General features: G+C 65.3%; 226 protein-coding genes, 1 tRNA gene, 1 other RNA gene and 1 riboswitch (1 of these 229 running past the window's edge). Of the genes, 143 read left to right on the top strand and 85 right to left on the bottom strand.

Annotated features, from left to right (window positions below; genetic code table 11):
* The 14 genes from murD to ligA form a co-directional block, all read left to right on the top strand.
* Positions 1-1,206, top strand: partial view of a UDP-N-acetylmuramoyl-L-alanine--D-glutamate ligase gene (murD, locus tag HNQ66_RS01660; protein ID WP_184140189.1) — the 3' portion only. 192 nt of this gene lie to the left of the window's left edge; the window shows 1,206 of its 1,398 coding nt (coding positions 193-1,398); the start codon falls outside the window, past its left edge; its stop codon occupies positions 1,204-1,206.
* Positions 1,207-1,379: 173 nt separating this feature from the next.
* The gene (gene ftsW, locus HNQ66_RS01655) at positions 1,380-2,534 is read left to right on the top strand and encodes a putative lipid II flippase FtsW (protein ID WP_184140187.1); all 1,155 of its coding nucleotides are present in this window, start codon (positions 1,380-1,382) and stop codon (positions 2,532-2,534) included.
* Positions 2,535-2,543: 9 nt separating this feature from the next.
* Complete coding sequence (gene murG, locus HNQ66_RS01650; RefSeq protein WP_184140185.1) at positions 2,544-3,665, top strand: undecaprenyldiphospho-muramoylpentapeptide beta-N-acetylglucosaminyltransferase; 1,122 nt, start codon at positions 2,544-2,546, stop codon at positions 3,663-3,665.
* A complete protein-coding gene (gene murC, locus HNQ66_RS01645; RefSeq protein ID WP_184140183.1) occupies positions 3,662-5,077 on the top strand; it encodes a UDP-N-acetylmuramate--L-alanine ligase in 1,416 nt (471 codons plus the stop codon). The genes murG and murC overlap by 4 nt, the downstream gene beginning before the upstream one ends.
* Positions 5,074-6,048 (top strand): UDP-N-acetylmuramate dehydrogenase, encoded by a 975-nt coding sequence (gene murB / locus HNQ66_RS01640; RefSeq protein WP_184140181.1) that lies wholly within the window; start codon positions 5,074-5,076, stop codon positions 6,046-6,048. The genes murC and murB overlap by 4 nt, the downstream gene beginning before the upstream one ends.
* A 146-nt stretch (positions 6,049-6,194) precedes the next feature.
* A complete protein-coding gene (gene aqpZ, locus HNQ66_RS01635; protein ID WP_184140178.1) occupies positions 6,195-6,881 on the top strand; it encodes an aquaporin Z in 687 nt (228 codons plus the stop codon).
* 317 nt (positions 6,882-7,198) lie between these two features.
* On the top strand, positions 7,199-8,125 hold the full coding sequence (locus HNQ66_RS01630) for a D-alanine--D-alanine ligase (protein WP_184140176.1): 927 nt from the start codon (positions 7,199-7,201) through the stop codon (positions 8,123-8,125).
* Positions 8,113-9,033: a cell division protein FtsQ/DivIB gene (locus HNQ66_RS01625; RefSeq protein ID WP_184140174.1), complete on the top strand. Its 921-nt coding sequence runs from the start codon at positions 8,113-8,115 to the stop codon at positions 9,031-9,033. Before HNQ66_RS01630 ends, HNQ66_RS01625 begins: the two co-directional genes overlap by 13 nt.
* Complete coding sequence (ftsA, locus tag HNQ66_RS01620; protein ID WP_184140172.1) at positions 9,030-10,361, top strand: cell division protein FtsA; 1,332 nt, start codon at positions 9,030-9,032, stop codon at positions 10,359-10,361. Before HNQ66_RS01625 ends, ftsA begins: the two co-directional genes overlap by 4 nt.
* A gap of 96 nt (positions 10,362-10,457) precedes the next feature.
* Complete coding sequence (ftsZ, locus tag HNQ66_RS01615; RefSeq protein WP_184140170.1) at positions 10,458-12,206, top strand: cell division protein FtsZ; 1,749 nt, start codon at positions 10,458-10,460, stop codon at positions 12,204-12,206.
* A gap of 324 nt (positions 12,207-12,530) precedes the next feature.
* Positions 12,531-13,475, top strand: coding sequence for a UDP-3-O-acyl-N-acetylglucosamine deacetylase (lpxC, locus tag HNQ66_RS01610; protein ID WP_210308632.1), 945 nt, complete (start codon positions 12,531-12,533; stop codon positions 13,473-13,475).
* A gap of 171 nt (positions 13,476-13,646) precedes the next feature.
* A complete protein-coding gene (locus tag HNQ66_RS01605; protein WP_184140168.1) occupies positions 13,647-14,504 on the top strand; it encodes an outer membrane protein assembly factor BamD in 858 nt (285 codons plus the stop codon).
* 20 nt (positions 14,505-14,524) lie between these two features.
* Complete coding sequence (recN, locus tag HNQ66_RS01600; protein ID WP_184140167.1) at positions 14,525-16,195, top strand: DNA repair protein RecN; 1,671 nt, start codon at positions 14,525-14,527, stop codon at positions 16,193-16,195.
* A 232-nt stretch (positions 16,196-16,427) separates the two neighbouring features.
* Positions 16,428-18,584, top strand: coding sequence for an NAD-dependent DNA ligase LigA (gene ligA, locus HNQ66_RS01595; RefSeq protein ID WP_184140165.1), 2,157 nt, complete (start codon positions 16,428-16,430; stop codon positions 18,582-18,584).
* Here ligA and HNQ66_RS01590 read toward each other — a convergent pair.
* The 4 genes from HNQ66_RS01590 to HNQ66_RS01575 all read right to left on the bottom strand — a co-directional run bounded on the left by HNQ66_RS01590 (position 18,574) and on the right by HNQ66_RS01575 (position 22,925).
* On the bottom strand, positions 18,574-19,500 hold the full coding sequence (locus tag HNQ66_RS01590; RefSeq protein ID WP_184140163.1) for a M23 family metallopeptidase: 927 nt from the start codon (positions 19,498-19,500) through the stop codon (positions 18,574-18,576). The two genes, ligA and HNQ66_RS01590, sit on opposite strands and share 11 nt — an antisense overlap.
* 130 nt (positions 19,501-19,630) lie before the next feature.
* On the bottom strand, positions 19,631-20,041 hold the full coding sequence (locus tag HNQ66_RS01585) for a TIGR02588 family protein (RefSeq protein ID WP_184140161.1): 411 nt from the start codon (positions 20,039-20,041) through the stop codon (positions 19,631-19,633).
* Positions 20,042-20,048: 7 nt separating this feature from the next.
* Positions 20,049-20,885 carry a TIGR02587 family membrane protein gene (locus tag HNQ66_RS01580; RefSeq protein WP_184140159.1) on the bottom strand — a complete coding sequence of 279 codons (837 nt, stop codon included), beginning with the start codon at positions 20,883-20,885 and terminating at the stop codon, positions 20,049-20,051.
* A gap of 69 nt (positions 20,886-20,954) precedes the next feature.
* A complete protein-coding gene (locus tag HNQ66_RS01575; protein WP_184140157.1) occupies positions 20,955-22,925 on the bottom strand; it encodes a DEAD/DEAH box helicase in 1,971 nt (656 codons plus the stop codon).
* A 279-nt stretch (positions 22,926-23,204) separates the two neighbouring features.
* Between HNQ66_RS01575 and panC the strand changes: the two genes are divergently transcribed.
* The 4 genes from panC (at position 23,205) to HNQ66_RS01555 (ending at position 26,204) form a co-directional block, all read left to right on the top strand.
* Positions 23,205-24,068: a pantoate--beta-alanine ligase gene (panC, locus tag HNQ66_RS01570; protein ID WP_184140155.1), complete on the top strand. Its 864-nt coding sequence runs from the start codon at positions 23,205-23,207 to the stop codon at positions 24,066-24,068.
* 6 nt (positions 24,069-24,074) lie between these two features.
* The gene (gene panB / locus HNQ66_RS01565; RefSeq protein WP_184140153.1) at positions 24,075-24,899 is read left to right on the top strand and encodes a 3-methyl-2-oxobutanoate hydroxymethyltransferase; all 825 of its coding nucleotides are present in this window, start codon (positions 24,075-24,077) and stop codon (positions 24,897-24,899) included.
* Between the two features lie 256 nt (positions 24,900-25,155).
* Entirely contained in the window at positions 25,156-25,890 is a 735-nt protein-coding gene (locus tag HNQ66_RS01560; RefSeq protein ID WP_184140151.1) for an AzlC family ABC transporter permease, read from the top strand.
* Positions 25,891-25,892: 2 nt separating this feature from the next.
* Positions 25,893-26,204, top strand: a complete 312-nt coding sequence (locus HNQ66_RS01555) for an AzlD family protein (RefSeq protein ID WP_184140455.1) — start codon at positions 25,893-25,895, stop codon at positions 26,202-26,204.
* On the opposite strand, the gene HNQ66_RS01550 is transcribed toward HNQ66_RS01555, so the two are convergent.
* The 4 genes from HNQ66_RS01550 to HNQ66_RS01535 all read right to left on the bottom strand — a co-directional run bounded on the left by HNQ66_RS01550 (position 26,194) and on the right by HNQ66_RS01535 (position 30,301).
* Positions 26,194-28,029 (bottom strand): aminopeptidase P family protein, encoded by a 1,836-nt coding sequence (locus HNQ66_RS01550; RefSeq protein WP_184140149.1) that lies wholly within the window; start codon positions 28,027-28,029, stop codon positions 26,194-26,196. The genes HNQ66_RS01555 and HNQ66_RS01550 overlap by 11 nt on opposite strands.
* Positions 28,030-28,479: 450 nt before the next feature.
* Complete coding sequence (locus tag HNQ66_RS01545) at positions 28,480-29,361, bottom strand: 50S ribosomal protein L11 methyltransferase (protein ID WP_184140147.1); 882 nt, start codon at positions 29,359-29,361, stop codon at positions 28,480-28,482.
* Between the two features lie 73 nt (positions 29,362-29,434).
* Positions 29,435-30,034, bottom strand: coding sequence for an SCO family protein (locus HNQ66_RS01540; RefSeq protein ID WP_184140145.1), 600 nt, complete (start codon positions 30,032-30,034; stop codon positions 29,435-29,437).
* 108 nt (positions 30,035-30,142) lie between these two features.
* Entirely contained in the window at positions 30,143-30,301 is a 159-nt protein-coding gene (locus HNQ66_RS01535) for a hypothetical protein (protein ID WP_184140482.1), read from the bottom strand.
* Positions 30,302-30,535: 234 nt separating this feature from the next.
* Between HNQ66_RS01535 and HNQ66_RS01530 the strand changes: the two genes are divergently transcribed.
* The gene (locus HNQ66_RS01530) at positions 30,536-31,000 is read left to right on the top strand and encodes a chemotaxis protein CheW (protein ID WP_117366518.1); all 465 of its coding nucleotides are present in this window, start codon (positions 30,536-30,538) and stop codon (positions 30,998-31,000) included.
* Between the two features lie 174 nt (positions 31,001-31,174).
* Complete coding sequence (locus HNQ66_RS01525; protein ID WP_184140143.1) at positions 31,175-31,528, top strand: hypothetical protein; 354 nt, start codon at positions 31,175-31,177, stop codon at positions 31,526-31,528.
* 45 nt (positions 31,529-31,573) lie between these two features.
* Here the strand turns inward: HNQ66_RS01525 and HNQ66_RS01520 are convergent, their stop codons facing one another.
* The 7 genes from HNQ66_RS01520 to HNQ66_RS01490 form a co-directional block, all read right to left on the bottom strand.
* Positions 31,574-32,059 (bottom strand): CreA family protein, encoded by a 486-nt coding sequence (locus HNQ66_RS01520; RefSeq protein WP_184140453.1) that lies wholly within the window; start codon positions 32,057-32,059, stop codon positions 31,574-31,576.
* A 71-nt stretch (positions 32,060-32,130) separates the two neighbouring features.
* Positions 32,131-32,877 carry a copper homeostasis protein CutC gene (locus HNQ66_RS01515; RefSeq protein ID WP_184140141.1) on the bottom strand — a complete coding sequence of 249 codons (747 nt, stop codon included), beginning with the start codon at positions 32,875-32,877 and terminating at the stop codon, positions 32,131-32,133.
* A gap of 19 nt (positions 32,878-32,896) precedes the next feature.
* The gene (locus HNQ66_RS01510) at positions 32,897-33,952 is read right to left on the bottom strand and encodes a dipeptidase (RefSeq protein WP_184140139.1); all 1,056 of its coding nucleotides are present in this window, start codon (positions 33,950-33,952) and stop codon (positions 32,897-32,899) included.
* A gap of 72 nt (positions 33,953-34,024) precedes the next feature.
* Positions 34,025-35,185, bottom strand: a complete 1,161-nt coding sequence (nagA, locus tag HNQ66_RS01505) for an N-acetylglucosamine-6-phosphate deacetylase (protein WP_184140137.1) — start codon at positions 35,183-35,185, stop codon at positions 34,025-34,027.
* Positions 35,182-36,204, bottom strand: a complete 1,023-nt coding sequence (locus HNQ66_RS01500; protein ID WP_184140136.1) for an SIS domain-containing protein — start codon at positions 36,202-36,204, stop codon at positions 35,182-35,184. Before HNQ66_RS01500 ends, nagA begins: the two co-directional genes overlap by 4 nt.
* A 20-nt stretch (positions 36,205-36,224) precedes the next feature.
* Entirely contained in the window at positions 36,225-36,989 is a 765-nt protein-coding gene (locus HNQ66_RS01495) for a GntR family transcriptional regulator (RefSeq protein ID WP_184140134.1), read from the bottom strand.
* A complete protein-coding gene (locus HNQ66_RS01490) occupies positions 36,986-37,873 on the bottom strand; it encodes a glucosamine kinase nucleotide-binding domain-containing protein (RefSeq protein WP_184140132.1) in 888 nt (295 codons plus the stop codon). Before HNQ66_RS01490 ends, HNQ66_RS01495 begins: the two co-directional genes overlap by 4 nt.
* 196 nt (positions 37,874-38,069) lie before the next feature.
* On the opposite strand from HNQ66_RS01490, the gene HNQ66_RS01485 reads away from it, so the two are divergent.
* The 9 genes from HNQ66_RS01485 (at position 38,070) to HNQ66_RS01445 (ending at position 49,648) form a co-directional block, all read left to right on the top strand.
* Complete coding sequence (locus HNQ66_RS01485) at positions 38,070-38,963, top strand: N-acetylmuramic acid 6-phosphate etherase (protein WP_184140130.1); 894 nt, start codon at positions 38,070-38,072, stop codon at positions 38,961-38,963.
* Between the two features lie 45 nt (positions 38,964-39,008).
* Complete coding sequence (locus HNQ66_RS01480) at positions 39,009-40,268, top strand: ABC transporter substrate-binding protein (protein WP_184140128.1); 1,260 nt, start codon at positions 39,009-39,011, stop codon at positions 40,266-40,268.
* Positions 40,269-40,552: 284 nt separating this feature from the next.
* A complete protein-coding gene (locus HNQ66_RS01475; protein ID WP_184140126.1) occupies positions 40,553-41,503 on the top strand; it encodes a carbohydrate ABC transporter permease in 951 nt (316 codons plus the stop codon).
* A gap of 15 nt (positions 41,504-41,518) precedes the next feature.
* Positions 41,519-42,358 (top strand): carbohydrate ABC transporter permease, encoded by an 840-nt coding sequence (locus tag HNQ66_RS01470; protein WP_184140124.1) that lies wholly within the window; start codon positions 41,519-41,521, stop codon positions 42,356-42,358.
* An 8-nt stretch (positions 42,359-42,366) separates the two neighbouring features.
* Positions 42,367-43,419 (top strand): Gfo/Idh/MocA family protein, encoded by a 1,053-nt coding sequence (locus HNQ66_RS01465; protein WP_210308630.1) that lies wholly within the window; start codon positions 42,367-42,369, stop codon positions 43,417-43,419.
* A 10-nt stretch (positions 43,420-43,429) separates the two neighbouring features.
* The gene (locus HNQ66_RS01460) at positions 43,430-44,431 is read left to right on the top strand and encodes an ABC transporter ATP-binding protein (RefSeq protein WP_184140120.1); all 1,002 of its coding nucleotides are present in this window, start codon (positions 43,430-43,432) and stop codon (positions 44,429-44,431) included.
* A 188-nt stretch (positions 44,432-44,619) separates the two neighbouring features.
* Complete coding sequence (locus HNQ66_RS01455) at positions 44,620-45,873, top strand: efflux RND transporter periplasmic adaptor subunit (protein WP_484592964.1); 1,254 nt, start codon at positions 44,620-44,622, stop codon at positions 45,871-45,873.
* A 10-nt stretch (positions 45,874-45,883) separates the two neighbouring features.
* Positions 45,884-49,018 carry an efflux RND transporter permease subunit gene (locus HNQ66_RS01450; RefSeq protein WP_184140116.1) on the top strand — a complete coding sequence of 1,045 codons (3,135 nt, stop codon included), beginning with the start codon at positions 45,884-45,886 and terminating at the stop codon, positions 49,016-49,018.
* Between the two features lie 6 nt (positions 49,019-49,024).
* Complete coding sequence (locus HNQ66_RS01445) at positions 49,025-49,648, top strand: TetR family transcriptional regulator (protein ID WP_184140114.1); 624 nt, start codon at positions 49,025-49,027, stop codon at positions 49,646-49,648.
* On the opposite strand, the gene HNQ66_RS01440 is transcribed toward HNQ66_RS01445, so the two are convergent.
* The 4 genes from HNQ66_RS01440 to HNQ66_RS01425 are packed head-to-tail and all read right to left on the bottom strand — an operon-like array spanning position 49,640 to position 54,267.
* On the bottom strand, positions 49,640-49,882 hold the full coding sequence (locus HNQ66_RS01440; protein ID WP_184140112.1) for a hypothetical protein: 243 nt from the start codon (positions 49,880-49,882) through the stop codon (positions 49,640-49,642). The genes HNQ66_RS01445 and HNQ66_RS01440 overlap by 9 nt on opposite strands.
* 2 nt (positions 49,883-49,884) lie before the next feature.
* Positions 49,885-51,117, bottom strand: a complete 1,233-nt coding sequence (locus HNQ66_RS01435) for an aminomethyl transferase family protein (RefSeq protein WP_184140110.1) — start codon at positions 51,115-51,117, stop codon at positions 49,885-49,887.
* Positions 51,114-52,661: a phytoene desaturase family protein gene (locus HNQ66_RS01430; protein WP_184140108.1), complete on the bottom strand. Its 1,548-nt coding sequence runs from the start codon at positions 52,659-52,661 to the stop codon at positions 51,114-51,116. The genes HNQ66_RS01435 and HNQ66_RS01430 overlap by 4 nt, the downstream gene beginning before the upstream one ends.
* Positions 52,648-54,267: a phytoene desaturase family protein gene (locus HNQ66_RS01425; RefSeq protein ID WP_184140106.1), complete on the bottom strand. Its 1,620-nt coding sequence runs from the start codon at positions 54,265-54,267 to the stop codon at positions 52,648-52,650. The genes HNQ66_RS01430 and HNQ66_RS01425 overlap by 14 nt, the downstream gene beginning before the upstream one ends.
* A 161-nt stretch (positions 54,268-54,428) precedes the next feature.
* Here HNQ66_RS01425 and HNQ66_RS01420 point away from each other — a divergent pair, with 161 nt between their 5' ends.
* Genes HNQ66_RS01420 through HNQ66_RS01410 form a run of 3 tightly spaced genes read left to right on the top strand, consistent with a single transcriptional unit; the run spans position 54,429 to position 57,065 of the window.
* The gene (locus tag HNQ66_RS01420) at positions 54,429-55,247 is read left to right on the top strand and encodes a class I SAM-dependent methyltransferase (RefSeq protein WP_184140104.1); all 819 of its coding nucleotides are present in this window, start codon (positions 54,429-54,431) and stop codon (positions 55,245-55,247) included.
* Positions 55,248-55,288: 41 nt separating this feature from the next.
* Positions 55,289-55,954 carry a TetR family transcriptional regulator C-terminal domain-containing protein gene (locus tag HNQ66_RS01415; protein WP_184140451.1) on the top strand — a complete coding sequence of 222 codons (666 nt, stop codon included), beginning with the start codon at positions 55,289-55,291 and terminating at the stop codon, positions 55,952-55,954.
* A 28-nt stretch (positions 55,955-55,982) separates the two neighbouring features.
* Entirely contained in the window at positions 55,983-57,065 is a 1,083-nt protein-coding gene (locus HNQ66_RS01410; protein ID WP_184140102.1) for an ABC transporter substrate-binding protein, read from the top strand.
* A 166-nt stretch (positions 57,066-57,231) separates the two neighbouring features.
* Here HNQ66_RS01410 and HNQ66_RS01405 read toward each other — a convergent pair whose 3' ends face one another.
* Genes HNQ66_RS01405 through HNQ66_RS01395 form a run of 3 tightly spaced genes read right to left on the bottom strand, consistent with a single transcriptional unit; the run spans position 57,232 to position 60,088 of the window.
* On the bottom strand, positions 57,232-58,326 hold the full coding sequence (locus HNQ66_RS01405; protein WP_184140449.1) for an ABC transporter ATP-binding protein: 1,095 nt from the start codon (positions 58,324-58,326) through the stop codon (positions 57,232-57,234).
* A gap of 23 nt (positions 58,327-58,349) precedes the next feature.
* Complete coding sequence (locus tag HNQ66_RS01400) at positions 58,350-59,174, bottom strand: ABC transporter permease (protein ID WP_184140100.1); 825 nt, start codon at positions 59,172-59,174, stop codon at positions 58,350-58,352.
* Positions 59,171-60,088 (bottom strand): ABC transporter permease, encoded by a 918-nt coding sequence (locus tag HNQ66_RS01395; RefSeq protein WP_184140098.1) that lies wholly within the window; start codon positions 60,086-60,088, stop codon positions 59,171-59,173. The genes HNQ66_RS01400 and HNQ66_RS01395 overlap by 4 nt, the downstream gene beginning before the upstream one ends.
* A 233-nt stretch (positions 60,089-60,321) precedes the next feature.
* Here HNQ66_RS01395 and HNQ66_RS01390 point away from each other — a divergent pair, with 233 nt between their 5' ends.
* The gene (locus tag HNQ66_RS01390) at positions 60,322-61,737 is read left to right on the top strand and encodes an aminotransferase (RefSeq protein WP_184140096.1); all 1,416 of its coding nucleotides are present in this window, start codon (positions 60,322-60,324) and stop codon (positions 61,735-61,737) included.
* Between the two features lie 198 nt (positions 61,738-61,935).
* Here HNQ66_RS01390 and HNQ66_RS01385 read toward each other — a convergent pair whose 3' ends face one another.
* Together HNQ66_RS01385 and HNQ66_RS01380 are read right to left on the bottom strand one after the other, a co-directional pair.
* A complete protein-coding gene (locus tag HNQ66_RS01385; RefSeq protein WP_184140094.1) occupies positions 61,936-63,132 on the bottom strand; it encodes an aromatic ring-hydroxylating oxygenase subunit alpha in 1,197 nt (398 codons plus the stop codon).
* A gap of 169 nt (positions 63,133-63,301) precedes the next feature.
* Positions 63,302-63,529: a hypothetical protein gene (locus HNQ66_RS01380; protein ID WP_184140092.1), complete on the bottom strand. Its 228-nt coding sequence runs from the start codon at positions 63,527-63,529 to the stop codon at positions 63,302-63,304.
* 157 nt (positions 63,530-63,686) lie between these two features.
* On the opposite strand from HNQ66_RS01380, the gene HNQ66_RS01375 reads away from it, so the two are divergent.
* Together HNQ66_RS01375 and HNQ66_RS01370 are read left to right on the top strand one after the other, a co-directional pair.
* The gene (locus HNQ66_RS01375; protein WP_184140090.1) at positions 63,687-65,105 is read left to right on the top strand and encodes an amidase; all 1,419 of its coding nucleotides are present in this window, start codon (positions 63,687-63,689) and stop codon (positions 65,103-65,105) included.
* 250 nt (positions 65,106-65,355) lie between these two features.
* The gene (locus HNQ66_RS01370) at positions 65,356-66,570 is read left to right on the top strand and encodes a DUF2778 domain-containing protein (protein ID WP_210308629.1); all 1,215 of its coding nucleotides are present in this window, start codon (positions 65,356-65,358) and stop codon (positions 66,568-66,570) included.
* Positions 66,571-66,667: 97 nt separating this feature from the next.
* Here the strand turns inward: HNQ66_RS01370 and HNQ66_RS01365 are convergent, their stop codons facing one another.
* A complete protein-coding gene (locus HNQ66_RS01365) occupies positions 66,668-69,145 on the bottom strand; it encodes an ATP-dependent helicase (protein WP_184140445.1) in 2,478 nt (825 codons plus the stop codon).
* Between the two features lie 274 nt (positions 69,146-69,419).
* Between HNQ66_RS01365 and HNQ66_RS01360 the strand changes: the two genes are divergently transcribed.
* The 4 genes from HNQ66_RS01360 (at position 69,420) to HNQ66_RS01345 (ending at position 79,079) form a co-directional block, all read left to right on the top strand.
* Entirely contained in the window at positions 69,420-70,586 is a 1,167-nt protein-coding gene (locus HNQ66_RS01360) for an efflux RND transporter periplasmic adaptor subunit (protein ID WP_184140088.1), read from the top strand.
* On the top strand, positions 70,586-73,741 hold the full coding sequence (locus HNQ66_RS01355; RefSeq protein WP_184140086.1) for an efflux RND transporter permease subunit: 3,156 nt from the start codon (positions 70,586-70,588) through the stop codon (positions 73,739-73,741). Before HNQ66_RS01360 ends, HNQ66_RS01355 begins: the two co-directional genes overlap by 1 nt.
* Positions 73,742-73,823: 82 nt before the next feature.
* Positions 73,824-75,236, top strand: coding sequence for an FAD-binding oxidoreductase (locus tag HNQ66_RS01350; protein ID WP_184140084.1), 1,413 nt, complete (start codon positions 73,824-73,826; stop codon positions 75,234-75,236).
* 66 nt (positions 75,237-75,302) lie between these two features.
* Positions 75,303-79,079 carry an AsmA family protein gene (locus tag HNQ66_RS01345; protein WP_210308628.1) on the top strand — a complete coding sequence of 1,259 codons (3,777 nt, stop codon included), beginning with the start codon at positions 75,303-75,305 and terminating at the stop codon, positions 79,077-79,079.
* Here HNQ66_RS01345 and HNQ66_RS01340 read toward each other — a convergent pair.
* From HNQ66_RS01340 to ssrA, 4 genes are all read right to left on the bottom strand, one after another.
* Entirely contained in the window at positions 79,072-79,296 is a 225-nt protein-coding gene (locus HNQ66_RS01340; protein ID WP_184140080.1) for a ribbon-helix-helix domain-containing protein, read from the bottom strand. The genes HNQ66_RS01345 and HNQ66_RS01340 overlap by 8 nt on opposite strands.
* Positions 79,297-79,366: 70 nt before the next feature.
* On the bottom strand, positions 79,367-79,564 hold the full coding sequence (locus tag HNQ66_RS01335; protein WP_184140078.1) for a DUF4169 family protein: 198 nt from the start codon (positions 79,562-79,564) through the stop codon (positions 79,367-79,369).
* 10 nt (positions 79,565-79,574) lie between these two features.
* Complete coding sequence (locus tag HNQ66_RS01330; RefSeq protein ID WP_184140076.1) at positions 79,575-80,096, bottom strand: SspB family protein; 522 nt, start codon at positions 80,094-80,096, stop codon at positions 79,575-79,577.
* A gap of 110 nt (positions 80,097-80,206) precedes the next feature.
* Positions 80,207-80,567: a transfer-messenger RNA gene (gene ssrA, locus HNQ66_RS01325) on the bottom strand.
* A 134-nt stretch (positions 80,568-80,701) separates the two neighbouring features.
* On the opposite strand from ssrA, the gene HNQ66_RS01320 reads away from it, so the two are divergent.
* The 7 genes from HNQ66_RS01320 to HNQ66_RS01290 all read left to right on the top strand — a co-directional run bounded on the left by HNQ66_RS01320 (position 80,702) and on the right by HNQ66_RS01290 (position 86,569).
* Positions 80,702-81,013 (top strand): DUF2853 family protein, encoded by a 312-nt coding sequence (locus HNQ66_RS01320; RefSeq protein ID WP_184140074.1) that lies wholly within the window; start codon positions 80,702-80,704, stop codon positions 81,011-81,013.
* Positions 81,014-81,100: 87 nt separating this feature from the next.
* On the top strand, positions 81,101-81,895 hold the full coding sequence (locus HNQ66_RS01315) for a thymidylate synthase (protein ID WP_184140443.1): 795 nt from the start codon (positions 81,101-81,103) through the stop codon (positions 81,893-81,895).
* Positions 81,896-81,916: 21 nt separating this feature from the next.
* Entirely contained in the window at positions 81,917-82,438 is a 522-nt protein-coding gene (locus HNQ66_RS01310) for a dihydrofolate reductase (protein WP_184140072.1), read from the top strand.
* A gap of 216 nt (positions 82,439-82,654) precedes the next feature.
* On the top strand, positions 82,655-83,776 hold the full coding sequence (hflK, locus tag HNQ66_RS01305) for an FtsH protease activity modulator HflK (RefSeq protein WP_184140070.1): 1,122 nt from the start codon (positions 82,655-82,657) through the stop codon (positions 83,774-83,776).
* The gene (gene hflC, locus HNQ66_RS01300; protein ID WP_184140068.1) at positions 83,776-84,708 is read left to right on the top strand and encodes a protease modulator HflC; all 933 of its coding nucleotides are present in this window, start codon (positions 83,776-83,778) and stop codon (positions 84,706-84,708) included. The genes hflK and hflC overlap by 1 nt, the downstream gene beginning before the upstream one ends.
* Before the next feature lie 10 nt (positions 84,709-84,718).
* Complete coding sequence (locus HNQ66_RS01295; protein ID WP_184140065.1) at positions 84,719-84,907, top strand: DUF2065 domain-containing protein; 189 nt, start codon at positions 84,719-84,721, stop codon at positions 84,905-84,907.
* A 177-nt stretch (positions 84,908-85,084) separates the two neighbouring features.
* A complete protein-coding gene (locus HNQ66_RS01290) occupies positions 85,085-86,569 on the top strand; it encodes a DegQ family serine endoprotease (protein WP_246434123.1) in 1,485 nt (494 codons plus the stop codon).
* A gap of 174 nt (positions 86,570-86,743) precedes the next feature.
* On the opposite strand, the gene serB is transcribed toward HNQ66_RS01290, so the two are convergent.
* On the bottom strand, positions 86,744-87,637 hold the full coding sequence (gene serB / locus HNQ66_RS01285; RefSeq protein WP_184140061.1) for a phosphoserine phosphatase SerB: 894 nt from the start codon (positions 87,635-87,637) through the stop codon (positions 86,744-86,746).
* Here serB and miaA point away from each other — a divergent pair.
* A complete protein-coding gene (gene miaA / locus HNQ66_RS01280) occupies positions 87,636-88,559 on the top strand; it encodes a tRNA (adenosine(37)-N6)-dimethylallyltransferase MiaA (RefSeq protein WP_184140059.1) in 924 nt (307 codons plus the stop codon). The genes serB and miaA overlap by 2 nt on opposite strands.
* On the opposite strand, the gene HNQ66_RS01275 is transcribed toward miaA, so the two are convergent.
* A complete protein-coding gene (locus HNQ66_RS01275) occupies positions 88,537-90,603 on the bottom strand; it encodes an ATP-binding protein (protein WP_380777835.1) in 2,067 nt (688 codons plus the stop codon). The two genes, miaA and HNQ66_RS01275, sit on opposite strands and share 23 nt — an antisense overlap.
* A 323-nt stretch (positions 90,604-90,926) precedes the next feature.
* Between HNQ66_RS01275 and HNQ66_RS01270 the strand changes: the two genes are divergently transcribed.
* Positions 90,927-92,705 (top strand): acetolactate synthase 3 large subunit, encoded by a 1,779-nt coding sequence (locus tag HNQ66_RS01270; protein ID WP_184140055.1) that lies wholly within the window; start codon positions 90,927-90,929, stop codon positions 92,703-92,705.
* Positions 92,706-92,722: 17 nt separating this feature from the next.
* A complete protein-coding gene (ilvN, locus tag HNQ66_RS01265) occupies positions 92,723-93,295 on the top strand; it encodes an acetolactate synthase small subunit (protein WP_184140053.1) in 573 nt (190 codons plus the stop codon).
* Positions 93,296-93,571: 276 nt separating this feature from the next.
* Here ilvN and HNQ66_RS01260 read toward each other — a convergent pair whose 3' ends face one another.
* Positions 93,572-94,417, bottom strand: coding sequence for an aldo/keto reductase (locus HNQ66_RS01260; protein WP_184140045.1), 846 nt, complete (start codon positions 94,415-94,417; stop codon positions 93,572-93,574).
* Positions 94,418-94,526: 109 nt separating this feature from the next.
* Between HNQ66_RS01260 and HNQ66_RS01255 the strand changes: the two genes are divergently transcribed.
* The 4 genes from HNQ66_RS01255 (at position 94,527) to HNQ66_RS01240 (ending at position 96,786) form a co-directional block, all read left to right on the top strand.
* A complete protein-coding gene (locus tag HNQ66_RS01255) occupies positions 94,527-95,120 on the top strand; it encodes a LysE family translocator (protein WP_184140043.1) in 594 nt (197 codons plus the stop codon).
* Positions 95,121-95,211: 91 nt separating this feature from the next.
* Positions 95,212-95,787 carry a nitrile hydratase subunit alpha gene (nthA, locus tag HNQ66_RS01250; protein ID WP_184140441.1) on the top strand — a complete coding sequence of 192 codons (576 nt, stop codon included), beginning with the start codon at positions 95,212-95,214 and terminating at the stop codon, positions 95,785-95,787.
* A complete protein-coding gene (gene nthB, locus HNQ66_RS01245; RefSeq protein WP_184140042.1) occupies positions 95,784-96,443 on the top strand; it encodes a nitrile hydratase subunit beta in 660 nt (219 codons plus the stop codon). Before nthA ends, nthB begins: the two co-directional genes overlap by 4 nt.
* Positions 96,430-96,786, top strand: a complete 357-nt coding sequence (locus HNQ66_RS01240; RefSeq protein WP_184140041.1) for a nitrile hydratase accessory protein — start codon at positions 96,430-96,432, stop codon at positions 96,784-96,786. Before nthB ends, HNQ66_RS01240 begins: the two co-directional genes overlap by 14 nt.
* On the opposite strand, the gene HNQ66_RS01235 is transcribed toward HNQ66_RS01240, so the two are convergent.
* Complete coding sequence (locus HNQ66_RS01235; protein WP_184140040.1) at positions 96,783-97,901, bottom strand: AbrB family transcriptional regulator; 1,119 nt, start codon at positions 97,899-97,901, stop codon at positions 96,783-96,785. The genes HNQ66_RS01240 and HNQ66_RS01235 overlap by 4 nt on opposite strands.
* 115 nt (positions 97,902-98,016) lie before the next feature.
* Between HNQ66_RS01235 and HNQ66_RS01230 the strand changes: the two genes are divergently transcribed.
* Positions 98,017-99,144, top strand: a complete 1,128-nt coding sequence (locus HNQ66_RS01230; RefSeq protein WP_184140039.1) for an ATP-dependent DNA helicase — start codon at positions 98,017-98,019, stop codon at positions 99,142-99,144.
* An 80-nt stretch (positions 99,145-99,224) separates the two neighbouring features.
* Here the strand turns inward: HNQ66_RS01230 and HNQ66_RS01225 are convergent, their stop codons facing one another.
* Together HNQ66_RS01225 and HNQ66_RS01220 are read right to left on the bottom strand one after the other, a co-directional pair.
* The gene (locus tag HNQ66_RS01225) at positions 99,225-99,902 is read right to left on the bottom strand and encodes a MerR family transcriptional regulator (RefSeq protein ID WP_184140439.1); all 678 of its coding nucleotides are present in this window, start codon (positions 99,900-99,902) and stop codon (positions 99,225-99,227) included.
* Positions 99,903-100,216: 314 nt separating this feature from the next.
* Positions 100,217-101,278 (bottom strand): hypothetical protein, encoded by a 1,062-nt coding sequence (locus tag HNQ66_RS01220; RefSeq protein WP_184140038.1) that lies wholly within the window; start codon positions 101,276-101,278, stop codon positions 100,217-100,219.
* Positions 101,279-101,520: 242 nt separating this feature from the next.
* On the opposite strand from HNQ66_RS01220, the gene HNQ66_RS01215 reads away from it, so the two are divergent.
* The gene (locus HNQ66_RS01215; protein ID WP_184140037.1) at positions 101,521-102,273 is read left to right on the top strand and encodes a pyridoxine 5'-phosphate synthase; all 753 of its coding nucleotides are present in this window, start codon (positions 101,521-101,523) and stop codon (positions 102,271-102,273) included.
* 34 nt (positions 102,274-102,307) lie between these two features.
* On the opposite strand, the gene HNQ66_RS01210 is transcribed toward HNQ66_RS01215, so the two are convergent.
* On the bottom strand, positions 102,308-103,195 hold the full coding sequence (locus HNQ66_RS01210; protein ID WP_184140036.1) for an SDR family oxidoreductase: 888 nt from the start codon (positions 103,193-103,195) through the stop codon (positions 102,308-102,310).
* A 152-nt stretch (positions 103,196-103,347) separates the two neighbouring features.
* On the opposite strand from HNQ66_RS01210, the gene HNQ66_RS01205 reads away from it, so the two are divergent.
* Both HNQ66_RS01205 and HNQ66_RS01200 read left to right on the top strand, forming a co-directional pair.
* On the top strand, positions 103,348-103,755 hold the full coding sequence (locus HNQ66_RS01205; protein ID WP_184140034.1) for a winged helix-turn-helix transcriptional regulator: 408 nt from the start codon (positions 103,348-103,350) through the stop codon (positions 103,753-103,755).
* Between the two features lie 18 nt (positions 103,756-103,773).
* On the top strand, positions 103,774-105,018 hold the full coding sequence (locus tag HNQ66_RS01200; RefSeq protein WP_184140032.1) for an FAD-dependent oxidoreductase: 1,245 nt from the start codon (positions 103,774-103,776) through the stop codon (positions 105,016-105,018).
* 51 nt (positions 105,019-105,069) lie between these two features.
* On the opposite strand, the gene HNQ66_RS01195 is transcribed toward HNQ66_RS01200, so the two are convergent.
* Together HNQ66_RS01195 and HNQ66_RS01190 are read right to left on the bottom strand one after the other, a co-directional pair.
* The gene (locus tag HNQ66_RS01195; protein WP_184140030.1) at positions 105,070-105,279 is read right to left on the bottom strand and encodes a cold-shock protein; all 210 of its coding nucleotides are present in this window, start codon (positions 105,277-105,279) and stop codon (positions 105,070-105,072) included.
* Between the two features lie 277 nt (positions 105,280-105,556).
* Complete coding sequence (locus HNQ66_RS01190) at positions 105,557-105,937, bottom strand: BRA0787 family protein (RefSeq protein WP_184140028.1); 381 nt, start codon at positions 105,935-105,937, stop codon at positions 105,557-105,559.
* A 395-nt stretch (positions 105,938-106,332) separates the two neighbouring features.
* On the opposite strand from HNQ66_RS01190, the gene HNQ66_RS01185 reads away from it, so the two are divergent.
* The 3 genes from HNQ66_RS01185 (at position 106,333) to HNQ66_RS01175 (ending at position 109,751) form a co-directional block, all read left to right on the top strand.
* A complete protein-coding gene (locus HNQ66_RS01185) occupies positions 106,333-106,989 on the top strand; it encodes a TetR/AcrR family transcriptional regulator (protein ID WP_184140026.1) in 657 nt (218 codons plus the stop codon).
* Positions 106,990-107,044: 55 nt separating this feature from the next.
* Positions 107,045-108,064, top strand: a complete 1,020-nt coding sequence (gene ilvC, locus HNQ66_RS01180) for a ketol-acid reductoisomerase (protein WP_184140024.1) — start codon at positions 107,045-107,047, stop codon at positions 108,062-108,064.
* 463 nt (positions 108,065-108,527) lie between these two features.
* Positions 108,528-109,751 carry an aminotransferase-like domain-containing protein gene (locus HNQ66_RS01175; protein ID WP_184140022.1) on the top strand — a complete coding sequence of 408 codons (1,224 nt, stop codon included), beginning with the start codon at positions 108,528-108,530 and terminating at the stop codon, positions 109,749-109,751.
* 145 nt (positions 109,752-109,896) lie between these two features.
* On the opposite strand, the gene HNQ66_RS01170 is transcribed toward HNQ66_RS01175, so the two are convergent.
* Entirely contained in the window at positions 109,897-111,537 is a 1,641-nt protein-coding gene (locus tag HNQ66_RS01170) for a M20/M25/M40 family metallo-hydrolase (RefSeq protein WP_246434098.1), read from the bottom strand.
* 111 nt (positions 111,538-111,648) lie between these two features.
* Positions 111,649-113,265 (bottom strand): hypothetical protein, encoded by a 1,617-nt coding sequence (locus HNQ66_RS01165; RefSeq protein WP_184140020.1) that lies wholly within the window; start codon positions 113,263-113,265, stop codon positions 111,649-111,651.
* Positions 113,266-113,397: 132 nt separating this feature from the next.
* Here HNQ66_RS01165 and HNQ66_RS01160 point away from each other — a divergent pair, with 132 nt between their 5' ends.
* The 3 genes from HNQ66_RS01160 (at position 113,398) to HNQ66_RS01150 (ending at position 115,692) form a co-directional block, all read left to right on the top strand.
* Positions 113,398-114,504, top strand: a complete 1,107-nt coding sequence (locus HNQ66_RS01160) for an endonuclease/exonuclease/phosphatase family protein (protein ID WP_184140018.1) — start codon at positions 113,398-113,400, stop codon at positions 114,502-114,504.
* Between the two features lie 79 nt (positions 114,505-114,583).
* Complete coding sequence (locus HNQ66_RS01155) at positions 114,584-115,498, top strand: PhzF family phenazine biosynthesis protein (protein ID WP_184140016.1); 915 nt, start codon at positions 114,584-114,586, stop codon at positions 115,496-115,498.
* A 118-nt stretch (positions 115,499-115,616) separates the two neighbouring features.
* Positions 115,617-115,692, top strand: a tRNA-Lys gene (locus HNQ66_RS01150).
* Between the two features lie 64 nt (positions 115,693-115,756).
* On the opposite strand, the gene HNQ66_RS01145 is transcribed toward HNQ66_RS01150, so the two are convergent.
* The 21 genes from HNQ66_RS01145 to HNQ66_RS01045 form a co-directional block, all read right to left on the bottom strand.
* On the bottom strand, positions 115,757-116,794 hold the full coding sequence (locus HNQ66_RS01145; RefSeq protein ID WP_184140014.1) for a tyrosine-type recombinase/integrase: 1,038 nt from the start codon (positions 116,792-116,794) through the stop codon (positions 115,757-115,759).
* Positions 116,766-116,972 carry a hypothetical protein gene (locus tag HNQ66_RS01140; RefSeq protein ID WP_184140012.1) on the bottom strand — a complete coding sequence of 69 codons (207 nt, stop codon included), beginning with the start codon at positions 116,970-116,972 and terminating at the stop codon, positions 116,766-116,768. The genes HNQ66_RS01145 and HNQ66_RS01140 overlap by 29 nt, the downstream gene beginning before the upstream one ends.
* 37 nt (positions 116,973-117,009) lie before the next feature.
* The gene (locus HNQ66_RS01135) at positions 117,010-117,225 is read right to left on the bottom strand and encodes a hypothetical protein (RefSeq protein ID WP_184140010.1); all 216 of its coding nucleotides are present in this window, start codon (positions 117,223-117,225) and stop codon (positions 117,010-117,012) included.
* 214 nt (positions 117,226-117,439) lie between these two features.
* On the bottom strand, positions 117,440-118,591 hold the full coding sequence (locus HNQ66_RS01130; RefSeq protein ID WP_184140008.1) for an NUMOD4 motif-containing HNH endonuclease: 1,152 nt from the start codon (positions 118,589-118,591) through the stop codon (positions 117,440-117,442).
* Positions 118,581-118,994, bottom strand: coding sequence for a hypothetical protein (locus HNQ66_RS01125; RefSeq protein ID WP_184140006.1), 414 nt, complete (start codon positions 118,992-118,994; stop codon positions 118,581-118,583). Before HNQ66_RS01125 ends, HNQ66_RS01130 begins: the two co-directional genes overlap by 11 nt.
* Positions 118,991-119,347: a hypothetical protein gene (locus tag HNQ66_RS01120; protein WP_184140004.1), complete on the bottom strand. Its 357-nt coding sequence runs from the start codon at positions 119,345-119,347 to the stop codon at positions 118,991-118,993. The genes HNQ66_RS01125 and HNQ66_RS01120 overlap by 4 nt, the downstream gene beginning before the upstream one ends.
* Complete coding sequence (locus HNQ66_RS23795; RefSeq protein WP_184140002.1) at positions 119,340-119,603, bottom strand: DUF551 domain-containing protein; 264 nt, start codon at positions 119,601-119,603, stop codon at positions 119,340-119,342. The genes HNQ66_RS01120 and HNQ66_RS23795 overlap by 8 nt, the downstream gene beginning before the upstream one ends.
* A complete protein-coding gene (locus HNQ66_RS01110; RefSeq protein ID WP_184140000.1) occupies positions 119,600-119,866 on the bottom strand; it encodes a hypothetical protein in 267 nt (88 codons plus the stop codon). Before HNQ66_RS01110 ends, HNQ66_RS23795 begins: the two co-directional genes overlap by 4 nt.
* Positions 119,863-120,285 (bottom strand): hypothetical protein, encoded by a 423-nt coding sequence (locus HNQ66_RS01105; RefSeq protein ID WP_184139998.1) that lies wholly within the window; start codon positions 120,283-120,285, stop codon positions 119,863-119,865. The genes HNQ66_RS01110 and HNQ66_RS01105 overlap by 4 nt, the downstream gene beginning before the upstream one ends.
* The gene (locus HNQ66_RS01100) at positions 120,282-120,707 is read right to left on the bottom strand and encodes a DUF968 domain-containing protein (protein ID WP_184139996.1); all 426 of its coding nucleotides are present in this window, start codon (positions 120,705-120,707) and stop codon (positions 120,282-120,284) included. The genes HNQ66_RS01105 and HNQ66_RS01100 overlap by 4 nt, the downstream gene beginning before the upstream one ends.
* A complete protein-coding gene (locus HNQ66_RS01095) occupies positions 120,707-120,922 on the bottom strand; it encodes a hypothetical protein (RefSeq protein ID WP_184139994.1) in 216 nt (71 codons plus the stop codon). The genes HNQ66_RS01100 and HNQ66_RS01095 overlap by 1 nt, the downstream gene beginning before the upstream one ends.
* The gene (locus HNQ66_RS01090) at positions 120,919-121,377 is read right to left on the bottom strand and encodes a NinB/YbcN family protein (protein WP_184139992.1); all 459 of its coding nucleotides are present in this window, start codon (positions 121,375-121,377) and stop codon (positions 120,919-120,921) included. Before HNQ66_RS01090 ends, HNQ66_RS01095 begins: the two co-directional genes overlap by 4 nt.
* 2 nt (positions 121,378-121,379) lie before the next feature.
* Positions 121,380-122,348 carry a recombinase family protein gene (locus HNQ66_RS01085; RefSeq protein ID WP_246434096.1) on the bottom strand — a complete coding sequence of 323 codons (969 nt, stop codon included), beginning with the start codon at positions 122,346-122,348 and terminating at the stop codon, positions 121,380-121,382.
* Positions 122,345-123,337, bottom strand: a complete 993-nt coding sequence (locus HNQ66_RS01080) for a hypothetical protein (RefSeq protein WP_184139990.1) — start codon at positions 123,335-123,337, stop codon at positions 122,345-122,347. The genes HNQ66_RS01085 and HNQ66_RS01080 overlap by 4 nt, the downstream gene beginning before the upstream one ends.
* 11 nt (positions 123,338-123,348) lie before the next feature.
* On the bottom strand, positions 123,349-123,585 hold the full coding sequence (locus HNQ66_RS01075; RefSeq protein WP_184139988.1) for a hypothetical protein: 237 nt from the start codon (positions 123,583-123,585) through the stop codon (positions 123,349-123,351).
* Complete coding sequence (locus HNQ66_RS01070) at positions 123,582-123,791, bottom strand: hypothetical protein (protein WP_184139986.1); 210 nt, start codon at positions 123,789-123,791, stop codon at positions 123,582-123,584. The genes HNQ66_RS01075 and HNQ66_RS01070 overlap by 4 nt, the downstream gene beginning before the upstream one ends.
* Positions 123,788-124,036: a hypothetical protein gene (locus HNQ66_RS01065; protein ID WP_184139984.1), complete on the bottom strand. Its 249-nt coding sequence runs from the start codon at positions 124,034-124,036 to the stop codon at positions 123,788-123,790. The genes HNQ66_RS01070 and HNQ66_RS01065 overlap by 4 nt, the downstream gene beginning before the upstream one ends.
* Before the next feature lie 5 nt (positions 124,037-124,041).
* Positions 124,042-124,260 carry a hypothetical protein gene (locus HNQ66_RS01060; RefSeq protein WP_184139982.1) on the bottom strand — a complete coding sequence of 73 codons (219 nt, stop codon included), beginning with the start codon at positions 124,258-124,260 and terminating at the stop codon, positions 124,042-124,044.
* Positions 124,257-124,505 (bottom strand): hypothetical protein, encoded by a 249-nt coding sequence (locus tag HNQ66_RS01055; RefSeq protein ID WP_184139981.1) that lies wholly within the window; start codon positions 124,503-124,505, stop codon positions 124,257-124,259. Before HNQ66_RS01055 ends, HNQ66_RS01060 begins: the two co-directional genes overlap by 4 nt.
* 62 nt (positions 124,506-124,567) lie before the next feature.
* Positions 124,568-124,843 (bottom strand): hypothetical protein, encoded by a 276-nt coding sequence (locus HNQ66_RS01050; RefSeq protein WP_184139979.1) that lies wholly within the window; start codon positions 124,841-124,843, stop codon positions 124,568-124,570.
* 581 nt (positions 124,844-125,424) lie between these two features.
* On the bottom strand, positions 125,425-126,129 hold the full coding sequence (locus HNQ66_RS01045; RefSeq protein WP_184139978.1) for a LexA family transcriptional regulator: 705 nt from the start codon (positions 126,127-126,129) through the stop codon (positions 125,425-125,427).
* Between the two features lie 48 nt (positions 126,130-126,177).
* On the opposite strand from HNQ66_RS01045, the gene HNQ66_RS01040 reads away from it, so the two are divergent.
* The 34 genes from HNQ66_RS01040 (at position 126,178) to HNQ66_RS00880 (ending at position 150,217) form a co-directional block, all read left to right on the top strand.
* Positions 126,178-126,420, top strand: a complete 243-nt coding sequence (locus tag HNQ66_RS01040; protein WP_184139976.1) for a hypothetical protein — start codon at positions 126,178-126,180, stop codon at positions 126,418-126,420.
* Positions 126,417-126,911 (top strand): hypothetical protein, encoded by a 495-nt coding sequence (locus HNQ66_RS01035; protein WP_184139974.1) that lies wholly within the window; start codon positions 126,417-126,419, stop codon positions 126,909-126,911. The genes HNQ66_RS01040 and HNQ66_RS01035 overlap by 4 nt, the downstream gene beginning before the upstream one ends.
* Positions 126,912-127,922: a hypothetical protein gene (locus HNQ66_RS23445; RefSeq protein WP_246434095.1), complete on the top strand. Its 1,011-nt coding sequence runs from the start codon at positions 126,912-126,914 to the stop codon at positions 127,920-127,922. It abuts the gene before it with no gap.
* On the top strand, positions 127,922-128,290 hold the full coding sequence (locus tag HNQ66_RS01025) for a hypothetical protein (RefSeq protein ID WP_184139973.1): 369 nt from the start codon (positions 127,922-127,924) through the stop codon (positions 128,288-128,290). The genes HNQ66_RS23445 and HNQ66_RS01025 overlap by 1 nt, the downstream gene beginning before the upstream one ends.
* Positions 128,287-128,409, top strand: a complete 123-nt coding sequence (locus HNQ66_RS23675) for a hypothetical protein (protein WP_281396964.1) — start codon at positions 128,287-128,289, stop codon at positions 128,407-128,409. The genes HNQ66_RS01025 and HNQ66_RS23675 overlap by 4 nt, the downstream gene beginning before the upstream one ends.
* A 264-nt stretch (positions 128,410-128,673) precedes the next feature.
* Positions 128,674-129,219 (top strand): HNH endonuclease, encoded by a 546-nt coding sequence (locus HNQ66_RS01020; protein ID WP_184139971.1) that lies wholly within the window; start codon positions 128,674-128,676, stop codon positions 129,217-129,219.
* A gap of 158 nt (positions 129,220-129,377) precedes the next feature.
* Positions 129,378-129,815: a hypothetical protein gene (locus tag HNQ66_RS01015; protein WP_246434093.1), complete on the top strand. Its 438-nt coding sequence runs from the start codon at positions 129,378-129,380 to the stop codon at positions 129,813-129,815.
* A gap of 21 nt (positions 129,816-129,836) precedes the next feature.
* The gene (locus HNQ66_RS01010; RefSeq protein WP_184139969.1) at positions 129,837-130,550 is read left to right on the top strand and encodes a hypothetical protein; all 714 of its coding nucleotides are present in this window, start codon (positions 129,837-129,839) and stop codon (positions 130,548-130,550) included.
* Between the two features lie 14 nt (positions 130,551-130,564).
* Positions 130,565-130,711, top strand: coding sequence for a hypothetical protein (locus tag HNQ66_RS01005; RefSeq protein WP_184140480.1), 147 nt, complete (start codon positions 130,565-130,567; stop codon positions 130,709-130,711).
* Positions 130,708-130,923, top strand: coding sequence for a hypothetical protein (locus HNQ66_RS01000; RefSeq protein WP_184139967.1), 216 nt, complete (start codon positions 130,708-130,710; stop codon positions 130,921-130,923). The genes HNQ66_RS01005 and HNQ66_RS01000 overlap by 4 nt, the downstream gene beginning before the upstream one ends.
* Complete coding sequence (locus HNQ66_RS00995) at positions 130,920-131,312, top strand: RusA family crossover junction endodeoxyribonuclease (protein ID WP_184139965.1); 393 nt, start codon at positions 130,920-130,922, stop codon at positions 131,310-131,312. The genes HNQ66_RS01000 and HNQ66_RS00995 overlap by 4 nt, the downstream gene beginning before the upstream one ends.
* Entirely contained in the window at positions 131,309-132,085 is a 777-nt protein-coding gene (locus HNQ66_RS00990) for a hypothetical protein (protein WP_184139963.1), read from the top strand. The genes HNQ66_RS00995 and HNQ66_RS00990 overlap by 4 nt, the downstream gene beginning before the upstream one ends.
* On the top strand, positions 132,082-132,603 hold the full coding sequence (locus tag HNQ66_RS00985) for a helix-turn-helix domain-containing protein (protein WP_184139961.1): 522 nt from the start codon (positions 132,082-132,084) through the stop codon (positions 132,601-132,603). The genes HNQ66_RS00990 and HNQ66_RS00985 overlap by 4 nt, the downstream gene beginning before the upstream one ends.
* A complete protein-coding gene (locus HNQ66_RS00980) occupies positions 132,596-132,934 on the top strand; it encodes a GcrA family cell cycle regulator (protein WP_184139959.1) in 339 nt (112 codons plus the stop codon). Before HNQ66_RS00985 ends, HNQ66_RS00980 begins: the two co-directional genes overlap by 8 nt.
* A 2-nt stretch (positions 132,935-132,936) precedes the next feature.
* Positions 132,937-133,200, top strand: a complete 264-nt coding sequence (locus HNQ66_RS00975) for a hypothetical protein (protein WP_184139957.1) — start codon at positions 132,937-132,939, stop codon at positions 133,198-133,200.
* A complete protein-coding gene (locus HNQ66_RS00970; protein ID WP_184139955.1) occupies positions 133,197-134,561 on the top strand; it encodes a DUF4942 domain-containing protein in 1,365 nt (454 codons plus the stop codon). The genes HNQ66_RS00975 and HNQ66_RS00970 overlap by 4 nt, the downstream gene beginning before the upstream one ends.
* Positions 134,562-134,595: 34 nt before the next feature.
* Positions 134,596-135,156, top strand: coding sequence for a hypothetical protein (locus HNQ66_RS00965; RefSeq protein ID WP_184139953.1), 561 nt, complete (start codon positions 134,596-134,598; stop codon positions 135,154-135,156).
* A 705-nt stretch (positions 135,157-135,861) separates the two neighbouring features.
* Entirely contained in the window at positions 135,862-136,038 is a 177-nt protein-coding gene (locus HNQ66_RS00960) for a hypothetical protein (protein WP_184139951.1), read from the top strand.
* Positions 136,039-136,063: 25 nt separating this feature from the next.
* The gene (locus HNQ66_RS00955; protein WP_184139949.1) at positions 136,064-136,468 is read left to right on the top strand and encodes a hypothetical protein; all 405 of its coding nucleotides are present in this window, start codon (positions 136,064-136,066) and stop codon (positions 136,466-136,468) included.
* Between the two features lie 29 nt (positions 136,469-136,497).
* The gene (locus HNQ66_RS00950) at positions 136,498-136,725 is read left to right on the top strand and encodes a hypothetical protein (RefSeq protein ID WP_184139947.1); all 228 of its coding nucleotides are present in this window, start codon (positions 136,498-136,500) and stop codon (positions 136,723-136,725) included.
* 62 nt (positions 136,726-136,787) lie between these two features.
* Complete coding sequence (locus HNQ66_RS00945; RefSeq protein ID WP_184139945.1) at positions 136,788-136,958, top strand: hypothetical protein; 171 nt, start codon at positions 136,788-136,790, stop codon at positions 136,956-136,958.
* Between the two features lie 77 nt (positions 136,959-137,035).
* The gene (locus HNQ66_RS00940; RefSeq protein WP_184139943.1) at positions 137,036-137,545 is read left to right on the top strand and encodes a DNA-packaging protein; all 510 of its coding nucleotides are present in this window, start codon (positions 137,036-137,038) and stop codon (positions 137,543-137,545) included.
* Positions 137,520-139,061, top strand: a complete 1,542-nt coding sequence (locus HNQ66_RS00935; protein ID WP_184139941.1) for a terminase large subunit — start codon at positions 137,520-137,522, stop codon at positions 139,059-139,061. The genes HNQ66_RS00940 and HNQ66_RS00935 overlap by 26 nt, the downstream gene beginning before the upstream one ends.
* Positions 139,046-140,935, top strand: coding sequence for a portal protein (locus HNQ66_RS00930; protein WP_184139939.1), 1,890 nt, complete (start codon positions 139,046-139,048; stop codon positions 140,933-140,935). The genes HNQ66_RS00935 and HNQ66_RS00930 overlap by 16 nt, the downstream gene beginning before the upstream one ends.
* A gap of 22 nt (positions 140,936-140,957) precedes the next feature.
* The gene (locus HNQ66_RS00925) at positions 140,958-141,854 is read left to right on the top strand and encodes a hypothetical protein (protein ID WP_184139937.1); all 897 of its coding nucleotides are present in this window, start codon (positions 140,958-140,960) and stop codon (positions 141,852-141,854) included.
* A 180-nt stretch (positions 141,855-142,034) separates the two neighbouring features.
* Entirely contained in the window at positions 142,035-143,138 is a 1,104-nt protein-coding gene (locus HNQ66_RS00920; protein WP_184139935.1) for a N4-gp56 family major capsid protein, read from the top strand.
* Positions 143,139-143,151: 13 nt separating this feature from the next.
* A complete protein-coding gene (locus tag HNQ66_RS00915; protein WP_184139933.1) occupies positions 143,152-143,565 on the top strand; it encodes a hypothetical protein in 414 nt (137 codons plus the stop codon).
* A gap of 169 nt (positions 143,566-143,734) precedes the next feature.
* The gene (locus tag HNQ66_RS00910; RefSeq protein WP_184139931.1) at positions 143,735-144,364 is read left to right on the top strand and encodes a phage adaptor protein; all 630 of its coding nucleotides are present in this window, start codon (positions 143,735-143,737) and stop codon (positions 144,362-144,364) included.
* Positions 144,364-145,815: a hypothetical protein gene (locus tag HNQ66_RS00905; RefSeq protein ID WP_184139929.1), complete on the top strand. Its 1,452-nt coding sequence runs from the start codon at positions 144,364-144,366 to the stop codon at positions 145,813-145,815. Before HNQ66_RS00910 ends, HNQ66_RS00905 begins: the two co-directional genes overlap by 1 nt.
* A complete protein-coding gene (locus tag HNQ66_RS00900) occupies positions 145,812-146,165 on the top strand; it encodes a hypothetical protein (protein WP_184139927.1) in 354 nt (117 codons plus the stop codon). The genes HNQ66_RS00905 and HNQ66_RS00900 overlap by 4 nt, the downstream gene beginning before the upstream one ends.
* Positions 146,162-146,572 carry a hypothetical protein gene (locus HNQ66_RS00895; RefSeq protein WP_184139925.1) on the top strand — a complete coding sequence of 137 codons (411 nt, stop codon included), beginning with the start codon at positions 146,162-146,164 and terminating at the stop codon, positions 146,570-146,572. The genes HNQ66_RS00900 and HNQ66_RS00895 overlap by 4 nt, the downstream gene beginning before the upstream one ends.
* Positions 146,573-147,430: a hypothetical protein gene (locus HNQ66_RS00890; protein WP_184139923.1), complete on the top strand. Its 858-nt coding sequence runs from the start codon at positions 146,573-146,575 to the stop codon at positions 147,428-147,430. It abuts the gene before it with no gap.
* Positions 147,430-148,392 carry a hypothetical protein gene (locus tag HNQ66_RS00885; RefSeq protein WP_184139921.1) on the top strand — a complete coding sequence of 321 codons (963 nt, stop codon included), beginning with the start codon at positions 147,430-147,432 and terminating at the stop codon, positions 148,390-148,392. Before HNQ66_RS00890 ends, HNQ66_RS00885 begins: the two co-directional genes overlap by 1 nt.
* Position 148,393: 1 nt before the next feature.
* On the top strand, positions 148,394-150,217 hold the full coding sequence (locus HNQ66_RS00880; protein WP_184139919.1) for a hypothetical protein: 1,824 nt from the start codon (positions 148,394-148,396) through the stop codon (positions 150,215-150,217).
* Between the two features lie 219 nt (positions 150,218-150,436).
* Here the strand turns inward: HNQ66_RS00880 and HNQ66_RS00875 are convergent, their stop codons facing one another.
* On the bottom strand, positions 150,437-150,757 hold the full coding sequence (locus HNQ66_RS00875) for a hypothetical protein (RefSeq protein WP_184139917.1): 321 nt from the start codon (positions 150,755-150,757) through the stop codon (positions 150,437-150,439).
* A 79-nt stretch (positions 150,758-150,836) separates the two neighbouring features.
* Between HNQ66_RS00875 and HNQ66_RS00870 the strand changes: the two genes are divergently transcribed.
* The 3 genes from HNQ66_RS00870 to HNQ66_RS00860 are packed head-to-tail and all read left to right on the top strand — an operon-like array spanning position 150,837 to position 153,983.
* Positions 150,837-152,324, top strand: a complete 1,488-nt coding sequence (locus tag HNQ66_RS00870) for a glycoside hydrolase family 73 protein (protein ID WP_184139915.1) — start codon at positions 150,837-150,839, stop codon at positions 152,322-152,324.
* 10 nt (positions 152,325-152,334) lie between these two features.
* Complete coding sequence (locus HNQ66_RS00865) at positions 152,335-153,393, top strand: phage tail protein (protein ID WP_184139913.1); 1,059 nt, start codon at positions 152,335-152,337, stop codon at positions 153,391-153,393.
* A gap of 11 nt (positions 153,394-153,404) precedes the next feature.
* Positions 153,405-153,983: a hypothetical protein gene (locus HNQ66_RS00860; protein ID WP_184139911.1), complete on the top strand. Its 579-nt coding sequence runs from the start codon at positions 153,405-153,407 to the stop codon at positions 153,981-153,983.
* Between the two features lie 32 nt (positions 153,984-154,015).
* Here the strand turns inward: HNQ66_RS00860 and HNQ66_RS00855 are convergent, their stop codons facing one another.
* Together HNQ66_RS00855 and HNQ66_RS00850 are read right to left on the bottom strand one after the other, a co-directional pair.
* Positions 154,016-154,663: a NeuD/PglB/VioB family sugar acetyltransferase gene (locus HNQ66_RS00855; protein ID WP_184139909.1), complete on the bottom strand. Its 648-nt coding sequence runs from the start codon at positions 154,661-154,663 to the stop codon at positions 154,016-154,018.
* Positions 154,664-154,873 carry a hypothetical protein gene (locus tag HNQ66_RS00850; protein WP_184139902.1) on the bottom strand — a complete coding sequence of 70 codons (210 nt, stop codon included), beginning with the start codon at positions 154,871-154,873 and terminating at the stop codon, positions 154,664-154,666.
* Positions 154,874-154,970: 97 nt separating this feature from the next.
* Here HNQ66_RS00850 and HNQ66_RS00845 point away from each other — a divergent pair, with 97 nt between their 5' ends.
* Positions 154,971-155,828: a lysozyme family protein gene (locus HNQ66_RS00845; RefSeq protein WP_184139900.1), complete on the top strand. Its 858-nt coding sequence runs from the start codon at positions 154,971-154,973 to the stop codon at positions 155,826-155,828.
* Positions 155,825-156,070 (top strand): hypothetical protein, encoded by a 246-nt coding sequence (locus tag HNQ66_RS00840; protein WP_184139898.1) that lies wholly within the window; start codon positions 155,825-155,827, stop codon positions 156,068-156,070. Before HNQ66_RS00845 ends, HNQ66_RS00840 begins: the two co-directional genes overlap by 4 nt.
* A gap of 1,358 nt (positions 156,071-157,428) precedes the next feature.
* On the opposite strand, the gene HNQ66_RS00835 is transcribed toward HNQ66_RS00840, so the two are convergent.
* A complete protein-coding gene (locus HNQ66_RS00835) occupies positions 157,429-157,719 on the bottom strand; it encodes a hypothetical protein (RefSeq protein ID WP_184139896.1) in 291 nt (96 codons plus the stop codon).
* A 356-nt stretch (positions 157,720-158,075) separates the two neighbouring features.
* On the opposite strand from HNQ66_RS00835, the gene HNQ66_RS00830 reads away from it, so the two are divergent.
* From HNQ66_RS00830 to HNQ66_RS00810, 5 genes are all read left to right on the top strand, one after another.
* Positions 158,076-158,633 (top strand): DUF924 family protein, encoded by a 558-nt coding sequence (locus HNQ66_RS00830; RefSeq protein WP_184139894.1) that lies wholly within the window; start codon positions 158,076-158,078, stop codon positions 158,631-158,633.
* Positions 158,634-158,737: 104 nt separating this feature from the next.
* Positions 158,738-161,218: a mechanosensitive ion channel family protein gene (locus HNQ66_RS00825; protein WP_246434091.1), complete on the top strand. Its 2,481-nt coding sequence runs from the start codon at positions 158,738-158,740 to the stop codon at positions 161,216-161,218.
* 142 nt (positions 161,219-161,360) lie between these two features.
* Positions 161,361-161,624: a hypothetical protein gene (locus tag HNQ66_RS00820; protein WP_184139890.1), complete on the top strand. Its 264-nt coding sequence runs from the start codon at positions 161,361-161,363 to the stop codon at positions 161,622-161,624.
* A gap of 121 nt (positions 161,625-161,745) precedes the next feature.
* The gene (locus HNQ66_RS00815) at positions 161,746-162,573 is read left to right on the top strand and encodes a response regulator (RefSeq protein ID WP_184139888.1); all 828 of its coding nucleotides are present in this window, start codon (positions 161,746-161,748) and stop codon (positions 162,571-162,573) included.
* 208 nt (positions 162,574-162,781) lie between these two features.
* Positions 162,782-164,026, top strand: a complete 1,245-nt coding sequence (locus HNQ66_RS00810) for a GGDEF domain-containing response regulator (RefSeq protein WP_184139886.1) — start codon at positions 162,782-162,784, stop codon at positions 164,024-164,026.
* A 46-nt stretch (positions 164,027-164,072) separates the two neighbouring features.
* On the opposite strand, the gene HNQ66_RS00805 is transcribed toward HNQ66_RS00810, so the two are convergent.
* Positions 164,073-165,080 (bottom strand): GlxA family transcriptional regulator, encoded by a 1,008-nt coding sequence (locus HNQ66_RS00805; protein ID WP_184139879.1) that lies wholly within the window; start codon positions 165,078-165,080, stop codon positions 164,073-164,075.
* Positions 165,081-165,369: 289 nt separating this feature from the next.
* Between HNQ66_RS00805 and HNQ66_RS00800 the strand changes: the two genes are divergently transcribed.
* Positions 165,370-165,978 carry a GNAT family N-acetyltransferase gene (locus HNQ66_RS00800; protein ID WP_184139878.1) on the top strand — a complete coding sequence of 203 codons (609 nt, stop codon included), beginning with the start codon at positions 165,370-165,372 and terminating at the stop codon, positions 165,976-165,978.
* Positions 165,979-166,063: 85 nt separating this feature from the next.
* Here HNQ66_RS00800 and HNQ66_RS00795 read toward each other — a convergent pair whose 3' ends face one another.
* Both HNQ66_RS00795 and HNQ66_RS00790 read right to left on the bottom strand, forming a co-directional pair.
* Positions 166,064-166,249, bottom strand: coding sequence for a hypothetical protein (locus tag HNQ66_RS00795; protein WP_184139877.1), 186 nt, complete (start codon positions 166,247-166,249; stop codon positions 166,064-166,066).
* Positions 166,250-166,354: 105 nt separating this feature from the next.
* On the bottom strand, positions 166,355-166,573 hold the full coding sequence (locus HNQ66_RS00790; RefSeq protein WP_184139876.1) for a hypothetical protein: 219 nt from the start codon (positions 166,571-166,573) through the stop codon (positions 166,355-166,357).
* A 115-nt stretch (positions 166,574-166,688) separates the two neighbouring features.
* Here HNQ66_RS00790 and HNQ66_RS00785 point away from each other — a divergent pair, with 115 nt between their 5' ends.
* Positions 166,689-167,606 (top strand): LysR family transcriptional regulator, encoded by a 918-nt coding sequence (locus HNQ66_RS00785; RefSeq protein ID WP_184139874.1) that lies wholly within the window; start codon positions 166,689-166,691, stop codon positions 167,604-167,606.
* Between the two features lie 174 nt (positions 167,607-167,780).
* Here HNQ66_RS00785 and HNQ66_RS00780 read toward each other — a convergent pair whose 3' ends face one another.
* From HNQ66_RS00780 to HNQ66_RS00750, 7 genes are all read right to left on the bottom strand, one after another.
* Positions 167,781-169,823 (bottom strand): ASKHA domain-containing protein, encoded by a 2,043-nt coding sequence (locus HNQ66_RS00780; protein WP_246434090.1) that lies wholly within the window; start codon positions 169,821-169,823, stop codon positions 167,781-167,783.
* Positions 169,824-170,199: 376 nt separating this feature from the next.
* Positions 170,200-171,165, bottom strand: coding sequence for a methyltetrahydrofolate cobalamin methyltransferase (locus HNQ66_RS00775; protein ID WP_184139871.1), 966 nt, complete (start codon positions 171,163-171,165; stop codon positions 170,200-170,202).
* A 92-nt stretch (positions 171,166-171,257) separates the two neighbouring features.
* Positions 171,258-172,352, bottom strand: coding sequence for a methylenetetrahydrofolate reductase (locus tag HNQ66_RS00770; RefSeq protein ID WP_184139869.1), 1,095 nt, complete (start codon positions 172,350-172,352; stop codon positions 171,258-171,260).
* A gap of 3 nt (positions 172,353-172,355) precedes the next feature.
* Complete coding sequence (locus tag HNQ66_RS00765) at positions 172,356-172,943, bottom strand: methylenetetrahydrofolate reductase C-terminal domain-containing protein (RefSeq protein ID WP_184139867.1); 588 nt, start codon at positions 172,941-172,943, stop codon at positions 172,356-172,358.
* Complete coding sequence (locus tag HNQ66_RS00760) at positions 172,936-173,238, bottom strand: virulence factor (protein WP_184139865.1); 303 nt, start codon at positions 173,236-173,238, stop codon at positions 172,936-172,938. The genes HNQ66_RS00765 and HNQ66_RS00760 overlap by 8 nt, the downstream gene beginning before the upstream one ends.
* A gap of 187 nt (positions 173,239-173,425) precedes the next feature.
* A complete protein-coding gene (locus tag HNQ66_RS00755) occupies positions 173,426-174,208 on the bottom strand; it encodes a formyl transferase (protein ID WP_184139863.1) in 783 nt (260 codons plus the stop codon).
* 110 nt (positions 174,209-174,318) lie between these two features.
* Positions 174,319-174,960 (bottom strand): DUF1638 domain-containing protein, encoded by a 642-nt coding sequence (locus tag HNQ66_RS00750; protein ID WP_184139861.1) that lies wholly within the window; start codon positions 174,958-174,960, stop codon positions 174,319-174,321.
* Positions 174,961-174,977: 17 nt separating this feature from the next.
* Here HNQ66_RS00750 and HNQ66_RS00745 point away from each other — a divergent pair, with 17 nt between their 5' ends.
* A complete protein-coding gene (locus HNQ66_RS00745) occupies positions 174,978-175,136 on the top strand; it encodes an entericidin domain-containing protein (protein ID WP_184139859.1) in 159 nt (52 codons plus the stop codon).
* A 51-nt stretch (positions 175,137-175,187) separates the two neighbouring features.
* Here HNQ66_RS00745 and HNQ66_RS00740 read toward each other — a convergent pair whose 3' ends face one another.
* Positions 175,188-175,883, bottom strand: coding sequence for a corrinoid protein (locus tag HNQ66_RS00740; protein WP_184139857.1), 696 nt, complete (start codon positions 175,881-175,883; stop codon positions 175,188-175,190).
* A 339-nt stretch (positions 175,884-176,222) separates the two neighbouring features.
* On the opposite strand from HNQ66_RS00740, the gene HNQ66_RS00735 reads away from it, so the two are divergent.
* The 6 genes from HNQ66_RS00735 (at position 176,223) to HNQ66_RS00710 (ending at position 183,322) form a co-directional block, all read left to right on the top strand.
* On the top strand, positions 176,223-177,794 hold the full coding sequence (locus HNQ66_RS00735) for a trimethylamine methyltransferase family protein (RefSeq protein WP_184139855.1): 1,572 nt from the start codon (positions 176,223-176,225) through the stop codon (positions 177,792-177,794).
* A gap of 107 nt (positions 177,795-177,901) precedes the next feature.
* The gene (locus tag HNQ66_RS00730; protein ID WP_184139853.1) at positions 177,902-178,594 is read left to right on the top strand and encodes a 4Fe-4S dicluster domain-containing protein; all 693 of its coding nucleotides are present in this window, start codon (positions 177,902-177,904) and stop codon (positions 178,592-178,594) included.
* Between the two features lie 113 nt (positions 178,595-178,707).
* Positions 178,708-179,400, top strand: a complete 693-nt coding sequence (locus HNQ66_RS00725; protein WP_246434089.1) for a phosphodiester glycosidase family protein — start codon at positions 178,708-178,710, stop codon at positions 179,398-179,400.
* 78 nt (positions 179,401-179,478) lie between these two features.
* The gene (locus tag HNQ66_RS00720) at positions 179,479-180,000 is read left to right on the top strand and encodes a sigma-70 family RNA polymerase sigma factor (RefSeq protein ID WP_184139849.1); all 522 of its coding nucleotides are present in this window, start codon (positions 179,479-179,481) and stop codon (positions 179,998-180,000) included.
* 14 nt (positions 180,001-180,014) lie between these two features.
* Positions 180,015-181,988, top strand: a complete 1,974-nt coding sequence (locus HNQ66_RS00715; RefSeq protein ID WP_184139847.1) for a vWA domain-containing protein — start codon at positions 180,015-180,017, stop codon at positions 181,986-181,988.
* A gap of 452 nt (positions 181,989-182,440) precedes the next feature.
* Positions 182,441-183,322 carry a LysR family transcriptional regulator gene (locus tag HNQ66_RS00710; RefSeq protein ID WP_184139845.1) on the top strand — a complete coding sequence of 294 codons (882 nt, stop codon included), beginning with the start codon at positions 182,441-182,443 and terminating at the stop codon, positions 183,320-183,322.
* Here the strand turns inward: HNQ66_RS00710 and HNQ66_RS00705 are convergent.
* Positions 183,307-183,654 carry a hypothetical protein gene (locus HNQ66_RS00705; RefSeq protein WP_184139843.1) on the bottom strand — a complete coding sequence of 116 codons (348 nt, stop codon included), beginning with the start codon at positions 183,652-183,654 and terminating at the stop codon, positions 183,307-183,309. The genes HNQ66_RS00710 and HNQ66_RS00705 overlap by 16 nt on opposite strands.
* Positions 183,655-183,779: 125 nt before the next feature.
* On the opposite strand from HNQ66_RS00705, the gene HNQ66_RS00700 reads away from it, so the two are divergent.
* Both HNQ66_RS00700 and HNQ66_RS00695 read left to right on the top strand, forming a co-directional pair.
* Positions 183,780-184,427, top strand: coding sequence for a helix-turn-helix transcriptional regulator (locus tag HNQ66_RS00700; RefSeq protein WP_184139841.1), 648 nt, complete (start codon positions 183,780-183,782; stop codon positions 184,425-184,427).
* Complete coding sequence (locus tag HNQ66_RS00695) at positions 184,424-185,557, top strand: aminotransferase class I/II-fold pyridoxal phosphate-dependent enzyme (protein ID WP_184139839.1); 1,134 nt, start codon at positions 184,424-184,426, stop codon at positions 185,555-185,557. Before HNQ66_RS00700 ends, HNQ66_RS00695 begins: the two co-directional genes overlap by 4 nt.
* A gap of 142 nt (positions 185,558-185,699) precedes the next feature.
* On the opposite strand, the gene bmt is transcribed toward HNQ66_RS00695, so the two are convergent.
* From bmt to HNQ66_RS00670, 5 genes are all read right to left on the bottom strand, one after another.
* Positions 185,700-186,713 carry a betaine--homocysteine S-methyltransferase gene (gene bmt, locus HNQ66_RS00690; protein ID WP_184139837.1) on the bottom strand — a complete coding sequence of 338 codons (1,014 nt, stop codon included), beginning with the start codon at positions 186,711-186,713 and terminating at the stop codon, positions 185,700-185,702.
* A gap of 179 nt (positions 186,714-186,892) precedes the next feature.
* A complete protein-coding gene (locus HNQ66_RS00685; protein WP_184139835.1) occupies positions 186,893-187,936 on the bottom strand; it encodes a quaternary amine ABC transporter ATP-binding protein in 1,044 nt (347 codons plus the stop codon).
* Positions 187,929-188,840, bottom strand: coding sequence for an ABC transporter permease (locus HNQ66_RS00680; protein WP_184139833.1), 912 nt, complete (start codon positions 188,838-188,840; stop codon positions 187,929-187,931). The genes HNQ66_RS00685 and HNQ66_RS00680 overlap by 8 nt, the downstream gene beginning before the upstream one ends.
* A 240-nt stretch (positions 188,841-189,080) precedes the next feature.
* Entirely contained in the window at positions 189,081-190,079 is a 999-nt protein-coding gene (locus HNQ66_RS00675; RefSeq protein ID WP_184139831.1) for an ABC transporter substrate-binding protein, read from the bottom strand.
* Positions 190,080-190,836: 757 nt separating this feature from the next.
* Positions 190,837-190,980 (bottom strand): hypothetical protein, encoded by a 144-nt coding sequence (locus tag HNQ66_RS00670; RefSeq protein ID WP_184139829.1) that lies wholly within the window; start codon positions 190,978-190,980, stop codon positions 190,837-190,839.
* Positions 190,981-191,225: 245 nt separating this feature from the next.
* On the opposite strand from HNQ66_RS00670, the gene HNQ66_RS00665 reads away from it, so the two are divergent.
* From HNQ66_RS00665 to cobO, 7 genes are all read left to right on the top strand, one after another.
* Positions 191,226-192,689: a cobyric acid synthase gene (locus HNQ66_RS00665; RefSeq protein ID WP_184139827.1), complete on the top strand. Its 1,464-nt coding sequence runs from the start codon at positions 191,226-191,228 to the stop codon at positions 192,687-192,689.
* Positions 192,690-192,835: 146 nt separating this feature from the next.
* Positions 192,836-194,443 carry a peptidoglycan-binding domain-containing protein gene (locus HNQ66_RS00660; RefSeq protein ID WP_184139825.1) on the top strand — a complete coding sequence of 536 codons (1,608 nt, stop codon included), beginning with the start codon at positions 192,836-192,838 and terminating at the stop codon, positions 194,441-194,443.
* Between the two features lie 279 nt (positions 194,444-194,722).
* A riboswitch (cobalamin riboswitch) is annotated at positions 194,723-195,045 on the top strand.
* 110 nt (positions 195,046-195,155) lie between these two features.
* Positions 195,156-195,680, top strand: coding sequence for a bifunctional adenosylcobinamide kinase/adenosylcobinamide-phosphate guanylyltransferase (gene cobU / locus HNQ66_RS00655; RefSeq protein ID WP_184139823.1), 525 nt, complete (start codon positions 195,156-195,158; stop codon positions 195,678-195,680).
* A gap of 3 nt (positions 195,681-195,683) precedes the next feature.
* The gene (gene cobW, locus HNQ66_RS00650; protein ID WP_184139821.1) at positions 195,684-196,733 is read left to right on the top strand and encodes a cobalamin biosynthesis protein CobW; all 1,050 of its coding nucleotides are present in this window, start codon (positions 195,684-195,686) and stop codon (positions 196,731-196,733) included.
* 235 nt (positions 196,734-196,968) lie between these two features.
* Positions 196,969-201,033, top strand: coding sequence for a cobaltochelatase subunit CobN (cobN, locus tag HNQ66_RS00645; protein ID WP_184139818.1), 4,065 nt, complete (start codon positions 196,969-196,971; stop codon positions 201,031-201,033).
* On the top strand, positions 201,030-201,422 hold the full coding sequence (locus HNQ66_RS00640) for a GFA family protein (protein WP_184139816.1): 393 nt from the start codon (positions 201,030-201,032) through the stop codon (positions 201,420-201,422). The genes cobN and HNQ66_RS00640 overlap by 4 nt, the downstream gene beginning before the upstream one ends.
* Position 201,423: 1 nt before the next feature.
* Positions 201,424-202,065, top strand: coding sequence for a cob(I)yrinic acid a,c-diamide adenosyltransferase (gene cobO, locus HNQ66_RS00635; protein ID WP_184139814.1), 642 nt, complete (start codon positions 201,424-201,426; stop codon positions 202,063-202,065).
* A 138-nt stretch (positions 202,066-202,203) separates the two neighbouring features.
* Here the strand turns inward: cobO and HNQ66_RS00630 are convergent, their stop codons facing one another.
* A complete protein-coding gene (locus tag HNQ66_RS00630; protein ID WP_184139812.1) occupies positions 202,204-202,989 on the bottom strand; it encodes a TSUP family transporter in 786 nt (261 codons plus the stop codon).
* A gap of 273 nt (positions 202,990-203,262) precedes the next feature.
* On the opposite strand from HNQ66_RS00630, the gene HNQ66_RS00625 reads away from it, so the two are divergent.
* The 6 genes from HNQ66_RS00625 (at position 203,263) to HNQ66_RS00600 (ending at position 208,447) form a co-directional block, all read left to right on the top strand.
* Positions 203,263-203,736, top strand: coding sequence for a cobalamin biosynthesis protein (locus HNQ66_RS00625; RefSeq protein WP_246434088.1), 474 nt, complete (start codon positions 203,263-203,265; stop codon positions 203,734-203,736).
* Positions 203,736-204,578 (top strand): uroporphyrinogen-III C-methyltransferase, encoded by an 843-nt coding sequence (gene cobA / locus HNQ66_RS00620; RefSeq protein WP_184139808.1) that lies wholly within the window; start codon positions 203,736-203,738, stop codon positions 204,576-204,578. The genes HNQ66_RS00625 and cobA overlap by 1 nt, the downstream gene beginning before the upstream one ends.
* Entirely contained in the window at positions 204,575-205,882 is a 1,308-nt protein-coding gene (locus HNQ66_RS00615; protein ID WP_184139806.1) for a cobyrinic acid a,c-diamide synthase CobB, read from the top strand. The genes cobA and HNQ66_RS00615 overlap by 4 nt, the downstream gene beginning before the upstream one ends.
* Complete coding sequence (cobD, locus tag HNQ66_RS00610) at positions 205,879-206,886, top strand: threonine-phosphate decarboxylase CobD (protein WP_184139804.1); 1,008 nt, start codon at positions 205,879-205,881, stop codon at positions 206,884-206,886. The genes HNQ66_RS00615 and cobD overlap by 4 nt, the downstream gene beginning before the upstream one ends.
* A gap of 3 nt (positions 206,887-206,889) precedes the next feature.
* Positions 206,890-207,867: an adenosylcobinamide-phosphate synthase CbiB gene (gene cbiB / locus HNQ66_RS00605; protein ID WP_184139802.1), complete on the top strand. Its 978-nt coding sequence runs from the start codon at positions 206,890-206,892 to the stop codon at positions 207,865-207,867.
* A 151-nt stretch (positions 207,868-208,018) separates the two neighbouring features.
* Positions 208,019-208,447, top strand: a complete 429-nt coding sequence (locus HNQ66_RS00600; protein ID WP_184139800.1) for a L,D-transpeptidase — start codon at positions 208,019-208,021, stop codon at positions 208,445-208,447.
* A 6-nt stretch (positions 208,448-208,453) separates the two neighbouring features.
* On the opposite strand, the gene HNQ66_RS00595 is transcribed toward HNQ66_RS00600, so the two are convergent.
* Positions 208,454-209,179 (bottom strand): Crp/Fnr family transcriptional regulator, encoded by a 726-nt coding sequence (locus HNQ66_RS00595; protein ID WP_184139798.1) that lies wholly within the window; start codon positions 209,177-209,179, stop codon positions 208,454-208,456.
* 208 nt (positions 209,180-209,387) lie between these two features.
* Between HNQ66_RS00595 and hemN the strand changes: the two genes are divergently transcribed.
* The 8 genes from hemN to HNQ66_RS23440 all read left to right on the top strand — a co-directional run bounded on the left by hemN (position 209,388) and on the right by HNQ66_RS23440 (position 217,170).
* Positions 209,388-210,737 (top strand): oxygen-independent coproporphyrinogen III oxidase, encoded by a 1,350-nt coding sequence (gene hemN, locus HNQ66_RS00590; RefSeq protein ID WP_184139796.1) that lies wholly within the window; start codon positions 209,388-209,390, stop codon positions 210,735-210,737.
* Positions 210,738-210,861: 124 nt separating this feature from the next.
* A complete protein-coding gene (locus HNQ66_RS00585; RefSeq protein WP_134650064.1) occupies positions 210,862-211,146 on the top strand; it encodes an acyl carrier protein in 285 nt (94 codons plus the stop codon).
* A 120-nt stretch (positions 211,147-211,266) separates the two neighbouring features.
* On the top strand, positions 211,267-211,749 hold the full coding sequence (locus HNQ66_RS00580) for a 3-hydroxyacyl-ACP dehydratase FabZ family protein (RefSeq protein WP_184139794.1): 483 nt from the start codon (positions 211,267-211,269) through the stop codon (positions 211,747-211,749).
* On the top strand, positions 211,746-212,942 hold the full coding sequence (locus HNQ66_RS00575) for a beta-ketoacyl-ACP synthase (protein ID WP_184139792.1): 1,197 nt from the start codon (positions 211,746-211,748) through the stop codon (positions 212,940-212,942). The genes HNQ66_RS00580 and HNQ66_RS00575 overlap by 4 nt, the downstream gene beginning before the upstream one ends.
* Positions 212,943-212,952: 10 nt before the next feature.
* Positions 212,953-214,239, top strand: coding sequence for a beta-ketoacyl-ACP synthase (locus HNQ66_RS00570; RefSeq protein WP_184139790.1), 1,287 nt, complete (start codon positions 212,953-212,955; stop codon positions 214,237-214,239).
* Positions 214,240-214,252: 13 nt separating this feature from the next.
* A complete protein-coding gene (locus HNQ66_RS00565) occupies positions 214,253-215,281 on the top strand; it encodes a zinc-binding dehydrogenase (RefSeq protein ID WP_184139788.1) in 1,029 nt (342 codons plus the stop codon).
* A gap of 11 nt (positions 215,282-215,292) precedes the next feature.
* Entirely contained in the window at positions 215,293-216,222 is a 930-nt protein-coding gene (locus HNQ66_RS00560; RefSeq protein ID WP_184139786.1) for a lipid A biosynthesis lauroyl acyltransferase, read from the top strand.
* 408 nt (positions 216,223-216,630) lie between these two features.
* Complete coding sequence (locus HNQ66_RS23440; RefSeq protein WP_343059385.1) at positions 216,631-217,170, top strand: PAS domain-containing protein; 540 nt, start codon at positions 216,631-216,633, stop codon at positions 217,168-217,170.
* Positions 217,171-217,242: 72 nt separating this feature from the next.
* Here HNQ66_RS23440 and HNQ66_RS00550 read toward each other — a convergent pair whose 3' ends face one another.
* A complete protein-coding gene (locus HNQ66_RS00550; protein WP_184139782.1) occupies positions 217,243-217,725 on the bottom strand; it encodes a hemerythrin domain-containing protein in 483 nt (160 codons plus the stop codon).
* A gap of 210 nt (positions 217,726-217,935) precedes the next feature.
* Here HNQ66_RS00550 and ccoN point away from each other — a divergent pair, with 210 nt between their 5' ends.
* Genes ccoN through ccoP form a run of 4 tightly spaced genes read left to right on the top strand, consistent with a single transcriptional unit; the run spans position 217,936 to position 221,327 of the window.
* Positions 217,936-219,555 carry a cytochrome-c oxidase, cbb3-type subunit I gene (gene ccoN / locus HNQ66_RS00545; protein WP_184139779.1) on the top strand — a complete coding sequence of 540 codons (1,620 nt, stop codon included), beginning with the start codon at positions 217,936-217,938 and terminating at the stop codon, positions 219,553-219,555.
* An 11-nt stretch (positions 219,556-219,566) separates the two neighbouring features.
* Positions 219,567-220,298, top strand: a complete 732-nt coding sequence (gene ccoO / locus HNQ66_RS00540; protein WP_184139777.1) for a cytochrome-c oxidase, cbb3-type subunit II — start codon at positions 219,567-219,569, stop codon at positions 220,296-220,298.
* Positions 220,299-220,308: 10 nt separating this feature from the next.
* Positions 220,309-220,461, top strand: coding sequence for a cbb3-type cytochrome c oxidase subunit 3 (locus HNQ66_RS00535; protein WP_184139775.1), 153 nt, complete (start codon positions 220,309-220,311; stop codon positions 220,459-220,461).
* 2 nt (positions 220,462-220,463) lie between these two features.
* Positions 220,464-221,327, top strand: coding sequence for a cytochrome-c oxidase, cbb3-type subunit III (gene ccoP / locus HNQ66_RS00530; protein ID WP_184139773.1), 864 nt, complete (start codon positions 220,464-220,466; stop codon positions 221,325-221,327).
* The last annotated feature ends 225 nt before the right edge of the window (positions 221,328-221,552 follow it).

Below are 221,552 nucleotides of genomic sequence, written 5' to 3'. Positions count from 1 at the left end.
GCGCTCGATGCGCTGGTGCTCTCGCCCGGCGTGCCGCTGACCCACCCCAAGCCCCACTGGAGCGCGGACCTTGCGCGCGCGGCGGGCGTCGAGATCGTCGGCGACGTCGAGCTCTTCGTGCGCGAGCGGCGCGCCCACGCGCCGGACTGCCCCTTCGTCGCCATCACCGGCACCAACGGCAAGTCGACTACCACGGCGCTGATCGCCCATATCCTGAAGGCGAGCGGGCGCGACACGCAGCTCGGCGGCAATATCGGCACGGCCGTGCTGACGCTCGATCCGCCGAAGGCGGGCCGCTTCTACGTCGTCGAGTGCTCGTCCTACCAGATCGACCTTGCGCCGACGCTGAACCCTTCCGCCGGCATCCTCCTCAACCTCACTCCCGACCATCTCGACCGGCACGGCTCCATGCAGCACTATGCCGACGTCAAGGAGCGGCTGGTCGCGGCGAGCGACACCGCCATCGTCGGCGTCGACGACACCTTCTGCACGAGGATCGCCGACCGCGTGGAGCGGACCGGCACGAAGGTCGTGCGCATCTCGAAGCGCAACGTGCTGGCCGACGGTATCTTTGCCGACGGCGCGCGCCTTCTTCTGGCGCAAGGCGGAACGACGCGCGAGATCGCGGACCTTTCCGCCATCCAGACGCTGCGCGGCAGCCACAATGCGCAGAACGCGGCGGCGGCCGTCGCTGCCTGCCTTGCGGTCGGCGTCAGTGAGGACGAGATCCGCGCCGGGCTTGCCTCCTTCCCGGGGCTGAAGCACCGCATGCAGCCGGTCGGCCGGCGGGGCGGCACGCTCTTCGTCAACGATTCCAAGGCGACGAACGCCGATGCGGCCGCGCCCGCCCTTTCGAGCTTCGAGCGCATCTACTGGATCGCCGGCGGCCTTCCAAAGGAAGGCGGCATTGCGTCGCTCGGCGGCTTCTTCCCGAAGATCGCGAAAGCCTATCTCATCGGCGAGGCGGCGCCGGCCTTCGCCGCGACCTTGGGCGAGGCCGTGCCCTTCGAGATCGCCGGCACGCTGGAGCGCGCGGTGGCCGATGCGGCGGCGGATGCGGAAAAAGACGGAAGCGGCGGCATCGCCGTGCTGCTTTCCCCGGCTTGCGCAAGCTTCGACCAGTACAAGAACTTCGAAGTCAGAGGCGATGCCTTCGTGAAGCATGTCGCGGCGCTGCCGGGCGTTACCATGCTGATCGAGGTTTAGGATGGTGCCGGGGTTCGTTTCGCTCCCTGCCTCTCCTTCGTCATCCTCGGGCTTGACCCGAGGATCCACGCGGCATCCGCGGCGTGAATGGATCCTCGGGTCAAGCCCGAGGACGACGGAGGGAGGGGGAGGAGACACGAAAGCCCGATACCGCTCAACGAAGGGATTTGATCATGGTTAGCCGAGCCGAACGCGGTGCACTTGCGGACTGGTTCTGGACGATAGACCGCTTCTTCCTGGCGGCCTTCATCCTCCTGATGGGGGTCGGCTTCATGCTGTCCTTCGCGGCAAGCCCGGCGGTTGCCGAGCGTATCGGCCTCGACAGCTTCCACTTCGTCAAGCGCCATGCGCTCTTCCTCCTGCCGGCCATCGCCGTCATGCTCGGCATCTCCTTCCTTACGCCCCGTCAGGTGCGGCGGGCGGCGATGATCCTGCTCATCCTCTCGCTCGGGGCCATGGTGCTGGCGCTGTTCTTCGGCGTGGAGGTCAAGGGCTCGCGGCGCTGGATCTCCATCGGCAGCTTCTCCGTCCAGCCGTCGGAATTCATGAAGCCGGCCTTCGTCATCGTCTGCGCCTGGCTCTTCGCCGAACATGCGCGCCAGCCGGAAATCCCCGGCAACCTCTTCGCCATCATCCTCTTCGGCATCGTCGCCGCGCTCCTCATCGCCCAGCCCGACCTCGGCCAGACGATCCTGACCGCCGCCGTCTGGGGCGGCATGTTCTTCATGGCCGGCATGCCGTGGCTGTGGATCATCGTGCTCGGCGGCGCGGGTGCCGGCGGCCTGCTGACGGCCTATACGCTCCTGCCGCACGTCGCCGCGCGTATCGACAAGTTCATGACGGGCGAGGGCGACACGTTCCAGATGGACACGGCCCGCGAGGCGCTGATCCGCGGCGACTGGTTCGGCCAGGGGCCGGGCGAGGGCATCATCAAGCGCATCATCCCCGACAGCCATACCGACTTCATCTTCTCCGTCGCGGCGGAGGAGTTCGGCATCGTCTTCTGCATGGTCATCGTGGCGATCTTCGCCTTCGTGGTGATGCGCGGCCTCAATCATGCCTTCAAGGAGCGCAACGATTTCACCCGTTTCGCCGTCGCGGGCCTCGTCCTGCAGATCGGCATACAGTCGATGATCAATATCGGCGTGAACCTCGAACTGCTGCCGGCCAAGGGCATGACGCTGCCGCTCATCTCCTATGGCGGCTCCTCGATGATCGCCATCTGCGTGACCGCCGGCTTCATCCTGGCGCTGACCCGCCACCGGCCGGAAAAGCGCGCCTCCGAGCGCAGCCTCTTCCGCAGCGGCATCGTGGCGCCGGCCGAATAAGGGTTTGAAATGGACAAGGGCATCGTTCTTCTTGCCGCCGGGGGCACCGGCGGCCATCTTTTTCCGGCGGAGGCGCTGGCGCATGAGCTGAAGGCCGGCGGCTGGGCGGTGCATCTCGTCACCGACAGCCGCGCCGAGCGTTTTGCCGGCAAGTTCCCCGCCGACGAAATCCATGTCGTTCCCTCCGCGACCATCGGCTCGAAGAACCCGGTCAGCGTGGCCAAATCCCTCTTCACGCTTTGGCGGGGCATGCGGGCGGCACGCCGGCTGCTGGCGCGGCTGAAGCCGAAGGTCGTCGTCGGCTTCGGCGGCTATCCGACCCTGCCGCCGCTGCTGGCCGCCACCGGCATGGGCATTCCCTCGATGATCCACGAGCAGAATGCCGTCATGGGCCGCGCCAACAAGGCGCTCGCCGCGCGCGTGAAGGCGATCGCCGGCGGCTTCCTGCCCGAGACGGGCGGCCAGTACGCCGACAAGACCGTGACGACGGGCAATCCCGTGCGCCCCGCCGTGCTGGAGGCCGCGAACATTCCCTACGAAGCCTCTGCGGAGGGGGCGTTCCGCCTCGTCGTCTTCGGCGGCAGCCAGGGCGCGCAGTTCTTCTCCAAGGCCATTCCCTCCGCCATCGCCGCGCTGGAGCCGGAAGACCGGGCGCGGCTCGTCATCACCCAGCAGGCGCGGCCGGAAGACCGCAACGAGGTGGTGCGCAGCTATGCCGACCTTGCGATCCCCGCCGAGGTCTCGCCCTTCTTCACCGACATGGCCGCGCGCATCGGCCATGCCCATCTCGTCATCAGCCGCTCCGGCGCCTCGACCGTTTCCGAGGTCTCGGTGATCGGCCGGCCGTCGATCCTCGTGCCGTATCCGCACGCGCTCGACCATGACCAGGCGGCCAATGCCGCAGCGCTCGCGGCTGGCGGCGGGGCGAAGGTGATCCAGCAGTCCGAGCTTTCGACGGAGCGCCTTGCCGGCATCGTCTCCAGGGCGATGCACGATCCTTCGGGCATGGCGGCGATGGCCGCGAATGCCAGAAAGGCGGGCAAACCGGACGCCGCGCGCTTGCTCGCCTCGATGGTTGAGGCTATTGCGGGCGGAAAGACGATCGCAGAATTCAAGGGAGAACGGCCATGAAGATGCCGCAGAGCATAGGGCTCGTTCATTTCATCGGCATCGGCGGCATCGGCATGAGCGGCATCGCCGAGGTGCTGCACAATCTCGGCCATCGCGTGCAGGGCTCCGACCAGGCGGACAGCGCCAACGTGCAGCGCCTGCGCGACAAGGGCATCGAGGTCTTCGTCGGCCACAAGGCGGAAAATCTCGGCGACGCGGAAGTCGTCGTCGTCTCCACCGCCATCAGGAAGAACAATCCGGAACTGATCGCGGCGCGCGAAAAGCTGCTGCCGGTCGTGCGCCGCGCGGAAATGCTCGCCGAGCTGATGCGCTTCCGCAATGCCATCGCCATCGGCGGCACGCACGGCAAGACGACGACGACTTCGATGGTCGCGACGCTGCTGGAAGCCGGCGGGCTCGATCCGACCGTCATCAACGGCGGCATCATCAACGCCTACGGCACCAATGCCCGCATGGGCGAGGGCGAGTGGATGGTGGTGGAGGCCGACGAATCGGACGGCACCTTCCTGAAGCTGCCGGCCGACATCGCCGTCGTCACCAATATCGACCCCGAGCATCTCGACCATTACGGCAATTTCGACGCCGTGCGCGCGGCCTTCCGCCAGTTCGTCGAGAACGTGCCCTTCTACGGCTTCGGCGTCATGTGCCTCGACCATCCGGAAGTGCAGGCCATGGTCAGCCGCATCGAGGACCGCAAGGTCATCACCTACGGCGAGAACCCGCAGGCCGACGTGCGCTTCTCCAACATCCGCATGGACGGCGCGACGTCGGTCTTCGACGTGGAGATTCGCCGCCGCCGCACCGGCCAGGTGATCTCGCTGAAGGACCTGCGCCTGCCGATGCCCGGCCGCCACAACGTCTCCAACGCCACGGCCGCCATCGCCGTCGCCCAGCGCCTCGGCATCGCGCCGGAAGCAATCGCCAGGGGACTTGCGAGCTTCGGCGGGGTGAAGCGCCGCTTCACGCTCACCGGAAGCTGGAACGGCGTCAGTGTCTATGACGACTACGGCCACCACCCGGTCGAGATCAAGGCGGTGCTGCGCGCGGCGCGCGAAGCCTGCTCCGGCCGGATCATCGCGGTCCACCAGCCGCACCGCTACAGCCGCGTCGCGAGCCTCTTCGAGGAATTCGCCGGCTGCTTCAACGATGCCGACACGATCATGATCGCGCCGATCTACGCGGCGGGCGAGGACCCCGTCGAGGGCGTCAGCGCGGAGGAGCTGGTTTCCCGCATCAAGTCCGCCGGCCACCGCGATGCACGCTTCCTTTCCGGGCCGGAGGCGTTGGCCTCTACCGTCGCCGGCATTGCAAAGCCCGGCGATTTCGTGGTTCTCTTGGGCGCTGGCAGCATCACCTATTGGGCACAGGCGCTGCCGAAGGAACTGGCAGGCATTTCGGGTGAGGTGGCATGAAGACAGTTGACGGGGCAAAACTTCTGGCGTCGCTGGGCGAGGGCATCAAGGAGGTCCGCGGACGCCTGACGCCGGATGCCCCGATGGACCGCGTGACGTGGTTCCGCGCCGGCGGCCTTGCCGAGCTGATGTTCCACCCGCACGACGTCGACGACCTCGTGACCTTCCTCAAGCTGCTGCCGGAAGAGGTGCCGCTGACGGTGACGGGCGTCGGCTCGAACCTCCTCGTGCGCGACGGCGGCATTCCGGGCGTCGTGATCCGCCTTTCGGCCAAGGGCTTCGGCGATGTCGAGCTTGCCGGCGAGAGCCGCATCAAGGCGGGCGCGATCTGCCCGGACAAGAACATCGCCGCCATGGCGCTCGACCACGGCATTGCCGGCTTCGAGTTCTACTACGGCATTCCCGGCTCCATCGGTGGGGCGCTGCGCATGAATGCCGGCGCCAATGGCGGGGAGACCAAGGACCTCGTGGTGGAAGTCCACGCCGTCGACCGCAAGGGCGAGCGGCATGTGCTTTCCAATGCGGACATGGGCTATACCTACCGCCATTCCGCAGCGCCCGCCGATCTCATCTTCACCCATGCCGTCTTCGAGGGGCAGGCGGGTGAAAAGAACGAGATCCGCGCCAAGATGGACGCCGTGCGCCAGCACCGCGAGACCGTCCAGCCGATCCGCGAGAAGACGGGCGGCTCGACCTTCAAGAACCCGGAAGGCCATTCGGCCTGGAAGCTCATCGACGAGGCGGGCTGCCGCGGGCTGATGATCGGCGGCGCGCAGATGTCGCCGATGCACTGCAACTTCATGATCAACACGGGGCAGGCGACCGGCTACGAGCTGGAATATCTCGGCGAAACCGTGCGCAGCCGCGTGCTGGAGCATTCCGGCATCGTGCTGCAATGGGAAATCAAGCGTCTCGGCAATTTCATGCCGGGCTATGAGGTAAAGGAATTCCTCGGCCGCGCAACGGCCTGATTCTCTCTCCTTGCTGGGGAGTTCGGCGCCGCCGGAGGGCGCCCGCACTCCCTCTCCCCCAACAGGCAAGTCCATCGAAAACCGTTTGGAGCCGCGCCAGCCGCGCGGCCGGGCCCTGCCGTGCGGGGCTCCAGTTGGGGGCATTCATGTTCAGGAAACTCTCCGCCGAGTTCATCGGCACGTTCTGGCTCATCTTCATCGGCAGCGGCAGCGGCATACTGGCCGCGACCTTCGCCGGGATCGGCATCGGCATCGTCGGCATCTCCCTTTCCGCCGGCATCGCGCTGATGGCGATGATCTATGCGATCGGCGGCGTCTCCGGCGGCCACATGAACCCTGCCGTCTCCGTGGGGCTGGCCGTCGCGGGAAAATTCCCCGCCGGCCATGTGCTGCCCTATGCGCTGGCGCAGGTGGCGGGCGCGACGGCGGCGGCGGCGATGCTCTACCTCATCGCCTCCGGCAGGGCCGGCTTCGTGGCGGGCGGCTTCGGCGCGAACGGCTATGGCGAGCTCTCGCCGGGCGGCTATTCGCTGACGGCGGGCTTCGTGGCCGAGGTGGTGCTGATGGTCCTCTTCGTCTTCATCATCCTCGGCTCGATCCACGACCGTGCGCCCGCGGGCTTCGCGCCCATCTCCATCGGCCTCAGCCTGACGGCGATCAACCTCGTCTCCATCCCGGTCACCAACACCTCGCTGAACCCGGCGCGCTCGACCGGCCTTGCGCTCTTCGCCGAGACGGGCGCGCTCTCGCAGCTCTGGCTGTTCTGGGTGGCGCCGATGGCGGGCGCGGTGATCGGCGCGCTCGTCTGGAAGGCGGTCGGCGAGGCGCGCTGAGCCGGGCTCATCCGTGCGTTTGAACGGGGCTCCGCCGTGGCGGGGCCTTTTCGCGTCTTGCCGCGGCACAGGCGCCTTTTGGCGATGCTTCCCCTTGCGTCAGGCTCAACTCTCTGATTCCAGAAGGAGAATCGAAGCGTTCCTTGATTCGGCGCCCGGAAAATTCGTTCCGCGCCGGGCCGGGTTAACGAAAGTAAACGCTTCATTAACCTTAATCAGGCTCTAGTGGTCCCACCTCGCTCGCCGAGTCGGATCCGGAACCGATCAGGTCCGCGCAAGCGACGGGGAACAGAGTGCGGAATTCAGTCGAGGGTTCTATGAGCGTAAAGCATGTCGCGGTGCTGATGGGTGGTTTTTCGTCGGAACGGCCGGTGAGCCTTTCCTCGGGGAACGCCTGCGCCGACACGCTGGAGGCCGTCGGCTACAGGGTCACGCGGGTCGATGTCGGCCATGACGTCGCCAGCGTCCTTGCCGAGCTGAAGCCCGACGTCGCCTTCAATGCGCTGCACGGTCCCTTCGGCGAGGACGGCACCATCCAGGGCATCCTCGAATATCTCGAAATCCCCTATACCCATTCCGGCGTGCTTGCGTCCGCACTTGCGATGGACAAGGCGCAGGCGAAGATCGTCGCCAGGGCCGCCGGCATTCCCATCGCCGAGCAGCGGCTGATGAACCGCTTCGATTTCACCTCGGCCCATCCGATGAAGCCGCCCTATGTGGTCAAGCCGGTGCGCGAGGGCTCGTCCTTCGGCGTCGTCATGGTCAAGGAAGACCAGTCGCATCCGCCGCAGATCATCACCTCCTCGGAGTGGCGCTACGGCGATGCCGTCATGGTGGAGCGCTACGTCTACGGCCGGGAACTCACCTGCGGCGTCATGGGCGACGTCGCCCTCGGCGTCACCGAGGTGATCCCGCAGGGGCACGCCTTCTACGACTACGATTCCAAATATGTGAAGGGCGGCTCGAAACACGTCATCCCGGCGCAGATTTCACCGAATATTTACCAAAAAGTACAAACACTCGCGCTCAAGGCGCATCAAGCGATCGGGTGCCGTGGCGTCAGCCGTTCCGACTTCCGCTACGACGACCGCTTCTCCGAGAATGGCGAGCTTATCTGGCTGGAGGTCAACACCCAGCCCGGCATGACCCCGACCTCGCTGGTGCCCGAAATGGCCGTCCATGCCGGCCATTCCTTTGGTGAATTCTTGAGCTGGATGGTGGAGGACGCGTCGTGCTTGCGTTGAGCGTCAGAAAGACGAGGGTGCGTCCCGCCGGGCTTGCCGAGGCGGAAGCCGGCCGCGTGCTGCCGCGCCCGCTGCGCCGCATCGTCCGCTTCCTCGTCAGCCTTGCGGCCGGCCGCATCCATATCCCGCGCCACACCGGCAGCGTCGCGACCGCGCTGTTCCTCGGCGCGACGGGTCTTTACGGCATGTCCCTCGGCGGCCATTCGCAGGATTTCGCCGAAGCCTCGACGACCGCGATGGGCTTTGCCATCGAGGACGTGAAGGTTTCCGGCAACCGCGAGACGTCGGAGATCGATATTCTCGAGCGCCTCGACCTCGACGGCACGACCTCGCTGGTCGCCCTCGACGTCAACGAGGCCCGCCGCAAGCTTGCCGAGCTGCCCTGGGTCGAGGACGTCTCGGTGCGCAAGGTCTATCCCGGCACGATCGAGATCGCGCTGAAGGAGCGCGAGGCCTTCGCGATCTGGCAGCACGGCGAAGACCTTTCCCTGATCGAGAAGAACGGCAGCGTGATCGCGCCGCTGCGCGACAACAAGTTCTCCACGCTGCCGCTCTTCGTCGGCCGCGATGCGGAAACGGCCGCCGCCGGCTTTGCCGCCGAGTTCGACAGCTGGCCGGACATCAAGTCGCGGGTGAAGGCCTATATCCGGGTCGCCGGGCGGCGCTGGGACCTCCAGCTCCACAACGGCATCGTCGTGAAGCTGCCGGAGCACAACGTGCCGCGCGCCATGGACGAGCTGGCGACGCTGGAAAGCGAGCAGGGGCTCCTGGAGCGCGATATCGCCGCCGTGGACCTGCGCCTCGACGACCGCACGACCATCCGCCTGACGGAAGGGGCGCTGGAACGCCGCAACGTGGCGGTCGAGCAGAGGGCCAAGGAGCTGAAGAAGGCAGCGAAGCGCACATGAGCATTTTCGGTTCCTCCCATTTCGGCCTGCCGCGCCTGAAGCCGCTTTCCTCCAAGCGCGCCCATGTCGTTTCCGTGCTCGACATCGGCTCCACCAAGGTCGTCTGCATGATCGGCCGGCTGACGCCGCGCGCCGAGAGCGAGATCCTTCCGGGGCGCACGCACAATGTCGAGATCATCGGCATCGGCCACCAGAAATCCCGCGGCGTGAAGAACGGCGTGATCACCGACCTCGATGCGGCCGAAAGCGTCGTGCGCCTTGCCGTGGATGCGGCCGAGCGCATGGCGGGCCTCACCATTGAAAGCCTGATCGTCAACGTCTCGGCCGGGCGCCTGCAGAGCGACGTCTACACCGCGACCATCGACCTCGGCGGCCAGGAGGTCGACGCCAACGACCTTCGCAAGGTGCTCGCCGTCGCCGGCCAGCAGTCGCTGCGCCAGGACCGCGCCATCCTCCATTCGCTGCCGACGGGCTTTTCGCTCGACGGCGAGCGCGGCATCCGCGATCCGCTCTCCATGTTCGGCGACGTGCTCGGCGTCGACATGCATGTGCTGACGGCAGAACGCACCTCGCTGAAGAACCTGGAGCTCTGCATCAACCGCGCGCACCTTTCCGTCGAAGGCATGGTTGCGACGCCCTATGCCAGCGGCCTTTCGGCCCTCGTCGACGACGAAGTCGAACTCGGCTGCGCCTGCATCGACATGGGCGGCGGCACGACGACCATCTCCGTCTTCGCCGAAGGCAAGCTGGTGCATTCCGACGCCGTCTCGCTCGGCGGCCACCACGTCACGACGGACCTTGCGCGCGGCCTTTCGACCCGCATCGAGGATGCCGAACGCCTCAAGGTCGTCCACGGCTCGGCCCTGCCGAATGCCGGCGACGAGCGCGACATCATCACCGTCCCGCCCATCGGCGAGGACGACCGCGACCAGCCGACCCATGTGCCGCGCTCGCTCATCTCGCGCATCGTGCGTGCGCGCATCGAGGAGACGCTGGAGCTCATCCGCGACCGTATCCAGCGCTCCGGCTTCTCGCCGATCGTCGGGAAACGGATCGTGCTGACGGGCGGCGCGAGCCAGCTCACGGGCCTGCCGGAAGCGGCCCGCCGCATCCTTGCCCGCAATGTGCGCATCGGCCGTCCGCTCGGCGTCTCCGGCCTGCCGACGGCGGCCAAGGGACCGGCGTTTTCGACGGCGGTCGGCCTCATGATCTATCCGCAGGTCGCGGAACTGGAAGAACACGCTGTGCAGGGCGGCATGCTCTCGCAGCTCACGGGTGGCAACGGCCGCATCGCCCGCATGGGCCAGTGGCTGAAGGAAAGTTTCTGACGGGTTTTCCGGCGGCGCGCCGGCGGGAAAGACCGACAACGAGTTTTGGGAATAGACCGGCTGGGCGAAGCGGCCGGAAACGAAAGGAACACTGAAATGACTATCAAGCTCCAGAAGCCGGACATCACCGAGCTGAAGCCGCGCATCACCGTCTTCGGTGTCGGCGGCGGCGGCGGCAACGCTGTCAACAACATGATCACCGCGGGCCTGGAAGGCGTCGATTTCGTCGTCGCCAACACCGACGCCCAGGCGCTGACCATGACCAAGGCTTCGCGAATCATCCAGATGGGCGTGCAGGTCACCGAAGGCCTCGGCGCCGGCTCGCAGCCGGAAGTCGGCCGCGCGGCCGCCGAAGAGTGCATCGACGAGATCATCGATCACCTCAACGGCACCCACATGTGCTTCGTCACCGCCGGCATGGGCGGCGGCACCGGCACGGGTGCGGCCCCGATCGTCGCGCAGGCTGCCCGCAACAAGGGCATCCTGACCGTCGGCGTCGTCACCAAGCCGTTCCACTTCGAAGGCGGCCGTCGCATGCGCCTTGCCGAAGAGGGCATCCAGGAACTGCAGAAGTCGGTCGACACGCTGATCGTCATCCCGAACCAGAACCTCTTCCGCATCGCCAACGACAAGACCACCTTCGCCGACGCCTTCGCGATGGCCGACCAGGTGCTCTATTCGGGCGTCGCCTGCATCACCGACCTCATGGTCAAGGAAGGCCTCATCAACCTCGACTTCGCCGACGTCCGCTCGGTGATGCGCGAGATGGGCCGCGCCATGATGGGCACGGGCGAAGCCTCGGGCGAGGGCCGCGCCATGGCCGCCGCCGAAGCCGCCATCGCCAACCCGCTGCTCGACGAAACCTCGATGAAGGGCGCGCAGGGCCTGCTGATCTCCATCACCGGCGGCCGTGACCTCACCCTCTTCGAAGTCGACGAAGCAGCAACCCGTATCCGCGAAGAAGTCGATCCGGACGCAAACATCATCCTCGGCGCAACCTTCGACGAAGAGCTCGAAGGCCTGATCCGTGTTTCCGTCGTTGCAACGGGTATCGACCGCGCGGCCTCGGAGGTGGCTGCCCGCAATGCTGACTTTCGCAACCTCAGCAAGCCGGTAGTCCGCCCGTCCGCCGCCGTTCCGGTCCAGCCGCAGGCCCAGCCGGTCGCCGCTGCCCCGCAGCCGCAGCCCGTCGCCCAGCCGCAGCCGGTCCTGCAGCAGCCGGTCGTCCAGCAGCCGGTGGCCGATCCGATCGCCGACGCCATCCGCGCCTCGGAGGAAAGCCTCGAGCGGGAGCTCGCCATCCCGGCAAGCCGCCCGGCTCCCGTCCAGCCGGTCGCCACGCACCACGAGGAGCCGCGCCTGCAGAACCGCATCTTCGCCGCTCCGGCGGAAACGCCGGTCATGCAGCGTCCGGCCCCGGTCCAGCAGCCGGTTCCGCAGGCCCCGGTCATGCAGCAGCGCGTCGAGCCGGCCGCTCCAGTCATCCGCCAGGAGCCGCAGACCATGCGCATGCCGAAGATCGAGGACTTCCCGCCGGTCGTGCAGGCCGAGATCGATCACCGCGCAGCCCAGCAGCCGGCCCTCGGGCATGGCGAGGAGCGCGGTCCGATGGGTCTCCTGCGTCGCCTGACCTCCTCGCTCGGCCGTCATGAGGAAGCCCATGGCGAAGAGCAGGCGGCGGCGGCACCCCAGCAGCAGCGCCGCACGCTCTCGCCGGAAGCCAGCCTCTATGCGCCGCGCCGCGGCCAGCTCGACGATCACGGCCGCGCAAACCCGCAGCCGCGCTCGCTCGGCGAGGACGATCAGCTCGAGATTCCGGCCTTCCTGCGCCGCCAGTCGAACTGACGCTTCACGCACTTTGTCACAGAATGCCCGGATCCCGATCCGGGCATTTTTATTTCGCCTTTTGTTTCAGGTGCTTGCAGGCCGAAAACTGCGTAACAAAGCGAAAGAAACAGTGATTTGTCTGACAGTGAGGGTCCTACTACATTCAGCCTGGGCAAAGGGGCAGTCAGGATTCGCCGCGCCGGCATCGCCGGAGAGCAGTAAACCATTCCAGACGTTCCGGCAGGACAGTCGGCGGGCGCTTGCGTCCGGCGCGGGACTTCCTGAGCCATAAAAAGAAAATGCCGGCGGAATGTGCCGGCAACAAGACGAAGGCGAATACAGATGACGATGCTCGGTTTCCAGACGACGATCATGAACCCGGTGACGATTGCCGGGACGGGCGTCCATTCCGGTGCGGCGGTTTCCATCACGTTCAACCCCGCCGAGGCCGACAGCGGCATCGTCTTCCAGCGCCAGCACGACAACGGCACCGTCAGCGAATACCGCGCGGTCTCCTCGCAGGTCGGCAACACGGACCTTTGCACCGTCCTCGGCTTTTCCCCGGCGACCGCCATCGCGACGGTCGAGCACGTCATGGCCGCGCTCTATGCGCTCGGCCTCGACAACGTGCTGATCGAGGTGCACGGCGCCGAGATGCCCATCATGGACGGCAGCTCCGCCCCCTTCATCGACGCCATCGACCAGGTCGGCATCGTCCCGCTTGCCGTCAAGCGCCGCTATATCCGCGTGATCAAGCCGGTCCGCATCGAATCGGGCGCTTCCTGGGCCGAGTTCACGCCCTATGACGGCACGCGCTTCGAGGTCGAGATCGATTTCGACTGCCCGCTGATCGGCCGCCAGTCCTGGAAGGGCGACCTGACGCCCGCGACCTTCCGTAACGAGCTTTCGCGCGCCCGCACCTTCGGCTTCATGCGCGACGTGGAGCGGCTGTGGGCCTCCGGCCATGCGCTCGGCTCCTCGCTCGAAAACTCCGTCGTCATCTCCGACGACAACACCGTGATCAATGTCGAGGGCCTGCGCTACGCCAAGGACGAGTTCGTCCGCCACAAGACGCTCGACGCCGTGGGTGACCTTGCGCTTGCCGGCGCGCCCTTCATCGGCTGCTACCGCTCCTATCGCGGCGGCCACAAGATGAACGCCTATGCGCTGAAGGCGCTTTTGAGCGACCCCGCCGCCTACGAGGTGGTGGAAGCCGCCCGCTCGCGTCCCGGCCAGCGCGAGCTGATCGCCGTCAACGCGCCGGAATTCGCGCCCTGGGCTCTTTGAGGCCGGGGCCGGCCGGCCCTGCCGTCTTCCCGACATGGTTGCCATAAAAATGCGTTAATGCGCCGCCATGGCGTTGCGGTCTTCACGTATTTGGAGATACAACGCGGGGCGCGTGCGCGGCCCGTCCGCATTGGGCGCCGTTGAACTGGGCCGTTGAACTGGGATTGTCACATGGTTGTTGCAGGGTCTGTTGGTGTGAAGAAGACGGCGCGCGTTGTCTCTCTTGCGCTTTTCGCTTCGATCGGTCTTTCGGCGTGCCAGTCGGATCCGGACATCGACATCACGAAGCTGACCGGCGAGACCGAGTCTTCCAGCACGCTCTACAATCAGGGCCTGGCGAACCTCAATGCCGGCAAGGTCGGCGAGGCGGGGCGCAAGTTCGAGGCCGTCGACCGGCAGAACCCGTTCTCCGACGAGGCGCGCAAGGCGCTCGTCATGCTGGCCTTCACGAATTACCGCCAGGGCCGCAACGAAGAGGCCATCAGCGCGGCCAAGCGCTACCTCTCGCTCTATCCGGGCTCGGAAGACGCGGCCTATGCGCAGTACATCATCGGCCTTGCCTACTGGAAGCAGATCCCGAGCGTGACGCAGGACCAGCGCGCCTCGCAGCAGACCATCGAGGCGATGCAGGCCGTCGTCGATAACTATCCCGAATCGGAATATGTCGAGGACGCGCAGACGAAGATCCGCTTTGCCCGCGACCAGCTCGCCGGCAAGGAAATGCAGATCGGCCGCTACTACCTCGAGCGCAAGGAATTCATCGCGGCGGCCACCCGCTTCCGCGTCGTCGTCGAGAAATACCCGATGACCAACCAGATCGAGGAAGCGCTGGCCCGCCTCGTCGAGACCTATTACGCGATGGGCATCGACAGCGAGGCGCAGACGGCCGCCGCCGTCCTCGGCCACAACTACCCGGACAGCAAGTGGTATGCCGACAGCTACAAGCTGCTCCAGACGAAGGGCCTGGAACCGCGCGAGAATTCCGGCTCCTGGATTTCGCGCGCCGGCAAGAAGCTGATCGGCGTCTGACGCAAGAGATATGACGCGATATGCTGGCGCAGCTATCGATCCGCGATATCGTCCTGATCGAACGGCTCGACCTTGTTTTCGAGCCGGGCCTCTCCGTGCTGACGGGCGAGACGGGCGCCGGTAAATCCATCCTCCTCGACAGCCTTTCGCTGGCGCTCGGCGGGCGCGGCGACGGCTCGCTGGTGCGCCACGGCATCGAGCGCGGGCAGGTGACGGCCGTCTTCGACGTGCCGCAGGGCCATGCCGCCCGTCTTCTGCTGCGCGACAACGGCATCGACGACGACGGCGACCTTATCTTCCGCCGCCAGCAGTCTGCCGACGGGCGCACGAAAGCCTATGTCAACGACCAGCCGGTTTCCGTGCAGCTCATGCGGCAGGCCGGGCAATTGCTCGTCGAGATCCACGGCCAGCATGACGACCGTGCGCTCGTCGATACCGACGCGCATCGCCTGCTGCTCGACGCCTTCGGCGGGCTCGGCGAGGCGGCGGGCGACGTCGGCACGCTCTATCATCAGTGGAAGGACGCCGAGCGCACGCTGCGCCGCCACCGCGAGAAGGTGGAGGCGGCCGCGCGCGAGGCCGATTATCTCCGCTCCTCCGTCGAGGAGCTGGAAGTCCTCTCGCCGCAGGACGGCGAGGAGGATGCGCTTGCCGAAATCCGCGCGCGCATGATGAAGGCCGAGCGGATTGCCGGCGACATCAACGAGGCGAGCGAGTTCCTCAACGGCAATGCCTCGCCCGTGCCGCTGATCGCCGCGCTGGTGCGCCGGCTGGAGCGCAAGAGCCACGAGGCGCCGGGGCTGCTGGAAGAGACGGTGGAGCTGCTCGACCAGGCGCTGAACCAGCTTTCCGACGCGCAGATGGCCGTCGAGGCGGCGCTGCGCAAGACGGAATACGATCCCAAGGAGCTGGAGCGCACGGAAGAACGGCTCTTCGCGCTGCGCGCGGCCGCCCGCAAATATTCCGTGCCCGTCACCGGCCTTCCGGCGCTCGCCGCCAGGATGATCGCCGACCTTGCCGACCTCGACGCCGGCGAGGAGAAGCTGGTGCAGCTTCAAGCCCGCCTTACCGAGGCGCGCGCCGCCTACGAGATCGCCGCCCGCTCGCTTTCCGAAAGGCGCCACCACGCCGCCGAGGCGCTGGCCGCCGCCGTCATGGCCGAGCTTCCGGCGCTGAAGCTGGAGCGCGCGCGCTTTACCGTCGAGATCGCCACAGACCCGGAGGGCGGCGCGGAGGAGGGGATCGACACCGTCGAGTTCCATGTCCAGACGAACCCCGGCACGCGGCCCGGCCCGATCATGAAGGTCGCCTCGGGCGGCGAGCTCTCGCGCTTCCTGCTCGCGCTCAAGGTGGCGCTCGCCGACCGCGGCTCGGCGCCCACGCTCGTCTTCGACGAGATCGACACCGGCGTCGGCGGCGCGGTGGCCGATGCCATCGGCCAGCGGCTGAAGCGGCTCTCCTCCACCGTGCAGGTGCTCTCCGTCACCCACGCCCCGCAGGTCGCCGCGCGGGCCGCGACGCACCTTCTCATCTCCAAGGGGCCCGTCGAGGGCAGCGAGACCGTCGCCACCCGCGTCGCCCGCATGGACGACGACGCCCGCACCGAGGAGATCGCCCGCATGCTCGCCGGGGCTTCGGTGACGGACGAGGCAAGGGCCGCTGCGGCGCGGCTGCTTTCGGGCGGGGGGTAGGGGCGGCTTTGCCCCTCATCCGCCTGCCGGCACCTTCTCCCCGCAAGCGGGGCGAAGGATGATGTGGCGACGTCCTGCCATCAATGAACATTCGGGAAACCAGAGCGGCACAAGCCTTCGCCCCGCTTGCGGGGAGAAGGTCGCGGCAGCGGGATGAGGGGCAATCCCACCGCCATCCATCTTTCCTTTCGCCAGCTTTGCTCTAAAACGACTCCCAAATCCGGAGCATGCCATGGCGAACGCGAAGTCCCCCGTCGAGACCCTGACCGAAGAAGAGGCTGCGGCCGAGCTTGCCTTTCTGGCGGCCGAGATCGCGCGGCACGACGAGCTTTACCACGGGCAGGACGCGCCGGAGATCTCGGATGCGGACTACGACGCGCTGAAGCGGCGCAACGAGGAAATCGAGGCGCGGTTTCCCGCGCTGGTGCGCGACGACAGCCCCTCGCGCCGCGTCGGCTCGGCGCCGCTTGCGACCTTCGCGCCGATCACCCATGCGCGGCCGATGCTCTCGCTCGACAACACGTTCTCCGACGAGGACGTGCGGGATTTCGTCGCCTCGGTCTACCGCTTCCTCGGCCGCCTGCCGGACGATTCGATCGCCTTTACCGCCGAGCCGAAGATCGACGGGCTTTCCATGTCGATCCGCTACGAGAACGGCCGGCTGGTGACGGCCGCAACGCGCGGCGACGGCACGACGGGCGAGAACGTGACGGCCAACGTGCTGACCATCGCGGAAATCCCGAACCGCCTGCCGGCCGGCGTGCCGGCGGTGGTGGAGGTGCGCGGCGAGGTCTACATGGCCAAGAGCGACTTCCTCGCCCTCAACGAGAAGATGGCCGCCGAGGGCAGGCAGACCTACGTCAACCCGCGCAACACCGCCGCGGGCTCGCTGCGCCAGCTCGACGCCGCCGTGACGGCGAGCCGCAAGCTGCGCTTCTTCGCCTATGCCTGGGGCGAGATGTCGGCCATGCCGGCCGATACGCAGTACGGCATGATCGAAGTGCTGAAATCCTGGGGTTTCCCCGTCAATCCGATGACGCAGCGGCTGTTCCGCGTCGACGATATCATCAACCATTACCGGGAGATCGGCCTTGCCCGGCCGGACCTCGACTACGATATCGACGGCGTCGTCTACAAGGTGGATGAGCTCGCGCTGCAGGAACGCCTCGGCTTCCGCTCCCGCTCGCCCCGCTGGGCGACGGCGCACAAGTTCCCGGCCGAGCAGGCCTTCACGACGGTTGAGCGGATCGACATCCAGGTCGGCCGCACCGGCGCGCTGACGCCGGTCGCGCGGCTGACGCCCGTCACCGTCGGCGGCGTGGTCGTGACGAATGCCACCCTGCACAATGCCGATTACATCGAGGGCATCGGCAACAGCGGCGAGCGCATCCGCGAGGAGGATCACGACATCCGCGTCGGCGATACCGTCATCGTGCAGCGGGCGGGGGACGTGATCCCGCAGGTGCTGGACGTGCTGATGGAAAAGCGGCCGGCGGAGGCGCACCGCTACGAATTCCCGAAGACCTGCCCGGTCTGCGGCAGCCATGCGGTGCGCGAGCGCCACGAGAAGACGGGCCGCCTCGATTCGGTCACGCGCTGCACCGGCGGCTTCGTCTGCCGCGCGCAGGCGGTGGAGCACCTGAAGCACTTCGTTTCGCGCAATGCCTTCGATATCGAAGGGCTCGGCGCCAAGCAGGTCGACTTCTTCTTCGAGGCCGAGGACCCGTCGCTGACGATCCGCACCGCGCCGGACATTTTCACGCTGGAAAAGCGCCAGGCCTCGTCGCTGACGAAGCTGGAGAACATCGACGGTTTCGGCAAGGTCAGCGTGCGCAAGCTCTATGATGCGATCAACGCCCGTCGCTCCATCGCGCTCAACCGCTTCATCTACGCGCTCGGCATCCGCCATGTCGGCGAGACGAACGCCAAGCTGCTCGCGCGCGCCTACGGCACCTACGAGGCCTTCGCGACGGCGATGAAGGAGGCCGAGGGGCTTTCCGGCGAGGCATGGAACGACCTCAACAATATCGAGGGCATCGGCGAGGTCGTCGCCCGCGCCATCGTCGAGTTCTACAAGGAACCGCGCAATCTCGACGTGCTCGGACGGCTGCTCGAGGAAGTGACGCCCGAGGCGGCCGAGGCCGTGGTCGTCAGCTCCAGCCCCGTCGCCGGCAAGACGGTGGTGTTCACCGGCTCGCTGGAGAAGATGACGCGCGACGAGGCGAAGGCCATGGCCGAGCGGCTCGGCGCCAAGGTCGCCGGCTCCGTGTCGAAGAAGACGGACCTCGTCGTCGCCGGCCCCGGCGCCGGCTCCAAGCTCGACAAGGCGAAGGAATTCGACGTCGAGGTGATCGACGAGGACGGCTGGTTCGAGCTGATCAAGGGGTAGGCTGCGGAACCGTGACCGTCGAGCCGCGCACGAGGAAGCGCCCGTCGAACGTCATCGGCACGCCGACGCCGTCGTCGTAGTCGCGCGTGCCGCCGACATAGGCGTGGATATGCAGGTGCGGCTCGGAGGAGTTGCCGGAATTGCCGACGCGGCCGAGCGTCTGGCCGAGCGAGACGATCTCGCCGCCCGCAACCGAGATGGAGCCCTTTTCCATATGGGCGAGCAGGATGCGTGCCGTGCCGCAGGCGAGGATGACGTGGTTGCCGGCCGGCTCCTCGATGTTGGTTTGTGAGATGCGGTTGTCGGCGATGCCGTCATGGATCGAGATGGCAAGGCCGGTGCACGGGCTTTTCACCTCGCGGCCGAAAATGGCGTAGTCGGCAAGCGCCGTCGGCATCAGGCCCTTCGCGCGCGCGCCGAAGGCATCGAGCGCCACGATGTCGAGGGCGTAGCGCTGGCTCTCGTTGCCATGGTGATTGTTGATCAGCGACGCGCTGCCGCCCTGGCCGACATAATAGGTGCCGGCGCCGAGGGGGAAGGCGAGGTCCACCGAGGTTTCCCGATAGCCGTAGCCGGAAAGCGCCCGGGCGGTGAGCGCGAGGAAGAAGATCGCCATCGCCGCCGTGAAACCGTGCGTGCGCAGGATCGAGCGGGCCCTGTTCCACGGCCGGGCGCGCAGGCGCGCATAGGAGAGGGCCGCGCAGGCGATGAAGACGAGCGGCAGCATCACCTCCAGCGCCGAACTCAGGAAATCCCAGCGGCCGATGACGGCGATGAAGGCGATATAGCAGGCGCCGTAGAGCACCCGCATGGCCCAGCCGAGCCTGTCGGCCGGCCGGGGCAACCAGAGCCACAAGAGAAAGAAGAGCGGCAGAAGAACCTGGGTCGTCAGCAGGATGAGAAGGGATGTGTCCATGGATCGGGCCTTGCAGGTGAGCCATGTCCTTCCTCATCGCCGGACACGGACGCATTCATTCCTGCTCAATCCCCGTCGGCGATATTGGTTCCGTTTTCGCGAATCTCTTCCGCGTCTTGGCGTTGTTTGCTCACGGTTCGGTATAGCCTGCCGGGCGGATGTCGAGGGTGCGGCCCGCGGGATCGTTCTCGAAGAGCAGCGCGCCCGCCGATTTCGATTCGGCGGCGACGTAGTCGAAGATCACATGGTTCTCCTCGATCACCCGTCCACCCTCCGCAAGCCGCCCGACGACAGTGACGGCGGCGGCGGTCGTGGTGGCGGTATTGTAGATGTCGAAAGCGACGCGGTAGCCGGCCGTCGTCCTTTCCGTCGTCAGCACCCGGACGGTCAGGTCCGGCGGGGTCGCCTCCCGCGTGACGGTCTCCCAGCCGATCCAGCCGAGCATGCCGATGACGAGGATGGCGGAGAGGATGCCCGTCAGCCATTCCACCCAGTGCGGATCGTGGCGTTCGTGATGGCGGCCTTTTTCGGAGCGGGTCATTGCGGCCTCACAGGATCAGGCGCGCGGCGGAGGCGCCGAGCGAGGCGGGAAAGCCGAGCACGATGACGGAATGCAGCATCTCGACCGCGGAACTGTTGCCGAAGCTCTCGAAGACCCACAGCGTGAAGACGCTGACGGCAAGGGCGACGACATAGCCGGGCAGGGTGAAGCGCACGAAGGCGTGCCACCAGGGCGTCTCCGGCTGCAGTTCGTGGCCGCCGATGAAGGAGACCGCGTAGACGAAGCCGTGCATGACGAGGATCGACAGCACGATGACGGCAAGCGCGTGCCAGGCCGTCATCTTGTAGGCGAGCACCATCGTCTCCTCGGTCGGCGCGATGTTGAGGGAGACGAAGAGGGCGCCCGTCGCCATCAGCAGCAATTCGCTGTGATAGGGCGTTTCCGTGCCGTCGTCGTCCTCGCTCATGCCCCGGCCGAGCTGGCTGCGGCCGAGCATGGCGCCGATGCTGGCCGGCACCGATTGCAGGGCGACCTTGCCGAGAAGCTCGCTCGCCGGCATGTCGCCCCTCAGAAGCCCGAGCGCCGCCAGAACGAGCAAGCTGGTCAGAATGCCGATGCCGTAGGCGATGGTGGCGTCCCTCACCGATTCGCGCCAGGTGAAGGTCTCCTCGAAGCCGATGCGGTGGGAAAGGAGGATCAGGAGGGGAATGTTGACGACGAGCAGAAGCAGCAGGCGCTCGCGCGTGATGTAAAAGCCGAGATACCACATTTCCATGGTCATCAGCATGGGCAGCGCCAGGAAGAGCGCGCTGGCGACGCCGCGGCCGAGCCCCGTCAGGAAGCGGCCGACATGGTTCTCCGCGTCTGCCGCCCTGTCCGTCATCGGATCACCCCTCGTAAAAGCGAGGGATGTAATGCGGCGCGGCGGAAAAAGTTCCGCGCCGCCAGCAGGTTAGAAGCGATCAGGCTTCCTGGTTTTCGGCTTGCGCGGGCCGCCCTCGGGCTTTGCCGCCTTGTCGTCGCGCTTGCCCTTGAAGGGCTTTGCGCCGGCAAAGGGCTTGGCCGGCTTCTTGCCGCCGTCCTCGCGGTCCTTCCAGTGCGGCTTGGCCGCGCCTTCCGGCTTGTCGAAATCGCGCTTCTTCTCGAAACGGGCCTTCTTGTCGTAGCCGCCCTTCTTCTCGAATTCGCCGCGCGGCTTCCAGTCGGCGCGGCGTTCCTCGTTGCGCACGGGCTTGTCGTAGCGCTGGGTCTTTTCGCCGGGCGCGCGGGTGTAGGGCTGCGGCGTCAGGTCCGGCTGGCCCTCGAGCACCGTCACGCGGATGCCGCGCTCCAGCATGTTGCCGGGGCCGAGCCTGTCGAGGAAGCCGCTGGCGGCATCGGCGGCAAGCTCGATATAGGTCTCCTCCGGCTGCATCTTGATCGCGCCGATCTCGTTCTTGGTGATGTTGCCGTTGCGGCAGAGCATCGGGATCAGCCAGCGCGGCTCGGCGCGCTGCTTGCGGCCGACGGAGACGGAGATCCACAGGCTCGCCCCGAAACCTTCGCGCGGGCGCTTCGGCTCGGTCGGGAAGGGGCCTTCGGTGCGCTCGCGCGGCTTGCGCTGTTCCAGCGAGACCTCGATCAGGTCTTCCGGGGCCGAACGGCCGGCCGTGAAGAAGCGGGTGACGGCGGCGGCAAGCTGGCGGGCATCGAACTTGGCGACGAGGGCATCGACCGTCGCTGCCTCGTCTTCCGTCACCGCGTCGGTCAGGAGCGGATCGGCGAGCAGGCGCTCGTCGTCGCGGCGCAGGATTTCTTCGGCCGAGGGGGGCGTTGCCCAGTTCGCCTTGAGGTTGGCGGCCTGCAGCAGGCGCTCGGCCTTGCGGCGGGCGCTCACCGGCACGATGAGGGCGCTGACGCCCTTGCGGCCGGCGCGGCCGGTGCGGCCCGAACGGTGCAGCAGCGTTTCCGGATTGGTCGGCAGGTCCGCATGGACGACCAGTTCGAGGTTCGGCAGGTCGATGCCGCGGGCGGCGACGTCGGTGGCGATGCACACGCGCGCGCGCCCGTCGCGCATGGCCTGCAGCGCATGGGTGCGCTCGTTCTGGCTGAGTTCGCCGGAGAGCGCCACGACCGAGAAGCCGCGATTGTTGAAGCGGGCCGTCAGGTGGTTGACCGCCGCGCGCGTCGAACAGAAGACGATGGCGTTCTGCGCATCGTAGTAGCGCAGCACGTTGATGATGGCGTTCTCGCGGTCGGCCGGCACGACGAGGAGGGCGCGGTAGTCGATATCGACGTGCTGCTCCTTCTCCGAGGCGGTCGAGATGCGCAGGGCGTCCCGCTGGTAGTTCTTGGCAAGCGCGGCGATCTCCTTCGGCACGGTCGCCGAGAACATCAGCGTGCGGCGGTCTTCCGGCGCCGATTCGAGGATGAATTCGAGGTCTTCGCGGAAGCCGAGGTCGAGCATCTCGTCGGCCTCGTCGAGCACCACGGCGCGGATGTCGGACAGGTCGAGGTTGCCGCGGGTGATGTGGTCGCGCAGGCGGCCGGGCGTGCCGACGACGATATGCGCGCCGCGTTCGAGGCCGCGCCGCTCGGTGCGCATGTCCATGCCGCCGACGCAGGAGGCCATGACGGCGCCGGTCATCTCGTAGAGCCATTCCAGCTCGCGCTTGACCTGCATGGCCAGTTCGCGCGTCGGGGCGATGACGAGGGCGAGCGGGCCTGCCGCGCGCCCGAAGCGCTCCTCGCTGCCGAGCAGCGTCGAGGCGAGCGCGAGGCCGAAGGCGACGGTCTTGCCGGAGCCGGTCTGCGCGGACACCAGCGCGTCGGCCTCGCCGATCGCCGGATCGGAGACGGCGACCTGAACCGGCGTCAAGGTGGTATAGCCGCGTTTTTCCAACGCCTTTGCCATCGCCGGAGCGAGGCCATCAAAACTCGTCATGTAGGGTCTTTCGGAATTCGGGTTCCGCGGCGATCTTGCGCCGCACTCGTGCCCGATAATGTCGGGCGTGCTGGCGCGCTCTCTACTGGGCGCAGAGCGAAATGTACAGTGCGCAAAACGCAAAGCTGCCCGGCGGCGTGAGCGATGGAGGGCAAAAGTCTTTCCCGATTGTCTTTTTGCGCTGCACAAGATAGAAAACGGCGCCCCCTGAAGCAGCCCGCGGAGGCCACACGGGCGGCATCGCCCGCGAAAGAGGGCGAAGGCAAGGAGGAACCGGCGATGCAGACCTTCACGACCATCGCGGATTTGCGCGCGGCCCTTGCGCCGCACCGGCTCGATGGCCGCACCATCGGCCTCGTTCCCACGATGGGCTATCTCCATGTCGGCCATATGGCGCTCGCCCGCCGGGCGCTCGCCGAAAACGACATCGTCGTCGCCACCATCTTCGTCAACCCCCTCCAGTTCGGCGCGAACGAGGACCTCGCGCGCTATCCGCGCGACCTTGCCCGCGACCAGGCGATGCTTGAGGCCGAGGGCGTGCACTATCTCTTCGCCCCCGGCGTTGCGGACATGTATCCGCGGCCGATGGAAACCGTCGTCGACGTGCCGACGCTCGGCGCGGAGCTGGAAGGCGCCGTGCGGCCCGGCCATTTCGCCGGCGTCGCCACGGTCGTCACGAAGCTCTTCAATATTGCAGGCCCCGACCGGGCCTATTTCGGCGAGAAGGATTTCCAGCAGCTCGCCATCATCCGCCGCATGGCGGAAGACCTTGCCCAGCCCGTCGAGGTGATCGGCGTTGCGACGGTGCGCGAGGTGGACGGCCTCGCCTGTTCCTCGCGCAACGTCTACCTCTCTGCCGAGGAGCGCGCCGCCGCAGCCGTCGTGCCGCGCGCGCTGGAGGAGGCCGAGCGGCTGGTCGCGGCGGGCGAAACGGATGCCCGGCGGCTGGAGGAGAAGATCGTTGCCTTCCTCCGCTCAGAGCCGCTCGCCCATCCCGAGGTGGTCGCCGTGCGCGATCCGCAAACGCTGGCGGAAATCGCCGGCATCGGCGAAAAGCCGGTTCTTTTGTTGCTATTCGTGCGCTTTGGGGGCACGAAACTCCTCGACAACCGGGTCATCGGCCCGAAAAACATGAAAAGGTAGCGCGACATGAGCGTACACACCGCCAAACGCCGTCTGGCCCCTGCCGACATCAAGGCCCTCAAGGGCCAGCGCCCCATCGTCAGCCTCACCGCCTATACGACGCCCGTGGCCAAGCTCATGGACCCGCATGTCGATTTCATGCTGGTCGGCGACAGTCTCGGCATGGTGCTCTACGGCCTCGATTCGACGGTCGGCGTGACGGTCGAGATGATGATCGCCCACGGCCAGGCCGTCATGCGCGGCTCGTCGAATGCCTGCGTCGTCGTCGACCTGCCGTTCGGCTCATACCAGCAGTCGAAGGAGCAGGCCTTCGCCACGGCCGCACGGGTGCTGAAGGAGACCGGCTGTTCGGCGATCAAGCTGGAGGGCGGGGCGGAAATGGCCGAGACGGTGCATTTCCTCACGCAGCGCGGCATTCCCGTGCTCGGCCATGTCGGCCTGATGCCGCAGCTCATCAACACGACGGGCGGCTATCGCACGCTCGGCCGCAACGACAAGGAAGTCGACAAGATCCGCAAGGACGCCGCGGCCATCGACGATGCCGGCGCCTTCGCCATCGTCGTGGAGGGCACGGTCGAGCCGGTGGCGCGCGAGCTGACCGGCGAGGTCAAGGCGCCGACCATCGGCATCGGCGCATCGCCCGCCTGCGACGGGCAGGTGCTGGTGGTGGACGACGTGCTCGGCATCTTCACGGATTTCAAGCCGCGCTTCGTCAAGCATTTCGCCAACCTCGCGCCGGTGATGAGCGAAGCCTTCGCCACCTACGCCGAAGAGGTGAAGGCACGCAGCTTCCCGGGGCCGGAGCACACGTTCCATCTCAAGAAGGTTTGATGCGGCTCCGCGCATTGAAGCGGGTGGGGGTCGATCCTCAGGTCAAGCCCGAGGATGACGGCTGTGGGTGTGTAAGACACTCCAAAACCTCTCCTCCGTCATGCTCGGGCTTGACCCGAGCATCCATGCCGCAGGTGGGACGCTACCCGGCACCCACGCGGAATGATCAACGCCGCTGAACGGTCCATCAGCCATATTGGTTTGCCGGTGGCGCGCGCCTGCTTTATGGCTGCCCGGTCGCAAGCAGAGCCGAGCCATGACCCCCGACAGAAAAGATGAAATCCGCGACGCCGTCCAGCGTGGGCTCGCCATCGCGATCGCCGCCGCGCCGTTCGGCGTCCTCTTCGGCGCCATTGCCGTCGACAACGGCCTGACGATCGCCGAGGCCGCGCTGATGAGCGCCACGCTCTATGCCGGCGCCAGCCAGCTCGTCGGCGTCGAGCTGTTCAACCACCATGTCGCGCCGTGGCTGGTGGTGCTGTCGATCTTCGCCGTCAATTTCCGCCATGTGCTCTATTCGGCGGCCATGGCGCCGCATGTCCGCCATCTCACCTTCTGGCAGAAGGCGACCTCGTTCTTCCTGCTCATCGACCCGCAGTTCGCCGAGGCGGAGCGGCGGGCCGATGCCGGCCGCAAGGTCACCTATCTCTGGCTGATGGTGCTCGGCGCCAGCGTCTATTTCCCCTGGCTCGCGCTTACCATCGTCGGCGGCTTTCTCGGCAACCTGATCGGCGATCCGCGGGCCATCGGCATCGACGTGCTGCTGCCGATCTATTTCATGGGCCTCGTGCTCGGCTTCCGCAGCCGGGCGAACTGGCTGCCGGTCGTCATCGCCTCGGCGGCGGGCTCGATCCTCGCGCTGCATTTCGTCGGCTCGCCCTGGCATGTCAGCCTCGGGGCGCTCGCCGGCATCGCGATCGCCGCCGTCCTGCCGCTGGAGAGCAAGGCGGCCGAAGAGCCGGCCGGCGAGCCCGTGGAAGAGGGGACGTGAGCATGGAAAACTGGTTCCACACGCAGACGCTGCTGATCATCGCGGCCGGCGCCATCGCCACCTATCTCACGCGCATCGGCGGCTATCTCTTCATCATGCGCATGAAGTCCATTCCGCCCCGCGCCGAGGCGGCGCTGAACGCGGTGCCCGCGGCCGTGCTGACCACGCTGGTCGCGCCCGCCGCCGTTACCGGCGGGCTCGACGTCAGCCTCACCCTCGCGGTCGCCTTCCTCCTCGGCCTGCGCATCTCCTTGCTGCCGATGCTGGGCGCGAGCTGGGTCTTCGTGATGATCCTGCGTCACTTCACCGGCTGATCGGGGCCGTCGCCTTATCGAGCCACGCCTTGGCCGCGTCGTCCGAAAGGAGCGGCGCGATCTTCTCGCGCGTTTCGGCATGATAGGCGTTGAGCCAGGCAAGCTCCTCGTCCGTCAGCAGCGCGGGCACGACGAGGCGGCGGTCGATCGGGCAGAAGGTCAGCGTCGCAAAGCCGAGCATGTCCATGTCGCCGCCCTCGATGGCCCCTGCCGGCAGGACGTGGACGAGATTCTCGATGCGGATGCCGAAGCTGCCGGGGCGGTAGTAGCCGGGCTCGTTCGAGAGGATCATGCCGGGCAGCAGCTCCTGCGTGGAGAGCCGCGAGATGCGCTGCGGCCCCTCATGCACCGAAAGATAGGAGCCGACGCCGTGGCCCGTGCCGTGGGCGAAGTCCGCCCCGGCCTTCCAGAGCGCGATGCGGGCGAGGGGATCGAGGTCGCAGCCGCGCGTGCCCTTGGGGAAACGCGCCGTGCTGATGGCGATCATGCCCTTCAGCACCAGCGTGAAGAAGCGCTTCTGCTCCTCCGGCACCGCGCCGATGGCGACCGTGCGGGTGATGTCCGTCGTGCCGTTGACATATTGCGCGCCGGAATCGACGAGGAACATCGTGCCGGGCTCGATCCGCGCATCGGTGTCGGTCGTCACGCGGTAATGCATGATGGCCGCATGGGCGCCCGCGCCGGCGATGGTGTCGAAGGAGACGTCCTTCAGCGGGTTCTGCTGGCGTTCGCCGACGCTGCGGCGCACCGCTTCCAGTTTGGTCGTGACGGCGATCTCGGTCTGCGTGCCCGGCTCCGTGCCGTCGAGCCAGGCGAGGAATTCCACCATGGCCGCCCCGTCCTGGAGATGGGCGTTCGCCGAGCCCTGGAGTTCGACGGCGTTCTTCACGGCGCGGGGCAGGCGGGCGGGATCGGCGGCCTCGACCAGCGTGCCGCCTTTCGTGCGCACGATCTCCGCGATGGCAAAGGCCGCCTGGTCGGGGTCGATGAGGATGCGCTTGCCCTCGGCCGCGAGCGCGGCGAGCTGTTCGTCGAAGGTCGCGGGCGGCAGGAGGTCGGCGAGCTGGGTGAGATAGGCTTCCTGCTCGATGCCGGTCTTGCGCTTGTCGAGGAAGAGGAGCGGGCGGCCGCTCGCCGGGACGATGGCGCGGGCAAGCGGATGGGGCGTGTGCGGCACGTCGCTGCCGCGGATGTTGAAGATCCAGGCGATGGACGAGGGATCGGTGACGGCGAGCACGTCCGCGCCGGCCTTCCGCGTCGCTTCCGCCATCCGTGCAAGCTTGTCCTTCGCCAGTTCCCCGGCATTGTCGACGGTCTGGATCGTCACGCGGCCGAGCGGTTCGGCGGGGCGGTCCGTCCATGCCTTGTCGAGCGGGTTGTGCGGCAGGAAGACGAGCGAACCGCCGAGGCCGGCGAGCGCCTTTTCCAGCCGGCGCACTTCCGCGCCCGTGTGCAGCCACGGGTCGATGCCGAGGCGAAAGCCCTTGGGGCCATGGTTCTGCAGCCACAGATGCGGCGGCTCGCCGACGAGGTCGCCGCCGGTGAAGACCTCCGGGTCGACCTGCTCGGCAAGCTGCGTGACATAGCGGCCGTCGACGAAGACGACCGCCTGCCCCCGCATGACGAGCGCGACGCCGGCCGAGCCGGTGAAGCCCGTCAGCCAGGACAGGCGCTCGGCCGAGGCCGGCACGTATTCGCCCTGGAACTCGTCGGCGCGCGGCACGAGGAATCCGTCGATGCCGAGCGCGTCGAAGGTGGCGCGCAGGGCCTCCGTCCGTTCGCGGCCGTATTGCGGCGTGGAGGTGACGTCGAAACTCTGGAACATGGGGAGGCTTCCGCTAAGGCGATGAATCGTGGGGGCAATCTAGCCCATCGGTCCCTCGCGTCAAAGGTGGGAAAGCGGCGCGCGGCACCCCGAAGTGGTCTTGGATTGGACTTATGCGTCTCACGCATGGCACCCATGTCGCAAAGGGCCTGTCCCGATTTTCGGAATCGATTATAAGCGGCGCCAACGAAGCGAACTTGAAACGCGCTTCAAACGAAACGAAGTGAAAGTTCCTCCAGTCCTTCGTCTCGGGAATGATCGCCGAAAGGCGAAAAGCTAGGTGTTCCGATCAGGCGTCTTGCCGGTCACTCCTCCTCCCTCCTCCGGGAAGGCGCTCGGAACACATAGGCCCGCTTGAGCGCTCCTCCTCCTCAAGCTCGCGGGCATGGCCGGCTTGCCGGTCCATAGGCGGTGCCTCTGGCACCGCCTTTTTCTTTGCCCGCTTCCCTCTCAGCGCCGGTTGTCGAGGTGGATCGTCACCCAGCCCTCGCGCCAGATGGTGTGCACATGGCGAAGGCCCGCGCCGTTATAGGCGGCCAGCACCTTCCAGCGCTGCGAGGCGAGGATGCCCGACAGGATGACGTCGCCGCCCGGCGCAAGCTGCGCGGCAAGCTGCGGGGCCATGCGCATCAGCGGACGGGCGAGGATATTGGCGATGATGAGGTCGAAGGGGCCGTGCCGGCGGAAGGCGGTGGAGTGGAAGCCCGGCGCCGTTTCCAGCGCGATGCCCTCGGCAATGCCGTTGAGGCGCACGTTCTCGCGCGCGACGCGCGTGGCGATCGGGTCGATATCCGTCGCCAGCACCCTGACCGGGGCGAGCTTGCGGGCGGCGATGGCAAGCACGCCGCTGCCGGTGCCGAGGTCGAGCACGCGCCTGACGGTGCGCGCGCGCATGACGGAGAAGATCGTTTCGAGGCAGCCGGCCGTCGTGCCGTGATGGCCGGTGCCGAAGGCCTGGCCGGCGTCGATCTCGATGGCGATCTCGCCGGCCCGCTCGGTGCCGCGGTCGTGCGAGCCGTGCACGACGAAGCGGCCGGCGCGCACCGGCTTCAGCCCTTCCAGCGACTTGGCGATCCAGTCGATGTCCGGCAGTTCCTCACGCTGGATTTCTGCATCGGGAAATTCATCTGCGAGCAGGGCGGCGAAGCGGCCGTGGACCTCCTCTTCGTCCACGCGGAACATGTAGACGGAGGCTTCCCAGATATCCTTCTTCTCGTCGATCTCCATCGTCGCGATGGCGTAGCCGTCTTCCTCGAAGGCGTCGGTCATCAGCGAGAGCGCGGTTTCGGCGCGCTTCTCGGTCGTGGTGATGTAGAGGCGGATTTCGCTCACGGCTCGGGTCCCTGTTGTTTCGGGACCGCCTAGCATGTCCGCCGGCCAAGGGCAAAGGCCGATAGCCGTCGCGTCATCGCTTGATCAGGTTGGCGAGCTTCTGTTCCGCGGTGTCCGGGTTCTCGCCGTAGGCGATGGTGCCGACGAAGCGGCCCGTTCCATCCAGCAGGAAGACGGAGGCCGTGTGGTCCATCGTATAGTCGCCGTCGGGCTTGGCCTCGTCGAGCGGCACCTTGCGGTAGTAGACGCGGAAGCCCTTGACCATCTCCAGCACCTTGTCCACCGGGCCGGAAATGCCGGTGATGCGCTTGGAGACATTGCCGACATACTGGCCGATGATCTCCGGCGTGTCGCGCTCGGGATCGACGGTCACGAAATAAGCCTGCAGCTTCGAGCCGTCGGGGTCGACCTTGTTCAGCCAGCCGTCGAGCTCGAACAGCGTCGTCGGGCAGACTTCCGGGCAATGGGTGAAGCCGAAGAAGAGGGCGGTCGGCTTGCCGGTGAAGGCCTTCTCGGTGATCGGCTTGCCGTCCTGCGCGACGAGCTCGAAGGGAACGCCGAAGGGCCCGCCCGCGACCTCGTCCTTGGTCCGGGTCATTTCCAGCGTCAGCCAGCCGAGCAGGGCGGCGACGACGGCGACGGCAATCCACAATACGATGCGCAGGGTCTTCATGGCGGTCCTTCGGAAGCTGACGATCAGCGTTGACCGGCTTCATAGTCCCTCACGGGAGGGCGCGCAAACGGGCCAATTGCCGCAACGGGAAGGCTCGCGCAATCGTGATCAGAAGCACCAGGACAGGCCGGATTCGGCCATGGCGAGGAAGATCGCGCTGCCGTGCTCCAGCCAGCCGGCAAAGGCGGCGGTCGCGGCCATGACGCCGAGCCCTACCGCGATCAGCGCGGCCGGCAGGAGGGTGTAGCGGCGGGCGGTCTTGTCCATGGCGGCAGTATAGCGGGAAACGCCGAGCCTGTGAACCGCGGCGGAATTCGTCAGATTTTCCTAAAATACCGTTTTCCGCAGCTTTTCCTTAGCTATTGTTTAAGGGTTCCTTGCCATCTTGGGCTACGCGCCAAGGGCCGGTCGGCCCGCTGGACATGACGTCCGCCGCAGGCCGGAAACGGCGGGCAGCGCATTCCAATCCGTTCCGTCGTCGATCGGGAAGAGGTTTTCCCCATGTCCAACGCCATCAAGCAGTCCGGCGCGTATCTCGAAATCGTCTCCTTCCATCTGGGAGAGCAGGAATTCTGCATCGATATCATGGCCATCCGCGAAATCCGCGGCTGGGCGCCCGTGACGCCGATGCCCCATACGCCGCCCTACGTGCTCGGCCTCATCAACCTGCGCGGCGCGGTGATCCCGGTCATCGACATGGCCTGCCGGCTCGGCATGAAGATGACGGAGCCTTCCGAGCGCTCGGCGATCATCGTCACGGACATTGCCGGCAAGCTGGTCGGCCTCCTTGTCGAGCAGGTCTCCGACATGATGACCATCAAGAGCGAGGCGCTCCAGCCGGCGCCGGAGATCATCCCGGAAGCCCAGCGCGCCTTCTGCCGCGGTATCGTGGCGCTGGAAAAGTCGATGGTCTGCTTCCTCAACCTCGACACCGTCATCGCCGACGAACTGGCCCAGGCCGCCTGAGGCCGCCGGAGAATTTCACCCCTTGCGCCCGCCGGCAATCCGGCCGGGCGCTTTCGGCCGTTTGGCGGCCAACGGGGCCGTGCGCACCGTTTCGTGAAAATTCGCCAGGAACCTTACGAGGGGCGACCCGTTTTCTCTCTGCATTCGCAACGAACGAATCAGTGGAGAATGACAATGAACAAGACAGTTACCATCGCCCTCGCGTCGCTTCTGGCCGTGTCTCCGGTAGCAGGTGCGGCTTATGCCCAGGAAACCATGGGAGCCGATACCATGTCGACCGGCGCGATCAGCGCTGACAATGTGAATGTCGTCGTGATCTCCTCGCTCGAAAGCGACCAGTCGCAGCGTCAGGAATTCGACCGCCTGTCCAGCATGGCGAACGACCCGGCAGCCATGGAGAAGGCACAGAGCGAACTCCAGTCCGACCCGACGCTGGCACAGGTTCTCGCTTCCAAGAACGTCCAGCTTCAGAACGTCGTGGAAGTGAAGACGGCGGCCGATGGCGGCAAGATCGTCTACGTCAAGTAAGCGGGACATTTCCCGAAAAGCGCCCCGGCCATGCCGGGGCGTTTTTTACGGCTTGCCCTTCGTCCAGGTGACGTTCTCGCCATAGAGCGGCACGGTGGAGATCGACATCTTGGCGGAGCCGTCCGTCACCTCGCGCGAATGGGCGAGATAGATCAGCGTGTCGTTCGCCTTGTCGTAGACGCGCGTGACGACCAGCGATTTCCAGATCAGCGAAAGCCCGGACTTGAAGACCTCCTCGCCGCCGCGCGAAAGGTCGATGTCGCCGATGGCGATCGGCCCGGTCTGGCGGCAGGCGATGGCGTTGTTCGAGGGATCCTCGAACCAGTTGCCGTTCTTCAGCCGGTCGATGACGCTGCGGTCGAAATAGGTGACGTGGCAGGTGATGCCGGAAATCTTCGGGTCGCTCACCGCGTCGATATAGATGTCGTTGCCGATCCAGTCGACGCCGACCTTGCCGACGGTCTCCGCCGCGGCTGGCAGGGCGGCGAGCGCCAGGAAGCCGGCGGCGATGGCGGTGCTGAGGCGAGGCATGGTCGGCATGGCGGGTCTCCTTGTTCGGCTAACACGTAAGGATGACGGCCCGCCGTCTGCAAGGTGCTACGTCAGGATTTTGCGGCGGCGATGGTCGCGCGCACGGCGTCCCTGTCCGTCAGGGTCAGCTCGTATTCGCGGTCCTTCTCCGTGCCGCCCATGCCGACATGCGGATTGCGGAAGGCCATGCCGCTCGGCACGGTTTTCAGCGCCGCGAAATGCATTTCCGTAAGGCCCGCCCCGTCGCGCACCGTGCGGATGTTTCCGGCGTCGAGCGCGCCGCAGCCCATGACGACGATGCGGCCGGCCGCCTGCTCGACGGCGCTTTTCAGGATCGCGATGCCTTCCACGGCCGTGTCGCGCTGGCCGGAGGTCAGCACGCGGTCGACGCCGCAGCGGACCAGCGCTTCCAGTGCTTCATGGGCGTCGGCGGTCATATCGAAGGCGCGGTGGCAGGTGACGGACATGGGCCGCGCCGCCTCGACCAGCGCCTTCGTGCGGGCCTCGTCGATCTTCCCGTCCGGCGTCAGGCAGCCGATGACGACGCCCGCAACACCCTCCTCGCGCAGCGCCTTGACGTCCTCGACCATGCTGGCGAACTCGGCATCGGAATAAAGGAAATCGCCACCGCGCGGGCGGATGATGACGTGGACGGGGATTTTCGCCGCCTTTACCGCGGCGCGGATGGTGGCAAGGCTCGGCGTCAGGCCGCCTTCCATCAGGCTGGCGCACAGCTCCACCCGGTCGGCGCCGGCTTCCTGCGCGGCGAGGAAGCCGTCGATGCCTTCCACGCACAGTTCGATGAGGGGCTTTGCCATGATGGCCTCCGCCGGTTGGTCAGGCTTCGCGCCAGACGGTTTTCAGGAGCCGCAGCCAGTTCTCGCGGCAGAGTTTTGCAAGGTCGTCCTCGCCGTAGCCTGCCGCGCGCAGCGCCTCGACCAGCGCCTGGCTGCCGGCCGCATCGCCGACGGCGGCGGGGATCGTCGCGCCGTCGAAATCCGAGCCGAGTGCCACGCAGTCGATGCCCATGCGCTCGACCATGTGGTCGATGTGGCGCACCATGTCGGAAAGCGGCGTGTCGGTGTTTTCGAGGCCATCGGCGCGCAGCATGGTGGTGGCGTAGTTGAGGCCGGCAATGCCCTTGCGTTCGCGGATGGCGTCGAGCTGGCGGTCGGTGAGGTTGCGCGAGATCGGCGTCAGGGCATGGGCGTTGGAATGGGTGGCGACGAGCGGCTGCGTGCTTTCGCGCGCCACGTCCCAGAAGCCCTGCTCGGTGATGTGGGCAAGGTCGATCATGATGCCGAGCCGGTCGCATTCCTTCACCAGCGCGACGCCCGCGGCGGTGAGGCCGGGGCCGGTATCGGGCGAGGAGGGGAAGGCGAAGGGCACGCCATGGCCGAAGCGGTTGTGCCGGCTCCAGACGGGGCCGAGTGAGCGTAGGCCCGCGGCATAGAGCGTTTCGAGCGTCGCAAGGTCGCCGGCGATGGGCTCGCAGCCTTCGATATGGAGGACGGCGGCGAAGCGGCCCTTGTCCATCGCGGCGCGGATATCGGCGGTGGAGCGGCAGATGGCGAGCGCGTCCGCGCGCTCCAGCCGGAAGGCGATGGCGGCCATCTCCAGGGCGGTGTTGAGGGCTGCGGGCTGCTCCAGCGGGCCGACCATCGGGATGTTGTAGTGGCCGTTTGCGTCGAGCTCGCGCGCGGGATAGTCGCCGTTCGGCGGGATGAACATGGCGCAGAAGCCGCCGGCAAGCCCGCCCTTCTTCGCGCGCGGCGCGTCGATATGGCCCTCGTTCGTGCCGTCGACGAACTCGGCGACCGGATCGGCCCCGAGTTTGGCGTGCTCCCAAAGGCGCAGGAGAACGTCGTTGTGGCCGTCGAAGATCAGTTGCATGGTGCCGCTCCTATCCTTGTCCGGCCCGGTAGAGCCGATTCCGCCGCCATCCGCAAGGACGGCGGCGATGTCTCAGGCGGCGAAGACCGGCGTGCCGGCGATCCAGGTGGAGACGACCGCGACATTGCCGTCGATGACGGCGAAGTCCGCGTCGTGGCCATGGGTCAGGCGGCCCTTGCGGCCGGTCATGCCGATCGCCTCGGCGGGATAGAGCGAGGCCATGCGCAGCGCTTCCTCCAGCTCGATGCCGACCGTGTCGCGCATGTAGCGCACGCAGGAGGCCATATCGATGTCGGCGCCGGCCAGCGTGCCGTCGGCGAGCGTCAGGCGGCCGCCCTCGCGAAAGATCTCGCGGCCGTTGAGGAAGAAGCTCGTCATGTCCGTTCCCATCGGCGACATGGCGTCGGTGACGAGGAAGATACGGCCGGGGCCGCGCTTGGCCCGCAGCGCCGTGCGGATGGCGGCGGGGTGGACATGGAAGCCGTCGGCGATGAGCCCGGCGCTGACATGGCCGAGGTCGAGCGTGGCGCCGACCATGCCGGGCTCGCGGTTGCCGAGCTGGCTCATGGCGTTGAAGAGGTGGGTCACCACTTGGGCGCCCGCCTCGACGGCGGCGGTCGCGGTCGCATAGCCGCTGTCGGAATGGCCGAGGCTGACGGTGACGCCCGCCGATGCGAGCCTTGCGATCTGCTCGTTGCTGGCGTTTTCCGGGGCGAGCGTCGTCAGCAGCGCTTCGAGGCCCTTGCGCGCAGTCACGGTGCGTTCGAGGTCCGCTTCCTCCATCGGGCGGATGAGGGCCGGATCATGCGCGCCCTTGCGGGCGATGGAAAGGTGCGGACCTTCCAGATGCAGGCCGAGGAAGCCGGGCACGGCCGCCGCGCGCGCGGCAAGGCCGGCGGCGATGGCCTCTTCCGTCACTTCGGGCGTGTCGGTGATGAGGGTCGGCAGGAGGGCGGTCGTGCCGAAGCGGGCATGGGCCGCGCAGATGCTGCGGATGCCCTCGACGTCGCGCTGTTCGTTGAGCAGCACGCCGCCGCCGCCGTTGACCTGGAGATCGACGAAGCCGGGAACCAGCGAGAGGCCGTCCATCGGCACGATATGGGCCTCGGCCGGCACGTCGCGCAGCAGCGCGATGGCGGCGACCTTGCCGTCCTCGATGACGAGCGCATGATGCTCGTGCCAGAGGTCCCCGTCGAAAATGCGGGCGCCGGTAATTGCGGTGAGCGCTGTCATCGGGTTTCCGTCACTTTCTTGAGGTTGACCGGCTTGTCCGGATCGAGGCCGCGCCCGCGCGACCAGGCTTCCACGAAGCCGTAGAAGGGCACGATGAGCGCGAGCGCGTCGGTGATCGGGTGGCCGGTGGCGACGAAGGGCAGTTTTCGCGCGCTTTTGGCGCCGGCGGCGGTGATGCCGACATAGGCACCGCGCTCGGCAAGGCTGTCGGCCATGCCGGTGACGGAGGCTTCCGCCGCATCCCGCGCGGCAAGTGCGATGACCGGAAAGGCGGGGCCGACGAGGGCGACCGGGCCGTGCAGCACCTCGGCCGAGGAATAGGCCTCCGCATGCATGCCTGAGGTCTCCTTGAACTTCAGCGCCGCCTCGCTGGCAATCGCAAGGCCGGGGCCGCGGCCGAGCACGTAGAGCGACTGGGCGTCGCGCAGGTCGCCGGCAAGCTCGGACCAGTCGAGCGCCACCGCCTTGGCGAACTGCTCGGGAAGGTCCTTCACGGCGCGGTCGAGCGCGGCGTCGCCGGTCCATTCGGCGAGCACGGCAAGGCCGGCGACGATGGAGTTGACGTAGGATTTCGTCGCCGCGACGGAAAGCTCCGGCCCTGCGCAAAGGTCGAGCGAATGGGCGCAGGCCTCGGCGAGCGGTGAGGGCAGCGTGTTGGTGAGCGCGATGGAGACCGCGCCGCCCTTCGTCGCGCCCTCGGCCATGGCGACGATGTCCGGGCTCTTGCCGGACTGCGAGATGGCGATGGCGGCGGCCCCGCCGAGCTTCAGCTTCGCGCCGTAGATCGAGGCGAGCGAGGGGCCGAGGGAGGCGACCGGCCGGCCGGCCGTCAGCTCGATGGCGTATTTCAGGAAGAGGGCGGCATGGTCGGAAGAGCCGCGGGCGACCGTCACGAAGAACTGCGGGTCGCGCTCGCGCAGCGCCTTGCCGGCGGCGGCGATGGCGCTTGCCGAATTTGCCAGGAGGCGTGCCGCCGCTTCGGGGATTTCGTTGATCTCTTTCAGCATGTTGGTCTGCATGGAAGTCCCTTTGCGATTGGTCACGTCTCGGAGAGCGTGAGTTCGGCGACGAAGTCGTAGGCGTCGCCCCGGTAGATGGAGCGGGTGAACTCGACCACCCGGCCGCTGCGAAGATAGGAGACCCGCTCGATGGACAGCCCCGCCGAGCCGGGCGGCACGCCGAGGATCGAGGCGTCGGGGTCCTTCATGTTGTAGGCGGAGATGCGCTGGACGGCGCGCACCGGCCGGCAGCCGCGCTTTTCCAGCGCGGAATAGAGCGAATCGCCGACCTGCAGCGGATCGGGCAGGAACTCGGCGGAGATGCAGGCGCGCTCAATGGCGAGCGGCATGCTGTCGGCGATGCGCAGGCGCCCGAGCCGCGCCACCAGCGCATCGGCCGGCAGGCCGAGCATCATCATCTCGTCCGGCGAGGGGTGGAAGAGGCCGCGGTCGAGCCATTCGGCGCGCGTCGTGAGGCCGCGGCGCGCCATGTCCTCGGTAAACGAGGTGAGGCGGGAGAGCGACTGCTGCACCTTTGAAACGGGCTTGGCGACGAAGGTGCCGGAGCCGTGGCGGCGCACCAGAAGGCCGTCCTTGACGAGGTCGTCGACGGCCTTGCGCACGGTCACGCGGCTGACATTGGCGTGGTCGGCAAGGTCGCGCTCGGCCGGCAGCGCATCGCCGTAGTTCAGCTTGCCGGAGGTGATGGCATCCTCCAGCGTCTGGCGCAGCTTGACGTAGAGCGGGCCGGGTACGCCCGATTGCAGGCTTTCCGGCGGCAGGATGGCGGAAAGGGGCGTCGTCATGCGGCGGCTCCCCGGCGTTCGGCATGGCCCTTGGCGGCGAGCGCCACGGCGCCGGTCAGCGCGTCGGCCTCCGCTTCCACCAGGTTCGCGCGGTGCTGCTCGGAAAGCCAGGGCGGATAGATCGCCGCAAGGCCGCCGAGCAGGCACAGGCGCGGTGCGCCCGCGAAAGCCATGATGGCGTCGAGAGATTCGTTCACTGCCGTTGCGCCCGCCCTGACGAGGGCGACGGCCTGCGGATCGCCGCGGCCGGCATGGTCGAAGAGGAGGGGCGCGAAGCGGCCGAAATCGCCGGGCTTGGAGAGGCGGGCGAATTCGACGATGCCGCGCGGGTCGCCCTTGAATTCCTCCAGCACGGCGTCGGTCACGCCGGAGCGCGGATGCACGCCGTCATGGGCGAGCAGCGCTTCCTGGAGGAGGGCGTGGCCGAGGCGGGCGCCGCCGCCGAGGTCGCTGACCGTGAAGCCCCAGCCGCCGATATAGCGGATGGCACCGGCCTTGCGCGCCATGTAGATGGCGCCGGTGCCGAGGATCGCCACGGCCCCTTCGCCGTCGCCGATCGCGCCCTGGAGGGCGATCAGGCCGTCGGAATCGATGTCGGTATGGCGGAAGGGCAGGCGGTCGCGCACGTAGCGGGTCAGGTCGCCGACATTGGTGCCGGCAAGGCCGAGGAAGGCGGAGGCGCCGCCGACGCCGGCCTCGTCGAGGCCCGCGTCGCGGAAGGCGGCCTTCGCCGCCTCCGTGATGGAGATGATGGCGTTGTTCGGGTCGGTCAGGATATTGGCCGCGCCGCTCTTGCCGCGCCCGAGAATGATGCCGTCCGGGCGCGCGACCGCCGCGCGGCAGCTCGTTCCCCCACCGTCGATACCGAGAATATGGTCAGTCATGGGCACCTCCATGAACAACGATACCAAAAAAATACCAATAACCAAGGGGTATGGTGGTATCGAAAAGGTGCTTTGGCATAGAGCATTGATTTTAATGGAATAAAATATTCTGAGACAAAAAAGTGGTCTCAAAAATTAATTTCCTATGGACAATTGGTATTTTTTTGGCATTAATTTCGGCCAGAGGAGAAACGAAATGGCCGCAGGCAGGACCGAAGGCAGGCATGATCACGCGACCGGGCTGGACGAACGTCGGCCCGTGGATGCGTTGAAAGTGCTCGCGGATGGCCAGAAGGCCGCCGCCGCCGTAGTGGACGCCGCGCTCGGCGATATCGCCGCCGCGTCCCGCCTTGCCGCTGACGCGCTTTCCTCGGGTGGCCGCCTTGTTTACGCCGGCGCCGGCAGCTCCGGCCTGATGGCCATGGCCGACGCGCTCGAGCTTCCCGGCACCTACGGCATTTCCCGCGACCGCATCGTCATCCTGCTTGCCGGCGGCGCCGCGAGCCTCGAAGACCTCGCGGGCGGCTACGAGGACGACCGCGCCCTCGCCCTGACGGATGCCGCGGCAACCGATATCGGTCCCGGCGACTGCGTCATCGCGGTTTCGGCCAGCGGCAGCACACCCTATGTGCTGGAAATCGCGGCATACGCGAAGGGGGAGGGCGCCCGCCTCGTTGCGATGGCGAACAATCCCGGCGCGGCGCTCTTTGCCGGCGCGGACGTCTCGATCCTGTTGCAGACGCCGTCGGAGGTGATTTCCGGCTCCACGCGCATGGGTGCGGGCACGGCGCAGAAGATCGCCTTCAACCTGTTTTCCACGCTCGTCGGCATCCATCTCGGCCACGTCCACGACGGCCACATGGTCAATCTCAAGGCCGACAACATCAAACTGAAGGGGCGGGCCTGCCGTATCGTCTCCGACATCTCCGGTGTCGGGCTCGACGAGGCCGAACGCCTTCTCACGCGCTCCGAAGGCTCGGTCAAGGCGGCCGTGCTGCTGGCCGCGGGGGCGAAGGATGCCGGTGCCGCGCAGGCGGTGCTGGACCGGTCGGGGCAAAGCCTCCGGCGCGCCCTCAAGGCTCTCGGATAACCAAGATCTCAAAACGCGCTGCGGCGCATAAAAGGGGAGAATGCAATGACACGCAACGCAATCAAGGGTCTGCTCCTTGCCACGAGCATCCTCGGCACGGCCGGGATCGCCCAGGCGGCGGACACCACGCTGACCGTCGAAAGCTGGCGTAACGACGACCTGTCGATCTGGCAGGAAAAGATCATCCCGGCCTTCGAAGCCAAGAACCCGGGCATCAAGGTCGTCTTCGCGCCGACCGCGCCGACCGAGTACAACGCCGCCCTCAACGCCAAGCTCGACGCGGGCTCGGCCGGCGACCTCATCACCTGCCGTCCGTTCGACGCCTCGCTCGAGCTCTTCAACAAGGGTCACCTTGCCGGCCTCAACGACCTGCCGGGCATGGAGAACTTCTCCGACGTCGCCAAGTCCGCATGGACGACGGACGACGGTGCGACGACCTTCTGCGTGCCGATGGCCTCGGTCATCCACGGCTTCATCTACAACAAGGACGCCTTCGACCAGCTCGGCCTGAAGGTTCCGGCGACGGAAGCCGAATTCTTCGACGTCCTCGAGAAGATCAAGGCCGAAGGCAGCTACATCCCGATGGCGATGGGCACCAAGGACCTCTGGGAAGCCGCCACCATGGGCTACCAGAATATCGGCCCGACCTACTGGAAGGGCGAGGAAGGCCGCAAGGCGCTCATCAAGGGCGAGCAGAAGCTGACCGACGAGGGCTGGGTCGAGCCGTTCCGCGTTCTGGCCAAGTGGAAGGACTACCTCGGCGACGGCTTCGAGGCGCAGACCTATCCGGACAGCCAGAACCTCTTCACGCTTGGCCGCGCGGCCATCTACCCGGCCGGCTCGTGGGAAATCGGCCTGTTCAACACGCAGGCCCAGTTCAAGATGGGCGCCTTCCCGCCGCCGGTGAAGAATGCCGGCGACACCTGCTACATCTCGGACCACAACGACATCGGCATCGGCCTCAACGCCAAGAGCGCCAATGCGGACGCCGCCAAGAAGTTCCTGAGCTTCGTCGCCTCGCCGGAATTCGCCGACATCTACGCCAACTCGCTGCCGGGCTTCTTCAGCCTGAACTCGACGGCCGTGAAGATGAACGACCCGCTGGCGCAGGAATTCGTTTCCTGGCGTGAGAAGTGCAAGCCGACGATCCGCTCGACCTACCAGATCCTGTCGCGCGGCACGCCGAACCTCGAAAACGAGACCTGGACGGAATCGGCCAACGTCATCAACGGCACCGACACGCCGGAACAGGCCGCCGAAAAGCTCCAGAAGGGCCTCGACAGCTGGTACAAGCCGGCCAAGTAAGCCTTCCGTTCGGCTGCTGAACTCTGCTTGAGGGACAGGCGCTTGCCTGTCCCGGTCCTCTCCCCGCCAATCCGGGGAGAGGGACTTCCGGCGGCGCGGCTCGAAACGACGGGCGCCAGGCCGTTTCCTCCGTCCCGGTGGACAGAGGATGCCGAAAGGCAAATTCGGGGCGCGGCCCCGCTACTAATGTGTATGCTGAAATCGTCATGTGCGGCAGGCCTGCCGCGCACGGCATCCGCGCATGCGGATTTCCTGGAACAACAACCGGAGGGGCAGGCTGGGCCATGAGCGACATACCTTCTACCCATGATGAAATGCAGCCGATCAGACGGCCGGTGCGCTGGCATGTCGGCGTCTTCCTGCTGCCGGCCCTCATCGTCTACACGGCGGTCATGATCCTGCCGCTCATCGAGACGCTGCGCCTTTCGCTGTTCAACACGGTGGACGGCCAGTCGACCTTCGTGGGCCTCGGCAACTTCAAGGTGCTGTTCGGCGACGAGCGCTGGGCGCACGACTTCTGGAACGCGCTGAAGAACAACTTCGTCTTCTTCACGATCCACATGCTCGTGCAGAACCCGATCGGCGTGGCGCTCGCGGCTATGCTGTCGCTGCCGAAGCTGCGCTTTGCCGCCTTCTACCGCACGGCGATCTTCCTGCCGACGCTGCTCTCCTTCGTCATCGTCGGCTTCATCTGGAAGCTGATCCTCTCGCCGATCTGGGGCGTCTCGCCCTTCCTGCTGGATGTCGTCGGCCTGAAGTCGCTGTTCTCGCCCTGGCTCGGCAAGCCGAATTCGGCGCTCATCGCCGTCTCGCTCATTTCGGTCTGGCAATATGTCGGCATCCCGATGATGCTGATCTATGCCGCGCTCCTCAACATCCCGGACGAGGTGATCGAGGCGGCCGAATGCGACGGCGTGACCGGCTGGAGCCAGTTCTTCAAGATCAAGCTGCCGCTGATCCTGCCCGCCATCGGCATCATCTCGATCCTCACCTTCGTCGGCAACTTCAACGCCTTCGACCTCATCTACACCGTGCAGGGCGCGCTTGCCGGGCCGGACGGCTCGACGGACATCCTCGGCACGCTGCTCTATCGCACCTTCTTCGGTTTCCAGCTCCAGCTCGGCGACCGCTCGATGGGCGCGACGATCGCGACGGTCATGTTCCTCATCATCCTCGCCGGCGTCTCGCTCTATCTCTTCGTCATCCAGCGGCGCATGCGTCGCTACCAGTTCTGACCGGGAGGGGCTGACATGTCCAAGGCACGCAATTCGCTCACCCGCACGTCGCTCGTCCACCTCGCACTGATCGGCTATGCGATCATCTCGGTCTTCCCGGTGTTCCTGACGATCATCAACTCGATGAAGGCGCGCAACGCGATCTTCCGCAACCCGATGCAGCTTCCGACGCCCGAGACCTTCGACCTCGTCGGCTACACCACGGTTCTGGGGCAGGGGGATTTCGTCAACTACTTCCAGAACAGCTTTATCGTCACGGTGGTCTCCATCGCGCTCGTGCTGCTCTTCGGCGCCATGGCCGCCTTCGCGCTCTCCGAATACCGCTTCCGCGGCAACACGCTGATGGGCCTCTATCTTGCCATCGGCATCATGATCCCGATCCGCCTCGGCACCGTCGCGATCCTCCAGGGCATGGTGGCGACGGGGCTCGTCAACACGCTGACGGCGCTGATCCTCGTCTATACCGCGCAGGGCATTCCGCTCGCCGTCTTCATCCTCTCGGAATTCATGCGGACCGTCTCCGACGACCTCAAGAATGCCGGGCGCATCGACGGGCTTTCGGAATATTCGATCTTCTTCCGCCTCGTGCTGCCGCTCGTCAGGCCTGCCATGGCGACGGTGGCGGTCTTCACGATGATCCCGATCTGGAACGACCTGTGGTTCCCGCTGATCCTCGCCCCGAGCGAGGCGACCAAGACGGTGACGCTGGGCTCGCAGATCTTCATCGGCCAGTTCGTCACCAACTGGAACGCGGTGCTCGCGGCGCTGTCGCTGGCGATCTTCCCGGTCCTCGTCCTCTACCTCGTCTTCTCGCGGCAACTGATCCGCGGCATCACCTCGGGAGCTGTAAAGTGAGTTCTGCCATGACCCCCATTCGCGTTCTTTCGGCCGGTCTCGGCAACATGGGCAGGAGCCACGCGCTCGCCTATCACGAAAACCCGGGCTTCGAGATTATCGGTCTCGTCAACCGCTCGAAGGTTCCGGTGCCGGAAGGGCTCGAAGGCTACGAGATCCTGCCGTCCTTCCACGAGGCTCTTGCGGAACTGAAGCCGGAGCTCTGCTCGATCAACACCTATTCGGACAGCCATGCCGAATATGCCATCGCGGCGATGGAGGCGGGCGCCCATGTCTTCGTGGAAAAGCCGCTGGCCACCACGGTGGCCGATGCCGAGCGCGTCGTCGCCTGTGCGCGGGCCAACGGCCGCAAGCTGATCGTCGGCTATATCCTGCGCCACCATCCTTCCTGGATGCGGCTCATCGCGGAGGCCCGCAAGCTCGGCGGTCCCTACGTCTTCCGCATGAACCTGAACCAGCAGTCGAGCGGGGCTACATGGGCGACGCACAAGGCGTTGCTCCAGACGACGCCTCCCATCGTCGACTGCGGCGTGCACTATGTCGACGTGATGTGCCAGATCACCGATGCGAAGCCCGTCGAGGTGCGCGGCATGGGCCTTCGCCTCTCCGACGAGATCCGGCCGGACATGTACAACTACGGCCATCTCCAGGTCCTCTTCGACGACGGCTCGCTCGGCTGGTACGAGGCGGCCTGGGGGCCGATGATCTCGGAAACGGCCTTCTTCGTGAAGGACGTCATGTCGCCGAACGGTTCGGTCTCCATCGTCATGGACCCGAACGCCAAGTCGGACGACATCGACACCCACACCAAGACGGCGGTGATCCGCCTGCACAATGCGGCGACCGGACCGGACGGGAAATTCCTGTCGCCGGACGAGGATCTGAGGATGGCGGGCGAACCCGGCCACCAGGAACTGTGCGACCGCGAGCAGGCCTTCGTGCTGAAGGCGATCCGCGAGGATGTCGATCTCTCGCGCCACATGGACGACGCGGTGCAGTCGCTGAGGATCTGCCTGGCGGCCGACGAAAGTGTCAGAACCGGCCAGCCGGTCAAGCTCTAAGGGGATATCGATGGGCTCTCTTCAACTGAAATCCGTACGCAAGTCCTTCGGCTCCGTCGACGTGCTCAAAGGCATCGACCTCGACGTGAAGGACGGCGAGTTCGTCATCTTCGTCGGCCCGTCCGGCTGCGGCAAGTCCACGCTGCTGCGCATCATCGCCGGGCTCGACGACGCCACCTCCGGCTCGATCACCATCGACGGCGCGGAAGTCGTCAGCGTGCCGCCGGCCAAGCGCGGCATCGCCATGGTGTTCCAGTCCTACGCGCTCTATCCGCACCTGTCGGTAAAGGACAATATGGGCCTCGGCCTCAAGCAGGCCGGCACGCCGAAGGCCGAGATCGACAAGCGGATCGACAGGGCCTCGGCCATGCTGTCGCTCGAAAAGTACCTCGCCCGGCGCCCGGCCGAGCTTTCCGGCGGCCAGCGTCAGCGCGTCGCCATCGGCCGCGCCATCGTGCGCGAGCCCAAGCTCTTCCTCTTCGACGAGCCGCTCTCCAACCTCGACGCGGCGCTGCGCGTCAACACGCGTCTCGAGATCGCCCGGCTACACCGGGAGCTGAAGGCCACCATGATCTACGTCACGCACGACCAGGTCGAGGCGATGACGCTGGCGGACAAGATCGTGGTGCTCGATGCCGGCGTCGTCCAGCAGGTCGGCTCGCCGATGGAGCTCTACAACCGCCCGGCAAACCTCTTCGTCGCCGGCTTCATCGGCTCGCCGGGCATGAACTTCATCGACGCGGCCCGCCTCGGCGTTGCGGATGCGCGCACCGTCGGCGTGCGCCCGGAGCATCTTTCGCTCTCGCGCGAGGCCGGCGAATGGCAGGGCAAGGTGGTGCATGTCGAGCATCTCGGCGCCGACACGATCGTCTACCTGGAATCGGACAAGGTCGGCACCATCACGGCCCGCCTCTTCGGCGAGCATCACTACGAGCCCGGCGAGACGATCTTCGCAACGCCGGCCGAGGGCCAGACGCACCGTTTCGACGAGAACGGCCACGCTATACGTTGAGGACCCTCATCACAATTTCGTGATCGGGGCGGATTGCGGCGTGCCGGCCGTAATCGGCGATTGTCAAATGGCAAACTTTAACATACAGCCTTGTCGGTATGTTGCGATGCGGTGATCTTCCGGTCACCGCATCGACTCGTTTTCAGCACCCAGCCGGTGCTTGGCCGGCATCGCCTATGGAAGATCCCATGCGTTTCACGAGACCGATTTCGATTGCGACCCTTGGCGCCCTGCTCATTCTTGCCGGCTGCAACGACGAGCAGCAGCAGGGCGGCGGCTTTGCCTTTCCGCCGCCGCAGGTGGCCGTCATCACCGTGAAGGCCGAGGACGTGCCGATCACCAACGACCTGCCGGGCCGCATCGCCGCCACGCGCGTTGCGGAAGTGCGCCCGCGCGTTTCCGGCATCGTCGTCGAGCGCGTCTTCGAGCAGGGCTCGCAGGTCAAGGAAGGCGACGTGCTCTACCGCATCGATCCCGCACCGTTCCAGGTGCAGGTCGACAGCGCCGAGGCGACGCTGCGCCGGGCCAAGGCCGTGCAGACGCAGGCGCGGGTGGATTCCGAACGCCAGGAGCAGCTCAAGAAGTCGAACGTCGCCTCGGCCCAGGCCTATGACGACGCCATCGCCAAGCTCGCCCAGGCCGATGCCGACGTTGCCATCGCCCAGGCCGGCCTCGAAACGGCCAGGCTCAATCTCCAGTATGCCGACGTGAAGGCGCCGATCAGCGGCCGCATCGGCCGCGCGCTCATCACGGAAGGCGCGCTGGTCTCGGCGGGCGGCACGGAAAACCTCGCCACGATCCAGCAGCTCGATCCGGTCTATGCCGACTTCACCCAGTCGGCGACGGACCTCATCCGCCTGCGCAAGGCCCTGCAGGACGGCGCGCTGATGGCCGACAACAATTCCGCCGACGTCAAGCTGATGCTCGACGACGGCACGGAATATCCGCATCCGGGCAAGCTCCTGTTCTCCGAAGCCGCCGTCGACGAGACGACCGGCCAGGTGACGCTGCGCGGCGAATTCCCGAACCCGGACGGCGACCTCTTGCCGGGCATGTATGTGCGCGTGCTGATCGAGCAGGGCATCGAGAAGGGCGCCGTGCTCGTGCCGCAGCAGGCCGTGCAGCGCGACTCCTCGGGCGGCGCGCTCGTCTACGTCGTTTCCGCCGACAACAAGGCCGGCATCCGCAACGTGCGCGTCGGCCGTGCCTCCGGCACGCGCTGGGTCATCACGGACGGCCTGAAGGGCGGCGAGAAGATCATCGTCGAAGGCTTCCAGAAGGTGCAGCCGGGCGCGGAAGTCGTTCCGTCCGAATGGGACCCCAACGCGGCGGCGGAGGCCCAGAAGGCGCAGGCCGAGGGCGCGAAGGCTGACGATGCGAAGGCTGGCGAAGCCGGCAAGGCCGAAGGCGGCGATGCCGCCAAGACCGAGCAGGCCAAGTAAGGATCCGACGATGCCCAGTTTCTTCATCGACAGGCCGATCTTCGCCTGGGTCGTCGCGATCTTCATCATGATCGCCGGCGCCATCGCCATCCCGCTCCTGCCGGTCGCGCAGTATCCGGACGTCGCCCCGCCGCAGATTTCGGTGCGCACGACCTATTCCGGCGCCTCCTCGCAGGACACCTACCAGAGCGTCACCAAGCTCATCGAGGATGAGCTGAACGGCGTCGAGGGCCTGCTCTATTTCGAGTCCTCCTCGAGCGCCGCCGGCTCCGCCGAGATCAACATCACCTTCGCGCCGGGCACCGACCCGTCGCAGGCTTCCGTCGACGTGCAGAACCGCGTCAGCCGCGTCGAGCCGCGCCTGCCCGATTCCGTGCGCCGCCAGGGCGTGCAGGTCGAGGAGGCCGGCTCCGGCTTCCTTCTGATCGTCGCGCTCACCTCCACCGACGGCTCGATGGACGCCATCAGCCTCGGCGACTACCTGAACCGCAACGTTCTGTCGGAAATCCAGCGCGTGCCCGGCGTCGGCCGCGCGCAGCTCTTCGCCACGCAGCGCTCCATGCGCATCTGGCTCGATCCGGCCAAGATGCTCGGCCTGAACCTCACCGCCGCGGACGTCACCGCCGCCGTGCAGGCGCAGAACGCGCAGATCGCCGCCGGCTCCATCGGCGCCCAGCCGAACCCGATCACCCAGCAGATCGCCGCGCCCGTCAACATCAAGGGCCAGCTCACGACGCCGGAGGAGTTCGGCGCCATCGTGCTGCGCGCCAATGCGGACGGCTCTGCCGTGCGCCTGCGCGACGTCGCGCGCGTCGAGGTGGGCGGCGAGAACTATTCGTTCTCCACGCGCCTCAACGGCCAGCCCTCCGCCGCCATCGGCGTGCAGCTCTCGCCGACCGGCAACGCCATGGAGACCTCCGCGGCGATCAAGGCGCGCATGGACGAACTGGCGCAGTTCTTCCCGCCGGGCCTCGAATACTCGATCCCCTACGACACCTCGCCGTTCGTGAAGGTGTCGATCGAGAAGGTCGTGCACACGCTGCTCGAAGCCGTCGGCCTCGTGTTCCTCGTGATGTTCCTGTTCCTGCAGAACATCCGCTACACGATCATCCCGACGCTCGTCGTTCCCGTCGCGCTGCTCGGCACCTGCGCCGTCATGCTCGCCATGGGCTTCTCGATCAACGTGCTCACCATGTTCGCCATGGTGCTCGCCATCGGCATCCTCGTCGACGATGCGATCATCGTCGTGGAGAACGTCGAGCGCATCATGTCGGAAGAGGGCCTGCCGCCGAAGGAGGCGACCCGCAAGGCGATGAAGCAGATCACCGGCGCCGTCATCGGCATCACGCTGGTGCTCGCCTCGGTGTTCATCCCGATGGGCTTCTTCCCGGGCGCGGTCGGCGTCATCTACCAGCAGTTCTCGCTGACCATGGTGGTCTCGATCCTCTTCTCGGCCTTCCTCGCCCTGTCGCTGACCCCGGCGCTCGCCGGCAGCTTCCTCAAGCAGGTTCCCAAGGGGCACCATCACGAGAAGCGCGGCTTCTTCGGCTGGTTCAACCGCGGCTTTGCCCGGACCTCGAAGAGCTATAGCGGCGGCATCGGGTGGCTCGTGCGCCGCACCGGCCGCTTCATGGTCATCTATCTCGCGATCCTGGCGGGCCTCGGCTACATGTTCGTGAAGCTGCCGTCCTCGTTCCTGCCGGACGAGGACCAGGGCTTCGTCATCGTCATGATGCAGCTTCCCTCGGAAGCGACCGGCCACCGCACGGACGACGTGCTGGCCAAGACCGAGAAGATCTTCGGCCAGGAACCCGCGGTCGACACCATCGTCGGCATCAACGGCTTCTCGTTCTTCGGCGCGGGCCAGAATGCCGGCCTTGCCTTCGTGACGCTGAAGGACTGGTCCGAGCGCGGGCCGGACAATTCGGCCCAGTCGATCGCCGGCCGCGCGACCATGGCGATGAGCCAGATCAAGGACGCGATCAGCTTCGCACTGTCGCCGCCGCCGATCCAGGGCCTCGGCACGACGGGGGGCTTCTCCTTCCGCCTGCAGGACCGCGCCGGCCTCGGCGCCGAGGCGCTTGCCGCCGCGCGCGACCAGCTTCTCGGCCTTGCCGCCCAGAGCAACGTCGTTCAGGGCGTGCGCTTCGACGGCATGCCGGATGCGGCCCAGGTCAACATCGTCATCGACCGCGAGAAGGCCAACACCTTCGGCGTGACCTTCGCGGACATCAACACGACGATCTCGACCAATCTCGGCTCGACCTACGTCAACGACTTCCCGAATGCCGGGCGCATGCAGCGCGTGACGGTGCAGGCGGACCAGAACGAGCGCATGCAGGTCGCCGACCTCCTCAACCTCAACGTCCGCAATTCCAAGGGCGGCATGGTGCCGATCTCCTCCTTCGCGACGGCGGAATGGGTGAAGGCGCCGACGCAGACCGTGGGCTACAACGGCTATCCGTCGATCCGCATCAGCGGCGACACCAAGCCGGGCTTCTCCTCGGGCGATGCGATCGCGGAAATGGAGCGGCTTGCCGGCCAGCTTCCGCCGGGCTTCGGCTATGAGTGGACGGGCCAGTCGCTGCAGGAGATCCAGTCGGGCTCGCAGGCGCCGATCCTCATCGGCCTCTCGTGCCTCCTGGTGTTCCTCTGCCTTGCGGCGCTCTACGAGAGCTGGTCGATCCCGCTCGCGGTCATCCTCGTCGTGCCGCTCGGCGTCATCGGCGCGGTCATCGCCGTCACGCTGCGCGACATGTCGAACGACGTCTACTTCAAGGTGGGCCTCATCGCGATCATCGGCCTTTCGGCGAAGAACGCGATCCTGATCATCGAGTTCGCCAAGGAGCTGATGGCGGATGGGCGCTCGCTGGTCGAGGCGACCATCGAGGCCTGCCACCTGCGCTTCCGCCCGATCCTGATGACCTCGCTCGCCTTCACGCTCGGCGTTCTGCCGCTCGCCATCGCCACGGGCGCAAGCTCGGGCAGCCAGCGCGCCATCGGCACCGGCGTCATGGGCGGCATGATCACCGCGACGGTGCTCGCCATCTTCTTCGTGCCGGTCTTCTTCGTCTTCGTGATGAAGCTGTTCGGCTACGGCAAAAAGAAGGAGGAGCCGGCTCCGGCGGCAGGTCCCGCGGAGTAGGCCGCCATGCGCCGGACCAAGGCCGCGGCCAAGGAAACCCGCCAGCAGATCCTGCTGGCGGCCGAGCGGGTCTTCTATGAAAAGGGTGTCGCCCATGCCTCCATGGAGGATGTGGCGCGCGCCGCGGGGGTCACCCGCGGCGCCATCTACTGGCACTTCGCCAACCGGGCGGACCTCGTGCTGGAACTCTACAGTTCCCTGCCGCTGCCGCAGGAAGAGCTGATCGCCCGCGAGCTGGAGGCGGACAATGCCGACGTGCTCGGCGTGCTGGAGCGGGTGGGCCGCGAATGGCTCGACGTGCTGGCCGCCGACGAGCACCGCCAGCGCATCCTCTCGATCCTCCTGCGCTGCGATGCCGGCGGCGAGTTCGCCGCCATCTCCGAGCGGCAGAACGACATCGACGACGAGCACATGCAGGCGCTGGAGGCGGCCTTCGCCAAGGCCCAGCGGCAGGGCAAGCTCTGCGCCTCTTGGACGCCGCGCGCGGCAGCGGCGCAATTGCGCTGGGTCATCAAGGGGCTTTGCTCGGAATGGCTGCTGTTCGGCCGGCGGTTCGACATCGCCGGGGAGGGCAAGGAAGCGCTCAGCCGGCTCTTCGGCAGCTACGCGCCGCGCCAGCCCTCAGCCTGAACGCCACGTTTCGAGCTTCTCTATCCAGTCCGCGCCGAGCTTCCAGCGCCGGAGCACCGAGACGGGGTCTTCCGCATCGAGCCGCGAACAGATGCGGTAGATCTCCAGCACCTCCGGCGACATCTCGCCGCGCTGGCAGAAATACATGGCCGCCGCATAGCGCGCGCGCCCGGACCACTCGGCGCCGGGCGGCATCGTGACGATCTGCCAGTTGCGGCGGGTCTCCTCGTCCATTTCTATTTCAGGCCCGGCGGCGTTGCCGTGCGGCGGGCGAGCTTGACGAAGGGGCGCGGCACGATCTTCGCGCGCTTCATCAGCTTCTGGTACTGCAATTCCCGCATGGCGTAGATCTCCACCCACAGGTCCTCGGTGAACTTCGACCCGTAGGGCCGTTCGAGGCTGGCGATGGCGATGTTGCGCTTGGTCGTTGGCGACCAGATGCCGGCGGTGACGATGCCTGCCTCGTGCTTCTTACGATGATAGACGATGGCGTGCTCGGCGGGAATATTCCCTTCGATTTCAAGGCCGACGAGGATGTACTTGAGAGTCTGATTCCGCCGCGCGTCGAGGATGGCCTTGCGGCCGTTGAAATTGGGCTTGTCCGGATCGACCAGCCAGTCGAGGCCGATCTCGTCCGGCATGCGCTCCCGGTCGGCGCGCAGCGCTCCCTCGGCGGTGACGAAATCCGTGTTGGCGACGATGAAGCCCGCCTCGATGCGCGCCTGGTTCAGCGCGCCGTAGCCGATGGCGCGGATGGCATGCAGTTCGCCCGCGCTCCACAGGCGATCCCACAGCGACAGGGCCTTGGCGCGCGGCACGAAGAGCTCGTAGCCGAGGTCGCCGGTAAAGCCGGTGCGCGAGATGGTGACCTCTCCACCCTCGTGCTGGAAGCTGACGACGGCGAAGGGTTTCAGCGCTTCCACGCCGGCAAAGCCGGCGTCGCGCAGCACCGCGTAGCTCGTCGGGCCCTGCAAAGCGAGGCCGGCGATTTCTTCCGTCTCCTCGCGGATATCGACGGAGAAGCCGAAAGCGCTGTCGAGGAGCCAGGGCAGGTGCCGCTCCTGGCAGCAGAGGCGGAAATCCGCTTCGCCGAGGCGGAACAGCGTGCCGTCGTCGAGCACATGGCCGTGGTCGTCGCACCAGGCTGTGTACTGCACGCGGCCGACGGCGAGCTTGCGCACGTCGCGCAGCGTCAGGCGGTTGAGGTAGCGTTCCGCATCCGGGCCGGTGATGCGGTATTTCACCATGGGCGAAATATCGAAGAGGGCGGCGGTGGAGCGGATGGCGAAATATTCGAGCTCGCCGTCGAAGAGCGAATGCGGCGCCTTGTAGCCGGCCCAGCTATACCAGTCGTTGACCTCGCTGAGGGCCGCGAGGCGCTCGTGGAACGGCGTTTCGAGGCGCGGGGTGCGGATATGGTTGCGGGCGGCGCGGCGAAGGCCCGCGGCGGATGTCGTCAGGGCGTTCATGGCTTGCCTCCCGAAAGGATGTGGCGGGCGGCGTTCCAGCCCGGCAGGCCGGAAATGCCGCCGCCCGGATGCGCCCCGGCGCTGGCGAGGTAGAGCCCCTCGATGGGCGTCGCATAGCCGGAGGCGGCGCCCGTCGGCCGGTTGACGAGCAACTGGTCCGCCTGCAATTCGCCGTGATGCCAATGGCCGCCGGGCAGGTTGTATTCCGCCTCGATGTCCACCGGCGTCATCAGGTCGGCCGCGACGATGGACCGGCTTATGCCGGGCGCATGGCGCTCCAGAGTGTCCAGCACGATCTTCAGGAAGGCGGGCTTGCCCGCCTCCCAGCCTGCCTTGAGGCGATAGGGCGCATATTGCACGAGGGCCGAGAGCGTGCAGCCGCCGGATGGGGCGAGCGACGGGTCGGCAAGGCTCGGCAGGGTGATCTCCATCACCGGGTCGGGGGAGAATTCGCCGTATTTCGCCGGGTTGAAGGCCGTCTCCACCTGCTCCATCGAGCACACCAGCACGATGCGGCCGTTCCGCGCTTCCGGGCCTGCGAAATCGGGAACGCGGTCCAGCGCGAGGTCGAGCTTGGCGACATTGCCGTGGCTGCGCACGTTCTTCACCGAGCGCACGAAGCCGGTGCCGCTTTCGGCCGGATCGACGAGGTGGAGGAAGGTCGTCTGCGGATGGATGGCCGAGACGACGACGGGTGCCGTAATCTCGGTACCGTCGCGCATGACGACGCCGCTCGCCCTGCCGCGGTCGGCGAGGATGCGGCCGACGGGCGCGCTGCAGCGGATGGTGACGCCGGCCTTCTCCGCCGCGCGCACGAAGGCCGGGGCGATGGACGCCATGCCGCCGGCCGGCACGACCTGTCCGCCCGTCTTGCCTGCCGCCTCGCCGGTGAGGCGGTAGTAGAGGCCGAGCAGCGAGGTCGGCGAGCGGGGACCGAGATGGATGCCGAGCGTGGCGTCGAAGGCAAGCAGCCCCTTGAGGCGGTCGTCCGCCAGATATTCGTCGGCGACGTCGGCGACGTTCATCAGCAGCATGCGCAGGAAATCGCGGCCCTCGCCGCGGCCCTTGCGAAGGAGCCCGAGCCCGGCGCCGGCGAGGGTGGAGAGGTCGCCGAGCGAGATGGCGCCGATCTGCGGCGGCGGGCGGCGCAGGAAGCGTTTCAGGATGCCGGCCTGGAAGACGAGCTTCTTGCGCAGCGCTGCGAAGGCGGCGGCCTCGTCGGCGGAGACGCCGTCGATGCTTTCGCCATAGGCGCCGTGGAGCGTCACGGCCTTGCCGGAGCCGTCGAGCACCGTCGTCGGCAGCAGCGCTCCGCCGGCAAGGTCGAGGCCGATGTCGCGGGCGACGTCGGCATCCAGCCGGTTGACGAGGTGGGCAAGGCCGGCCGAGCGGAAGCCGGGGGCAAACTCCCGGCCGCGCGTCGCCCCGCCCGGCGCGTTCGCGGCTTCCAGCACCAGCACCTTGCGGCCGCCCTTGGCAAGGCGGGTTGCGGCGGCAAGGCCGTTATGGCCGGCGCCGATCACGATGGCATCAAACGACGTCATGGGCCTTGCTCATCTCTCCGGAGGAACGCTTGAGGTCGCGCAGGATCTCGGCGGCGGCGTTGCGGCCCGGTGCGCCCATCACCCCGCCGCCGGGATGGGTGGAGGAGCCGCACATGTAGAGCCCGTGGATGGGGCTGCGGTATTGCGCATAGCCCGGCACCGGCCGGTTGAAGAGAAGCTGGTCGAAGGTGAGCTCGCCCTGGAAGATGTTGCCTTCCGTCAGGCCCACCTCCGCCTCGATCTCGCGCGGCGTTCGCACCTCCATATGCACGATACGGTCGCGGAAGCCGGGGGAATAATCGGATATCTGGCCGATGACGGTCTCGGCGAAGGCGTCGCGGTCGGCATCCGTCCAGTCGCGGCCCTCTACCTTCGGCGGGCAATATTGCACGAAGCAGCTCATGAAATGCTTGCCCGGCGAGGTCATGGTCGGGTCGAGCAGGGTCGGGATCATCATGTCGAGGAACGGGTCGGCCGACCAGCGCCCGGCCTTCCAGTCGTCATAGGCGCGCTCCATGCGCTCGACGCTGTCGGTGAAATGCATGTCGCCGCGCATGCAGGTGGAGTTTTCGCCGAGGGCCGGGAATTCCGGCAGGCTGTCGAGCGCGATGTTCACCTTGCCGGAGGAGCCGCGCGTCTTGAAATGCTTCACGCGATGGACGAAGTCGCCGGGAAGCGCCTCCTCGTCGACGAGCTTGAGGAAGGTGCGCTTGACGTCGGCATTGGAGACGACGAGGCCGGCGCGCAGCTCGTCGCCGTTCGCCAGCACGACGCCGGTGGCGCGCCCGCCGCGCGTCAGGACCTTCGCGACTTCAGCATCGGTGCGGATCGTGCCGCCGGAGGCAAGGAACGAGCGGGAGAGGGCTTGCGTCACCGCGCCCATGCCGCCGCGCGCATAGCCCCAGGCGCCGACCGAGCCGTCCACCTCGCCCATATAATGGTGGAGGAGGACATAGGCCGTGCCGGGCGACATGGGACCGAGCGCGGTGCCGATGATGCCCGAGAGCGCCAGATAGGCCTTGATGACGTCCGTCTCGAAATATTCGTCGAGGAAATCGGAAATCGACATGGTCCAGAAGCGCAGCGTCTCGGCCATCTCGTGCGGGCTGAATTCGCCGAATTTCTTTGCGAGGTACAGGAGTTCGGAAATGTCGCGCGGGCGGAAGCCGAACGGGTCCGGCGCGGTTCGCATCAGGAGCGGCTGGATGAAGCGGCACTGGCGCGTCACGTCGCGGGCATAGCGCTCGTAGGCCTCGGCGTCGCGCTTCGAATAGCGGGCGAATTCGCGGCGATGGCTGTCATGGTCGCGGTAGGAGGCGAGATAGTCGCCGTCGCGGGTGAACACCGCGCCGCCCTCGTAGGAGATGACCTGGAGGCCGTGCCTTGGCAGTTCGAGATCGCGCATGATCTCCGGGCGGAAGAGGGAGCAGACATAGGAGCAGTTGGAATAGAGGAAGCCGGGCGTCAGCTCGCGGCTGGTCGCCGCGCCGCCGACCCAGCCGTTCTTTTCCACGACGAGGACGTTGAGGCCGGCGCGCTGGAGATAGCAGGCCGTGACCAGCCCGTTATGGCCGCCGCCGACGATCAGGGCATCGTACTTCTGCATTTTGATGTCTCCCTTGTTTCTAAAAGCTGCATCAAAAGCAAAATGTTGTCCATATATTCTGAATGATCATTCAGCAAGTATCTTGCAATCGCCTGATTATGCGCTAGAATTTCGGCCGATGAAAACGCGCCGGCCGGGCGCGTCGTGAACGCGGGAAGGCCATGGCGGCATCGAGCGGGGACAGGGCGGCGGCGGAGCCGGAATACGACGAGGCGGCGATCCGCTTCCTCGGTGTGCTCTGGGGCGAGGGCTATCTTTCGCCGGGCGGGCCGCAGGAGGTCGACCGGGTGCTTTCCGGCGTCGATCTCGCCGGCCGGCACGTTCTCGATTTCGGCTGCGGGGCCGGCGGCATCACGCTGCATATCGCCCGCGCCCATGGGCCGGCCGAGATCGTCGGCTATGACGTGGAGCAGCCGGTGATCGACAGGGCGAGGGCGGCCGCCGCGGCCGCGGGGCTTTCCTCCGTCGCCCGCTTCGTTTCGAGCCCGCCGGGGCGCCTGCCGTTCGACGACGGCGAGTTCGACGTTATCTTCTCCAAGGATGCGATGATCCATGTGCCGGACAAGGAGGCGCTTTTCGCCGAGTTCTACCGCGTGCTGAAGCCGGGCGGCGTCCTTGCCGCCTCCGACTGGCTGATCGGCCATGACGGCGAGCCGAGCGCGGACATGAAGGACTATGTCGCCGCCGAGGGCCTCAGCTTCGGCATGGCCTCGCCCGCCCGCTATCTTGCGGCCATGGCCGCGGCGGGCTTTGCCGGCGGGCGCGTGGAAAGCCGCAACGCCTGGTACCGCGATGTGGCGCGGGGCGAGCTGGAGCGCCTCGAGGGGCCGCTTCGGGCCGAGGCCGTGGCGGCCGTCGGCGCGGCCTATGTCGAGAAGAACATCCGCACCTGGACCGCCATGCAGAAGGTCCTTGACAGCGGAGAGCATTGTCCGGCTCATCTGCGCGCCAGCAAGCCGGCTGAGGGAATGCGCCCATGACCGTGCTTTTGAAGAACCCCAAGGGCAAGGTGACGGTGAAGATGCGGGCAGGCACGGCTGAACAGGGCTCGGGCGACGGCGAGAAGCGGGGACGCAAGGCCTCCAAGGAAACGCGGCGGCAGCAGCTCATCGAGGCGACCATCGATTCCCTCGCCAAGCGCGGCTATTCCGACACCACCCTCGCCGATGTCGCGGACGGGGCCGGGCTCTCCCGCGGCATCGTCAACTTCCATTTCGAGAGCAAGGAAAACCTGCTCATCGCCACGCTGCAGTTCATGGCCGAGGAATATGCGGACCACTGGAACGCGGCGCTGGAGAAGGCGGGGCCGGAGGCGGCAGGCCGCCTGTGGGCGCTCGTCCATGCCGATTTTGACCGCAAGATCTGCACCAAGCGCAAGCTTGCCGCCTGGTGCGCCTTCTGGGGCGAGGCGAAGTCGCGGCCGACCTACCAGGCGCTCTGCGGCGCGCGGGACGTGAAGTACCAGGAGACCGTGATCTCGCTCTGTGCGGCGCTCAAGGCGGAGGGCGGCTATGCCTTCGAGCCGGAGCCGACGGCGCTTTCGCTCTGCGCCATGCTGGAAGGCCTGTGGCTGCGCCTGATGATGGGCGACGGCACGACGCGCGAGAAGGCGCTGGAGGCGGCGATCGCCCATGTCGCCACGGTCTTCCCGAAGCATCTCACATTGCAGGGACCACGATCACAATAGGGAACCCGAAACGGGGAAGGAGAATGGCATGAAGAACGCAGACACGGCCAGACATACCATCACGGCGGTTTTCGCCGCCGCCCTTGCCCTCGGAACCGCGCTTCCCGCCTTCGCCGCCGATACGCTGACGGTGTTCGACTGGTCCGGCTACGAGGACCCCGCCTTCCACCCCGCCTATACGGAAAAGCACGGCGGCTCGCCGGACTTCTCCTTCTTCGGCGACGAGGAGGAGGCCTTCCAGAAGCTGCGCTCCGGCTTCAAGGCGGACGTCGCCCATCCCTGTTCGCAGAGTGTCGTGAAGTGGCGCGAGGCGGGTCTTCTGGAGCCGCTCGACACGGCCAAGCTCGCCAACTGGAACGACGTCTTGCCGAACTTCAAGGAGATGAAGAACCTGATGACCTCGGCGGACGGCACCGCCTGGTTCATTCCCTTCGAGTGGGGCAACACGGTGCTGACCTACCGCACGGACACGGTCAAGCCCGAGGAGATCGCCTCGCTGAAGGCCTTCGCCGATCCGAAGTTCAAGGACCGCGTGTCGATCGGCGACAATGTCGACGACGCCTATGCGCTGGCGAGCCTTGCCATCGGCGTCAAGGACTGGACGACGCTGACGGACGCGCAGTTCAAGGAGGCCTCCGATTTCCTGCGCCAGGTGCACAAGAACGTGCGGCTCTACTGGACCGACAACACCGACCTCAGCCAGGCGATGGCGAGCGGCGAGGTGGACCTCGCCTGGGCCTGGAACGAGACGGCGACGACCCTTCAGGCAGAAGGCCAGCCGGTCGCCATCAAGAAGGATACCAAGGAGGGGCTTTCCACCTGGGTCTGCGGCTATGTGCGGCTGAAGGGCGGGGAGGGCAGCGAGGGCCTTGCCTATGACTACCTCAACGCCGTCACCGATCCCGCGGTCGCCGCCTACATGGTCGAGAACTGGGGCTACGGCCATTCCAACGCCAAGGGCATGGCGGCCGTCGACCCGAAGATCCTCAAGGACAAGGGTTATGCCGACGTCGACGCCTTCGTCGCCAACACGCTCTTCCAGTCGCCCATGCCGACGGAGCTCCGGCAGAAGATGATCGCCGAGTTCGAGAAGATCAAGTCGGGGTATTGAGGGGGGCGAAAGCCCCTCATCCCGCTGCCGCGACCTTCTCCCCGCAAGCGGGGAGAAGGAGCCGGTGGCGATGCCTTGCCAGATTGTTGAGGAAAACGGTGCGGCAATGTCCCTTCGCCCCGCTTGCGGGGAGAAGGTGGCCGGCAGGCCGGATGAGGGGCTGCCTCTACACCCGCGACACCGGCGGATCCTCCGCCAGCAGCACGAAGGCATCCGGGTCGAATGCCAGCCGGATCTCCGCGCCGATCGGCAGGTCGTCGGCGCCGTAGTTGTTCGTCTCGACCATGGAGAGCGGTTCTTCCAGCCCGTCGATGCCGACCGTAAGATGCGTGACCTCGCCGAAGTAAGCGCGGTTCTCGATGCGGCCGGCAAGCTCGTGCGGGGCGCGGTCGTCGTCCCACAGGAGCCGCAGCCGCTCCGGGCGGATGCCGACCGTGACGTGGCCGTCGCTGGCGGAAAAGCCGTGCGGCTTGGCAAGGCTCACCGCGCCGAAGCGGGCCGCGTCGACCGAGACGGCGCCGGCCTGTTCGCCGAGCACGCGGGCCTTGAGGAAGTTCATGCCGCCGAGGAAGTCGGCGACCTTGCGGGTGCGCGGGTGCTGGTAGATTTCCTTCGGGGTGGCGACCTGCGCGATGCGCCCGCCGAACATCACCGCGATGCGGTCGGAGAGCGCCAGCGCCTCGTACTGGTCGTGCGTGACGAGGATGAAGGTGATGCCGACGGCCTTCTGCAGCGTGCGCAGCTCCACCTGCATCTCCTCGCGCAGCTTCTTGTCGAGGGCGGAGAGCGGTTCGTCGAGCAGCAGCACCTTGGGACGCATGACGAGGGCGCGGGCGAGCGCCACGCGCTGGCGCTGGCCGCCGGAGAGCTCGTGCGCCTTGCGCTGGCCGAGGCCGGAAAGGCGCACCTGGTCGAGCGCGTCGCCGACGCGCTTCTTTTCTTCCTGCGGCGTCAGCTTCAGGCGCTTGAGGCCGTAGGCGACGTTTTCCGCCACGTCGAGATGCGGGAAGATGGCATAGCTCTGGAAGACCATGTTGGTCGGCCGCCGGTTCGGCGGCAGGGCGAGGGAGGGCGCGCCGTCGATGTAGATCTCGCCATGCGTCGGCGTCTCGAAGCCGGCGATGGAGCGCAAAAGCGTGGTCTTGCCGCAGCCCGAGGGGCCGAGCAGCGAGAAGAACTCGCCCTCGGCGATGGAGAGCGACACGTCGTCCAGCGCCTTGTAGATGCCGTAGAACTTAGACACGTTCTCAATCTCGATCATCGGGCGTTCGGGCATGTCGGCTCCTAGGGCAGCATGAGCGCCATCTGCGTGCGGCGTTCGGCCCGGCGGCGCAGGATTTCGGCGAAGGTGAGCATGAGGATGGAGGCGGCGAGCATGATGGTGCCGAGCGCCAGCACGCCCGGCAGCTTGGCGGCAAAGCGCAACTGCCCCCAGATATAGACCGGCAGCGTCGGCTCTGTGCCGGAGAGGAAGAAGGCGAGGATGAACTCGTCGAGCGAGATGGTGAAGGAGACGAGGAGGCTGGAGACGATGGCCGGGGCGACGACCGGCAGCGTCACGCGCCGGAAGGTGCCCAAGGCGGTCTCGCCGAGGTCGTAGGAGGCTTCCTCCAGGCTCCGGTCGAAGCCCTCGAAGCCGGAAACCAGCACCGACATGGCATAGGGCACGCAGAACACCGTCTGCCCGAGGATGACGGTGAGAAGCGAGAGTTCGAGGCCCATCGCCAGCACGATCATCAGGAGCGAGACGGCGACGATGATCTCCGGCAGGAAGAGCGGGGCCATGATGAGGCCGGCGGCCGCCTTCTGGCCGCGGAAGCGGTAGCGCGTGATGGCGCGTGCCGCGCAGATGCCGAGGAGCGTGGAGAGCAGCGATACCGTGACGCCGACGACGAGGCTGTTGCGCGCGGCCTCCAGCATGACGGTGTTGCCGACGAGCGAGGCGTACCACTTCGTCGTGAAGCCGGCGAGCGGGAAGGTGGTCGTCGCCGCGTTGTTGAAGGAGAAGACCGGCAGCAGCAGGATCGGCAGGTAGAGGAAGAGGAAATAGACCGCGACATAGGCCGGCAGGAGCGGGATGAGGCGCAGGCGCTGCGTGAGGGCGTTCATCTGATCCTCCGCACGGCGAACTTGAGGGCGAAGACGACGACGGCGGCGGCCAGCGAGACGAGCACCATGGTCGTGACGGAAAGGGCCGCGCCCAGCGGCCAGTTGGCGCCCTTGCCGAACTGCGTCTGGATGGCGGTTGCGATCATCACGCCGTCCTTGCCGCCGACGAGGCGGGGCGTGACGTAGTCGCCGACCGTCGGGATCATCACGATGAGGAAGGCCGAGACGACGCCGGGCAGGGAGAGCGGCAGCGTGACGCGGAAGAAGGCGCGCATGCGGCTGTCGCCGAGGTCGCGCGCCGCCTCGATCAGCGTGCGGTCGATCTTCTGCAGCGAGACGTAGATCGGCAGGATGGCGAAGGCCGCCCAGCTATGCACCAGCGTGATGACGACGGCGTTGGAATTGTAGAGGAGCGAGGTCACCGGCTCGTCGATGAGGCCGAGCGAGATGAGGCCGGTGTTCAGCACGCCGCCATAGCCGAGGATGACCTTCCACGACATGACGCGGAGCAGGTAGCTCGTCCAGCAGGGCACGGTGACGAGGAAGAGCCAGAGGTTGCGGTGCACGCCCCCGTGGAACGAGATGAACCAGGCGATGGGATAGGAGAAGACGACGGTGGCGACGCTGACGACGAGCGAAATCCAGAGCGAGCGGACGAAGAGGTCGCGGTAGATCGGCTCGGTGAGGGCCTGCCGGTAGTTTTCCAGCGTGAAGGTGCGGTCGATGTCGAGATAGTCCTGGGTCCAGAAGCTGTAGGCGAGGACGGTGAGGACCGGGAGGAGGAGCAGCGCAAGCGCGTAGAGGAAGGTCGGCGAGATCATGGCGAGGCCGCGGGCCTCTTCGCTGCGGACCCACCGGCCTTGCCGCGCCGGTGGGGGCGTGTCGGCCGCCGCGCCGAGCGCTGCCGCCGTCAACGGACGGGTCTCCGGCCGCGACAACTTTCATAGAGCGTGAGATGTCCCATTTCCATGCGGCGCGCCTTTTCGGCTTCAAGTGTTCCCGACGCCAACATGCGCTCAAATGCCCGTTGAAATCAAGCCCCGATTCTGCGATATTGATTGAACGAACATTCAGTATGAATTGGAAAAGTGAAATCTTTCATGCTGTTGGTCGAGAATATTTCTCGTGAAATTCGATGGAGGGAAGCATGGCGGCAATTCCGAAGACGGCAAACGGGCCCGCCGACGAGGCGGCCGACGACCTGACCCTGCTTGCCGAGCGCCATCTGGTGCAGCCCTGGCCGGTTTCCGGCTCCATCGGCGCGGAGGCGCGCGGCCGGCTCGATGCCGGCGAAGGCATCTACGTGACGGATGCGAGCGGCCGCCGGCTGATCGACGGGCCTGCCGGCATGTGGTGCGTCAATGCCGGCCACCGCAACCGGGAGTTGGCCGAGGTCATGGCCTCGCAGGCCATGGAGCTTTCCTACAATTCGCCCTGGTACACGACGAACGCGCCCTCGGTGATCCTCTCGGCACGGCTCGCCGAGCATGCGCCGGACGGTGTCGACCATGTCTTCTACACGACGGGCGGCTCCTCGGCCGTCGAGACGGCGTTGCGCTTCATGCAGTTCGCCAACAATGTGAAGGGGCGGCCGGAAAAGAAGCTGATCGTCTCGCGGCAGGGCGGTTATCACGGCTCGACCTATCTTTCGGCCTCGCTCAACGGCCGGCCGCGCGACCACGACTGGATGGACAGCGCGTCCGATCTCGTCGTCAAGCTCTCCTGCCCGGATCCGTTCCGCCGGCCGGACGGCATGAGCGTCGAGGCCTTCTGCGACTTCCTCGTGGAGGAGTTCCGCCAGGTCATCGAGGAGAAAGGGGCCGATCGCATCGGCGCCTTCATCGCCGAGCCCGTCATGGCCTCCGGCGGCGTCATCGTGCCGCCGCCCGGCTACCTCAGGCGCATGCAGGACCTCTGCCGGCGAAACGATATCCTCTTCATCGCCGACGAGGTGGTGACGGCCTTCGGCCGGCTCGGCCATGTCTTCGCCTCGAAGGAGGTCTTCGGCATCGAGCCGGACATGATCACCTTCGCCAAGGGGGTCACATCCGGCTATTTCCCGCTCGGCGGGGTGATGATCGCCGGCCGGCTCTTCGAGGAGCTGCGCCGCTCGAACCACTCCGAGGCGATGTTCGCGCACGGCCTCACCTATTCCAGCCATCCGGTGGGCTGTGCGGTGGCGCTGAAGAACCTCGACATCCTCGAAGGCGGGCTGCTTGCCCATGCGCGCGCCGTGTCGGATCATTTCCAGCAAAGCCTCAAGGCGCTGGAGGAGTTGCCGCTGGTCGGCGAGGTGCGCGGCCTCGGGCTGATGGCCTGCGTCGAATGCGTCGCCGACCGCGCCTCGAAGAACCCGCTCACGCTCGATCTGGAAGTGGGCAAGCGCATCGACCGGCATTGCCAGGAGCTCGGCCTGCTCGTGCGCCCGCTCATCCACATGTGCGTGATGTCGCCGCCGCTGACCATCTCGCTGGAGCAGATCGACGACATGGTCTCGATCCTGCGCCGCGGCATCGAGCTGACGATGGACGACCTGACGCGGGAAGGGCTGTGGAAGGGCTGAGGCCTTTCGTTTCCGGCCTGCCGTGTGATGTGGATCCTCGGGTCAAGCCCGAGGATGACGGCGGGGAGGAGGAGTCTCCCACCCGTCAAGCGGTACGGCATATGGCCATGTTGCTTTTGCCCACCGTGCTTTTCTTCCTGCGTCATCCTCAGGCTCGACCCGAGGAGCCATGCGGCACCCGCGGCCTGGCGGAGATGCCTAGCCCTGCCGCAGCCCGGCATTGACGCCCGCCATCTCCTTTTCCTCCGGCGCTTCCTTCAGCGTCATCACCGGCAGCACGCGGCGCAGGTGGTCGTGGTGGGTGCGCACGCCGTATTCGAGGTCGGAGAGGTAGAATCCGGCGAAGGCGTTGGAGGTCATCGCCTCGTTGGACCAGACGGTGAGCTGGACGTCCTCGGCCTGCGTGTCGCGGTCGATGCGGTAGGCGAGGTAGCGGGCGAGGCGGTGCGCGCGGTCTTCCTCGCGGTAGCGGTAGATGCCGCCCCGCAGAAGCGTCTTGCCGGTGGAGACCGGGAACTCCTGGTAGAACTGCACCGTCTCGGGCGTCACGGCGATCACGCAATTGGGGAAGAGGCCGAAATAGATCCACGCCTTGCGCAGGTGCTCCGGCAGGCGCGCGTTCTCCGGCGATATCCTGACGTAGTTGCGCACGCTCCAGCGCCGGCCGGCATGGGGATTGTAGGTGGCGAAGGAGCGGCAGAGGCCGTCGACGAAGGGCTCGTCGTAATAGGTGGAGCCGTAGAGGTCCTGCAGGGCCGGATGGGCCATGGCGACGTGGTAGCCTTCGTTGTCGACATCGCGCACCGATTTCCAGTTGACCGGGCTTTCCTGCGTCCAGATATCGCCGGCCGGCACCATCTCCTCCGAGCGGTAATGCGACAGCTCCGCCTCGAAGGGCTTCATCAACTCGGCGACGGAAGGTTGCGGCCCGGGGGCGAAGCGGATGAAGACGAAACCCTGCCAGACCTCGCATTCCAGCGGCTTCAGGGCGAATTCGTCCTTGTCGAGCGGGGGAAAGCTCTTCGGGCGCGCGGCGCCGCGCAGCGTGCCGTCGAGATTGTAGACCCAGCCGTGGAAGGGACAGACGAGGGCGTTGCGGCAGGCGCCCTTCTCGTCGGCGACGAGGCGCGAGCCGCGATGGCGGCAGATGTTGTGAAAGGCGCGCACCGCGCCGTCCTGCCCGCGCAGGATGAGCGCGCGCTCGCCGACGACGTCCATGGCGAGGTAGTTACCGGGCTCGGGAATGTCGGAGACATGGCAGGCGATCTGCCAGTGCTCGCGGAAGACATGCTGCTTTTCCAGCTCCAGGAGGGCGGGGCTATGGTAACACCAGCCCGGAAGCCCGCTGCGGTCCCAGTCGTTCGGAACGCTGATATCGCGGATCATCTCGTTCATGTCGCTCCCCATATCTTGCTGAACGTTCATTCAATATAAGCATAATTCCCGTTCAAAAGGAATAGGTTGCGAAGCCGGTGGTTTTTGCGGATGTGAAAAGCCCCGGCCGGGAGGCGGCCGGGGCTGCGGGGCGCTCGTCTCCAGGCGATGCCGTGATGCCGGAAACGCTTCAGCGGCAGACCCTTACGGTCCTGAAGACGACGTGGCCCCATTTGTTGTGGCGCTTGACCTTCTTCCAGAAACAGTGGCGGTGATGGCCGTGATAGTGCGAATAGCCGTGGTGGTGGCCCCAGCCGTGGCGGCCGACGCCGAAGTAGAAGCCGCCGGCCTGCGAGGGGGCGGCGAAGGACACCGCTGCGACGGTCGCGATGACGGCGGACATAAGGAACTTGCGCATTTCTCTCTCCTCTCTGGCCTTCAAGGATGAAACGCTCATCCTCTGGCTCCAACTTTCGCAGAGGGAAGGGGGGCGCGCTGTTCCGCATGGAACAGGCGGGCTGGCGCTTCGTCCCGGCGCCTGCTAGCTCTTCTTCGAACGACCGCGGGAGCCGAGCTTGCAGGACATCACCGACCTTTCCGCCCTTGCGCTATCCTCCGCCATCGCCGAACGCCGGCTCGACTGCCGCGCCGTGATGGCCGCCTATCTCGAGCGCATCGCCGCGATCAATCCGCGCCTCAACGCCATCGTCAGCCTGCGGCCGGCGGACGAGCTGATGGCCGAGGCGGAGGCGGCGGACCGGGCGCTGGCGGCGGGAACGCATCGCGGCTGGCTGCACGGCATTCCCTTCGCGGTGAAGGACCTTTCCGAGGCGAAGGGCATCCTCTGCTCCTTCGGCTCGGCGAACTATGCCGATTTCGTGCCGGACTATGACGATATCCATGTCGAGCGCATCCTCGCGGCCGGCGCCATCGTCATCGGCAAGACCAATGCGCCGGAAATGGGCCTCGGCTCGCATACCTACAATCCGGTCTTCGGCGTCACCCGCAATCCCTATGACGTGACGAAGAGCGCGGGCGGTTCCTCCGGCGGGGCGGCGGCCGGGCTTGCCGCGCGCATCCTGCCGGTCGCCGACGGCAGCGACATGATGGGCTCGCTGCGCAATCCCGCCGCCTTCAACAATGTCGTCGGCTTCCGGCCTTCCTTCGGCCGCGTGCCCTCGCTCGGCAACGAGCTCTTCCTCGGCCAGCTTGCCGTCAACGGGCCGATGGGGCGCAGCGTCGCCGATGTCGCCGCCTTGCTTGCGACGCAGGCCGGGCACGACCCGCGCGACCCGCTGTCGCTCGCGGACGAGGAGCTTTCGGTCGACCTTCACCGGGATATCGCCGGCGCCCGCATCGGCTGGCTCGGCGATTTCGGCGGCTATCTTCCCTTCGAGCCGGGCGTGCTGGAGCTTTGTCACGATGCGCTCGGCGCCTTCCGCAGGCTCGGGTGCCATGTCGAGGAGGTCGCGCCGGGTTTCGACATGGGCAGATTGTGGCAGACCTGGCGGGTGCTGCGCCATTTCCTCATTGCCGGCGGGCAGGCGGCTGACTACGGCGACCCGGCCCGGCGGGCGCGCATGAAGCCGGAGCTTCTCTGGGAGATCGAGCACGGCCAGCGGCTGACGGCAGCGGAGGTCCATGCCGCCTCGCTCGGGCGCAGTGACTGGTACCGCTACATGCTGGACCTGTTCGCGGCCTACGATTTCCTCATCCTGCCCTCCGCGCAGGTCTTCCCCTTTTCGGCGGAGCTGGACTGGCCGAAGGCCGTGAACGGCCGGGAAATGGACACTTATCATCGCTGGATGGAGGTGGTGATCGGCCCGACGCTCGCCGGGCTTCCCGTCGCCGCCATGCCGGCCGGCTTCAGCGCGGAAGGGCTGCCGGCGGGCATCCAGATCATCGGCCGGCCGCGCGGCGACCGGCAGGTGCTGTCGGCGGCGGCGGCCTATGAACGCGCCACCGACTGGCTCGGCCGGCATCCCCAGATCTAGCCATAGCCGGGCTTTGGACACGCCAGCGCCGCATTTTCGTGAAAGGCACGCTTGCCGGGTGTCGAGGACCGCCCGGCAGACTCCTTCAAAAACATGAGGCGCCGTTTAGGAATTGCTTACCATATTTCGTCATTCTTTGCTCGTTCGGCAAGGCTCCGGGACGCGTGGTTCCGCCTGCCGCCAGCGTAAAGGCCTTCGGAGCGTCATTTCCGCGGCCGCGTCGAGTAACGAGTATCGGGTAACGAGTATCATGGCGTCTGTGTACGAGTCCGCGCGCTCCGCGTCCAAGTCCCGGCAGGGCCGTTCCGGGAGCATCCTTCTCAGCGCCGCGCTTGCCTGCGGCGTGCTTGCCGGCTCCGCCTGGGCCGTCGTCTCCACGCTTCACGCCATGCAGGATGCAGCCTCCTCGCTCGCCGAGGGGCGCAGGTCCATCGCCGCATCGCTCTCCGTCGCATCGGCCGTCATCGGCGACGCCCAGCCCGAGCGCCTGGTGAAGGTCGCCAAGTTCTCGCGCCTTTCCCCGCCCTCCGAAAGCGAAATCCGCCAGAAGCAATTGACCGCCGAGGCGATCCAGGCCTCGCGCCAGCGCAAGATTTCCATCGAGCTCGCCTCCGCCGTCAAGCGCGAGAAGGCCAAGGCCCTGATGATCGAGACGGCCGTCGCCCGCGCCGAGCGCTCCGTGGAGCAGGAAAAGGCGATCACCGGCGAACGCGCGCTCGTCACCGCCATGCTTCCCGACGACGTTTCCGGCCGCAAGAGCATCCAGCCCTTCGGCCTCGTCATGAAGAAGGCCGAAGCCGAGGAAGAGGACAGCGAAGACGATATCCTCAGCGATATCCCGCTGCCGGAAACCCGCCCGGCGCTCGAGACCGTCACGATCGAGCGCAAGCCGGCGGAGGAAAAGCCCGCCACGCGCACGGCCACCCGGCAGGCGAAGGAGGACGACGACGACAAGGACGTCGCCATCGTCAAGCCGGAGCGTTCGCTGTTCGGCGATCTCTTCAAGAGCCGCGGCAATAGCACCGGCTGGGTGGGCAAGGGCACGAAGGTGGCGATCTACGACGTCTCCAACGCGACGGTCTACATGCCCGACGGCACGAAGCTGCGCGCCCATTCCGGCATCGGCAAGATGCGCGACAACCCGCGCTTCGAGCACGTCAAGATGACCGGCCCGACGCCGGCCGGCATCTATCGCCTGCGCATGCGCGAACGGCGCTTCCACGGCGTCGAGGCGATCCGCATGCTGTCCGTCGACGGCCGCGATCCGAAGAACCGCACGGGCCTGCTGACCCACACCAACCTCCTGCGCGGCCAGAAGGGCTCGCACGGCTGCGTCGCCTTCCAGAACTACGAACCGTTCCTCAACGCCTTCAAGCGCGGCCATGTCAACATGCTGGTCGTCGTGCCGGAACTGCCGTCGTCCCGCACGCAGCTCGCCGCGCTCTACAGGAAGGCGGGCGCGTAAAGACCCCTCCCTAAATCCCTCCCCGCAAGGGGGAGGGACTTGCCCTGCGGCACCCTCAGAGAGAAAATTTCAAGGCTAGCAGGCAGAGGGCCTTTGCTCACACCGGCTGGACGAACCCGTCCAGCACGCGTTTCTGGCCGGCGCGGTCGAAGTCGATCGTCAGCTTGTTGCCCTCGATCGCCGCGATGTTGCCGTTGCCGAACTTCATGTGGAAGACCCGGTCGCCGATGGAGAATTTCGACGGCTCCGTCACGGTCGACTTGGCCACCAGCTCCCCTTCGATGGTGCGGGCGCGCGGGCCGCTTTCGCCGTAGCCGATGCGCTCGACGGCGTGGCCGGAGCGCGAGCCCCAGTTGTCGCGCGTCGCGTCCGTGCGGTTCGCCTGGGCGCGCCGCCAGCCGGGCGTCGAATAGGTGTTCTGGAACGGCTCCTGCTTGTCGAAGCGCGACTGGCCGTATCCGCCGCGCCCGTAGCCGCCGTAGGACTGCTCCACCTCGGCCACTTCCACATGGCTTTCCGGCAGTTCGTCGAGGAAGCGGGAGGGCAGGGTCGTCTGCCAGAGGCCGTGGATGCGGCGGTTGGAGACGAACCAGATGTGGCAGCGGCGCTTGGCGCGCGTGATGCCGACATAGGCGAGGCGCCGTTCCTCCTCCAGCCCCGCGCGGCCGCCCTCGTCGAGCGAGCGCTGGTGCGGGAAAAGGCCTTCCTCCCAGCCGGGCAGGAAGACGGTCTCGAATTCGAGGCCCTTGGCCGAGTGCAGCGTCATGATCGAGACGGCGTCGAGGTTCTCGTTCTGCTCTGCATCCATGACCAGCGAGACGTGCTCCAGGAAGCCGCGCATGGATTCGAAGGCCTCCATGGAGCGGATGAGTTCCTTCAGGTTTTCCAGTCGCCCCGGCGCCTCGGCCGACTTGTCGGCCTGCCACATCGCCGTATAGCCGCTCTCGTCGAGGATCTGCTCGGCAAGCTCGGTATGCGGCATCGTCTCCAGCAGCGATTGCCAGCGGCGGAAATCCGTGACGACGTCGAAGAGCGCCTTGCGCGCCTTCGGCTTCAGTTCGTCCGTCTCGACGATGTCGGCGGCGGCGGCGAGCATGGGGATGTCGCGCGCGCGGGCATAGTCGTGCAGGTTGCGGATCGTCGTGTCGCCGAGGCCGCGCTTCGGCGTATTGACGATGCGCTCGAAGGCGAGGTCGTCGGCCGGCTGGCTGACGAGGCGGAAATAGGCGAGCGCGTCGCGGATCTCCAGCCGTTCGTAGAAGCGCGGGCCGCCGATGACGCGGTAATTGAGGCCGAGCGTGACGAAACGGTCTTCGAATTCGCGCATCTGGAAGGAGGCGCGCACGAGGATCGCCATGTCGTTCAGCTTGTGCGCCTTGCGCTGGAGTTGCTCGATCTCCTCGCCGATGGCGCGGGCTTCCTCCTCCGAATCCCAAGCCGCATGGACGACGACCTTGTCGTCGTCCGGGTCGCGCCGGTCGGTGAAGAGCGTCTTGCCCAGCCGGTCCTCGTTGTGTGCGATCAGGTGACCGGCCGCGCCGAGGATATGGGCGGTGGAGCGGTAGTTGCGCTCCAGCTTGATGACCTTGGCGCCGGGAAAATCCTTCTCGAAGCGCAGGATGTTGTCCACCTCCGCCCCGCGCCAGCCGTAGATCGACTGGTCGTCGTCACCGACGCAGCAGAGATTGACGAGGCTCGCGGCCGCACCGCGCCTGTCGGCGCTGGCTTCCGGCGTCCCCTTCGGTCGCTGCGCCAGAAGCCGCAGCCACATATACTGGGCCGTGTTGGTGTCCTGATACTCGTCGACGAGGATGTAGCGGAAGCGCTGGTGGTATTCGGCGAGCACGTCCGGATTGGCGCGGAACATGCGGATCGGGTGCAGCAGGAGGTCGCCGAAGTCGCAGGCGTTCAGCGTCTTCAGGCGGTTCTGGTAGGCGATGTAGAGCTCGCGGCCCTTGCCGTTGGCGAAGGCCCGCGCGTCGCCCTCGGGAATCTGTGCCGGGTCGAGGCCCTTGTTCTTCCAGCCGTCGATCATGCCGGCGAACTGCTTTGCCGGCCAGCGCTTGTCGTCGATGCCTTCCGCCTGGAGGATCTGCTTGATCAGGCGCACGACGTCGTCAGTGTCGAGGATCGAGAAATCCGAGCGGAGGCCGACGAGCTCGGCATGGCGGCGCAACAGCTTGACGCCGATGGAGTGGAACGTGCCGAGCCAGGGCATGCCCTCGACGGCGCCGCCGACGAGGAGGCCGATGCGCTCCTTCATCTCGCGGGCGGCCTTGTTGGTGAAGGTCACGGCGAGGATCTGGCTCGGGAAGGCCCGGCCGGTCGCAAGGATATGGGCGATGCGCGTCGTCAGCACGCGCGTCTTGCCGGTGCCGGCGCCGGCGAGCACCAGCACGGGGCCGTCGAGCGTTTCCACCGCCTCGCGCTGCTCGGGATTGAGGCCGGCAAGATAGTCCGGCGCCCGGTGCGCGTCGCGCGCCGCCATGGCGCGCGCGGCGATGCCGCCGGCGGGCTTTGCGGAAAGCTGCGGGTCCTCGTCGAAGAAGGGAATGTCGTCGTAACCGCTGATCATGCGGCTCAATGTAGTGATTCGGGACCGAAAGGCCAGTTTTCCGTTCTGCTTTTATTCCCGGGGTGCTAGATTACGGGGACGGCGGCCGGCGGCGCGACGGCGGGCTGCCGGAAGAGGGCGGCCTTTTCTTACGGTTCGGTAAGGCAGGGGGCCGCCAATCTTACAATTCCGTAATGATCGCATTCTTTCATTGTCCGTTCATTCTCAAAGCGGGATAGTTGGTCTATGTCGCGGTGCAGTACGTGACGGTTCGCTTCCATCGGAGAAAGATTGCATGCGGGTTTGGAAACAGCTCCTCATCGGCACCGGCGTCATCGCGGCCGGGGTTCTGCTTTGGGGTCGCTTCGTGCCCGGGGCGAACGACATGCTGGAGGCTGCCGGCCTTCCCGGCAAACTCGTCGCCGCGATCGCGCCGGCCGGTGAAGACAAGGCGGACGGCGGCCAGAAGGCGGGCGGGCGCCGCGGCTTCGGCAACGGGCCGACGCTCGTGGCCACCAAGCCCGTCGCCATGGCCGTCGTCAACGACCGGCTGAATGCCATCGGCGACGGCGAGGCGATCCGCACCGTGACCGTGACGCCCTATGCGACCGGCAACCTCACGGACGTGCTCGTCCAGTCGGGCGAGCGCGTGGAACAGGGGCAGGTCATCGCCCGGCTCGACAGCGAGGAGCAGAAGATCGCCGCCGACCAGGCGCGCGTGGCCCGCGACAGCGCCGAGCAGAAGCTGAAGCGCGTCCAGAACCTGCGCTCCTCCACCAGCCTCGCCGAACTGCAGGATGCGGAAACCGCGGTGAAGGCGTCGGAACTTGCCCTGCGCAACGCCGAGCTTGCCCTCAGCCGCCGCGACATCACCGCGCCCTATGGCGGCGTGGTCGGCATCATCTCGGTCAATCCGGGCGACTACGTCACGACCTCGACGGCGATCGCCCGCATCGACGACCGTTCGGAAATCCTCGTCGACTTCTGGGTGCCCGAGCGCTTCGCCACCTCCGTGCGCGTCGGCGGCGAGGTCTCGGCGACGGCCGTGGCGCGGCCGGGCGAGACTTTCTCCGGCACGGTGCAGGCCATCGACAACCGCATCGAGCAGGAAAGCCGCACCCTGCGCGTGCGCGCCCGGATAGCCAATCCCGAGGATGTGCTGCGCGCAGGCATGTCCTTCCAGGTGACGATGCGCTTTGCCGGCGACCTCTATCCGAGCGTCGATCCGCTCTCCGTGCAGTGGAGCGCGGACGGCTCCTACATCTGGCGCGTCAAGGGCGACAAGGTCGAGCGCGTGCCGGTCCATATCGTCCAGCGCAATCCCGACATGGTGCTGGTGAAGGCGGAGCTTGCCGAAGGCGACCAGGTGGTCACGGAAGGCGTGCAGACCCTGCGGCCCGGCGGGGCCGTGCGCAAGGTGGCCGAAGGCGAGCAGGCGCCCGCGGCCACGGAGGGCTCGTGATGTCGGGGGAAGCCACCGGCCACAACGATACCGGCAAGGCGGGCTTCACCGCGCTTTTCATCCGCCGGCCGATCTTCGCCCTCGTGCTCAATACGCTGATCGTCGTCGCGGGCCTTGCCGCCTTCAAGGGCGTCGAGATCCGCGAGCTTCCCTCGGTCGACCAGCCCGTCATCAGCGTCACCACCAATTTCGACGGCGCCTCGCCGGAAACGGTCGACCGCGAGCTGACCGACGTGATCGAGGGCGCGGTCTCGCGCGTCCAGGGCATCAAGGACATCTCCTCCGTCTCCTCCTTCGGCCGCAGCCGCGTCACGCTGCAGTTCTCCGACACGACGGACGTGAACCAGGCCGCGAACGACGTGCGCGACGCGCTCGGCCGCGTGACGAACCAGATTCCCGACGGCGCCGACGACCCGCGCGTCGTCAAGGCCGATGCGGACAGCCAGCCGATCATGCGCCTTGCGCTGACCTCCGACACGCAGTCGCTGGAAGACCTCACGCTGCTCGCCGAAAACGAGATCACCGACAGGCTCGCCTCCGTCGAGGGCGTTGCCGACGTTGTGGTCTACGGCGACCAGGAGAAGATCTTCCGCGTCGATGTCGACCAGTCGAAGCTCGCCGCACGGGGCCTCACGGTCGCGGACCTGCGCAATGCGCTCGCCACCGCCGCCTTCGACGTTCCGGCAGGTTCCCTGAAGAGCCAGAGCCAGGACATCACCGTGCGCGCGACGGCCGACCTCGTCAAACCCGCCGATTTCGAGAACCTGATCCTGAAGAACCGCGTGCGCCTCGGCGACGTCGCCATGGTGACGCTCGGGCCCGACGAGGGCTCGACGGCGCTGCGCTCCAACGGGCGGCAGGGCATCGGCCTCGGCATCATCCGCCAGGCGCAGTCCAACACGCTCGACATTTCCGCCGGCGTGAAGCAGATGGTCGGCCAGCTCGGCAACGTTTTGCCGGAAGGCACCCAGCTCAAGATCACCAGCGACGATGCCGTCTTCATCGACGGCGCCATCCACGAGGTGGAGATCGCGCTCGTCGTCGCGGTGCTGATCGTCACGCTCGTCATCTACCTCTTCCTGCTCGACTGGCGCGCGACGCTGATCCCGACGATCAGCATGCCGATCGCGCTCGTCGGCACCATCGCGGCCATCTACATGGCGGGCTTTTCCGTCAACATCCTGACGCTGCTCGCCATCGTATTGGCGACCGGCCTCGTGGTGGACGACGCCATCGTGGTGCTGGAGAACATCGTGCGCCGGCGCGCCGAAGGCCTCAAGCCGCGGGCGGCCGCCATCCTCGGCACGCTGGAGGTGTTCTTCGCGGTGGTCGCGACCACCGCGACGCTCGCCGCCGTCTTCGTGCCGCTCTCCTTCCTGCCGGGGCAGGCGGGCCGGCTCTTCCGCGAGTTCGGCTTCGTGCTCGCCTTCGCGGTGCTGCTCTCCTCCTTCGTGGCGCTGACGCTCTGCCCGATGCTTGCCTCGCGCATGCTGACGAAGGACGTCAAGCATGGGCATACCGGTGTTCTCGCGCGCATCGGCGCGGCGGCATCCGGCTTCTACCGGCGCACGCTCCGGGCCTGCCTTGGTGCGCCGCTCATCGTCTTCGTCGTGGCGCTGCTCTTCACGGCGGCGGGCGCGACCTCGTTCTTCACCATCAAGTCGGAGCTGACGCCGAGCGAGGACCGCTCGATGGTCATGCTGCGGGTCAACGCGCCGCAGGGCGTGTCGCTGGAATATGCGCAGGACCAGATGAAGCTGATCGAGAACAAGCTGCGCCCGCTCTACGACAGCGGCGAGATCGTCAACATCTTCTCGATCTCCGGGCAGGGCGGCTCGACCAACAGCGGCTTCATGGTGCTGACGCTCGCGCCCTGGAAGGAGCGCGCCCGCACGCAGCAGCAGATCGTGCAGGACATCAACAAGGCGGTCGCGACCGTTCCCTCCGTGCGCACCTTCGTCATGCAGCCGAACAGCCTCGGCATCCGCGGCGCCGGCAACGGCCTCCAGGTCGCGCTGGTCGGCAACGACTACACCAAGCTCGGCAATGCGGCGGCCGAGCTCGTGCGCAAGATCGAGGACAGCGGGCGCTTCCAGAACGTGCGCCTCAACTACGAGGCCAACCAGGCGCAGCTTTCCGTGACGATCGACCGCGAGCGCGCGGCCGACCTCGGCATCGATATCACCGGGCTTTCGGCGGCCCTGCAGGCGATGCTGGAGGGCACCAGCGTCGTCGACGTCTATGTCGAGGGGCAGGCCTATCCGGTCAAGCTCTCCTCCACGACGACGCCGATCAACGACCCGATGGATCTCGAGAACATCTTCCTGAAGACCGGCGACGGCAAGATCGTGCCCATGTCCTCCATCGCCTCGCTGGAAGAGAAGGCCGTCGCCCCGCAGCTTTCGCGCGAGCAGCAGCTTCGCGCCGTCTCGCTCTCGGCCGGCCTCAAGGACGGGCTTGCGCTCGGCGATGCGCTGTCGATGGTCCAGGAGATGGCGCAGCCGCTCCTGCCGGACGGCGCCCGGCTGATGCCGATGGCCGAGGCCGCGACGCTGCAGGAGAATTCGAGCGGCCTTGCCGTCACCTTCGGCTTTGCCATCGTCATCATCTTCCTCGTGCTTTCGGCGCAGTTCGAGAGCTTCGTCAGCTCGATCATCATCATGGTGACGGTGCCGCTCGGCCTTGCCTGCGCCGTCTTCGCGATGGTGGCGACGGGGACGACGCTCAACATCTACAGCCAGATCGGGCTGGTGCTGCTCGTCGGCATCATGGCGAAGAACGGCATCCTCATCGTCGAATTCGCCAACCAGCTTCGCGACCGCGGGCAGGATATCCGAAGCGCCATCGAGGATGCCGCCAACATCCGCCTGCGTCCCGTGCTGATGACGATGATCGCCACCGTCGTCGGCGCCGTGCCGCTGGTGCTGGCGAGCGGGGCGGGCGCCGAGGCGCGCATCTCGCTCGGCTGGGTGCTGGTCGGCGGCCTCGGCCTCGCCACGGTCGTCACGCTCTACCTCACGCCCGTCGCCTATCTGGTGATCGCCCGCTTCACGAGCCCTCATGCCGACGAGGAGAAGCGCCTTGCCGCCGAGCTGGAGCATGCCGAGGCGCTGGCGCGCGGCGGCGCGCGCGACCTGCCGCTCGCGGCGGAGTGATTTGCGGCGCCGACCCGATATTGCGGCTGGACAGCCGGGCGCCAATTTGCTGAGTAAACCTCATAGAAGTGAGGACCTTACCATGGCATTGGCGGATATCAGGAGCGGCGTACGCAACGAGAAGGGCATTGCCGGGGTGTTGCCGCTGCTTGCGGCGCGCTTCGGCGAGCGTTTCCAGACGGGCGAGGCGATCCGCAGCCAGCACGCGCACACCACCACCTACATTCCCGCCCAGCTTCCCGACGGCGTCGTCTTCGTCGGGAGCGCCGAGGACGTGCAGGCGGTCGTGGCGCTTTGCGCGGACCATGCCGTGCCGGTCATTCCCTTCGGCACGGGCTCTTCGCTGGAAGGGCAGGTGAATGCCCCGAACGGCGGCATCTCCATCGATTTCTCCAACATGAAGCGCGTTCTCGAGGTGAATGCCGAGGATCTCGACTGCACCGTCGAGCCCGGCATCACGCGCGAGGAGCTGAACACCTATCTGCGCGATACGGGCCTCTTCTTCCCCATCGATCCGGGCGCCAACGCCTCCATCGGCGGCATGGCCTCCACGCGCGCTTCGGGCACGAACGCCGTGCGCTACGGCACGATGAAGGACAACGTGCTGGCGGTGACGGCCGTGACCGCCACCGGCGAGGAGATCCGCACCGCCCACCGCGCGCGAAAATCCTCGGCGGGCTACGACCTGACGCGGCTTTTCGTCGGGGCGGAAGGAACGCTCGGCGTCCTCACTTCGGTGACGCTGCGCCTGCAGGGCATTCCCGCGGTCATCGCCGGCGGCATCTGCGGCTTCCCGACGCTGAAGGATGCCTGCAACGCCGTGATCATGACGATCCAGCTCGGCATTCCCGTCGCCCGCATCGAGCTGCTCAACGCCCTGCAGGTCCAGGCCTGCAACGCCTATTCCGGCCTCACCCTGCCCGAGCAGCCGACGCTCTTCGTGGAATTCCACGGCAACGAGGAGAGCGTGCGCCTGCAATCGGAGGAGTTCGGCACGATCGCCGCCGAATGCGGCGGCGGGGCCTTCGTGTGGAGCGCCGACGCGGCGGAGCGGGGCAAGCTCTGGAAGGCGCGGCACAATGTCTACTGGTCGTGCAAGGCGCTTCGGCCGGGCTATGCGGCGCTGTCGACCGATGTCTGCGTGCCGATCTCGCGGCTGGCCGATTGCGTCGCCGAGACGGAGCGCGACATCGAGGAGCACGGTCTTCTCGCGCCCATCGTCGGCCATGCCGGCGACGGCAATTTCCACACCTGCGTCGTCTTCGACGACAAGGACCCGGCGGAAGTGGCGAAGGTCGAGGCCTTCGTCGGCCGGCTCAACGCCCGGGCGCTCGCCATGGACGGCACCTGCACGGGCGAGCACGGCATCGGCCAGGGCAAGCAGGCCTTCCTGCCGAAGGAGCTCGGCGGATCGCTGACCCTGATGCGGCAGATCAAGCAGGCGCTCGATCCGCACAACATTATGAACCCCGGCAAGATTTTTTCGACTCCGTAGCCGGCGTTCGCGCTATCGTGCGGCGATTGAAGGGAATTCGAGGCATGCGGCGTGCTTTCTAGGATCATGCTTTTCGTCGGCGGCCTGGTGGTGGTGGCGCTGTTTGCGGCGCTGCTCGCCCCGCTTTTCGTCGACTGGACGAGCTTCCGGCAGGATTTCGAGCGCGAGGCGAGCCGCATCATGGGCCGGCCCGTCACCGTGCACGGCAGCGTCGATGCCCGCCTCATCCCCTTTCCATCGGTGACGCTCAATGACGTTCGCGTCGGCTCGCCCGAGGACGGCAAGCCGCTGGTGGAGGTGGCGCGCTTCTCGATGGACGCCGAGCTCGCCCCCTTCCTTTCCGGCGAGGCGCTGATCTTCGACATGCGCATCGAGGAGCCGAAGGCCCGCATCAAGCTTTTCGAGGACGGCACGCTCGACTGGGCGCGCGGCCGCCAGTCCGCCATCCCGGCCCGCACGGTCGTCCTGGAGAACGTGGCGATCACCGGCGGCGAGATCGAGTTCGTCGACGAGCAGACCGGCCGCACCCGCCACGTCACGGGTCTCGATGCGCAGGTCTCGGCAAAATCGCTTGCCGGCCCGTGGCGCATCGACGGGCGGGCGGCGCTCGATGGCGAGAGCGGCGCCTTCCAGCTTGCGAGCGGCCAGGTGGAGAACGGGGCGCTTTCGCTGCGCACGCATATCGTGCCGGACCGCCTGGCCTTTGCCGCCGATCTCGACGGTGCCGTCAAGCTCGTCGATTTCCGCCCGCAATACCAGGGGAGCTTCACCCTTTCGGAAAAGCCGCGGCCGAAGGGCGAGGGGGCGCAGGACCCGATCCGCGTTGCCGGCAAGTTCGAGCTTTCCAACGAGCGCATCCGCGTGCCGGAATACCGGCTGGAGGCCGGCCCGCGCGACGATCCCTACGTCGTGACGGGCGAGGCAACGCTCGATACCGGCCGCGCGCCGGAATTCCTGCTGCTCGCAGACGGCCAGCAGATCGACGTCAACCGCATCGGCAACAGCGGGACGAACGGCAAGACGGGGCGCAACCCGCAAATCTCCGCCCGCCAGCGGCTGCAGGCGCTGCTTGCCATCGCCGCCGATATCCCGATCCCGCAGGTGCCGGGGCGGGCGAGCCTTTTCCTGCCCGCCGTCGTGGTGGGCGATACGACCGTGCGGGAAATCCGCCTCGACGTGAAGCCGGACGGCGACGGCTGGCAGGTCGAGCGGGCCGATGCGCTGCTGCCCGGCCGCACGGCGCTGGAGGCCAAGGGGCGGCTGCAGCTCGGCGAGAACCGCGGTTTCGTCGGCGACCTGCTGATGGCCTCCAACCAGCCCTCCGGCCTTGCGACATGGCTTGCCGGCTCGGTGGACCCGGAAATCCGCAAGCTGAAGACCGCCGGCTTCTCCGCCAAGGTCGACCTCACGGACGAGTTGCAGCGCTTCGAGAACCTGGAGGTCGCCGTGGGGCCGGCCTCGCTGACGGGACGGCTGGAGCGCGAATCCCGCTCGGGCACGGCGCCCACGCTCTCCATCGAGCTGCGCGGCAACGAGGTGGAGCTGGAATCGCTGAAGGCGCTTGTCGGGCTGGTGGCGGGCGATGCGTCGCTGTCCGCCGTGCTCGACCATTCCATCGCGCTCGATATCAAGGCGGATCGGTTCCGCGCCTTCGGCGAGACCGCCTCCGGCGTCGATGCGGTGATGACGGCGAAGGACGGCCTCCTCACCCTCAGCCGCCTCGATGTCGATGCGCTGGCGGGCGCCTCGCTCTCGGCGAGCGGCACGCTCGGCGGCTCGCTCCTTGCGCCGAGCGCCGGCCTCGACATCCGCCTGAAGGCGGCCGCCATGCAGCCGGTGGCGGACCTTCTCGCCCGCCACCTGCCGGCCCACCCGCTGCTGTCGCGCTTCGTCGCCGGCGCGGGCTACTATGACAATGCCGACCTTTCCGCCCATCTTGTCCTTTCCGACGAGGCGGAGAGCCCGCTGACGGTCACGCTCTCCGGGCCCGTCAACGACGGGCGGGTCGACCTGAAACTTTCGGCCGGCTCCCTCGACGATCTTCTGGAGGCGCGCGGCTTCGATCTGGACGGCAGCCTTTCCAATCCGCAATCGGTCGTGCTGGCGGGGCAGATGGGGCTCGATCCGCTGCCCTTCGACGCGGATCCCGACGGCCGCATCGCTCTTGCCGTGAAGCAGCCGGAGGAGGGGGCGGCGGATGTCTCCGTGACCTTCGATGCCGGCAGCACGGCGCTGTCCGCCAAGGGCACCGCCGACCTTTCGGCCGGGGATTTCCTCGCCGGCACGCTCGCCCTTTCGGTGAAGAGCGACGATATCGAGCCCTACTTGATGATGAACGGCATCGCGATGCCGCAAGGCGGCGCGGGCCTTCCTCTCACGCTGGACGCCGATGTGGCGACGAGCGCGGCGGCGGTGGCGATCACCGGCATCGCCGGCAAGGCCGACCGCAACGCGTTCTCCGGCGCGCTGACGTTCGACCGCACGGCGCCGATCCTCAAGGGCACCGGCGGGCTGCGCTTCGATACGGTCGACCTCGCCTATCTGGCCGAGGCCGTCGCCGGGCCGGTGAGCGACGTTTCGGACGGCTCGCTGAACGGGACGCCCCTGGTGCAGCCGTTGCAGGATGCCGCGGACGTCTCCGTGGCGCTGGAGGCGGGGACCTTCTGGCCGGGGCTCTACGGCGCGGTGGAAGGCTTCCGCGGCGACCTTGCCTGGAAGGGCGGGGAATTGACGCTGACAGACATGGCGGGCGACTGGCTGGGCGGAAAGCTCGCCGGCCGCCTGAAGATCGCCAATGCCGACGAGAACGGCCTGTTCGAGGCGCGCGCCACGCTGTCGGGCGTCGACCTGTCGAAGGTCGTCTGGTCCGGCCCGGACGGCGCGGTCGCGGCAGGCAGGGCCGACGTGACGCTGGCGGTCGATGCGTCCGGCAAGAGCGTGCGCGCCATGGCGGAAGGGGCGAGCGGTTCGGGCGAGGCGCAGGTCTCCGGCCTCGTCGTCAAGGGGATCGATACCGGCGCCCTGCCGTCGCTGCTCTCGGCGGCGGACGGCATCGAGGGCGATATCACGCCGGAGAAGGTGGCGGGCTTTGCCGCCGATGCGATCCTCAAGGACGAAGCGGCGCTGGGCACGGTGCGCATTCCCTTCGCGCTTGCCGGCGGGAGCCTGCGCTTCCAGAGCGTGGCGGCGGAGGATGCCGGGGCGGCGCTGACGGGCGATGCCGATATCGGGCTTGCCGACGGATCGATGACGGCCCGGCTTTCCGTGGCCTACAAGGCGGGCGAGGACGCGCTTGCCGGCGCCGAGCCCGAGGTGACGCTCAGCTATCGCGGCCTTGTCGATGCCCCGGGCTTCTCGCTCGACGTGCAGCCGCTCGCCAATTACCTCTCGCTGCGCCGCTTCGAGACCGAGCGCCGGCGGGTGGAGACGTTGCAGGCCAATGTGCTGGAAAAGCAGCGCCTGCGCCGTGAAGCCGCGCTCTACCGCGCCCGGGCCGAAGCGCGTGCGGCCGCCGCCGAGGCGGCGCGCCTGCAGGCGGCGGAAGAGGAGCGCCGGCGCGTGGAAGCCCGCAAGCGTTCCGACGAGGCGCATGCGGCGGAAGAGGCCGAGAGCCTGCGCCGCAAGGAGGCGGACGACGCCCGGCGCCTTACGGAGGCGCAGGAGGAGGCACGCCGCCTCGCCGCGCAGAAGGCGGCCGAAGAGGCGCGGAAAGCGGAGGAAGAGGCAAAGCGCCGCCGCCTGCCGGTCACGCCCGAAGAGGGCGTCGAGCGCGGCGGCGAACTGCCGCCCGTCGGCGGAAGCGGCGGGGCCTTGAACTTCGACGGCCTGCCCGGCCTCAACTGAGGCCGCCGCCCCGGACCTTCAGCCGTTCCAGCACATGAAGGCGCAGCGCCGAGGAAAGATTGCCCTCGACGCCGCGCGCATCGTCGATCTCGCGGATGAGGGCGGCGAGCGGCATGGCGCGCTCGGCGGCAATCGCCTTCAATTCGTCATGGAAGGCCGGTTCGAGGGAGAAACTCGTGCGGTGGCCGTGCAGGGTGGCGGAGTATTTCCGGATCACATCCGACCTCACGCGATGATTCAGATGCCTTGCAAACCGAATCCGGCGTTGCCGCCAAGGGATTGAAATTTCAGCTCTTCGTCTTTTCGGGCCGCTCGATGCGGCCCTGGTCGTGCGCGTTCTTCGCCTTCTCGTTGAGGGCGCGGGTCAGCGACTTCTCCGCTTTCGTGCGGCCGAAAGCGACGCGGTTCTGCTCGGCCTGCCTTTCCTTTTCGGAACGGGCCTTCTGCTTGCGGACCTGGCGGAGATTGACGACGTCGCCGCTCATCGGCCGGAACTCAGTTCTTCTTGCGGAAGGAATCGAGCGAGACGACCGAGCCGCCGCCCTTGCCGTTGTCGTCGCCGGTCGGCGGCGTCGATTCCTGGGCGGTTTCCTCGGCCTTTTCCGCGGGTGCGGGATAGGCGGTGACCTCGGCCGAATGCTCGTCCTCTTCCTCCATCGCCGGCACGTCGAATTCCAGCTCGAAGCTCACCGACGGGTCGTAGAAGCCGCGGATGGCGTTGAAGGGGATGACGAGTTTTTCAGGCGTGTCGGAGAAGGAAAGGCCGATCTCGAACTGGCTCTCGGTGACCTTGAGGTCCCAGAACTGGTGCTGGACGACGATGGTCATCTGCTCGGCATATTTCGCCTTGAGGTGCTGCGAGATGCGCACGCCCGGGGCATTGGTGAGGAAGGTGATGAAGAAATGATGCTCGCCGGGAAGATGCCCCGTGACCGCGACTTCGGACAAAACCTTGCGAATGACGCTGCGTAGCGCGTCCTGGGCGAGAATGTCGTAGCGAATGTGGTCTTGCGCCATCCGTTCCTGTCTTTCTTCCAGCCTTTGTTTTCAGGCATTGCATGTCTACCCGTGCCTTCCCGGCACGAGTCATCTGGCACAGCTATAGACCATTTCAAGGCATTGGAGAAGGTGAAGGCTTCTGTTGCCAGGTGCCTTCGGACCCCGCCTGCCGGTGCGACCCGTCAGGACTTTGAGTGAAGTGTCACACCGCCATTAGGCAGCGAGACGAGCTTCCGCATAGTTGTCGTTTGCAACTACAAGTTTAGCCCGATAACGGTGGTACAATGCCGAGCAAAAAGTCGATCTTTACGCCCTTGTCGATCCTATTTCGCCCCCATCAAAAGCCGATCCTTGGTAGCTGATCGGTTTTTGGTGGAGGCGCCGGGTACCGCCCCCGGGTCCAATGGGTTTATTACACCGCCCGTTTATTGCCATAGCTGCCGAGGCAGCACCTCACATATAGGCGCTCTCTTCGCCCAAGAAAAGACCCCCGCGCAGGTCATTTTCGGCCATCCACCCGGATATGTTCATTAACGCTTGACTTGCCGATCCTGCTTGAAAAACATGGGCCCGCGGCAGCGCGCCATGACGGCGGCAGCAACGTGACCCGCGAAGGAGACACCATGACCGACTATCTCGCAGATGTCCGCAAGTACGACAGCGGTGCCGACGAGGCCATCGTCAAGAAGATCGTGAGCCATCTCGGCATCGCGCTGCGCAATCGCGACTCCTCGCTCGTCTCCTGCTCCGACCCGGACGAACTTGCCCGCGTCAGGGAAAAGTGGTGCGGCAAGAAGCTCGGCATCACCGGGGATGCGGCCGACAAGGCCGTCGAGGCCGTCTGCAAGGCCATGTCCGACGACCGCACCAAGTCGCGCGTCACCTTCTACTATCTCACCGCCAAGGAACTCGGAAAACTCGGCGCGCTCGCCTGAGGAAAGCCGGGAAAATCCCATTTCACCCTTTGGCCGCCGCCGCGATCGCTCTAGTATCGAATGCTGGACAACGAATCGGCGGCGACCATGCAGCAATATCTCGACCTTCTCTCCCATGTGATGGAGAACGGCACCGACCGGGGCGACCGCACGGGCACCGGCACGCGCGGCGTCTTCGGCTACCAGATGCGCTTCGACCTTTCCGAAGGCTTTCCGGTGCTGACCACGAAGAAGCTGCACCTGCGCTCCATCATCCATGAGCTGCTGTGGTTCCTGAAGGGCGACACCAACGTCGCGTACCTGCGCGACAACGGCGTCACCATCTGGGACGAGTGGGCCGATACGGACGGCGAGCTCGGCCCGGTCTACGGCTACCAGTGGCGCTCCTGGCCGACCCATGACGGGCGCCACCTCGACCAGATCGTCGCCGTCGTCGACAGCATCCGGCGCAATCCGAATTCCCGCCGCCACATCGTCTCGGCCTGGAACCCGGCGCTCGTCGACGAGATGGCGCTGCCGCCGTGCCATTGCCTGTTCCAGTTCTACGTGGCGGACGGAAAGCTCTCCTGCCAGCTCTACCAGCGCTCCGCCGACATCTTCCTCGGCGTACCCTTCAACATAGCCTCCTATGCGCTGCTGACGATGATGGTGGCGCAGGTGACGGGCCTCAGGCCCGGCGATTTCGTCCATACGCTCGGCGACGCGCATATCTATGCCAACCATTTCGAGCAGGTGCGCACGCAGTTGACGCGCCGGCCGAAGCCCTTGCCCTTCATGAAGATCAATCCGGACGTGAAGGACCTTTTCTCCTTCAAGTTCGAGGACTTCGACCTGATCGGCTACGAGGCCGATTCAAACATCAGGGCGCCGATCGCCGTCTGATTTTCCGGAAAGCCGACCAGCATGAGCCAAGCCAAGATCGTCCTCGTCGTGGCCGTTGCGCAAAACGGCGTCATAGGCCGGGACGGCGACCTGCCGTGGCGCCTGCCGTCGGACCTCAAGCGCTTCAAGCAGCTCACGCTCGGCAAGCCGGTGGTGATGGGCCGCAAGACCTGGGATTCGATCGGAAGGCCGCTGCCGGGCCGGCCGAACGTCGTCGTCACGCGCGATGCCTCCTTCGCCGCTCCCGGCGCCACGGTCGTCTCCTCGCTCGATGAGGGGCTTGCCGTCGCGCAGCGCGAGGCGGAGGCGCTCGGCGTCGACGAGATCTGCGTCATCGGCGGCGGACAGATCTATGCCCAGGTCTTCGACCGGGCCGACATCCTGCATGTCACCCGCGTGGCGGCGGATGTTGCGGGCGACACGCGCTTTCCGGCAATCGATCCGGCCGTCTTCGAGAAGGTCGCCGACGAGCCCATCCCGCAGGGCGAGAAGGACAGCCACGCCATGCATTTTGCGACGTGGCGCCGGCGGAAGGCCGCCTGATCCCCCGCGGAAATCACCGATAACGAACTATTTTGCCGCACGGGCGCCCAAGAGCCAGCGGATTTGTTGAAAGGCGCCCGTGGGATACCTATAACGGGTTCACCTAGCGTTGCGCGGCGAAACAATCCGCGAAGCGCTCGACAGACGGAACCGGCGCGTTTTGCATTTTTTAGAAGCGCAAGAAGGCGCCAAGGGGATTTAACGAAAGAGGTATTGATGCCCTGGAGCAATCAGAACGGCGGCGGCGGCCCTTGGGGCGGCGGCGGCGGAAACAATCAGGGGCCCTGGGGGCAAGGACCGAACCGCCCGCGCGGCGGGGGCGGCGGCAATAGCGGCCCGCCGGATATCGAGGACATCATCCGGCGCGGCCAGGACCGGCTGAAGAACGTCATGCCCGGCGGCTTCAACGGCGGCGTGGTCGTCATTGCACTCCTGCTTCTCGGCATCTTCTGGCTGATGAACGCCATCTACACCGTCCAGCCGGACGAGCGCGGCGTCGAGCTGCGCTTCGGCAAGCCGAAACAGGAAGTCTCCATGCCCGGCCTGCATTTCCATTTGTGGCCGTTCGAGACCGTCGAACTCGTCAAGATCACCGAGCAGCAGCAGAATGTCGGTGGCCGCGCGGCCTCTTCCGGCTCCGACAAGTCCGGCCTGATGCTGACGGGCGACCAGAACATCGTCAACGTGCAGTTCTCGGTGCTTTATTCGGTCACCGATCCGCAGGCCTATCTCTTCAACCTCGAACATCCGGCCGAGACGCTGCAGCAGGTCTCCGAAAGCGCCATGCGCGAGGTGGTCGGCCGCCGTCCCGCACAGGACATCTTCCGTGACAACCGCCAGGCGATCGCCGAGGGCGTGAAGGCGACGATCCAGTCGACCATGGACGCCTACGGTGCCGGCATCTCGATCAACACCGTCGCCATCGAGGATGCGGCCCCGCCGCGCGAAGTGGCCGACGCCTTCGACGAAGTGCAGCGCGCCGAGCAGGACGAGGACCGTTTCGTCGAGGAAGCCAACCAGTACGCCAACCAGAAGCTCGGCCTTGCCCGCGGCCAGTCGGCGCAGATCCGCGAAGAGGCGGCCGCCTACAAGGACCGCGTCGTCAAGGAGGCGGAAGGCGAGGCGGCTCGCTTCCTCTCCGTCTACGAGCAGTACAAGGCGGCGCCTGACGTCACCCGCAAGCGTCTCTTCCTCGAAACCATGGAAGAGGTGATGAAAAGCTCCAAGAAGGTCATCATAGACGACAAGCAGAACGGGCAGGGCGTGGTTCCCTTCCTTCCCCTCAACGAACTCGGCCGGGCGACCGGCCAGCAGCAGCAGGCGGGAGGCACGCAGTAATGGGCAACCGTTTTCCAGCAATCCTGATCGCCATCGGCGTTCTTCTCTTCATCGCCTATTCGTCGGTGTTCGTCGTCAACGAGCGCCAGCAAGCGATCGTCCTGCGCTTCGGCCAGATCAAGGACGTCAAGACGGAGCCGGGCCTCTACTTCAAGCTGCCCTTCGGCTTCATGGACGCCGACAGCGTCCAGTATATCCAGGACCAGGCGCTGCGCTTCGACCTCGACGACATCCGCGTCCAGGTCTCGGGCGGCAAGTTCTACGAGGTCGACGCCTTCGTGGTCTACAAGATCACGGATGCCCGCCGCTTCCGCCAGGTCGTTTCGGGGGACCGCGAATCGGCCGAATCCCGCCTTCGCACCCGTCTCGACGCGGCACTCCGCCGGGTCTACGGTCTGCGCGGCTTTGAAGCGGCCCTTTCGGAAGAGCGCGCGTCGATGATGCGCGAAGTGCGCGGCGAGCTGACGGGCGATGCCCAGAATCTCGGCCTTACCATCGAGGACGTGCGCATCCGCCGCACCGATCTCACGCAGGAAGTCTCCCAGCAGACCTACGACCGCATGAAGGCCGAGCGTCTGGCCGAGGCCGAGCTCATCCGCGCCCGCGGTAACGAGGAAGGCCAGCGCCGTCGCGCCATCGCCGACCGCCAGGTCGTCGAGCTCGTGGCCGCTGCCCAGCGCGATTCGGAAATCCTGCGCGGTGAGGGCGAAGGCGAGCGCAACCGCGTCTTCGGCGAGGCCTTCTCGAAGGACCCGGTCTTCTTCGACTTCTATCGGTCGATGAGCGCCTATCGTACGTCGATGACCACGTCGACGGACACGACGCTGGTCCTCTCGCCGGAATCGGAGTTCTTCCGCTACTTCGAGGATGCTGCCGGCGCCAAGCCGGGCGCCTCGGGTGCGGCGGCCACGACGCCGTCGAACGCGAACTGAGAACGCCTCCATGTCCGATTTCCTGACGGGGATCGCGTTCTTCCTGATCATCGAGGGGCTGGTGTACGCACTGGCCCCTTCGGCTTTGAAGCGCATGGCCGCCTATCTGCCGGCCGTGCCGGAAGGCCAGCTCCGCGCCGCCGGGCTCGGCGCGATGGTTCTCGGCGTCGCGATGGTCTGGTTCATCCGCGGCGCCTGAAACGAACCCTTGCGGCGGGCCGGCAAGACGGGCAAGAGTTCGTGCCGGAGAGCGTGGCTGACTGATTTTTGCCGTATCCGGCGCGAACACTCACTGCGACGTGCCAGACCGAAGAGGATGCCGAACATGGCTTTGAACAAGACGTCCAGCGCCGCCCGTGCGGCGCTCACGCTGGCGATGGGCTTCTCGCTGATCGCCGGCGGGCCGCTCGCCCTTCCGGCGCGCGCCGAGGTGAAGCCGGCCGGTCCCGAATCGGTCGCCGACCTTGCCGAAAGCCTGCTCGACGCGGTGGTGAACATCTCCACCTCGCAGAACGTGAAGAGCGACGACAAGGCCCCCGTTCCGCAGGTGCCGGAAGGCTCGCCCTTCCAGGATTTCTTCGACGAGTTCTTCAAGGGCGAGGGGGGCGACGGCTCCAACCAGCCGCAGACCGTCAATTCGCTCGGCTCGGGCTTCGTCATCGATCCCAAGGGGTTCATCGCCACGAACAACCACGTCATCGAGGGCGCGGACGATATCGAGGTGAACTTCGCCAACGGCTCCAAGCTGAAGGCCAAGCTCGTCGGCACCGACCCGAAGACGGACCTCGCGCTCCTGAAGGTCGAGCCGAAGGCGCCGCTGAAAGCCGTTCCCTTCGGCGATTCCCGCACCATGCGCATCGGCGACTGGGTGATGGCGATCGGCAATCCGTTCGGGCTCGGCGGCTCGGTGACGGTCGGCATCATTTCCGCGCGCGGGCGCAACATCAATGCCGGCCCCTACGACAACTTCATCCAGACGGACGCCGCCATCAACCGTGGCAATTCCGGCGGCCCGCTCTTCAACATGAAGGGCGAGGTCATCGGCATCAACACGGCGATCATCTCGCCCTCGGGCGGCTCGATCGGCATCGGCTTCTCCGTGCCGACGGAGCTGGCGCAGAACATCTTCCTGCAATTGCGCGATTTCGGCGAGACGCGGCGCGGCTGGCTCGGCGTGCGCATCCAGCCCGTCACCGACGACATTGCCGAAAGCCTCGGCATGAGCGGAGGAGCCAAGGGCGCGCTCGTTGCCGGCGTCATCAAGGGCGGGCCGGTCGACAACGGCTCGATCCGCACGGGCGACGTCATCACGCGCTTCGACGGCAAGGACGTGCGCGAGATGCGCGACCTGCCGCGCGTCGTCGCCGAAAGCCCGGTCGGCAAGGCGGTGGACGTGGTGCTGCTGCGCGACGGCAAGGAGATGACCGTCAAGGTCACGCTCGGCCGTCTCGAGGACGACGAGAAGCAGGCGGAGAACGAGGACGCGGCGACCGGCGACGAGGAGACGACCGAGGAAGAGGACCTTGCCCCCGATACGGGCGAGCAGGCCCAGCCGAAGGCATCCGAGACGGTTCTCGGCATGGGGATCGGCGACCTCGACGAGGAGGCCCGCAAGACCTTCTCCATCGTGGAAAGCGTCAAGGGCGCCGTGATCACCGAGGTCGCCCCGGATTCGGCCGCCGCCGAGCGCGGCATCGTGCCGGGCGACGTGATCGTCGAGATCGGCCAGGAGGCCGTGGCGAGCGCCGACGAGGTGAAGACCCGTATCGCCAAGCTGAAGTCGGAAGACCGCCGCAACGTCCTGATGATGGTCGCCAACCACAGCGGCGCGCTGCGCTATATCACCGTGCGGATCGATTGACGTAGAGGCGGCGTCCGCCCCTCATCCGGCCTGCCGGCCACCTTCTCCCCGCGAGCGGGGAGAAGGAGACAAGGGGCAAGGTGGCGCCCCGATCTTTCGGGAAAACGGCGCAGCGTTTCCCTTCTCCCCGCTCGCGGGGAGAAGGTCGCGGCAGCGGGATGAGGGGCTTTGACCTCAAGCCGCCCCGACGAAATCCGATTTCCGATAGCCCTGCAGGTAGAGCAGCGCCGTAAGATCACCGTGGTCGATGCGGATTTTTGCCTCCGCTGCGACGGCGGGCTTGGCGTGGAGGGCGACGCCGGCGCCGGAGAGGTGCAGCATGCCGAGGTCGTTGGCGCCGTCGCCGACGGCCATGGCCTCTTGCGGCGAGATGCCGAGGCGTTCGGAAATGTCGGTGAGCGCGTCCACCTTGGCCTGCTTGCCGAGAATGGGTTCGGCGACCTCGCCGGTCAGCCTGCCGTCTTCGGCAAGCAGGATGTTGGCGCGGTTCTCGTCGAAGCCGAGCGTGGCGGCGATGCGGCTCGTGAAGACCGTGAAGCCGCCCGAGACGAGGGCGGTGTAGCAGCCCTTCGCCTTCATCGTGGCGATCAGCTCGCGCCCGCCGGGCGTCAGCGTGATGCGCTTTTCGATCACCTCGTCGACGACGGAGACCGGCAGGCCCTTGAGCAGCGCGACGCGCTCGCGAAGGGCAGGCTCGAAGGCGATCTCGCCGTTCATGGCGCGGGCCGTGATGGCGGCGACCTTCTCCTTGAGGCCGACTTCGGCGGCAAGCTCGTCGATGCATTCCTGGCCGATCATGGTCGAGTCCATGTCGGCGATCAGCAGCTTCTTGCGCCGCGTCTCGGCCTCCTGCACGGCAAGGTCGACCGGCGCGCCGGCTATGACGGCGAGGATCGTGTCGCGGGCGGCGGCAATGTCGCTGTCGTCGCGCAGCGCGATATCGCAGGCGATGCCGTCGGCAAGCCAGTAGAGGCCCGAGGCCTTGACCCGGTCGGCCGCCTGTTCGGCAATGGCGGGTGTCAGGACGGGATTTGACGGATTGGCGACAAGCGTGGCAACGAAAGCCATGATGAGAAACCTTGATCGAAAGCGGGACGCGATCCTGATAACGGGCCCGACGGCGAGCGGCAAGTCCGCGCTTGCCGTGCGCCTTGCAGGCGAGCACGGCGGCGTCGTGGTCAATGCCGACAGCATGCAGGTCTACGATACGCTGAACGTGCTGACCGCCCGTCCGCAGCCGGCGGACATGGGCGGCATCGAGCACCGCCTTTACGGCCATGTGGCGGCCGGCAGCGCCTATTCCACCGGCGACTGGCTGCGCGAGGCGCAGGCCGTTATTGCCGAACTGCGCGCGCGGGACAGGCTGCCCGTCTTCGTCGGCGGCACGGGGCTCTATTTCCGGGCGCTCACCGGCGGGCTCTCCGATATGCCGGCGATTCCGGGCGAGGTGCGCGAAAGGCTGCGCGGCCGGCTGGCCGAGGAAGGGGCGGAGGCGCTGCACCGACTGCTTTCCGCCCGCGACCCGGAGACGGCGGCGCGCCTCATGCCGGGTGACGGCCAGCGCATCGTGCGCGCGCTGGAGGTGCTGGAGGCGACGGGAAAATCCATCCTGGCCTTCCAGTCGGCATCGGGGCCGGCGGCGGTCGATCCCGCCCGGGCGGAGAAGATCGTCGTCCTGCCGGACCGCGCGGTGCTGGCGAACCGGATCGACCGGCGTTTTGCGGCGATGCTGGAGATGGGGGCGGTGGAGGAGGTGAAGGCGCTGCTTTCGCAGAACCTCTCGCCCGCCATGCCGGCGATGAAGGCCATCGGCGTGCCGCAGATCGCGGCGATGCTGGCGGGAGAGATGAGCGAGGCGGAGGTCGTCGCGCGCGGCGCGGCGGCGACCCGGCAATATGCCAAGCGCCAGATGACCTGGTTGCGCAACCAGCTCGACGAGAGCTGGCGGCGGATCGATCCCATGGCGCCTAGCGGCGAATCAGGCTGCTGAGCGGCTTCTTGAGGAGCTGTTCGCGGATGGAGCCCTCGCGGCGCGGTTCTTCCGTGCCGCCGAAGGCGGGCGTCGGGCGTGCCGGCTGGCGATAGGGATCGGCGGCCGGGCGCTGCGGCTCGGCAAGCTCGCGGCGGATGGCGTCGAAACGCTCCTGCGTCGAGGGCTGGTAGGCACCGGCCGCGCCCGGCAGCATGTCGGGCCGGTAGGGTTCGTGCACGACGGGCTGCGGCGTTGCCGCGGCCTCCAGCGTATCGATGTAATCCTCCTCGTCCTCGTAGGGCGCATCCTCGTAGCCGGTCGGGAGCGACGCGTTGGATGCATTCGAGGAGAGATAGGAATTCTGGAAGCCGGAAATGTCGGGTCCGGAAATGGCACGCATGCGGGCGACGATGGAGCGCAGGTCGACGCTTTGCGAGGTGTCCTCGCTCGCCCGGATGCCGGTGCCGTTCGCCTTCGGCAGGCGGTCCGCCTCCACGCGCGAGAAGCGCATGCGCATCGGCACCGCGACGGCCTCGCCGAACGCGATGGCCTCGCCGTTGCCGATGGAGGAGATGAAGCTGGTCGTCGAGGACGAGGAGTTGGGGATCGCCGAGCGGATGATCTCCTGGTCGTGCTCGTTGGCAAGGCGCATGGCGAAGACCGTCGAGCACTGGGAGAGGATCGTCGGGTCGAGCTCGCCGGGCCGCTGGGTGACGATGCCGAGCGAAACGCCGTATTTGCGGCCTTCCTTGGCGATGCGGGCGATGGCCTGGCGGGTCGGCGTGAAGCCGAGCTTGGGGTCGGCCGGCACGTAGCGGTGCGCTTCCTCGCAGACGACCAGCATGTGCACGCCGCCATTGCTCCACAGGCCGATCTCGAAGGCCATGCGGCAGAGCACCGAGGCGACCGAGTTGACGACCTCCGAGGGGATGCCGGCGAGCTGGAAGGTCGTCACCGGCTTGCCTTCGCCGGGAATGCGGAAGATGCGGGCGATGGTGTCGAGGATCGTGTCGGTGATCGTGTTCGAGGAGAACATGAAATGGTAGCGCGGGTCGTTGATCGCCGACATGATCTTGACCTTGAGCGAGCGCAGGTGCGGCTTCTCCGCCCGGCCTTCGAGCCGGCCGATGCGCTCGTCGACGAGTGCCAGCAGGTCGGCGATGCGGAAGGGCACCGGTGTGTCGGCCGTCATCGAGCTCTTCTCGCTCGAGCGGCGCATCAGCCCGCTCTCGCTGGAGCCGCGAAAGGCGCGCTTGGCCTCGGGAATGAGGTCGCGCAGGATGTCCATCTCCTCCGGCACCGGCGGGCGGCCGCGGAAGACGACCTCGGCGAATTCCTCCAGCCGGAACAGCCAGAAGGGCAGGTCCAGCGTATCCGTGTCGATGACGACGGCAAGGTCGCCGAAGGCGGAGGCGAATTCGTTGTGCGGGTCGAGGATGAGGACGCGCAGTTGCGGATCGGCCTGGATCGCCTTGTGCAAGAGCAGCGTGACGGAGGTGGACTTGCCGACGCCGGTCGTGCCGACGATGGCGAAGTGCTTCTCCAGCATGGAGGGGACGTGGATCGTCGCGTCGAGGCTCTCGTCCTGCGTCAGCTTGCCGATGGTGCACACGTCGCTCTTGCCGGTATCGTAGACGCGGGCAAGGTCGGCGGCGCGGATGCGGTGGGCGATGGCGCCGAGATAGGGATAATCGGTGATGCCGGCGGAAAATTCCTCGCGCCCGTCGGGGCTCACATGCACCTCGCCGAGAAGCTCCACCTCGATGCGGAAGACCGTGTCGTTGTTTTCCACCCAGCTCTGCTGGTCGGTGGACATGGAATAGACGAGGGCGACGACGCGGTTGCGGCCGACGGAAATGGAAATGAGCCGGCCGACGGACCACAGTTCCGTGAGCGCGGTCTGGCCGCCGTCGGCGACGGCGCTGATGGTCGCGCGCGAGCCGTTGCAGGCCACGACCCGGCCGAGCAGGCGATTGCCTGTCTGTCCGTCCCGGCGGTCCTGTTCGCCTGCCGTCATGGAGGTCTGGAATTCATTGTTGAGCAACGCGGCACTCCTTGCCATCAACCGCCACGTTACCGTTGCGCACTTAATAAGACGTTTCGGGTTGAACGGCTTCGCAGCCGCCTTTTGCCGGCCATTTCCAAAACCGTGCCGTTTCGAAACATCCCGAAAGGCGTTGACGCCGATGGTCTTTGTGGCTAACAATCCGCGCCATGAATAATCTGACGGCTATCATTCTTGTGGTGGGATCGCGCATGGGCAGGGTGGTGTAACCACCCGGCGAAAGCTCCCATGCGCGGTAAGCAGGCTCCTTCCGGGGCCTTTTTTTATGCCCGGAAATTCGATAATCACCCTGAAATACGAAAGAGACGGACGGAAATCCGATGAGCGGAACAGAAAACCAGATGACGGGCGCCGAAATTGTCTTGCAGGCCCTGAAGGACAACGGCGTTGAACATATCTTCGGCTATCCGGGCGGCGCCGTCCTGCCGATCTATGACGAGATCTTTCAGCAGGACGACATCGAGCACATCCTCGTGCGCCACGAGCAGGGTGCCGGCCATATGGCCGAAGGCTATGCCCGCTCCACCGGCAAGGTCGGCGTCATGCTCGTCACCTCCGGCCCGGGCGCGACCAATGCCGTCACGCCCCTGCAGGACGCCCTGATGGATTCCATCCCGCTCGTCTGCCTCACCGGCCAGGTTCCGACCACGCTCATCGGGTCGGATGCCTTCCAGGAGTGCGACACGGTCGGCATCACGCGCCCCTGCACCAAGCACAACTGGCTGGTCAAGGACGTCAACGACCTCGCCCGCATCATCCACGAGGCCTTCCGCGTCGCCCAGTCCGGCCGTCCGGGCCCGGTCGTCGTCGATATCCCGAAAGACGTCCAGTTCGCGACCGGCACCTATACGCCGCCGTCCGACGCGCCCGTCCAGAAGAGCTACCAGCCGAAGACGCAGGGCGACGCCAGCCAGATCGCGGCGGCCGTCAGCCTGATGAAGTCGGCCCGCCGTCCGATCATCTATTCCGGCGGCGGCGTCGTGAATTCCGGCCCGGAAGCCTCGCGCCTCCTGCGCGAGCTGGTCGAGATCACCGGCTTTCCGATCACCTCGACGCTGATGGGCCTCGGCGCCTATCCGGCCTCCGGCAAGAACTGGCTGGGCATGCTGGGCATGCACGGCTCCTACGAGGCGAACATGGCGATGCACGATTGCGACGTCATGGTCTGCATCGGCGCGCGCTTCGACGACCGCATCACCGGCCGCCTCAACGCCTTCTCGCCGAACTCGAAGAAAATCCATATCGACATCGACCCGTCCTCGATCAACAAGAACGTCCGCGTCGACGTTCCGATCCTCGGCGATGTCGGCACCGTCCTCGAAGACATGGTCCGCCAGTGGCGGGCGGGCGCGAAGGATTACGACAAGTCTCTGCAGGCCGACTGGTGGACCTCCATCGCCAAGTGGCGGGCGCGCAACTCCTTCGCCTATACCCACAGCAACGATGTCATCATGCCCCAATACGCGATCCAGCGGCTCTACGAGCTGACCAAGGACCGCGACACCTACATCACCACGGAAGTCGGCCAGCACCAGATGTGGGCCGCGCAGTTCTACGGCTTCGAGCAGCCGAACCGCTGGATGACCTCGGGCGGCCTCGGCACGATGGGCTACGGCTTCCCGGCGGCGATCGGCGTGCAGGTCGCCCACCGCGACAGCCTCGTCATCGACATCGCGGGCGACGCCTCGATCCAGATGTGCATCCAGGAGATGAGCTGTGCCGTCCAGTATAACCTGCCGGTCAAGATCTTCATCCTGAACAACCAGTACATGGGCATGGTGCGCCAGTGGCAGCAGCTCCTGCACGGCAACCGGCTGTCGAACTCCTACACGGAGGCGATGCCGGACTTCGTGAAACTGGCGGAAGCCTATGGCGGCGTCGGCATCGCCTGCGACAAGCCGGCCGACCTCGACGGCGCCATCCAGGAGATGATCGACGTCAAGCGCCCGGTCATCTTCGACTGCCGCGTCGCGAACCTGACCAACTGCTTCCCGATGATCCCCTCGGGCAAGGCGCATAACGAAATGCTGCTGCCCGACGAGGCCACGGACGAAGCGGTCGCCAACGCGATCGACGCCAAGGGCCGCCAGCTCGTTTGATGAAAAGGTAGAGAACCATGAACGCACATCTTCAGCCCACGGGCTCCGCCTATTTCATCGCCAAGGAAACGCAGGTCGCCGAGAGCCATACGCTCTCCGTCCTCGTCGACAACGAGCCGGGCGTCCTTGCCCGCGTCATCGGCCTCTTCTCCGGCCGCGGCTACAACATCGAAAGCCTCACCGTCTCGGAGACGGAGCATGAGGCGCACCTGTCGCGCATCACCATCGTGACGCGCGGCACGCCGGGCGTCCTCGAGCAGATCAAGTCGCAGCTCGAGCGTATCGTCCCCGTCCACCGCGTCGTCGACCTCACCGTGCGCGCCCGCGCGCTCGGTCAGGAACGCCCGATCGAGCGCGAGGTCGCGCTGGTGAAGGTCATCGGCTCCGGCGAGATGCGGCAGGAGACGCTGCGCCTTGCCGACGCCTTCCACGCCAAGGTGGTGGATGCGACGACCGATCACTTCATCCTGGAGATCACCGGCAAGTCGTCGAAGATCGACCAGTTCGTCGCGATCATGAAGCCCCTCGGCCTCGTCGAAGTGTGCCGCACCGGCATCGCCGCGATGAACCGCGGCCCGCAGGGGATGTGAGGGGCAGCCGCCCCTCATCCGCCTGCCGGCACCTTCTCCCCGCAGGCGGGGAGAAGGGGGTGTTGCTCCGTTTTCCCGAAGACTGGACTGGGGCAAAGCCTCGCTTTGCCTTACCTCTCCGCTGTTTGCCTCTCGTCAGCTACCTCTCCGTCGTCATCCTCGGGCTTGCCCCGAGGATCCATGCCACAAATTCAGGGCATGCGGTGGAGTGTGGATCCTCGGGTCAAGCCCGAGGATGACGACGGTGGGGGAGCCGAGTTGGTCTTCCCTCCGTTTTCAGATCATCTCCAGCGGCCGCTTGCGGGTCGGGGGCGGGAAGGCCTGGTCGAGGAGGCGCAGGTCCTCCGAGGACAGGCGGATCTTGGCGGCGCGGAAGTTCTCGCGCACGCGCTCGGGCGAGCCGGATTTCGGGATGGCGATGACGCCGGCCTTCGTGAGCAGGAAGGCGAGGGCGACCTGCGCGGAGCTGGCATCGTGGATGCGGCCGATCTCCTCCAGTGCCGGATGGCCGACAAGCCGGCCCTCGTCGAGCGGCGAATAGGCCATGAGCGGAATGCCCTGCACCTGGCTCCAGCGCAAAAGATCGTATTCGATGCCGCGGCGGGCGAGGTTGTAGAGCACCTGGTTGGCCGCAGGGCGCGCCGGCTCGGCGGCGGCGAGCAGTTCCTGCATGTCGCTTTCGTCGAAATTGGAAACGCCCCAGGCGCCGATCTTGCCGTCCACCTTCAGCCTTTCGAAGGCCTCGATGGTCTCGGAAAGGGGATGGCGGCCGCGCCAGTGCAAGAGGTAGAGGTCGATATGGTCGGTGCCGAGGCGCTTCAGGCTCGCCTCGCAGGCGGCGACGGTGCCGGCACGGCTGGCATTATAGGGCAGGACCTTGCTGACGAGGTAGACCTCGTCGCGCCGGCCGGCGATCGCTTCGCCAACGACGTCTTCCGCGCCGCCGTCGGCATACATCTCCGCCGTGTCGATCACCGTCATGCCGAGGTCGAGGCCGGCGCGAAGGCTGGCGACTTCGTCGGCGACGGGCGCGCCGTCCTCGCCCATGTGCCAGGTGCCGAGGCCGAGCGCCGGCACCTGCCGTCCGCCGGGGAGGGTGACTGCCGGTAGTTCCGCTTTCATGCTGCGCTTCCTCTCGGGCCCGAATTGTCTGCGTGACAAGAATTGGCTGGTCGTTGCAAAGAGATGGGCTATCAATCCGAAAAAACAATCCGGATAACAAGAGTCCGCCATGCCGATCGAAATCTTTCTGGCGCTGATGGTCTTCGCCTTCACCACCTCCATAACCCCCGGCCCGAACAACATGATGCTCTTCGCCTCGGGGGTGAACTTCGGCTTCGTGCGCACGATCCCGCATATGTGCGGCATCGGCGTCGGCTTCCTCGTGCTGCTGCTGGCCGTCGGCTTCGGGCTCGGCGCGCTGCTGGAGACTTTTCCCGCCGTCTATACGGTGATGAAATTCGCGGGCGGGGCCTATCTCCTCTGGATCGCCTGGAAGATCGCCACGTCGCGCAGCATCGCCGAGGGCAAGGCCGGGACGCAGCCGATGAGCTTCCTCGAGGCGGCCGCCTTCCAGTGGGTCAATCCGAAGGCCTGGGTCATGGCCGTCTCCGCCATGGCGACCTATACCGATGCGCGCAACTATACGGTCAGCGTGCTGATCGTCGGCCTTGCCTTCGCCATCGTCAATTTCCCGAGCGTCTCCACCTGGGCGGGCTTCGGCTCGGCGCTGCGCCAGTGGCTGTCCGATCCGGTGCGGCTGAAATGGTTCAACGTCTCCATGGCGCTGCTGCTCGTCGCCTCCCTCTGGCCGATGCTGCGCTAGCGGGGTATGAAAGGGCGAAGCGGGAGGAACGACCGTGTCGCACGATCACGACCACGACGACCATCACCACCACGACAACCATTTCTCGCCGATGGAAGCGCGCGTGCGCGCGCTCGAGACCATCCTGACAAAAAAGGGGCTGATCGATCCGAAGGCCATCGATGTCATCGTCGAGACCTACGAGACGAAGGTCGGCCCGCGCAACGGCGCGCGCGTCGTCGCCAAGGCCTGGGCGGAGCCGGATTTCGCCGACTGGCTGAAGCGCGATGCGACGGCGGCCATCGCCAGCCTCGGCTATACCGGCCGGCAGGGCGAGCATATGCGGGCGGTCTTCAACGACGGGGAGACGCATAACCTCGTCGTCTGCACGCTCTGCTCCTGCTATCCCTGGTCCGTGCTCGGCCTGCCGCCCGTCTGGTACAAGGCGCCGGCCTATCGTTCGCGCGCGGTCATGGATCCGCGCGGCGTGCTGGCGGAATTCGGCGTGATCCTGCCGGAGGCGCGGAAAATCCGCGTGTGGGATTCGACGGCGGAGCTGCGCTATCTCGTCGTGCCGGAGCGCCCGACCGGTACGGACGGGCTGGACCAGGACGCGCTCGCCGATCTCGTGACGCGCGATTCGATGATCGGCACCGGGCTGGCGCTTGTCCCGGAGGCGCGGCCATGAACGGGCCGCACGACCTCGGCGGCCAGCACGGTTTCGGTCCGGTCGCGCCGGAACAGGATGAACCCGTCTTCCATGGCGAATGGGAAAAGCGGGCGCTCGGCGTCACGCTCGCCTGCGGCGCCTTCGGCGCGTGGAATATCGACGAGAGCCGCCATGCGCGGGAAAATATCCCGCCCGCCACCTATCTCTCCGCGAGCTATTACGAAATCTGGATCCGTGCGCTGGAGACGCTGCTGCAACGCCACGGCTTCGTCAGCGCCGCGGAACTGGCCGAGGGGCACATGCTGGAAAAGGGCGCGGCACCGAAGCGTATCCTCACGGCGGACATGGTGCCGGCGGTTCTCGCCAAGGGCGGGCCCTGCGACCGGCCGGTGGCGGCCGCGCCGCGCTTTGCCGCCGGCGCGCGCGTGCGCACCCGCAATTTCAATCCGGCAACGCATACCCGCCTGCCGCGCTATGCGCGGGGCAAGGTGGGCGCGGTGGAGGCCGTGCAGGGCTTCTTCGTTTTTGCCGACGACAACGCCCATGGCCGGGGCGAGAACCCGCAATGGCTCTATACCGTCGTCTTCGACGGCGCCGAGATCTGGGGCGAGGGCGCCGCGCCCGGCCTCACGGTCTCGATAGACGCATGGGAGAGCTATCTTGAGCCGGTGTGAGACGCTTGCCGATTCGCCCCATCTGCCGAAGTCGCCCGAGGGCGATCCGGTCTTCGCCGAGCCCTGGCAGGCGCAGGCCTTCGCCATGACGGTGCGCCTCTACGAGCAGGGCGTCTTCTCGTGGGAGGACTGGGCGAAGGTGCTGTCGCGCGAGGTGCATCGGCCCGGCCGGGCTATCGACGGCGCGGATTACTTCGACTGCTGGGTGGCGGCGCTTTCCGGGCTCCTGAATGAGCGGGGCGTTGCGAGCGAGGCGGAGCAGGCGGCGCTTTCCGACCGCTGGGCGCGTGCGGCGGAAGCCACGCCGCACGGCAGTCCCATCCTTCTCGAAAACGCCGGCTAGGCGCGGTTCGCCACGAGGCGGGCGAGCCAGGGGCCGATGAAGGTCACGAGGATCAGCCGCGCCGTCTGGAGCGTCATCACGAAGGCGATGTCGACATTGCTGGAAGCGGCGATGACGGCGACCGAATCGAGGCTGCCGGGGCTTGTCGCGAGATAGGCCGTCAGCGGATCGACGCCGAGGACGAAGACCAGCAGCGCCGCGAGAAGCCCGGAAAAACAGAGCAGCGCGAGGATGGAGAGCACCGTCGGCAGCAGCGCCCGGCGCGCATGCATGAGGATGGCGCGCGTGAAGCCGAGGCCGATGTTCCAGCCGAGGAGCGCGAAGGCGATGACCAGCAGCCATTGCGGCAGCACGATCGTCACCGTGCCGGACGTGTTCAGAACCGAGGCGATGGCGAAGGGAAAGAGGAAGGCGCCGGCGGGAATGCGCAGCTTCTGCCCGGCAAGGCCGGCGAGGATGCCGATGGCCAGGAGGGCGGCAAGCGGAAGGAGCGGCACCGGCTCGAACCAGGCATGCGCCGCCACGGTGCCCTGATGGCCGCTGAAATGGGCGACGAGCGTTGCAAGGCTCGCCACGAACAGGACGCGCAGATACTGCATGAAGGCGACGAGGCGCACATCCGCGCCATAAGCTTCCGCCATCATCAGCATGGAGGAGGCCGCGCCCGCCGACGAGCCCCAGATCGCCGTGGTGCCGGGCAGGACGCCGCTGCGGGCGATCGTCCAGCCGCTGAACGTGCTGACGGCGATGACGGAGAAGATGACGAGCAGGATCAGCGGCCAGTCGCGAAGGAACGTGCCGACGAAATCCTGCGAGACCGTGGCGGCGATCATCAGCGCGAGGACGACCTGCACGGCGAAGAAGCAGAGTTTCGGCACGCGGATCGTGCCGCCGGAAAGCGCCACGGCAATGCCGGCGAGCATCGGTCCGATCATCAGCGCGGCCGGAAAGCCCGTCATGTAGAGCGGCGTCGTCGTTGCGAGCGAGAGACAGGCGACGATGGCCCATTGCAACGCCGCCGGCAGCCGGCCGAGGCCGGCGGGCAGGTGGGCGGTCACGTTCGGGGTCTCGGCGGCGGGGGACAAATCATCGCTCCATGGGATCGCGCCTTCCATACAGCGGGGCGGCGGCGGGGAACAGGGCCAAAAGAGGGGGTAGGCGCCCCCTCCCGCCTGTGAACCCGGCCGACCGGCCCTTGCCTTGGGCGTGCGAATCCTGCCAAGTCCGGGCATGGAATTCGCACCCCAACAGGACGAGGCGCTGAAAGCCGTCGCGCGGTGGCTGAAGGACGGACGGGACCCTCTCTTCCGGCTGTTCGGCTATGCCGGCACCGGCAAGACGACGCTCGCACGCCATTTCGCCGAGCATGTCGACGGCGAGGTGCTGTTCGCCGCCTTCACCGGCAAAGCGGCGCAGGTGCTGCGCTCCAAGGGGGCGACCAACGCCAAGACGATCCATTCGCTGATCTACCGCCCGCGCGGCGAGGAGGAGGTCTCGGACGAGGAGACCGGCAAGACGTCGATCTCGCCGATGTTCTCCATCAACCGCCAGAGCCCGGTGGCCAAGGCCGCGCTCGTCGTCGTCGACGAATGCTCGATGGTGGACGAGGCGCTCGGCAAGGACCTGATGAGCTTCGGCACGCCCATCCTCGTCCTCGGCGATCCCGGACAGTTGCCGCCCGTTTCCGGCGGCGGCTATTTCACCAACCAGGAGCCGGACTACCTGCTGACGGATATCCACCGGCAGGCGCGGGACAATCCGATCATCCAGCTTGCCATGCAGGTGCGCGAGGGCCGCGACATCGCCTATGGCGACTACGGCGCGGCCCGCGTCATCGGGCGGGGCGAGGTGGACCAGTCGCTGGTTCTCGACGCCGACCAGGTGCTGGTCGGCACGAACCGCACGCGGCGGCGCTATAACCAGCGCCTGCGCGAGCTGAAGGGCTTCACCACCGACTATCCGCAATCCGGCGACAAGCTGGTGTGCCTGCGCAACGACCCGGCCAAGGGCCTGCTCAACGGCTCGCTCTGGCAGGTGATGAGTTCGTCGAAGGAGACGGTGAAGCCCGGCATCAACCTGATGATCCGGCCGGAAGACGACGACATGGATCGCGGCGCGGCCAAGATCAAGCTGCTGAAGGCCGCCTTCGAGAACCTCGAGGAGGAAATCCCCTGGTCGACGCGCAAGCGCTACGACGAGTTCGATTTCGGCTATGCGCTCACCGTGCACAAGGCACAGGGCTCCCAGTGGAACAATGTCGTGCTGTTCGATGAAAGTTTTGCCTTCCGCGACACGCGCGAACGCTGGCTCTACACTGCCATCACGCGCGCCGCGGAAACGCTCACCGTCGTGCGATAGTAGGGACCCGCACGACGGACCGCTCACCAGGAAGCGGATGAAAGAGGCCGGTCATCATGTCCGGCCGCTTGACGCCGGCCTTAATGGCCGACGATCCCGAGCATGACCGCCTTGGCGACGGCCTGGAAACGGTTGTTGCTGTTGAACTTGGTGATGATGTTCTTCTCCATCACCTGCACCTCGCCGGGCTCGACCTCCAGCGCGCGGGCGATGCGGCTCGTCGGATAGCCTTCGGCCATCAGCGAGAGGCAGCGCAGCTCGGCGGGCGTGAGGTGCGCGCGCGGCGTGTTGTCGTTCGTCTCGGCCTCGTGGCCGGTGCTGAAATCGAGGAGCTCGTTGATCTGCTGCATCTGGCGGCGGATCGTCGATTGCTGGGCGGCGAGCTCGCGCTTGCGCGCGATCATCGCCGTGCGGAAGACGACGTCCGCCTGCTCCTGGGTCTCGGCGGCGGAAAGCTGCTCCAGCAGTTCCTGGATGACGGCGACGGGCATGCCCGTCTCGCGGCAGGTGTTGACCACCGCCATCTGCTGGATTTCCTCCGGCCCGTAGACCCGCATCGGCCCGACGCGGGCAGCCGTCAGCAGGCCCTTCTCCTCGTAGAAGTGGAGGGTGCGGTGGGTCACGCCGAAGGCGTTCGCCATATCGGCGATGGCAAGGCGGCCTTCCGGCAGGTTTTCCGGCAGCGGCGCCACGGGCAGGAAGCGGATGGCTTTGCGCCCGCCGGCCCGTGCTGCGGCTTTCTTCGACTCATTGGTCATCATGAAAGCGGCCCGCGATAAAAGATGCAGTCATCAATTGCCCCCGGTCGCCGGCGTGAGGGCATCTGCTCGAAGGAGAGATGCCGGGACGGCGGATAGTACCTTTCACCGCGGTTTCCGGCGCACATGTGCAGCGCTGCCGGTCGCGGTCTCTTCGGAATTGCCGATCCCTGCCGCAGAACGACTGTGCCGGATCGGGACTCCCGGGCGGCAAATCTTACCGAACCGCCCACGCTGCCAAAATAAGCGCAAGATGAAAGTGTGCCTATCGTTATATCTAGGGATGTATTTTCTGTGCCGGCGCGGTTCGGTCCCTATTGCATGAGGGAGGCCTGGTTCACCGCCGCGGCCTCTGCGAGCGCCGGCTTGCGGGCCGGGCAGGCCGCTTCGCCGGGGTGGAAGGCGCCCTGCTCTGAGCGCGCGAGGCACTCCATGGCGCTGCTCGCCATGCCGTTGCGGAGCGCATGGCGGTAGAGCGGGCCCTGGGCCGAAAGCGCGCGGGCGGCAAAGGCGACCGCCTCGAAGGCGATGCCCGATTCGCTGGCAAGCTGCGCGGCCGAGAAGTGGCGGGCATAGATCGTCGCCCCGGTCTGCTCGTGAATCAGCCTTGCATAGACGCCGTTGCCGTCCGGCCTGTTCTCGACGCGGATCGCATAGGCGAGCTGGGGCGCCTCGCCGGTCTGCGGCGTTTCCGAGAGGCGCACGGTCCTGTGATATCCGGCCGAGCGGGCGATCTCCTGGGCGAACGCCGCGCAGGCGCCGCCGGCCGGCCAGCATTGGAGGATATGGAGCCGCGGCAGCGCTTCGGCATGGCTCGTCGAGCGCGCCTGCATGACGAGGGCGAGCTGCGCCCGGTCGATTGCCGCATCGAGCGGGCCCGGATAGAGCGAGGGCACGAGGAAGAACAGCGGCAGGAGCGAGAAGAGCGCCAAGGGCGAGGAGACGGGTGCGGGAAGCCAGGAGCGCTGCCGGCGCGGCTTGTGCCGGGCCGGGCGGGCCTGCGCAGGCGAGGCGGCATCCTCCGGCGCCGCATCTAGGAAGCTGTATTCCGGAACGTAGCTGCCGAGCGGCACGCGGATGCGCAGCCGGTCGCCGGCGCCTTCGCTTTCGTAATACTGGTCGAGGAGCTTGCGCAGCTTGCCGGCCTGCACGCGCACGAGGGGATCGTTGCCGGCATCGAAGCCGGGCGCCCGGCCGAACACGTCGATGCCGATGCTGTAGCCCTTCAACTGGGTCGCCTTGCCGGAGAGCTCGTTCTCGACGATGTAGGACAGGAACGAGCGCAGCCGCTCCGAGCGGGCAAAGGTCTCGCTGGCCACGACCGAGCCGAGGGCGCGCCGCACGAGATCGCACGCCGGCCTTTCGATCCCGCTCATGGTGCCGTCGCCGAGGAGACCATCGTCGCTGTCCGATTTCCTTCCCGTTCCCCCGAGAGGGCGCCCATCGGTACCCCCAAAAATCAAGGGGAGTTTATCGGTGATTCCCGACCGGCGGCAAGAGGCGCGGGCGGCTCACGTCGACAATTCGTCGGCAAGGCCCGAACCGCCGCGGCTTCCGGTGATTGCTCTTGTGGAAACAACGCGCTAGACCACGTTTCATAACAGGAGCCAGCCCCGCCATGCCCGCAAAACTGTCGGTCAACCTGAACGCCGTCGCCATGCTGCGCAACCGCCGGGACCTGCCCTGGCCGAGCGTCACCGGCCTCGGCCAGATCGCGCTTCGGGCGGGCGCCAGCGGGCTCACCGTCCACCCGCGTCCGGACCAACGCCATATCCGCTTCAGCGACCTTGCGCCGATCCGCTCGCTGATCGACGGCGAGTTCCCCGAGGCGGAATTCAACATGGAGGGTTTTCCCGAGGAGAACTTCCTGCGGCTGGTCGAGGAGCACCGTCCCGAGCAGGTGACGCTGGTGCCGGACGACCCGCGGCAGGCGACCTCCGACCACGGCTGGGATTTTCGCGCGAGCGAGGCGCTGCTGCGCACCATCGTCGCCCGCCTGAAGGGGCTTGGCCTGCGCGTCTCGCTCTTTGCCGATGGAGAGCCGGACCGCGAGGCGCTGGCGATCGCAAGGGACGTCGGCGCGGACCGGATCGAGCTTTATACCGGCCCCTATGGCGGCTGCCATGATGACCCGGCGGAGGCCGCGCGCCTTGCCGGACGGCTCGGCGAGACGGCGGATATCGCCTTCGGGCTCGGCCTTGGCGTCAATGCCGGCCACGACCTCACCGTCGCCAACCTGCCGATGCTCGCCGCGCGCATTCCGCGCCTTGCCGAAGTCTCCATCGGCCATGGCCTGACCGCCGACGCGCTGGAATACGGCATGGCGGAGACGGTGCGTCGCTTCTGCCGCGCCTGCGGCCAGGACGTCTGAGAGGCGGCACCCGCAAGGGCGCCGCCCTTCTGCCTCAGCCGAGGAAGGCTGCCTTGTTGGCGGCGACGAAATCCTCGAAGGATGTCGGCTTGCGGCCGGAGAGCTTTTCGGCGTCGTCGGTGACCATCGCGATCTTGCCTTCGCGCGTGTTGGTGTCGAAGGAGACGACGGTGGGGATGAACCCTTCCGGCAGGCCGGCGGCCTTGAGGCCCTCGGCAAGCTGGGCATCCGTCACATGCACCACGTTCAGCGGCTTGCCGGTGGCGGCCGAGACGATGGCGGCGATCTCGTCGGCCGTGTGGCTCTTCGTGCCCGTCAGCGTGTAGGTGCGGCTCTCGTCGCCGGCCGAAAGCAGCGCGCCGGCGATGGCGGCGGCGGTGTCGGCGCGGGTGATGTGGGCCAGTTTGCCGTTGCCCGAGGCCGTGTACCAGCTTCCCGTCTGCAGGGCGTGCGGCAGCGACATGAAGAGATTTTCCGCATACCAGCCGTCGCGCAGGATCGTATAGGGGATGCCGGTCGCCTTGATGGCCTCCTCGGTGCCGAGATGGTCGGGGGCGAAGGTGACGCGCGAATCGTCCGGCTGCGGCATGGACGTGTAGAGGATGTGCTTTGCGCCGGCCTTCCTGGCGGCGGCGACGGCGGCCTTGTGCTGGGCGAGGCGCCGGCCGGGCCTGTCGAGCGCGTCGGTGGAGAGGATCAGCACCTTGCCGGCGCCCGCGAAGGCGGCATCGAGCGAGGCCGGATCGTCGAAATCGGCTGCGCGGACGGTGACGCCCTTTTTCGCATAGGCGTCGAGCTTGGCGGTGTCGCGCGTGGTGGCGATGATGTTTGCGGGCGCGACCTTGCCGGAGGCGAGCAGCGCATCGAGGACGAGGCGGCCGAGCTGGCCGGACGCGCCGGTGACGAGGAGGGTGTCGGTCATGTCTTTACCTTTCGTGGCGGGCAGGCGGGACGGAGACCTCCGGTCCTGCGGCGAGTTGGTCTCTTATTGAGACTTGCTCTTATCTGGTAATCTGCTAGAGCGTGTAAAGAAGGCAGTTTTTTCTGCGGTGGTTACTTCAAGGGAACCGGGTCATGAACAGGGTCGTCGATCGCGCCGAGGGCGAGCGTGTCATTCTCATCGACGGCGTCGCCATGTCGATGGACGATTGCCCGGTGCGCGACGTGCTGGACAGCGTCGGCGGCAAGTGGACCTCGCTGATGATCCTCGGCCTTGCGGACGGGCCGCGCCGTTTCTCGCAACTGCGCCGCTTCATCCCGGATATCTCCCAGCGCATGCTGACCCAGACGCTGCGCGACCTCCAGCGCGACGGCTACCTCACCCGCACCGTCTATCCGACGCAGCCGCCGAGCGTCGAATACGCGCTGACGCCGCTCGGGCGATCCTTCCTTGCGCTCCTGCGCTCCCTCGTGCAGTGGTCTACGGAGAACCACAGGGCGATCCGGGCCGCGCGAACGGCCTATGACGCCGGGCAGCAATAGGCACGACCGGGGACGGGCATGGAACGACTGGATATCGGCATTGCCGGCGCGGGGCCCGCGGGGCTTGCGGCCGCGCTGTTCCTTGCGCGCGCCGGCCACAAGGTCGAGCTCATCGAACGCTTCGCGCAGCCCTCGCCCGTCGGCTCCGGCCTGCTGATGCAGCCGACGGGCCTGACGGTGCTCGACGCCCTCGGCCTTTCACCGGCAATCCACGCCCTCGGCAACCGCATCGACCGGCTGCACGGCGCGGATGCGTCGAGCGGCCGCACGGTGCTGGACGTGCGCTACGACGCGCTGGCCGGCGGGCGCTACGGGCTTGCCGTGCACCGCGCCGCGCTGTTCTCGACCCTCAACGACGCGGTCGTGGCCGAAGGCATTCCCGTCCGCACCGGCATCACGCTCGCCAAGGCCGAGACGCGGCAATCGCGCACGGCGCTGCACGATCCGGACGGCGAGATCGTCGGCGACTACGACCTCGTGATCGATGCGACCGGCGCGCGCTCACAGCTTGCCGCCGCCTCGGTCGTCGCGCCCGGGGTGAAGGAACTGCCGTGGGGCGCCTTCTGGGCGACGCTCGATTGCGACGGCATCGCGCATGACGCACGGGCGCTGACTCAACGGTATGACGCAGCGAAAGTCATGATCGGCGTGCTGCCGGTCGGCCGGGCGCGGGCGGGGGAAGGGCGCAAGGTCGCCTTCTTCTGGAGCCTCAAGACGGCGGACGCGGATGCGGTGAGAAAGGCCGGGCTCGACCGCTGGAAGGCGGGCATTGCCGGCTATTGGCCCGAGGCGGTGCCCTTCCTCGACCAGATCGCCGACTGGGACCAGTTGACGCTCGCGCGCTATGCCCACCGCACGACGCTGCCGCCCCATGCGGACGGCATCGCCTTCATCGGCGACAGCGCCCATTCGACCAGCCCGCAGCTCGGGCAGGGGGCGAACATGGCGCTGCTCGATGCGGCCGCGCTCGCCCACGCGCTTCGGACATCGGGCTCGCTGGAGGAGGCGCTTGCGGCCTATGCGGCCGCCCGGCGCAGCCATGTGCGGCTGTTCCAGCTTCTCTCCTACGTCTTCACGCCGTTCTACCAGTCCGATTCGCGGTCCATCGCCTGGCTGCGCGACCGGCTGGTGGCGACCGTCGCGAAAATCCCGCCGGCGCCGCAGATCCTTGCAGCCATCGTTTCCGGAACGCTCACCGATCCGTTCAGCCGGACGGGCCTGACGGAATGCCGCTGGCCGGACGGCGTGCTCCGGGAAGCCTGAAACGCAAAAAGCCCGCCGGAGGCGGGCTTTTCGTTCGCTATCGCGAAAGGATCAGGCTGCGGTGAGCTGATCGGCAGACATCTTGCCGGACTTGCGGTCGCGGACCAGCTCGAAGCTGACCTTCTGACCTTCGTTGAGGCCGGCGAGGCCTGCGCGCTGTACGGCGGAGATGTGGACGAAAACGTCCGGTTCACCGCTGTCCTGCTGAATGAAGCCGTAGCCCTTGGTGGTGTTGAACCATTTTACGATGCCAGTTGCCATGACGAAACCTTTCCTGAGCCGTCAAATCAATCTTCGGCCGCCGCAGCGGCCACGGGAGGTCGAATTTGAAGGGGAAGTCGTGAAGGTGACGGTTTTGGGCCGGCAAATACGGAAGTCAACGTTCAAATCGATGCGCGAGAAATAGTGGTTTCAATCTGACTGGTCAAGAGTCGGGCGCATGCGTGCGTGCGGGGAAAACGGAACGGGGGCGACGGCACGCGGATGATTGCCCACAGGAAAAAGGCCCCGTTTCCGGGGCCTTGCGGTTTTCAAAGCCTCAGGCAGGGCGCCGCTTGTCGACGCGGTGCTGGTCGAGGAAGGCGGCGATGGCCGCTTCGCCGCACAGGCGGCGCTGTTCCACGAGCGCGGCGGCAAGGCGTGCGGCCTCGCCGAAGGTGGTGCTCGGCGCTTCGGCCGCCGCGGGATTGCGCGCAAGCGTGCCGGCGACGATATCCGCCAGCACATGCGGAAGGAGATCGGTGCACTCCTTCATGCTTTCGAAGACGATACCGATCGGAACGAGCCTGTCTTCGTAGATGACGGCGGGTTCGGCGCGTTCGTCTTCCCAGGTTTCGAAAGCTTCAAGGGCATCGCCGAACAGTTGCTGCAGGGTGATGGGAGCATGTCCTTCGTGAAGGTCCGGCAGGAAATTCAACATTTTCTGTCTCCTTGGCGTAAGGGCGTCGGGCTTCGTACTCCTGACTGGGACCGGCGGTTCGGCCTTTCCGGCAGGCGCCGGCGGCGGCCTGTTGCACCGCGAGCCTCACAAATCTTAACAACGGGAAATGGATTGGGAAGCGAAAAATTTTATCCAAGCGGCATGGGGATTGTCGCATTCGTGGACTTCTGTTTCAAATCAGCGGGATAGCGGAAAGAAAATTTCTGGACCGTTGTGCGTTGCAGCGATGCCTGCGGTCGGGATCTGCATCCCCACGGGAGCGATGCGGGCTGCAAATCACCCATCGAGTCACGATGCCAACAAGCCTGTTGACCGCGGCGCGGGAGGGCGCTAGAAGATGGCGAACCGTACGGTACGGTACGCAAAATTCACGGATGGATATCTTGCAGGACGCAGGGCAGGGAAAGACGGGCGCGGCTGCCGCGGGCCTGACGGAACGTCAGGGCGCGGTGCTGGAGCGTGCGCTCGGCCTGCTCGTGGAAGGCGGGGAGCGGGCCTTGACGACCGCCGGCGTCGCCCGCGCCGCCAACTGCTCGAAGGAAAGCCTCTACAAGTGGTTCGGCGACCGCGACGGGCTGATCGCGGCGATGATCGCCTACCAGGCCGGCAAGGTGCGCACGGTCGAGGTGAGCGCGGGCGCGCTGACGGCCGAGACGCTGCGCCGGCATCTTCTCGCCTTTGCGCGCGACCTCATCGACGTGCTCTCCGGCGATGTGTCGCTGGCGCTCAACCGTCTTGCCATCGGCCAGGCGAGCCGCGAGGGCGGCGGTCTCGGCCGCCTCCTGCAGGAGCGCGGCCGCCGGCAGATCGGCCGGCGCGCTGCGGCGTTGCTCGAAGCCGGCCGCAAGGCGAAGCTGCTTGCCTTTTCCAGTGCGGAAGAGGCATACGGCACACTCTACGGGCTGATCGTCTCGGACATGCATCTGCGCATGCTCCTGGGCGAGGACGCCGGTGCACTCAAGAAGGAATTCTCGCCGCGCGCGGAGAAGGCGATCGACGCCTTCCTGACGCTCCACGGCGTGAAAGGATAAGCCGGCGGACAGCCGCCGGTTCGGATCAAACAGACGTCAAGGGAAGGAACCATCGATGCGCGTCTATTACGATCGTGATGCCGATCTCAACCTCATCAAGGCGAAGAACGTCGCCATCGTCGGCTACGGTTCGCAGGGCCGTGCCCACGCCCTCAACCTCAAGGATTCCGGCGCCAAGAACGTCGTGATCGCGCTGAAGGCCGGTTCGCCGACCGTCAAGAAGGCCGAAGCCGACGGCTTCAAGGTCATGACCGTGGCGGAAGCCGCCAAGTGGGCCGACCTCCTGATGATGGCGACGCCGGACGAGCTCCAGGCCGACATCTACAAGAACGAGATCGCGCCGAACATCCGCGACGGCGCGGCCATCGCCTTCGCCCACGGCCTCAACGTCCACTTCGGCCTCATCGAGCCGAAGGCTTCCGTCGACGTCGTCATGATCGCGCCGAAGGGCCCGGGCCACACGGTTCGCGGCGAATACCAGAAGGGCGGCGGCGTTCCCTGCCTCGTCGCCGTTCACCAGAACGCCTCGGGCAACGCTCTCGACCTCGCGCTCTCCTACGCCTGCGGCGTCGGCGGCGGCCGTTCGGGCATCATCGAGACCAACTTCAAGGAAGAGTGCGAAACCGACCTCTTCGGCGAGCAGGTCGTCCTGTGCGGCGGTCTCGTCGAGCTGATCCGCGCCGGTTTCGAAACGCTGGTCGAAGCCGGTTACGCGCCGGAAATGGCCTATTTCGAGTGCCTGCACGAAGTGAAGCTGATCGTCGACCTGATCTATGAAGGCGGCATCGCCAACATGAACTACTCGATCTCCAACACGGCCGAGTGGGGCGAATACGTCTCGGGCCCGCGCATCATCACCGCCGAGACCAAGGCCGAGATGAAGCGCGTGCTCACCGACATCCAGACCGGCAAGTTCACCTCCGAGTGGATGCAGGAATGGAAGGCCGGCGGCGCCCGCTTCAAGGGCATCCGCCGCAACAACGACGCTCACCAGATCGAGGAAGTCGGCGCCAAGCTCCGCGGCATGATGCCCTGGATCGGCAAGAACAAGCTGGTCGACAAGGCCGTCAACTAAGCTTTCCTGCCTCTTTGCAGGAAACCGGGCCGGGCGGTTCTCCGCCCGGCTCTTCTTCCAGTCCATCTGAAATAGTGCAGTGCATCCTCCCCGCTATTGCGGTGCGGCAAGTAATAAACTTGCCGGAAAGGCCGAACGGGCGCAGAATACGGGCGTGTTTCGTTCCGCTGTCAGGAGGATAGTGCGATGACCACGATTACCCAATACTTCGCCTGGTTCGATCTCTTCATTCTGGCCAGTATAGCAACGCTCGTGCTGCTCAGCCTTTACGGCGACCGCACGACCTGAGTGCGGCCGCGCAAGACGCCCTCGCGAAGACGAGTGCAGTGCAGCAATCGGATGGCACACAAGACCTTGGGGCGTGGGCCTCTATTCTTGGTGCGATTATTTAGGTCAGTATTATTGACATAAATACGGTGCCATGATGAGGTGCGGGCAGACAACAAGCCCGAGGAAACCTCCTATGTTCAAGTGGGAACAGGCCTTCGCGACCCGTGCGTCGCGCATGAAGGCGTCCGAAATCCGTGAATTGCTGAAACTCCTGGAGCGGCCGGACATCATCTCGTTCGCCGGCGGCATTCCCGATCCCGCGCTGTTCCCGCGCGAAGCCTTCTCGGCCGCCTATACGGATGTGCTGGGGGGCGAGGGTGCCGCGGCCGGCCTGCAATATTCCGTCAGCGAGGGCTACAGGCCGCTGCGCGACTGGCTTGCCGGCGAGATGGGCAAGCTCGGCGTTCCCTGCAAGGCGGAGAACGTCTTCATCGTCTCGGGCTCGCAGCAGGGCCTCGATTATCTCGGCAAGCTCTTCCTGTCACCGAAGGACACCGCGCTCGTCACCTGGCCGACCTATCTCGGCGCCCTGCAGGCCTTCAATGCCTATGAGCCGACCTACGACCGGCTGAACCTTGCCGGCAACCGCACGCCGGACGCCTACCGCGCCACCGCGGCGGAAGCGGGCGGGCGCGTGAAATTCGCCTATCTCTCCGCCGATTTCTGCAACCCGACGGGCGAGACCGTCGACCGGGCGGGCCGCGAGAAGCTGCTGGACCTTGCCGAGGAGCTGGACATCCCGGTCATCGAGGACGCCGCCTACCAGTCGCTGCGCTATGACGGGGAGGCGATCCCGCCGATCCTCGCGCTCGAAATCGCCCGCAAGGGCGACATCGAGGCGGCGCGCACGCTCTATTGCGGCTCGTTCTCCAAGACGCTCGCGCCGGGCCTTCGCGTCGGCTACATCGTCGCGGCCTCGCCCGTCATCCGCAAGCTCGTGCTGATGAAGCAGGCCGCGGACCTGCATTCCTCGACCATCAACCAGATGGCCATCGCCCATGTCGCCGAGCGCGGCTTCGACGCACAGGTCGCCAAGGTCCGCGCCGCCTACAGCCACCGCCGCAACGTCATGCTGGCGGCGCTCGGCAAATACATGCCGGACGGCGTCCACTGGACGAAGCCGGAAGGCGGCATGTTCATCTGGGTGACGCTGCCGGCGGGCATGGACGGTGCCGCGCTGCTCGCCCGCTCCATCGAGACCGAGAAGGTCGCCTTCGTGCCGGGCCAGGCCTTTCACGCCGACGGCAGCGGCGCCAATACCCTGCGCCTCAGCTTCTCCTGCGCCGACGACGCGACCATCGAGGAAGGCATCTCCCGCCTCAGCCGGCTGCTGAAGACGGAGCGGCTTGCGGCGTAAGACCCCTCCCTAAATCCCTCCCCACAAGGGGGAGGGACTTAACGCGCGGCACGCTCGGCGTTCAAAAATCGAGGGAAAAGCGTGCCGCCAGCCTTTCTCCCCCCTTGTGGGGGAGATGCCGGCAGGCAGAGAGGGTCTTAACCGCCTACCCCGTAAGGCACGCCATCGCCGCCGCGAACACCAGGTCCGGCAGCACCCCGAACGTATAGGGCGCGTGCACGCGTTCCCATTTCTGGTGATAGTCGCGCCCCCAGGGCCCGATATTGACCGTGGGGAAGGAGAGCAGCCCTTCCGGCGCATCGTCGGTGAAGGCGGCGGACGGCGTGTTGGCGGCGATGAGGCCGGTTTCGCCGGCGTCCGGCCGATGGCCGAAGAAGCTCATGTCGGAAATGCCGGCGAAGATCTGCTTGAACTTGATCGACGTGCCGTGCCGATCCGCGACCGCATCCATGACGCGCCGGAGACGGTCTTGCATGCCGCCGGCATCCGAGCGCTCCAGATGCACCAGCGGGTAATGCAGGCTGCCGAAGCCGACGATCACCGCGGGGCCTTCTATGCCTGCCTCCGTCGCCGCCGCCGAGACGATCTCGCGGCTGACCTTCAGGGGGTCGGTGCTGCCCGAAAGCGAGCGGTCGAGCGCATCGAGCCGGGCGAGGGCAGCCGCGCCGCCCCGCGCCGTCAGCCGCGCAATGAGATCGGCATAGGTGAGCACGAGCCCTTCCGTCTTCGCCCCGGCGCGGTCCCGGTAGCGGGCCTGATGCGCATCCTGCGTTTCGAGCGCGGCTTGCAGCGCGCCGGTGACGATGGCGCGGAATTCTGCGAGCATGTCGCGCGCGCTGCGGCGGTGCGTCAGCCAGTTGAAGGAGAGCCAGACGCGGTCCGGCGTCGTCACGTCGTAGCCGTCGCGGATGTCGCGGGCTTCGAGGCAGACGGGCGGCGGGGAACGCTCGCCGAAGGCCTCGTCGGAAAGCTCCGGCACGGTATCCATCGCCCGGACGATCTCGGCGCCGATGCGGTGGGCGCTCGTGCCGTTGAACGGATAGCCGGCATGGGTCGGCCGGCCGATGACGAAGGCGAAGGGCGCGAACTTGCCGATGGAGCCGAGATAGACCGCACGGCCTTCCTCGCCGTCGCGCTCGCAGCTCGACGCGTCGAGGTTGATGCCGGCGACGATATCGAGGTCGAAGCGCCGGGCGATCCCCGGCAGGGCGTCGCGCAGGCTGCGCATGCCGCGCGAGCGGTTTTCCTCGTCGGGCGTCGCAACGAAGAGGATGTTGCCGTCCGGCGCATCGAGCCCGGCAAAGCGTTCCATCGCCGCGATTCCCGCGGCAAGGCCGCTCTTCATGTCGAGAAGGCCGCGGCCGGCGATGAAGTCGCCGCTCTCGAAATCCCGGAGCGCCTTTTCCTCCGCGCCGTTTCGCGGACGGCCGCGAAGCTCTTCGACAAGCGCTCGCGTCAACGGTTCCGGATCGCAGGCGAGCGGCGCGAGCGTGCCGTAATTGGCGATCGAGACCGTGTCGAAATGGCCGGCCAGCACCACCGTCTTCCGCCCCGTGCCGCGCACCAGCGCGACGACGTTCCGCGTCAGCGGCTCGCCGTGGCTGTCGACGGTGAAGAGCTGGCCGGGGTGGCGTTGGAAATAGGGCGTTTCGGCCAGAAGCGCGTGCAGCCGCCCGGAAAAATCCGCCTCGTCGGGCGAGCCCGTCACGCTCGGCCAGCGCGTCATTGTGAGGGAGAGATCCTTCGTTCGCGCGGCGGAGATGCGGATTGCGGTATCGTCTGTCATGGAAGGCCTGCCGGAACTGTTGCGCCAATGGCCGAGGCTAGCCAAGGATGGCGGCGGGCGAAACGGCAAACTTGCGAAAACGGCGCCTATCCCAAGCCAGGCATCGCCACGCTAGGGCATGACGATGTCGATCTCCTCGCCGCTGGAGGAATAGGTGATCCGCCCGCCCTTCCAGCCGTCCGGGCTTTCGAGGCGGATTTCCAGCGTCACCTTGCCGTCGGGTGAGGGCACCATGAAGCTGCCGTCCGGAGACATGATCTGGCCGATGGAGAAGGTGTAGCGGCTGACCGCCATCTCGGAGCCCACCTTGAGGCGGGTGAAGGTGCGGGCGGTCAGTTCGTTCAGCTTTTCCGCCGAGAAGAAGGCAAGGTCGTCCATCCGGTAGAGCCGTTCCGGCCGGAACTCGGCGTCCCACGGCATCATCATGCCGGAGGCGGTAACGCCGCGGTCGCTGGCGGTGTAGTCGCGCATCGTGCCGGGCTTGTCCGGCACTTCGGCGAGGATGCGCATCGAATCGCCGCTGACCGTGATTTCGGCAAAGCGCGCATTCGTGCCGAACTGCTCGCCGATGGCGGCGAGCACGTCGCCGGTCGTTGCCGGATCGAGCCAGTTGCGCTTCGGCCGGCGGGCGGGCGGCAGGTCGGCGAGGCGCACGGTGCCGTCGGCGGTCAGTTCCACCGAGCCGCCGTTGGAAAAGAGCGCCAGCTCGCCGGGCTGGCCCCAGTCGGTGAAGTGCACGGACCAGCGCTGTTCCGGCTTGCCGGGCCCGTCGGAGAAGAGCCGCAGCATCATGTAGTTGAGCGTCGATTTTTCGTTGGCCCAGGCCTTGACCGCATTCTCGCGGACTGCCGCCAGCGGGCCGAAATCGACGTCGGCAAGCGACAGGGCGGGCTCCTCAGCCGTGCCGGGAAAGAGCGGCGAGGTGACGGGCGAGCGCGTGACGCCGGCAAGGTCCCAGGAATAGCCGACGGCATTGTCGGGCAGGCTCGGATGGTCGGCCTTCACCTGCACGGATTTCGGATAGATCGTCACGTCGCGCACCACCGGCTTGCTGCCGATGGCGCCGAGCAGGCTCGCCAGCGCCGCTTCCTTCGGCCAGTCGTCGTCCTTGAGGAAATCCATCGTGCGGGCGCGCACGGTATTGGAAAGGTCGCCGCCGATGATGTTTCCGCCGGCATCCGCGTAGACCGTCGCGCTTTCGCGCGGTGAGGCGACATAGATCGACCAGCGGATATCGCCATAGGCGGGCGAGGGGAGCAGGCCGACGCGCCGGGCGATCTCGATGGAGCGAACCGCCGCCTCGTCCTGCAGTTTCGCATAGGCAATGGCGCGGGCGGCGACCGTGCTCACCTCGTCGAGGGCGACGGCGTCGAGCGGGAAGAAGCCGGAGGCCGGATCGGCGACGATGGCCGGCGCCTGCTTTGCCGAAGGGCCGCTCACGACCTCCGCGGCAAAGAACAGGAGCCGTGTCGCCTGCCGCACGCTCCATTCGTCGACGTCGCCCGGCCGGCTGCTGCCGGCAAGCACCGTCACTTCCCTGTCGGTGATCCGGATCGTGTGCACCTGTAGCTTGGCCCCGAGCGCCTCGGTGATGCGCGCGACGGCGCGGGCGGCTTCCCCGGCCGTCGTCAGGTAGCTTTCGGCGGCGCGGGCGGGCGAGGCGGCAAGCACCGCCCACGCCAGCCATGCCGCAAGGACCGTGCGTGCCATGCCGGATGCCTTGCCCATGACCGATCCTCCATGGGCGGATAACGGCGGGATCGGGCGGTTTATTCCGTGAACGGCGCCGGGCGGGGTGAAAAGGCGCTTTCCATTGCCGGTCAGCCGGTTACACTTTACCGGCACTCCCGGAAGGACCCCATGTCGCTGCGCCTTGCCACGTTCAATATCGAAAACCTCATGACCCGTTTCGATTTCACGGGTTTCCGCAACCAGCTCCGACAGGATCGCGTCCTGCGCCTCTTCGACATCCGCAACGAGGCGGAATACCAGCGGCTGGAGGAGGCACGCACCATTGCCCATACCGACGATGCCCGCCAGCATTCCGCGCTCGCCATCGCCGACGCGGATGCCGATATCCTCTGCCTGCAGGAGACCGACAACATGGCGGCGCTGCAGGCCTTCGAATACGGCTACCTCTTCCGCATGGTCGGCAACGGCTACCGGCAGAAGTATCTCATCGAGGGGAACGACAGCCGCGGCATCGACGTCTCGGTGCTGATGCGCGAGGAGACGCGCGACGGCCAGCGCATCGAATGCATCGACATCCGCAGCCATGCCGGCGTCACCTATCGCGATTTCGACCTCTTCACGCCGGACCTCGGGCCGGGCATCCATCCGCAGGACAAGATCTTCAAGCGCGACTGCCTGGAGATGGACCTGCGCATCGGCGGGCGGCCGCTGACGCTCTATGTCGTGCATTTCAAGTCGATGGGGCCGGGGCGCGACGGCATGGACGGGCGGCAGTCCACCATGCCGGTGCGCATGGCCGAGGCGCGCGCCGTGCGCCGTATCGTCGAGGACCGCTTCGGCGCCGGCCGCACGGCGAGCAAGGCCTTCGCCATCTGCGGCGACATGAACGACTACCAGGAGAAGCTGCGCATCGAGGGCGACCGGCGCAACGGCTACCGCTTCGTTCCCGAAAGGGAGCCGGCGAGCGCGCTCGACGCCTTCACGGCGGACGGCTTTGCCGTCAACCCCATGCTGCGCCGGCCGGTGGAGGATCGCTGGACGCTCTATCACAGCCGCGGGCCGGAGGAGCGGCATCTGTGCCAGCTCGATTATATCTGGCTCTCGCCGTCGCTGGCCGAGCGCAACGCGCAGCATGTGCCGGAGATCGTGCGCGCCGGCCAGCCCTTCCGCACGCTCTTTCCGCCGGGGCAGGACGTGGAGCGCTATCCGCGCATCGGCTGGGACAGGCCGAAGGCTTCCGACCATTGCCCTGTGGTCATGACGCTGGATTTGTGAGCCGCGGGCCCATGCATTTCCGCTTGCCCGTGGCGGATGCCTCGGGCAGGCTGGGGAAAAACCGAACAGGGAGAATGCCTTGCCTCGCCGCTATGCCATCTACGACGTCTTCACCGACACGCGGCTTTCCGGCAATCCGCTGGCTGTCGTCTTCGATGCCGACGGTCTCGAGGACGGCGTCATGCAGCGCATCGCCGGAGAGTTCAACCTGTCGGAGACCGTCTTCGTGCAGCGGCCGGAAAACCCGGCGCACACCGCGCGCCTGCGCATCTTCACGCCCGGCCGGGAGCTGCCTTTCGCCGGCCACCCGACGGTGGGAGCGGCGGTCGCCATCGCCGAGGCGGATAAAGAGAGCGCGAGCCCGCGCGACCAGGTGAGCGTGCTGGAGGAGAATGTCGGCCCCGTCCGCTGCGCGGTGCAACTCGGCGGACGCAAGGCGACCTTCGCCGAATTCGACCTGCCGCGCATGTCCGTGCGGCTCGATGCCGCCTTCGAGCGGCAGGCGCTCGCCGATGCCCTCAGCCTGAAGCCGGGGCAGATCGGCTTCGAGAACCATGTGCCCTCGCTGTGGAGCGCCGGGGTCGCCTTCGTGATGATCCCCGTGCACGACCTTGCCGCCGCCGCCGCCGTGGATTTCGACCCGGCGCTCTGGGAGCGCTGCGCGCCCTTCGCCGAAGGGCATCTTGCCGCCGCCTACCTCTATTGCCGCGGCGGGGTGAACCATACCGCCAGGTTCCACGCCCGCATGTTCGCGCCCGACATGGGCATTGCCGAGGACCCGGCGACGGGGGCGGCGGTCGCGGCCCTGTCCGGCGCGATCCAGTTCTTCGACAAGCTGGTCGACGGCCACCACCCGGTCCTCATCGAGCAGGGCGTGGAGATGGGGCGGCCCTCGCTGATCCATCTCCATCTCGACGTTTCCGGCGGCACGATCGCCCGCGGGCGCATCGGCGGGCAGGCGGTGCGGGTCGCCTCCGGCCTGCTGGATTTGTGACGGTCGTTTTTGCGCTGCGGAAGAAAATTCGCCCCCGGCGCATTTTTTTCGGACGGCGGTATAGACAAGCCCGGCGAAGGCATTTATACGCCCCTCCAGACCGCTGGAGCGGTCAAGTGGGTGATTAGCTCAGTTGGTAGAGCAGCTGACTCTTAATCAGCGGGTCCACGGTTCGAGCCCGTGATCACCCACCAAAAACAACTACTTAGCGGAATTCTACCAACCCGCATTTTACAGCAAAACGGAAGTTTTACACTTTTATTTCTGTTTCGTTCCACGCCCGATGGCGTCAACGACCTCTTGGCCTGCAAGGTAATGCTTGCGGATGATCGATTCGGCATCGTCCGCAGAGTGGCCAGAAATCTCCGAAATCAGCTTTATCTTTTCTTCATGCGGCCGATCGAGGTTTGCATAAGCGAAGGTGATTGCCGTTCCTCGTAGATCGTGGAAGGTAACGCCTTTGATCTGCAGCCGAGCCATCTCCTTGCGCCACGACGCGCGAAAGCCGCTGGATGTCCAGTTTTGCCCGAAAGAGTTGACTAGCACCCGTTGCCTGCCGCTCTCCTTCGCTTCGCGCAAAATGGAGAGGATGTCAGGCGCGGCCATCACGCGGACTCTCGCGCCGGTCTTCCCCTGCTTGATCGATACTCGTGCGTCGTCGAACGCTAGCGTAGGCATAGACAGGATATCCGCCTGACGCTGCATCGTCCATAATGCGACCTTTGCCACATTGGCGATGTGCGGCGCGGCCTTGGTCAACAGAGTGGCCAACTGCTCTTCCGACCAGATGATATCCTTTCTCGTCCCCTCGTGCAGTCTTTCGACGCGCTCCAGTGGGTTGCGCAGGATGATTTCCTTGTCCTTTGCCCAAGAGAAGACGCGCGACAGCAGAGCTATATGCATATCCGCCGAGCGCGGAGAATCCTTCATGGTGTCTCGCCAGCGCAAAAACATCAGCCGGCTCCCGCGGGCTTCGATGGCTTTTATGGGGAACGTCTCGTACTCCAGCCTGATCGCGCCCAGCTGACGCTCATAGTCTCGTCTGGTCGCAGGAGACAGGCTGGTAAATGATGCGGATTTTCGGAATTCCTCGACCAATGATCCGATTGTGCCGTCTGACGCATTGATCTGTCGATCACGAGTCAGGCGCAAAAACTCTTGCGTGAACGCCTTTGTGCCTGGCTTGGCTTTTATGCGAGGGGCACCTTTGCCGCGCCACGCATAATAGTAGACGATCGGGTCTTTACCCTTTCGGGCGACTGTTACCTTATGCACGCCGACCAGTTTTCCGTCCATCAAGCCACCTGTTAAGCGCTGCTTCGGCGCTGTCGTCTTCTTCATCCTTGACGGCAAACCGGCGAGGGGAGAACTCAATCTCCCCTGTCGGGTGCATGATCACACGGACATCGTGCATCGCCGCTGCAGCAGCAGCATCGGCTATTTCAGTCTTCGTGTAAGTGCGGGCGCGGCTCATCGGCATTTGTCCACATTGTTTCCACAGGCCAGCGGCGTCATCCCCGCTCCTTATCCAGTGCGTTGCGACCGGCGTCGGTCAGGCGGTGGTTTTTCGTGCCGAGCTCGGCGTCAGGCTCCAATAAGCCCATCTTGACTAGGGCCGCGCTGTGGGCGTCCCACTTCTTGACGCCTACCAAATTCGGGCGGCCAAGCGTCCAGCCACCACGTTCAAATTGCTTAAGCCACCATAAGCGGTCTTTGGTCAGTTTCATTCGCTCTCTCCTCTCTGGCGGATAGCGGAGGTTCCAGATGCTGCAGCAGGGGTATCCGCAAGGCTTGCATCACCGCGCCGTATGGCGGCGATGAAAGCGAAAGCCTTCGCCTTCGTCGGGAACGCCGGTCCGACCCGGCGATAGATGGCGCAGAAGGGCCAGTCCCAAAGCAGGTAGACGCGCCAGCAGTCATCGCGGAACGAAAAGCAAACCGTCATGGCTGATCTCCGGAAGCTGTAGTGGCGGAACCGCTGCGCGTGGCGGCGAGGGCGATGATGGATGCCGCGACCTTGCGGAGTGCCGGTTTGCCGCCTTGGAAGTGGGGGATTTTGGTGAAGTCGGGGTAGCTATCAGAAATGTCTCTATCGCCTAAGCCTTCCCACGAGTGCTTAAGCCATGCCGCAAGGACCTTCGCCCCTTCCTCGATCACCTCCGCGCTGTCCTCTCCCTCTAGGGAGAGGGGTGGGGAGACTTCTTGCCAATGAAACCCCTTAACCGTGCGGTTATGGTTCTTCAGGGCTCGATATATCTGTGAGGACTTGAAGCCATCGCGCGCCGCTTCGCATACCGACCTGTAATGCCGCTTTTCGCCAGTTCCTGGATTATATGCCTCTACTGGCCTGACCCGTTTGCTCAACACGTAAAAGCTGTGCGATACATTTTCGGAGCGACTGCACCATTCGAGGTTTTCAACTCGATTGTCGGTCTTTATTCCGTTGATATGATTTATCTCGCTTCCTTGCTTTTCGAGGAAGGCGTCAGCCACTAGGCGGTGGACAGTGGTCTGCCACCGCTTCCCGTTCTTCCAAAGGTCCGCTTTGACGTAACCAGAGCCCGCGAGATTCTTTGCAAGCAGCCTGCCGGTCTGGATAGAACGAACATCTCCGCCTGACGAAACCTCGTAAAGTCCTTGGTATCCTTCGATCTCTCGCCACGCCACCGGCTCTACCGCCGGAACATCGACAAGGGCGGAGCGGATGCGCTGCTCGTAATCGGCTTGGGCGGCGGCTTTGGCGGCTTCGAAGCTATCCGCCTTCTGGTCTCCGTTCATCCAGTGCCCGGTCCAACCGAACATCGTTCGCGACCCCCCGCGGACGTTTAGAGATAACTCGAAAGCATCATAGCTGCCTACGCTGGTGTTTACTGTCGCATATCGCCCGCTATCGTCGCTGGTCTCCTTCCACTCCAGCGGCTTGATCTTCACCTCTCCTGCCTGCTTATCTGAAAGGGCGGCGGAGATTGCATCGGCGTTGTCCACCGCGTAGTCGGCCAAGAGGTTCCACGCCTCCGGTTTCGTGTGGTCGTCGCCCTCATGATACTCCTTCACGAGGCGTGCGAATTCCTGAGCGAGGGTTTCACTCTGCATTTTCACCTCCGAGGAGTGCGCGGGCGCGGCGGATCGATCCGATAGTGAAGTCGTGTCCCCATGCCACATGGCAGTCGTCATTTTCTGGCGGGTCATAGAATTGGGCTGCGTGGGCAAACGGCTTAAGCGCCTCCCGCAGCTCCGCATTCTCCCGCTGCAATGCCTCTGCCTGGCGGGCGAGGGAGAGGACTCCACGCATGCGGTCGGGGGAACAGGCAGCGATGTAGAGCGCTCGCGCCATAGCCCCCTCTCCAGTCGCGCAGAGTGCAATTACCTTCTGATCTGGAATGAAGGTCGCATCCGTCTCGACGCTGAATCGATCGCCATTTACGATCCATTCTTCGACCGTCACGCCTTCCATTGCCTTCTCTATTGCCTCTATGGCTGATACGGGGGAGATCATGGGCGGGCCTCCACTTTGGCGATGGCGACTTCAATCGATTTGCGCTGGTCACTGTCTCGCCCGTCTCTAAGGCTTCTCGTCTCTGCATCCGGCACATTTTGGCAAGGGCAGTAGTCATCCGAGCCGTTGCAAGCGCAACGCTGTCCTTGCGCCTTCTGCTCCTCGAAAGACAGGCCGGCTTCCAGTGCAGGTTCTGGGGGAAGATTGTCGATTGCCTCTTGCACGATTGCGAAGGCATCATTGCGCCCGCCGATGTAACCTGCGTCGTATTCTTCGCTTGTCGCCGGGTGCAGTTTTAGAGCCAATATTTCGTCAGCAACCTGCTGGAGGAGATGCTTCACGTTCTCACCCATTGGAGGAGCCTTTCTGATCAAGAGCGCGGGGAGGAGAGGGAAGAGGCATCCAGTGGGTGTATGGGGCCTCTGGATATTGGAGCATGCCCCTGGGCCAACGTTCGCTGAATAGATCGACGCTGATATGGGATTCTGCGGCGTTCCTGTTCCATGCACTTCTGTTGCCGGGGCTGTAGAATAGGCAGGTCGTGCCATCCCTCGGCGCGCTATCGATCGGCTGCCACTGGTCTGCGATGAGTGAGGACAGGTCGCTCATGCTTCACCGCCTGAAGGTTCAGTAAGCTCACACCACTCATCAGGGCAGACCAGCTTACCAGCCGGGAACGGGAAGAAGTCATCCGGCGTGTAGACCGAGGTGAAAAACGTTTGATCTGGGTGCACAGCGCCGTCGTGAACGTACCCGCGTGTTGCACGAACTGGCTTTCCAAACAGCCTGTTGCGGACAAGAATAGTCTGTCCATATGGTGCCGTGTCGATAGGCCGCCACTCCCGGCCGCCGTCTTCTATCTTCTTGGTCATGCGGAATCCCCCTCGAAATCAGAGAGATCCGGCACAAAGTTCGCAATCTTGCCGTCGCCATCGATTTTCATGATGACGTAATCGCCGTAGCCGTTGCCTCCCGGGCACATGATGCTCGGGACATAGCCATCGATCTGCTTGACTTCCTGTCGGTCGGCGTCGAGCAGGCTGTAAACGCCAGCATCGCAGACCTTGTAATGAACGTCGGCAGTGGTACCCTTCGGCCAGTCGATGATGACGCCAGCCTCAATATCGATGAGGATCCGCCAGCCGTCCTTCGATGCAAAGGGCATCGCCGGGTTGTCGTCGTCATCGTCAACGCCGTTGACCTTGCCGTCTTCCCAGTAGCGCACGCCGCAGTCGGCCTTGAGGAACTTAACGTCATGCTCGGCAGTCTCGGTGATTGTGATCTTGGTCATGTGTCTTCCCTCGTAGGATAGCGGCCAGCAGCAGCAAGACCGGACATGATCCGAGACGTGGCGCGCTGGGTTGCTTCGAATTTGTCGTAATCGTTGAAGATGCCGAAGAGCGTCAGCGCGAGAAGGTGCGGCTCTATGCCGACGCCCCTCCAGTACGCTTCCTCGTTCATGCTGTGCTGTCTTGTATGCTCTTCCGGGCAGAGGGGCAGCGCGAAACGATCCGGGGCTTTCGTGCCCTTTGCCCTTCCGTAGTGCCCGTGCCAAGGAGATGCATAGGACAGATGAGCCGCTTGCACTCCGGTCCTGCCGGTGACACAGCACGGCAGTTCGTGGAGCCACGCTAGATAGCCGGCGCGCTTTGCCGGACGCTTCTTCGGCGGTTCGGGGTCACGCTGGAAATATGCGAGGTTGACGCGGGCCATCACACTTCCTTCCTGAGGGCGGAAAGGATCAAAGCCTGCTGTGCTTCAAGAGCGTGACGCGTTGCCCGGTGATGACGGCGACCGATGGCAATAGCCCGCTTGTTTTTGGCGAGGTCCGGTAATACCCGCTCGGTATTACGGATGGTCCGCTCCAGCCGGCGACGGGCTCGGAAGGACTGCCAGGATAGGACCGCTTTGCGGATAAGGCGGTTCATGCTGCCCTCCCGTACTTGCGATCTTCCGGATTGGTGAGGATAAGCCCCTGCTCGGAAAAATGATGGTGGACCGCATTGAGATAGTCGGTCTTCTGCCGCGTCGTCATGATCCGGGTGACGCCGAAATCAAAAGGCACCATCATGAGCTTGAGCTTATGCTCGTACGGAAGCGGCATGATCACGGCGTCATATTCGGCCTTGAACACGTCGTTCTCGTTACGAAGGATCGGCACGCCGAAATGGAGCTTGCAGTAGCCGCGAACCTCTTCCGGGGTCCGGTCGTCGAGTTGCGCCGATATCTCCAGAACCCACTTCCGCTGGAGGCTGTTCTGGTCGTTCGTGCGGTGCTTGCCGTCCGTGATGCTGGCCGTGAACGGCAGCTTCTTGCCGGCGATGAACTTGTGAAGCTGCTCAAGGGCCTGTTCAGTGTCCACGATGCGGTTGTTGGTCGCCATGGTCAGCCCCCGTTATAAGGTTCGAGCTTGGCGTAGGCACGGTCGCGCATCGCATAGGCCGTATCGATCATGTCGGCGTGGCCGTTGCTTTCGAGGGTGGCCGGCGCGTCATAGTCGTTCCAGATTTCGGCCGCCGACGCGGCATCCTTCGCTGTCGCAAGCGAGGTCTCAAGCTCTTCAAGGAAGCTGCCAAGGTCGAACTCGGATTCGGTCGACTGCGTTTCGGGCTCGGATGCCGGATCTGCTTCAATGACCTTCGCGCTCGGCGGAGCTGGCGGGGCCGGGGGCTTCGGCGGTGCGGGGCGTTCGGCCGGCGTGATATCGCGCATGTCCTCGGCGTCGGCGATCTCGCGCGCCTCAAACTCGTCGCGGATGCCGCCGAGAACGTCGCCGAAGAGTTCGCGGAGGCAATAGCCTGCGGCGCGCCACGCCAGCATGCGCTGAGGGAAGCGCCACCACGGGCTATCGTTCGGCTTCTGCTCGTTCTTGCGCTCGAACTTATTCCACTTCGTTACGATGGCTTCCGTCTGCCAGAGGCCGGCGCGCTCGGCATCGCCCTGGCTGAACTCGACGCGCTTTTCTTCGTCGGTGTCGTTCCGCTTCGCCTCGCACCATCCGATGAGTTTGCCATTCCGCTCGTCGCAGCCGGTGCGCAGATAAGCGACCTTTCCCGACTGTCGAACAACGTTGATCAGCCCGTCGCCATAGAGCGCCGGCTTACCGTTGATGACCGTGAAGCTGCGCAGCGCCACCATCGGCTTCAGGCCAAGTTCCGCGCCGGACATGATCGCCACCGCAACGGCGCTTGCCGCATCGTCACCTTCGAGCTTGCCGATAAGCGCCGCCGGGGCGAGCTTGGAAGCGACAACGGCCCGCGCTACGCGGAACGTCTCCTCGAACGTGCGGGGGACGATGGCGACAACCTGGCTGCCGCCGGTCAATGCGGGAATGCGGGTGACTTCGTTCATCATGCGGCCCTCTGGACTTCAATGATTTCCATGCCGGGAAGAGAAACGCCGGACTTCGCTGCACGCTTGGCGAGGCTTTCGACGACCTCGCGGATTTCCGGCCTGTCCTTGAGCGCCGTCAGAAGCGCGTCGTAGTCGGTGATGTTCGGCTCGGGGAACGTGCGCAGCGATACGCGTGCCCCGGTGCGGCCGGCGCTCGCATTCTTCGCTTCGGCTTCCTTGGCCTTGGCGGCGGCTTCCTGCTCAAGCTGGCGGGCGCGGTCGATTGCGGCCTGGCGCTCGGCCTCGGACTGCTGGTCAGCCTCAGCGGCCTTGCGGGCGGCTTCCTCGGCTTCACGGCGCAAACGCTCTTCTTCGCGCCGCGCAGCTTCCTGCCGTTCCCGTTCCTCCCGCTGCTTGGCGATTAGGTAGGCGTCCAAATGGCGCTTGAGCTGCTTGGACAAGTCGGCAGGGTCTTCCTTGAGGTAGCGCCATTTGTCGTCCACGGCGCGGCCGGCATCCAAATGAGGCTGCTTTTCGACCTTGTGGAAGTCCGTCGCCTTCTTCGTGACGACGGAGATCCGCTTGGAGAGAATGGCGATCTGGCTGGCCTGGTCTTCCGTCTTCACCTCTTTCTTCATGAGGTCGGCGGCCAATTCCTTTTCGGACTCGTATTCGAGCTTGAGCGCTTCATGCGGATCGGACGGCAGATTGTGTCCGATGGAAGGTGCCGGCGGCTCGTCGTCCCAACCGGCGCCCTCGATGGCCTTTTGATAGGCCTCGTAGGATACAGGATGCGTCCGGCAGAAATTCCACGTGTCGGCAGGATCAACCATCCGCTCGCCGCGCATAGCGTGCCACTCGCCGTTCTCGAACCAGAGAGCGACGGGCTCCCACTGGCCGCCCTTGAACCGGGTGCGGTAATAGCCTTGCTCGGGCTGGCCTTCGTGCATGGGGCCGATATCGCCTTCCAGAGCGGCCTGCCACCAAGCCCAACGGTTTTCCTCAGACATGCTATGCTCCTTCATACGTTGACCGGCCCGACCGTCAGGCCAGCGCCGATGAAGATTGCGAATACGATTGCGGAGAGGAGGATCAGCGCGAAACTCAGGTCGCGCGCGGCCTTCGGATAATCGTCCAGCGGGCCGGGATGGTTGGTGCCGACGAAGACGCCAAGATCAAGCGGGGCCTGAACCCTGCAGGGGACGCCGGAGGGCGCACAACTGCATTCGTGGTGGGTGGAGAGGTCGCAGCGGGTCATGCATCACCGCCGTACTTCACGCCGCAGAACGGGCAGTAGGTCAGGAACATGGAAACGGCTTTCTGCTTGCCGCGCCCTTTTTCGACCTGCTCGGTTTCGAGCATGAGGCCGGGGTGGTCGTGTTTGCCGAACATTATCGCCTGTGTCAGGCGAGTGTTGCGCGATGCCAGCTTTTCGTTGACAGTTTCGACGCAATTGCAGGTCATTCTGCTGCCTCCAGAGTTGAGGCCGGATGAATGACCTCCCGGTTACGGTGGACGTGGACGCCCGTGTACGTCTCGACGAGGAAGTCGTCGTCGGACGCGGCAAGGATGGCGTCGGCCATGGACTTCTGATCCGCAGCGTGCGCGCGGATCATCGCGATCATTTCCTCGCGGGACCTTCGGCCCCAATCTGCGAGGCCGACATGCTTGGAGCCGGGAAGGCGGATGCTGGTCATACGATCGGCCATCGCCATCACTCCGCAGCTTCAAGCGAATGCCATGTGCGGCGCTCGCGGTTCTCATGCTCGCGCTGATCGATGTAGAAGCCATCGCCAAAGCCTGAGGCCCGAAGCGTCTGGAGAACATCGCAGATCGCCTGATTATAGGCGCGGTCCTCAGCGCATTCGGTAGCGCCGCCTAATGCTTCGACTTCGCGGTAGAGTTCGTGGAGCTTCACGCGGCGGGGCGTCATGCTGCGACCCTCCCGGCGTTGCGGAACTCGGCTTCGAGAGCGACGAGGCCGTGAATGAGGGCTTCGGACTGCGCGAGCGACCAAGTGGCCGGCGGGTTGCGCATCGCTACGAAGCGGCGAGCCTGATCCTGCTGGCGGCGGATATTCTCGGCGACATAGCCGGCGCGCTTGGACGCCGGGCGGAGCATGGCACCTTCGCGAATGCGCTGGATCGCCGTGGCAATGCGGTCTGCTTCGGTCTGCATGGCTTGTTCCTCAGGTGATCGTCTTGGATATCGCCTCGGGTGGGAGGCGATGCCGAAGACGGTCAGTTGGATTGTTTGGCGATAGCGGCGCGGATGATGGCGAGCTTCCCGTCGATGCCGTCTTGCATCTCGTCGCCCTCAAAGCCGGACATGAATTCCTCGGCTACCTTGAGCGCGGACAGAACGTCGTCGGCCTCTGCGGCATCGCGACGGTTGATCTCATCGAGCATGCGGATGCGCTCGGCGGTGGACAGGCGCGGCGCGGTGGCGGCGCGAGCAAGTTCCGATGTCGTGTAATAGGGGTAGAGGTTCTTATTGCTGGAGGCTGCTGCGTTCATTTCCCTTGCTCCTCGTCTTTCCCGGTTGGGAGGTTTCCAGCGCCATCGGACGGGGCCGGGTGTCGCTGGGGTATGAGGAAACCTACTCGGGAAATGTCCCGAATGCAAGGGAAAAATCCCGAATTAATTTGCCGAGACGGGAAAAATCCCGTATGCCTTTGGCATGACAGATGAAAAAAATCTCGAATCGGGGAAATGGCTTCGCCGCCGCGATGCGTGGATGAGGGGTCTCGTCAGCACGTCATTTGTTTCGCGGAACGGGAAAATTACGGGCGTCTATATGGCGCTTAGGATGAGCAGCAAGCGGCCCTTCACGTATCCTGCGATGAAGACCATGGGGCGGGACTTAGGGATATCGACGCGACAGGTTGCCCGAGCGTTGAAAGAGCTTGAGCAAGAGCAGTGGATACGGGTTCGGCGTCAGCCGGGGCGCTCGTCGGTCTACAGCCTAGACCTATGACACCACTGTCATACCCACCTATGACATGGTTGGCAGACGAAATACGGAAAGCTGAAATACGGAAAGGATTATTTATCTCTCAGATATCTTGCTCTGAGGGGAGTAATTGGAAGGGGACGGATTAGATTTCCGTCCTGACGTAATTTCCCGTCACGATGCCCTTGAGCAGGATTTCCGTCCCGGCGTCCCCTTCCAATGGAAGCGGCGCATGTCTCGGGTTAGTGCTCTTCGGAACCAGCATCATTCGGCCATCCACGATATCGACGGCCTTCAGCGTAACCTCGACCAGCGGGCCGTTATGACGCTCGACGTGCATAATCAGTCCCGGCTTCAACGAAACGCCGCTATCGAAGTAATCGACGCAGGTCACGTAGCTGCCGTCCTGATAGCGCTCATTCATCGAATCGCCTGAAACGAGCAGAGAATATTGACGAGCATGCGGGAACCGCGGGTCGCGCGCTACGGGGATGATCTGAGGCTCGTCGTCATCATCGATGATCGATCGGTCCAGCCAATTCCCAGCTTGGATGGTCCCGACAACCGGCAAGCCGCCTATCGCTGGCGGCGACTTCGGCGGGGCTAGATCCCCGGCGCCAAGAAACCAGTCCGGTGTCGTTTCCAGCGCGACGGCGAGCTTCGCGAGATTGGCTGCATTCGGGCTGCGCGTCTTTCCTCGCAAAATATCCCTGACGAAACTTTCCCCCAGCCCCGCCTTTTGGGCGACCTGGTAGGGGTTCATTTCCAGCATATCGAGCCGGAGCCTCAAGCGTTTTTGCAGCGATGTTTCCATGCCCTGCAATAGCATTTCGGGAAATATCACGGCCATCGGGAAGTTTCCCTTGACAATTCGGGACAAATCCCGATTATGGGGTTTATGACCCAGATCGCTGAAATCACCGAGCACGACATCCGAAAAAGCCTGATCGAGCGCGCGACGGCGTATGCAGCGCGAGCCAAGACCAGCTTCTCGGCCATGGGTATCGCCGCAGTTGGCGATAGCAAATTCCTTGGGCGCGTCCAGAACGCGAACATCGGCTTCAACATCAAGACGTACCAGAAAATGGTCGAGTGGCTTGATGAGGCAGAGCGGAAACTCCAGCAGGAGACCGCCGCATGACGGACTCTCAAACCATCCCGGACCAGATCATTGATGCTGCAGAAGCCGCGATGCGGCGCGCTGGCATAACGCCGACGCGGCATAACTTCGACGCCATCGCCAAAGCCATCCACGACGCCGTTATGGCGGAGAGGGAGCTGAACGGCGAACTTACCCGCCGGGTTTTTACGTGGCTTCTGGGGCGCGACACCGGTTCGTCGTCGAAAGCCATTCTTGCCCACATGGTCTGTGGCGTCAGCCATGGCGAATATCCGTATGACCCCGCCGACCTTGGCCGCTGCCTGAGAATGCTTGAACTGTTCCCCGAGTGGAAGGCACGGATCGCAGAGATGGCCGGTTATGGCAAGGTTTGGGCGGTCTTTATAGATCATTGGGATGGACTGTCTTCGATGATGGCCGATGAAGTCGGCATCGATTGGTCGAAGGGTCGGGAAGCGCATCGCACCTACGAATTCATGTGCGATCTCCGCAAGCAAGCGGGGGAGCGTTAAATGCTGTCCTCCAAGACCCTCAATGAAATCGTATCCGAAGCGCGCCCGATCATCGAACGCCAGCTTGACGACGCCGAACGCATCGCGGGCTTTCGCGATGTCGTCGCATCGAGTGGCGGCGACTGGTCTGCCCTCAAAGCACTGATCAAAGCCCAGATCCAAGATGAGCGCGACGAGACCGGCGACGGCAAGCGCGTCAAGAAGATTTTGGAGAAGGCTGGCTTCTCGACTGGCTACGCCGACATGCTCGGCTGGTCGAATATGAACGAGAAAAATTTTTCTGCTGACGAGGACCATGATCCCGAAACTGGTGAAATCTACGACGGTGAAGTCGACGCCAAGCTGATCGCGACCGTCGTCACCGGCATGCAGACCGAGATCGGCCGCAAGGCCCTCGTTGCCGCTCTCGACATCATGATCGAGCGTGAAGAGGCAGAAGAACAAGTTCCCTCGTCCGAGCAATCGGAGGGTAATGGCTCGCGTGATCATCAGCACGTCCATTCCCGGCAGACTGATGGTGCCAAGCATGGAGGGCAAGACGGAGAGCCTGCGGGCGCCGACCATGCAACCAATTCCGAAATGGACCGCGCCACGGAAGGCTCTTTCGAGACCGGAAGTGAGGCAGCGGAAAAGGGGCGCGAGGCAATCCCGGCTGGACCGGAAGGCGCTGACCTGAGCCATGCCGGAGCCGGTGAAAGCCCGGCAACCGAAAAAGCCACCGTCGCCACTCAAGGCGAAGCGACGGCACAAACCAGCGACGAGCGCGTAAGTCTCCCGGTTGACGATAGGAGCGATGCCGCCGCCAACGCAGGAGGAGATCATGTAGACGGCAACGCGCTGCGCGTCCCGACCTCGAACACAGGGGAGGGCGCCGCCAATACCGCTCTCCCCGCCAAGCCGAAGGTTTCCTTCCGCCCGAACTGCCTCCAACCCGAAATGTGCCGAAGCGGGACGCGAGACCATTGCTACTCGTGCCGCAAGGCTATGGCGCAGCATGAGGACGCCGCGTGATGAAGCCAATTCGTTTCTCCAATGGCGATGATCGTCGCGCCCAACGTGTTGTCGAGGAGCATGATCCGGGCGAGCGCAAGCAGATCGCCCGTGCCGAGGTCTCTTCCATCGTCAAGGCCTACATTGAGCGCAACGGAGTTCGTCGTTTCGAGGCCGGCACGTCTGGCGACTATCAGTCCTTGAAGGCCTTCCTCGCTGATCGGGGATACCACCTCAGCACCTATCGCAGCCAAGCCAGCTTCATCATCACCATTCCCGGTCAACGCGGCCGTCCGAAGCCAATGAACTGGTCGAAGGTGATCGAGTTTGTTGACGGGCTTCGCATGGGCGAGGGGCTCGAACCTTTGAAGCGGAGGGCAGCGGCATGACCTGGCTCATCTACGGCATCATTGGCTTCACGATCCTCTGCGGCTGTGCGGCCCTCGCGTTCGTCCTCTCCGATGAAGACGACGACTACCAGGAATACGACTGGTGGAGGGATCAGTGATCAACGGAATCGGTCAGCGCTCGCCCTCCTCCTCCCAAGCCGCTGACTGATCGGAGCGCGCGGCAAAGCCCCCCTCGGCCGCGCGCTCCACTCGAATTCTCGGAAACCGTCCTTGCAGCCTCATCACGACGGCTCGGACAGGAACCGACAAAGGAACAAACGTCGAGGACGCCGAAGCCGAGGATACCCCGGCGCCCTCTCTGGCCCCAGCGGATGCGGCGGGGCTGGGGAACTTGAGAACGACACTACTGTCGAGGGTCTTAGATGGATCATACTTTGACATTCAAATACCTGATGGGGCGCTTCGACTTCGACGAAGAAGCTGGACGTATATTTTGGAAGCCGAGACCGAAGAGTGACTTCTTCGATGAGAAGGCTGGTAAAATTTGGCACTCCCGGTTCTGTGGTCAGGAGGCGGGATATCTGAATTCGCTGGGATACCGCATGGTCCCACTTGCCGGCCGGAAGACTGGCGCCCACCGAATTATCTTCGCGCTGTCTAGGGGCATTGGCCTGCCTGATGTCCCGCTGATCGTAGATCACATCGACGGCAACAGATCCAACAATATCCCAAGCAATCTGCGAGCTGCTGACTATCGATCCAATGGGTTAAACTGCAAAATTTCGTCACGAAATACCACTGGATGCAAAGGGGTGTACTATGACTCGTCTACGAGGAAGTGGAGAGTTCAGATAAAGAATGGAAATTCTGATGTTTATTCTCGACGTTTCTCCAGAAAATCGGATGCCGTAGCTGCGTACATTGAGATGGCGAGAAAAGTACACGGAGAATTTTTCAGGCTTGGCTGAAATGCGGTCTCGCCAGCGGCGGGCCTGTGTGACGAGGCGGATAACTCATCCGCCGCCTGCGGAAAGCGGTTCGCCTCGTCACTATCTTTTGAAGGTCGCTTCATGTGCAACTCCTTCGGCTCTAAGCAAGACCGAAGTTCGCACAGAAGGACGACAAGATGTTGGGAAGTGACGACAAGAGCTTGGGGAAATCTCCCAAGGCGAAACGCACCAAGGCAAGAGCAATGAGTCCGGTAGTAGAAGCACAGACGGATATGAGGTTGGCTTTTCCCCCTGCGCGGTACGGGAAGCTGGAGAACGTCTATTATCACGCTGTCAGGTTCATCGCTCCTCGTGTCGATAAGCATTTCACTCTTCGCCGCGCCCGCGCGATCTGGGAAGGGACCGCCCGCCGGATCGACAGTGACGAAATGGACGCAATCAAGCTGGCGAAAATCGAGGAGACGCGCCGTGAGCAAAAGGAACTTCGTGCCCGTCTGGCTAAGGTGGATGAGATGCTTGCCGCAGTCGACAAGGCTTTGGCTTGCTCGTCGATGGCAGAAGAAGTCGCACAGATACGCGGACCTCGTGGAATGGATCGCGCCGGAACTCCGTGATGAAGTCGGGGAGGGCGAGTGATGCAGCAGCTTGATATAGGCCTTCGTCCTCTTCGCATCCTCGTCGGGTGCGAGACGAGCGGGATTGCCCGTCGTGCCTTCGCCGATCTCGGCCACGACGTCTGGTCCTGCGACATTCTCCCGGCAGAAGACGGCTCCAATCGCCACATCGTCTGCGATATCCGCGGCGGCATCCTGAACGAGGGTTGGGACCTTCTCGCCGTCATGCATCCGCCATGCACCCGCCTTTGCCGATCCGGGCGGCGCTGGATGTCTGGTCCGGGCAAGTGGACAGAGCCAAAGCAGCTTCCCAAGGGGCGCACCTGGCAGGACATGAAGGACGAGTTCGAGGAAGGCGTCTCGATCTTCGAGGCATGCTGGAACGCGCCGATTGATCGTGTCGCCGCCGAGAACCCGGAAATGAACGATCTGGCGCGGGATCGGATGCCTGACGATCTTCCTGATCCGCAGATCGTCCAGCCGTTCTGGTTCGGACATCCGGAATATAAGGCGACCGGCTGGTATCTGCGCAACCTTCCCGAGCTTGAGCCGACCGAATTGCTCACGGAGCCCGAGCGCGGTTCGCCGGAGTGGATCGCGTGGAACCGCGTCCACCGGATGCCCCCCGGCCCGGAGCGCGCCAGGCTTCGGAGTCGATCCTTCCCCGGCATGATGAAAGCGGCAGCAGCTCAATGGGCTGGGTATGCGGTTGAGCAGGTGAGGGCAGCGGCATGACGAGCCTCCAACCCATGCTCCGCTTTCTCGACGGCGAAATCTCTGGCCTCCAGGCCCGCATGTCCACCTATGGCAATGCAGCTCAAGCCGCGAAGCTCGCCATGCTCAAGGACATCCGCGCACTTGTAGCCTCCCTCGATGACAGGAGGGCGAGCGCATGACCTTCGGCCAAGAAGCCCTCATCAAGATCGGCCAGTTGTTCGGCGGACGAGACGCCCAGCACGACACGGCAGAGATTGCCCAGATCATGGGATGCACAGAGGGCGAGATATACAACGCCCTCACCGCCGCAAGAGACGCATATCGCGCCCACAAGGCTTGGCACAGGGAACACCAGCAGTCCGTTCGCGACAAGAGCGGGGTGGCGGCATGACAGGCGCCATCCGCATTCCGATCACCGACATGCCGCCGTCAGCGAACGCCATGCGCTCGCATTTTTACGACGGCGAAAAGGTGCGCAGCACGAAGAGCAAACCCTATGCCGCCTGGAAGAAGGCGACGGCTTGGGAGATCGCCTCCGCGCGCCATGGCAAGGTTGATGGACCGTACAGGCTCTACATCGCCGTCCAGCGAGACTGGCGCACGAAGCGCGCCCGTGACCTCGATAACCTAATCAAGCCTGTCTCAGATGCGCTGGTAGCCGCCGGTGTCGTTGCTGATGACAGCCTGGCCGAAGAGGTGAGGGCGAAGTGGGCCGACAATCTCGGAGGCCCTGCTGTCGTTGCGTTCATCTGCGCGGCAGAGGAGGAGCTTGCCGCATGAGCAGGTGGATCCGCGTCCAGACCTCAATATTCGACCACGAGCTTTTCGCGGCGGCGGAGCTTAGCCAGCGCGAGGCGTGGCTGTGGCTAATCGCCAATGTGGCTTGGAAGGAGACGCGCCACCGTGTCGGCAATGAGGTTCTGGACGTTCCGGTCGGCAGCATGTTCGCCACGTTGCGGTCTCTCCAATCTGCTTGGCGATGGGGCTCCGATAAGCGAGTCCGCACGTTCCTTTCGATGCTCGAAAAAGAACGCATGATCAAGACGAAAACGGACGCAGGAAAGACGCAGATAACTGTTTGTAACTATTCACGTTATCAGGACGTTGGACGCACAGAAGACGCAAGCGGGACGCAAGCAGGACGCAGCGCGGACGCACTAAAGACACCAATACACCAAGATACCAGTAATTCCTCACTTCGTTCGGAATCTATTGAAAAAGAAACGCGCGAGCGCGCGGATTTCGATTCTTGGATTTCTTCATGGCCGTCCCAAGCCAGCGACGACCACGACGACGCATTTCGTGCATGGTGCGATCTGTCGGACGAGGAGCGCGCCGAGGCCAAGCGTCTTTCCAGCGCCTATGTCGAGCAGGCGAAGGGTGGGGGCCGTACGGTGATCTGTGCCGCGGCCAAGTACCTGCGCCAACGGATGTGGAAGCGCGTCCAGACCAAGCCACCCGACAAACCTCCCAAGCCAGGGAAGAAAATCCTGACCCGCGAAGAGTACCTTGCCGCCGAGCTGCGGCGTTCCGAAAGGAGTTTCCAGCGATGAACATTCAAGTTTCAGCAAAGCCCGTCGAAGATGTTGCGGCCTATCTCGCGGAGGGAAAGGCGCGCCGGGAAGCCCTCATGGGAGGCGGACGGAACTTCGTCAACGCGCTGGAGCGGAAGAAGCTTCACGACGAAATCTCCCGCCTGTCAGCACAGGTAATCGCGCTCAGGGCCGAAACACGATCGTTGCAGGAGCGGCTTGACGAGAAGGATGGTATCATCCGCGCCCATGAGCAGACCATCAACGGCCTGACCGCCGGCAACGATGTTTCCGGTTCCCGTCGCCCGACGAAGGAAATCATCGCCGATGTTCTGCGGGACTTCCCCGGCATCACGTATGCGCAGGTTATGGGGCCGGGCCGGTCTGTCCCGGTAGTCGAAGCGCGGCATACCTGCATCTTGGCCGTCCACAGGGCGCGGCCCGATCTGTCTTTCCCGCAGCTCGGCGCAATTTTCGGCGGCCGCGATCATACGACCATCCTTTTCGCAGTTCGAAAGATGGAGGCCCGTCTTGGCTAACCGGATCGTATGGACCGAGGAAAGATTGAACGAAGCATCCAGGCTTTGGGATCAGGGGGTGTCTGCTTCGAAAATAGCTGAGATGGTTGGCGTCACCAAGGGAAGCATGTCGGGCACGGCCAGCATGCATCGTGATCTTTTCCCGGCGCGGACGTGGGAGAGGGAGCAGGCAATCACCATCAAGGAGGAGCCGCACGCCGTCGAGCCGGTCCAGCGGCCACCTCGCAAGCGTGTCCATAGCTTCGGAATACGCTCCGTCGAGCGCCACCACGTATCGGGCGAGGTCCATTCCATGCCTCGCGTCTCGATCATCAACGGCAAGGAGGGGTGAGGATGGAAGGGATCGTCGCGTGGGCGGGCCCCTCGTTTTACCCGCCAGTCGGCAAGATCGCCGTCATGAAATCTGGTGCCCGCATCGAGGTGTGGGATAATGAATCCGAAAGTGCCGACTGCTTCACGGGGCTTTTTCTCGATGCCCGCGCGAGCCGCAGCAAGCGCGTCGTTTTCGACCTCAGCTGCATGTGGGAGCGCAAGCAAATCGCGCACATCGAAGAGCCGACCGAGGCTGATCGCCAGCTCATGGAGTTCGGCCAATGAATCTCCCTGCGCGCAATCGGACAGTTTCCGACCTCATCGACGAATACGAAGAGAAGGTCGCCAATGCTCCAGCCGCAATTGAAGCGGTAAAGGCCGCTTGGGGCCGATTGGAAATGGCGGCATCCGTAGGCGGAAAGTTCGGCGGCAGCATCTCGCGTCATTCGCCCAGCGTGAGCGAGCGGGACGTTCTCGCGGCGCTCCTCAAGTCTGGCTGGCGGGCGATATATGATCGCTGCCAGATTGACCAGATTGCGAGCGCAGACGACAAGCGGCTCTTCGAGCGAACATTCGAGAACCCGCCGGAACTGACCTTCGATAATGCCAAGGCCACGTTCGGCGATTATCTGATGCGCCCGCGCTTTCATGTCCTACGCGGCCTTGCTGAAGTTTTCAGCCAGTTGGACCCAACCTACAAATCTCATTCCAAGGTCAAGATCGGCGTGAGCGGCCTGCCAAAGCGCGTCATCGTCCAGAATGTCGGTGGCTGGGGTTCCTATGGTCGCGACAAGATCAGGGACATCATCAATGCGCTCGCCGCCTATCGCGGTGAAAAGCTCATGGATCATGCCGAGTTCGCTGGCATTGATGGCCTTCATCGTTGGGATGGCGGTATCGCCGGCCAGGTTGTTATGGATGGCTCGCACCACGTCACAAAGGACGAGGACGGCATCGAGACGAAGGCTCCTAACCGTGGCGTCACGATCCGCAAGTTCCAGAACGGCAACGCGCATGTGATCTTCGACAAGTTCGCCCTGCTAGACATTAACAGGGCGTTGGCGGAGTTTTACGGAGAGGTGTTGCCCGATGCCGAGGAAGAAGACGCCAAGCCGCAAGCAAGCACCGCTGTATCGAAGGACCTCCAGTTCTATTGGACGCCCGAAAAGGTTGTCGGCGAGGCGCTGAGTTTCGCCGGTCTTTATGCCCCGCGTCAGTTCGATGAGAACCCCGTTAGGCATCGAGTTCTCGAGCCATCATGCGGTGATGGGCGCATCCTTGATGGCATTCGCAAGCTCGGCCATGTCGGCTTCGGTATAGAGTATCACGCCGGCCGCGCCGCCGAGGCGAGGGCGAAGGGGCATTCGGTTCTCACCGCCAATTTCCTTGAGCAGCCGCCCCGCCCGGAATTCGATTTCGTCATCATGAACCCGCCCTTCTACGGCCGGCACTACGTCAAGCACGTCCGCCACGCTGAGAAGTTCCTGAAGCCTGGCGGAATTCTGGTCGCCATACTTCCTGCGACCGCCCGATATGACCACGGCGAACTTGACGGGTCTTGGCAGGATTTGCCGGTAGCCAGTTTTGCTGAGGCGGGGACGAACGTGCCCACGACTATGCTGAAATTTCGGCGAACAACGAACTGATATCTTTGAACGGCGGAACACGAGGAACACCAAAATGGCAAGACGAGGACGGAAGGCAAAGCTCGGCGGGATCGATCTGGCGGCAGTCGGTCACAGCCAGGCAAAGCCCGAACTCAGCGAGATTGATAACCCGCTCTACAATCGGGCCCACGATGGCGAGACGTGGAACCCGAAGAAAATCATGGGCGTGAAGAACATGAAGGAAAGCGCCCTCGTCGTGCTGGAGCAGCGCAGGCTCATCGATGAGGCGCAGGTGAAGGCCGGGGAGCGATTCCGTCGCATCTGGGAAGCCCTCGGCGGCGCTGGCGCTGGGTCGTTCGACTATAGCCGCGAACCTGTCGATGGCGGGGGGCCTCGTTCGGCGCTGTCCGACCGGCAGATACAAGCCGGGATTGACCTCGCCGACTGCCGGCGAGTCCTCGGCATCGGTTACGACGTCATGGTGAAGGTTGCCGGCGAAGGCAGGGCGGTTGCCGACCTGGCTCAGAGCAAGAACCTCCAGCGCGCTTATGTAGAAATGCTGAAGCAGGGGCTCACTGCACTTGCTGTTCACTTCGGATACGAAAATCGCGGGAAACTGAGAAAAATTGCTTGATATGGGATTCCACTCGGAACCCGAATAAGGTATATGAAAACTATAGTGGCGATTTGCGCCTGAGGGCGTCGAATACCAGGGGAAGCCGCTGCGCCCCGCCCATCGAAGTGACGGATACGCAACCGTCGACAGCGGCCAAGCCGGGAGGGTAGCCCGACAATCAGTTTCACGAGCGCCGGTACACTCCCCGGCCGCGACCTTGGCCCGTTTCCGGTTGAACGGCTTGGATGGCGATACAGAGAAACCGGCAGGTAAGGCGCTCCAACAGGAGGCCAGAAGCCTGATAGCGAGGCGCGGAACGGGTCAACATACCGGTCTACGGCGCGGAGTGGGGAAGCCCCAGCCTCGAATATTCGCCGAAAGGCAAACGAGATCGGGAAGAAGAGACCAGTAGCGCGCGTAACCAAGCTGGGCCCGGCGTTCCTAGGACCCTGCTATCTCGGGCAAGTCCCGAAGGATCAGGCGAGGGGCAGAGACCGTGAACAACCGACGCCTTCCCGACCCCATACGGCATAGCCGTAACAGACGCGCCCGCGAGGCCCCGCCACTGCGGCCCGCAATGACGCGAAGCCCGGACGAGTGGTAGCGTAGAGCCTCCCGAGCGAGTGAGCCCCAAGGGATTAAGGCAGTTCGCGTAGGAATCGCCCGGCAATCCTCGCCCGTCGCCTTCACTGGTGGCGGGCTTTCCGATTCACGGAGAGAGCGATGAATGAGTTTCGCGATAGGCTCCGGGATATTGTTCTCAAGCACGAAGAGCGGATGAAGTCAGATCCGCGCTACGCCATGGCCTACGAGGCGATGAAAGCTGCCACGGTCACCGTTGACCGCCCTCGCCACTATGACCGCGACGGTTACTGTGACAACCCGGCAAGGGGATACTGAACATGGCCCCCACTAAGAGCGTCTAATGGCAACAACGGACAAGGTCGTCTGGTTGGATCAGGGTTGGCAGCCGGTCGCTATAGGTTTTTGCCCGAGCGAAGCGGCGTGGGACCGGGAGGCGAAGCGCTGGAACATTAGCGCCGACTATCCATCAATTGCAGGATGGGGCGGGCACACCGCTCTCTTCAATAATTCCACGACACACCAAAATATCATCCTTGTCACTGTAGGGAGAGGCAGCGAGCGTGACGCGATGGAGGTCATATCGACTATCGTTCACGAGGCTGTTCATGTCTGGCAATTCGTCCGCCAAGTAATAGGCGAGGATAACCCAGGCATAGAGATGGAAGCCTACGCCATCCAGAACATCACTGAGAACCTAGTCGATGCTTATTGCCAGACCCAAGGAAAAGGTAAGGTCTGGGCCTAACCCCTCCACCCCAGCAGAAAGGAACCAGCATGCGCAACCTCCGCGTCAAGCGCGTATTCCGCTATGACGACAGCCAGAAGCATGTGCGCCTCTTCCGTCTCATGTGGGAGCGCGGGACGGTAGGCGACGGGAAGGGCTATTCGGCCAAGCTGGCGGTTGGTCTTCTGCCGAAGCTGTTCCACTACGATGACGGCCGATTGACCATTTTCGGCCTGCGCATCCACTACGCCCGAAGTTATGGCGGCATCTTCGCCTAACCCCCGCATCCCCAAAACGAGAGCCGGGCTTAGGTCCGGCTTCTCTCTGAAAAGGAGCCCGCATGCGCATCACTGGTTACGGCAGGGGTTGGCAGGAGGAAAAGGCAACCAAGCCAATCGCGAGGTTGTTTCAGATCATGCGGGAGCCGGCGACGACCGCCACGTACTACTTTGCGACGGCGTTCTATCTCATGGTCATGGTATTGATCATCGTGGTTATCGTCGGACCGTAGAAAATTCATTCTCAAGGTGTCGCCCATAAAGGGCTATATACCGACACCTTTGGAATGATTTTGCGTAAAGGTGCCACATGACCGGCAAAGACGAGGAAACCGGTCGCTTCCTCCCCGGCAATCGCTTCTGGGAGGCGCGATCCTCCCATGGCGCCAAGCCGAAGTTCGAGAAGGCAGAAGACCTCTGGTCCGCCTGCTGCGAATATTTCGAGTGGGTCGAAGAGAACCCGTTGTATGAGACGAAAGGCTTTGCATTCCAGGGCGTCGTCACCAAAGAAACGTTCCCGAAGATGCGCGCCATGACCATCGCCGGTCTGTGCATGTTCCTCGACGTTGGCCATGACACATGGATTAACTGGCGGAAATCTCGCCCCGATTTATTCGAAGTCATCACGCGAGCCGAGGCAGTTATCTTCCAGCAGAAGTTTGCAGGAGCGGCTGCTGATCTCTTGAACGCGAACATCATCGCTCGCGATCTTGGTTTGGCTGAAAAGCAGGACCTTAACCATGGCGGAGAGCTGGCTGACAGCATTTCAGCGTTGATGGAGCGCATCGCAAACAATGGCAAGCGTATCCATTCAGATTAACGAGGACCAATTCCTTGACCCGCGCTGGCGGTTGAGCAACCTCTACTGGATCACAGACAAGCAAGGGCGAAAGGTCAAGTTTGAGCCGAACACAGCGCAATTGAAGTTCATGGATGAGCTTCATTCGCTCAACATCATCCTGAAGGCGCGCCAGCTTGGGTTTACGACGTTCTGCTGCCTCGTGTACTTGGACGCTGCGGTCTTCACACCGAACACGAGAGCTGGCGTCATCGCTCATAAGCTTGACGATGCGAAGGTGATCTTCCGGGACAAGATCAAATTCCCGTATGACAACCTTGATGAAGGAATTCGGAACGCCGTAGCGACCAAGCAAGATAGCGCTGACACGCTGACATTGGCGAATAACTCGTCAATACGCGTTTCCACGTCGATGCGATCGGGCACTTTGCAATACCTGCATATCTCCGAGTTCGGCAAGATATGCGCCATGTATCCAGAGAAGGCGCGGGAAATCGTCACAGGCGCGTTGAACGCCGTCGCGCCTGGGCAATTTGTCGTCATCGAATCCACTGCGGAAGGGCAAGAAGGCGACTTCTACAACATGACGCAGAAGGCCATTGAGCAGGCGTCCAATGGTTCGCCGCTCACGGACATGGATTACAAGTTCCATTTCTTCCCGTGGTATCAGGACGCGCAATACAGGCTGAACCCATCGGGTGTCGTCTTCACGGATGAGGATCTGCGATACTTCGACAAGCTGGCAACGCAAGGCGTCGAAGTCGATGCTTGGCAGATGGCTTGGTATGTGAAGAAGGAGCAGACTCAGGGCGGGGACATGAAGAGGGAATTCCCCTCGACGCCTGAAGAGGCATTCGAGCAGGCCCTTGAAGGTGCGTATTTCTCTGTTGAAATGGCGGCGGCGTACAAGCAGGGCCGTGTTGGAGGGTTCCCCGTTGATGTTCGTTATCCCGTCAATACGTTCTGGGACCTTGGGCGGAACGACCTGAACGCCATATGGCTGCATCAGTTCATCAGCGGCTTCCACCGGTTTGTCGGGTACTACGAAAACTCCGGCGAGTGGATAGGGCACTACATCGACTGGCTAAACGAGTGGAAGAAGGAGCGCGCCGTCCAGTTCGGTGAACACTATCTGCCGCATGACGGGGATCGCCAGTCGATATGGATTCCTGACGGCACGCTTTCGGTGATGTCAAAGCTGAATTTCCGCCCGAAGGTGGTTGAGCGGGCAACATCCGAAATCCAGCAGATCAACCAAGCGAGACCGTTCTTCAGCCGGTGTCAATTCGATGAGGCGGGATGCTCGTCTGGTCTTTCGAGGCTCAAGCAGTTCCGCAAGGAATGGGACGACCTTCGCGGCGTCTGGAAAGACAAATCGCGCCACGACATCAATTCGCATGGCGCGAAGGCATTCATGACATTCACTGCCTCTGGCTTCCGGGAAGACGATATGTCTCTGAAGCAGGTCGAGCGCGACAGGCACCGCGAGAAGTTCCAATCGCGAGACACAGGTGAGGATTCATGGCTGACGTACTGAATGACGATGGCCTGGCGAAAGGTGCGCCTGTCCCGCAGAAATTCAAGGAATGGTTCATCAATGACAGGAGCCACCTTGAAGAGTGGCGGGAGGAAGCCCGCGAGGATTACGAATTCGTAGCAGGCCGGCAGTTTTCGGACGAAGAAATGAAGGCGCTGAAAAAGAAGAAGCGTCCAGTCGTCGTCTTCAACCGCATCCAGCCCGTCATTGATAGCATCCATGGCAATGAGATCGGCAACCGTCGTGAGACACGCTACATCCCGCGGGAAATGGGCGACGTGAAGCCCAACGAGCTCTTGACCGGCGCCGGCGAGTGGTTCCGCGATAAGGCGCATGCCGAGTCGAATGAGAGCGATGCGTTTTGGGATACCATTGTCTGCGGCATCGGCTGCACGGAAAGCCGCATCGACTACGAATCCTCTCAGGAGGGGACGCCGGAGATTTGCCGGGTAGACCCGATGGAGATGTATTGGGACTACGACGCCAAGCAGCGTAATCTTGCAGACGCTCGACGTGTCTGGCGCGTCCGACGTATCCCGATATCTGAAGCGCTCAACATGTTCCCAGGCTATTCCAGGGCGGAAATAGACGCCCAATGGACGACGGCTGATGACCTGAAGAGCGCTCAATACGACCCGGAGCAAAATGCAGGGGACGATAAGGCCTCCGATGGCATGGTCACGCTCGTGCAGTGTCAGTGGATCGAGCGAGAGAGCTATTATATCGCCGAAGATCCGCTTACCGGGCAGCAATCGGAGTTTACGACGGGAGAATATGCCACCGTCAACAAGCGGCTGAAGAAAATCGCCGGGATGGAAATGCAAGGCGTTCGGCTCCGTCGCAAGGTTCGCAAACAGGCATTCCTTGGAGAGGTCGTCCTTGCGACTGGACCGGCCCCGTGCCCGCATGAATTCTCGTTCCAGTTCATGACTGGCAAGCGCGACCGCAACAAGAACACGTGGTACGGCATCGTTCGGTCCATGAAGGACCCGCAGCGCTGGGCTAATAAGTGGCTCAGTCAGATGATGCACATCATGAACAGCAACTCCAAGGGCGGGTTACTGGCTGAGAAAGGCGCATTCGCCAACCAGAGGCAAGCGGAAGAATCGTGGTCCGACCCATCGGCTATTACGTGGATGGAAGACGGCGCGATCACGGCGAACAAGGTCAAGGAGAAAGCCCCGGCTCAGTTCCCGGTCGGCTTCCAGCAATTGACAGAGTTTGCCATTTCTTCGATCCGTGACACGTCCGGCGTCTCCGTAGAAATGCTAGGTCTCCGAGAAGCAGGGCAGGCGGCATCGCTGGAAATGAGCCGCAAGCAGGCCGGCATGACCATCCTGCAGCCGTTCTTCGATAGCCTGAAGTATTACCGCGAGCTTCAAGGCTCCGTGATGCTCTACTACATCCAGCACGATCTTTCTGACGGCCGGCTTATCAAGATCGTTGGCGAAGAGGGCGCGCGCTATGTGCCTCTCATGCGGCAGGCGACGGAAGATTACGACATCATCGTTGATGATGCCCCGACAAGCCCGAACCAGAAGGAAGCCGCGTGGGTTGTCATGATGCAGCTTCTCCCTGCATTCGCGAAGCTCATCCCGCCGCAGATGCTTATCACCATGCTTGAATACTCGCCGCTTCCCTCGACAATCGTTGAGAAGTTGAAGCAACAGGCGCAGCAGATGGCTGAGCAACAGGCGCAAGCTGCCCAGCAGCAACAGCAAATCGCCGAAGCCAAGGAAGGCGCGGACATCGATAAAACGAAGTCCGAGGCAGAAAAGAACAGAGCGTCCATTGAGATCGACGCTCAGGAGCTCAGCCTGAAGAAGGCAGAGGCGACAATCGGCGTTCTACAAGGGCTGATGCCGATTCAGTGAAGGGCTAACCAAAGGGCTAATCATGAAACCGAATGAAGCAGACTTTGTGAATGAAGCACTCAGCAGCGAAGAGATCGAGGCTTTAGACGCCCCGGAAGCAACGCAGGAACCGGAGCCGCAACCGGACTCGGTCTCCGACACGACGAAACCCGACACTCAGCAGCCTGAGGCCGATCAGCCGAAGATGGTTGATGTCCGCGCGCTTCAGGAGTCTCGCGCCGCCGAACGGGAATTGCGCGAACAGATGGCGCGGGAGCGCGAAGAGCGCATTCGCCTTGAAGAGCGCACGAACCAGATGCTTCAGCGCATCGAAGAGTCACGGCAGCCTGCAAAACAGGTTCCTGACAAGGAAACCGACCCTCTCGCTTTCTACGAATACGAAATCCAGCAACTGCGCGAGCAAAACGAACAGTTCCAGGCCGCAGAACGACAGAGGCAGGAAGCCGCGCAGCAGCAGCAGGCTGTTCAGCAGACGCTTGATGAAGCCGGCTTTATCCTTGACCAGGCAATGGCGAAGTACCCGGACGTGAAGGACGCTTTCGACCATTCCGTCAATGCAACGCGCGAAGGCTTGAAGAAGCAGGGACTTTATGGCGCCCAGCTTGAGCAGGCCATGCAGCGTCACATCTACGAATACGCGTCCCGCGCGCCTCGCGATGCCGATCAGATGGCCGAATTTGTCCGCGCGAATGGGCGTTATTGGGGATGGTCCGCTCCGGCTCCGGCGCCTGCGCAGCCGAGCGTTCAGGATCTTGCGCAGCGGCAAGAGCGGCACATGAGCCTCGGCGGCGTTGCCGGCGGCGAAGCGCCCAAGCCCCTTGACGCCAAAGCGCTCGCTCAGATGAGCGATGCAGAGTTTAACAAGCTGATGTCCACAGTAGCTGGGCGGAAGCAGATTGATGAGATCATGGGCTCCTGATTTAGCCCGTCAGTGCCCGTGTAGCCTGCGCACAATGGCTTAAAACTTGCCTGCTTCGGGGCCTGGCCCGTAATCCAGGAGAAGACCGCGCATCCCGTCTTTAAAGGGACCTGCTTCGCCTGCCATCGGCGTGAAAGATTGGCGATCACCCAAATTGAACCCTATCAAAGGATAGAGCAAATGGCTCAAACGACCTTTGGCGTCAACGACGCCTTGGCGGTGAAGCTGTGGGCGCGTCGTCTCGAATACGATATCATCTATCGTTCCGAAATTTCCGCGCTTATCGGCACGTCGCCAAACTCCATCATCCACCTGAAGACGGAAACCTCCAAGGAATCCGGCGACCGGGTGACGTTCCCCCTCATGAAGAAGCTGACCGGCGATGGCTTCACTGAAGGCGAGATCGCAGAAGGCAATGGCGAAAGCCTGTCCCTGTACTCGGACGCAGTGACGATCAACGAGCTCGGCCACGTCGTGGACATCCCGAACAACGGGCGCTCCATCGATGCGCAGCGCGTCCCTGTCAATCTTCGCGATGCAGCCAAGGTCGGCCTGCGCGGCTGGAAGGCTGAGCGCATGTCGGTAACGTTCTTCAATCAGGTCTGCGGCTACACTGCCGAAACCCGCCCGAAGTTCTACGGCTTCAACACCATCGTTGCGCCGAGCCGACAGATCTTTGTCGACACGGCCGGCAACAATTCGGATGGAGACGAAAACCTCGCATCCGACGACGTATTCTCCCTGAAGTACGTCGACTACGCCCGCGAGATGGCGGAAACGGCATCCAGCCCGCTTCGCCCGATCAATGTCGAGGGCGTCGAGGGCGGTCGCGATATCTCGGGCGGGAAGTACGTGATGTATCTGCATCCTTACCAGGTCACTGACCTGCGCACGAGCACGAGCACCGGGCAGTGGCTCGATATTCAGAAGGCTGCGCTCGCGGCCTCCGATTCGTCGAAAAATCCGATCTACACGGATGCTCTCGGCGAGTACAACAACGTCATCCTGCGCAAGGCTAACCACGTCACGCAGGGCGTCAATTCGTCCACTGGTGCTGCGATCTCCACGGTTCGCCGCGCTGTGCTCCTCGGGGCGCAGGCTGCTGCTGTGGCCTTCGGCAAGGGTAACGGTCCGATGACCTACGCCTGGAACGAAGAGCTGATCGACCACAAGCGCCGGCTGGAAGTCTCCATCATGTCCATGTTCGGCATGAAGAAGACCCGCTTCGACAGCCAGGACTTTGGCACCGTCGTTGTGTCTTCCTACGCCGCAGCGCACACGTAAGGAGGGCTGAGATATGCCTACCAATACTGCTGGCTCGACGGCTCGCAACTACCACAAGCAGCTCGTCCATTATCTGCGCAAGCAGGTGACGTTCGCGGACGAAGGTGACGTGGTTGATGTTGGCACCATCCCGGCCAATGCAATCGTCATCGGCGGCGGCGTTATGATCACGACCGCATTCAACGACACGGCAACCATTGACGTTGGTTTCCGGGGTGGTTCGACCACCGATGACCCGAACGGCTACGCAACCGCGCTCGTTGCCACGGCTGTCGGCTTTAAAGCGCTGGATGAGTTGGCCGCGACGACCAACATCATGCAGACGTCGCCGGCCATCGTCACGGCATCCGTCAATGACGGTACTGGCGCGGTTTCTGCCGGTGTAGCCGAGGTGATTATCACCTTCGTGCTCGACAACGACCAGTAGCCATGAACCTCGCGCTCATGGCGCTATGGGAGGCGGGGTATATCCCGCCCCCCTCTCCACCAGTCGATAAAGGCCCGAAGCCTGTGGTCAAGAAAGGCCACTGCAAGCACTGCGGCAAGGTAATCGGGCGCGGCCTCTATCGGCATGAGAAAGCGTGTGGGGTGAAGAAATGAGCACTTTGGGCGCCCTCAAGGCTGAAATCGCCGACGACCTTCTACGGTCCGACCTGAGCACGCAAATCGCGTCCGAAATCAGCAATGCAATCCGCTATTTCCAGAATAAGCGGTTCTATTTCAATGAGACCAGGGGCGAAACGTTCGCAACAGTCGAGGCGCAGGCAGTTTATTCGTCGACTGATGATACTGCCATCCCTGATTTCATCGAAATAGATCAGATCACCGTCACGGACGGCACATCAACATGGGAACTAGACGTTCTCACGCCGAAGGAATGGGAAATCGCAACCGCCTTGGCGACTGGCAGCCGCCCAACCGGGTATGCGTATTTCAATCAGTCCTTGATGCTCTATCCGACGCCCGATGATGCTTACACGGTCCGCATGATCGGACACATCAAGAAAACGGCGCCGGCCACCGACGAAGAAGCCGGGAATGTCTGGATGACCGAGGCATATCAACTGCTGCGCTATCGAGCCGCCAAGATGGTCTCCGCAACGAAGATGCTGGATTCCGGGCGCGCACAGCTTTTTGCCAATCTGGAAGGGGATGAATTCCAGCGCCTGAAGGCTGAAACGGCGGCGCGCGTCACAAGCAACTCTGTCGCTCCAACGGAATTCTGATGCGCATCCCCTTCGGTCCATTCGAGCCCGACAAGAGCCCGTTCAATTCGACCGTCAGCCGGTATGTCGTCAACGCGCTCCCGGTGGCTGACGGCTGGGGGCCGATGCCGGGCCTGTCGACCATCACGCAGTCCCTTCCGGGTAAATGCAGAGGGGGTGTTTATGTCCGCACAGCCTCCGGCACGTACAATATCATCGCGGGCACGGAAACCGGGCTCTACCTGCTCAACACCACGGATTATTCGTGGACCGATATCAGCGGTCCGAGCGCGCCGTATTCGGTTCCCCTCCAGGATGCGTGGACCTTTACGCGGTTCGGCGACAAGCTGATTGCACACAACATCAGCGACCCCATACAGGTCTATGACATCGGCGGCGCCGATCCCTTCGGGGATCTCGCAGGTAGTCCGCCGCGCGCGAAATACTCGTGGGTCTCGGGGGACTTCCTCGTCCTCGGTTATCTGGAAGGCACGGTGGGCCAGAAGACGGTCCAGTGGTCCGGCATCAACGATATCGAGCACTGGACGCCGAAGAAGAAGGGATCGGACTACCAGGAGCTGCCCGAAGGCGATGAGGTCATGGGCGGCTTTGGCGAGCAGGGCGGATTCTACGTCATCCAGCGCGCCGGCATGCAATACTTTCCGTTCTCGCCCTCGTCGGGGTACACCTTCACGCGCACGGTCCTCAATCCGAAGCAGGGCACTGTCGCGCCACGCTCCATCGTCTCTATCGGACCCGGCCTGTTCTTCTATCTGTCCGAAGACGGATTCTTCGGCGGTGCGGATCGCAAGCCCATCGGTGCCGAGCGGGTGGACAGGTGGTTTCTTGAGAACGTGGATCGCGCCTATCTCTCGGACGTGCAGGGCGCCGCCGATCCTTTCGAGAAGATCGTCTGGTGGAAATTTCGACAGGCGGACGGATCGAGCCGGCGGATCGGCTATGACTGGCAGTTGGACCGCTGGTGTACAACCGACCTCGATGTGGATGAAATGGTGGCGCTCGCCACGCCCGATTTGTCGTGGGATGGTCTCGATACGCTCTATGCCAGCATCGAGGACGTGGCCGAACCTTTCGACAGCCGTCTTTTCTCCGGTGGCAGGCCGACCTTCGCGACCTTCACGTCGGACAACAAGCTGGCGTACTTCTCGGGCGACAATCTCGCCGCCACCATCGACACGGCGGACGTGGAAATCGACGGCATGGCCCGTTCCTTCGTCAACGGCGCCCGCGTCCAGACCGATGCGGCGGATTATACCCTCACGGACGGGACGAGGCCTCACAACGGTGCAGCGGTGACGTGGGGCACGGCCAGCACGATGAACCGCGCGGGAATGGTTCCTCTTCGCTCGGACGGCCGACTGCACAAATTCCGCTTCCAGACACCCGCAGGTGCCGACTGGAGCGTGGTCAGCAGTGTCAACGTCTCGGCACAGCAATCGGGGCAGCAATGAGCGTTCAAGGCAATTACGCCGGCAATCTTCAGGTGCCTGTCTCCCAGGCCTTGACGGATACCGCCACCACGAAGATTGGCGAGACTGCTACGGATGACAGCCTCACGCTGGCCTCCGTTGCGTTCTGCAACGACAACGGCGGGTCGGTGACGTGCCAGCTTCACTGGTACGATTCGGTGAACACGACGGAGCATCTGGTCTGGCAGGGCGCCGTATCGGACAATGAAACCAAGATCGTCGACAATCTCCCGCTGCGCCTTGTCGAAGGTGACGAAATCCGCGCCACGGGCAATTCCGGGGTGACGGTGACGGTGATCTACATGCTCAACTTTGCGCTGACCTCGCGATGATCGGGCTTGCCAATTCCGCCGAGGTGGACGCGCTCTGGCCTCAGCTTTCCGCGCGGTTTCAGGAGGCTATTGACCGCTGTGGGGATGATATCTCCGCTGCCGATCTCTGGCAGATGTGCCGATCCGGCAATGCGTTCCTGATGGTCGCCATGGAGGACGATGTGCCAGCGATGGGGGCGGTTCTCCAATTCCAGAAGTGGGAGAGGGGAACCGTTCTTCGCTGCCTTGTTCTTGCCGGCGAGGACATGGGCCGATGGTTCGCGGAGCTTCCGGCCGCAATCCGCAAAATCGCCCGGGAAGGCGGTGCAACCCGATTTGTCTTCGACGGTCGGGACGGATGGGAGCGCATCATCATGCCATTGAAAATTCCGAAGAAGCTTCGGACCACATACGAAGTGGAAATCTAAATGTCCGGTGGATCGAAAACCCAAACGACGACCACGAACAATGCACCGTGGTCGGCGGCACAGCCTGCGCTCCAGTTAGGCCTTTCCGGCGCCCAGAATGCCTACAATGCGGACCCGACCGGGGCGAAGTCGGTTTACACCGGCTCGACCGTCGTCCCGTGGAGCGCGAACACCCAAGCCGGCATGGGCTCGATCAGGCAGGCCGCGAACGCCAACGCTGGTGGAGCCGGGCTGTCCGGTCAGTACCAGGACGTAATCAACAACGGCGGCTTCACGGCTCCGCAGATGGACGCGGTCAACAACACCCGCGCCATCGCCAATTCGACGTTCGATATCAACGCGAACCCGGCGTTTCAGGAGGTGCTACGGCAGGCGCAGGACTCGGCAAGGGATACGGTCAACCTGTCGGCCGGCGGAGCTGGTCGGTATGGCTCCGGCACACATCAGGGCGTCCTCGGCGATACCATCGGCGATCTGACCTCTCGCATGGTCGGGAACGAATACACGAACTGGCAGAACCGCCGTGACGCTGCGAATACCAGCCTCTTCAATATGGGGCAGGGCGGCCTTGAAAACCTCGGCGCGGCCTATAGCGGGCTTAAGTTGCCGGGCACGGACTTGATGCAACTCGGCGCGATGGACGAGGATCTGGCAACGCGGCAGATGAACGACAAGCTGCGCATCTTCAATGAACAGAACAATGCACCGTGGGCGCAACTCGGCAAGCTCAATGCTATCGCCTCGGGCGCCGGCCAGCTTGGCAGCACGTCAACGCAGACGCAGCCGGGCCAGAATCCGTTCCTGACCGCACTCGGCTACGGCACCACTGGCCTTGGCCTCCTTGGAGGGCTCTTCTAATGGCTGGACCGATGGACTTCCTGCGCAACAACAGCATGGGCCTGACCCAGATGGGGCTCGGGCTGCTTTCGGGCAAGACGGGCACGGAACAGGCCGCGCTCGGCGCTCAGGGCCTTGCCGGCGCGCTCCAGAACAACAAGACGGTGAAGTTTCTCCAGTCGTCCAATCCGGAACTGGCGCAGGCCGTCATGGCGGGGGCTATCAGCCCGGGCGATGCGTGGAAGCTGGCTTACCAGCAGAAGCTTGAAGCGCAGAAGCCGAAGAACGCCTTCATGCAGGCTGGCGGAAGCCTCTACAACACCGATACCGGCGAGTGGCTGACCCCGCCACAGACGGCCAAGCAGAAAGACGACCCCTATAGCCAGCGCAAGCTTGCTGCTGAGCAGAATGGTCTCATGCCAGACGATCCGGCGTATCAGTCCTTCATCTTGACCGGCAAAATGCCGCGTGAGGATCAGGCGCCGCTTACGGCGACCGATAAAAAGGCCATTCTGGAGGCTGATGACCTGGTGGCCGCCAACGAAAACGCTATCACCGCGCTGGACCAAGCTCTCTCCATCAACGATCAAGCCAACCAAGGGGCATTCGCTTCGACGCGTGGCGCCCTCGGCAACGCGCTGCCCGACTGGATGGTCCCGGATGCAGTCTCCTCCAAGGAAAGCTCGGCGGCAACGGCAGAATTCGACAATCTCATTGTTGGTCAGGCTCTCGCAAGTCTGAAGGCTACGTTCGGGGCGGCGCCTACTGAAGGTGAGCGCAAAATCCTACTTGAATTGCAGGGCTCTGCCGGCCAGCCCGTTGAGGTTCGCAAAAGCATCCTTCAGCGAGCCCGCGCCCTCGCCGAAAGACGCCTCGAATTTAATCGCCAGCGCGCCGAAGGGCTTCGAGGTGGCACGTTCTACAAGCCGTCAGGTGCCGGCGGATCATCTGTGGATGACCTTCTGAAGAAATACGGCGGCTGACATGGCAACTATCGAACAGCTTTCCCGCGCGCTTGTGAATGCTGATGCGGCTGGCGACGTCGCCGCCGCAAAGACCCTGGCGAATGAGATTATCCGTCTACGCGGCGAAAGTGCACCGGGAGCGGAAAGCCAGCAATCCAAGGATCTGCGCTCGGAACTCTCCGATATGTCGAACAAGATGGGCGGGGCAACCATCGATAGCCTCGCCCAGGTCCGTTTCGACAAGCTGCCGACGTGGAAGAAGCCGCTTGTTGCGACTGCTGACCTTGCCGACCAGTTTGCGAACGGCGTGACGTTCGGGCTAGGTAACAAGGCTGCGGCTGCGGCTAGATCGGCCTTCACCGACAAGACGTATGCCGAAGAGCTCGCCGCCATGGAGGATTACACCAACAAGGCGCGCGAACGCTCCGGCTCGGCCGGCCTCGCTGCGGAGATTGGTGGATCTTTTGTCCTTCCTACAGGTCTCGTCAAGGCAGGACTTTCGCCTACCGCGCGTGCCATCAATGCAGGGGGTGGGCTCGGTAGGGTGTCTCTTGCTTCAGCCGCCGAGGGCGCCGGGTTTGGCGCGCTTCAAGGCGCCGGGTCATCTGACGGTTCACTTTCAGGCATGACGGAAGGCGCGAAGTATGGCGCTGTTGGCGGAGCGGCCATTGGCGGCGCTCTTCCGCTTGCTATGAAGGCAGTCACCGCCGCCGGGCGCAAAGTCATTTCGCCCTTCACGTCCAGCCCAGAGCGCCAAGCTGCTGTTTCCTCTCTTAGCCGCGAGGGCGTCGAGACGACCGCAGGCCAGCGCCTTGGCAATGACCGCCTGCGGTATGCAGAAGCAGAGCTTGGCGGGCGCAAGGTAGCCGACAAGATTGAACGGCAGGGCGAGCAGTTTACGTCCGCAATCCTTAAGCGCGCCGGTATCAATGCAAATCGAGCAACGCCAGATGTGATTGATGATGGCTTCCGGGCTATCGGTCAGAAATTTGACAATCTGGCATCGAGAAACAACCTCGCGCCTGACACCAAGCTTGCGCAGGACTTGGGCGCAGTATGGAGGGAATACGCCTCTCTCGTTCCTGAGAGCCGGCGCGCTCCTGTCGTCATGGACCTGATACAGGATTTAGGCAAGACGCTAGGACAGGGGAGCCTCGATGGAAGCGCCTACCAGGCCGTCAGGTCTAGGCTCGACAGGATGGCGCGCGGCGCGGTGAGTGACCCGCAATTGCAGGACGCGCTTTATGGCCTACGGAACGCATTGGATGACGGCATGGAGCGCTCCTTGTATAGAACCAATCCGCGTGACCTCGGAGAGTGGCGCAAAGTTAGAAACCAATATCGAAACATGCTCGTTATCGAGAAGGCGGCGACGGGTGCCGGCGAGAATGCCGCATCTGGCATCATTTCACCTGCACAACTCCGAAACGCCACGGTGACGAAGCACGGCCGCAGGAATTATGCTCGCGGCAAGGGAGATTTTGCCGAACTCGCACGGTCTGGTGAGGCGGTACTTCGCTCAATGCCGAATAGTGGCACAGCGGGGCGGCTCAATGCCCAGAACCTCGGGGCAAATGTCGGCGCGCTGCTTGGTCTTGGTGGCGCGGGGTATGCTAGCGGTGGCGATCCGAAGACGATGCTTGCGGGCGCCGCAGCAGGCTTTGCCGCTCCTCGGATGGCCGGGGCCTTGCTTATGAGCAAGCCGGTCCAGACGTATCTTTCCAACCAACTGGCGCGCGGCGGTGGCCTAACGGCGCAGACGCGCGGGCTACTGGCGGCTATCGCGAATGCGGAATCGTCGCAGATCGCGCCAGATACCGGGAAGCTACTTCTTGGGAGGTGATTTGTATGGTCCGGGGAAGGTCTCCACGCCCCAATACGCCAACATCATCCCCGTAGCGAACCCTAGACCGGCAGACAGCCAATGGATCGGTTCAGTGAGAAGAACCCAGACCCAAAGGCCAGCGATAAAAATGAAGCAGGCGGGATACAGCCACCACATGCCGTCATCCTTCGGGCGTTGCGGTTCGTTGGGGTCGTGGTCTATTTGCATTCGGGGAATCTAGTAACTTGTGCAGTTGGTGTAAATGCCCTGCCTTCGGCAAGTCGTATTAACCGGGCGGTTCATTGCGTTCACCATGGCTTGCTGCTGGTTCATCTGGTTGATGTTGTTCCCGGCCGCGATCAAAGCCATGCTCCGGCGATAACGGGCATTCTCTCGCTGTTCGTCGCGGGCCATTACGCATTCCATCAGACCATTGCCAGCGGTAGCGCCAAGGCTCTGGCAGAATGCGGAGTCCTGCGCGGCTTGTTCCTCCGAGCTAACGCAACCCGACAGTAGAGGCAGCGCGATCATAGCGGCAGCCGCGGCGAAGAGTCTCATTTCTCACCCCCTGATATGTGCAAGCGCGCCACAATGCAGCCAGCCCGGGAAAATGTCCAGAAATCTCATGGAGCCATGAATGGCAAACAACCGTCAGCGCTTCTTCAGCGAGGCCTATAGTGCTGCGCGCGCCGCAGGCTTGTCCGACCCACAGGCCCGCCTTGCCGCCTCTCAGGCAGCGCTTGAAACGAATTTCGGCAAGAGCGCCGTTCGCAACAACTACTTCGGCATCAAGGCTGGCCCGGCGTGGGGCGGCGATGCATTCACGGCGAGGACGTGGGAAGACGAAGGTGGGCGAGCAGTCCGGCAGAATGCCCGTTTTCGCGCCTACGATCACCCGGCAGAATCGTTCCGAGATTGGGCGTCCACCGTCGCACGACGCTGGGGTGATGCGCTAACCGCGCCGACGTTCTCCGAAGCGGTATCGGGCCTTCGGTACGGTCAGCCCGGCGGCTATGCCACGGATCGGAAGTATGGGGCCAAGCTGCAGTCAATCAATGATCGCTATGGCCGCGATGCGGAGATTGATGGCCTGCTTGCCGAAGGCCGCATCCCGACCCCGACCTTTGCCGACCGCCCCGGAACCGGCATCAATCAGTCCGATAGCGCAACTGGCATTATGGCGGCGATAAATCCCGCAACGCCGATGAGCGTCACGCGCGGGGTTCTTTCCGAACCGGGCATGGGCGTTTCAGCCGTGGCAGAGCGCGGGCTATCCCCCGCCGGCGAAGCGTCCGGCCTTCTCAGCTACCGAGCACCGGAGGACATGGCGAGCATGCAGGCAAAAGCCAATCTTGGACGCCAGCGCCTCGAGGCGGCGAATGGCTCGCTGAACCTCACCAGCGCGCAGACGGCAGACGCGATGAAACGGCGCGATGCCGCCCTCGGCATCCTTCATGCCAGCAACCCTGTCGACGCCATCAACGCAGTTTCCCCGCTTTCCTCCCCGGCGGTTACGCCATCCACCCTCGCCAACGCCTATAGCCAGATGGCGGGCTCGATGGGGCAGGCCGGCGTCCTCGGATTGTCGGGACAGAAGGTCCTCGACCTGGATAACGATCCGCTCGGCGTCCGGGGCAAGCTCGCGCCGGCGCCTGGCGCTCTCGCGGTGGAATCGATGCCCACCGTCGACACGACGGTAGCGGGCCCGGCGACAAGCGTAGCCATCAACACGCCCCAGACCACGGGCCGTGTCTCTCAGCCTGTCGGCCTCCTGTCCAACGACGAATACGGCATGGTCCGCGATCAGCAGCAGCGCCTTTCGGAAATGGGCACGAATAGGGCCATCCAGACGAAGCAGGCACTGAAGAAGGGCCTCAGCGCATTCGGCGGCGGCGTCCTCGGCGGCCTGATCGCGGGCCCCATCGGTTCCGTCGTCGGCGGCCTGCTCGGCCCTGCCATCGTCAATGGCGGCATTCTGACGGGCAGGGGCACGAACTACTTCCCCGCTACGCCTAGCGGCCCGGTCAAGGGCGACGGCAAGCAGACGGACTATGGCCGCTCCGTCCAGAAATCTTCCGGCCAATATGACCGGGCCGTCAAGAGCGGTTCCGCCGGTCTCTACTGAAGGTCTCCCCATGGCAAAAAGCACGTTTCTCGACTTCAGCACCACGGCTGGAGACAATACCGATTGCGGCGGCATCGGCATTCTCGGCACCAATTCGGTCTCGAATTTCGACAATGCCTTTCGCACGCTAATGGCGATCCTTCGCCGGGATCTCGACAACGGCACTGTGTTCGCCACGAAGTCCGGCGCTTATACCGCCGTGGCGAACGACAACAACGCCTTCTACGAGTTCACGGCGACGGCAACGCTTACGCTGACGGCTGCCGCCACGCTTGGCGCGGACTGGCACATGATGGTCTTCGCCAACGGCGGAGACGTCACCATTGACGCAGACGGAACCGAGCTTATCAACGGCGAGGAAACGCTTGTCGTTGCGGATGGGGATGCGGCTTACCTCATCTGCACGGGGTCGGGGTTCGTGGCGATTACCATTCCGTCATCGAGTATCGAAGCGCGCATCAAGTTCTTCGGCGCGGGCGTTGCGCTCCCGACTGAGGACATCGGCCCGATCTGGCATGCCGACTATGCGTCTGTCATGACGTGGCAGGCGTACAGCGCCAATGGTGCGACCTATACAGGCTATGCCTCGGTCGAAATTGGCACGCCGCGTTTGGACGGGCAAAGCACGGCCCGCGCCGGCTTCCTGAAGAGAAACGGCGGAAGCTTTTCCAAGACGACTTATGCCGCGCTCTGGAATTGGGCGTTGCATAACGGTTGTGTCGTTTCCCTTGGCTCGTGGGCTGCCGGAGCGTTCGTCTTTGCCGACAATGGGGATGGAACGTTTAAGGTGCCTGACAGTCGCGGCGAATTTGAGCGCATCTGGGATGATGGGCGCGGCGTAGACACTGGTCGTGTGTTTGGTTCTGCGCAATCGGACGCGTTGAAAACGCACACTCACACACTCAACGCGGGGCGGTACTACGGAAACGGAAGCAGCAGCAACGTAGGTTGGTCTGCTGACCCGGTATACCTCTCCGACTTCGGGATTGTGACAGGCAATCCATCGACCGGCACAAGCGCTGAAACCAGACCACGTAACGTCGCCCTTCTCGGCATAATTAAATTCTGAGGTCCTGAACGATGTCCGAAGCACCGATTGTTTACCACTATCACCGGATGAGCGGTGAGTATCTGAGCTCGTCGCTCGCTGATGCTGATCCGATGGAAAGCGGCCGTTGGGTCGTTCCGGCGTCCGCTACATTGGTGGAGCCTGCTACCACTTCTGAAGGTTTTGCTACCGTTTTTGTCGACGGAGAGTGGCGTGAGGTGGAAGACCATCGCGGCGAAACGTGGTGGGACGAGGACGGTAATCCCATCGACATCGAGGAGATCGGTGATCCTGCTGAACAAGGCCTTCTGGCAGCAAAGCCGATACAGCCTCCGACCCTCGCGGACTACGAAAACGCAATCCAAGCTCTGGTTGACACCACCGCAAGGGAAAAGCTTTTCCGCGACGGGGTAACGCTGGCCTCCTACGTCTCGTCGACAAACCCGCAATGGGCGGCGGAGGCCACCGCCTTTGTCTCGTGGCGCGATGGGGTGTGGACATATTCCTACGCCGAACTTTACAAGGTGCAGGTCGGTCAGCGTGAACAGCCGACCGTTGACGCATTCCTTGCGGAGATGCCGGTGGTCGAGTGGCCGAGCGCCGCTCCATGAATAGTGATCGCTATTTCGAGCCTCGTTAACGATCACCTCGGTTTAGCGGGCGCCCCAACCATCACAGAGCCGGGTTCTACGTCTTTCGTGACGACGGCCCCGGCTCCGATTATCGCGCCTTTTCCGATCGTAAGATATCGGTCAGTTTTGCCTGGGAGAATGATCGCGCCCGTCCCGACATACACATCGTCCTCGATCTTAACCCGGCCGTTCATGGATGCGCGGGGAGCGAAGGTGACAAAATCACCAACGATGCAATCATGGGAAACGTAAGCGTAAATATTGCAGTGGAAGGAGTCTCCGATCTGAGCGTCAGATGTAACCATCGAGTTGTGCGCGAAAATGGCACTGTGGCCGATCTTAACGTCGTCCCCGATTATGGATGTAGGTGCAAACGAAGAGAATGTTTCTAGGCCGTCCGCCGCACACATCTCGACCTTCTTCCTGCGCAGCTTGGGATCGGCGAAGGCCACATTGACCTTGATGCCGGGAATAGACTTCGCCTCTTCATAGGAGATTACGCGGCTTCCGCGAATAACTTGTCCCTGCGATTCTGCGGCATCATCGATGAATACGACCTCGCCTCGTTCTCCATTATCGACCATGCCGATGCTGTGAACAAAGCCTGCGTGAATTTCACGAGCGAACCCGCCCGCACTGTAGAATGCATAAACAGCCATCTAGAAACCTCTTTGGTTCAAGGTAAAATATCGAGAATTATCAAGATGTAGGGCTGACCCCGATAACCGCCGCCCATCTGAGACATCTTCGAGGCGAAAAATCTGCCCGCCCGCTTGAAAGCCGTATCCCGCGCAACCGCCGGCATACGGGCCTTCGGCTGCCGCTGGCGTGCCCATGACCAGCGGCACCACCACCGTTGCAAGTTTCATTATTCTCTCCTAGCCAACCTGCGCGATCAAAGCGCGGAATCTGGCGAAGTGCAATAGCGTACCATTAACACGCGGCTATCAATCGAAAGGATCTCTCATGGACAGAACCGTTCCGAAAGGCGCGGCGCTTTCGCGCGGCGACAAGTATCACGTCTACCGTCCTCTGCTCGATCTCATCGGATTCACTGAAGGGACCGACAAGGGTCGCGGCTACAACGAGACCCTTGCCTACGGGAAGATGCTCGACGGCAAGGTGACGAAGGGCAAGGCCCCGACGGTCGACCTCGTGTCGCTCACGCTGAAAGAACTCGACGCGCTTCAGACGAAGATGCTGTCGGATCCGGACAACAAGAAGCTTAACTCATCGGCTGCCGGCCGCTACCAGATTGTCAGGACCACCGCGCGCGCTATCCGGAAGGCGCTGCCCGATCGCTATCCCCTGACGCGCGAGTTCGACGCCGACTGCCAGGACGAAATGGCCTGCTACCTTCTGGGCGTCCGCGGGATCGACAAGTATCTCGCCGGCCGTCTCAGCGAGGACGCGCTGATCGACAACCTTGCGCATGAGTGGGCCTCGCTGCCAAAGCTCGACGGCAAGGGCGCCTATGCGGGGCAGCACGCAGCCATCAGCGTGGATCGCCTCCGCAATTGCCTCTCAGAGATCAGGAACCGCCACGCCAAGGGCCAACCGGTGCGGGAGGTGGCCGTCGAGGTCGAAAAGCCAGTCGTCCCAGCGCAGGTTGAGAAAGAAGTGCGCCAGAAAACCAACTGGTTCACGTCGATTTTCTCCGGCACTGGCTTCCTTGGCGCCCTCGGTGCTTGGGCGGCCGGCGTCGACCCGGTCAAGCTTCTGATCATTGTCGCCGTGGTCATCGTCGCCGGCCTTGGCTTCCTGGCCCTTGGCGAGTGGATCATCAGCCGCATCAAATCTATCCAGCGAGCGATCGCCGCATGACCGGCCTCCTCGACGCCCTCAAGATCGGCGCGGGGGCTATCCTCGGTGCTGCCCTCTTCGCCGGCCCTGCCTACCTCTACGGCGTTCGGGCCGGCAAAACGGCGGCTGCTACGGCCGCTCTGGAAAAGACCGTCGAAATCCTCCGCGAAAGGAAGCTGACCGATGAAATGGTATCGGGCATGTCCGATGATGATCTGTGCCGCGCTCTTGGCGGGGTGCTCAACGACGGTCGCTGTGAATAGCTGCGACGTTCTCAGGAAGCCGCCGACGATGAAGAGCGAGACAAGGGCCGCGATCTTTGCGGATCGTCCCGTCGCTCAATGGGTGGCTTCGGTCAATGCAGATGGCAAGCAGGCAGGATGCTGGTAATGACCCCATCGGATACGGACCCCGATCTTCGCAGCCGCATGGTGAGCGCGGAGCATACCATTCAGGGGAACAGCCAGCGGATTGCGGCTCTGGAGGCGTGGCAGCGGCAGAGCGAGATAGGCGAGGCTAAGCGAAGCGAACAGTGGCTAGGACTCCAGCGTGATCTTATAGCGATCACGAAGAGTATCAGCGAGATTCAGGGTACGCTTCGATGGATCGGACGCACTATAGTCGGGGCGATCCTTGTGGCGGCCGTCGCGTTCATGGTGCGGGGAGGGCTTGGGCCTCAGTAGATGGATGCGTAGGTACGTCGGTTTACGACTTCGCTTATCTGGCTTTGCGATATGCCGAATATGCCGGCGATTTCTCTTTGCAGCATCGTGCCAGCTAGTGATCTTATTTTGCGAACTTGATCATTGCTCAGTTTTGCACGTGCATGCCTCTCCCCAACCCTAAGGGTTCCATGCACGAGTTTATCTGCTTCATTTTCCGTATGCGTCTTCCAAGCCAGATGACGAGGCGCGCAACATCCCATTGCTCCGTTGCCGCAGGAGTGAGCGACTTCATGTTTGGGGGACGGCGCTGGACCATGCGACAGTTCGCAGACTATTCCGTTCACGCGCCGTGTCTGGCCATTATAGCGTACTCTTCCATATCCGTTTTGGTCAGTTGAGAAAGGCCATCGCAAGCATTCATCACCCCCATGGTTCATGACAATTTCGGTGAGGAACCTCAATGGGGCGCCCCGCTCTGTCCCGTTGGTCTCCGATGGGTCCTTGTGTTTGTTCCACCGCTGATAGTGTTTGCCGCACCAGCCGCGAACGCGGGCTAGATCTTCACATTCTGGCACGGAGCACTTTCTCTCAATCTTTGTGTCTCGGCCTAACGGCGTGCCCTTTCGTCTCCAGCGGGAGTAGTGTGCAGAGCACCAACCGTGTCCGAAGACGGGCTTGCCGCAGCCAGGAATCGAGCATAGACGAGATTGAGCCATTCGACGTTCTCCTGAAACGTTGGGCTGGTTAGAGCGCGTCGTCGGCCTGCAAGCCTTCGACGCGTTCGCTTTTTGTACTCTTGTGAGCCGCCCCCATCAAGCCCGTATCGATACCCGTTTCTCCGGCCTCGAAAGTTCGGTGGGCGATATCAAGAAGGTCCTGTCCCGGATCACATGGTTGCTGATCAGCGGTATCGGCGCGGGGATCGTCAGCTTCCTATTGAAGGGCGGGTTTTCGCCCTAATCCTTAATCCTCGACAGGGCTCTGTCCCAGAACTCTTCCACCATCTGCGTGGCAATCCTCGCCGTGTCTACAAAGCCGGTGTTCGGCAATATCCTCTTGTCCCGTAGCTCGCGAGGATAAGCCGCCGCCCATTGCCATTTGCCCGCCGTTGGGCCAGCCGTGTCTTTCCTGATCCTGCCTATATAGGCCATGCCGTCGAACCCGCACCAGTCGAGATCGGTTGGCGGGTCGTTCTCGTCGAGCTGCGTTCGCTTCCATTGGTAGCGGGGCTGGTAGGGTTCTGTCATGGGGTGAGGGTGGCAGGGTGAGGGGGATAGTCAAGGGGTTGTCCACAGGCGTCGAAAACGGTGGAAATCGTTTTACAATCCGCTCTTGACGGCACTGGATTCTTTGGGAGATTTGAAGCAGTATTTTACACATTGCATAGCGCTAGGGGGCTGATTAAACGTCCGATGCGACGTGACTCTTAATCAGCGGGTCCACGGTTCGAGCCCGTGATCACCCACCAAAACTATCCTAAATTCCGCTGATTAAACAAGCCTTTGGCAAAGCGAAGGCGCCTGCCTTCCGCTTGTCTCTGCCCGCCCCCTTGCAAGCCGTCCTCCCTCCGCCATATTGCCTTGGCGAGGAATGGAGACCTGTCATGAATGAGAGCGGGATTGCGCGGCCGGACGCGGTTGTCGGCTTCTGGTGCGAGACGCTGACGGCGAAGGACTGGTGGCAGTCGACGCCGGAGCTCGATGCGCGCGTACGCAAAAAGTTTGCCGCAACGCACCTTGCCCTTTCGCGCGCGGTGCCGGACGAATGGCGGGCAAGCCCCGAGGCGCGGCTTGCCGCGATCATCGTGCTCGACCAGTTTCCCCGCAACATGTACCGGGCCTCGCCCCTTGCCTTCGCCACCGACTGGATTGCCCGGCGCGAGGCGCTGCTGGCGCTGGACGCGGGGGCGGACAAGGCGGTCGACTACGGCCGCCGGCATTTCTTCTACATGCCCTTCGAGCATTCCGAGCTGCTGGCCGACCAGGACCTCAGCGTCTCGCTCTTCGAGGCGCATGGCGACGAGACGTATCTCGACTATGCCGTCCGCCATCGCGACGTCATCGCCCGGTACGGCCGCTTTCCGCATCGCAACGGCTTTCTCGGCCGCGTTTCGACGCCGGCCGAGGAGGCCTATCTCGCCGAGCCGGGGGCGGGATTCTAGCGCCGGGAGGAAGGCCGTTTAAAATGGCCGCATTCACGGCTAGAAGTGAACGGAATCGCCTGGCTGCGATGCATCGTCTGCCTTTGCTTACCGAGGATGGCCTGTTGCCGCTCTTTCGCCTTCTCTCCATCCTTTTCATGCTCGTCCTTTTCGCGGCCGCGCCTGCCGCCGCGCAGACGGCAGCCGCGTCCACGGACGACATCGCAACGCAGCTCGAACAGGCGAGCAACGACCTCAGGAAGGCGGGCGATCAGCTCAACGCCATCCGCGAGCGCGTCGAGCGCTACGAGGACGACGACGCCCGCCTTGTCGACCTGAAGGTGGAGACCGAGACGCTCAACCGCTCGATCCTGGCGACCTCCGTCGCCATGCGGCCGCGGCTCGACGCCATCAAGGCGCGGCAGGCCGAGCTCGGCGATCCGCCACCCGAGGGCGCGCCCGCCGAGGCCGACGTCGTGGTTGAGGAGCGCAAGAAGCTGGCCGCGGAGCGCAACCAGATCAACGCGCTGACCGGCGAGGCCGAGAACCTTTCTATCGAGGCGACCAGGCTTGCCAACCGGGTCACCGAGATCCGCCGGCGGCTTTTCACCGACGCCATCCTGAAGCGCACGGAGATCAACGCCGACCTCTTCGCCAATGCCTCCGGCGCGATGGTGAACGAGACGCAGACCTTCGGCCGCACCGTGACGGCCTGGCTGCAGTTCGTCTGGAATTTCAAGCGGATGCCGCTGCTCGCCGCGCTGCTTCTGTCGCTCCTTGCCGCGCTGGTGCTGCTTTCGGGCAGCTACCGGCTCTTCTCGCCCTACATCAGCGCGGCGCGGCAGGATAAGCCGAACTACATCACGCGCCTTTCCGTCGCCTTCTGGTCGACGGTGCTGCCGACGATCGCGGCGGCGGCCTTTGCCGGGGCCAGCTATTTCTTCCTCGACGCGTTCAAGGTGCTGCGCACCGATATCGCGCCGCTCGTCGCCATCGCGCTGGGCATGGTGGTGGCGATCTATTTCGTCGGGCAGCTTGCCAATGCGGTGCTGTCGCCGGGGGACGGGCACTGGCGGCTGGTGCGCGTTTCCGACCGGGGCGCCCGGCGGCTGTGGCTCCTGATCGTCGGCATGGCGCTCGTCAACGGCGCCGACTACTTCCTCGGCACGATCAGCGAGGTGCTGGGCTCGCCCGTGGTGCTGACGGTGGTCAAGAGCTTCTTCGCCTCGATCATCATCGGCCTGCTCCTGCTCGTCACCGCCTTTGTCAAGCCGGTGCTGCGGCAGGGCGAGACGCCCGATTCGCCGGGCCGTCCCTGGCCGCGCTCGGTCTTCGTGCTGCTGGTCCTCATCGGCCTCGGGCTCATCCTGTCGGCGCTGCTCGGCTATGTCGGCATGGCGCGCTTCGTCGCAACGCAGATCGTCGTGACGGGCGCGGCGGTGGTGACGATGTATATCGGCTTCCTGTCCGGCCGCGCCGTCTCCGCGACGAACGCCTTTGCCGATACCGCCATCGGCAAGCGGCTGGAGGAGCGCTTCGGCCTCAGCCCGGTGGCGCTCGACCAGATCGGCCTTGCCGCGGGCCTTGCGATCTATCTCCTGATCATCGTCTGCTTCGTGCCGCTGATCCTCCTGCAATGGGGCTTCCAGGTCGCCGACATCGAATCGTGGACCTATCGCATCTTCACCGAGATCCGCGTCGGCAGCATCAGCATCTCGCTCGTCGGCATCCTCGTCGGCATCCTGCTCTTCGTCTTCGGCCTCGTCGTCACGCGCTGGTTCCAGAAGTGGCTCGACGGCAACGTGCTGGCGCGCAGCCAGGTCGATACCGGCGTGCGCAACTCCGTGCGCACCGCGGTCGGCTATGCCGGCGTCGCGCTTGCCGGCCTCGTCGGCATATCGGCGGCGGGCATCAACCTTGCCAGCCTCGCGCTCGTTGCCGGCGCCCTCTCGCTCGGTATCGGTTTCGGCCTGCAGAACATCGTCTCGAACTTCGTTTCCGGCCTCATCCTGCTCGCCGAGCGGCCGTTCAAGGTGGGCGACTGGGTGGTGGCGGGCACCACGGAGGGCTTCGTGCGCCGCATCTCCGTGCGCGCCACGGAGATCGAGACCTTCCAGCGCCAGACGGTCATCGTGCCCAATTCGCTGCTCATCAACGGGCAGGTCGGCAACTGGACGCACCGCAACAAGCTCGGCCGCATCGAGGTGCCGATCAGCGTGCACGGCGGCAACGACCCGCGCCGGGTGCAGGCGGTCCTTGCCGCGGTGGTCGGCGCGCAGCAGGGCCTCCTGCGCAATCCCGAGCCGACGGTGGTGTTCCTCGCCTTTTCCGCCGCCACGCTGGATTTCGAGATCAGGGCATTCCTCGCCGATATCCTCAACGGCGGCAGCGTCAGGTCGGAGCTGCGCACGGCGATTCTCGAAAAGCTGCGTGAGGAGGGGATCGCCATCGGCGGGCCGGCCGCGCCCGAAGTGCCGGTGAAGATCTCCCCGGACGGCGCCCGGCTCATCACCGCGCTCCTCGACGAGGCGGTGGAGAAGGTAAAGCCCGCCGCCCGGCGCCGCGGAAAGCCGGCGCAGGATACGCCGGACGGGGAGGGCGCGTGACGCCCTGCCCGATTTGCGGCGCATGAACGCCGCATTCACGCTGCATTCAGCCGCCCCCGCATAAAACACATGCAAATCCGCCCGATGGGCGATAGTGTTGCCTTGGGCTTTTGAACAGGGGCGGCGGTTGCGCCGGGCAAAGATGAAGCGAACGATCGTGATGCTGCTCGTGTCGGCAGGGATGGCCGCTCCGGCCATGGCCGCCTCGGTGACCAACAAGGACGCCGACACGCAGGTCCTCGTCATCGTCGAGGGCGGCAGCCGCATGGAGATCGCCGTCGAACCGGGCGCCACGCAGACGATCTGCCCCGCCGGCTGCTTCGTCACGCTTCCCAACGGCGACCGCATCGCGCTCAACGGCGGCGAGGAGGTCGAAATCGAAGGCGGGGCGGCCTCCGTCAAGTAAAGTCCAAGGTCAGGCGGGAGATATCCTGCCTACCGCGTTTTCATGCTCTCTAAATTTAACGCTTTCGCAAAGGGTTGCAGCTACCCCTTAGACGGGGAACATCCATTTACGAAGGCATGTCATGGCGTTTATCGGCATTTCCGGGATGCAGTATTCCGGCGCGTCTCTTTCGCAGCATCGTATTCTTCTTGCCGAGGACTCCAACGTCTTCACATCCATGATCTCGAAACGGCTGAAGGAACTCTTCGGCATCGAGGTGGATATCTGCCGCAGCTTCGAGGAGTTGGAACTGGCCTATGACAAGTCCACCGAGAAGATCACGCTCGCCATCTCCAACATCAACCTGCCCGGGGCGGAGAACGGCGAGGCGCTGAACTATCTCGTCGACCTTTCCATTCCCACCATCGTCTTCACCGGCACCTTCCAGCAGAAGACGCGCGACCAGCTCCTGTCCAAGGAGATCGTCGACTATATCCTCAAGGACAATATCTTCGCCGTCGACATGCTGGCCGAATCGGTCTGCCGCTTCCTGACCAACCACCAGCACCACGTCCTCATCGTCGACGACAGCGCGACGGCGCGGGCGCTGCTTTCCACGCGCCTGAAACGTTACAATTTCCGCGTGAGCACGGCGGAGAACGGAACGAGCGCGCTGGCGCTCCTCAAGGCGAACCCGGACATCGCCCTGATGATCACCGACTACAACATGCCGGACATCGACGGCTTCGAGCTGACGCGCCGCATCCGCGGCACGACCGGCTCGCATCAGCTGCGCATCATCGGCATCTCCTCGTCGACCGACCGGCTGCTCTCCGCCCGGTTCCTCAAGGCCGGCGGCAACGACTTCATCATGCGGCCCTTCATCGACGAGGAATTCTATTGCCGCGTGAACCAGAATCTCGACACGCTCACCCAGATCAGGACCGCGCAACTGCGCCTTGCGGGCTGAAAAAGCGATCCACCCTGTTCTGTCCTTCACGTAACGTAAGATATTCGCGCGCAGATTAACCACTTGGTAAAACCAGTGGTTTGTAATGCTGCAAACGGGAACTTCATCAAGGCACTGGACGGACGTGGGAGTGGATTCAAATCCGCAGCGAGGAACAGCATTTCTGCGCCACTCGGGCCAGCAGGTGCTGCTCGTGGAAGACTCGCGCATGTTTTCCACGGCCGTGAAATATCGCCTCGAGCAGGAGCTCGGCCTTTCCGTCACCCATTGTTCCAGCATGGCGGCGCTGCGCGCGACGCTCGAAGGCGACATGCCGGACTTCGTACTGGCCGTCCTCGACCTCAACCTGCCGGATGCGCCCAATTGCGAGGCGCTCGACTATGTGATCGCCCATCAGATCGCGCCGCTCGTCTTCACCGGCTCGTTCAGCGACGCCACGCGCGACCAGATCCTTGCCAAGAACGTGCTCGACTATGTCGTGAAGGACAATCCGGCGGCCATCCAGCAGCTCGTGCTTGCGGTGGACCGGATCCTCACCAGCGGCAAGACGAAGGTGCTCGTGGTCGATTCCGACGCGGAATGCCGGCGGATGCAGGTCGACCTCATCACCCGGCAGCACTTCCAGGTGATCGACGTCGACAGCGGCGCGGCCGCGCTCGACATCCTCGATACCCATGGCGGGATCGACCTCATCGTCTGCGACCTCGACCTTTCCGACATGGACGGCCTCGACCTCCTGAGCGAGATCCGCCAGCGGCACGGCGAGGATGCCGTGCGCGTCATCGGGCTTTCCACCGACGAGGACCGGGCAAGGGCCGCGCCCTTCCTGCGCGCCGGCGGCGACGACTACCTGCGCAAGCCGTTCATCCAGGAAGAGTTCAACAGCCGCATCTTCCGCGTCGCCGCGATCCAGAAGCGGGTGCAGTCGCTGAGCCGCATCGCCGCGCGCGACTACCTGACGGACATCTACAACCGGCGTTATTTCTTCGAGACCGGCCCGCGCATCGTCGAGCAGGCGCTGCGGCGCGGGGGGCTTGCCTCCATCGCCATCCTCGACATCGACCATTTCAAGCGCCTCAACGACACCTACGGCCACGAGGTCGGCGACGTGGTGCTGAAGGCCGTCTCGCGGCGGCTGCGGCACCGGGTCGGCGACCGGCATCTCCTCGCGCGCCTCGGCGGCGAGGAGTTCGGCATCATCTTCAACGGGCTGGGGCTGGACGAGGCATCCGACTATTGCGACCGGCTGAGGGCGGAGCTGGCCGCCCAGCCGATCGACGCGGACGGCGAGCCGTTGACGATCACCGTCTCGGTGGGCCTTGCCGCCATTTCCGGACGCGAGACCTTCGACAACTACCTCAACGCCGCCGACCAGTTCCTCTACATGGCCAAGCATGCCGGCCGGAACCGCGTCTTCTCCGAACTTTCGCTGATGAACGCGCTGGCAAGCTGATCCCCCGCCGAAGCGGGGGAGGTTCTTGTCCGATTTTCAGGATGGTTCAGCGCGCGATGGCCGACAGGGTCAGCTTGCGCTCGGCGCGCTCCTGCTGGGGCGAGCGGTTGTAGAGCTCGCGGTAGCACTTGGAGAAGTGCGAGGCGGAGACGAAGCCGCAGGCGACCGCCACCTCCACCACCGGCATGGAGGACTGCACGAGAAGGTGACGGGCACGGTCGAGCCGGATTTCCAGATAGTAGCGGGCGGGCGAGCGGCCCATCTCCTGGCGGAACAGGCGCTCGATCTGGCGGCGCGAAAGATCGGCGCTGTCGGCGATCTCCAGCAGCGACAGCGGCTCGGCGAGGTTCTTCTCCATCAGTTCGATGATCGACAGCACCTTGGCGTTCTGCACGCCGAGGCGGGCGCGCAGCGGCAGGCGCTGGCGGTCGTGCGGTCCGCGGACACGGTCCGTCAGCGCCTGCTCGCAGACCCGATTGACGAGGTTTTCGCCGAAATCCTGGTCGATCAGGTTCAGCATCATGTCGAGCGAGGCGGTGCCGCCGGCGCAGGTATAGATGTTGCTGTCGATCTCGTAGAGGTCGGCATAGACGTCGACCTGCGGGAAGGCCTCGGCAAAGCCCGGCAGGTTCTCCCAGTGGATGGCGCAGCGCTTGCCCGAGAGCAGGCCCGCCTGGGCGAGCACATGGGCGCCCGTACAGAGCGAGCCGACGGCGATGCCGCGGTTATAGACCTCGCGCAGCCAGGCGTTGACCGACTTGTTGGAGAAATCCTCCACATAGATGCCGGAACAGACCAGCACCATGGAGGGGCGGTTCTCGCCGCCCAGATGCTTGCGCTCGTCGGCGAGCGAGGAATTCACCTCGATGCCGATGCCGCTGGAGGAGAGCACCTGCTGGCCGTCCGTCGAGGCGAGGCGCCAGGTATAGGCCTCGTAGCCGAGCATGCGGTTGGCGATGCGCAGCGTCTCGATCGCCGCCGAAAAGGGCAGCATGGAGAAGTTGGGCACCAGGAAGAAAACCAGAGAGCGCTTCTTGACGTCTTGCTTGTTCATCGGACTATCCATGCTGGGGAGGCGATGTCGCAATCGTCGCAGGCGTGGTGGCGGCCGCGCTAGCATTTTTGCGACGTCCACAAGGATGGATACGACTGAGACATACCCTCTATCGCCGGAATGCCAGTAAGTTGCGGCGGAATTGCGGTGGCGGCCTCCGGCTTGTAGATTTGCGACCTTGCCGCCCGCATCGCCCGATTGCGACAGGTGGGCGGCATCCATCCCGGGAGTTTGACAAAGGCTCCGCGCCCGGCGACAAGGCGGCAGGGTTTCAAAGAGGGATCGGACGATGTTGCCGGATGGATATACGGACGTGCCGGCGGGCAAGCTCGCGGCGGTGGTGACCTGCCTCGAAATGCGGGCGCCGCCGGAACGGCGCGCCGATCCCGGGCAGCCCGGCATCACGCTGGAGCGCGCGGTAAAGCCCGACGTCGCGTGGTATCGCGACCTCTACCGGCGCATCGGCGCGGACTGGCTGTGGGCCTCGCGGCTCGCCATGGAGGAAAGCGCGCTTGCCGGTATCCTCGAACATCCGCAGATCGAAGTCCATGCCGTGATGAAGGCGGGGCAGGCGGAAGGATTGCTGGAGCTCGATTTCCGCGAGGAGGGGGCCTGCGAACTCGCCTTCTTCGGCCTGACGCAGGCGATGATCGGCGGGGGCACGGGGCGCTGGCTGATGAACCGGGCGGTCGACCGCGTCTGGTCGCAGAAGGAGCACGCGCCGGTCGGGCGCTTCTGGGTGCATACCTGCACGCTGGATTCGCCGCAGGCGCTCGGCTTCTACATCCGCTCGGGCTTCGTGCCGGTCAAGCGGCAGGTAGAGGTCTTCGACGATCCGCGCCTCCTCGGCGTGCTGCCGGAGGCGACGGCGCCGCAGGTGCCGATCCTGCGCCCCTGAAAACGAAACCGCCGGAGTGACGTTAGTCAGGTCCGGCGGTATCTGGCGTCGTCTTCGTTCGGCGTTGTGCCGGGGTCGTCGTCCATCATCGTGCCGACTTTTCCCGCGAGCGGAAGCCGATGTCCTTGCGCAGATCGAAGGGCATGCCTTCAAGTTCGCGCTCGGCGCGCCGGCGCTGCCATGCCGAGACGATCCGTGCGACGGTTTCCCGCACGAGGGTGGTAAGGCCGGCGGAGCGCCGGACCGGGCTGTGGTGCAATGCAATTGCCATTTGAGGGTCCTTTCGAGCTTGGGAGGTATCGAAAGGTCGCGACCTTGAGCGTGACTGTGCCGCAACCTAATGCATCAATCAAACGAATATATTTGATTGAAATGATCAGCGTTCTTCATGTCTTCCGATGGCGGGCCAGTCGATGTCCTGCTTGAGGTAGTCCGGCAGGCGGGAAAGCTCTTCCGCCGTATGCCGGGCGACATTGCGCCGGTGGCGGGCTTCGAGCGCCTCGCCCACGAAGCGCCGTATTGCGTAGTAGAATCCGTTTCCGCGGGCCAGAACGGCGAGATCCACGTCGCCCGGCAACGATTTTTGCGTTTTCATGGCGTTTTCCTCACGTTCGTCTGTTTTGCAGGTTGACTATCCTCCCATCGCAGTTTTCAATCAAACGAAATGAAGTGACAGTTTGCTTCAGATTTTCTGATCCATGGAGGCAGCCATGAACCTGCTGATGCGCCAGACGCTCCCCCTGCTGGAGCTCGATATCCTCAAAACCTTCGTGGCGATTGCCGAGACCGGCAACTTCACGACGGCCGCCGAGACCGTGCACCGCACGCCCTCGGCCGTCTCCATGCAGATCAAGAAGCTGGAGGAACTGCTGAGCTGTTCGCTCTTCCGCCGGGATGCCCGCTCGGTGGTGCTGACCCATCACGGCGAGGTGCTGCTTTCCTATGCGCGCCGGCTGATCGCGCTCAGCAACGAGGCGGTGTCGCGCTTCATGACGCCGGAAATGAACGGCGTGGTGCGGCTCGGCGCGCCGGATGACGTCGGCGAGCTCATCCTGCCGGAAGTGCTCAAGCGTTTTGCCGAGACCTATCCGTCGATCGCGGTCAACGTCTCCATCGAGAGCAGCGCGAACCTGCGCCGCGCCGTTGCCGAACGGCGGCTCGACCTTGCGATCTTCAACGCCACCGACGGCACGATCCCCGTTCCGGGCGAGATCCTGCTCAAGGAACAGCTCGTCTGGGCCGGCAAGAAATGCGGCACGGCGCACTTGAAGAACCCGCTGCCGGTCTCGGTCTGGGAGGAGGGCTGCATCTGGCGTGCCCGGGCACTGGAGGAGCTCAGCCGCTCGCGGCGTGAATTCCGCGTCGCCTATTTCTGCGCCCATCATATGGGCCAGCGCGCCGCCATCCGCGCCGACCTCGCCGTCGCCCCGCTTGCCCGCTTCCTCGTCGGCGACGACATGGTGGCGCTGGGCGAGAAGGACGGCCTGCCGGCTCTCGGCCACTACCTCATCGGCCTCGTCGTCAACGAGGAAGCCGAAGCGCCGGCCCTAGCCGTCGCCGAGGAGATCCGCACCGCCTTCGCCCGCATGGAGCGGCATCCGATGGATATGCTGCAGGTGGCTTGCTGAGGGCGCGCTTGAAGACCCCTCCCTAAATCCCTCCCCACAAGGGGGAGGGACTTACATTGCGGCATCCTCGGCGGAAAATTTTCGGGAAAAGTATGCTGCCAGCCTTTCTCCCCCCTTGTGGGGGAGATGCCGGCAGGCAGAGAGGGTCTTCATGGCGGGAGGTTGTCGGCAGCCCTACTCCCGGCTTCTCCTCCTCCGGCGCCCGCCGCCTTCGCCGCCGCCGTCATCCGAGAGCACCTTGCGCTCAGGCAGCGCCACCACCTTGGCGAGCTCGGGGAAGGCGTCCACCTTGTTCGGCATTGCCATGGCGTTGACGAAGAGCTGCTGGAAATGCGGCTCCAGCGCGGTCTCGATCTTCTCGATGCGGGCGACGGTGCTTTCGATCTCGCGGCGATGGTCGCGGTTGAGGAGCGCCATCAGCGCGCCCGTGCCGGCGGCGTTCCCCACCGCCTTCACCTCGTCGAGGTTGCAGTCCGGGATGAGGCCGAGGACCATGGCGTATTTCGGATCGATGAAGGAGCCGAAGGCGCCGGCGAAGCGGATCGTGTCGACATGCTCGACGCCCTGCTTTTCCATCAGCAGCTTGATGCCGGCATAGAGCGCGGATTTCGCAAGCTGGATGGCGCGGATGTCATTCTGCGTGACCGTGATGCGCGGCTCGCCGTCGTGCAGCAGGTAGGAATAGGTGCGGCCGGTCTGGAGGATGCGCGGGCTCTTCTCCGCCATGGAACCGTCGACCACGCCATCCTCGGAGATGATGCCGGCAAGGTACATTTCCGCGACGACCTCGATGATCGCCGAGCCGCAGATGCCGGTGACGCCAACGCTCGCCGCCTGTTCGGCAAAGCCCTCTTCGTCCGACCATTTCTCCACGCCGATGACGCGGAAGCGCGGCTCCAGCGTGACGGGGTCGATGCGCACGCGCTCGATGGCGCCGGGGGCGGCGCGCTGGCCGGAGGAGATTTCCGCACCCTCGAAGGCGGGGCCCGTCGGCGAGGAAGCGGCGACGATGCGGTTCCTGTTGCCCAGCACGATCTCCGCGTTGGTGCCGACGTCGACCAGCAGCATCATGCGGTCCTGCCGGTAGGGGCCTTCGGCGAGGGTCGCGCCCGCCGCGTCCGCGCCGACATGGCCGGCGATGCAGGGCAGCGTGTAGAGCCGCGCGCCGCGGTTCACCTCGATGTCGAGCTCGTGCGCCCAGTATTGCAGCGCGCCGGAGACGGCGAGCGCGAAGGGCGCCTGGCCGAGTTCCGTCGGGTCGATGCCGAGGAAGAGGTGGTGCATGATGGGGTTGGCGACGAACACCATGTCGAGGATGTCGTGCCGGTCGACCTCGCCTTCCCCGCAGACCTTGCCGATGAGGCCGTTGACGGCCTCGCGCACGGCCTTGGTCATGGCTTCCCTTCCGTCCGGGTTCATCATGACGTAGGAAACGCGGCTCATCAGGTCCTCGCCGAAGCGGATCTGCGGGTTCGACGTGCCCGAGGAGCCGACGATGCGGCCCGAAAGCAGCGAGACGAGGTGCATGGCAATCGTCGTCGAGCCGATGTCGCAGGCAATGCCATAGGCCTCGTTCTTGAGGCCCGGCCAGAGGCCGACGATGAAGGGGCGAGAGGAGTCCATGTCGCGGTGGATGGCGGCGGTGACGCCCCAGTTGCCCTTGCGCAGGATCGACTGCGCCTGCGGGATGAGGTGCGGGGCGATGAGCAGGTCCTTCCAGCCCCAGTCCTTCTCCAGCATGGCTTTCAGCCGGTCGAGGTCGCCGAGCGGCTTGTGCATGTCGGGCTCGTCCACCTCGACATAGCAGAGCTGGACGGCGGCGTTGCGCTCGATGACGCGGTCGGTCGCGGCCTTGCGCACGACCTGCGCATTGATGACGGTGTCCTGCGGCACGTCGACGACGAGGTCGCCGAGGATGAGGGCGGAGCAGGAGAGGCGCCGGCCTTCCGGCAGGCCGCGGACCTTCTCGTAGCGCTCCTCCTTCGGGCCCTTCTCCGAGATGTGCTCGAGCGAGGAGACGATCTTGTGCTTGGCGAAGTTGCCTTCCTGCACCTCGATCTGACAGCGCCCGCAGGTGGCGCGCCCGCCGCACACGCTCTCGACATAGACGCCGAGCTTTCGCGCGGCTTCGAGGACGGGCGTGCCGATGGGGAAGCGGCCGCGCTTGCCGGAGGGCATGAAGAGGACGAGGGGATCCTTGCTTGCGGTTTCGCTCATGGTGTTCTCAGTCCCTGCTGTGCCGTCGAAACGCATTGTGCCTACTCCGCCATGATGACGCTGCCGCCATACTGCGCCGGAAACCGGCCCCGGACTGGCCAATTCCCGACATGAAAAGATCACCTTGCGGGGCGGGCGCAAGGTGATCGGTGGTTTGTCGGCTGCCGGCATCATCCTGCCGCCAGCATTTGTCTTTCCGGCTCTACCCCCCTCTGCCCTGCCGGGCATCTCCCCCTCAAGGGGGGAGATCGGCAAGATGCAGAAGCCTCATGCGATCAGCAACGCTGTAGATAGGCGAAACGGCGCCCCATCCAATCTCCCCCCTTGCGGGGGAGATGCCCGGTAGGGCAGAGGGGGGTGAGCCGCTGGTGTATCCTTACTCCGCCCGCGCGCCGCCGCCGGCGCGCGCGGCGCGGCCGCCGCGGCGGCCGCCGCCGGCGGCCGGGGCTGCGGCGGCAGAGGCCGTCGCGCCGGCTTCGGCGGGCTTGTGGTCGCGGTAGGTCATGATCCAGTTGGTGCAGTTCGGGTCCGTGCCGTTGAGGACGTTGGCGGCGCGCACGGCTTCCATTTCCTGCGGGCGGCAGGGGTTCATGATGGCGCTCGTCATGCCGGCGCCGATAACCATCGGGATGAAGCCGGCATTGATGCCGTGGCGGTGCGGCAGGCCGAAGGAGATGTTGGAGAGGCCGCAGGTCGTGTTGACCTTCAGCTCGTTGCGCAGGCGATAGAGAAGCTGGAAGACCTGGCGGCCGGCATCGCCCAGCGCGCCGATCGGCATGACGAGCGGATCGACGACGATGTCGTGCGGCTTGATGCCGTGGTCCATGGCGCGCTCGACGATCTTCTTGGCGACGGCGAAGCGCACGTCCGGGTCCATCGAGATGCCCGATTCGTCGTTGGAGATGGCGACGACCGGGACGTCGTATTTCTTGACGAGCGGCAGGATTGCTTCGAGCTTTTCTTCCTCGCCCGTGACCGAGTTCACCAGCGGGCGGCCCTTGGCGACCTTGAGGCCGGCCTCGATGGCGGCGGTGACGGATGAGTCGATGGCGAGCGGGATGTCGACGAGGCCCTGGACGATCTCCAGCGTCTGCACGAGCAGGCCCGGTTCCGTCTCGTTCGGGTTGACGGAGGTGACGCCCGCATTGATGTCGAGCATCGTGGCGCCGGCGGCGACCTGCTCCAGCGCATCCTTGATGACGGTCTCGAAATTGCCGGCCTGCATCTCGGCGGCCAGCTTCTTGCGGCCGGTCGGGTTGATGCGTTCGCCGATGACGCAGAAGGGCTGGTCGAAACCGATGATGATTTCGCGGGTGGCCGAGGCGACGATGGTGCGTGTCATATAGGGTCCTCTGGGGCAGGGCGCTCTGTCTGGTCTAGCGCGCGATTTTCCGTGTTACAAGCTTGCGAGACCGGCTGCTGCCCGGCCCGCGGTCAATGGGGCTGGCTGGCGGCTTTCTCCGCCATCTGCTGCTGGTCCTGTTCCTGGCCGCTGCGAGCGGCCTCGATGCGTTCGGCGACCATCTGGTCGACCGGGTTCGGCTCGCGCGTCCAGGGCCGGCGGCCCTTCAGCACGCCGGAATCGTGGACGATTTCGGCGACATATTCCTCCTGCCGGTAGGCCATGACGTGGATGCCCGAAACGCCCTCGATCTCCTTCACCTCGTTGATGATGTCGATGCAGAGCTGCTTGCCTTCCTTCTTCTGGTCCTCGGCGCCTTCGAGGCGCTTGATGACCGCATCCGGAATGTGGATGCCCGGCACGTTGGAGCGGATCCACTTGGCGGTCTTGGCCGATGCCATCGGGCCGACGCCGACGAGGATGTAGCATTTCTCGTGCAGGCCGAGGTCGCGCACCTTCTTCATGTATTCGCGGAACATCGGCACGTCGAAGCAATACTGGCTCTGCACGAACTGCGCACCGGCCTCGATCTTCTTGGCGAGGCGGAAGGGGCGGAAGTCGTAGGGCGGGGCGAAGGGGTTGATCGCCGCGCCGAGAAAGACCTTCGGCGGCGTCGTCAGCTTGCGGCCGGAGAGGAATTTTCCGTTGTCGCGCATGATGCGCACGGTTTCCAGCAGCGACATGCAGTCGAGGTCAAAGACCGGCTTTGCGCCCGGCTGGTCGCCGGCCTGCACGCCGTCGCCGGTCAGGCACATGATGTTGCACACGCCCATGGCCGCCCCGCCCAGCACGTCGCCCTGGATGGCGATGCGGTTCTTGTCGCGGCAGGCGATCTGCATGATCGGCGCGTAGCCCATGCGGGTGAGCAGCGCGCAGATGCCGACGGAGGACATGTGGCAGTTGGCGCCCGAGGCGTCGACAGCGTTGATGCCGTCCACCCAGCCGTCGAAGATCGCGGCGCGCTCGTAGACGTCTTCCGGGTTTGCGCTGTCGGGCGGGTTGAGCTCGGTCGTCACGGCGAATTCGCCGCGGCGCAGCACGCGTTCAAGGCGGCCCAGCGAGGAATGGCCGGGCAGGGGATCGAGCGGCAGGTGGGCGCCGAGCGGATTTTCGTCGATATGCGCCATGGATCAGGCGTCCTTTCCGGCAGCGGCGGCAGCTTCGCGGGCCGCGGCGGCTTCCGCCGTCACGCGCAGCCAGGAGGAGGTTTCGCGCAGCGACTGGTTCACCGGCTTCTGCACGTTCATGATGGCATTTCCCCTCACCATGTTCTGCGAGCCCTTCCAGGCCTGGACCCACACGCAGGGCATGTCCGGCTCCACCTCGCAATTGCCGTTGGCGCGCACGCCGCCGCACGGGCCGTTGCGCAACTGCTTGGGACAGTTCATCGGGCAGGACATGCCCGTGGACGACAGCGCGCACTGGCCGCACATGCGACAGTCGAAGAGAAAGCCCTTCACATGCCGCTCGACGAAGGTTATCGGCCGCTCCACGCGCTGGTAGCCGAAGAGCTTCCAGACGGGATGCAGCAGCAGGAAGACCTGCGCGAAGCGGTGGTAGAACCACTCGAAGAAGCGCGAATGGCGCACGGCCCACAGGCGCACCGTGTATTTGTGGCGCGAGCGGCGGTTCGGCGACACGCCCGCCGGCGTGAAGGCGCCGGTGGCGGCCTTCTTGGCGGGGGCGGCATTGCCCGGTTTCTGGACGGCGTCAGCCATTGTCGCGGCCTCCGGCCTTGACGAGGGCGACGAGGCGTTCGCGGTCGTAGGCCGCTTCCAGTTCGGCGGCGGCCGTGTCGGCTTCCGCCTCCAGGTCGTCGGAAACCGGCACCGGATCGGCCTTGCGCCATTCGGCGAGGTAGTCGTCCGTCTCCGCCGCGCCGGTGCGCATGGCGCACATGTCGATCGCCTCGGTGAAGCGCAGCGACAGTTCCCGCTTGGCGCTCGTGCGGCCCTTCTTGATGATGACCTGGGCGGGGATGTCGCGCCAGTAGACGATGATGCGGTCTGCCATGTCGAAAATTCTCCGGGAGCGTTTCGCTGGAACGCTCTTCCTCTCTTCGCAATTCCGGGCGGAAACCGTGGAGCACTTTTCCGAGAATTGCTTTAGCGCTGACAATGCTGTGTGGCCGCGTTCCGGGCTTCACTCGCCACGACTGCCCCATGCTCAAAAACGACGCGGGATTTTCCGGCCTTGCGATTTACCAGATGCCGCGGGTCACGCCGTTCCAGAGCCAGGTCCAGATCGGCGGATGATACCATTGCCGCGAGGGCCCGGCTATTTTCAACGGCTTGAGGTCGCCCGCGACGGCATCGCGCAGGGCCTCGACGACGATGCCGGTGGCCGCGGCGGTCTGGAGCAGCGGATAGGTGTGCATCGTGTCGCGTTTGGAAGGCTTGAGCCGCACCTGCCGGAGGATGCCGCCGGTATCGACGCCCGCGTCGACGAGGTGCACGGTCGTGCCGAAATTCTCCTCGTCGCCCATGGCGCGCGACCAGTATCCGCCCTGCAGGCCGCGATATTGCGGAGTGATGCCGGCATGGAGGTTGAGGACGGGGCAGGGGATGGCGCCCAGCGTTCCGGCCGTCAGCATGCGCGTGCTGACGAGAAGCAGCGCCGCCGGGCGGATCTCGGCAATTGCCGCGAGGAAATCCGGGCTGTTGGCGGAGGGGACGGCGATGCGGCGGATTGCCGGGTCCCTGTCGGGACGTGCGCCGAACTCCTCAAGGATCTCGCCGGCGCGCTTCGTCGTGAAGCGCTTGCCGTATTTCGAGGCGACCATGGTGGCGAGCTGGCCGAGCGCCTGCACCCAGCCGAGTTTTCTCGCCCGCCTGCGGATGAAGCGTTTTTTCGATTCGGCCTGCTCCTCGATGACCACGAGGTTCGCGAACGCGGCCTTGACGGCATTGACGACGATTTCGGGATTGGGACCGGGCTGGATGAGGATGGCCACCGTTTCCGTCCGTGCTTCGATATCCGTCATATGTGCGCCCCGCCAAACCTTGGCGCGCATCATCGCGACGAGGGCTTAGGAAGCCGTAACCGGGATGGCGGATTTCTCGGGCAACGCTAACGATTGGTTAGTTCTGGGCGTCAACGTGCCTTCAGCAATTCGCCCGTCAGGTCGCCGTAGCCGGTGAAGCGGTATTCGTAGGTGAGGCCGAGATAGTCGGCGGCTTCCTTCGCCTTCTGCTGCAAGGCCTCGTCCTCGACCTGCGAGAGGTAGACGAGCTTTTCGTAGTTGCCGAAATACATCTCCTTCAGTTGCGGATAGCGGTCGAGGCCGAGCGGCTCGATGACAAAGCCGCGGAACTGGCGGGCGAGGAAATCCGTGAGGAAGAAGGAGGTCACGTCGTCGTCCTTCGCCGCGAACGCATCGTTGCCGACGAAGAAGGAATAACAGTGCGGCCCGGCGATGCGCTCGACGCCTTCGCGCTCGCAGACCTTGTCGAGGAGGCCCCCGGTGCCGCAATCGGCATAGCCGACGAAGATGCGCGAAAAGCCTTCCGCGCGCGCCTCGGCGATCGCCTGCTCGACGCCGGGCGCGATCTTCTGCGGGTGGGCGTGCCAGATGGCGGGAAGACAGACGAGGTCGATATGGTCGAGCCCGTTGGCCTGGCGGATGGCGAGCACCTCCCGGGCAATCGCCCCGCAGGCGATGATTCGAACTTTTTCCGCTTTCGTGCGTTCTTCGCTCGGACTTCCGAGCCGAAGTTCTGCGTCAACCACATCCATCAAGAGGGACTCCGACCATGACTGGGACAAACCTGACCAGGATCAGCATCGTTCTCGCGGCGCTTCTGGCGCTCAGCGCCTGCGGAAACACCATTCGCGGAATCGGTCGGGATACGGCCAATGCCGTCGATGCGACGCAGGACGCGGGCCGCAGTGTCGAACGTGCCGCAAACTAAAGGTCGTGAACGGACGGCGCCGGTTCAAGACCGGCGCCGTCGAATTTCCTGTCAGCCGGCAAGCATGTTGTGCTTGCGCTTCATGAATTCCTTGGCGGTTTCGACGGCCACGGCCGCGTCGCGGCAGTAGGCGTCGGCGCCGACGGCCTTGCCGAATTCCTCGTTCAGCGGCGCGCCGCCGACGAGAACGACGTAGTCGTCGCGCAGGCCCTTTTCCTTCATCGTGTCGATGACGACCTTCATGTAGGGCATGGTGGTCGTCAGCAGGGCGGACATGCCGAGGATGTCGGGCTGCTCGCGCTCGATGGCTTCGAGGTAGTTCTCGACCGGGTTGTTGATGCCGAGGTCGATGACGTCGAAGCCGGCGCCTTCCATCATCATGCCGACGAGGTTCTTGCCGATGTCGTGGATGTCGCCCTTGACGGTGCCGATGACCATCTTGCCCTGCTTCGGCGCGCCGGTGGCGGCGAGCAGCGGACGCAGGATATGCATGCCGGCCTTCATCGCGTTGGCCGAAAGCAGCACTTCCGGAACGAAGAGGATGCCGTCACGGAAGTCGATGCCGACGATGCGCATGCCTTCGACGAGGGCTTCGGTAAGGATGTTGTAGGGGGCCCAGCCGCGCTCGAGCAGGATATTGGTGCCCTCTTCGATCTCTTCCTTGAGGCCGTCGTAGAGGTCGTCGTGCATCTGCTGCACGAGTTCTTCGTCGGAGAGATCGGCGAGAATGATTTCGTCGTCAGACATGGTGGGTTTCCTCGTCTCCATTGCGCGTGCCATTGGCAAGCTCCGTCAACAGGAATAGCTTTCCTGCGGTGCGAACCCGGTGTTGAAAACGACGTCGCATACAGCAAAAAGCGACCAGCCCGGCGCTTGTTTCATCCATAACGCCGAAAGCCGTGAATTGACAGTCCAAACAAAGCAATGGCGCTACATTTGCATGGGCCGGCCCGCTATGGTTTTGCGGCCGGGAAGGTATCCAGCGTGCGCCACCGCTTGGCGCATTGAGAACCGCCCCGCCCCGACGGCTTGCTAGCATAGGACGAGTGGCGCGTTCCGGCGCACGAACGACAAGGAAGACGGATCATGACCGAGGACATTCAGCAGGCGGCAAGCGAGGGCGGCGGTCGCCGTTCGCGTGAGGGGCGGGGTGCGGCTGCGCGCCGCGCATCGCGTACGGGGGGCGGTCCCGGCCCGTCGCTGCCCTACATTACCCGCAAGATCAGGGAATACGAGGTTCTCGACGAGGAAGGCCTGACGCTGATCGAGCGCAATGCCGACCGGGTGCTGGAAGAGATCGGCATCGAATTCCGCGACGATCCGGAAGCGCTGCAGCTCTGGAAGGAGGCCGGCGCCGACGTCAAGGGCGAGCGCGTGCACTTCCCCAAGGGCCTCTGCCGCGAACTGCTGAAGACCGCGCCGTCCGACTTCACCTGGCATGCCCGCAACGCCGAGCGCAACGCCCATATCGGCGGCAAGGCCACCGTCTTCGCGCCCGTTTACGGCCCGCCCTTCGTGCGCGACCTCGAGGGCAACCGCCGCTATGCGACCATCGAGGACTTCCGCAACTTCGTGAAGCTCGCCTACATGGCGCCGTCCATGCATTCCTCGGGCGGCACGGTCTGCGAGCCGGTGGACGTTCCGGTGAACAAGCGTCACCTGGACATGGTCTACACGCACATCAAATATTCCGACAAGCCGTTCATGGGCTCGGTCACCGCGCCGGAGCGCGCCGAAGACACGATCGCCATGGCCAAGCTCGTCTTCGGCGAGGATTTCGTCGAGAAGAACACGGTCACGCTCAACCTCATCAACGCCAACTCGCCGATGGTCTTCGACGAGACCATGGTGGGCGCGCTGAAGGTCTATGCCCGCCACAACCAGGCCTGCGTCGTCTCACCGTTCATCCTGTCGGGCGCCATGAGCCCGGTCACCGTCGCCGGCACGCTGACGCAGATCCTCGCCGAGGTTCTCGCCGGCGCCTCCTTCACCCAGCTCATCCGCAAGGGTGCGCCGGTGCTGTTCGGCACCTTCGCCGCCTCGATCTCCATGCAGTCGGGCGCGCCGACCTTCGGCTCGCCCGAACCCTCGCTCGTCTCCTACGGCGCGGCGCAGCTCGCCCGCCGTCTCGGCCTGCCGTTCCGTACCGGCGGCTCGCTGTGCGGCTCGAAGGTCCCGGATGCGCAGGCCGCCCATGAATCGGCCAACACGCTGAACATGACGCTGCTTGCCGGCACGAATTTCGTGCTGCACGCGGCCGGCTGGCTCGAAGGCGGCCTCGTCGCCTCCTACGAGAAGTTCATGATCGACCAGGACCAGCTCGGCATGCAGCAGAAGTTCGCCGAGGGCATCGACCTTTCGGAGACCGCGCAGGCGCTCGACGCCATCCGCGAGGTCGGCCCGGGCAGCCACTATCTCGGCTGCGCCCATACCCAGGCCAACTTCCAGACGGCGTTCTACCGCTCGCCGCTCGCCGACAACAACTCGTTCGAGCAGTGGGAGATCGAAGGCCAGAAGCGCATCGAGGAACGCGCCAATGCGCTCTGCCGCACCTGGCTGGAGAGCTACGAGGCGCCCTATCTCGACCCGGCCATCGACGACGCGCTCAAGGACTATGTCGCCAAGCGCAAGGAATCGATGCCCGACGCGTTCACCTGAAAGGGTCCCGACCGCGCCAGGGAGCAAGGCGGAGCGGTGCGGGTGGCGGACATGATCCAGAAGGAAGTCTGGCGCCCCCACTACGAACTCAAGGGAGACGTGACCCGGTGAGGCCGTCTCGCCCCGATCTCGAAGCCATCCGTGCGGCGCTCGCGCCGCACGGTCTTTTTTTGCGCGGCACCGTCGATTTCGCAGGCGGCGAGGCCGCCCCGGCGCTTGCCGACGGTCGCCCCGCCGCCGGCATCGCGCTCGTCGGCAATATCGGCAGTTCCCTGTGGCCGGCCTTTTCGCGCTGGCGCGAGGGCCTGCCCGACCGGGGCGGCAGCGACCCGCTCGATGCCTGGTCGAAGGCGGTGCTTCGCCCCGTGGCGGCGGCGGCGGGCGCGGCCGTCTGGTTCCCCTCGGATCCTCCATGGCAACCCTTCCAGCGCTGGGCGATGCGCGCGGAAGGCCTGAAGGCCTCGCCGCTCGGCATCCTCATCCACCCCGTCTACGGCCTCTGGCACGGCTATCGCGGCGCTCTGGGCTTTGCCGAGCCTATCGAGGCGGAGCCGGCATCGCACGCGCCGCATCCCTGCGACATCTGTCCGGACAAGCCCTGCCTCACCGTCTGTCCCGTCGGCGCCGTTCGGCCGGATGCCTTCGACGTATCCGCCTGCCGCGCCCATCTGCGCACGCCGGAAGGGAATGCCGGCTGCATGGCCGCCGGCTGTCTCGCCCGCGCCGCCTGTCCCGTCGGCGCCGGCTATCGCTACGAGGCGGCGCAATTGCGGTTCCATATGGCCGCGCTGTCGCTTTGACCTTTTCCGGGCTTCCACTAGTTTTGCCGCATTGGCTTATGATCCTGTGCGATATGCGCTTCTTTCCGATCTTCACCCTTCTCGTTGCCGCGTTTGCCTTCCGGGAGCCAGCCATGGCCGAACCGCCGAAATGCGCCGAGGCGGTGCATCAGTCCGCCCGCTACACCGTCTGCACCTTCGACCCGGCGACGGATACGATCCGGCTCTTCGGGGCGGCGGCGCTGGGCGGGAGCGGGGCGACGTATGACCGGCTCAACACGCATCTTCTGCGCAACCGGGAATATATGAGCTTCGCCATGAACGGCGGCATGTACCATCCGGACTACGGGCCGGTGGGTTTGCTGGTGGAGCAGGGCCATGAGACCGGGGCGCTCAATCGCGGCGATGCCTTCGGCAATTTCTTCCTGAAGCCGAACGGCGTCTTCTGGGTGGACGGCGGCAAGGCGGGCGTGATGGAGACGGAGGCCTTTGCGGGCGCGGGGATCGCGCCGCGCGAGGCGACGCAGTCGGGGCCGATGCTGGTGATCGACGGGAAGATCCACCCGCGCTTCCTGCCGGACGGCACGAGCCTCCAGATCCGCAACGGCGTCGGCATCCTGCCGGACGGGCGCGTCGCCTTCGTCCTGTCGAACGATCCTGTGCGCTTTTTCGATTTCGCCACGCTCTTCCGCGACCGGCTCGGCTGCCGCGACGCGCTCTTCCTCGACGGTAGCATTTCCAGCCTCTATTCCCCGGAAATCCGGCGGCACGACCGCAATGCCGTGATGGGCACGATCATCGCCGTCGTGAAAAACCTGCCGCCGTGAAAAAATAATCGGGTGCATGCCCAAGGATTGCCCTGCGGCGCACGTCTGAAGGAAGTGTGCACCAACCGGGATGGACCCGTGGAAACAGAACTCGTCGAGAAGGCGGCTTCGGGAGACAGGCAGGCCTTCGCCGCGCTGGTCGAGAGCCGCTATGATTTCATCCATGCCGTCGCCTGGCGGTGGTGCGGCGACCGGCAGGATGCCGAGGACGTGGCGCAGGAGGTGTGCATACGCCTTGCCGGCGCCATCCGCGGCTTCAAGGGGGCGAGCCGCTTCGGCACCTGGCTCTATACGGTGACGCTGAATGCCGCGCGCGACCAGATGCGCAAGCGCCGCCGCGCCGAATGGCGCGAGGCCGCCTATTCGCGCGAGAAAGCCGTTCTGGAGAGCGGACCCGACGAGGATGCCGGCGAGGCGCTGTGGGAGGCCGTGCGCCAGCTTCCCGAAAAGCAGCGCGACGCCGTGCTGCTCATCTACGGCGAGGGGCTCAGCCACGCGGCGGCGGCCGATGTGCTCGGCTGCGCCGAAACGACGATTTCCTGGCATGTGCACGAGGCCCGCAAGCGCCTGAAGGTGCTTTTGCGCGATGCGGCCGCGTGACGGAAGGACGGACGATGACCGAATTCGACCTTAACAGACTTTCCCGCCGCACCCCGCCGGCGGCCGACGCCTCGGCCCGGGCCGCGGCGCTCGCCGCCGCCATGCAGGCTTTCCACGGGGCGGAAAAAACATCGGATGCCCCCCAAGGTTCGGCCGCCGGCGGGCGTCGAAGCTCCATCTTCAACCGGATATGGAGCCCCATCATGAACCGCAGATTTCTGGCCGGCTCGGCCCTTGCCACTCTCCTCGTAGTGCCCGCCGCGGGCCTTGTCACCTACGAACTGGTGAAGAGCGGCACGGTCACGCTCGACGCGCAGACGACGATTGCTGCAAAGCCGGCGGATGAAGAGCAGCGCGCCCGCAGGCAGGTCGCGGAAAAGGCGAAAGCGGAGATGAAGGTCGCGGCCGATAGCGCCGAGCCCGCGCCGCTTGCCGAAAGCCGCGAGGAGGAGGCCGTTGCCGCCATGCCGGAACCGCTGGCGGTCGGCGGGGCCGCCACCGTGCAGAGCCTGAGCCGGATGGCGATGCAGCCTTCCGATGCTATGCCGCTGCCGGCGGAAAACCGCGAGCGCTTCGCCTCGGCCGATCCGAACCCGGTGAAGAGCGTCGCGACCGATCCTGTCTCCACCTTCTCGGCGGATGTCGATACGGCCTCCTACTCCTATGTCCGCCGTTCGCTGCTGTCCGGCAGCCTGCCGGACCCCGATTCCGTGCGCGTCGAGGAGCTGGTCAACTATTTCCCCTACGACTGGAAAGGACCCGAGACGGCGGAAACGCCGTTCAACGCCACCGTCACCGTCATGCCGACGCCGTGGAACAGGAACACGGAGCTTTTGCATATCGGCATCAAGGGCTTCGACATGGTGCCGGCGGATGAGCCGGCCGCCAATCTCGTCTTCCTCATCGACGTCTCGGGCTCCATGGACACGCCGGACAAGCTGCCGCTCCTGAAGAGCGCCTTCCGCCTGCTCGTCGGCAAGCTGAAGGATACGGACACGGTGTCGATCGTCACCTATGCCGGCAATGCCGGCGTGGTGCTGGAGCCGACCGCGGCGAAGGAGCGGGAAAAGATCCTCGACGCCATCGACGATCTCCAGCCGGGCGGCTCGACGGCCGGCGCGGAGGGGATCGAAACGGCCTACAGGCTGGCGGAGAAAGCGTTCCGGAAGGACGGCGTCAACCGCGTCATGCTGGCGACGGACGGCGATTTCAATGTCGGCGCTTCGAGCGACGAGGACCTGAAGCGCCTCATCGAGGCGCGCCGCAAGGGCGGTATCTTCCTCTCCGTGCTCGGCTTCGGCCGCGGCAACTACAACGACGGCCTGATGCAGGCGCTGGCGCAGAACGGCAACGGCACGGCCGCTTACATCGACACGCTCGCCGAAGCGCAGAAGACGCTGGTGGAGGAGGCGGGCGCCTCGCTCTTCCCCATCGCCAGGGACGTGAAATTCCAGGTCGAGTTTAACCCGGCGCGCATATCCGAATACCGCCTGATCGGCTACGAGACGCGGGCGCTGAACCGCGAGGACTTCAACGACGACAAGGTGGATGCCGGCGACATCGGCTCCGGCCACCGCGTCACCGCGATCTACGAGGTGACGCCGAAGGGCAGCCCTGCGGTGCTGAACGATCCGCTGCGCTACGGGAAGCAGGAGGCGGAGCCGGCTGCGGACGGCGGCGAGCTCGCGTTCCTCAAGATGCGCTGGAAAAAGCCGGACGGCGATACGAGCGAGCTGGTCACCATGCCGGTGACGGATGCAAACACGGTCGCCGGTGTGGATGCCGCCTCCGCCGACGTCCGCTTCTCCGTCGCCGTCGCCGCCTTTGGGCAGAAGCTCAAGGGCGTGCCGGCCTTGCAGGACTACGCCTACGGCTCGATCCTCGGGCTGGCGGAAGCGGCACGGGGAAGCGACCCGTTCGGCTACCGGGCGGAGTTCCTGAAGCTCGTGCGGCTGGCCGGCGGGCTTGCGGGGGAGAAGGCGGAGTGAGTGGGGTTGCCCCTCATCCGGCCTGTCGGCCACCTTCTCCCCGCAGGCGGGGAGAAGGAAACCAGCCGAGGTCTTTTCCTTCCTTCCGAGGCCCGTTGTTTTGGGAGAATGGCGCACCATCCCCTTCGCCCCGCTTGCGGGGAGAAGGTGGCGGCAGTCGGATGAGGGGCGCGGTCCAGCGCCTCTCTTTCGCTCGCGGCAGGGGCTCGCAGCGGTCCCCATCCGTCAGTACCAGCCCGGCATCGCGCAGCAGGCGCCTGTCCCCGCGCGCGACGAGCAGCCGCAGCGCCGCCCGTTCCGCCCTTTCCCGGCGATAGTGCTCCCATATTTCCCGCAACATCCTCAGAATCGTCATGCCCTGCGCCTTTCCTTCTGCGCAAAGCCAAGCAAAGCCGTAGACATTTCACAAACGAATAGCGATGATGGCAGGTATCAGGAAAAGCGATGGCGCCATGTATCCTCCTCTCGAAAGCGATCTCCTGCGCATCTTCGTTGCCGTCGCGCAGGCGGGAAACGTCACGCATGCGGCCGAAAGGCTCGGGCGGACGCAATCGGCCGTCAGCATGCAGGTGCGCAAGCTGGAGGATTTCGTGGGCTCCGTGCTCTTCGAGCGCGGCCCGCGCGGCGTGGGGCTGACGGCGGACGGCGAGCGGCTCCTGCCCTATGCGCGGCGCATCGTCGGCCTCGTCGACGAGACGACGGCGGCCATGCGCACGGCCCCGCTCGACGGGCCGGTGCGGGTCGGCATTCCCGAGGAATACAACCAGACGGTCCTGCCCGCCGCGCTCGCCGCCTTCGCCGGCAGCCATCCGGGAACGGAGGTGACGGTGCTGTGCGGCTATACCGCCCAGCAGCTTGCCGCGCTCGAGGGGGACAAGCTCGACCTTGCCGTGATCTTCGACTGGTGCGACGGCATTTCGGGCGAGGTGCTGGCGGTCGATCCGACCGTCTGGGTCACGTCCGTTGCCCATAGCCGGCATCTGGAGCGGCCGATGCCGGTCGCGGTCTACTGGCGGTCGAACTGGTGCCGGGAATTTGCGCTGCGCTCGCTGGAGCGGCACGCGATTCCCTACCGCATCGCCTATACCTGCGATACGAGCGGCGGGCTGCGCTCGGCGGTGACGAGCGGGCTCGCCGTTGCGCCGCTCTCGCGCAGCACCCTGCCGCCGGGCACGCGGGAGCTGACGGCGGCGGACGGCTTTCCGCCGATCGATTCCTCGCGCGTCGTGCTCAAGCGCAATCCGCGCCGCAGCGGGGCGGCGATCGACGGCATGGCCGACATGATCCGCACGTCCTTCGGGCCGCTGGCGGCCGCCGGTCAGGCTTTCGGATAGGCGCGTTCGAGACCGCCGGAACGGGCGAGGCCGGCGCGGAAGGCAGCGAAGGCGGCATGCTGGCTGGAGCGGGCGATTTCCATGAGGCGGATCTGCAGGCGGGCGGGCGCGGCATCGCCCAGCCATTCGCCGAGCCTTTCCAGCTTCAGCGAATTGAGGAAGCGGGCCGTCGCGGCGCGATCGAGGTGGAGGGCAAGGCCTTCCAGCAGGTTCTCGTCCTGCTGCGGATTTTCCATCAGAAGGCGCAGATAAGCCTCGTCGCCTTCGCCGAGCGCGCCGAGCTTGTCGGCGACGGTCGCCCGGTCCGGAAAGGCTGCAAGATCGGCACTCATGGCATTCCCCCAGAATCGTCTCCGTTCTGGATAGGACGCGGCGGAAAGCGCCGCAAGCGTGGCTTGGCATTTTGGATTTAAAATCTAACATTGACAAAATATCCACGATAGGTTTGTTTGCCGCCATGCAAACCCGAACGAATGCCGAAACGCTACTCCGCCAGCATGCCGCCACGGCCGCGGCCGTCTCGACCCTCCTTCACCCTCATGCCGAGGTCGTGCTGCACGATCTCGAAACGGGGCGGATCGCCGGCATCTGGAACGCCTTTTCCGGGCGCAGGCCCGGCATGGAATCTCTGGTGGAGGATGAGCCACAGGCGGCCGGGGACGACGGCGTCTACGGCCCCTACGAGAAGACCGGCGCGGACGGCCGCCGCCTGAAATCGGTGACGGCCGTGCTGCGGGACGGGGAGGGGCGCGCCACCGGCCTCCTCTGCATCAACATGGACGTCTCGCATTTCGATGCGGCGGCGAAGATGCTTTCCGCCTTTGCCGGCACCCCGGCGCCGCGGCCGCCCTCGCTCTTTGCCGGCGACTGGCGGGAGGAGATCAATACGGCGCTGCACGACTGGCTGCGCGGGCAGGGGCTTTCCCTTTCGGCGCTACGCAAGGCCGAGCGCGTGGCGCTGGTAGCCGTGCTCGATGCGCGGGGCCTCTTTGCCACCCGCAATGCCGTCGATCATCTCGCCGGCCTCATCGGCGCCTCGCGCGCCTCCATCTACAATTACCTCGCCGAAGCCCGGCGGCCGAACGACAAGGACGAGACCCCGTGACAACGCTGCCGGATTTCCGCCTCGAAACCCATTTCTCGCGCTGGGAGTTTTCCGCGCGCCACCACATGACCGCGAGCGACGCCGAGACGATGACCATGGCGGCGCTTCTGGCACTCGCCGGCCCGGAGGACCTGGAGGCGTGGGAGCGCGTCTCGCTCGGCTATACCGAGACCTGGGGCGCGCCGGTCCTGCGCGAGACCATCGCCTCGACCTACGACACGCTGTCCGGCGCCGATATCCTCACCTTCGCCGGCGCGGAAGAGGGGCTTTACTGCGCCATGCTGGCGCTGCTTGTCCCGGGCGACCATGCCATCGTCACCGTGCCGAACTACCAGTCGATGGAGACGATGCCGGTCACCATCGCCGGCAATGTGACGGGCGTGGCGCTGCGGCCGGAAAACCGCTGGCAGCTTGATCTCGATGATGTACGCGCCGCGCTCCGTCCGGAAACCAAGCTCATTGCCGTCAACTTCCCGAACAACCCGACCGGCGCCATCGCCGATCCGGAGATTTTCAGCGGCCTCGTTACGCTCTGCGCCGAGCGCGGCATCCATCTCTTTTCCGACGAGGTCTATCGCGGGCTGGAGGTCGACGCGGCAAAGCGCCTGCCGCAGGCGGCGGACCTCTTCGACAGGGGCATCTCGCTCAACGTCATGTCCAAGGCCTACGGCCTGCCGGGCCTGCGCATCGGCTGGATCGCCAGCCGCGACCATGCGCTGCTCGAACGCATGGAGAAGATGAAGCACTATCTTTCCATCTGCAACGCGCGCCCCTCGGAGGTGCTGGCCGGCATCGCGCTCAAGGCGCGCGAGACGATCTTCGCCCGCAACCGCGCGCTCTGTGCGGAAAACATCGGCAAGCTGGACAGCTTCTTCGCCGAGTACCCGCATCTCTACGAATGGACCGCTCCGGACGGCGGCTGCGTGGCCTTCGCGCGCTATCGCGGGGCGGATGGCGTGGAGGAGCATTGCCGGCGACTGGTGGAGGAAAAGGGCGTGCTGCTGCTACCCTCCAGCCTCTACGCCTCGGACCTCTTGCCGGTGCCGGCGGACCGCTTCCGCGTGGGCATCGGCCGAAAGAACATCGACGCGGGGCTTGCGGCCTGGCGGGAATTTCTGGAGGAAGTGTAAAGACCCTCTCTGCCTGCCGGCAAATCCCCCACAAGGGGGGAGAAAGGCTGGTAGCCTGTTTCTCCCTAAGAAATTTCCGCCGCGATTGCCGCAAGGTACGTCCCTCCCCCTTGTGGGGAGGGATTTAGGGAGGGGCCTTCGGTCAGCTCCGGCGCCGGCCGCGTTCGCGGGCGGGAGCGGTGCCGCCCTCGTTGGCGGTCTTGTTGCGCAGCGGGCCGATCGTCTCGATGATGGTTTCCAGTGTCGGGCGCTCGCGCACCTCGTGGGCATCGAGCGCGACGCGCATGGCGGCGAGATGCTCGCAGGAGGTGCCGCAGCAGCCGCCGATGATGCGCGCGCCGGCATCGCGGGCAAGGCGGGCATACTCGGCCATCAGCGGCGGGGTGCCGGAATAGTAGATCTCGGCGCCGCGATATTCCGGGATGCCGCAATTGCCCTTCACCACCACCGTGGCGGAGGGGTCTGCGCCCGTCATGTCGAGGAGCGAGGAGAGGATGTCGGAGGCGCCGACGCCGCAATTGGCGCCGACGGCGAGCGGCCCCGTTCCGATATCGCCGGCGACGCCGTGGATATCCTTGGGATGCAGGCCCATCATGGTCTTGCCGGCCGTATCGAACGAGCCGGTATAGACGAAGGGCAGGCCGACCTTGGTGGCCGCTTCCGCCGCCGCGCGGATTTCCTCCGGCGAAGACATGGTCTCGATCCAGGCGACGTCCGCGCCGCCGGCCTTGAGGCCCTCGATCTGCTCGGCGAAGGCGGCGACGGCATCGTCATGGGTAAGGGCGCCGAGCGGCTCGAACAGCTCGCCCGTGGGGCCGACGGAGCCGGCGACGATGACCTTGCGCGGCGCCTTGTCGGCGACGGCGCGGGCGATCCCGGCGGCCTTCCTGTTGAGTTCGAAGACGCGGTCGTCCGCGTGGTGCAGCTTCAGGCGGTGGCGCGTGCCGCCGAAGGTGTTGGTGAGGATGATGTCCGCGCCCGCATCGACGAAGTCCTGGTGCAGCTTCGTGATGTTCTCGGGCTTCGCCTCGTTCCACAGTTCCGGCGCCTCACCGGCCTCAAGGCCCATCGCGAAGAGCGAGGTCCCGGTCGCCCCGTCGGCAAGCAGGAAGGGCTTTTCGGCAAGAAGCGCGGCAAGCGGGTTCGTGGCGGTCATCGGCGTATCCTTCTGTTTGTCGCATCATATAAAGATTTCTTTATGTGATTGCAACGGCGTTTCCCGTTCCGTCGTCATGCTCGGGCTTGTTTGGAGGAGACGGTAGTGCACGAGAGACAACAAGCGCCGGCGCCCCAAAACGATGAGGGCGCCGTCACGGCGCCCTCTGTCTTGTGCGGTCAGGCGGCCTGCGCCTCGTCGGTCGCCTGGGTCACCATGGCGGCGATGACGGCGCTGAGGGTGAGGGCGCCGAGGGGCTTGCCGGCCTCGTCGACGACATGGGCCAGCGTCTGGTTGGCGGAAGTCATGGCGCGGGCGGCGCTTTCCAGCACCGTGCCCTTGGCGATCGGCATGCCTTCCGGATTGCCGGAGAGCGGGGCCATGATCGTCTCGACATTGACGACGCGGCCGCGGTTCACTTCCTTGACGAAGGCGGTGATGTAGTCGTCGGCCGGGTTCAGCACGATCTCCTGGCCGGTGCCCTGCTGGACGACCATGCCGTCGCGCAGGATCGCGATCTTGTCGCCGAGGCGAAGCGCCTCGTCGAGGTCGTGGGTGATGAAGACGACCGTCTTCTTCAGTTCCTTCTGCAATTCGAGGAGAACGGTCTGCATGTCGACGCGGATCAGGGGGTCGAGCGCCGAATAGGCTTCGTCCATGAGCAGGATGTCGGCGTCGTTGGTCAGCGCACGGGCAAGGCCGACGCGCTGCTGCATGCCGCCCGAAAGCTGGTTCGGATAATGGTTCTCGAAGCCGGCAAGGCCGACGCGGGCGATCCACTCCTTCGCGCGCTTTTCCCGCTCGCCGGACGACACGCCCTGGATCTCGAGGCCGTAGACGGTGTTCTCCAGCACCGTGCGGTGCGGCAGCAGCGCGAATTTCTGGAAGACCATCGCCGTCTTGTGGCGGCGGAATTCGCGCAGGTCCTTCTCGTTCATCCGACACACGTCGACGCCGTCGTAGAGCACCTCGCCGGCGGTCGGGTCGATCAGCCGGTTGATGTGGCGGATGAGGGTCGACTTGCCCGAGCCCGAAAGGCCCATCACCACCATGATGCCGCCGGCCGGCATGGAGATGTTGATGTCGCGAAGCCCGAGCACATGGCCGTATTTCTGGTTCAGCTCGGCCTTGCCCAGGCCGTTCTTGACGGCATCGACATAGTCCCCGCCCCGGGGCCCGAAAATCTTGTAGAGGTTGCGGACCTCGATTGCATGACTAACCATGAATTACCTCCGAGTGCTTTTGCAGGCGCCGGCCATAGGCCTGGCTCGTGCGGTCGAAAATGATGGCGATGGCCACGAGCGCGAACCCGTTGAGGAACCCGACCGTGAAGAACTGGTTGTTGATGGCCTGGAGCACGTTCTTGCCGAGCCCCCCGACGCCGACCATCGAGGCGACGACGACCATGGCGAGCGACATCATGATCGTCTGGTTGATGCCGGCCATGATGGTGGGAAGGGCGAGCGGCATCTGCACATTCCTGAGCTTCTGCCAGCCGGAGGAACCGAACGCGTCGGCGGCCTCCAGCACTTCCTTGTCGACGAGGCGGATGCCGAGGTTGGTGAGGCGGATCATGGGCGGAATGGCGTAGATGACGACCGCGATCAGCCCCGGCACCTTGCCGATGCCGAAGATCATGACGACGGGGATGAGGTAGACGAAGCTCGGCATCGTCTGCATCACGTCGAGGATGGGGTTGACGAAGGCCTGCACCCGGTCCGACCGCGCCATGAGGATGCCGATCGGAATGCCGATCAGCACGGCGATCAGCGTGCAGACCGTCACCATGGCGAGCGTCACCATCGTGTCGTTCCAAAGGCCCATGAGGCCGATGGCGAACATGGAGACGGCGGTTCCGATGGTGATCTTGATGTTGCGGCTGCCGAAATAGACGACGCCCAGCATGACGATCAGCACGAACGGCCAGGGCGAGTTGACGAACAGCCGTTCGAGATCGTTCAGGAACCATTGCAACGGCTGGACCAGCGCGTCGATGGCGTTGATATAGCTTCTGACCAGGCTCTTGAAGCCGTCGTCGATGACCTTTCTCGCCGCGCGGACGCTGGCGTCACTGAAGGCTGGAAATTTGCAAAGAAAGCCTGGCACTGATTCGCATAGGCCTGCCATCCTGTTCCCCTCTTTGTCTCCGGAAGTTGCCGTCCTGCCGGGCAACGGATCGTTGCCTGCCGAACGGATGCACAGGGATATTGTTGTTCTGGTTCCCGGCTTGCCGTCCGTCATCGCACGAAACGGCCGTTCGATACTGTGCTGTTAGCGACCCCGGTTTTCCCGATGTGCGCGGACGTTGCCCGTCCGTCGTGCGTCGCGGGGAGGGCCGGCAACCCGCGGATTGCCGGCCGATGCGCGTCAAAGAGCGGCTTTCACCTTCTCCGCGACCTCCGGCGAGACCCATTTGGTCCACATGTCCGGATAGTTTTCGAGGAAGTGCCTTGCCGCATCCTCGTTGGTGCCCTGGTTCTCGCCCATCCAGGCAAGCACCTTGCCGACCGTGCCGTTGTCCCACTGGCGCGTCTTCATGTAGTCCATGGCCACGCCCGCCTTTTCCGCGAAGGCCTTGGTCACGATGGTGAAGACGTCCGACGTCGGATAGGAGTTGACCTTCGGCTCGGGGCAGTCCGGCACGGCGGTGCAGGCGTCCCAGTCGGCCTTGTCGTGCTCGACGCCGAAGGACAGGCGCGTCATGTCGTACTTGCCGAGGATGGCGGTGGGCGCCCAGTAATAGCCGAGCCAGCCCGTCTTCTTCTCGAAGGCGTTGGCGATCGAGCCGTCGAGGCCGGCGGCCGAGCCCGTGTCGACCAGCACGAAGCCGTCGTCGTCGGCCTTCAGCGCGCGGTAGAGGTTGGAGGTCGAGACCTGGCAGTTCCAGCCCGACGGGCAATTGTGCACGGCGCCCTTGGACGGGTCTTCCGGCGCGGGGAAGAGCTCGGGATGCTTCAGCGCGTCCTGCACCGTCTTGATGTCGGGATGCTCGTCGGCGAGGAATTTCGGGATCCACCAGCCTTCGACGCCGCCTTCGGAAAGCAGCGGGGCGAGCTGGATGAGGCGGCCTTCGGCGATTGCCGCATCGAGCGGCGTGCGCACGGCGTTCACCCACATTTCGGGCGCGACGTCCGGCTCGCCCTTCTCGTTCATGGAGGTGAAGGTCGGCATGGTGTCGCCGGTTACCAGCGTGACCGTGCAGCCGTAGCCGCTTTCGAGGATGATCTTGTCGACCTGCGCGGCGACGCCGGCCGAGGCCCAGTTCATTTCGGCGATCGAGACCTCGCCGCATTCCGCCGCCTGGGCAGAACCGGCAAGGCCGTAGAGGCCGGCGGCGAGGAGAGTGGAAGCAAGGAGCTTCTTCATGAATTAAGACCTCCCAGTCTTTGAGATGCAGCGATCAACCCGGAGGGCAGCGCAGGGTACTGCGTTATCCCGACTACCCGAACGTTTTGCGACAGCCACGGGAAATCGATGCCAGACGAGGCGAGCCAATCCCCCTGCTATCGTGACGCCGAGCCCCTTATTGTTGTCTGCCGGCGGAATCCTGTCGCCGGCAACGTGTCCTCGTGCGTCTGACAGGCAGCCTACGGGTTCTCATTGAGAAATCAACCTCCTGCCGGGAATGCCGCCTTGCGGGCGCACCTTCCGGGAGGCTTCGAGGCCGGAAAACCGGCGCCCTTTCGGCGGAAATTTTGGGCTTTTGCCCGCATGAGGGCAAATGTCCGCAAGGCGGATCGCCGGTATGGAAAAGATGGTCGCCGGATGCGGACAAATCCTGTCCCGTATGCGCCGCCGGGCGGGCGCGAAACTTTTTTCGCATTCTTTCAAAAAAAATCGCGATTCATCTTTGCTTAAGGTCCCGATAACGGTCCGGTAACGATGTGCCGCTATTGGTTTTGACACGGCGGGGGACACCGCCGCCCGCTCCGGATAAGGTATTGCGTTCCGGGGTGCCTCAGCGTCCGATGCGTATCTGTCGGAAGCCGCCATGCGTATTTTGGCAAGCCGTGCATCGCCGGAAGGCGTGCACGGCTTTCGCCGTTCTGAGGGCAAGAAAAACGCCGTCTCCCGGAGAGAGACGGCGTCGTATGCGAGCGGACCTGACGTCGCGCCCGAAGGATCAGCCGACGTTGCGCGTGCGGATGAAGCCGAGCGGGCCGAGCGGCGTATCCATGACGAGGTTGCGCACGCGGGACTGGCTCTTGGGGGCTTCGCCGTTCCAGGCGATCTGAACGAAATTCGGCTTGCTGAAGATGTACAGCATGGTCTTGGTCCTTGAAACCCGAAGCCACTTGCCTCGGCTGGTGATGAGATGGATATAGGCTTGCCGGCCGCAAAAATCATGGTCGTTCACGGCGCTCCATGTCGCAAATCGGATATCATGACAGCCATGCTGCGGATGCATGGCGCAGTGTTGCCGAAAAGCCTCTGCGCGGTGCCCGAAATTGCGGCGGGAATGCGGTGAATCAGGGCTTTTCGGCGGCAGGCGGGAGTGCTAGGGAGGGCGCCATGACCAGAACGATCATGCTTCAGGGCACCGGCTCGGATGTCGGAAAAACGGTATTGGTGGCCGGGCTCTGCCGCATCGCCGCCAATCGCGGGCTGAAGGTGCGCCCCTTCAAGCCGCAGAACATGTCCAACAACGCCGCCGTCTCCGCCGACGGGGGCGAGATCGGCCGGGCGCAATGGCTGCAGTCGCTCGCCGCCCGCGTGCCGTCCTCCGTGCACATGAACCCCGTGCTCCTGAAGCCGCAATCGGATGTCGGCAGCCAGATCGTCGTGCAGGGCAGGGTGTTCGGGCAGGCGAAGGGGCGGGACTACCAGGCGCTGAAGCCGAAGCTGATGGGCGCGGTGATGGAGAGCTTCGAGGCGGTCTCCTCCGGCGCCGACCTCGTCGTGGTCGAGGGCGCGGGCTCGCCGGCGGAAATCAACCTTCGGTCCGGCGACATCGCGAACATGGGCTTTGCGACGCGCGCGGGCGTGCCGGTCGTGCTCGTCGGCGACATCGACCGCGGCGGCGTCATCGCCTCGCTCGTCGGCACCCATGCCATCCTGCCGGAGGAGGACCGGCGCATGGTGACGGGCTATCTCATCAACAAGTTCCGCGGCGACGTGAGCCTTTTCGACAGTGGCGTTGCGGCGATCGGCGGCTTTACCGGCTGGCCCTGCTTCGGCGTCGTGCCGTGGCTGAAGGAGGCCGCGCGCCTGCCGGCGGAGGATTCCGTCGTGCTGGAGCGGCTTGCCAAGGGCGGCGAGGGGGCCTTGAAGGTCGCCGTGCCCGTCCTGTCGCGCATCGCCAATTTCGACGACCTCGATCCGCTGAAGGCCGAGCCGCAGGTGGACCTCGTCTTCGTGCGGCCGGGCGAACCCATTCCGGCCGATGCCGGCCTCGTCGTCCTGCCGGGGTCGAAATCGACGATCTCGGACCTCCAGGACCTGCGCGCCGCCGGCTGGGACAAGGATATCGCCCAGCATATGCGCCGAGGCGGGCGGGTCATCGGCATCTGCGGCGGCTACCAGATGCTCGGCCGCCGCGTCACCGATCCGCTCGGCATCGAGGGCGGCGAGCGCGAGGTGGCGGGCCTTTGCCTTCTCGACGTGGAGACGGAGATGGCGCCGGAAAAGACCGTGCGCAACAGCACCGCCCGGTCCCTGCAATACGACGTGCCACTCGAAGGCTACGAGATACACCTCGGCCGCACGACGGGGCCGGATACGCAGCGGCCCTCCGTCAGCATCGACGGGCGGCCGGACGGCGCGGTCTCGCCGGACGGGCGCGTCATGGGCACCTATCTCCACGGGCTTCTTGCGAGCGACGCCTACCGGGCGAAGCTCCTTGCCGATTTCGGCATCGCGGGCGGCGGCTTCGACTATCGCGCGAGCGTCGATGCGGCGCTCGACGGCGTGGCGGCGGAGCTGGAAGCGGTTCTCGACCGGCGCTGGCTCGACGGCCTTCTGGGCGCGGCTGATTAAACCGCGCTGCTGAAACGTACAGCCATCGGGCTTCCTCGCCCCGGTTCTCGCACCAAAGTTGCGCCAGAATTGGGTGTAAGGAGTGGCCTGGAACCGCCCGGGCCGCCGGGCGTTGACGCTGCGCGCGATCCGAAAGGGTGAAATACATGGGTTCTGGACCTCTCGCACGATCCGTTCTGGCCAGCCTCGTCGGGCTGTCGCTCGCCGGCCTTCCGGCCGCAGCCTTCGCCCAGTCGGGCAAGGAAACATCAAGCGCGGGGAAACGCTGGGAGGAGGAATTCTCTCTCTGGCAGAAGGTCTCCTCCGGCAGCGACATCGCGCAGTACGAGGGCTACCTGAAGCAATATCCGAACGGCACCTTCGCCTCCATGGCGCGCCTGCGCATCGCCGAACTCCAGGCCGCCGCCAAGGCCAGGCCGGCGGCGGAAGCCGATGCGAAGGCGACCGCCGACGCCGAGAAAGCCAAGGCTGACGAAGCGGCCGCTGCCGAGAAGGCAAAGGCCGAAGAGGCCGCTGCCGCTCGCAAGCTTGCGGAGGAAAAGGCCGCTGCCGCCGAGAAGGAAAAGGCGGAGGCCGAGCGGCTGAAGGCCGAAGCCGACGCGAAGAAGGCGCAAGAGGAAGCTGCGGCCCGCAAGCTGGCCGACGAGAAGGCCGCTGCCGAAGCAAAGGCGAAGGCCGAAGCCGAGGCGAAGAAGGCCGAGGACGAAGCCGCCGCGCGCAAGCTGGCCGCGGAAAAGACCGCTGCGGAGGAGAAAGCCAAGGCCGAAGCCGCCGCGGCGGAAAAGGCCCGCGCCGACGAAGCTGCCCGCCTGAAGGCAGAAGCCGACAAAGCGAAGGCTGAGGAGGCTGCCCGCCTGAAGGCGGAAGAGGCTGCCGCTGCACAAAAGGCCCGCGCCGAACAGGAGGCCACGGCCCGCCGCGAGGCGGAGGCAAAGCGCGTGGAGGCGGAAAAGGCCGCCGCGGCCGAGAAGGCGCGGATCGAGCAGGAAGCCGCCGCCGCCCGCAAGCTCGCCGAGGAGAAGCAGGCCGAGGTGGAACGGCTGAAGGCCGAGGCCGCCAAGGCCGCCGCCGAAGCAGAGGCCAAGGCGGCGGAAGCCGCGCGCCTCACCCGCGAAGCCGAAAAGCGCGCCGGGGAAGCCGCCGCGGCCCGCACCACCGAGGATGCCGGCAAGGCCGATACGGCAAAGCGCGAGGAAGAGGCCTTCCAGAAGGCGGTGGTCGCCGGCACGCAGCAGGCCTTCCGCAGCTATCTCGACACCTATCCCGACGGCCGCTTCGCCGCTGACGCGCGCGAGCGCCTCTCGGCCCTTGCCGATACGGCGCGGCAGAAGGCCGAGCCGAAGCGCGAGAGCGCGACGGCAAAGCTCGACAGCGAGCGCCGGGAGCCCGTGGTCGACCCGCGCGAAGCCTATCTCGGCCGCGGCGGGCGGGCGCAGGCGCAGCGCTGGCTGAGCCTGCTCGGCTTCAACACCCATGGCGCCGATGGCGTCTTCGGCCCGCGCTCCCGCTCGGCGATCGCCGCCTGGCAGGGCGCCTCCGGCTACCGCCCGGACGGCTATCTCACGCGCCAGCAATACCGCGCGCTGCAGCGGGCCGCCGATTACGCGGAAGTCCGCCAGAACCGCCAGCGCCGCTACCAGCGCGACTACGACGTGCTGGAAGGCCCCGTCGACGGCTATTACGACGGCCCCTACTACCGCGACGACGGCTATTACCGCGGCGGCGGCGGCATGGTGATCATCCCCGGCTACTAAAGGTCTCCCTGTAAAGGAGGCCTCGCAGATGGCAGACGGTCGCCTCTTTCCCCTTCTCCCCCTCGGGGAGAAGGTGGCCCGAAGGGTCGGATGAGGGGGGCAAGCGTGCTGTATTCGCCTGCGGCTCCCCCTCATCCCGCTGCCGCGACCTTCTCCCCGCCGGGGAGAAGGGGCAGGTGGCACTCACCGAACTCCATCTGCGAGCGCCCGCCTGACGGGGCGGCGACGGCACAGCCGATGGCGCTCCCGGTCGATTGACTTGGCCGGGCGGGGCGCATAATCATCCGGCAATAGGATGGTTCCCGGGCCGGCAGCCGGTTCGGGAATAAATGGGAACGTGACACGGTGGACCCAAGCCGGGCGCCGCAATCACGGCCGACCCCGCGACTGTAGAGTGGCGAGGGACGATCATCCGGAAGCCGGGCGCATGTCCGGCCTTCGGAAAAGCCACTGGACGGCAATGCGATGAGCCGGGGCCGGACGCCTCTTTTTCTACGAATCGTCCACCCTTCGCAATTGCCTCCGGGAAGGCGAGACCGTTCCGCCGGTGCCTTGCACCCGACGCTGCGAGCCAGGAGACCTGCCATCCGGCAAAGGGCATGTCGCCCGACCTGGGGAGGATTCCTCGTTGCCAGCACGGAGGTTGTCATGGCGATACCGAGATATTTTTCCGGCCGCATAGTGCGCGCCATGCCTGCCTGAGCCGGCCGCAATGGCCCATTCCCCGTCTTCCGCCGTGCTCGTCCTGGGTGGCGCGCGCTCCGGCAAGTCCTCCTTTTCCGAACGGCTGGTCGGCGAGAGCGGCCTTGAGCGCCATTACATCGCGACCGGCCGGGCGTGGGACGAGGAGATGCGCGAGCGCATCGCCCGCCACCGGGAGGACCGCGGCCTCGGCTGGGTCACCCATGAGGAGCCTGTCGCGCTCGCCGACCGCATCGCCGCCGTCGCGCGCGCGGACAGGGCCGTGCTCGTCGACTGCCTGACGCTCTGGCTCACCAACCTCATGCTGGAGGAGCGGGACATCGCCGCCGAATTCGCCGGCCTCCTTGCCGCCGTGAAGGCCGCGCCCGGCCGCCTCGTCCTCGTGTCGAACGAGGTCGGCCTCGGCATCGTGCCGGAAAACCGCATGGCGCGCGAATTCCGCGACCATGCCGGGCGGCTCCACCAGCAGGTGGCCGCCATCGCATCCGAAGTCTATCTTGTCGCGGCCGGACTGCCGCTGAAAATGAAGGGTTGAGCCATGCTGCAACAGAAGATCCCCGCCACCGTCATCACCGGCTTCCTCGGCGCGGGCAAGACGACGATGATCCGCAACCTCCTGCAGAATGCCGGCGGAAAACGCATCGCGCTCATCATCAACGAGTTCGGCGACCTCGGCGTCGACGGCGACGTGCTGAAGGGCTGCGGCGCGGAGGCCTGCACCGAGGACGACATCATCGAGCTCACCAACGGCTGCATCTGCTGCACCGTTGCCGACGATTTCATCCCCACCATGGCGAAGCTGCTGGAGCGCGAGAACCGCCCGGACCACATCGTCATCGAGACGTCGGGCCTTGCCCTGCCGCAGCCGCTCGTCGCCGCCTTCAACTGGCCGGAGATCAAGACGCAGGTGACGGTGGACGGCGTCATCACGGTGGTCGACAGCGCCGCCGTCGCCGCCGGCCGCTTCGCCGACGACCACGACAAGGTCGATGCGCTGCGCGTCGAGGACGAGAACCTCGACCACGAAAGCCCGCTGGAGGAGCTTTTCGAGGACCAGCTCACCGCCGCCGACCTCATCGTGCTCAACAAGACGGACCTTCTCGATGCCGAGGGGGTAAGGACGGTGCGCGAGGAGGTCGCCTCCCGCATCGCCCGCAAGCCCTCGATGATCGAGGCGAGGAACGGCGAGGTCGCCGCCGCCATCCTGCTCGGCCTCGGCGTCGGCTCGGAGGACGACATCGCCAACCGCAAGTCGCACCACGAGCTGGAGCACGAGAACGGTGAGGAGCACGACCACGACGAGTTCGACAGCTTCGTCGTCGAGCTGCCGGCCGTCGCCGACCCGGCCGCCTTCGTCGAGCGCCTCAAGGGCGTGATCGCCGAGCACGACGTGCTGCGCCTCAAGGGCTTCGCTGATGTGCCCGGCAAGCCGCTGCGCCTGCTTATCCAGGCCGTCGGCAGCCGCATCGACCACTATTTCGAGCGCGCCTGGACGCCCGGCGAAACCCGCGGCACCCGCCTCGTCGTCATCGGCCTGCACGACATGGACGAACAGGCCGTGCGCGCCGCCATCGCCGCGGCGGTGTGACCGAGGTGAGCATGCGGCGGTTCCCCTCTCCGGTGTTTCAGGCGCGGCGTGCCGCGCCGGTGGATCCTCGGGTCAAGCCCGAGGATGACGGTGGGGATGGATGGCCAAGTAGCCTCGTCATCGGTGCGGCATATGGAGCGGTCGCTGTTTTCGATCATCCCTTCCTTCTGTCGTCATCCTCGGGCTCGACCCGAGGATCCACCCCCACGGCACGCCCGCAGGAAGGAGGCGCCGCATGCACCTCCTCCTAGCGCAGAAGGGCACCATCGCCGACGGCAGGGAGGCGATCGACCTCGGCCAGACGCCGGGCGACGTCCTCTTCCTCTCCGCCGCCGACACGGAGCTGGCCTCGGTTGCCGCCGCGCACCGCGCGCGGGGCGGAAACACGCGCCTTCGCCTTGCAAGCCTTGCCACGCTCTCGCATCCCATGTCGGTCGATACCTATGTCGAGCGCACGGCGCGGCACGCAAAGCTCATCGTCATCCGCGCCCTCGGCGGCGCGAGCTATTTCCGCTACGTGCTGGAGGCGCTGCTGGCGACGGCCGTGGCGAACGGCATCCGGCTCGTGGCGCTGCCCGGCGACGACCGGCCGGACGAGGGGCTCATCCCCTTCAACCGGATCGACGAGGCAGACCGCGCGAACCTCTGGGCCTATCTCACCGAGGGCGGCGCGGACAATGCCGGCCGCTTCCTCGCCTATGCCGACGCGTTGGTCTTCGGCGGCGAGAAGCCGGAGCCCGCGACCCCGCTGGACAAGGCCGGCATCTGGTGGCCGGGACGGGGCGTGGTGGATGCCGGGACGTGGCAGAGGCTTGCGGGTGTCGTACCCCCCTCTGGCCTGCCGGCCATCTCCCCCTCAAGGGGGGAGATCGATGGAGCGATGGTTTCCCCGAACTCAGACGTCACTGAGATAGGAAGCGCAGGCTCCCAGCCAATCTCCCCCCCTGAGGGGGAGATGGCCGGCAGGCCAGAGGGGGGTAACGCCCCCACTGCCGCCGTCTGCTTCTACCGCGCCTATGTCCAGAGCGGCGAGACGCGTCCCGTCGAAATGCTGATCGAGGCGCTGGCCGCCGAGGGCGTGCGCGCGCTGCCGCTCTTCGTCTCCAGCCTCAAGGAGCCCGTCTCCGTCGAGACGGTGCGCGCCGCCTTTACCGAAATACGGCCGGAGGTGGTGCTGAACGCCACGAGCTTCGCCGTCTCCGCTCCCGGCGCGGACCGCAAGCCGACCGTGCTGGACGAGACCGGCGCGCCGGTGCTGCAGGTCGTTTTCTCCGGCTCCTCGCGCGCGGCCTGGGAGGCCTCGGGGCAGGGGCTGACGGCACGCGACCTCGGCATGAACGTGTCGCTTCCGGAGGTCGACGGCCGGGTGCTTTCCCGCGCCGTCTCCTTCAAGGCCGCCGCGCGCTACGACGATGGCGTCGAGGCCAATATCGTCAGCCTCGATCCCGTCGAGGACCGCATCCGTTTCGTCGCGCGCCTTGCCGCCGGCTGGGCGCGGCTCCGGCGCGCGGCGCCGGCAGAGCGCCGAGTCGCCCTCGTCATGGCCAACTATCCGAACCGCGACGGCCGCCTCGGCAACGGCGTCGGCCTCGATACGCCGGCCGGCACCCTGGAGGTGCTGCGCGCCATGGCCACGGCGGGTTACGCGGCCCTGGACCTGCCGGCGGACGGCGACGCGCTGATCGCCCACCTGATGGCCGGGCCGACCAATGCGGCAAGCGACGGGCGCGAAATCCGCGAGACGCTTTCGCTCAAGGAGTACAAGGTCTTCTTCTCCTCGCTTCCGACATCGATTCAGGCGGAAATGACCGCTCGCTGGGGTGCGCCGGAGGCCGATCCCTTCGTCATCGGCGACGTCTTCGCCCTGCCGCTCGCCCGCTTCGGCGAAACGCTGGTCGGCATCCAGCCGGCGCGCGGCTACAATATCGATCCGAAGGAGACGTATCATTCGCCGGACCTCGTGCCGCCGCACGGCTATCTCGCCTTCTACGCCCTCCTCCGGCAGGGCTACGGCGCGCACGCCATCGTGCATATGGGCAAGCACGGCAATCTCGAATGGCTGCCGGGCAAGGCGCTGGCGCTGTCGGAAAACTGCTATCCGGAAGCCGTGCTCGGCCCGGTGCCGCATCTCTACCCCTTCATCGTCAACGATCCGGGCGAGGGCACGCAGGCCAAGCGCCGCTCGGCCGCCGTCATCATCGACCACCTGACGCCGCCGCTCACGCGCGCGGAGACCTATGGCCCGCTGAAGGACCTCGAAGCCCTCGTCGACGAATATTATGACGCCTCGGGCGGCGATCCGCGGCGCATCAAGCTGCTGACGAGGCAGATCCTCGACCTCGTGCGCGACATCGGCCTCGACCGCGATGCCGGCATTGCGACCTCGGACGGCGAGGAGACGGCACTGCAGAAGCTCGACGCCTATCTCTGCGACCTCAAGGAAATGCAGATCCGCGACGGCCTTCACGTCTTCGGCGTCTCGCCCGAGGGGCGGCTTTTGACCGACCTCACCGTGGCGCTCGCCCGCGTGCCGCGCGGGCTCGGCGAGGGCGGCGAGGCGAGCCTGCAGCGGGCGATTGCGGCGGATGCGTTTGGTGCGGAAACACCCCCCTCTGGCCTGCCGGCCATCTCCCCCTCAAGGGGGGAGATCGATGGAGAGATGGCTTCCCCGAACTCAAGCGTCGCTGCGGAAAAAGGAGCGGGCTTCCAGCCAATCTCCCCCCTTGAGGGGGAGATGCCCGGCAGGGCAGAGGGGGGTATCCCGCCCGCCGCCTTCGATCCGCTCGACTGCACCCCCTCCGACCCGTGGAACGGCCCGCGCCCGCAGATCCTCGCGGAGCGGTCCGACGCCCCCTGGCGCAGCAAGGGCGACACCGTGGAGCGCATCGAGCTTCTGGCCGCCGGGCTGGTGGAGGGAGCGGTTGCCTGCCCGGACGGCTGGCACGCCACCCGCGCGGTGCTCGACGCGATCGAGACGACGATCCGCCCGGCCATTGCCGCCTGCGGCCCCGCCGAGATCGCGGCGCTGATGACGGGTCTCGACGGCCGCTTCGTCGAGCCAGGCCCCTCCGGCGCGCCGACGCGCGGGCGGCCGGACGTGCTGCCGACCGGCCGCAACTTCTACTCCGTCGACAGCCGCGCCGTGCCGACGCCGGCCGCCTGGGAACTCGGGCGCAAATCGGCCGAGCTGCTCGTCACCCGCTACGCGCAGGACCACGGCGAATGGCCGACCTCCTTCGGCATCACCGCCTGGGGCACCTCCAACATGCGCACGGGCGGCGACGACATCGCGCAGGCCATGGCGCTGATCGGCGTCAAGCCGACCTGGGACATGGCCTCCCGCCGCGTCACCGGCTTCGAGATCATCCCGGCGGCGATGCTGCGCCATCCGCGCGTCGATGTGACCCTGCGCATTTCCGGCTTCTTCCGCGATGCCTTTCCCGAGCAGATCGCGCTCTTCGACCGCGCCGTCAGGGCCGTCGGCGCGCTGGAGGAGGACGATGCGGACAATCCCATCGCCGCGCGCATGCGGGCCGAGGCGGCCGCGCTGATGCAAAAGGGCGCATCCGACGACGAGGCCGCGCGGCAGGCGGGCTTCCGCATCTTCGGCGCGCAATCCGGCGGCTACGGCGCAGGTCTCCAGACCATGATGGACGAGGGCCTGTGGACCGAGCGCGGCGACCTTGCCGAGGCCTGGCTCGAATGGGGTGCGCATGCCTATGACGGGACAGGCGACGGCGTGCCGATGCGCGAGCGGCTGGAGGCGCGCATGAAGAGCCTGCAAGCCGTGGTGCAAAACCAGGACAGCCGCGAGCACGACCTGCTCGACAGCGACGAATACTACCAGTTCGAGGGCGGCATGGCGGCCGCCGCGGAGCACCTTTCCGGCAAGCAGCCGACCGTCTACCACAACGACCTCTCCCGGCCGGAACGGCCGGTGGTGCGCACGCTGGAGGACGAGATCGGCCGTGTGGTGCGCGCCCGCGTCGTCAACCCGAAATGGATCGACGGCGTCATGCGCCACGGCTACAAGGGCGCCTTCGAGATCGCCGCGACGGTCGACTTCATGTTCGCCTTCGCCGCCACGACCGGCGCGGTGAAGGACCATCATTTCGAGGCCGCCTATCAGGCCTATGTGCTTGACGAGCGCGTGCGGGATTTCCTGATGGACAAGAACCCGGCGGCGCTCGCCGAGATGGCGGCGCGCTTTTCCGAGGCGATCGACCGGGGTCTCTGGACGCCGCGCTCCAACTCCGCGCGCTTCGAGCTCGACCTGCTGGGCAGGAGGAGGGCATCGTGACGAACCACCTTACCGGACGCTGCCTCTGCCGCGCGCTGACATACACTGTCTCCGGCGCCGTCGTCAGCACGGGCCATTGCCATTGCGAGAGCTGCCGGCGCGCCACGTCCTCGCCGGTCACCACCTTCTTCTGCGTGGCCGCGGGCGACCTGGCGTTTACGGGCGGGACGCTGCGGCACTACGCGTCGTCGCCGGGCGTGCGGCGCGGCTTCTGCGGCAATTGCGGCTCGCCGATGAGCTATGAGACCGACAAGCGGCCCGGCATCGTCGATCTCTACGTCGCCACGCTCGACGACGCGTCGGGCATAACGATCACCCAGCACGGATTTTGGAACGAGCGGGTCTCCTGGCTGCATTGCGAGGACGACCTGCCGAAACGGGAAGGTTGACATGACAGACCACCACGACGAGACCGCCGGCATGAGCGAAGCCGAGCTTGCCCGCCACGCCGAGAAGATGGCGAAGAAGAAGAACGCGCGCGAAAAGATCATGGCGACGAAGACGGACGAGAAGGGCCTGATCATCGTCCACACCGGCAAGGGCAAGGGCAAGTCGACCGCCGGCTTCGGCATGATCTTCCGCCACATCGCCCACAAGATGCCCTGCGCCGTCGTGCAGTTCATCAAGGGCGCGATGGTGACGGGCGAGCGCGAGCTGATCGAGGCGCATTTCTCCGACATCTGCCAGTTCTACACGCTCGGCGAGGGTTTCACCTGGGAAACGCAGGACCGCGCCCGCGACGTCGCGATGGCGGAAAAAGCCTGGGAGAAGGCGAAGGAACTGATCCGCGATCCCCGCAACTCCATGGTGCTGCTCGACGAGATCAACATCGCGCTGCGCTACGACTATCTCGACGTGAACGCGGTCATCGACTTCCTGAAGACCGAGAAGCCGGCGATGACCCATGTCGTGCTGACGGGCCGCAACGCCAAGGAAGAGCTGATCGAGATCGCCGACCTTGCGACCGAGATGGAGCTGCTGAAGCATCCGTTCCGCTCGGGGATCAAGGCGCAGCAGGGCGTGGAATACTGAGGGAATTTGCCCCTCATCCCCCTGCCGGGACCTTCTCCCCGTAAACGGGGAGAAGGAGGAAAACGGCGCACCCATCGTTCCTCGCCCCGCAGCCAAGGAGAGGATGCCGGCAGGCAGGTGAGGGGCAAGCTCTGCCTCTCACCACCCCAGCCACACCCGCAGCGGATGGCTCGGGTCGGCCATCAGGCGGATGGCGAGGGCGATGGAGGTGACGACCAGCAGCGGCTTGATGATCTTTGCGCCGCTCCGCATCGCCACGCGTGAGCCGGCCTGCGCGCCGAGGAACTGGCCCGCGCCCATGACGAGGCCGGCCTTCCACAGGATGACGCCGTAGGACAGGAACACGGCGAAGGCGCCGACATTGGAGCCGAAATTGAGGAGCTTGGTGTGCGCCGTCGCCTTCAGCACCCCGAAGCCGGCGAGCGTCACGAAGGCCAGCATGAAGAACGAGCCGGTGCCCGGGCCGAACACGCCGTCGTAGAAGCCGATCAGCGGCACGACCGTGACGGTGAAGAGGAAGACGCTCAGCCGCCGGTGCTTGTCGATGTCGCCGATATTCGGCTTCAGCCCGAAATAGAGCGCGATGGCGACGAGCAGGAACGGCAGGATCGCCTTCAGCACGTCGCCCGGCACCACGGTCGCCAGAAGCGCGCCGAAAGCGCCGCCGAGCGCGGAAAGCGCGGCCATCGGCAATTGCTCGGCAAGGCGCACATGGCCGGCGCGGGCATAGGCGATGGTCGCCGAGCTGGAACCGAAGAGGGACTGCAGCTTGTTCGTGCCCAGCGTCTCCAGCGGCGGAATGCCGGCGAGCAGCATGGCGGGAATGGTGATCATCCCCCCGCCGCCGGCGATGGAATCGATGAAGCCGGCAAGGAAGGCGGCAAGGAACAGGAAGACGAGGACGTGAAGGGCGATGTCGGCCAAGGCGGGACTCGGGGAAAACGAGGACGGTCGCCTGCGTTCTGTCAGACTGCGCAGGGAAATGCAAAGCCCGCCCGCATCGCACGGCCTTGCCGCATCCGGCGCGCTTCATGCCGCAATCCGGTTTGACCGGCTCCTGCCGCTCCGGTACTAAGAGGAAAGCGACGGTGCCCCGAGCGGGCCGAGCGGTGTCCGGTGCGGCCGACCCAGAGGGGCCATATCCGGAACTGTCGGAAAGGCATGGGCCCTTCGCGGGAATTTTGCGGAAAGACGGCCATGCACGCTGAAGCCACCCCCATGGATGCCCGACGCCTCCTCGTCGTCGGCCTCGGCTGCGAGCGGGGGACGCCGCCCGCCGAGCTTGTCGATCTCGCCCGCTCCGTCGTCGATCGCCCCGAGGATGTCGCCTTCGTCGCGACGCTCGACATGCGGGCCGACGAGCCGGCCATGCATGCCGTCGCCCGCCATTTCGCCGTGCCGCTGGTGACCTTCCCGGCCGGCCGCCTCGAGGCCGAGACGCCGCGCCTTGCCAATCCCTCCGCCGTCGTCTTCGCCCATGCCGGCTGCCACGGGGTCGCCGAGGCGGCGGCGCTCGCCAAGGCCGGGGCGCATGCGCGCCTTGTCGTGGAAAAGACGAAATCCGCCCGCGCCACCGTGGCGATCGCGGAATCCTTTCAGGGGCTTGCGCCTCTTTCCTTGGAAAGCGATTCGCCTTCCTCATTCATCGATTCAAGCCGGGGAGGCGCCTGATGCAGGGCCTGTTTTCCGCTCTTCCGCCCATGGAAAAGGGCAGCGTCTGGCTCGTCGGCGCGGGGCCGGGCGATCCGGGCCTCCTGACGCTGCATGCCGTCAACGCCCTCCAGCAGGCGGACGTCGTCGTGCATGACGCGCTGGTCAATTCGGAATGCCTGTCGCTCGCCCGTCCCGGCGCCCTCCTCGAATTTGCCGGAAAGCGCGGCGGAAAGCCCTCGCACAAGCAGCGCGACATCTCGCTGCGGCTCGTCGAGCTGGCGCGCGCCGGGCACCGCGTGCTGCGCCTCAAGGGTGGCGATCCCTTCGTCTTCGGGCGGGGCGGGGAGGAAGCGCTGACGCTGATCGAGCACGGCATCCCCTTCCGCATCGTGCCGGGCATCACGGCGGGCATCGGCGGGCTTGCCTATGCCGGCATTCCGGTGACGCACCGCGAGGTCAACCATGCCGTGACCTTCCTCACCGGCCACGATTCCTCCGGCCTGGTGCCGGACCGCATCGACTGGGAGGGCATCGCCAGGGGCTCGCCGGTCATCGTCATGTACATGGCGATGAAGCATATCGGCCAGATCGCCGCGAACCTCATCGCCGGCGGCCGCTCGCCGGACGAGCCCGTCGCCTTCGTCTGCAACGCGGCGACGGCCGGCCAGCAGGTGCTGGAGACGACGCTTTCCCGCGCCGAGGCGGATGTCGAGGCCGCCGGCATCGAGCCGCCGGCCATCGTCGTCGTCGGCGAAGTGGTGCGCCTGCGCGCCTCGCTCGACTGGATCGGCGCCCTGACCGAGGGACGGCGGCTTGCGCCCGACCCGTTCGGTGCGCGCGAGATGAAGGACCCGGCATGAGCGGACTGCTCATCGCCGCGCCCGCGTCCGGCTCCGGCAAGACGACGGTGACGCTCGGGCTGGCGCGCGCGCTTGCGAATGCGGGCCTCCGTCTCGTTTCCGGCAAGGCGGGGCCGGATTATATCGACCCTGCGTTCCACGCCGCCGCGAGCCGCGGGGCCTGCCTCAACTACGATCCCTGGGCGATGCGGCCGGAGCTCATCCGCGCCAATGCCGCGATGCAGGCGGGGGCGGGCGATTTCCTGCTGGTCGAGGCGATGATGGGTCTCTTCGACGCTGCCGCCGACGGCACCGGCGCGCCGGCAGACCTTGCCGCGCTGCTCGGCCTTCCGGTGGTGATGGTGGTCGATTGCTCGCGCATGTCGCAGTCCGTCGCCGCGCTTGCGCAGGGCTACCGGGATTTCCGCCGCGATATCCATGTGGCGGGCGTCATCCTCAACAAGGTGGGCAGCGCCCGGCACGAGGCCATGCTGCGCGGCGCGCTGGAGGCGGCGGGCATCACCATCTTCGGCGTGCTGCGCAGCGATCCGGCGCTCGCCTTGCCGGAGCGCCATCTCGGCCTTGTTCAGGCCGGCGAGCATGCCGCGCTCGAAACCTTCATCGCCCATGCGGCCGATGTCGTCACGCGCTGCTGCGATCTGGCGCGGCTCACCGACGTCGCCGCCATGCACCGGATGCTGCCGGCGGCGCCTTCCGTCTCGCGCCTGCCGCCGCTCGGCCAGCGCATCGCGATTGCGCGGGACCGGGCCTTCGCCTTCCTCTACGAGCACCTGCTTGCGGGCTGGCAGGGGGCAGGGGCGAGCCTTTCCTTCTTCTCGCCGCTTGCCGACGAGGCGCCCGCGGCCGATGCCGATGCGGTCTATCTGCCCGGCGGCTATCCCGAGCTGCACGGGCCCGCCCTTGCCAAGGCCGGCCGTTTCCGCCAAGGCATGGGGGAGGCAGCGGGCCGGGGGGCACGCATCTACGGCGAATGCGGGGGCTACATGACTCTGGGGGAAGCACTCATTTCGGCGGGCGGTTCCCGCTACGAAATGCTCGGCCTCCTGCCGCTCGTCACCAGCTTTGCCGAGCGCCGCCGCCACCTCGGCTATCGCTGCGTCACGCCGCTTCCCGGCTCCGGTTTCTCCGGGGCCATGACGGCGCACGAGTTCCACTATTCCACCGTCGTGGAGGAGGGGGCGGCCGAACGGCTCTTCTCCGTCACGGATGCAACGGGCGAGAACCTCGGCGAGGCCGGCCTTCGCCGCGGCACGGTGGGCGGCTCCTACATGCACCTCATCGATCTTGCGCCGGAGGCGGCATGAGCGCGCCGCGCATCGCCCATGGCGGGGGCATCGCCGCCGCCGCCGCGCGCTTCGGCGGCCGGCCGGAGGACTGGCTGGACCTTTCCACCGGCATCAACCCCAATCCGGCCGCGCTTCCAAAGGTCGATGCCGCCGCCTGGCACCGCCTGCCGGACCGGCACCGGCAGGACGAGACCCGCGCCGCCGCTGCCCGCTACTACGGCACGCCGCAGGCCCTGCCGCTGCCGGTGCCCGGCACGCAGTCCGTCATCCAGCTCCTGCCGCGCCTCGTTCCGGCGGGCCGGCGCGCCGCCGTGCTCTCGCCGACCTACGGCGAATATGCCCGCGTGCTCGGCAATGCCGGCGTGCCGGTGGATTGCGTGGCAAGCCTCGATGACGTGGCCGACGCCCACGGCCTTGCCGTCGTCGTCAATCCCAACAACCCGGACGGCCGGCTTTTTTCGCGCGAAACCCTCATCGATCTCCATGCCCGCATGGCGGCGAGTGGCGGGCTTCTCCTCGTCGACGAGGCCTTCGGCGACATGCGGCCGGAAGCGTGCATCGCGCCGCTGGCGGGTGAGGCCATGCCGGGGCTTCTCGTCTTCCGCTCCTTCGGAAAATTCTTCGGCCTTGCGGGCCTGCGCCTCGGTTTCGCCATCGGCCCTGCCGGTGTGCTGGAGCGCCTTGAGGACTGGCTGGGCCCCTGGGCCGTCTCCGGGCCGGCGCTGGCCGTCGCGACGGGGCTGATGGCCTCCGACACCGATGCCATCCGCCGCGCGATCGAGGCGCGCAAGGCGGGACTCGATGCCGCTCTTTCGGCGGCGGGCCTGAGGATTGCCGGCGGCACGGGCCTCTTCTCGCTGGTCGAGCATGAGGACGCGGCGGCCCTCCACGAATCGCTCTGCCGCCGCCACATCCTCGTCAGGCCCTTCGACTATAACCGGCGCTGGCTTCGCTTCGGCCTTGCGCCGGACGAGGCGGGCGATGCCCGGCTCTCGGCGGCGCTGGCCGGGGCGATGGGCTGAACCATGGCGGAAGCGTTCTTCATCCTCTTCCTCGCACTCGCGCTGGACCGCGTCGTCGGCGACCCGGATGCGCTCTGGCGGCGCGTGCCGCATCCGGTGGTGCTGTTCGGCCGCGCCATCGGCCTCATGGACCGGCTCTTCAACGACCGGCGCCTTTCAGCCGAGAGCCGGCGCTTCAACGGCGCGGCGGCCATCGCCGTGCTGCTCGCCGCAAGCCTCTTCGTCGGTTTCCTCGCCCATCGGCTGCTCGCCTCGCTCGGCCTTGCCGGCGCCCTCCTCGAAGCGGTGACCGTCGCCGTCTTCCTGGCCCAGAAGAGCCTGCACGACCATGTGCGCGCCGTTTCCGATGGCCTCAAGCAGGGCGGCATCGAGGGCGGGCGGCAGGCCGTGTCGATGATCGTCGGGCGCGATCCGGCGACGCTCGATGAACCCGCCGTCTGCCGCGCCGGCATCGAGAGCCTTGCGGAGAACTTTTCCGACGGCGTCGTCGCGCCGGCCCTCTGGTATGCGCTTCTCGGCCTGCCGGGCCTCTTCGCCTACAAGATGCTCAACACGGCCGATTCCATGGTCGGCCACAAGAACGAGAAATATCTCGATTTCGGCTGGGCCTCCGCGCGCCTCGACGACCTTGCCAACTGGCCGGCCGCACGCCTTTCCGTTCTCTTCATCGCCGCCGGCGCCTGGGCCGCGAAGGGCAGGGCGGCGGCGCGGGCGGCGATCGGCACAGCATTGCGCGATGCGGGGCTTCACCGCTCGCCCAATTCCGGCTGGCCGGAGGCGGCGATGGCCGGCGCGCTCGGCATCGGCCTTGCGGGCCCGCGCATCTATGGCGGCGCGCGCGTCGACGAGCCGATGATGAACGCGAGCGGGCGCACCGTGGCGACGGTCGCCGATATCGACCTTTCGCTGAAGGTCTTCTCCGGCGCCTGCGCGTTCCTTGCCGGGGCGGTGCTGATACTGGCGCTCCTTGCCGTCCTTTGAGCCGCGGCGGGAGCAACCCTTAAAATTTTACGCTTAACTTCGTTTTCTTTTCGCCGGGCCGTCAATATTGCGGAAGGTTGAAACGTCTATACTCTGTCTCGCACTGGGACACGGCGCTCAAGCCGTGCCCGAACGAAGTAGAGGGGAAGTCATGCGTGTGTTGATTGCGGCGGCAGCCGCATTGCTTCTTGGCGCGTTCCAGGCGGAAACGGCATCGGCCGCCAGCCTTGTCGCCCAGGTCAGTCTTTCTTCGCAGACCATGGTGGTGAAGGAGAACGGCATCGTGAAATACCGCTGGCACGTTTCGACGGGCCGCAAGGGCTACAGCACGCCGACGGGGAGCTGGAAGGCGAAATGGGCCTCGCGCAACCACCGTTCGCGCAAATACGACAACGCGCCGATGCCCTATGCCATCTTCTTCAACGGCGGCTATGCGGTGCACGCGACCTTCGACACGCGCCGTCTCGGCCGTCCGGCCTCGCACGGCTGCGTGCGCCTGCATCCGGAGAACGCCGCCACCTTCTTCCAGATGGCGAACCGCTACGGGCTGTCGAACACGAAGGTCGTCATCTCCCGCTGACCTGTCCTAGTCGGTGCTGGCGTAGCGCATCAGCCGGTCCATGTCGGGAACGCTGACATGGCGGTTGTTCTCGATGCGGATGACGTTCTCCTTGCGCAGCTTGGTGAACTGCCGGCTGACGGTCTCGATCGTCAGCCCGAGGAAATCGGCGATGTCGGCGCGCGAGAGCGGCAGGTCGAAGGAGGATTGGTCGACGCTTTCCGGGTCGATATGGGTGGCGATGAGGTAGAGGAAGCTCGCGACCTTCTCCTGCGCCGTCTTGCGGCCGAGGGTCAGCATCCAGTCGCGCGCCTCGTCCAGCTCCTTGAGCGCCTGGCGGTGCAGCTTGTGCTCCAGCTCCGGCGTCCTCTTGACCAGCCGGTCGAGCACATGGCGCGGGAAGTTGCAGACCTCGCTGTCGGTCGCCGCCTCGGCGGTGATGGCGCTTTCTTCGAGGAACGGCCGTCCGAGGAAATCGGGCGCGAACTGCAGGCCGACGATCTGCTGGCGGCCGTCCGCCATCACCTTCGTCAGCTTCACGACGCCGCGCATGATGTTGGAATAGTTCACCACCGTTTCACCCTGGCCGATCACCTCGGCGCCGGTTTCCAGGCGATGGCGGGAGGAGTGCCTGTTGAGCTCGACGAGCTGCTCGGCCGTCAGCGCACCGCACACGCCGCCGTGCCGGGCCTCGCAGGCACGGCAGACGAGCGGAATCTCGGAATTGTGGATATCCTGGCGGCGAACTTCCATCTCGTTTTTCCTTTCGCCCGGAGGACGGCGACACATGACGCCGTGCTACCGCACGCTGACAAGAACTTAAAGCGGGTCGCCTCGCGGCAAAATAGCGCTTCCTGACTATTGTCAAATCCTAGCGCAGCTCTTGTGGCTTTCACTTGATCAAAATCAAATGGCGGACGCATCCGGTGGTTTATTTCGCTTGCGAACAAGGAGATCGACCATGCAGGACGCACTCGTGGAACGCCTTTCGTCGCCGGTGCCGCGCTATACCAGCTATCCGACCGCGCCGCACTTCGACGAAGGGATAGGTCCGGACGCCTATGCCGGGTGGCTTTCCGCCCTGGGCCCGCGCAACCGCCTGTCGCTCTATGCCCATATCCCCTATTGCGACCGGCTCTGCTGGTTCTGCGCCTGCCACACCAAGCATACGCTGCGCTACGAGCCGGTGGAGGCCTATCTGAAGGGGCTTCATGCCGAGATCGCCGCCGTCGGCGCGCGCGTCTCGCAGGCGGCGCCCGTGACGGCGCTGCATTTCGGCGGCGGCTCGCCGACGCTCGTGCGGCCGAACGACATGCGGCTGCTCAAGAGCTGTCTCGACCATAATTTCGCGTTCTCGCCCGATGCCGAGATTTCGGTGGAGATGGACCCGAACGACCTCGACGAGGCGCGGCACGATGCGCTCGCCGCCATCGGCATGACGCGCGCCAGCCTCGGCATCCAGGATTTCGACCCGACGGTGCAGAAAGCGATCAACCGCATCCAGACCTTCGAGCAGACGCGCGGCGTGGTGGAGGCGGCGCGGGAAAGGGGCGTGCGCTCGGTCAATTGCGACGTGCTCTACGGCCTGCCGCACCAGACCGCGAAGACGCTGGCCGAGACCGTGCGCGCCGTGCTCTCGCTGCGGCCGGACCGCATCGCGCTCTTCGGCTATGCCCATGTGCCGTGGATGAAGAAGCACCAGACGATGATCGACGAGAAGGCGCTGCCCGGCATCGTCGAGCGCTTCGCCCAGATGACGATGGCCGGCGAGATGCTGGTCGCCGCCGGCTACGAGGCGATCGGCATCGACCATTTCGCGCTGCCGGCCGACAAGCTGGCCGCCGCCGCGCGGAACGGCACGCTGCGCCGCAACTTCCAAGGCTATACGGACGACCGGGCCGATGCGCTGATCGGGCTCGGCGCCTCGGCCATCGGCCAGTTGCCGCAGGGCTATCTCCAGAACATGCCGGCGACGGGCGAGTACCTGCGCCGGGTGGAGGAGGGCGGCCTTGCGGTGGTGCGCGGCTACGCGCTGACGGAGGAGGACCGGGCGCGCGCCTTCGTCATCGAGCGTATCATGTGCGATTTCGGCTTTTCCTTCGCCGACCTTGCCGCGCGCCATCCCGCCTTTGCCGGCGCGATCCGGGCGGAGGCCCGCGCTTTCGTCGCGGGTGACAGGGACGGCCTTGCGCATATCGAAGGCGAGCGTTTCTGCCTGACGCCGGCGGGCTGGCCCTTCGCCCGCACGGTGGCGGCGGTCTTCGACGCGCATCTTGCGAGCGGGCGCGGGCGGCATTCGCTGGCGGTCTGACCGGCGGTTGCGGTCCTGTTGCGCACGCAACACAGCCGCGCCGACAATGCAGGTCCCTCATCAACCCCATTGGCAATCGCGTCGGTTTTCCATATAGGATCGCCCGACTATAGATTCATGAGGTATGGGCGTGACTGCTACATTCGACAAGGTTGCCGACATCATTGCTGAAACCAGCGAGATCGATCGCGAGACGATCACGCCGGAAAGCCACACGATCGATGATCTCGGCATCGACAGCCTCGATTTCCTCGACATCGTCTTCGCGATCGACAAGGAATTCGGCATCAAGATCCCGCTGGAACAGTGGACGCAGGAAGTCAACGAAGGCAAGGTCGCGACGGAAGAGTATTTCGTCCTGAAGAACCTTTGCGCCAAGATCGACGAACTGCGGGCTGCCAAGGCCTGACACGCGGCGCCCCGGCCGCCGCCCGGCGGCCCGTCCGGACGATCCCGGTGCGCGCGGCTTTCGGCCTGCCGTTACGGCAGGCCTTTCGATTTTCCGGAACCCGCCGGAGGCATGAACCCGATGCTGCTTGAATATTTCCAGATGATCGACCGGGTCGAGGCCGTCGACGGCGCGCGCCGCGTGCTTTCTGCCCGTTCGATCGTACCGTCCAAAAGCCCGGTCTTCGAAGGCCATTTCCCCGGCATGCCGCTCGTTCCGGGCGTGCTGCTCATCGAGACGATGGCGCAGGCCTCCGGCTTCCTCGTGCTGGCGGCGTCCGATTTTGCCGCCATGCCCTTCCTGATGAGCGTCGACGGGGCCAAGATGCGCACCTTCGTCGAGCCCGACGCGGTACTCGACATCGAGGCCGTGCTGGAGCATGACGGATCGGGCTATGCCGTGACCAAGACGAAGATCACGTCGGCCGGCAAGAAGGTGTGCGATGCGCAGCTCAAGCTGCGCACCATGCCGTTCGCCGAGGTGCCGCTTGCCGATATCGTGCGCAAGCGCGCCGGCGAAGTGGGTCTGTTCGAGGCGCTTGCGGCGTCCGCGGAAGGGAAGTGAACATGGCGAACAACGATGTGGTGATCACCGGCGTCGGCATCGTCACCTGTCAGGGTGTCGGGGCCGGGGCGCATGTGGCGATCCTCGGCGGCGCGAAGGCGCCGGACCTCAGGATCGACACGGAGCGCTTCGCGCCCTATCCGGTGCATCCGATGCCGGAGATCGACTGGAACCAGCAGATCCCCAAGCGCGGCGATCAGCGCCAGATGGAGAACTGGCAGCGCCTCGGCGTCTTCGCCGCGGGCCTCGCGCTCGACGATGCCGGCTTCAAGGACGACGCGGAAGCCTGCGGCACGATGGACATGATCGTGGCGGCCGGCGGCGGCGAGCGCGACATCAACGTCGATTCGCTGATCGTCGACGAGGGGCTGAAGCGCAACGACCGCGAACGTCTGCTCAACGAGAAGCTGACGACGGAGCTGCGCCCGACGCTCTTCCTCGCCCAGCTTTCCAACCTGCTCGCCGGCAACATCTCCATCGTGCATAAGGTCACGGGCTCGTCCCGTACCTTCATGGGCGAGGAAGCGGCCGGCATCAGCGCCGTGGAGACGGCCTTCCACCGCATCCGCGCCGGCCAGTCGACGCATACGCTCGTCGGCAGCGCGCTCGTCGCCGAGCGGCAGGACGTCATCCTGCTTTACGAAGCCCTCGGTGCCCACGCGACGGGCGGCTGGACGCCGCTCTGGTCGCGCGACGAGAAGGCCGGCGGCGGCATCGTCACCGGCTCGGCGGCCGCCTTCCTCATCCTCGAATCGCGCGAACATGCCGAAGCCCGCGGCGCGCGCATCTACGCGACCATCGACGCCATCGGCGGCGACCGCGGTGCGCGCGACGAAGGCCGGCTGGAAGCGCGGCTTGAGCGTATGACGGAAGAGGTGGGCTTCGAACCCACGGTCATTTTCTCCGGCGCATCCGGCGCGCATGACATCACGGCCCGCGAAAAGGCCTGGCTCGACAAGCGCTTTTCCGGCAGCGCCGTGCGCGGCTACAGCGCCGTGACGGGCCAGGCGCTCGAGGCGCAGTTCCCGCTCGGTCTTGCGCTTGCCGCGCTGACGCTCGGGTCCGGCGTCAAGGTCGCCCCGTTCGATACCGCCGCCGAAACCGCCATGAGCGCACCCGCCGCGAGCGCCGTCGTCACGACGGTCGGCCATGCGCGCGGCGAAGGCGTCGCAATCCTTTCCGCAGAGAAGTGAGGGTCCGGCCATGACGAAAGCCGCTTACAGGGATCATCTCGGCCGTCCCATCGTCGCCGTCACCGGCATGGGCGTCGTCACCTCGCTGGGGCAGGGGCTCAAGGACAACTGGGCCGCGCTCACCGGCGGCGTCTCGGGCATCCACGGCATCACGCGCTTCCCGGTCGATGGGCTCAACACCCGCATTTCCGGCACGGTGGATTTCATCTCGGTTCCCGTCGAGAACCCGGTCGAGCGTTCCTATGCCTATGCCCGCGAGACGACGGACGAGGCGCTGGCGCAGGCCGGCCTTTCCGGCGAATTCGGCGGTCCGCTCTTCCTCGCCGCCCCGCCGATCGAGCCCGACTGGCGCGACCGCTTCGCGCTTGCCGACCGCGCGCCGGCCTCGCAGCGCCCGGGCGACGCCTATGACCGCTTCCTCTCCGTGCTGCGCGAGAAGCCCGACCCGGCCCTGCACGAGGCCTGGGCCTTCGGCTCGATCTCCGAGCGCCTTTCCGACCGCTACGGCACGCGCGGCCTGCCGGTGACGCTGTCGACCGCCTGCGCCTCGGGCGCGACGGCGATCCAGCTCGGCGTCGAGGCGATCCGCCAGGGCCGCACCGACCGGGCGCTCACCGTCGGCACCGACGGCTCGGTGACCGCCGAGGCGCTGATCCGCTTCGCGCTCCTTTCCGCGCTCTCCACGCAGAACGACCCGCCGACCAGGGCCTCCAAGCCCTTCAGCAAGGACCGCGACGGCTTCGTCATCGCCGAAGGCGCGGCGACGCTGGTGCTGGAATCGCTGGAATCGGCCGTCGCCCGCGGCGCGAAGGTGCTCGGCATCCTCAAGGGCTGCGGCGAGAAGGCCGACCATTTCCACCGCACGCGCTCCTCGCCGGACGGCGGCCCCGCCATCGCGACGATCCGCGCCGCGCTGGAAGACGCCGGCATGGACGAGAGCGGCATCGGCTACATCAACGCCCACGGCACCTCGACGCCGGAGAACGACAAGATGGAATACCTTTCCATGTCGACCGTCTTCGGCGACAGGCTGGCGGGCATTCCGGTCTCCTCCAACAAGTCGATGATCGGCCACACGCTGACGGCCGCCGGCGCGGTCGAGGCGGTGTTCTCGATCCAGACCATGCTGACCGGCACCCTGCCGCCGACCATCAACTACCAGAACCCCGACCCGGCCATCGAGCTCGACGTCGTGCCGAACGTGAAGCGCGACAGTAAGGTGAGTGCCGTCCTGTCGAACTCCTTCGGCTTCGGCGGCCAGAACGCCAGCCTCGTGATGACGGCCGAACCGGCCTGATAGGAATATTGCCATGCGTGCCCTGCAGCTTCTCGACGACCGCAAGCTCGAACTGACCGACATCCCGGAGCCGGACGCACCCGGCCCCGGCGAGGTGACGCTGCGCGTCAAGGCCGTCGCGCTCAACCATATCGACGTCTGGGGCTGGCGCGGCATGGCCTTCGCCAAGCGCAAGATGCCGCTGGTCATCGGCGCGGAAGCGGCCGGCATCGTCGAGACGCTGGGCCCGGGCGTTGCCAACGTGCTGCCCGGCCAGCTCGTCTCCATCTACGGCGCGCGTACCTGCGGCCTCTGCAAGCCCTGCCGCGAAGGCCGCGACAATCTCTGCGAACATGTCGGCGGCGTTCACGGCTTCCATCTCGACGGCTTCGCGCAGGAGAAGGTGAACCTTCCCGCGCGCCTGCTCGTGCCCGCACCGCCCGGTGTCGACGCCGTCGGCGCGGCGCTGGCGCCGGTCACCTTCGGCACGGTCGAGCACATGCTGTTCGACAACGCCAGGCTCGAGCCCGGTGAGACGATCCTCGTCCATGCCGGCGGCTCGGGCATCGGCACTGCGGCGATCCAGCTCGCCAAGAAGATCGGCTGCACCGTCATCACCACCGTCGGCTCGAACGACAAGATCGAGAAGGCGAAGGCGCTCGGCGCCGACCACGTCATCAACTACCGCGAGGACCGCTTCGAGGGCGTCGTGCGCAAGCTCACGAAGAAGAAGGGCGTCGACGTCGTCTTCGAGCATGTCGGCAAGGACACCTGGGCGGGCTCCATGCTCTGCCTCAAGCGCGGCGGACGCCTCGTCACCTGCGGCTCCACCTCGGGCGTTTCCACCGACATGAACCTGATGATGCTGTTCCAGCAGCAGTTGAAGCTCTTCGGCTCCTTCGGCTGCCGCATGGAGAACATGGCGAACGCCATGCAGAAGATGGCGCGCGGCATCGTCCATCCGGTCATCGATACGGAAGTCACCTTCGACGGCATCGCCACCGCGCTGGAGCGCATGGAATCGCGCCAGATCTTCGGCAAGATCGTCCTGAAGCTGGATTGACGCCGTTGCGGATGCTGATCACACGCCTCGTCCTGGCGCTCCGCAATTCCAAGGACTGGCTTGTCGCGCAGTTCGCCTTCGGCCTGCTCAATATCCTGAAGGTGCTGCCGGCGGACGGCGCGATCGATTTTGCCGACCGCGTCGCGCGCTGGATCGGCCCGAAGACGAAGCGCCACAGGCTGACGCTCACCAACCTGCGCAACGCCTTCCCGGAGAAGTCCGAAGCCGAGATCGAGGCGATCGCGCTCGATGCCTGGGGCAATATGGGCCGGCTCGCCGCCGAATATGTCTTCCTCGACAAGCTGTTCGATTTCGATCCCGAAAAGACGGCGCCGGGCCGTATCGAGGTCTCCGGCATCCCGCTTTTCGTGGACCTGCGCGACAATCCGCGGCCGTTCATCGTCTTCACCGCCCATACCGGCAATTTCGAGCTGCTGCCGGTGGCGGCCGCCGCCTTCGGGCTGGACGTGACGGTGCTGTTCCGCCCGCCGAACAATCCTTATGTCGCCGACAAGGTGTTCGAGTTCCGCCGCGCCCGCATGGGCCAGCTCGTGCCGTCCCATGCCGGCTCCTCCTTCACGCTGGCGCGCAAGCTGGAGGCGGGCGGGCCGGTCGGCGTGCTTGTCGACCAGAAGTTCACCCGCGGTCTGCACACGAAATTCTTCGGCCGTGACGTGCAGACGAACCCGCTGGTCGCAAAGCTCGTGCGCCAGTTCGATTGCGAGGTCTATCCCGCCCGCTGCATCCGCCTGCCGGGCAACCGCTACCGGCTGGAGCTGGAGCCGGCAATGGCGATTCCCCGCAAGGAGAACGGCGCGGTGGACGTGGAGGCGACCGCGCAGAAGCTCAACGACAAGGTCGAGCAATGGGTACGCGAATATCCCGGCCAGTGGCTCTGGTATCACGACCGCTGGAACATCAAGCACAGCCTCAATACTTGATCGGCTGCTCTTTCATCCTTCACGACTGATTGCCGGCAGGCTGCGCACTTCAAATTGCGCGGCACAGTGCCAATTTGCGTTTGACATCCCCCGTGTCGCTGTTACCATTTTGCTAATGTAAGCGCTTTGGATGATGAATTCGGGAGGTGAGTCAAAGCGATTTCCTGTTTCTGTACAGATTAGATAGTGTGGCAATACGATTGCTGTAGTTTTCAGCAATTCAGGGAGCATCAGTTGAAAGCTCTTATAGAGTTGTTCTGGTTTAAATATTCGCAACTTCAGCATGCCGTGAAGACAGGAAATGAAAAGCTGGTTTCCATGCTGGACAGGGAAATCGAGCCGGCCCTGGTGGCCATAATGCAAAAGGAGGCGTGCGACACCTCCGAACTCCGCTCACAATTCCGGTTCGTGGTCGATCTTCTGCGCGAGGAGGCGGACGACCGCACCTGCGTGCTCCGGCAGGCGCATAATCTCAAGCTGCTGCTCGACCGCTATTTCGGCACCGACGAGACCGCCGCGCCCTTCGGCATCGGTCCGATGGCGGAGGCCGCGCGCCCCGTGCCGGCGCCGCGCGTCATCGAGGACGGCCTTCTCAACGAGGCGATCCTCGACAGCCTGCCGGACCGGGTCGCCGTCGTCACCACGGATTACCGCTATCTCTATTCGAACCCGCTGAATGCGGAGCGGCTTGCCGAAAAGCCCATCGACCTCGTGGGGCGCCATATCGCCGAGTTCATCGGGGCGCAGCGCTTCGAGGGCCGCGTCAAGCGGCATCTCGATCGCTGCTTTGCTGGAGAGGTGATCGAATACGACTATGTTTCGCCGCGCCGCGGCAATGCCACGATCCGCTGCCGCATGACGCCGTGCCTGTCGGCCGCCGGAAACGTGCTCGGCGCCATCCTCGTCCTGCAGGATGTGCTGGAGACGCGCGACCCGATGGCGGCCTGAAGGGAAGCGCCGTCCGGCCCGTGCGGGCCTGCAAATGGCGTCTTCCGCTCCGCCCGAACTCAAATCTCCGCCTTAGGAGGCAAGGCCCGGGCCGCGCAGCACGAACTGCTGCTCGAAGGCGATGTGGCGCCGGATCGATTCGAAGAAGCCGCGGAGCATATAGCCCGCGGCTTCCGCGTTCACGGAGCGGTCGCCGCTGCCGAGCCGCGTCAGCGTATCGGTCAGCTCCTCGGCGAAGCATTCGTCCTCGACATGCTCGAATTTCAGCCGGGCGATGGCGTCCACGAGCTGGCGGTCGCCCGCCTGCAGGCGTTCGAGCAGCGGAAACAGCGCTTCTTCCTCATAGCGGTGGATGCCGTTGACCAGCGGCACCAGCGATTTTGCCGCATAGATGCATTTCTGCCGGTTGATGTTCGCCGGCAGGCTGTCGGCGATCTCCTCCAGCGCCTCGCAGAGCGTGAGCTGCGCGTCATGGGCCTTTTTCAGCCAGTCCAGGGAAACGGCGTCCGTCGGGCGATCCGAAAGCAGCCGGGCGATGCCAGTGTAGTCCGTCATGTGTCGTGCTTCCTCTTCGGGGAAGAGCCGCGGCGTCCCGGCGCGGCTGCGTCAACCTGTCTCTAGATGCCGCCGGCTCCGCCGCCATGCCTTGATCCATGTCAAGGATGCCGGCGGGCGTATCTGCCAAGGCTCACTCGAGCGCAATGGGCCGATTCCGCGAGGGAAGAGGGCCATTGCGGGACAGTCACGAGTTGGGGGATGCCAACGATGAAATATCTAACGGAAACAATCGTCCTGGCGGTGGGGGCGTTTCTGGCGCTGCTCGGCGTCGCCTTCGCCAAGGACAGGCTCTTCGAGGCCCATATGTGGGTTCTCTTCTTCGTGCTGCTTGCCGGCACGCTGGTCATGGTGCGGCGCGTCTCCTTCGCGCCGGCCGCCGCCGCCCCGTCCGCCGCGGACGACGGTTATTTCGACGAGGTCATCAAATACGGCGTCATCGCCACGGTGTTCTGGGGTGTCGTCGGCTTCCTCGTCGGCGTCTTCATCGCCGCGCAGCTCGCCTTTCCCGACCTCAATATCGAGCCCTGGCTGAACTTCGGCCGCGTGCGCCCGCTGCACACGTCCGCGGTCATCTTCGCCTTCGGCGGCAACGGGCTGATCGCGACGTCATTCTACGTCGTGCAGCGCACCTCCCGCGCCCGTCTTTTCGGCGGCAATCTCGGCTGGTTCGTCTTCTGGGGCTACAACCTCTTCATCGTCATGGCGGCCACCGGCTACCTCCTCGGCATCACGCAGAGCCGGGAATATGCCGAGCCGGAATGGTATGTCGACATCTGGCTCACCATCGTCTGGGTCGCCTATCTCGTCGCCTTCCTCGGCACGATCATGACCCGCAAGGAACCGCATATCTACGTGGCGAACTGGTTCTACCTGGGCTTCATCGTCACCATCGCCATGCTGCACATCGTCAACAACCTGGCGGTGCCGGCCTCCTTCCTCGGCGCCAAGAGCTATTCGGCCTTCTCCGGCGTGCAGGATGCGCTGACGCAATGGTGGTACGGCCATAATGCCGTCGGCTTCTTCCTGACGGCCGGCTTCCTCGGCATGATGTACTATTTCGTGCCCAAGCAGGTGAACCGTCCGGTCTATTCCTACCGCCTGTCGATCATCCACTTCTGGGCCCTGATCTTCATGTATATCTGGGCCGGTCCCCACCACCTTCACTACACGGCGCTGCCGGACTGGGCGCAGACGCTCGGCATGGTCTTCTCGATCATGCTCTGGATGCCCTCCTGGGGCGGCATGATCAACGGCCTGATGACGCTCCAGGGCGCATGGGACAAGATCCGCACCGACCCGATCGTGCGCATGATGGTCATGGCCATCGCCTTCTACGGCATGGCGACCTTCGAAGGGCCGATGATGTCGATCAAGTCGGTCAACTCGCTCAGCCACTACACGGACTGGACCATCGGCCACGTCCATTCGGGCGCGCTCGGCTGGAACGGCCTCATCACCTTCGGCGCGATCTACTTCCTCGTTCCGAAGCTGTGGAAGCGCGAGCGGCTCTACTCGATCCGCATGGTCAACTGGCACTTCTGGCTCGCCACGCTCGGCATCGTGATCTACGCCGCCGTCATGTGGGTGGCCGGCATCCAGCAGGGCCTGATGTGGCGCGAATACGACGAGCAGGGCTTCCTGGTCTACTCGTTCGCCGAAACGGTCGCGGCCATGTTCCCCTACTACGTGCTGCGTGCCGTGGGCGGCGGCCTCTACCTCACCGGGGCGCTCATCATGGCCTACAACGTGACCATGACAATCCGCGGCTACCAGCGTGACGAGGCCCCGATCCCGGGTGCCGCGCCCGCCCTGCAGCCGGCCGAATAGGAGGTGGATCCATGTCCATTCTTGATAAACACGCCATCCTCGAGCGCAATGCGACGCTCCTCCTCGTCGGCTCGCTCCTCGTCGTCTCCATCGGCGGCATCGTCGAGATCGCCCCGCTCTTCTACCTGGAAAACACCATCGAGAAGGTGGAAGGCGTGCGGCCCTATTCGCCGCTGGAGCTCGCCGGGCGCGACATCTACGTGCGCGAGGGCTGCTACCTCTGTCACAGCCAGATGATCCGGCCCTTCCGCGACGAGGTCGAGCGCTACGGGCATTATTCGCTGGCGGCGGAATCGATGTACGACCATCCGTTCCAGTGGGGCTCCAAGCGGACGGGGCCCGACCTTGCCCGCGTCGGCGACCGTTACTCGAACGAATGGCACGTCCAGCACCTGACCGAGCCGCGCTCGGTGGTGCCGGAATCGGTGATGCCGAGCTACGCCTTCCTCAAGGAGACGCCGCTGGAGGTGAAGACCGTCTCGATGCACCTTTCGGCCAACCGTGCCGTCGGCGTGCCCTATACGGACGAGATGCTGGAAAACGCCGAGGCAGACCTGAAGGCGCAGGCCGATCCCAATGCCGACACGTCCGGCATCGAGGCCCGCTATCCGAAGGCCAAGCTCGGCGATTTCGACGGCGATCCGACGAAGCTCACCGAAATGGACGCGCTCGTCGCCTACCTGCAGATGCTCGGCACGCTGGTGGACTTCTCCACCTATGACGATGCCAGCGGTTATCGCTGAGGAGGGACCCATGGAAACCTATACCGCCATGCGCCACTTCGCCGATAGCTGGGGCCTTGCCGCCATGACGCTGTTCTTCCTGGCCGTCGTTCTCTTCACCCTTCGCCCGGGCGGCCGCAAGGCCGCCGAACGGGCCGCCGAAATCCCCCTCAAGGAGGACTGATCATGGCCGGGAAACACATTGACGAAATCTCGGGCGTCGAAACCACCGGCCACGAATGGGACGGCATCCGGGAACTGAACAACCCCATGCCGCGCTGGTGGGTCTGGACGTTCTACGCCACGATCCTCTGGGCCATCGCCTACACCGTCGCCTTTCCGGCCTGGCCGCTGATCTCCGACACGACCAGAGGCATGCTCGGCTGGTCGAGCCGGGCCAATATCGCCGCCGAGCTTGCCAGCGCCAAGGAAGCGCAGGCCGGCTTCGTCGACCGCATCTCCAAGGCCTCGCTGGAGGAGATCCTGGCCGATCCGCAACTCTCGCAGTTCGCGATCTCGGGCGGCGCCTCGGCCTTCAAGGTCAACTGCGCCCAGTGCCACGGCTCGGGCGCGGCCGGCGGGCCGGGCTTCCCGAACCTCAACGACGACGACTGGGTCTGGGGCGGCACGGTGGAGGATATCTACCAGACCATCGCCCACGGCATCCGCCATCCGGGCGATGACGAGACCCGCGTCTCGGAGATGCCGGCCTTCGGCGAAATCCTCGAACCGGACCAGATCAAGCAGGTCGCCGCCTATGTCGTCAGCCTGACGGGCACGCCGTCCGACGCAAGCCTCGTCGAGCCGGGCAGCCAGGTCTTCGCCGACAACTGCGCCGCCTGCCATGGCGAGGACGCCAGGGGCAACCGCGAGATGGGCGCCCCGAACCTTGCCGACGCGATCTGGCTGAAGGGCGAGGGCGAGGCCGCCGTCGCCGCGCAGGTCCGCTCGCCCAAGCACGGCGTCATGCCCGCCTGGCTCCCCCGCCTCGGCGACCCGGCCGTCAAGCAGCTCGCCGTCTTCGTCCACTCGCTTGGCGGCGGCGAATAGGCGCCAAGGATTATCTATCAAGAAGAAAAGGCCGCGGTTTTCCGCGGCCTTTTTGCGTCGTGCCGCAGGGCGTGGATCCTCGGGTCAAGCCCGAGGATGACGATAGAAGAGAAGGATGGCGGCAGAAGCGACGGAGCCACATGCCGCACGTCCGACAGGTCGGCAAACTTTCCTCCCCTCCGTCATCCTCGGGCTTGACCCGAGGATCCACCCACGCGGCACACC

Source organism: Shinella fusca, from assembly GCF_014203155.1.
Taxonomy (GTDB): Bacteria; Pseudomonadota; Alphaproteobacteria; order Rhizobiales; family Rhizobiaceae; genus Shinella; species Shinella fusca.
The sequence above is the reverse complement of the archived record's forward strand: the minus strand, read 5'-3'. Positions and strand labels throughout refer to the sequence as shown.

Bases quoted from the DNA above. Each gene is read 5' to 3' on its own strand.
- HNQ66_RS01390 (WP_184140096.1), top strand. From the start codon at position 60,322: ATGGCGGCAATTCCGAAGACGGCAAACGGGCCCGCCGACGAGGCGGCC.
- HNQ66_RS01425 (WP_184140106.1), bottom strand. From the start codon at position 54,267: ATGCAGAAGTACGATGCCCTGATCGTCGGCGGCGGCCATAACGGGCTG.
- HNQ66_RS01555 (WP_184140455.1), top strand. From the start codon at position 25,893: ATGGAAAACTGGTTCCACACGCAGACGCTGCTGATCATCGCGGCCGGC.
- HNQ66_RS01255 (WP_184140043.1), top strand. From the start codon at position 94,527: ATGCCGATCGAAATCTTTCTGGCGCTGATGGTCTTCGCCTTCACCACC.
- HNQ66_RS01560 (WP_184140151.1), top strand. From the start codon at position 25,156: ATGACCCCCGACAGAAAAGATGAAATCCGCGACGCCGTCCAGCGTGGG.
- HNQ66_RS01135 (WP_184140010.1), bottom strand. From the start codon at position 117,225: ATGAAACTGACCAAAGACCGCTTATGGTGGCTTAAGCAATTTGAACGT.
- HNQ66_RS01475 (WP_184140126.1), top strand. From the start codon at position 40,553: ATGAGCGACATACCTTCTACCCATGATGAAATGCAGCCGATCAGACGG.
- HNQ66_RS01415 (WP_184140451.1), top strand. From the start codon at position 55,289: ATGCGGGCAGGCACGGCTGAACAGGGCTCGGGCGACGGCGAGAAGCGG.
- HNQ66_RS01100 (WP_184139996.1), bottom strand. From the start codon at position 120,707: ATGGCCCGCGTCAACCTCGCATATTTCCAGCGTGACCCCGAACCGCCG.
- HNQ66_RS00795 (WP_184139877.1), bottom strand. From the start codon at position 166,249: ATGGCAATTGCATTGCACCACAGCCCGGTCCGGCGCTCCGCCGGCCTT.
- ccoP (WP_184139773.1), top strand. From the start codon at position 220,464: ATGGCCGGGAAACACATTGACGAAATCTCGGGCGTCGAAACCACCGGC.
- HNQ66_RS00770 (WP_184139869.1), bottom strand. From the start codon at position 172,352: ATGGCGCATATCGACGAAAATCCGCTCGGCGCCCACCTGCCGCTCGAT.
- HNQ66_RS01145 (WP_184140014.1), bottom strand. From the start codon at position 116,794: ATGGACGGAAAACTGGTCGGCGTGCATAAGGTAACAGTCGCCCGAAAG.
- HNQ66_RS01110 (WP_184140000.1), bottom strand. From the start codon at position 119,866: ATGACCAAGAAGATAGAAGACGGCGGCCGGGAGTGGCGGCCTATCGAC.
- HNQ66_RS01120 (WP_184140004.1), bottom strand. From the start codon at position 119,347: ATGGGTGAGAACGTGAAGCATCTCCTCCAGCAGGTTGCTGACGAAATA.
- HNQ66_RS00710 (WP_184139845.1), top strand. From the start codon at position 182,441: ATGTATCCTCCTCTCGAAAGCGATCTCCTGCGCATCTTCGTTGCCGTC.
- HNQ66_RS01175 (WP_184140022.1), top strand. From the start codon at position 108,528: ATGTTCAAGTGGGAACAGGCCTTCGCGACCCGTGCGTCGCGCATGAAG.
- HNQ66_RS01580 (WP_184140159.1), bottom strand. From the start codon at position 20,885: ATGACGGACAGGGCGGCAGACGCGGAGAACCATGTCGGCCGCTTCCTG.
- HNQ66_RS01370 (WP_210308629.1), top strand. From the start codon at position 65,356: ATGGCGTCTGTGTACGAGTCCGCGCGCTCCGCGTCCAAGTCCCGGCAG.
- HNQ66_RS01035 (WP_184139974.1), top strand. From the start codon at position 126,417: ATGACGGACTCTCAAACCATCCCGGACCAGATCATTGATGCTGCAGAA.
- HNQ66_RS00850 (WP_184139902.1), bottom strand. From the start codon at position 154,873: ATGAAACTTGCAACGGTGGTGGTGCCGCTGGTCATGGGCACGCCAGCG.
- HNQ66_RS01025 (WP_184139973.1), top strand. From the start codon at position 127,922: ATGAAGCCAATTCGTTTCTCCAATGGCGATGATCGTCGCGCCCAACGT.
- HNQ66_RS00945 (WP_184139945.1), top strand. From the start codon at position 136,788: ATGCGCATCACTGGTTACGGCAGGGGTTGGCAGGAGGAAAAGGCAACC.
- HNQ66_RS01130 (WP_184140008.1), bottom strand. From the start codon at position 118,591: ATGCAGAGTGAAACCCTCGCTCAGGAATTCGCACGCCTCGTGAAGGAG.
- murC (WP_184140183.1), top strand. From the start codon at position 3,662: ATGAAGATGCCGCAGAGCATAGGGCTCGTTCATTTCATCGGCATCGGC.
- ilvN (WP_184140053.1), top strand. From the start codon at position 92,723: ATGAACGCACATCTTCAGCCCACGGGCTCCGCCTATTTCATCGCCAAG.
- HNQ66_RS00660 (WP_184139825.1), top strand. From the start codon at position 192,836: ATGGGTTCTGGACCTCTCGCACGATCCGTTCTGGCCAGCCTCGTCGGG.
- miaA (WP_184140059.1), top strand. From the start codon at position 87,636: ATGATGAGAAACCTTGATCGAAAGCGGGACGCGATCCTGATAACGGGC.
- ccoN (WP_184139779.1), top strand. From the start codon at position 217,936: ATGAAATATCTAACGGAAACAATCGTCCTGGCGGTGGGGGCGTTTCTG.
- nthB (WP_184140042.1), top strand. From the start codon at position 95,784: ATGAACGGGCCGCACGACCTCGGCGGCCAGCACGGTTTCGGTCCGGTC.
- HNQ66_RS00570 (WP_184139790.1), top strand. From the start codon at position 212,953: ATGACGAAAGCCGCTTACAGGGATCATCTCGGCCGTCCCATCGTCGCC.
- HNQ66_RS00765 (WP_184139867.1), bottom strand. From the start codon at position 172,943: ATGGCTGACGCCGTCCAGAAACCGGGCAATGCCGCCCCCGCCAAGAAG.
- HNQ66_RS01010 (WP_184139969.1), top strand. From the start codon at position 129,837: ATGCAGCAGCTTGATATAGGCCTTCGTCCTCTTCGCATCCTCGTCGGG.
- HNQ66_RS00560 (WP_184139786.1), top strand. From the start codon at position 215,293: ATGCTGATCACACGCCTCGTCCTGGCGCTCCGCAATTCCAAGGACTGG.
- ligA (WP_184140165.1), top strand. From the start codon at position 16,428: ATGGCGAACGCGAAGTCCCCCGTCGAGACCCTGACCGAAGAAGAGGCT.
- HNQ66_RS01535 (WP_184140482.1), bottom strand. From the start codon at position 30,301: ATGGACAAGACCGCCCGCCGCTACACCCTCCTGCCGGCCGCGCTGATC.
- HNQ66_RS01365 (WP_184140445.1), bottom strand. From the start codon at position 69,145: ATGATCAGCGGTTACGACGACATTCCCTTCTTCGACGAGGACCCGCAG.
- HNQ66_RS00745 (WP_184139859.1), top strand. From the start codon at position 174,978: ATGACTGGGACAAACCTGACCAGGATCAGCATCGTTCTCGCGGCGCTT.
- serB (WP_184140061.1), bottom strand. From the start codon at position 87,637: ATGGCTTTCGTTGCCACGCTTGTCGCCAATCCGTCAAATCCCGTCCTG.
- panC (WP_184140155.1), top strand. From the start codon at position 23,205: ATGCAGACCTTCACGACCATCGCGGATTTGCGCGCGGCCCTTGCGCCG.
- murB (WP_184140181.1), top strand. From the start codon at position 5,074: ATGAAGACAGTTGACGGGGCAAAACTTCTGGCGTCGCTGGGCGAGGGC.
- HNQ66_RS00565 (WP_184139788.1), top strand. From the start codon at position 214,253: ATGCGTGCCCTGCAGCTTCTCGACGACCGCAAGCTCGAACTGACCGAC.
- HNQ66_RS01525 (WP_184140143.1), top strand. From the start codon at position 31,175: ATGAACAAGACAGTTACCATCGCCCTCGCGTCGCTTCTGGCCGTGTCT.
- hflC (WP_184140068.1), top strand. From the start codon at position 83,776: ATGGGCAACCGTTTTCCAGCAATCCTGATCGCCATCGGCGTTCTTCTC.
- HNQ66_RS01550 (WP_184140149.1), bottom strand. From the start codon at position 28,029: ATGTTCCAGAGTTTCGACGTCACCTCCACGCCGCAATACGGCCGCGAA.
- HNQ66_RS00580 (WP_184139794.1), top strand. From the start codon at position 211,267: ATGCTGCTTGAATATTTCCAGATGATCGACCGGGTCGAGGCCGTCGAC.
- HNQ66_RS00920 (WP_184139935.1), top strand. From the start codon at position 142,035: ATGGCTCAAACGACCTTTGGCGTCAACGACGCCTTGGCGGTGAAGCTG.
- HNQ66_RS00740 (WP_184139857.1), bottom strand. From the start codon at position 175,883: ATGTCTGACGACGAAATCATTCTCGCCGATCTCTCCGACGAAGAACTC.
- cobW (WP_184139821.1), top strand. From the start codon at position 195,684: ATGCTGCAACAGAAGATCCCCGCCACCGTCATCACCGGCTTCCTCGGC.
- HNQ66_RS00780 (WP_246434090.1), bottom strand. From the start codon at position 169,823: ATGAGCGAAACCGCAAGCAAGGATCCCCTCGTCCTCTTCATGCCCTCC.
- HNQ66_RS01095 (WP_184139994.1), bottom strand. From the start codon at position 120,922: ATGAACCGCCTTATCCGCAAAGCGGTCCTATCCTGGCAGTCCTTCCGA.
- HNQ66_RS01515 (WP_184140141.1), bottom strand. From the start codon at position 32,877: ATGGCAAAGCCCCTCATCGAACTGTGCGTGGAAGGCATCGACGGCTTC.
- HNQ66_RS00815 (WP_184139888.1), top strand. From the start codon at position 161,746: ATGGCGTTTATCGGCATTTCCGGGATGCAGTATTCCGGCGCGTCTCTT.
- HNQ66_RS00910 (WP_184139931.1), top strand. From the start codon at position 143,735: ATGAGCACTTTGGGCGCCCTCAAGGCTGAAATCGCCGACGACCTTCTA.
- HNQ66_RS00790 (WP_184139876.1), bottom strand. From the start codon at position 166,573: ATGAAAACGCAAAAATCGTTGCCGGGCGACGTGGATCTCGCCGTTCTG.
- HNQ66_RS00760 (WP_184139865.1), bottom strand. From the start codon at position 173,238: ATGGCAGACCGCATCATCGTCTACTGGCGCGACATCCCCGCCCAGGTC.
- HNQ66_RS01200 (WP_184140032.1), top strand. From the start codon at position 103,774: ATGGAACGACTGGATATCGGCATTGCCGGCGCGGGGCCCGCGGGGCTT.
- HNQ66_RS00680 (WP_184139833.1), bottom strand. From the start codon at position 188,840: ATGGCAGGCCTATGCGAATCAGTGCCAGGCTTTCTTTGCAAATTTCCA.
- HNQ66_RS01140 (WP_184140012.1), bottom strand. From the start codon at position 116,972: ATGAGCCGCGCCCGCACTTACACGAAGACTGAAATAGCCGATGCTGCT.
- HNQ66_RS01330 (WP_184140076.1), bottom strand. From the start codon at position 80,096: ATGGCGCAAGACCACATTCGCTACGACATTCTCGCCCAGGACGCGCTA.
- HNQ66_RS00705 (WP_184139843.1), bottom strand. From the start codon at position 183,654: ATGAGTGCCGATCTTGCAGCCTTTCCGGACCGGGCGACCGTCGCCGAC.
- HNQ66_RS01225 (WP_184140439.1), bottom strand. From the start codon at position 99,902: ATGACCAATGAGTCGAAGAAAGCCGCAGCACGGGCCGGCGGGCGCAAA.
- cbiB (WP_184139802.1), top strand. From the start codon at position 206,890: ATGGCGGAAGCGTTCTTCATCCTCTTCCTCGCACTCGCGCTGGACCGC.
- HNQ66_RS01335 (WP_184140078.1), bottom strand. From the start codon at position 79,564: ATGAGCGGCGACGTCGTCAATCTCCGCCAGGTCCGCAAGCAGAAGGCC.
- HNQ66_RS01215 (WP_184140037.1), top strand. From the start codon at position 101,521: ATGCCCGCAAAACTGTCGGTCAACCTGAACGCCGTCGCCATGCTGCGC.
- HNQ66_RS00615 (WP_184139806.1), top strand. From the start codon at position 204,575: ATGAGCGGACTGCTCATCGCCGCGCCCGCGTCCGGCTCCGGCAAGACG.
- HNQ66_RS01160 (WP_184140018.1), top strand. From the start codon at position 113,398: ATGTCGCTGCGCCTTGCCACGTTCAATATCGAAAACCTCATGACCCGT.
- HNQ66_RS00675 (WP_184139831.1), bottom strand. From the start codon at position 190,079: ATGAAGAAGCTCCTTGCTTCCACTCTCCTCGCCGCCGGCCTCTACGGC.
- HNQ66_RS01260 (WP_184140045.1), bottom strand. From the start codon at position 94,417: ATGAAAGCGGAACTACCGGCAGTCACCCTCCCCGGCGGACGGCAGGTG.
- HNQ66_RS01065 (WP_184139984.1), bottom strand. From the start codon at position 124,036: ATGGCCGATCGTATGACCAGCATCCGCCTTCCCGGCTCCAAGCATGTC.
- recN (WP_184140167.1), top strand. From the start codon at position 14,525: ATGCTGGCGCAGCTATCGATCCGCGATATCGTCCTGATCGAACGGCTC.
- HNQ66_RS00965 (WP_184139953.1), top strand. From the start codon at position 134,596: ATGGCAAGACGAGGACGGAAGGCAAAGCTCGGCGGGATCGATCTGGCG.
- HNQ66_RS01355 (WP_184140086.1), top strand. From the start codon at position 70,586: ATGTCGGGGGAAGCCACCGGCCACAACGATACCGGCAAGGCGGGCTTC.
- HNQ66_RS01605 (WP_184140168.1), top strand. From the start codon at position 13,647: ATGGTTGTTGCAGGGTCTGTTGGTGTGAAGAAGACGGCGCGCGTTGTC.
- HNQ66_RS00960 (WP_184139951.1), top strand. From the start codon at position 135,862: ATGAATGAGTTTCGCGATAGGCTCCGGGATATTGTTCTCAAGCACGAA.
- HNQ66_RS01585 (WP_184140161.1), bottom strand. From the start codon at position 20,041: ATGACCCGCTCCGAAAAAGGCCGCCATCACGAACGCCACGATCCGCAC.
- HNQ66_RS01500 (WP_184140136.1), bottom strand. From the start codon at position 36,204: ATGCAGACCAACATGCTGAAAGAGATCAACGAAATCCCCGAAGCGGCG.
- HNQ66_RS00595 (WP_184139798.1), bottom strand. From the start codon at position 209,179: ATGGAAGTTCGCCGCCAGGATATCCACAATTCCGAGATTCCGCTCGTC.
- HNQ66_RS01045 (WP_184139978.1), bottom strand. From the start codon at position 126,129: ATGGCCGTGATATTTCCCGAAATGCTATTGCAGGGCATGGAAACATCG.
- HNQ66_RS00955 (WP_184139949.1), top strand. From the start codon at position 136,064: ATGGCAACAACGGACAAGGTCGTCTGGTTGGATCAGGGTTGGCAGCCG.
- HNQ66_RS01420 (WP_184140104.1), top strand. From the start codon at position 54,429: ATGGCGGCATCGAGCGGGGACAGGGCGGCGGCGGAGCCGGAATACGAC.
- HNQ66_RS00775 (WP_184139871.1), bottom strand. From the start codon at position 171,165: ATGACACGCACCATCGTCGCCTCGGCCACCCGCGAAATCATCATCGGT.
- HNQ66_RS00725 (WP_246434089.1), top strand. From the start codon at position 178,708: ATGGCCGAACCGCCGAAATGCGCCGAGGCGGTGCATCAGTCCGCCCGC.
- HNQ66_RS00880 (WP_184139919.1), top strand. From the start codon at position 148,394: ATGGCAACTATCGAACAGCTTTCCCGCGCGCTTGTGAATGCTGATGCG.
- HNQ66_RS00940 (WP_184139943.1), top strand. From the start codon at position 137,036: ATGACCGGCAAAGACGAGGAAACCGGTCGCTTCCTCCCCGGCAATCGC.
- HNQ66_RS01210 (WP_184140036.1), bottom strand. From the start codon at position 103,195: ATGACCGACACCCTCCTCGTCACCGGCGCGTCCGGCCAGCTCGGCCGC.
- HNQ66_RS00670 (WP_184139829.1), bottom strand. From the start codon at position 190,980: ATGCTGTACATCTTCAGCAAGCCGAATTTCGTTCAGATCGCCTGGAAC.
- hflK (WP_184140070.1), top strand. From the start codon at position 82,655: ATGCCCTGGAGCAATCAGAACGGCGGCGGCGGCCCTTGGGGCGGCGGC.
- HNQ66_RS01105 (WP_184139998.1), bottom strand. From the start codon at position 120,285: ATGACCAAGATCACAATCACCGAGACTGCCGAGCATGACGTTAAGTTC.
- HNQ66_RS00715 (WP_184139847.1), top strand. From the start codon at position 180,015: ATGACCGAATTCGACCTTAACAGACTTTCCCGCCGCACCCCGCCGGCG.
- HNQ66_RS01590 (WP_184140163.1), bottom strand. From the start codon at position 19,500: ATGGACACATCCCTTCTCATCCTGCTGACGACCCAGGTTCTTCTGCCG.
- aqpZ (WP_184140178.1), top strand. From the start codon at position 6,195: ATGTTCAGGAAACTCTCCGCCGAGTTCATCGGCACGTTCTGGCTCATC.
- HNQ66_RS00665 (WP_184139827.1), top strand. From the start codon at position 191,226: ATGACCAGAACGATCATGCTTCAGGGCACCGGCTCGGATGTCGGAAAA.
- nthA (WP_184140441.1), top strand. From the start codon at position 95,212: ATGGAAGCGCGCGTGCGCGCGCTCGAGACCATCCTGACAAAAAAGGGG.
- HNQ66_RS00930 (WP_184139939.1), top strand. From the start codon at position 139,046: ATGGCTGACGTACTGAATGACGATGGCCTGGCGAAAGGTGCGCCTGTC.
- ftsZ (WP_184140170.1), top strand. From the start codon at position 10,458: ATGACTATCAAGCTCCAGAAGCCGGACATCACCGAGCTGAAGCCGCGC.
- HNQ66_RS23795 (WP_184140002.1), bottom strand. From the start codon at position 119,603: ATGAGCGACCTGTCCTCACTCATCGCAGACCAGTGGCAGCCGATCGAT.
- HNQ66_RS01540 (WP_184140145.1), bottom strand. From the start codon at position 30,034: ATGAAGACCCTGCGCATCGTATTGTGGATTGCCGTCGCCGTCGTCGCC.
- HNQ66_RS00700 (WP_184139841.1), top strand. From the start codon at position 183,780: ATGCAAACCCGAACGAATGCCGAAACGCTACTCCGCCAGCATGCCGCC.
- HNQ66_RS01270 (WP_184140055.1), top strand. From the start codon at position 90,927: ATGAGCGGAACAGAAAACCAGATGACGGGCGCCGAAATTGTCTTGCAG.
- HNQ66_RS01400 (WP_184140100.1), bottom strand. From the start codon at position 59,174: ATGAACGCCCTCACGCAGCGCCTGCGCCTCATCCCGCTCCTGCCGGCC.
- HNQ66_RS00885 (WP_184139921.1), top strand. From the start codon at position 147,430: ATGGCTGGACCGATGGACTTCCTGCGCAACAACAGCATGGGCCTGACC.
- lpxC (WP_210308632.1), top strand. From the start codon at position 12,531: ATGACGATGCTCGGTTTCCAGACGACGATCATGAACCCGGTGACGATT.
- HNQ66_RS00685 (WP_184139835.1), bottom strand. From the start codon at position 187,936: ATGGTTAGTCATGCAATCGAGGTCCGCAACCTCTACAAGATTTTCGGG.
- HNQ66_RS01405 (WP_184140449.1), bottom strand. From the start codon at position 58,326: ATGATCGAGATTGAGAACGTGTCTAAGTTCTACGGCATCTACAAGGCG.
- HNQ66_RS01290 (WP_246434123.1), top strand. From the start codon at position 85,085: ATGGGCTTCTCGCTGATCGCCGGCGGGCCGCTCGCCCTTCCGGCGCGC.
- HNQ66_RS00820 (WP_184139890.1), top strand. From the start codon at position 161,361: ATGAAGCGAACGATCGTGATGCTGCTCGTGTCGGCAGGGATGGCCGCT.
- HNQ66_RS01450 (WP_184140116.1), top strand. From the start codon at position 45,884: ATGCCCAGTTTCTTCATCGACAGGCCGATCTTCGCCTGGGTCGTCGCG.
- HNQ66_RS00800 (WP_184139878.1), top strand. From the start codon at position 165,370: ATGTTGCCGGATGGATATACGGACGTGCCGGCGGGCAAGCTCGCGGCG.
- HNQ66_RS01220 (WP_184140038.1), bottom strand. From the start codon at position 101,278: ATGAGCGGGATCGAAAGGCCGGCGTGCGATCTCGTGCGGCGCGCCCTC.
- HNQ66_RS00895 (WP_184139925.1), top strand. From the start codon at position 146,162: ATGATCGGGCTTGCCAATTCCGCCGAGGTGGACGCGCTCTGGCCTCAG.
- cobU (WP_184139823.1), top strand. From the start codon at position 195,156: ATGGCCCATTCCCCGTCTTCCGCCGTGCTCGTCCTGGGTGGCGCGCGC.
- panB (WP_184140153.1), top strand. From the start codon at position 24,075: ATGAGCGTACACACCGCCAAACGCCGTCTGGCCCCTGCCGACATCAAG.
- HNQ66_RS01125 (WP_184140006.1), bottom strand. From the start codon at position 118,994: ATGATCTCCCCCGTATCAGCCATAGAGGCAATAGAGAAGGCAATGGAA.
- HNQ66_RS01470 (WP_184140124.1), top strand. From the start codon at position 41,519: ATGTCCAAGGCACGCAATTCGCTCACCCGCACGTCGCTCGTCCACCTC.
- HNQ66_RS01170 (WP_246434098.1), bottom strand. From the start codon at position 111,537: ATGACAGACGATACCGCAATCCGCATCTCCGCCGCGCGAACGAAGGAT.
- HNQ66_RS00985 (WP_184139961.1), top strand. From the start codon at position 132,082: ATGAACATTCAAGTTTCAGCAAAGCCCGTCGAAGATGTTGCGGCCTAT.
- HNQ66_RS01090 (WP_184139992.1), bottom strand. From the start codon at position 121,377: ATGGCGACCAACAACCGCATCGTGGACACTGAACAGGCCCTTGAGCAG.
- HNQ66_RS00585 (WP_134650064.1), top strand. From the start codon at position 210,862: ATGGGCGTGACTGCTACATTCGACAAGGTTGCCGACATCATTGCTGAA.
- HNQ66_RS01315 (WP_184140443.1), top strand. From the start codon at position 81,101: ATGCAGCAATATCTCGACCTTCTCTCCCATGTGATGGAGAACGGCACC.
- HNQ66_RS01040 (WP_184139976.1), top strand. From the start codon at position 126,178: ATGACCCAGATCGCTGAAATCACCGAGCACGACATCCGAAAAAGCCTG.
- HNQ66_RS01085 (WP_246434096.1), bottom strand. From the start codon at position 122,348: ATGATGAACGAAGTCACCCGCATTCCCGCATTGACCGGCGGCAGCCAG.
- HNQ66_RS00835 (WP_184139896.1), bottom strand. From the start codon at position 157,719: ATGACAGAACCCTACCAGCCCCGCTACCAATGGAAGCGAACGCAGCTC.
- HNQ66_RS01275 (WP_380777835.1), bottom strand. From the start codon at position 90,603: ATGGCAAGGAGTGCCGCGTTGCTCAACAATGAATTCCAGACCTCCATG.
- HNQ66_RS00755 (WP_184139863.1), bottom strand. From the start codon at position 174,208: ATGACGGATATCGAAGCACGGACGGAAACGGTGGCCATCCTCATCCAG.
- HNQ66_RS01080 (WP_184139990.1), bottom strand. From the start codon at position 123,337: ATGTCTGAGGAAAACCGTTGGGCTTGGTGGCAGGCCGCTCTGGAAGGC.
- HNQ66_RS00975 (WP_184139957.1), top strand. From the start codon at position 132,937: ATGGAAGGGATCGTCGCGTGGGCGGGCCCCTCGTTTTACCCGCCAGTC.
- HNQ66_RS00735 (WP_184139855.1), top strand. From the start codon at position 176,223: ATGACCGAGGACATTCAGCAGGCGGCAAGCGAGGGCGGCGGTCGCCGT.
- HNQ66_RS00900 (WP_184139927.1), top strand. From the start codon at position 145,812: ATGAGCGTTCAAGGCAATTACGCCGGCAATCTTCAGGTGCCTGTCTCC.
- HNQ66_RS00785 (WP_184139874.1), top strand. From the start codon at position 166,689: ATGAACCTGCTGATGCGCCAGACGCTCCCCCTGCTGGAGCTCGATATC.
- HNQ66_RS00870 (WP_184139915.1), top strand. From the start codon at position 150,837: ATGGCAAACAACCGTCAGCGCTTCTTCAGCGAGGCCTATAGTGCTGCG.
- HNQ66_RS01440 (WP_184140112.1), bottom strand. From the start codon at position 49,882: ATGGACGAGGAGACCCGCCGCAACTGGCAGATCGTCACGATGCCGCCC.
- HNQ66_RS01410 (WP_184140102.1), top strand. From the start codon at position 55,983: ATGAAGAACGCAGACACGGCCAGACATACCATCACGGCGGTTTTCGCC.
- HNQ66_RS00625 (WP_246434088.1), top strand. From the start codon at position 203,263: ATGCACGCTGAAGCCACCCCCATGGATGCCCGACGCCTCCTCGTCGTC.
- HNQ66_RS00990 (WP_184139963.1), top strand. From the start codon at position 131,309: ATGAGCAGGTGGATCCGCGTCCAGACCTCAATATTCGACCACGAGCTT.
- HNQ66_RS00995 (WP_184139965.1), top strand. From the start codon at position 130,920: ATGACAGGCGCCATCCGCATTCCGATCACCGACATGCCGCCGTCAGCG.
- HNQ66_RS01310 (WP_184140072.1), top strand. From the start codon at position 81,917: ATGAGCCAAGCCAAGATCGTCCTCGTCGTGGCCGTTGCGCAAAACGGC.
- ftsW (WP_184140187.1), top strand. From the start codon at position 1,380: ATGGTTAGCCGAGCCGAACGCGGTGCACTTGCGGACTGGTTCTGGACG.
- HNQ66_RS01350 (WP_184140084.1), top strand. From the start codon at position 73,824: ATGGCATTGGCGGATATCAGGAGCGGCGTACGCAACGAGAAGGGCATT.
- HNQ66_RS01000 (WP_184139967.1), top strand. From the start codon at position 130,708: ATGACCTTCGGCCAAGAAGCCCTCATCAAGATCGGCCAGTTGTTCGGC.
- HNQ66_RS00830 (WP_184139894.1), top strand. From the start codon at position 158,076: ATGAATGAGAGCGGGATTGCGCGGCCGGACGCGGTTGTCGGCTTCTGG.
- HNQ66_RS00865 (WP_184139913.1), top strand. From the start codon at position 152,335: ATGGCAAAAAGCACGTTTCTCGACTTCAGCACCACGGCTGGAGACAAT.
- HNQ66_RS01190 (WP_184140028.1), bottom strand. From the start codon at position 105,937: ATGTTGAATTTCCTGCCGGACCTTCACGAAGGACATGCTCCCATCACC.
- cobO (WP_184139814.1), top strand. From the start codon at position 201,424: ATGACAGACCACCACGACGAGACCGCCGGCATGAGCGAAGCCGAGCTT.
- HNQ66_RS00970 (WP_184139955.1), top strand. From the start codon at position 133,197: ATGAATCTCCCTGCGCGCAATCGGACAGTTTCCGACCTCATCGACGAA.
- HNQ66_RS01295 (WP_184140065.1), top strand. From the start codon at position 84,719: ATGTCCGATTTCCTGACGGGGATCGCGTTCTTCCTGATCATCGAGGGG.
- HNQ66_RS01345 (WP_210308628.1), top strand. From the start codon at position 75,303: ATGCTTTTCGTCGGCGGCCTGGTGGTGGTGGCGCTGTTTGCGGCGCTG.
- HNQ66_RS00855 (WP_184139909.1), bottom strand. From the start codon at position 154,663: ATGGCTGTTTATGCATTCTACAGTGCGGGCGGGTTCGCTCGTGAAATT.
- HNQ66_RS01510 (WP_184140139.1), bottom strand. From the start codon at position 33,952: ATGCAACTGATCTTCGACGGCCACAACGACGTTCTCCTGCGCCTTTGG.
- HNQ66_RS00550 (WP_184139782.1), bottom strand. From the start codon at position 217,725: ATGACGGACTACACTGGCATCGCCCGGCTGCTTTCGGATCGCCCGACG.
- HNQ66_RS01055 (WP_184139981.1), bottom strand. From the start codon at position 124,505: ATGCAGACCGAAGCAGACCGCATTGCCACGGCGATCCAGCGCATTCGC.
- HNQ66_RS01460 (WP_184140120.1), top strand. From the start codon at position 43,430: ATGGGCTCTCTTCAACTGAAATCCGTACGCAAGTCCTTCGGCTCCGTC.
- hemN (WP_184139796.1), top strand. From the start codon at position 209,388: ATGCAGGACGCACTCGTGGAACGCCTTTCGTCGCCGGTGCCGCGCTAT.
- HNQ66_RS01195 (WP_184140030.1), bottom strand. From the start codon at position 105,279: ATGGCAACTGGCATCGTAAAATGGTTCAACACCACCAAGGGCTACGGC.
- HNQ66_RS00875 (WP_184139917.1), bottom strand. From the start codon at position 150,757: ATGAGACTCTTCGCCGCGGCTGCCGCTATGATCGCGCTGCCTCTACTG.
- HNQ66_RS01380 (WP_184140092.1), bottom strand. From the start codon at position 63,529: ATGCGCAAGTTCCTTATGTCCGCCGTCATCGCGACCGTCGCAGCGGTG.
- HNQ66_RS00860 (WP_184139911.1), top strand. From the start codon at position 153,405: ATGTCCGAAGCACCGATTGTTTACCACTATCACCGGATGAGCGGTGAG.
- nagA (WP_184140137.1), bottom strand. From the start codon at position 35,185: ATGACAGCGCTCACCGCAATTACCGGCGCCCGCATTTTCGACGGGGAC.
- HNQ66_RS01455 (WP_484592964.1), top strand. From the start codon at position 44,620: ATGCGTTTCACGAGACCGATTTCGATTGCGACCCTTGGCGCCCTGCTC.
- HNQ66_RS01485 (WP_184140130.1), top strand. From the start codon at position 38,070: ATGGCCGCAGGCAGGACCGAAGGCAGGCATGATCACGCGACCGGGCTG.
- HNQ66_RS01050 (WP_184139979.1), bottom strand. From the start codon at position 124,843: ATGAACGCAGCAGCCTCCAGCAATAAGAACCTCTACCCCTATTACACG.
- HNQ66_RS01530 (WP_117366518.1), top strand. From the start codon at position 30,536: ATGTCCAACGCCATCAAGCAGTCCGGCGCGTATCTCGAAATCGTCTCC.
- HNQ66_RS00845 (WP_184139900.1), top strand. From the start codon at position 154,971: ATGGACAGAACCGTTCCGAAAGGCGCGGCGCTTTCGCGCGGCGACAAG.
- HNQ66_RS00925 (WP_184139937.1), top strand. From the start codon at position 140,958: ATGAAACCGAATGAAGCAGACTTTGTGAATGAAGCACTCAGCAGCGAA.
- cobN (WP_184139818.1), top strand. From the start codon at position 196,969: ATGCACCTCCTCCTAGCGCAGAAGGGCACCATCGCCGACGGCAGGGAG.
- HNQ66_RS00600 (WP_184139800.1), top strand. From the start codon at position 208,019: ATGCGTGTGTTGATTGCGGCGGCAGCCGCATTGCTTCTTGGCGCGTTC.
- HNQ66_RS01320 (WP_184140074.1), top strand. From the start codon at position 80,702: ATGACCGACTATCTCGCAGATGTCCGCAAGTACGACAGCGGTGCCGAC.
- HNQ66_RS01185 (WP_184140026.1), top strand. From the start codon at position 106,333: ATGGATATCTTGCAGGACGCAGGGCAGGGAAAGACGGGCGCGGCTGCC.
- HNQ66_RS01360 (WP_184140088.1), top strand. From the start codon at position 69,420: ATGCGGGTTTGGAAACAGCTCCTCATCGGCACCGGCGTCATCGCGGCC.
- HNQ66_RS01435 (WP_184140110.1), bottom strand. From the start codon at position 51,117: ATGAACGCCCTGACGACATCCGCCGCGGGCCTTCGCCGCGCCGCCCGC.
- ilvC (WP_184140024.1), top strand. From the start codon at position 107,045: ATGCGCGTCTATTACGATCGTGATGCCGATCTCAACCTCATCAAGGCG.
- HNQ66_RS01235 (WP_184140040.1), bottom strand. From the start codon at position 97,901: ATGGAAGGCGCGATCCCATGGAGCGATGATTTGTCCCCCGCCGCCGAG.
- ftsA (WP_184140172.1), top strand. From the start codon at position 9,030: ATGAGCATTTTCGGTTCCTCCCATTTCGGCCTGCCGCGCCTGAAGCCG.
- HNQ66_RS00890 (WP_184139923.1), top strand. From the start codon at position 146,573: ATGTCCGGTGGATCGAAAACCCAAACGACGACCACGAACAATGCACCG.
- ccoO (WP_184139777.1), top strand. From the start codon at position 219,567: ATGTCCATTCTTGATAAACACGCCATCCTCGAGCGCAATGCGACGCTC.
- HNQ66_RS00810 (WP_184139886.1), top strand. From the start codon at position 162,782: ATGTTTTCCACGGCCGTGAAATATCGCCTCGAGCAGGAGCTCGGCCTT.
- HNQ66_RS00915 (WP_184139933.1), top strand. From the start codon at position 143,152: ATGCCTACCAATACTGCTGGCTCGACGGCTCGCAACTACCACAAGCAG.
- HNQ66_RS00805 (WP_184139879.1), bottom strand. From the start codon at position 165,080: ATGAACAAGCAAGACGTCAAGAAGCGCTCTCTGGTTTTCTTCCTGGTG.
- HNQ66_RS01075 (WP_184139988.1), bottom strand. From the start codon at position 123,585: ATGACCCGCTGCGACCTCTCCACCCACCACGAATGCAGTTGTGCGCCC.
- HNQ66_RS00950 (WP_184139947.1), top strand. From the start codon at position 136,498: ATGCGCAACCTCCGCGTCAAGCGCGTATTCCGCTATGACGACAGCCAG.
- HNQ66_RS01480 (WP_184140128.1), top strand. From the start codon at position 39,009: ATGACACGCAACGCAATCAAGGGTCTGCTCCTTGCCACGAGCATCCTC.
- HNQ66_RS00750 (WP_184139861.1), bottom strand. From the start codon at position 174,960: ATGGATGTGGTTGACGCAGAACTTCGGCTCGGAAGTCCGAGCGAAGAA.
- HNQ66_RS00905 (WP_184139929.1), top strand. From the start codon at position 144,364: ATGCGCATCCCCTTCGGTCCATTCGAGCCCGACAAGAGCCCGTTCAAT.
- HNQ66_RS01165 (WP_184140020.1), bottom strand. From the start codon at position 113,265: ATGGGCAAGGCATCCGGCATGGCACGCACGGTCCTTGCGGCATGGCTG.
- HNQ66_RS01575 (WP_184140157.1), bottom strand. From the start codon at position 22,925: ATGACGAGTTTTGATGGCCTCGCTCCGGCGATGGCAAAGGCGTTGGAA.
- HNQ66_RS23445 (WP_246434095.1), top strand. From the start codon at position 126,912: ATGCTGTCCTCCAAGACCCTCAATGAAATCGTATCCGAAGCGCGCCCG.
- HNQ66_RS00535 (WP_184139775.1), top strand. From the start codon at position 220,309: ATGGAAACCTATACCGCCATGCGCCACTTCGCCGATAGCTGGGGCCTT.
- HNQ66_RS01630 (WP_184140176.1), top strand. From the start codon at position 7,199: ATGAGCGTAAAGCATGTCGCGGTGCTGATGGGTGGTTTTTCGTCGGAA.
- HNQ66_RS01230 (WP_184140039.1), top strand. From the start codon at position 98,017: ATGGAATTCGCACCCCAACAGGACGAGGCGCTGAAAGCCGTCGCGCGG.
- HNQ66_RS01445 (WP_184140114.1), top strand. From the start codon at position 49,025: ATGCGCCGGACCAAGGCCGCGGCCAAGGAAACCCGCCAGCAGATCCTG.
- HNQ66_RS01520 (WP_184140453.1), bottom strand. From the start codon at position 32,059: ATGCCTCGCCTCAGCACCGCCATCGCCGCCGGCTTCCTGGCGCTCGCC.
- HNQ66_RS01205 (WP_184140034.1), top strand. From the start codon at position 103,348: ATGAACAGGGTCGTCGATCGCGCCGAGGGCGAGCGTGTCATTCTCATC.
- HNQ66_RS01490 (WP_184140132.1), bottom strand. From the start codon at position 37,873: ATGACTGACCATATTCTCGGTATCGACGGTGGGGGAACGAGCTGCCGC.
- HNQ66_RS00935 (WP_184139941.1), top strand. From the start codon at position 137,520: ATGGCAAGCGTATCCATTCAGATTAACGAGGACCAATTCCTTGACCCG.
- HNQ66_RS01005 (WP_184140480.1), top strand. From the start codon at position 130,565: ATGCTCCGCTTTCTCGACGGCGAAATCTCTGGCCTCCAGGCCCGCATG.
- HNQ66_RS01465 (WP_210308630.1), top strand. From the start codon at position 42,367: ATGACCCCCATTCGCGTTCTTTCGGCCGGTCTCGGCAACATGGGCAGG.
- HNQ66_RS01430 (WP_184140108.1), bottom strand. From the start codon at position 52,661: ATGACGTCGTTTGATGCCATCGTGATCGGCGCCGGCCATAACGGCCTT.
- HNQ66_RS01495 (WP_184140134.1), bottom strand. From the start codon at position 36,989: ATGACGACGCCCCTTTCCGCCATCCTGCCGCCGGAAAGCCTGCAATCG.
- HNQ66_RS01385 (WP_184140094.1), bottom strand. From the start codon at position 63,132: ATGAACGAGATGATCCGCGATATCAGCGTTCCGAACGACTGGGACCGC.
- HNQ66_RS01070 (WP_184139986.1), bottom strand. From the start codon at position 123,791: ATGACCTGCAATTGCGTCGAAACTGTCAACGAAAAGCTGGCATCGCGC.
- HNQ66_RS23675 (WP_281396964.1), top strand. From the start codon at position 128,287: ATGACCTGGCTCATCTACGGCATCATTGGCTTCACGATCCTCTGCGGC.
- HNQ66_RS01015 (WP_246434093.1), top strand. From the start codon at position 129,378: ATGTTGGGAAGTGACGACAAGAGCTTGGGGAAATCTCCCAAGGCGAAA.
- cobA (WP_184139808.1), top strand. From the start codon at position 203,736: ATGCAGGGCCTGTTTTCCGCTCTTCCGCCCATGGAAAAGGGCAGCGTC.
- HNQ66_RS01060 (WP_184139982.1), bottom strand. From the start codon at position 124,260: ATGACGCCCCGCCGCGTGAAGCTCCACGAACTCTACCGCGAAGTCGAA.
- HNQ66_RS00840 (WP_184139898.1), top strand. From the start codon at position 155,825: ATGACCGGCCTCCTCGACGCCCTCAAGATCGGCGCGGGGGCTATCCTC.
- cobD (WP_184139804.1), top strand. From the start codon at position 205,879: ATGAGCGCGCCGCGCATCGCCCATGGCGGGGGCATCGCCGCCGCCGCC.
- HNQ66_RS01020 (WP_184139971.1), top strand. From the start codon at position 128,674: ATGGATCATACTTTGACATTCAAATACCTGATGGGGCGCTTCGACTTC.
- bmt (WP_184139837.1), bottom strand. From the start codon at position 186,713: ATGACCGCCACGAACCCGCTTGCCGCGCTTCTTGCCGAAAAGCCCTTC.
- murG (WP_184140185.1), top strand. From the start codon at position 2,544: ATGGACAAGGGCATCGTTCTTCTTGCCGCCGGGGGCACCGGCGGCCAT.